The 165,872-nt window shown below is 70.5% G+C and carries 154 protein-coding genes and 4 pseudogenes (1 of these 158 cut by a window edge); 68 read left to right on the forward strand and 90 right to left on the reverse strand.

Annotated elements, in window-relative coordinates:
* The 6 genes from ACWD4A_RS00925 to ACWD4A_RS00950 all read right to left on the reverse strand — a co-directional run.
* Positions 1-486, reverse strand: partial view of an ABC transporter ATP-binding protein gene (locus ACWD4A_RS00925; protein WP_451187662.1) — the beginning only. The gene continues 576 nt to the left of window position 1, outside the view; the window shows 486 of its 1,062 coding nt (coding positions 1-486); it begins with the start codon at positions 484-486; the stop codon falls past the left edge of the window.
* A gap of 12 nt (positions 487-498) precedes the next feature.
* Positions 499-1,425, reverse strand: coding sequence for an ABC transporter permease (locus ACWD4A_RS00930; protein ID WP_451187664.1), 927 nt, complete (start codon positions 1,423-1,425; stop codon positions 499-501).
* A 34-nt stretch (positions 1,426-1,459) separates the two neighbouring features.
* Positions 1,460-2,383 carry an ABC transporter permease gene (locus ACWD4A_RS00935; protein WP_451187666.1) on the reverse strand — a complete coding sequence of 308 codons (924 nt, stop codon included), beginning with the start codon at positions 2,381-2,383 and terminating at the stop codon, positions 1,460-1,462.
* A 183-nt stretch (positions 2,384-2,566) separates the two neighbouring features.
* Complete coding sequence (locus ACWD4A_RS00940) at positions 2,567-4,204, reverse strand: peptide ABC transporter substrate-binding protein (RefSeq protein ID WP_451187668.1); 1,638 nt, start codon at positions 4,202-4,204, stop codon at positions 2,567-2,569.
* 470 nt (positions 4,205-4,674) lie between these two features.
* Complete coding sequence (typA, locus tag ACWD4A_RS00945; protein ID WP_451187670.1) at positions 4,675-6,579, reverse strand: translational GTPase TypA; 1,905 nt, start codon at positions 6,577-6,579, stop codon at positions 4,675-4,677.
* Positions 6,580-6,786: 207 nt separating this feature from the next.
* Positions 6,787-8,817, reverse strand: coding sequence for an ABC transporter substrate-binding protein (locus ACWD4A_RS00950; protein ID WP_451187672.1), 2,031 nt, complete (start codon positions 8,815-8,817; stop codon positions 6,787-6,789).
* A gap of 305 nt (positions 8,818-9,122) precedes the next feature.
* Here ACWD4A_RS00950 and ACWD4A_RS00955 point away from each other — a divergent pair, with 305 nt between their 5' ends.
* The 5 genes from ACWD4A_RS00955 to ACWD4A_RS00975 all read left to right on the forward strand — a co-directional run bounded on the left by ACWD4A_RS00955 (position 9,123) and on the right by ACWD4A_RS00975 (position 15,112).
* Entirely contained in the window at positions 9,123-9,407 is a 285-nt protein-coding gene (locus ACWD4A_RS00955; protein WP_451187673.1) for a hypothetical protein, read from the forward strand.
* A gap of 59 nt (positions 9,408-9,466) precedes the next feature.
* Positions 9,467-10,309 carry a hypothetical protein gene (locus tag ACWD4A_RS00960; RefSeq protein WP_451187675.1) on the forward strand — a complete coding sequence of 281 codons (843 nt, stop codon included), beginning with the start codon at positions 9,467-9,469 and terminating at the stop codon, positions 10,307-10,309.
* Positions 10,309-12,252, forward strand: a complete 1,944-nt coding sequence (locus tag ACWD4A_RS00965; RefSeq protein ID WP_451187676.1) for a fumarate reductase/succinate dehydrogenase flavoprotein subunit — start codon at positions 10,309-10,311, stop codon at positions 12,250-12,252. The genes ACWD4A_RS00960 and ACWD4A_RS00965 overlap by 1 nt, the downstream gene beginning before the upstream one ends.
* Complete coding sequence (locus ACWD4A_RS00970; RefSeq protein WP_451187678.1) at positions 12,249-13,016, forward strand: succinate dehydrogenase/fumarate reductase iron-sulfur subunit; 768 nt, start codon at positions 12,249-12,251, stop codon at positions 13,014-13,016. The genes ACWD4A_RS00965 and ACWD4A_RS00970 overlap by 4 nt, the downstream gene beginning before the upstream one ends.
* An 89-nt stretch (positions 13,017-13,105) precedes the next feature.
* The gene (locus ACWD4A_RS00975) at positions 13,106-15,112 is read left to right on the forward strand and encodes a TPM domain-containing protein (RefSeq protein ID WP_451187679.1); all 2,007 of its coding nucleotides are present in this window, start codon (positions 13,106-13,108) and stop codon (positions 15,110-15,112) included.
* 242 nt (positions 15,113-15,354) lie between these two features.
* Here the strand turns inward: ACWD4A_RS00975 and ACWD4A_RS00980 are convergent, their stop codons facing one another.
* The 6 genes from ACWD4A_RS00980 to ACWD4A_RS01005 all read right to left on the reverse strand — a co-directional run bounded on the left by ACWD4A_RS00980 (position 15,355) and on the right by ACWD4A_RS01005 (position 22,196).
* Positions 15,355-17,844, reverse strand: a complete 2,490-nt coding sequence (locus tag ACWD4A_RS00980; RefSeq protein ID WP_451187957.1) for a SpoIIE family protein phosphatase — start codon at positions 17,842-17,844, stop codon at positions 15,355-15,357.
* Positions 17,845-18,014: 170 nt separating this feature from the next.
* A complete protein-coding gene (locus ACWD4A_RS00985; protein ID WP_451187960.1) occupies positions 18,015-18,455 on the reverse strand; it encodes an ATP-binding protein in 441 nt (146 codons plus the stop codon).
* 87 nt (positions 18,456-18,542) lie between these two features.
* Entirely contained in the window at positions 18,543-18,941 is a 399-nt protein-coding gene (locus ACWD4A_RS00990) for a (deoxy)nucleoside triphosphate pyrophosphohydrolase (protein ID WP_451187681.1), read from the reverse strand.
* Between the two features lie 28 nt (positions 18,942-18,969).
* Complete coding sequence (locus ACWD4A_RS00995) at positions 18,970-19,149, reverse strand: SPOR domain-containing protein (RefSeq protein ID WP_451187683.1); 180 nt, start codon at positions 19,147-19,149, stop codon at positions 18,970-18,972.
* 308 nt (positions 19,150-19,457) lie between these two features.
* Positions 19,458-21,104 carry an APC family permease gene (locus ACWD4A_RS01000; RefSeq protein ID WP_451187685.1) on the reverse strand — a complete coding sequence of 549 codons (1,647 nt, stop codon included), beginning with the start codon at positions 21,102-21,104 and terminating at the stop codon, positions 19,458-19,460.
* A gap of 339 nt (positions 21,105-21,443) precedes the next feature.
* Positions 21,444-22,196: a GntR family transcriptional regulator gene (locus ACWD4A_RS01005; RefSeq protein ID WP_451187963.1), complete on the reverse strand. Its 753-nt coding sequence runs from the start codon at positions 22,194-22,196 to the stop codon at positions 21,444-21,446.
* 360 nt (positions 22,197-22,556) lie between these two features.
* Between ACWD4A_RS01005 and ACWD4A_RS01010 the strand changes: the two genes are divergently transcribed.
* The 4 genes from ACWD4A_RS01010 to ACWD4A_RS01025 all read left to right on the forward strand — a co-directional run bounded on the left by ACWD4A_RS01010 (position 22,557) and on the right by ACWD4A_RS01025 (position 25,401).
* Positions 22,557-23,492 carry an alpha/beta fold hydrolase gene (locus tag ACWD4A_RS01010; protein ID WP_451187687.1) on the forward strand — a complete coding sequence of 312 codons (936 nt, stop codon included), beginning with the start codon at positions 22,557-22,559 and terminating at the stop codon, positions 23,490-23,492.
* A 40-nt stretch (positions 23,493-23,532) separates the two neighbouring features.
* A complete protein-coding gene (locus ACWD4A_RS01015; RefSeq protein WP_451187689.1) occupies positions 23,533-24,111 on the forward strand; it encodes a Uma2 family endonuclease in 579 nt (192 codons plus the stop codon).
* Positions 24,112-24,211: 100 nt separating this feature from the next.
* Positions 24,212-24,718 (forward strand): SgcJ/EcaC family oxidoreductase, encoded by a 507-nt coding sequence (locus ACWD4A_RS01020; protein ID WP_451187691.1) that lies wholly within the window; start codon positions 24,212-24,214, stop codon positions 24,716-24,718.
* Between the two features lie 53 nt (positions 24,719-24,771).
* A complete protein-coding gene (locus ACWD4A_RS01025) occupies positions 24,772-25,401 on the forward strand; it encodes a DUF6000 family protein (protein WP_451187693.1) in 630 nt (209 codons plus the stop codon).
* Here the strand turns inward: ACWD4A_RS01025 and ACWD4A_RS01030 are convergent.
* Positions 25,366-25,758, reverse strand: coding sequence for a hypothetical protein (locus ACWD4A_RS01030; RefSeq protein ID WP_451187695.1), 393 nt, complete (start codon positions 25,756-25,758; stop codon positions 25,366-25,368). The genes ACWD4A_RS01025 and ACWD4A_RS01030 overlap by 36 nt on opposite strands.
* Positions 25,759-26,184: 426 nt before the next feature.
* Between ACWD4A_RS01030 and ACWD4A_RS01035 the strand changes: the two genes are divergently transcribed.
* Complete coding sequence (locus tag ACWD4A_RS01035; RefSeq protein WP_451187697.1) at positions 26,185-29,709, forward strand: NB-ARC domain-containing protein; 3,525 nt, start codon at positions 26,185-26,187, stop codon at positions 29,707-29,709.
* Positions 29,710-30,078: 369 nt separating this feature from the next.
* Positions 30,079-30,420: an endonuclease domain-containing protein gene (locus ACWD4A_RS01040; protein ID WP_451187965.1), complete on the forward strand. Its 342-nt coding sequence runs from the start codon at positions 30,079-30,081 to the stop codon at positions 30,418-30,420.
* 356 nt (positions 30,421-30,776) lie between these two features.
* On the opposite strand, the gene ACWD4A_RS01045 is transcribed toward ACWD4A_RS01040, so the two are convergent.
* The 8 genes from ACWD4A_RS01045 to ychF all read right to left on the reverse strand — a co-directional run bounded on the left by ACWD4A_RS01045 (position 30,777) and on the right by ychF (position 35,325).
* Positions 30,777-31,244, reverse strand: coding sequence for a hypothetical protein (locus tag ACWD4A_RS01045; protein WP_451187700.1), 468 nt, complete (start codon positions 31,242-31,244; stop codon positions 30,777-30,779).
* Between the two features lie 82 nt (positions 31,245-31,326).
* Positions 31,327-31,551 carry a DUF397 domain-containing protein gene (locus ACWD4A_RS01050; protein WP_451187703.1) on the reverse strand — a complete coding sequence of 75 codons (225 nt, stop codon included), beginning with the start codon at positions 31,549-31,551 and terminating at the stop codon, positions 31,327-31,329.
* A gap of 38 nt (positions 31,552-31,589) precedes the next feature.
* On the reverse strand, positions 31,590-31,889 hold the full coding sequence (locus ACWD4A_RS01055) for a hypothetical protein (RefSeq protein WP_451187706.1): 300 nt from the start codon (positions 31,887-31,889) through the stop codon (positions 31,590-31,592).
* Between the two features lie 61 nt (positions 31,890-31,950).
* Complete coding sequence (locus tag ACWD4A_RS01060; protein WP_451187707.1) at positions 31,951-32,793, reverse strand: DUF5753 domain-containing protein; 843 nt, start codon at positions 32,791-32,793, stop codon at positions 31,951-31,953.
* An 18-nt stretch (positions 32,794-32,811) separates the two neighbouring features.
* Positions 32,812-33,339: a DUF6879 family protein gene (locus ACWD4A_RS01065; protein WP_451187709.1), complete on the reverse strand. Its 528-nt coding sequence runs from the start codon at positions 33,337-33,339 to the stop codon at positions 32,812-32,814.
* Positions 33,320-33,550 carry a hypothetical protein gene (locus ACWD4A_RS01070; protein ID WP_451187711.1) on the reverse strand — a complete coding sequence of 77 codons (231 nt, stop codon included), beginning with the start codon at positions 33,548-33,550 and terminating at the stop codon, positions 33,320-33,322. The genes ACWD4A_RS01065 and ACWD4A_RS01070 overlap by 20 nt, the downstream gene beginning before the upstream one ends.
* 148 nt (positions 33,551-33,698) lie before the next feature.
* The gene (locus ACWD4A_RS01075; RefSeq protein ID WP_451187713.1) at positions 33,699-34,034 is read right to left on the reverse strand and encodes a hypothetical protein; all 336 of its coding nucleotides are present in this window, start codon (positions 34,032-34,034) and stop codon (positions 33,699-33,701) included.
* Between the two features lie 202 nt (positions 34,035-34,236).
* Entirely contained in the window at positions 34,237-35,325 is a 1,089-nt protein-coding gene (gene ychF, locus ACWD4A_RS01080) for a redox-regulated ATPase YchF (protein ID WP_451187716.1), read from the reverse strand.
* A 259-nt stretch (positions 35,326-35,584) separates the two neighbouring features.
* On the opposite strand from ychF, the gene ACWD4A_RS01085 reads away from it, so the two are divergent.
* The gene (locus ACWD4A_RS01085; protein WP_451187717.1) at positions 35,585-36,106 is read left to right on the forward strand and encodes a DUF6542 domain-containing protein; all 522 of its coding nucleotides are present in this window, start codon (positions 35,585-35,587) and stop codon (positions 36,104-36,106) included.
* On the opposite strand, the gene ppgK is transcribed toward ACWD4A_RS01085, so the two are convergent.
* Together ppgK and ACWD4A_RS01095 are read right to left on the reverse strand one after the other, a co-directional pair.
* Positions 36,003-36,767, reverse strand: coding sequence for a polyphosphate--glucose phosphotransferase (gene ppgK / locus ACWD4A_RS01090; protein WP_451187719.1), 765 nt, complete (start codon positions 36,765-36,767; stop codon positions 36,003-36,005). The two genes, ACWD4A_RS01085 and ppgK, sit on opposite strands and share 104 nt — an antisense overlap.
* A gap of 29 nt (positions 36,768-36,796) precedes the next feature.
* Positions 36,797-37,837: a 4-hydroxy-3-methylbut-2-enyl diphosphate reductase gene (locus ACWD4A_RS01095; protein WP_451187721.1), complete on the reverse strand. Its 1,041-nt coding sequence runs from the start codon at positions 37,835-37,837 to the stop codon at positions 36,797-36,799.
* 96 nt (positions 37,838-37,933) lie between these two features.
* On the opposite strand from ACWD4A_RS01095, the gene ACWD4A_RS01100 reads away from it, so the two are divergent.
* From ACWD4A_RS01100 to ACWD4A_RS01115, 4 genes are all read left to right on the forward strand, one after another.
* Entirely contained in the window at positions 37,934-39,295 is a 1,362-nt protein-coding gene (locus ACWD4A_RS01100; protein ID WP_451187723.1) for an APC family permease, read from the forward strand.
* Between the two features lie 29 nt (positions 39,296-39,324).
* On the forward strand, positions 39,325-40,545 hold the full coding sequence (gene xseA / locus ACWD4A_RS01105) for an exodeoxyribonuclease VII large subunit (RefSeq protein ID WP_451187725.1): 1,221 nt from the start codon (positions 39,325-39,327) through the stop codon (positions 40,543-40,545).
* 10 nt (positions 40,546-40,555) lie between these two features.
* Positions 40,556-40,810 (forward strand): exodeoxyribonuclease VII small subunit, encoded by a 255-nt coding sequence (locus ACWD4A_RS01110; RefSeq protein ID WP_451187726.1) that lies wholly within the window; start codon positions 40,556-40,558, stop codon positions 40,808-40,810.
* A gap of 214 nt (positions 40,811-41,024) precedes the next feature.
* Positions 41,025-41,615, forward strand: coding sequence for a malonic semialdehyde reductase (locus tag ACWD4A_RS01115; RefSeq protein WP_451187727.1), 591 nt, complete (start codon positions 41,025-41,027; stop codon positions 41,613-41,615).
* Between the two features lie 74 nt (positions 41,616-41,689).
* Here the strand turns inward: ACWD4A_RS01115 and ACWD4A_RS01120 are convergent, their stop codons facing one another.
* The gene (locus tag ACWD4A_RS01120; protein WP_451187730.1) at positions 41,690-42,253 is read right to left on the reverse strand and encodes a DUF4245 domain-containing protein; all 564 of its coding nucleotides are present in this window, start codon (positions 42,251-42,253) and stop codon (positions 41,690-41,692) included.
* Positions 42,254-42,459: 206 nt separating this feature from the next.
* On the opposite strand from ACWD4A_RS01120, the gene glpX reads away from it, so the two are divergent.
* Entirely contained in the window at positions 42,460-43,491 is a 1,032-nt protein-coding gene (gene glpX, locus ACWD4A_RS01125) for a class II fructose-bisphosphatase (protein WP_451187732.1), read from the forward strand.
* Positions 43,492-43,685: 194 nt separating this feature from the next.
* Here glpX and ACWD4A_RS01130 read toward each other — a convergent pair whose 3' ends face one another.
* Together ACWD4A_RS01130 and ACWD4A_RS01135 are read right to left on the reverse strand one after the other, a co-directional pair.
* Positions 43,686-44,042 (reverse strand): WhiB family transcriptional regulator, encoded by a 357-nt coding sequence (locus tag ACWD4A_RS01130; protein WP_451187734.1) that lies wholly within the window; start codon positions 44,040-44,042, stop codon positions 43,686-43,688.
* 170 nt (positions 44,043-44,212) lie between these two features.
* A complete protein-coding gene (locus ACWD4A_RS01135; RefSeq protein ID WP_451187736.1) occupies positions 44,213-44,911 on the reverse strand; it encodes a DUF1707 SHOCT-like domain-containing protein in 699 nt (232 codons plus the stop codon).
* Between the two features lie 138 nt (positions 44,912-45,049).
* On the opposite strand from ACWD4A_RS01135, the gene ACWD4A_RS01140 reads away from it, so the two are divergent.
* Positions 45,050-46,720 carry a fumarate hydratase gene (locus tag ACWD4A_RS01140; RefSeq protein ID WP_451187738.1) on the forward strand — a complete coding sequence of 557 codons (1,671 nt, stop codon included), beginning with the start codon at positions 45,050-45,052 and terminating at the stop codon, positions 46,718-46,720.
* Between the two features lie 241 nt (positions 46,721-46,961).
* On the opposite strand, the gene ACWD4A_RS01145 is transcribed toward ACWD4A_RS01140, so the two are convergent.
* On the reverse strand, positions 46,962-48,479 hold the full coding sequence (locus tag ACWD4A_RS01145; protein ID WP_451187740.1) for a ricin-type beta-trefoil lectin domain protein: 1,518 nt from the start codon (positions 48,477-48,479) through the stop codon (positions 46,962-46,964).
* Between the two features lie 107 nt (positions 48,480-48,586).
* Here ACWD4A_RS01145 and ACWD4A_RS01150 point away from each other — a divergent pair, with 107 nt between their 5' ends.
* The 5 genes from ACWD4A_RS01150 (at position 48,587) to ACWD4A_RS01170 (ending at position 55,540) form a co-directional block, all read left to right on the forward strand.
* Positions 48,587-49,981 (forward strand): class II fumarate hydratase, encoded by a 1,395-nt coding sequence (locus ACWD4A_RS01150; RefSeq protein WP_451187742.1) that lies wholly within the window; start codon positions 48,587-48,589, stop codon positions 49,979-49,981.
* 142 nt (positions 49,982-50,123) lie between these two features.
* Positions 50,124-50,804: a cytidylyl-2-hydroxypropylphosphonate hydrolase gene (gene fomD, locus ACWD4A_RS01155; RefSeq protein ID WP_451187744.1), complete on the forward strand. Its 681-nt coding sequence runs from the start codon at positions 50,124-50,126 to the stop codon at positions 50,802-50,804.
* A gap of 136 nt (positions 50,805-50,940) precedes the next feature.
* Positions 50,941-51,615, forward strand: coding sequence for a class I SAM-dependent DNA methyltransferase (locus ACWD4A_RS01160; RefSeq protein WP_451187747.1), 675 nt, complete (start codon positions 50,941-50,943; stop codon positions 51,613-51,615).
* A gap of 57 nt (positions 51,616-51,672) precedes the next feature.
* On the forward strand, positions 51,673-53,895 hold the full coding sequence (locus ACWD4A_RS01165; protein ID WP_451187748.1) for an ATP-binding SpoIIE family protein phosphatase: 2,223 nt from the start codon (positions 51,673-51,675) through the stop codon (positions 53,893-53,895).
* 181 nt (positions 53,896-54,076) lie between these two features.
* Positions 54,077-55,540: a catalase gene (locus ACWD4A_RS01170; protein WP_451187751.1), complete on the forward strand. Its 1,464-nt coding sequence runs from the start codon at positions 54,077-54,079 to the stop codon at positions 55,538-55,540.
* A 100-nt stretch (positions 55,541-55,640) separates the two neighbouring features.
* Here ACWD4A_RS01170 and ACWD4A_RS01175 read toward each other — a convergent pair whose 3' ends face one another.
* Positions 55,641-57,905: a transglycosylase domain-containing protein gene (locus ACWD4A_RS01175; RefSeq protein ID WP_451187754.1), complete on the reverse strand. Its 2,265-nt coding sequence runs from the start codon at positions 57,903-57,905 to the stop codon at positions 55,641-55,643.
* Between the two features lie 242 nt (positions 57,906-58,147).
* On the opposite strand from ACWD4A_RS01175, the gene ACWD4A_RS01180 reads away from it, so the two are divergent.
* The 5 genes from ACWD4A_RS01180 to ACWD4A_RS01200 all read left to right on the forward strand — a co-directional run bounded on the left by ACWD4A_RS01180 (position 58,148) and on the right by ACWD4A_RS01200 (position 63,075).
* The gene (locus ACWD4A_RS01180; RefSeq protein ID WP_451187757.1) at positions 58,148-59,107 is read left to right on the forward strand and encodes an SPFH domain-containing protein; all 960 of its coding nucleotides are present in this window, start codon (positions 58,148-58,150) and stop codon (positions 59,105-59,107) included.
* Positions 59,104-59,349, forward strand: a complete 246-nt coding sequence (locus ACWD4A_RS01185) for a hypothetical protein (RefSeq protein WP_451187758.1) — start codon at positions 59,104-59,106, stop codon at positions 59,347-59,349. The genes ACWD4A_RS01180 and ACWD4A_RS01185 overlap by 4 nt, the downstream gene beginning before the upstream one ends.
* Before the next feature lie 143 nt (positions 59,350-59,492).
* The gene (locus tag ACWD4A_RS01190) at positions 59,493-60,017 is read left to right on the forward strand and encodes a PadR family transcriptional regulator (protein WP_451187760.1); all 525 of its coding nucleotides are present in this window, start codon (positions 59,493-59,495) and stop codon (positions 60,015-60,017) included.
* Positions 60,014-60,700 (forward strand): ABC transporter ATP-binding protein, encoded by a 687-nt coding sequence (locus ACWD4A_RS01195; RefSeq protein ID WP_451187761.1) that lies wholly within the window; start codon positions 60,014-60,016, stop codon positions 60,698-60,700. Before ACWD4A_RS01190 ends, ACWD4A_RS01195 begins: the two co-directional genes overlap by 4 nt.
* Positions 60,697-63,075 carry an ABC transporter permease gene (locus ACWD4A_RS01200; protein WP_451187763.1) on the forward strand — a complete coding sequence of 793 codons (2,379 nt, stop codon included), beginning with the start codon at positions 60,697-60,699 and terminating at the stop codon, positions 63,073-63,075. Before ACWD4A_RS01195 ends, ACWD4A_RS01200 begins: the two co-directional genes overlap by 4 nt.
* Positions 63,076-63,247: 172 nt before the next feature.
* On the opposite strand, the gene ACWD4A_RS01205 is transcribed toward ACWD4A_RS01200, so the two are convergent.
* On the reverse strand, positions 63,248-64,252 hold the full coding sequence (locus tag ACWD4A_RS01205; protein WP_451187765.1) for a hydrogen peroxide-inducible genes activator: 1,005 nt from the start codon (positions 64,250-64,252) through the stop codon (positions 63,248-63,250).
* Between the two features lie 132 nt (positions 64,253-64,384).
* Here ACWD4A_RS01205 and ACWD4A_RS01210 point away from each other — a divergent pair, with 132 nt between their 5' ends.
* Positions 64,385-64,939, forward strand: a complete 555-nt coding sequence (locus tag ACWD4A_RS01210; RefSeq protein ID WP_121803250.1) for a peroxiredoxin — start codon at positions 64,385-64,387, stop codon at positions 64,937-64,939.
* Between the two features lie 11 nt (positions 64,940-64,950).
* Positions 64,951-65,484 (forward strand): alkyl hydroperoxide reductase, encoded by a 534-nt coding sequence (locus ACWD4A_RS01215; protein WP_451187767.1) that lies wholly within the window; start codon positions 64,951-64,953, stop codon positions 65,482-65,484.
* A gap of 65 nt (positions 65,485-65,549) precedes the next feature.
* Here the strand turns inward: ACWD4A_RS01215 and ACWD4A_RS01220 are convergent, their stop codons facing one another.
* From ACWD4A_RS01220 to ACWD4A_RS01235, 4 genes are all read right to left on the reverse strand, one after another.
* The gene (locus ACWD4A_RS01220) at positions 65,550-67,073 is read right to left on the reverse strand and encodes an AI-2E family transporter (protein WP_451187769.1); all 1,524 of its coding nucleotides are present in this window, start codon (positions 67,071-67,073) and stop codon (positions 65,550-65,552) included.
* Positions 67,074-67,243: 170 nt separating this feature from the next.
* Positions 67,244-67,969 (reverse strand): aggregation-promoting factor C-terminal-like domain-containing protein, encoded by a 726-nt coding sequence (locus tag ACWD4A_RS01225; RefSeq protein ID WP_451187771.1) that lies wholly within the window; start codon positions 67,967-67,969, stop codon positions 67,244-67,246.
* A 442-nt stretch (positions 67,970-68,411) separates the two neighbouring features.
* Positions 68,412-69,734, reverse strand: a complete 1,323-nt coding sequence (locus tag ACWD4A_RS01230; protein ID WP_451187774.1) for a PhoH family protein — start codon at positions 69,732-69,734, stop codon at positions 68,412-68,414.
* A gap of 356 nt (positions 69,735-70,090) precedes the next feature.
* Positions 70,091-70,852 (reverse strand): isoprenyl transferase, encoded by a 762-nt coding sequence (locus ACWD4A_RS01235; RefSeq protein ID WP_451187968.1) that lies wholly within the window; start codon positions 70,850-70,852, stop codon positions 70,091-70,093.
* A gap of 111 nt (positions 70,853-70,963) precedes the next feature.
* Between ACWD4A_RS01235 and mgrA the strand changes: the two genes are divergently transcribed.
* Positions 70,964-72,016 carry an L-glyceraldehyde 3-phosphate reductase gene (gene mgrA, locus ACWD4A_RS01240; RefSeq protein ID WP_451187776.1) on the forward strand — a complete coding sequence of 351 codons (1,053 nt, stop codon included), beginning with the start codon at positions 70,964-70,966 and terminating at the stop codon, positions 72,014-72,016.
* Positions 72,017-72,373: 357 nt separating this feature from the next.
* Here the strand turns inward: mgrA and ACWD4A_RS01245 are convergent, their stop codons facing one another.
* The 3 genes from ACWD4A_RS01245 to ACWD4A_RS01255 all read right to left on the reverse strand — a co-directional run bounded on the left by ACWD4A_RS01245 (position 72,374) and on the right by ACWD4A_RS01255 (position 75,057).
* Positions 72,374-73,597 (reverse strand): MFS transporter, encoded by a 1,224-nt coding sequence (locus ACWD4A_RS01245; RefSeq protein WP_451187778.1) that lies wholly within the window; start codon positions 73,595-73,597, stop codon positions 72,374-72,376.
* Positions 73,598-73,702: 105 nt separating this feature from the next.
* The gene (locus ACWD4A_RS01250) at positions 73,703-74,278 is read right to left on the reverse strand and encodes a TetR/AcrR family transcriptional regulator (RefSeq protein ID WP_451187780.1); all 576 of its coding nucleotides are present in this window, start codon (positions 74,276-74,278) and stop codon (positions 73,703-73,705) included.
* A 56-nt stretch (positions 74,279-74,334) separates the two neighbouring features.
* A complete protein-coding gene (locus tag ACWD4A_RS01255) occupies positions 74,335-75,057 on the reverse strand; it encodes a prepilin peptidase (RefSeq protein WP_451187781.1) in 723 nt (240 codons plus the stop codon).
* 118 nt (positions 75,058-75,175) lie between these two features.
* Here ACWD4A_RS01255 and ACWD4A_RS01260 point away from each other — a divergent pair, with 118 nt between their 5' ends.
* Complete coding sequence (locus tag ACWD4A_RS01260) at positions 75,176-75,514, forward strand: DUF192 domain-containing protein (protein WP_451187782.1); 339 nt, start codon at positions 75,176-75,178, stop codon at positions 75,512-75,514.
* Here ACWD4A_RS01260 and ACWD4A_RS01265 read toward each other — a convergent pair.
* The 12 genes from ACWD4A_RS01265 to ACWD4A_RS01320 form a co-directional block, all read right to left on the reverse strand.
* Positions 75,511-76,728, reverse strand: coding sequence for a hypothetical protein (locus ACWD4A_RS01265; protein WP_451187784.1), 1,218 nt, complete (start codon positions 76,726-76,728; stop codon positions 75,511-75,513). The two genes, ACWD4A_RS01260 and ACWD4A_RS01265, sit on opposite strands and share 4 nt — an antisense overlap.
* Before the next feature lie 129 nt (positions 76,729-76,857).
* Complete coding sequence (locus ACWD4A_RS01270; RefSeq protein ID WP_451187971.1) at positions 76,858-77,472, reverse strand: OmpA family protein; 615 nt, start codon at positions 77,470-77,472, stop codon at positions 76,858-76,860.
* Positions 77,473-77,501: 29 nt separating this feature from the next.
* Positions 77,502-78,128: a hypothetical protein gene (locus tag ACWD4A_RS01275; protein ID WP_451187786.1), complete on the reverse strand. Its 627-nt coding sequence runs from the start codon at positions 78,126-78,128 to the stop codon at positions 77,502-77,504.
* Between the two features lie 75 nt (positions 78,129-78,203).
* Positions 78,204-78,791, reverse strand: coding sequence for a pilus assembly protein TadG-related protein (locus ACWD4A_RS01280; protein ID WP_451187974.1), 588 nt, complete (start codon positions 78,789-78,791; stop codon positions 78,204-78,206).
* Positions 78,788-79,012 (reverse strand): Flp family type IVb pilin, encoded by a 225-nt coding sequence (locus ACWD4A_RS01285; RefSeq protein ID WP_451187991.1) that lies wholly within the window; start codon positions 79,010-79,012, stop codon positions 78,788-78,790. Before ACWD4A_RS01285 ends, ACWD4A_RS01280 begins: the two co-directional genes overlap by 4 nt.
* Before the next feature lie 214 nt (positions 79,013-79,226).
* Positions 79,227-80,114 carry a DUF5936 domain-containing protein gene (locus tag ACWD4A_RS01290; RefSeq protein ID WP_451187788.1) on the reverse strand — a complete coding sequence of 296 codons (888 nt, stop codon included), beginning with the start codon at positions 80,112-80,114 and terminating at the stop codon, positions 79,227-79,229.
* A gap of 12 nt (positions 80,115-80,126) precedes the next feature.
* The gene (locus ACWD4A_RS01295; protein WP_451187791.1) at positions 80,127-81,065 is read right to left on the reverse strand and encodes a type II secretion system F family protein; all 939 of its coding nucleotides are present in this window, start codon (positions 81,063-81,065) and stop codon (positions 80,127-80,129) included.
* A 6-nt stretch (positions 81,066-81,071) separates the two neighbouring features.
* Complete coding sequence (locus ACWD4A_RS01300) at positions 81,072-82,415, reverse strand: CpaF family protein (RefSeq protein ID WP_451187793.1); 1,344 nt, start codon at positions 82,413-82,415, stop codon at positions 81,072-81,074.
* Entirely contained in the window at positions 82,412-82,762 is a 351-nt protein-coding gene (locus ACWD4A_RS01305) for a TadE/TadG family type IV pilus assembly protein (protein ID WP_451187795.1), read from the reverse strand. The genes ACWD4A_RS01300 and ACWD4A_RS01305 overlap by 4 nt, the downstream gene beginning before the upstream one ends.
* A gap of 392 nt (positions 82,763-83,154) precedes the next feature.
* Positions 83,155-84,867 (reverse strand): AAA family ATPase, encoded by a 1,713-nt coding sequence (locus ACWD4A_RS01310; RefSeq protein ID WP_451187798.1) that lies wholly within the window; start codon positions 84,865-84,867, stop codon positions 83,155-83,157.
* A gap of 35 nt (positions 84,868-84,902) precedes the next feature.
* A complete protein-coding gene (gene cpaB, locus ACWD4A_RS01315) occupies positions 84,903-85,628 on the reverse strand; it encodes a Flp pilus assembly protein CpaB (protein WP_451187800.1) in 726 nt (241 codons plus the stop codon).
* A gap of 74 nt (positions 85,629-85,702) precedes the next feature.
* Positions 85,703-86,584: a hypothetical protein gene (locus ACWD4A_RS01320; RefSeq protein ID WP_451187801.1), complete on the reverse strand. Its 882-nt coding sequence runs from the start codon at positions 86,582-86,584 to the stop codon at positions 85,703-85,705.
* Positions 86,585-86,890: 306 nt separating this feature from the next.
* Between ACWD4A_RS01320 and ACWD4A_RS01325 the strand changes: the two genes are divergently transcribed.
* Positions 86,891-88,579 (forward strand): chitinase, encoded by a 1,689-nt coding sequence (locus ACWD4A_RS01325; RefSeq protein WP_451187803.1) that lies wholly within the window; start codon positions 86,891-86,893, stop codon positions 88,577-88,579.
* Positions 88,580-88,737: 158 nt separating this feature from the next.
* Here the strand turns inward: ACWD4A_RS01325 and ACWD4A_RS01330 are convergent, their stop codons facing one another.
* The 5 genes from ACWD4A_RS01330 to ACWD4A_RS01350 form a co-directional block, all read right to left on the reverse strand.
* Entirely contained in the window at positions 88,738-89,613 is an 876-nt protein-coding gene (locus ACWD4A_RS01330) for a trypsin-like serine peptidase (RefSeq protein ID WP_451187805.1), read from the reverse strand.
* 150 nt (positions 89,614-89,763) lie between these two features.
* Positions 89,764-91,209: a GntP family permease gene (locus ACWD4A_RS01335; RefSeq protein WP_451187807.1), complete on the reverse strand. Its 1,446-nt coding sequence runs from the start codon at positions 91,207-91,209 to the stop codon at positions 89,764-89,766.
* 102 nt (positions 91,210-91,311) lie between these two features.
* A complete protein-coding gene (locus ACWD4A_RS01340) occupies positions 91,312-91,725 on the reverse strand; it encodes a RidA family protein (RefSeq protein ID WP_451187809.1) in 414 nt (137 codons plus the stop codon).
* 9 nt (positions 91,726-91,734) lie between these two features.
* The gene (locus ACWD4A_RS01345) at positions 91,735-92,487 is read right to left on the reverse strand and encodes an IclR family transcriptional regulator (RefSeq protein WP_451187810.1); all 753 of its coding nucleotides are present in this window, start codon (positions 92,485-92,487) and stop codon (positions 91,735-91,737) included.
* Positions 92,484-93,653 carry a sugar kinase gene (locus tag ACWD4A_RS01350; protein ID WP_451187976.1) on the reverse strand — a complete coding sequence of 390 codons (1,170 nt, stop codon included), beginning with the start codon at positions 93,651-93,653 and terminating at the stop codon, positions 92,484-92,486. The genes ACWD4A_RS01345 and ACWD4A_RS01350 overlap by 4 nt, the downstream gene beginning before the upstream one ends.
* A 261-nt stretch (positions 93,654-93,914) precedes the next feature.
* Between ACWD4A_RS01350 and ACWD4A_RS01355 the strand changes: the two genes are divergently transcribed.
* The 4 genes from ACWD4A_RS01355 to ACWD4A_RS01370 all read left to right on the forward strand — a co-directional run bounded on the left by ACWD4A_RS01355 (position 93,915) and on the right by ACWD4A_RS01370 (position 98,958).
* Positions 93,915-95,216 (forward strand): alanine racemase, encoded by a 1,302-nt coding sequence (locus tag ACWD4A_RS01355; protein WP_451187811.1) that lies wholly within the window; start codon positions 93,915-93,917, stop codon positions 95,214-95,216.
* A 341-nt stretch (positions 95,217-95,557) separates the two neighbouring features.
* The gene (locus ACWD4A_RS01360) at positions 95,558-97,162 is read left to right on the forward strand and encodes an N-acyl-D-amino-acid deacylase family protein (RefSeq protein ID WP_451187813.1); all 1,605 of its coding nucleotides are present in this window, start codon (positions 95,558-95,560) and stop codon (positions 97,160-97,162) included.
* Positions 97,163-97,249: 87 nt separating this feature from the next.
* Positions 97,250-98,461 carry a pyridoxal phosphate-dependent aminotransferase gene (locus tag ACWD4A_RS01365; RefSeq protein WP_451187815.1) on the forward strand — a complete coding sequence of 404 codons (1,212 nt, stop codon included), beginning with the start codon at positions 97,250-97,252 and terminating at the stop codon, positions 98,459-98,461.
* A gap of 83 nt (positions 98,462-98,544) precedes the next feature.
* A complete protein-coding gene (locus ACWD4A_RS01370) occupies positions 98,545-98,958 on the forward strand; it encodes an SCO4983 family protein (RefSeq protein ID WP_451187817.1) in 414 nt (137 codons plus the stop codon).
* A 27-nt stretch (positions 98,959-98,985) separates the two neighbouring features.
* Here ACWD4A_RS01370 and ACWD4A_RS01375 read toward each other — a convergent pair whose 3' ends face one another.
* The 6 genes from ACWD4A_RS01375 to ACWD4A_RS01400 form a co-directional block, all read right to left on the reverse strand.
* Positions 98,986-100,719: an Ig-like domain repeat protein gene (locus ACWD4A_RS01375; RefSeq protein WP_451187819.1), complete on the reverse strand. Its 1,734-nt coding sequence runs from the start codon at positions 100,717-100,719 to the stop codon at positions 98,986-98,988.
* A 176-nt stretch (positions 100,720-100,895) separates the two neighbouring features.
* Positions 100,896-101,414 carry a DUF6879 family protein gene (locus ACWD4A_RS01380; RefSeq protein WP_451187820.1) on the reverse strand — a complete coding sequence of 173 codons (519 nt, stop codon included), beginning with the start codon at positions 101,412-101,414 and terminating at the stop codon, positions 100,896-100,898.
* A gap of 189 nt (positions 101,415-101,603) precedes the next feature.
* Positions 101,604-101,783: a hypothetical protein gene (locus ACWD4A_RS01385; protein WP_451187823.1), complete on the reverse strand. Its 180-nt coding sequence runs from the start codon at positions 101,781-101,783 to the stop codon at positions 101,604-101,606.
* Positions 101,784-101,899: 116 nt separating this feature from the next.
* Positions 101,900-102,745, reverse strand: a complete 846-nt coding sequence (locus tag ACWD4A_RS01390; protein ID WP_451187825.1) for a helix-turn-helix domain-containing protein — start codon at positions 102,743-102,745, stop codon at positions 101,900-101,902.
* A gap of 25 nt (positions 102,746-102,770) precedes the next feature.
* The gene (locus ACWD4A_RS01395; RefSeq protein WP_451187978.1) at positions 102,771-103,214 is read right to left on the reverse strand and encodes a DUF6879 family protein; all 444 of its coding nucleotides are present in this window, start codon (positions 103,212-103,214) and stop codon (positions 102,771-102,773) included.
* A 43-nt stretch (positions 103,215-103,257) separates the two neighbouring features.
* Positions 103,258-103,485, reverse strand: a complete 228-nt coding sequence (locus ACWD4A_RS01400) for a hypothetical protein (RefSeq protein ID WP_451187827.1) — start codon at positions 103,483-103,485, stop codon at positions 103,258-103,260.
* 307 nt (positions 103,486-103,792) lie between these two features.
* Here ACWD4A_RS01400 and ACWD4A_RS01405 point away from each other — a divergent pair, with 307 nt between their 5' ends.
* Together ACWD4A_RS01405 and ACWD4A_RS01410 are read left to right on the forward strand one after the other, a co-directional pair.
* A complete protein-coding gene (locus ACWD4A_RS01405) occupies positions 103,793-104,386 on the forward strand; it encodes a GNAT family N-acetyltransferase (protein ID WP_451187829.1) in 594 nt (197 codons plus the stop codon).
* A 272-nt stretch (positions 104,387-104,658) separates the two neighbouring features.
* Positions 104,659-105,141 (forward strand): hypothetical protein, encoded by a 483-nt coding sequence (locus ACWD4A_RS01410; RefSeq protein ID WP_451187831.1) that lies wholly within the window; start codon positions 104,659-104,661, stop codon positions 105,139-105,141.
* Here ACWD4A_RS01410 and ACWD4A_RS01415 read toward each other — a convergent pair.
* The gene (locus ACWD4A_RS01415; RefSeq protein ID WP_451187833.1) at positions 105,114-106,082 is read right to left on the reverse strand and encodes a hypothetical protein; all 969 of its coding nucleotides are present in this window, start codon (positions 106,080-106,082) and stop codon (positions 105,114-105,116) included. The genes ACWD4A_RS01410 and ACWD4A_RS01415 overlap by 28 nt on opposite strands.
* Before the next feature lie 207 nt (positions 106,083-106,289).
* On the opposite strand from ACWD4A_RS01415, the gene ACWD4A_RS01420 reads away from it, so the two are divergent.
* Genes ACWD4A_RS01420 through ACWD4A_RS01430 form a run of 3 tightly spaced genes read left to right on the forward strand, consistent with a single transcriptional unit; the run spans position 106,290 to position 107,438 of the window.
* Positions 106,290-107,216 (forward strand): helix-turn-helix domain-containing protein, encoded by a 927-nt coding sequence (locus tag ACWD4A_RS01420; protein ID WP_451187835.1) that lies wholly within the window; start codon positions 106,290-106,292, stop codon positions 107,214-107,216.
* Positions 107,167-107,319 (forward strand): DUF397 domain-containing protein, encoded by a 153-nt coding sequence (locus ACWD4A_RS01425; RefSeq protein ID WP_451187980.1) that lies wholly within the window; start codon positions 107,167-107,169, stop codon positions 107,317-107,319. The genes ACWD4A_RS01420 and ACWD4A_RS01425 overlap by 50 nt, the downstream gene beginning before the upstream one ends.
* Positions 107,274-107,438, forward strand: a complete 165-nt coding sequence (locus ACWD4A_RS01430) for a DUF397 domain-containing protein (RefSeq protein WP_451187982.1) — start codon at positions 107,274-107,276, stop codon at positions 107,436-107,438. Before ACWD4A_RS01425 ends, ACWD4A_RS01430 begins: the two co-directional genes overlap by 46 nt.
* A gap of 60 nt (positions 107,439-107,498) precedes the next feature.
* Here ACWD4A_RS01430 and ACWD4A_RS01435 read toward each other — a convergent pair whose 3' ends face one another.
* The gene (locus ACWD4A_RS01435) at positions 107,499-109,328 is read right to left on the reverse strand and encodes a phosphoenolpyruvate carboxykinase (GTP) (RefSeq protein ID WP_451187838.1); all 1,830 of its coding nucleotides are present in this window, start codon (positions 109,326-109,328) and stop codon (positions 107,499-107,501) included.
* Between the two features lie 277 nt (positions 109,329-109,605).
* On the opposite strand from ACWD4A_RS01435, the gene trhA reads away from it, so the two are divergent.
* The 3 genes from trhA (at position 109,606) to ACWD4A_RS01450 (ending at position 112,915) form a co-directional block, all read left to right on the forward strand.
* Positions 109,606-110,367, forward strand: a complete 762-nt coding sequence (gene trhA / locus ACWD4A_RS01440) for a PAQR family membrane homeostasis protein TrhA (RefSeq protein ID WP_451187839.1) — start codon at positions 109,606-109,608, stop codon at positions 110,365-110,367.
* Between the two features lie 366 nt (positions 110,368-110,733).
* Positions 110,734-112,278, forward strand: coding sequence for an MFS transporter (locus ACWD4A_RS01445; protein ID WP_451187841.1), 1,545 nt, complete (start codon positions 110,734-110,736; stop codon positions 112,276-112,278).
* Complete coding sequence (locus tag ACWD4A_RS01450) at positions 112,271-112,915, forward strand: TetR/AcrR family transcriptional regulator (protein ID WP_451187844.1); 645 nt, start codon at positions 112,271-112,273, stop codon at positions 112,913-112,915. The genes ACWD4A_RS01445 and ACWD4A_RS01450 overlap by 8 nt, the downstream gene beginning before the upstream one ends.
* Before the next feature lie 21 nt (positions 112,916-112,936).
* Here the strand turns inward: ACWD4A_RS01450 and ACWD4A_RS01455 are convergent, their stop codons facing one another.
* The 8 genes from ACWD4A_RS01455 to ACWD4A_RS01490 form a co-directional block, all read right to left on the reverse strand.
* Positions 112,937-115,000 carry a thioredoxin domain-containing protein gene (locus ACWD4A_RS01455; protein WP_451187846.1) on the reverse strand — a complete coding sequence of 688 codons (2,064 nt, stop codon included), beginning with the start codon at positions 114,998-115,000 and terminating at the stop codon, positions 112,937-112,939.
* A gap of 89 nt (positions 115,001-115,089) precedes the next feature.
* Positions 115,090-116,385: an MFS transporter gene (locus ACWD4A_RS01460; RefSeq protein ID WP_451187847.1), complete on the reverse strand. Its 1,296-nt coding sequence runs from the start codon at positions 116,383-116,385 to the stop codon at positions 115,090-115,092.
* Between the two features lie 104 nt (positions 116,386-116,489).
* Positions 116,490-117,335: a PhzF family phenazine biosynthesis protein gene (locus tag ACWD4A_RS01465; protein WP_451187850.1), complete on the reverse strand. Its 846-nt coding sequence runs from the start codon at positions 117,333-117,335 to the stop codon at positions 116,490-116,492.
* 7 nt (positions 117,336-117,342) lie between these two features.
* Entirely contained in the window at positions 117,343-118,224 is an 882-nt protein-coding gene (locus ACWD4A_RS01470; RefSeq protein ID WP_451187851.1) for a phytanoyl-CoA dioxygenase family protein, read from the reverse strand.
* 194 nt (positions 118,225-118,418) lie between these two features.
* The gene (locus ACWD4A_RS01475; RefSeq protein WP_451187853.1) at positions 118,419-119,168 is read right to left on the reverse strand and encodes an iron-containing redox enzyme family protein; all 750 of its coding nucleotides are present in this window, start codon (positions 119,166-119,168) and stop codon (positions 118,419-118,421) included.
* Positions 119,169-119,234: 66 nt separating this feature from the next.
* Positions 119,235-120,551: an ATP-grasp domain-containing protein gene (locus ACWD4A_RS01480; RefSeq protein ID WP_451187855.1), complete on the reverse strand. Its 1,317-nt coding sequence runs from the start codon at positions 120,549-120,551 to the stop codon at positions 119,235-119,237.
* 31 nt (positions 120,552-120,582) lie between these two features.
* Entirely contained in the window at positions 120,583-121,674 is a 1,092-nt protein-coding gene (locus tag ACWD4A_RS01485; RefSeq protein ID WP_451187857.1) for a DUF1611 domain-containing protein, read from the reverse strand.
* Positions 121,675-121,729: 55 nt separating this feature from the next.
* Positions 121,730-122,971, reverse strand: a complete 1,242-nt coding sequence (locus ACWD4A_RS01490; RefSeq protein WP_451187858.1) for an ATP-grasp domain-containing protein — start codon at positions 122,969-122,971, stop codon at positions 121,730-121,732.
* Positions 122,972-123,490: 519 nt separating this feature from the next.
* On the opposite strand from ACWD4A_RS01490, the gene aroA reads away from it, so the two are divergent.
* The 3 genes and pseudogenes from aroA to ACWD4A_RS01505 form a co-directional block, all read left to right on the forward strand.
* Entirely contained in the window at positions 123,491-124,846 is a 1,356-nt protein-coding gene (gene aroA / locus ACWD4A_RS01495) for a 3-phosphoshikimate 1-carboxyvinyltransferase (RefSeq protein WP_451187861.1), read from the forward strand.
* A gap of 260 nt (positions 124,847-125,106) precedes the next feature.
* Entirely contained in the window at positions 125,107-126,174 is a 1,068-nt protein-coding gene (gene hisC, locus ACWD4A_RS01500) for a histidinol-phosphate transaminase (protein ID WP_451187863.1), read from the forward strand.
* A gap of 158 nt (positions 126,175-126,332) precedes the next feature.
* Positions 126,333-127,124: pseudogene (locus ACWD4A_RS01505) on the forward strand (alpha/beta fold hydrolase); the annotation flags it as partial.
* 134 nt (positions 127,125-127,258) lie between these two features.
* On the opposite strand, the gene ACWD4A_RS01510 reads toward ACWD4A_RS01505, so the two are convergent.
* Positions 127,259-127,738, reverse strand: a complete 480-nt coding sequence (locus ACWD4A_RS01510; protein WP_451187865.1) for a LuxR C-terminal-related transcriptional regulator — start codon at positions 127,736-127,738, stop codon at positions 127,259-127,261.
* A gap of 1,068 nt (positions 127,739-128,806) precedes the next feature.
* Between ACWD4A_RS01510 and ACWD4A_RS01515 the strand changes: the two genes are divergently transcribed.
* Positions 128,807-129,373, forward strand: coding sequence for a Uma2 family endonuclease (locus tag ACWD4A_RS01515; protein WP_451187866.1), 567 nt, complete (start codon positions 128,807-128,809; stop codon positions 129,371-129,373).
* Here ACWD4A_RS01515 and ACWD4A_RS01520 read toward each other — a convergent pair.
* Complete coding sequence (locus ACWD4A_RS01520; protein WP_451187868.1) at positions 129,348-129,692, reverse strand: DUF4365 domain-containing protein; 345 nt, start codon at positions 129,690-129,692, stop codon at positions 129,348-129,350. The two genes, ACWD4A_RS01515 and ACWD4A_RS01520, sit on opposite strands and share 26 nt — an antisense overlap.
* Positions 129,693-129,920: 228 nt before the next feature.
* Between ACWD4A_RS01520 and ACWD4A_RS01525 the strand changes: the two genes are divergently transcribed.
* The gene (locus ACWD4A_RS01525) at positions 129,921-133,130 is read left to right on the forward strand and encodes a tetratricopeptide repeat protein (protein WP_451187870.1); all 3,210 of its coding nucleotides are present in this window, start codon (positions 129,921-129,923) and stop codon (positions 133,128-133,130) included.
* 3 nt (positions 133,131-133,133) lie between these two features.
* On the opposite strand, the gene ACWD4A_RS01530 is transcribed toward ACWD4A_RS01525, so the two are convergent.
* Together ACWD4A_RS01530 and mca are read right to left on the reverse strand one after the other, a co-directional pair.
* Entirely contained in the window at positions 133,134-133,445 is a 312-nt protein-coding gene (locus ACWD4A_RS01530; RefSeq protein WP_451187872.1) for a hypothetical protein, read from the reverse strand.
* Positions 133,446-133,449: 4 nt separating this feature from the next.
* Complete coding sequence (gene mca, locus ACWD4A_RS01535) at positions 133,450-134,319, reverse strand: mycothiol conjugate amidase Mca (protein WP_451187874.1); 870 nt, start codon at positions 134,317-134,319, stop codon at positions 133,450-133,452.
* A gap of 125 nt (positions 134,320-134,444) precedes the next feature.
* Here mca and ACWD4A_RS01540 point away from each other — a divergent pair, with 125 nt between their 5' ends.
* Together ACWD4A_RS01540 and greA are read left to right on the forward strand one after the other, a co-directional pair.
* Entirely contained in the window at positions 134,445-134,855 is a 411-nt protein-coding gene (locus ACWD4A_RS01540; RefSeq protein ID WP_451187877.1) for a DUF4307 domain-containing protein, read from the forward strand.
* 176 nt (positions 134,856-135,031) lie between these two features.
* Positions 135,032-135,529 carry a transcription elongation factor GreA gene (gene greA, locus ACWD4A_RS01545; protein WP_451187878.1) on the forward strand — a complete coding sequence of 166 codons (498 nt, stop codon included), beginning with the start codon at positions 135,032-135,034 and terminating at the stop codon, positions 135,527-135,529.
* Between the two features lie 75 nt (positions 135,530-135,604).
* Here the strand turns inward: greA and ACWD4A_RS01550 are convergent, their stop codons facing one another.
* The 3 genes from ACWD4A_RS01550 to ilvA form a co-directional block, all read right to left on the reverse strand.
* Positions 135,605-136,465: an ABC transporter permease gene (locus ACWD4A_RS01550; protein ID WP_451187880.1), complete on the reverse strand. Its 861-nt coding sequence runs from the start codon at positions 136,463-136,465 to the stop codon at positions 135,605-135,607.
* Positions 136,462-137,589, reverse strand: a complete 1,128-nt coding sequence (locus tag ACWD4A_RS01555; RefSeq protein WP_451187882.1) for an ATP-binding cassette domain-containing protein — start codon at positions 137,587-137,589, stop codon at positions 136,462-136,464. Before ACWD4A_RS01555 ends, ACWD4A_RS01550 begins: the two co-directional genes overlap by 4 nt.
* A 101-nt stretch (positions 137,590-137,690) precedes the next feature.
* Entirely contained in the window at positions 137,691-138,911 is a 1,221-nt protein-coding gene (gene ilvA, locus ACWD4A_RS01560) for a threonine ammonia-lyase (protein ID WP_451187884.1), read from the reverse strand.
* A 299-nt stretch (positions 138,912-139,210) separates the two neighbouring features.
* Between ilvA and ACWD4A_RS01565 the strand changes: the two genes are divergently transcribed.
* The 3 genes from ACWD4A_RS01565 (at position 139,211) to ACWD4A_RS01575 (ending at position 140,438) form a co-directional block, all read left to right on the forward strand.
* A complete protein-coding gene (locus tag ACWD4A_RS01565; protein WP_451187886.1) occupies positions 139,211-139,702 on the forward strand; it encodes a MarR family winged helix-turn-helix transcriptional regulator in 492 nt (163 codons plus the stop codon).
* A gap of 96 nt (positions 139,703-139,798) precedes the next feature.
* The gene (locus ACWD4A_RS01570; protein WP_451187887.1) at positions 139,799-140,248 is read left to right on the forward strand and encodes a sigma factor-like helix-turn-helix DNA-binding protein; all 450 of its coding nucleotides are present in this window, start codon (positions 139,799-139,801) and stop codon (positions 140,246-140,248) included.
* Complete coding sequence (locus ACWD4A_RS01575; protein WP_451187890.1) at positions 140,235-140,438, forward strand: hypothetical protein; 204 nt, start codon at positions 140,235-140,237, stop codon at positions 140,436-140,438. Before ACWD4A_RS01570 ends, ACWD4A_RS01575 begins: the two co-directional genes overlap by 14 nt.
* 101 nt (positions 140,439-140,539) lie before the next feature.
* Here the strand turns inward: ACWD4A_RS01575 and ACWD4A_RS01580 are convergent, their stop codons facing one another.
* On the reverse strand, positions 140,540-141,685 hold the full coding sequence (locus ACWD4A_RS01580; protein ID WP_451187892.1) for a cystathionine gamma-synthase: 1,146 nt from the start codon (positions 141,683-141,685) through the stop codon (positions 140,540-140,542).
* A gap of 187 nt (positions 141,686-141,872) precedes the next feature.
* On the opposite strand from ACWD4A_RS01580, the gene ACWD4A_RS01585 reads away from it, so the two are divergent.
* Together ACWD4A_RS01585 and msrA are read left to right on the forward strand one after the other, a co-directional pair.
* Entirely contained in the window at positions 141,873-142,961 is a 1,089-nt protein-coding gene (locus ACWD4A_RS01585; RefSeq protein WP_451187895.1) for a hypothetical protein, read from the forward strand.
* A 109-nt stretch (positions 142,962-143,070) separates the two neighbouring features.
* Positions 143,071-143,742 carry a peptide-methionine (S)-S-oxide reductase MsrA gene (gene msrA / locus ACWD4A_RS01590; RefSeq protein WP_451187897.1) on the forward strand — a complete coding sequence of 224 codons (672 nt, stop codon included), beginning with the start codon at positions 143,071-143,073 and terminating at the stop codon, positions 143,740-143,742.
* 698 nt (positions 143,743-144,440) lie between these two features.
* On the opposite strand, the gene ACWD4A_RS01595 is transcribed toward msrA, so the two are convergent.
* From ACWD4A_RS01595 to ACWD4A_RS01605, 3 genes are all read right to left on the reverse strand, one after another.
* Entirely contained in the window at positions 144,441-144,791 is a 351-nt protein-coding gene (locus tag ACWD4A_RS01595) for a hypothetical protein (protein WP_451187899.1), read from the reverse strand.
* 321 nt (positions 144,792-145,112) lie between these two features.
* Entirely contained in the window at positions 145,113-146,234 is a 1,122-nt protein-coding gene (locus tag ACWD4A_RS01600; protein ID WP_451187902.1) for a serine hydrolase domain-containing protein, read from the reverse strand.
* A gap of 309 nt (positions 146,235-146,543) precedes the next feature.
* Positions 146,544-146,927, reverse strand: a complete 384-nt coding sequence (locus ACWD4A_RS01605; RefSeq protein ID WP_451187905.1) for an NUDIX domain-containing protein — start codon at positions 146,925-146,927, stop codon at positions 146,544-146,546.
* On the opposite strand from ACWD4A_RS01605, the pseudogene ACWD4A_RS01610 reads away from it, so the two are divergent.
* The 3 pseudogenes from ACWD4A_RS01610 to ACWD4A_RS01620 all read left to right on the forward strand — a co-directional run.
* Positions 146,899-147,003: pseudogene (locus ACWD4A_RS01610) on the forward strand (peptide-methionine (S)-S-oxide reductase MsrA); the annotation flags it as partial. The gene ACWD4A_RS01605 and the pseudogene ACWD4A_RS01610 overlap by 29 nt on opposite strands.
* A 23-nt stretch (positions 147,004-147,026) precedes the next feature.
* A pseudogene (mgt, locus tag ACWD4A_RS01615) lies at positions 147,027-148,275 on the forward strand (macrolide-inactivating glycosyltransferase).
* 6 nt (positions 148,276-148,281) lie between these two features.
* Positions 148,282-148,401: pseudogene (locus ACWD4A_RS01620) on the forward strand (peptide-methionine (S)-S-oxide reductase MsrA); the annotation flags it as partial.
* 5 nt (positions 148,402-148,406) lie between these two features.
* Here the strand turns inward: ACWD4A_RS01620 and ACWD4A_RS01625 are convergent.
* Positions 148,407-149,120 carry a creatininase family protein gene (locus tag ACWD4A_RS01625; RefSeq protein WP_451187907.1) on the reverse strand — a complete coding sequence of 238 codons (714 nt, stop codon included), beginning with the start codon at positions 149,118-149,120 and terminating at the stop codon, positions 148,407-148,409.
* A gap of 32 nt (positions 149,121-149,152) precedes the next feature.
* The gene (locus ACWD4A_RS01630) at positions 149,153-150,448 is read right to left on the reverse strand and encodes a hypothetical protein (RefSeq protein ID WP_451187910.1); all 1,296 of its coding nucleotides are present in this window, start codon (positions 150,446-150,448) and stop codon (positions 149,153-149,155) included.
* A gap of 247 nt (positions 150,449-150,695) precedes the next feature.
* On the opposite strand from ACWD4A_RS01630, the gene ACWD4A_RS01635 reads away from it, so the two are divergent.
* From ACWD4A_RS01635 to ACWD4A_RS01660, 6 genes are all read left to right on the forward strand, one after another.
* Positions 150,696-151,016, forward strand: coding sequence for an ATP-binding protein (locus ACWD4A_RS01635; protein WP_451187912.1), 321 nt, complete (start codon positions 150,696-150,698; stop codon positions 151,014-151,016).
* 196 nt (positions 151,017-151,212) lie between these two features.
* The gene (locus ACWD4A_RS01640; protein WP_451187984.1) at positions 151,213-151,455 is read left to right on the forward strand and encodes a DUF7848 domain-containing protein; all 243 of its coding nucleotides are present in this window, start codon (positions 151,213-151,215) and stop codon (positions 151,453-151,455) included.
* Positions 151,456-151,709: 254 nt separating this feature from the next.
* Positions 151,710-152,075 (forward strand): hypothetical protein, encoded by a 366-nt coding sequence (locus tag ACWD4A_RS01645; RefSeq protein WP_451187915.1) that lies wholly within the window; start codon positions 151,710-151,712, stop codon positions 152,073-152,075.
* Positions 152,076-152,278: 203 nt separating this feature from the next.
* Positions 152,279-153,232, forward strand: coding sequence for a restriction endonuclease (locus tag ACWD4A_RS01650; RefSeq protein ID WP_451187918.1), 954 nt, complete (start codon positions 152,279-152,281; stop codon positions 153,230-153,232).
* 475 nt (positions 153,233-153,707) lie between these two features.
* Positions 153,708-153,980 carry a DUF1876 domain-containing protein gene (locus ACWD4A_RS01655; RefSeq protein ID WP_451187920.1) on the forward strand — a complete coding sequence of 91 codons (273 nt, stop codon included), beginning with the start codon at positions 153,708-153,710 and terminating at the stop codon, positions 153,978-153,980.
* A 16-nt stretch (positions 153,981-153,996) separates the two neighbouring features.
* On the forward strand, positions 153,997-154,269 hold the full coding sequence (locus tag ACWD4A_RS01660) for a DUF1876 domain-containing protein (protein WP_451187921.1): 273 nt from the start codon (positions 153,997-153,999) through the stop codon (positions 154,267-154,269).
* A gap of 111 nt (positions 154,270-154,380) precedes the next feature.
* Here ACWD4A_RS01660 and ACWD4A_RS01665 read toward each other — a convergent pair whose 3' ends face one another.
* Positions 154,381-154,953, reverse strand: coding sequence for a class I SAM-dependent methyltransferase (locus tag ACWD4A_RS01665; RefSeq protein WP_451187924.1), 573 nt, complete (start codon positions 154,951-154,953; stop codon positions 154,381-154,383).
* 55 nt (positions 154,954-155,008) lie between these two features.
* On the opposite strand from ACWD4A_RS01665, the gene ACWD4A_RS01670 reads away from it, so the two are divergent.
* Positions 155,009-155,878, forward strand: coding sequence for an AraC family transcriptional regulator (locus tag ACWD4A_RS01670; RefSeq protein WP_451187927.1), 870 nt, complete (start codon positions 155,009-155,011; stop codon positions 155,876-155,878).
* An 87-nt stretch (positions 155,879-155,965) separates the two neighbouring features.
* On the opposite strand, the gene ACWD4A_RS01675 is transcribed toward ACWD4A_RS01670, so the two are convergent.
* The 4 genes from ACWD4A_RS01675 to ACWD4A_RS01690 all read right to left on the reverse strand — a co-directional run bounded on the left by ACWD4A_RS01675 (position 155,966) and on the right by ACWD4A_RS01690 (position 161,062).
* Positions 155,966-156,445 carry an Ig-like domain-containing protein gene (locus ACWD4A_RS01675; protein WP_451187930.1) on the reverse strand — a complete coding sequence of 160 codons (480 nt, stop codon included), beginning with the start codon at positions 156,443-156,445 and terminating at the stop codon, positions 155,966-155,968.
* Between the two features lie 529 nt (positions 156,446-156,974).
* Entirely contained in the window at positions 156,975-158,153 is a 1,179-nt protein-coding gene (locus ACWD4A_RS01680; protein WP_451187986.1) for a DUF2786 domain-containing protein, read from the reverse strand.
* Positions 158,154-158,313: 160 nt separating this feature from the next.
* Entirely contained in the window at positions 158,314-159,294 is a 981-nt protein-coding gene (locus tag ACWD4A_RS01685) for a GNAT family N-acetyltransferase (protein ID WP_451187933.1), read from the reverse strand.
* 490 nt (positions 159,295-159,784) lie between these two features.
* The gene (locus ACWD4A_RS01690; RefSeq protein WP_451187935.1) at positions 159,785-161,062 is read right to left on the reverse strand and encodes a L,D-transpeptidase; all 1,278 of its coding nucleotides are present in this window, start codon (positions 161,060-161,062) and stop codon (positions 159,785-159,787) included.
* A gap of 374 nt (positions 161,063-161,436) precedes the next feature.
* Between ACWD4A_RS01690 and ACWD4A_RS01695 the strand changes: the two genes are divergently transcribed.
* On the forward strand, positions 161,437-161,688 hold the full coding sequence (locus ACWD4A_RS01695; protein ID WP_451187938.1) for a hypothetical protein: 252 nt from the start codon (positions 161,437-161,439) through the stop codon (positions 161,686-161,688).
* Between the two features lie 171 nt (positions 161,689-161,859).
* On the opposite strand, the gene hutH is transcribed toward ACWD4A_RS01695, so the two are convergent.
* The 3 genes from hutH to ACWD4A_RS01710 form a co-directional block, all read right to left on the reverse strand.
* Positions 161,860-163,407 carry a histidine ammonia-lyase gene (hutH, locus tag ACWD4A_RS01700; RefSeq protein ID WP_451187941.1) on the reverse strand — a complete coding sequence of 516 codons (1,548 nt, stop codon included), beginning with the start codon at positions 163,405-163,407 and terminating at the stop codon, positions 161,860-161,862.
* Positions 163,408-163,546: 139 nt separating this feature from the next.
* Complete coding sequence (locus ACWD4A_RS01705; RefSeq protein ID WP_451187988.1) at positions 163,547-164,692, reverse strand: diguanylate cyclase domain-containing protein; 1,146 nt, start codon at positions 164,690-164,692, stop codon at positions 163,547-163,549.
* Between the two features lie 175 nt (positions 164,693-164,867).
* Positions 164,868-165,665: an enoyl-CoA hydratase/isomerase family protein gene (locus ACWD4A_RS01710; protein WP_451187944.1), complete on the reverse strand. Its 798-nt coding sequence runs from the start codon at positions 165,663-165,665 to the stop codon at positions 164,868-164,870.
* Between the last annotated feature and the right edge of the window lie 207 nt (positions 165,666-165,872).

Raw genomic sequence — 165,872 nt, forward strand, 5'->3', positions numbered from 1 at the left:
GATGCGGACCCGGTCCATCAGCTCGATGGACTTGGCCTTGGCGTCCTTCTTCGACATGCCCTGGTGCACCCGGAACATCTCGCCGAGCTGATTGCCCACGGAGAAGACCGGGTTGAGCGCCGACAGGGCGTCCTGGAAGATCATCGCCATCTTCGGGCCGCGCAGCTTGCGCCGCTCGCTCTCCGGCAGCTTCAGGATGTCCTGGCCGTGGAAGAGGATCTCACCGCCGGCCACCCGGCCGGGGGGCGAGTCCAGGATGCCCATGATGGCCTGGGCGGTGACGGACTTGCCGGAGCCCGACTCGCCGAGCACGGCCAGGGTCTCGCCCGCGTCGACGCTGTAGCTCACGCCGTTGACGGCCTTGGCGACGCCGTCGCGGGTCTTGAACTCGACGTGCAGATCGCGCACTTCGAGCAGCGGCGTGGACTTCTTGTCCTCGGCTGCCGCCTCGCCGGTCTTCCCGGCGGTCTTTTCGTTGGTCGTCATCGGGACGTTCTCCTACCGCAGCTTCGGGTCGAGGGCGTCGCGCAGCCCGTCGCCGACGAACACAAAACCGAGCACCGTCAGGACGATCGCCACACTGGGGTAGACCCAGAGGAAGTCCTTGACGCCCATGAAGTCCCTCGCGGAGGAGATCATGTTGCCCCACTCCGGGACCTCGGGGCTCACGCCGACGCCCAGGTAGGACAGCGACGCCTCGGCGACGATGGCCGTGCCGACGCTGAAGGCGACGAACGACATCACGGCGGCGATCGAGTTCGGCATGATGTGCCGGACGATGATCCGGCTCGTGCTCGCGCCGAGCGCCTTGGCGGCCGTCACATAGTCCATCTCACGGACGGACAGGATGCTGCTGCGCAGCAGTCGCGAGACCGTCGCCCAGCTGAAGATGGCGAGCGAGAGGATGACGGGCATCACGCCGCGGCCCATCACCAGGATGATCACGATGGCGCCGATGAGCAGCGGGAAGGCGAAGAAGATATCGGCGATGCGCATGATGACCGTGTCGACCGTCTTGCCGAAGTAACCGGCCAGCGCGCCGAGCACCAGGCCGATGAGGCAGGCCAGGAAGATCGAGGCGAGGCCGACGACGACGGCGATACGGCTGCCGTAGATGACGCGGGAGAACTGGTCGCGGCCGAGCGCGTCGGTGCCGAACCAGTGGTCCCCGCTGGGGGACGCCAGGGTGTTGCCGAGGTCCTGCGCGTACGGGTCGTGCGGGGCGATCAGCGGCGCGAGCGCGGCGGTGAGGAAGAGCAGCAGCACCAGGACGAGGCCGACCACCGCGAGGCGGTTGGCGACGAAGCGGTGGCGGATCTCGCCCCACTGGGTGATGCGTGCGGGTGCGGGCTCGGCGGTGCCGGTCGCGGCGGCGGGCTCTGCGGTCGCGGCGCCCGGCCCCTGGCTCTTGGCGAGCTCAGTCATTGGGTGACTCCTAGAACGGGGTTGACCGGGGCGGTCAGCTGAGACGAATCCGCGGGTCGAGCATCGCGTAGAGCAGGTCGACCAGCAGGTTGAGAATGACGAACACGGCCACGCCGTACGTGACGACGCCGACGATGATCGGGTTGTTCTGCTGCTGGATCGCGGTGACCAGCGCGAAGCCGATGCCGTCCCAGTTGAAGATCGCCTCGGTGATGAGCGCGCCGCCGAGCAGACCGCCGAAGGAGATGCCGATGTAGGTCACGACCGGGATCACCGAGTTGCGCAGGACGTGCTTGAAGAGCACGGTGCGCCGCGGCAGGCCCTTGGCCACGGCCGTCTTGACGTAGTCGGCGCGCAGCACCTCCAGCATCGTGCCGCGCATCAGGCGGGCGACGAGGGCGGCGTCGATGATGGCCAGCGTCACCGCGGGCATGATCATCGAGTTGAAGGAGCCGTCGGAGATCAGCGGGAACCAGCCCAGCTTCACGGCGAACTGGCTCTGGAAGATGGAGCCGATGACGAAGCTGGGGAAGCCGATGGCCAAGGTGGTCAGCAGCGTGACCAGTACGTCCCAGAAGGAGTATCTGAACAGCGCCGCGACCAGACCCGCCAGCATGCCGATGACCACGTCGATGACGATGGCCGCGAGGGCGAGCTTGGCGGTGTTCTGGAGCTTGGGCCCGAGCACCTCGGACACCTGGCGCCGCTGGGTGTAGTCCTCCCCGAGGTCACCCTGGACGAGGTTCCCGACATAGGTGCCGTACTGCTCGATGAGTGGCTTGTCCAGGCCGTAGCGCTCGCGCAGTTCCTGGACGACGGCGGGATCGCGCGCCTTGTCGCCGCCGAGCGAGCCGACCGGGTCTCCCGGGAGAACGAACAGGCAGGCGAACAGAATGAGTGTCGCACCGAAGAGGACGATCACCATCTGCCCGATCCGCCGGATCACATACTTGCCCACGTTGCTGCCTCCTTGACTTGCTGCCGCCGTGGGGCGTGTTCCGCCGCCTCGTGAGAAGAGGGAGGCGACCCGGCCGCCGACGCCGCCTTGTGGGCGTGCGGGTATGCCGGGCGAAGGCCGCGGGCCGCGGACCTTTCGGTCCGCAGCTCCACGACCTTCACGGAAGTGGCTGGATGGTGAGGGTTACTTCGGGCTGATCTCGGCGAGGTTCGGCTCTTCCTGGAAGTTGATCTCCAGGCCGTCGAACTTCTTGGTGTTGGCCAGGCGGTACTGGCTGCGCTTCCAGAGCGGGATCAGCGCCTGGTCCTCGTCGACCGCGAGCTTCTCGGCGTCCTGGTAGATCTTGGCGCGCGCGGCGGCGTCCTTGGTCTCGCGGGCCTTGACCAGCATCTCGTCGAACTTCGGGTTGCTGTAGCGGCCGCGGTTGTCGCCCAGGGCCTTGCCGTTGGCGTCCAGGTTGATGCCGTCCGTGGCCAGCAGCGGGGCGAGGAAGTTGTCGGCGGTCGGGTAGTCGGCGGACCACGCCTGGCGCCAGATGCCCTTGGTGCCCTTCTCCTGCTGCTTGGCGAGCGCCTCCTTGAAGGGCAGGCCGTTCAGCTTGACCTTGAGACCGAGCACGTCCTCGATCTGCTTGGCGACGGCCTGGACCCACTCCTCGTGGCCCGCGCCGGTGTTGTAGCCGAAGTCGAGGGTGTCGCCCGGCTTCAGGCCCGCCTTCTCGGCGTACTGCTTGGCCTTGTCCTTGTCCTGCTTGAGGCAGGAGGAGCAGATGTCCGCCTTGTAGACGTCCTTGAAGGTCGGCGGCAGCAGGGAGGTCGCGGGCTCGTAGAGGCCCTGGAAGACACCCTTGGCGATCTGCTCGCGGTCGATCGCGTAGGAGATGGCCTTACGGGCGTCGGCCGAGTTCATCGGGGACTCGGTGTTGAACGCCTGGACGTAGTTGATGCCGCTGGAGTCGTACTTCAGCCACTCCTTCTGCGGGTCGTACTTCGCCTTGGCGACCGGCATCTGCGGGGTGGGCATACGGGCCCAGTCGAACTGGCCCGACTCGAAGCCCTTGTACTCCAGGTTGACGCTGCTGGCCGGGTTGAGGATGGAGATCTCAACCTTTTCGATCTTGGCCTTGTCCAGGCCGTAGTCGTCGTTGCGGACCAGCGTGATCTTCTGGTTGTGCTGCCAGCTGCCGTCCATCTTGAAGGGGCCGTTGCCGATGGGCGCGTCGTTGAACGACTTGTTGTCACCGGCGCCGGCGACCTTCGGGACCGGGCTGAAGACGGAGTGCGCGGTGCGCTTGACGAACTCGAAGTCCGGCGTCGACAGCTTGACCTTCAGGGTGTACTCACCCGTGGCGGTCAGGCCGGAGAACTTGTCGCTCTTACCGGAGTTCAGGTCCTTGAAGCCGTCGATCTCGTTCATGTGGTACGCGACGTCGGACGCGGAGGCCTTGGCGGCGGCGCGGGTCCAACCACGGATGAACGCCTCGGCGTTGACCGGCTCACCGTTGGAGAACTTGGTGTCCTTCTTGATCTCGAAGGTCCACTCGTCACCCTTGTCGTTCGGGGTGCCGGAAACAGCCAGCGCGGCCTTGAGGGTGCCGTCGGTGTTCACCTTGTACAGGCCGGTGAACAGGTTGTGCGTGACGAGGCCGCCCTCGGACTCCTGGGAGTTCACCGGGTCGATCGCGGTCGGCTCGGTGATGCCGAGGCGGAACGTCGCGCCGCCCTTGCTGTCGTTCTTGCTGTCGTTGCCACCGCACGCGGTCGCGGCCATGGCCACGACTATCGCTCCGACGACCCACTTGGCGCTCTTGCCACCGCGCATGGGTATGCCTCCTCAGGAGTCCACTGGTTCACTACCAAGAGAGGCGCCGGTCCCACGCTGACACCCCTGACAGCGGAGACGGAACCGGCACCTCGAGTGTGCTCGTGAGTCGGCGCTCCCCACAGCGCGTGACCCATTGACCCGAGCTCAATGAACCCAACTATTGAGTACGTCAGCCTTGTAAACCACACTTAAAGGGTCTCGCTTTGGTCACATCGATCACACTCGCCCGTCCGAAATCCGGACAAAGCGAGGACAGACAGACACCCGCGAAACGGACTGTTAACACAACAACTGCCGTCACCACGTCCGCAATTCGGACAGCGGCCGTTTAAACCTGGCGGAAAATCACTTGCCCGGCGCTCACCCGAAGTCGGTACGGAAACACCGGAGGCCCGGCTTCACCACCGGTGAGGGTGATGAAGCCGGGCCTCCGGAAAGCTGTCGACGCGTCAGCCGCGCCGACCGCGTCAGCGCTTGGCGCGGGAAGCCGTGCGGCCGCGCTCCTTCTGGTCCAGGACGACCTTGCGGATGCGGACGGCCTCCGGGGTCACCTCGACGCACTCGTCGTCGCGGCAGAACTCCAGGGACTGCTCCAGCGACAGCTTGCGCGGCGGGACGATCGCCTCGAAGGAGTCGGCGGAGGAGGAGCGCATGTTGGTGAGCTTCTTCTCCTTGGTGATGTTGACGTCCATGTCGTCGGCGCGGGAGTTCTCGCCGACGATCATGCCCTCGTACACCTCGGTGCCCGGGTCGGTGAAGAGCACGCCGCGCTCCTGGAGGTTCGTCATCGCAAAGGCGGTGACGGCACCGGCGCGGTCGGCGACCAGGGAGCCGTTGTTACGGGTCTTCAGCTCGCCGAACCACGGCTCGTGGCCCTCGTGGATCGAGTGGGCGATACCGGTGCCGCGGGTGTTCGTCAGGAACTCCGTACGGAAGCCGATCAGGCCACGGGACGGGACGACGAACTCCATGCGGACCCAGCCGGAGCCGTGGTTGGACATGTTGTCCATCCGGCCCTTGCGGGTGCCCATGAGCTGGGTGACGGCGCCCATGTGCTCCTCGGGCACGTCGACCGTGAGGCGCTCGACGGGCTCGTAGGTCTTGCCGTCGACCTGCTTGGTGACGACCTGCGGCTTGCCGATGGTCATCTCGAAGCCCTCGCGGCGCATCTGCTCGACCAGGATGGCCAGCGCCAGCTCACCGCGGCCCTGCACCTCCCAGGCGTCGGGGCGCTCGGTGTCCAGCACGCGCAGCGAGACGTTACCGACCAGCTCGCGGTCCAGACGGTCCTTGACCTGGCGGGCGGTGACCTTGCGGTCCTTGACCGCGGACTTGGCGTCCGCGCCCTTGCCCGTGCCGCCACGGCCGACCAGCGGCGAGGTGTTGGTGCCGATGGTCATGGAGATCGCCGGCTCGTCGACCGTGATCAGCGGCAGCGCGACCGGGTTCTCCGGGTCGGCCAGGGTCTCGCCGATCATGATGTCGGGGATACCGGCGACGGCGCAGATGTCACCCGGGCCGGCCACCTCGGCGGGCTTGCGGGTGAGGGCCTCGGTCATCATCAGCTCGGTGATGCGGACGTTGGAGACCGTGCCGTCACGCTTGATCCACGCGACGGTCTGGCCCTTGCGCAGCTCGCCCTGCTCGACGCGGAGCAGCGCGATGCGGCCGAGGAAGTTGTCGGCGTCGAGGTTGGTGACGTGGGCCTGGAGCGGCGCGTCCTCCTCGAACGTCGGGGCCGGGACGTGCTCCAGGATGGTGGAGAAGAACGGCTCCAGGTTGGTGCTGTCCGCGGGGACGGTGCCGTCCTCCGGCTTGGTCAGCGAGGCGACGCCGTCACGGCCGCAGGCGTAGACGATCGGGAACTCGATCTGGTCCTCGTCCGCGTCCAGGTCGAGGAAGAGGTCGTACGTCTCGTTGACGACCTCGTCGATGCGGGAGTCCGGACGGTCCGTCTTGTTGATGCACAGGATGACCGGCATCCGCTTGGCGAGCGCCTTGCGGAGCACGAAGCGGGTCTGCGGCAGCGGACCCTCGGAGGCGTCCACCAGCAGCACGACCGCGTCCACCATCGACAGACCGCGCTCGACCTCGCCACCGAAGTCGGCGTGGCCGGGGGTGTCGATGATGTTGATCGTGATCGGGTCCCCGCCGTCCTTGGGGTGATACTTCACCGCCGTGTTCTTGGCGAGGATCGTGATGCCCTTCTCACGCTCCAGGTCGTTCGAGTCCATGACGCGGTCGTCGACGGACTCGAGCTGGTGCGCGGCGAAGGCGCCGGCCTGCTTGAGCATGGCGTCGACGATGGTCGTCTTGCCGTGGTCGACGTGGGCGACGATGGCGACGTTTCGAATGTCGTGGCGGGTGGGCATACTTGCGGCGCTTCTCCCGGAATCGTGGATGGCGGCGCGTACGGTCCGGTACGCGTGCCTGCCGGGCAGAACACGCCTCGGCCTCTCTCCATGGTACGGGGCGCGGCCGCGTTCGGCCGCCCCAGGCCGTTCGAATGCCCTCTGACCTGCGATTACCCCGGGAACGGAGACCGCTCCCGGGGCATCTGCGAACCGTGGTCCGGCCTCTCAGGCCCGGAAACCCAGATCCTGGTAGCGCGGGCTGCCGAGCCCGAAGGCCCCGGCGTTGACCACGGCCGGGCGGGCGGCGACGAGCTCGGGACGCTGGTAGAGGGGGACGGAGCCCGCGGCGGCCCAGATACGGGCGTCGGCCCGGTCCACGAGGTCGCGGGAGACATCGGCGTCCAGCTCGGTGGAGGCCTCCTCGAAGAGCTGGTCGATCTGGTCCGTGCCGACCCGGGTGTAGTTCTGCTCCACCAGCAGCGAGCCGTCCGCGGCGGGCCGCGGCTTGGCGAAGACGGGCCGGGCGTCGGTCGCGGGGAAGGCGGTGGCGGGCCAGGAGTAGAGGGCGAGGTCGTAGGTGCCCGCGGCGATGTGGTCCTTGAAGTAGCCCGCGTCCCCGACCTTGACGATCTCCGTGCGGATGCCCACCGCGTCCAGGCGGCGGGCGATCCGCTCGCCCACGGCCCGCAGCGACTCCACACCCGGGCCCTCCGGCAGGACGAAGCGGAGGCTGAGCTTCTTGCCGTCCTTCATCCGCACCGGGGCCGCGGCCGCCCTGCCGCCGGTGTCCCGGGCGGCCTTGTCGTCGTCGGCCGGGGCCGGGTCGCCCGCCTGCCGTTCGGCCGTCGACTCGTCGATGGGGTCCGCCGCCGCGCTGCCGCCGGTCTCCGCTTCGTCGTCCTCGCCGGGGTCGCCGGGGTCGCGTCCCGGCAGGCCCGCCTTGTCGGCCGCCTCGGCCTGCTTCCTGGACAGCGCCGCGCTGCGGCCGCCGCCCTTCTCCCGCCAGCCCGCGTCCGCGAGCAGGGCTTCCGCGGCCTTGGGGTCGGGGCCGCCGACGGCGTCGCTGTTGTCCTCGTACCCCTGCTGGCCGGCCAGGAAGAGGTGGCTGCCGAGCGGGGCGACCGGCAGTCCCAGGGGCTTCAGCACGGACTCGGCGAGGTCCTTGCGGTCGAGGGCGCGGACCACCGCGCGGCGGACCCGCTCGTCGGCCAGCGGGCCGGAGGCGCCGTTGAGGGCGAGCTGGGTGTAGGCGGGCTCCAGGGACTTGCGGACGGTGAGCCCGCGCAGCGCCTCCGCCGTCGGGGGCTTGCCCACGGCCGCCTTGTTGCCGCTCTCCCCCTCCCCTTCCCCCTTCTTCTTCAGGGGCTTGTTCGCGGCGGCGATCCGGCCCGCGGCCTCCGGGCCGACCTCGGCGAGGTCGAGCTTGCCGTCGGCGAGTGCCTCGGCGCGCTCGCCGAGGGGCACGGCCCGCAGCACGAGGCGGTCCAGCTTGGCCCGGTCGCCCCACCACTTCGGTTCGCGGACGAGGGTGAGGGTGCCCTCGTCCTTGTCCCGGGCGGCGACCCGGAAGGGGCCTGCCGAGACCTTCAGCTCGTTGCGGGCGCTGTCGTTGAACGCGTTCGGGCTGCCCATCACGGACCTGGGGTAGAGCGGGGTGAAGAGGGAGGCCCAGTCGGCCAGCGGCTTGGCGAAGGTGACCTTGACCTCGTGGGCGTTCGCGCCGCGCTCGACCCGGTCGATCCGGTCGTAGCCGGTGTTGCGGGCCGTCCAGTACGCGCTGTCCTTGCCGCGCAGCGCCTTCCACTGCGCCTCGAAGTCGGCGGCGGACAGGGCGGTGCCGTCGCTCCAGACGGCCCTGGGGTTGAGCTTGTAGACGACGACCTGCCGCGGTTCGCGCTCGACGACGGTCGCGGCCGTCAGATAGTCGGCGTCGCGCTGCGGCCTGCCGCGCCGGTCGAGGGTGAAGAGGGTGGGCAGCACGGCACCGGCGACCCGCTGGGTGGTGGCGTCGGAGTCGGCCTGGAAGACGTTGAAGGTGGCGGGCAGCGCGTCCACCGCCCAGCGCAGGGTGCCGCGGTCGGCGACCTTGGCGCGGGGTGCGGCGGCGATGTCCGGCGGGGTGATCACGCCCTCGGCGCCCTCGTGCCCGCCCCCGCCGCAGCCGACCAGTGCGGGCAGCGGGAGCAGGACGGCCGCGGTGAGCAGCGCGGTGGAGCGGCGAGTACGGGTCCGGGCACGGGTCGAGAGGGGGGCCATGGGATACCTCCGCCTGACGGGGCTTGCCGCCGGATGCTGCACATTCGGCGTAATGCGCGGCTGATCGCATCTACTGCCCACCACATAAAGCGACGGTTCCGGCGAAGGGGCGCCGACACGGCGCCGACGGGCCGTACGCCACCCACGTGGAGGAATTCCCGTGGCCCCCGGGCGCGGAGTGGACACATCCCCCCTCCGGCGCGATCGCGAACGCTATCTTCCCCCGGAGGGGTGTGACGCGCGACACTCACAGTCGCATCAGCGTCGCCACCCGCAACCGCCGACCGCGGAAGTGAGGGCAGATCATGTCCCTGAACGATGAAGTGACGGCAGTTCAGCGCTGCCTGGACGACCTCGGGCGGGCACTCGCCCGGCTGGAACCGCTCCTGGGCAGCCGGGATCTGGAGCTGCGACGCGTGCGCACCGACGCCGCCCACCTCCGCGAGAGCGTCACGCTCCTGCGCGAGGCCCACCCCGTGGCACGGCCGCCCGCCGAGCCGGTGCAGGTCCCCGACACCCCCTACGACGCCGCCCTGTGGAAGGACGCCGACGAGGAGGGACTCGGGGCCCGCGACCGGCACGCGCCCTGACCCCCCGGGGCAGCGCGGCCACACACCGACCGACCGCTCACTCCTCTCCGGAGTCCCCTTTGGCCACTGGCACCGATCCCCGGACCACCGCCCCCGCCCCCGCGGAGGCCGCCGGCGGCGTGCACCACGCCTCGCGCGCCGCGATCGCCGCCCGCCACCTCCGCATCGACCGCTGGTGGCTGGCGCCCGCGGCCACGGCGGGCGGGCTGCTGGCGTTCGTCCTCTACTCCACCTGGCGGGCCTTCGCCAACGCCGACTACTACGCCGCCCCGTACGTCTCGCCCTTCTACTCCCCGTGCGTCGCGAAGAACTGCGTCCCCATGAAGGACGGCGCGGACTGGGGCGTGTTCGGCTCGTGGTGGAGCCTCTCGCCGGCCCTGCTGGTCCTCATCTTCCCGCTGGGCTTCCGACTGACCTGCTACTACTACCGCAAGGCGTACTACCGGGGCTTCTGGGCGTCGCCCCCGGCCTGCGCGGTCGCCGAGCCGCACAGGAAGTACACCGGCGAGACCCGCTTCCCGCTGATCCTGCAGAACGTCCACCGCTACTTCTTCTACTTCGCGGTGGTCGTGGCGGGCATCCTCACCTACGACGCCGTACTGGGCTTCCGCGACGCGGACGGCGCGTGGGGCCACATGGGCCTGGGCACCCTGGTGCTCCTCGCGAACATCGCCCTGATCTGGGCGTACACCCTCTCCTGCCACTCCTGCCGGCACATCGTCGGCGGGCGGCTGCGGAACTTCTCCAAGCACCCGGTGCGCTACCGGCTGTGGGGCTGGGTCAGCGTGCTGAACGCCCGTCACATGCTGCTGGCCTGGGCCTCCCTGGTCAGCGTGGCGGTCGCCGACTTCTACGTCTATCTCGTCGCCAGTGGCGCCTTCGACGATCCGAGGTTCTTCTGATGTCGCGTACGGCCCGGCAGTCCTGGGATGTCGTCGTGGTCGGTGCGGGCGGCGCGGGGCTGCGCGCCGCCATCGAGGCCCGGGAGCAGGGCCTGCGCTGCGCCGTGATCTGCAAGTCGCTGTTCGGCAAGGCCCACACCGTCATGGCGGAGGGCGGCATCGCCGCCAGCATGGGCAACGTCAACCAGGGCGACAACTGGCAGGTCCACTTCCGCGACACCATGCGCGGCGGCAAGTTCCTCAACCAGTGGCGGATGGCGGAGCTGCACGCCCAGGAGGCCCCGGACCGGGTCTGGGAGCTGGAGACCTGGGGCGCCGTCTTCGACCGCACCCCCGACGGACGGATCTCGCAGCGCAACTTCGGCGGCCACGAGTACCCGCGGCTGGCGCACGTCGGCGACCGTACCGGCCTGGAGCTGATCCGCACCCTCCAGCAGAAGATCGTCTCCCTCCAGCAGGAGGACCACCGGGAGACCGGCGACCACGAGTCCCGGCTGAAGGTCTTCCAGGAGTGCACGGTCACCCGGCTGCTCAAGAGCGGCGACCGCATCGCGGGCGTCTTCGGCTACGAGCGCGAGTCCGGCCGCTTCTTCACCATCGAGGCCCCGGCCGTGGTGCTGGCCACCGGGGGCATCGGCAAGTCCTTCAAGGTGACCTCCAACTCCTGGGAGTACACCGGGGACGGGCACGCGCTGGCGCTGCTCGCCGGGGCGTCGCTGATCAACATGGAGTTCGTCCAGTTCCACCCGACGGGCATGGTCTGGCCGCCGTCCGTCAAGGGCATCCTGGTCACCGAGTCCGTGCGCGGCGACGGCGGGGTGCTGCGCAACAGCGACGGCAAGCGGTTCATGTTCGACTACATCCCGGACGTCTTCCGGGAGAAGTACGCGCAGTCCGAGGAGGAGGGCGACCGCTGGTACGAGGACCAGGAGAACAACCGGCGCCCGCCCGAGTTGCTGCCCCGCGACGAGGTGGCCCGCGCCATCAACTCCGAGGTGAAGGCGGGCCGCGGCAGTCCGCACGGCGGGGTGTTCCTGGACATCTCGAGCAGGCTGCCCGCCGAGGAGATCCGCCGCAAACTCCCGTCCATGCACCACCAGTTCAAGGAACTGGCGGACGTGGACATCACCGCGGAGCCGATGGAGGTCGGGCCCACCTGCCACTACGTGATGGGCGGGGTGGACGTCGACCCGGACACCGCGGCGGCGGTCGGCGTGCCCGGCCTCTTCGCGGCGGGCGAGGTCGCGGGCGGGATGCACGGCTCCAACCGGCTGGGCGGCAACTCCCTCTCCGACCTGCTGGTCTTCGGCCGCCGGGCCGGGCTGCACGCCGCGGAGTACGCGGCCGGGCTCGCGGCGGCCGACCGGCCGACGGTGGCGGAGGCCGTGATCGAGGCGGCCGAGGCGGAGGCGCTGCGCCCGTTCGGGGCGGAGGGCGGCGACCCGGCGGTCTCCCAGGGCGCGGCGGAGAATCCGTACACCCTCCACCAGGAGCTCCAGCAGTCGATGAACGACCTGGTGGGCATCATCCGCAAGGGCCCCGAGATGACGGAGGCGCTGCGCAGGCTCGGCGCGCTGCGGGAGCGCTCCCGGCGCGCCGGGGTGGAGGGCCACCGGCAGTTCAACCCGGGCTGGCACCTGGCGCTGGACCTGCGGAACATGCTGCTGGTCAGCGAGTGCGTGGCGCGCGCGGCCCTGGAGCGCACGGAGAGCCGGGGCGGGCACACCCGGGACGACCACCCGGCGATGGACCGGCAGTGGCGGCGGCTGAACCTGGTGTGCCGGCTGGCGGAGGACAGCGCGGGCTCCTCGATCGCCGACCCGCTGCTGGGGCTGGTGCGGGTGGCGCGGCGCGAGATGCAGCCGATCCGCGGCGACCTGCTGGCGCTCTTCGAGAAGGACGAGCTGGTGAAGTACTTGACGGACGAGGAGCTCACGACATGAGCTATGACGCTCATTTCAGGGTGTGGCGGGGCGATGCGGACGGCGGGGACCTCGTCGACTACACCGTGGCCGTCAACGAGGGCGAGGTGGTTCTCGACGTCATCCACCGGCTCCAGGCCACCGAGGCGGCGGACCTCGCCGTGCGGTGGAACTGCAAGGCGGGCAAGTGCGGTTCGTGCAGTGCGGAGATCAACGGCAGACCGCGGCTGCTGTGCATGACGCGGATGTCGTCCCTCGACCGCGACGCGACGGTGACGGTCACCCCGATGCGGGCCTTCCCGGTGCTGCGGGACCTGGTGACGGACGTGTCGTTCAACTACGCGAAGGCGCGCGAGGTGCCCTCGTTCGTGCCGCCGCCGGGGCTGAAGCCCGGGGAGTACCGGATGCGGCAGGAGGACGTCGGCAGGTCGCAGGAGTTCCGCAAGTGCATCGAGTGCTTCCTGTGCCAGGACACCTGTCATGTGGTGCGCGACCACGAGGAGAACAAGGCCGCCTTCGCCGGTCCCCGCTTCCTGATGCGCGTCGCCGAGCTGGACATGCACCCGCTGGACGCGGCCGCCGAGGCGGGCATCGACCGCAAGCGCGCCGCGCAGGACGAGCACGGCCTGGGCTACTGCAACATCACCAAGTGCTGCACGGAGGTCTGCCCCGAACACATCAAGATCACCGACAATGCGCTGATTCCCCTGAAGGAGCGAGCGGCCGACCGTAAGTACGACCCTCTGGTGTGGCTCGGCAGCAAGATCCGCCGCCGGGGGGCGTGAGCCCGGCGCGGGCGGGGCGCGAATACGGACCGTACAGGGCAACGAGCTCCCGGTAGCGAGTCGGGCAGTACCGCCATACGCTCCCAAATGTGACACGGCTTTCCGGGCGGCACGGGCCGGGGGCGCCGGGCCGGGCCAGGGTCAGGGCCCCCCTCGCCCTCCTCGCGCTGTGCGCGCTGGCGCTCCCGGTCGCGCACGCCCGTGCCGACACGCCCCTCGACCTGGACACCGGCGGCCGGATCACCGACACCGTCGGCGCCCTGGGGCAGCGCCGCGCCCAGGTCACCGGCGCCCTGAACCGGCTGCACACCGCCCACCGCATCCAGCTGTACGTCACCTACGTCCGCGACTTCTCCGGCCGCTCCGGGCACGCCTGGGCGGACGCCACCGCCGACCGCAACGGGCTCGGGCCGCACGACGTGCTGCTCGCCATCGCCACCCACGAGCGGCAGTACGCCGTCTCCGCCGCCGCCGACTCCGGCTTCCGCCAGGACCAGCTGAAGGCGGTCGCCGCCGCGGCCATCGCGCCCGCCCTCGCCCAGCACGACTGGGCGGGCGCGGCCATCGGCGCCGCCGACGGCTACGGCGCCGTGCTCCAGGGCCACCCGGTCCGGCCCCCCGCGATCGTGCCGGGCAGCAGCGACCCCGGCGGCGACGGGCTGGTGCCGGGCCACCGCCGGGTGTGGCTGCCGGTGACCGTCGCCGTCCTGGCCCTGCTGACCGGCTTCTACCTCTGCTTCTGCTCCCGCCGGGCCGCCCACCGCCGCGCCGCCAGGCGGCGGCCCGTCGTCGCCACCTCGACCCCGCCGGGCCTCGCCCGCATGGCGCAGCCGCTCACCCCGCTGCCCGCGCTGGAGGCGGAGGCCGCCCGGAACCTCGTCGAGACCGACGACGCGGTCCGCACCAGCGCCGAGGAACTCCTCTTCGCGACGGCCCAGTTGGGCACGGCGGCCACCCGGCCCTTCGCCGAGGCCGTCACCTACGCGAGGAGCGAACTCGCCTACGCCTTCCGGCTGCAGCAGGGCCTGGACGACGCGCCGTACGAGGACGACGACATCCGCCGCGGCACCCTCGACGAGATCTGCTCGCACTGCACCAGCGCCAACCGGCGGCTGGACGCCGAGTCCGCCGCGTTCGACCGGCTGCGCGGTCTCAAGGCCAACGCCACCGGCATCCTCGCGCACGCCGAGGCCGCCGCCGAGGCGCTCGCGCCGCGCATCGACGCCGCCGAAGCGGCGCTGGCGGCCCTCGCCGGCCGCTGCGCCCGTACCGCGCTCGCGCCCGTGGCCCGGCACCCCGCCGAGGCCCGCGACCGCCTCGCCTTCGCCGCAACGGGCCTGGCGGAGGCCCGCCGGGCGCTGACGGCCGGGGAGGACGACGGCGCCGCGATCTCCCTGCGCGCCGCCGAGGCCGCCCTCTCCCAGGCCCGCACCCTCACCACCGCCGCCCTGCGCCGGGCCCACGAGCTCTCGGGCACGGCGGCCCGGCTGCCGATCGCCCTCGCCGACGCGGAGGCGGGCCTCGCGGCGGTCCGCGCCTCCGGGGCCGCGGACGCGGAGCGGGTGGCGGCCGCCGAGCGGGCGCTGGCGGAGGTCCGCCGGGAGCTGGCGAGCGGCCCGTACGACCCGCGGGCGGTGCTGCGCCGCGTCCAGGAGACGTCCGCCGCCCTGGATGCGGCGGCCGGGGAGCACGCGGACGAGGGCCGCGCCCGGCGCCGGATCGAGCGGGCGGTGGCCGCGGCGCGGGGCGAGGTGGCGGCCGCGCGGGACTTCATCAGCACCCACCGGGGCGCGATCGGCTGCCGCGCCCGCACCCGGCTCGCCGAGGCGGAACGGCACCTGACCCTGGCCCGCTCCCTGACGGCCGTGGGCGAGCGGGCGGTCCTGTACGCGACGGGCGACGCCGACTCCCTGGCCCGGCAGGCGCGCGCCCTCGCCGAGCACGACGTGGCCGGCTACGCCACCCCGTACGACCCCCGGACCCCGCACCCGGCCAGGGCCCTCTGCGGGGCCCTGCTGGGCGGCATCATCCTGACGGGCCTCCTCCCGGCCACCTTCGGCGGCGGCGCCACCAGGGGCCGCCTTGCGGCGGATTGACCATTGGGTGCGGGTCCGTTGCCGCCTGCGGCGGGAGCGTCCCCCAGACTCCGTCCGGGGGTGCCCCCAGCGGCCGCGTCCTCAAACGCCGGACGGGCTGAATCGTGCGGCCCGGCCCGCAGGTTCAAGGCCACGGCCCGCGAACCAGCCCGTCCGGCGTTTGAGGACGCTCCCGCAGGGAGCTCCCGCCGCTGGGGGTCCCCCCGGCCGAAGGCTGGGGGGAGGCAACGGACCCGCACCGGTCAGTACAGGCTCATCAGAGCCTCCACCGCATCCGGCGCGGGCGTATCGCCGTCGGGGAGGGCCAGTTCGAACCAGACCGTCTTGCCGTGGGGTGTGCGGCGGCTGCCCCACGCCGCGCTGAGCAGGCCCACGAGCTGGAGGCCGCGCCCGCCCTCGTCGGTGTCGCGCGCGCGGCGACGGCGCGGCTGCACCAGGCCCCCGTCCCAGACCTCGCACACCAGCGTGCGGTCCAGGAGCAGCCGGAGCCGGATCTCCCCCTCCCCGTACCGCAGGGCGTTGGTGGCGAGCTCGCTGACGAGCAGTTCGGTGGTGTCGACCAGGCTCTCCAGGCCCCATGTCAGCAGCTGGGCGCGGGCCAGTTCGCGGGCGCGGGCCACGGAGCGGGCGTCCGGCGGGAGCGTCCAGTCGCCGACGTGCTCCGTCGGGAGGCCCCGCAGGCGGGCCATCAGCAGGGCGATGTCGTCCTCGCCGTGGTGGGTGTCCAGCGCGCCCAGCACATGGTCGCAGACGTCCTCCAGCGGCCGTGCCGGGTCGGTGAGGGCGTCGCGGAACGCGTCCAGGCCCTCGTCCAGCGGGTGGTCGCGGGACTCCACGAGGCCGTCGGTGTAGAGCACGAGCAGCGCCCGGTCCGGCAGGTCGATCTCCACCTGTTCGAAGGGCTCGCCGCCGACGCCCAGCGGCATGCCGGGCGGCACGTCGAGCAGCAGCGCGGGCTCGCCCGCCTCGACGAGGACCGGCGGCAGGTGCCCGGCGTTGGCGACCGTGCAGCGCCGGGTGACGGGGTCGTAGACGGCGTAGACGCACGTCGCCAGGTAGACCTCGGAGAGGTCGGCCGCCCGCACCCCGCCGCGCACCCCCCGGGACGCGGACTGCTTGCCGCCCGGCCTGCCGAGGCCGTGGGCGATCTCGTCCAGCGCGGAGAGCACCTCGGCGGGCTCCAGGTCGAGCATGGCCAAGGTCCGTACGGCCGTGCGGAGTTCGCCCATGGCGACGGCGGCGCGCAGGCCGCGGCCCATGACGTCGCCGACGACGAGGGCCGTGCGGTGGCCGGGCAGTTCGATGACGTCGAACCAGTCGCCGCCCACCTCGGTCGCCGCGTTGGCGGGCAGGTAGCGGCAGGCGATCTCCAGCCCGGCGGCGTCGGGGTCGCCCGGGGGCAGCAGGCTGCGCTGGAGGATCAGCGCGCGCTCGTGCTCGCGCCGGTAGAGCCACGCGTTGTCGATGCAGACCGCGGCGCGGGCCGCCAGCTCGACGGCCAGCGCGGTGTCGCGCTCCCCGAACGGCTCGCTGCCCTTGGTGCGGGAGAACCGCGCGAGCCCCACCACCGTGTCCCGGGCGACCATCGGCACGGCGAGCGTGGACTGCACGACGGCGCCCAGCTCCGGGCCGTCCTCGCGCTCCCGGCTCGGGACCACCTGCACCTGCGCGGTGCGCAGGGCCCCGGCGTAGGGCGAGTGGAAGGCGTACCGGTGCACCTCGCCGACCTGTACGGGCCGGTCGACGCCGTCGACGGGCACCCCGGACACCGCGCTGGCGTAGGCGACGCGCCGCAACTCGCCGCTGCCGTCGGCGAGTCCGGGCGGCGCCTCGTCGCCGGCGAGCAGCCCCTGGTAGAGGTCGACGGAGGCGATGTCGCAGAACTGCGGCACGGCGACGTTCAGCAGCTCGCGCGCGGTGGTCTCCAGGTCCAGGGAGTTGCCGATGCGCGCGCCCGCCTCGTTGAGCAGGGCGAGGTTGCGGCGTACGCCCGCGGCCTCCCGCTCCGCGCGGCGGCGCCCGGTGACGTCGGTGGCGAGCGCGGCGACGCCGATCGGCCGCCCGCCGCCGCTGTGCAGCCGGTAGAGCGAGACCGACCAGCGGCGGCGCTCGCTGTGGCCGGGCACCGGCCCCACGAGCTGGATGTCGGAGACCGGTTTGCCGGTGTCGAGAACCTGGCGCAGCGCCGCGGACAGCCGCTCCGCCTCGCCGCGCGGCAGGAAGTCGTGCGGGGTGCGGCCGCGGTGCCAGGCGGCGGGGCGGCCGAAGGTCTGGGCGAAGCTCTCGTTGACGCGGAGCAGGGTGAGGTCCGTGCCGAAGAAGAAGAATCCCAGGGGAGATTGGCCGAAAACGGCTTCGGAGGCCGCGATGTCGGTCTCTATCCCCCGCAGGGCCCGCGCGTCGACGGCGACGCAGAGCGCGGCCCGTTCGCCGTCCTCGTTCTCGGTGGGCATCACATAGATCTCCGCCAGGCCGGGCGGGCGTTCGCCCCGGGGGTACGGGACGATGCCCGTCCACTCCCGGCCGTCCAGCCCGCCCTCGCGCAGGAAGGGGGCGTCGGCTCCGGTGGTGAAGATCTCCAAGGGGTCCTTGCCGACGGCGTTCCTGGCCGCTATTCCGAACAGCTCCGCCGCGCGCTCGCTCCACTGCTGGATGCGCCCGTCGGCACCCAGCGAGAAGGAGGCCACGCGAATGTAGTCGTAGAGGGATCCTGGCGGGCTGTTCTGCCACATCGCCGTGGCCTGTGTTCCCTCCGGCGAACCGCTCGCCGTACCCGCTGGCTTTTCGCTCACGTGCCCGTCCCCTCCGGCTCATGTGCTCGCACCGGCATCAGAAGCCCGAGTATCCAGCACACGGGACCTTCGGAACACGGACTTCACGATCACAGCACGGTCTCGACCCGCTATGTCTCCCCACCGGGTGACGGACCCGCCAGACTCAGTTCGAACCACACGGTTTTCCCGGTGCTCCCTCTGCGCGTTCCCCAGCGGCGCGATGCGCATGCCACCAATTGCAGGCCGCGCCCGCCTTCGTCGTCGGGGTGGGCGGCGCGTTCGCGCGGCGGGTCGGGCAGCGGGTCGGAGACCTCGACGATGAGGCTGGGGCCGGCCCGGGAGTACATCCGGACGCCGATGGGGCCGCTCGCGTACCGCAGGGAGTTGGTGACCAGCTCGCTGACCAGCAGCACCGTCACATCGGTGGCGGCTTCCAGGCCCCATGCGCGCAGGGTGTCGCGCACGGCCGTGCGCGCGGTCCGTACGGCGCCCGCCTCGGCGGGAAAGCTCCACTCGGCGAAGCCGGGCGTGGACGCCAGGGTCCCTGCGGTGTCGCTCACGCCGACCACTTCCTTGCCCGGGTACGGAGGAACATTCACCCCCATACCCGATATGTCTGGCCGACTATCGCGCAGAGCACGCAATTCAGCCCGACGTCAGGAACCGTCGAGCAACCGCAGCGCGGCGGCGACGGCGGGACGGTCCTCGTCCAGCCAGTCCACGTCGCCGACCCGCTCCGGCGGGAGCCATCGCAACTCGTCGTGGTCGAGGAGCGGGCGTGCCTCGCCCGCGACGAGCTTCACGGTCCACACCCGCAGCACGTACGGCGGGCGCAGCGGCCACTCCCCCGGCACCCGCTCCATCGGTTCGGCCTCCACGCCGAGCTCCTCGCGCAGCTCGCGGACGAGCGCCTGCTCGGGGCTCTCGCCGGGCTCCAGCTTGCCGCCGGGCAGCTCCCAGCGGCCGGCGAGCTCGGGCGGGGCGCTGCGCCGCGCGGCGAGCAGCCGCCCCCGGTCGAAGACCGCACCGGCCACCACCACACGCACGTCACTCATGCCCGGCAGCCTACGCGGCGGGCGTGCTTCAGGTGATCGCGCGGCCGGCCCGTACGACGATGTAGAGCTGGCGGCGGCCGCCCTCGTCCAGCCGGTCGGCCACCTCCTCCGCCTCCGTCTTGGTGGCGTAGCGGCCGACGCGGTAGCGGTTGCCGTTGTCCTCCTGGCGGATCACCAGCCACGGGAGGACCGGTCCGGTGTCAGTCATCGCCCCCGCCCTTCCGCCGCCGTGCCCACCGGCGCATACCGTCTGGCGTTTCCCGGAGAAACCGCAGTCCGCATATGCCCGAGCCTACGCCCGACCTTTACTCAGCGGATACGCTTTTTCACGAAGAGGTACGCATTCGGCCACCCCACGCCTCCCCGGCGTTCCAAGGGCCCTCCCCGCCCGTTACCCGAACTTGCCCGGGGCATGCGCGCCCGGTCCCGGGAATCTCCCTCCGGTACGCCGCAGGGGGCGGCCACGGGACCCTGACGGGCCCGCGACCGCCCCCTGCGGGGACGCTTTCCGGACGGTTACGCCTTGGCGTCGGAGAGCTCGTGCTCGTCCTCGGCGGCCGCGGCGGCCGCCATCTCCTTCTCGGTCTCGACCAGGGTCGGGTTGCGCCAGGCGCTCCGGACGCCCCAGGCGTAGAAACCGAGCGCGAGCAGCACGACGACGGCGATGTCCCAGCCCTGGGCGAGGTAGCCCTTGCCGCCGAACTCGGTGCCGCCGGCCCACGACACAAAGGCCATGACCAGCAGGTAGGCGACCATCCAGACGCCCGCCTTGAGGTGCGGCTTGAGCTCCGCCCACGGCTTGCGCAGCTCGTACCAGGCCCAGATCGGCAGACCCACGGCCATGATCAGGATGACCTTGCCGGTGAGCGGCCAGCGAGCCCAGTAGAGCACCAGCGAACCGAAGATCATCGCGATCGGGGCGATGACCGGCATGGCCTTCAGCATGACCGGGCGCTTGAGGTCCGGGGCGATGCGGCGCAGCGACATCACGGCGACGGGGCCGGTGATGTACGAGATGACGGTGGCCACCGAGACGATCTCGGCGAGCGAGCCCCAGCCGCGGAAGACGGCGAGGAACAGGAACGCGACGACGAGGTTGAGCAGCAGCGCCGGGCGCGGCACGCCGGTCTTCGGGTCGACCTTGCCGAAGACGCCGGGCAGGTGGCCGTTCTCCTGCACGCCGTGGATCATGCGCGAGGTGGTGGCGGCATAGATCATGCCCGTGCCGGACGGCGAGATGAAGGCATCCGCGTAGAGCAGCATCGCGAGCCAGTTCAGGCCCCAGGCGACGGCCAGGTCGGCGAGCGGCGAGTTGTAGATCTTGCTCAGCCCGTCCCAGCCGTTGGTGCTGAGCACGTCGGACGGGACGGCCATCAGGAAGGCGACCTGGAGCGCGATGTAGATGACCAGCGCGATGAGGATCGAGCTGATGACGGCCTTCGGCAGCGACTTGCCCGGGTTGCGGGCCTCACCGGCCATGTTCAGCGGGGACTGGAAGCCGTTGAAGGCCCAGACGATGCCGGAGAGGGCGACCGCCGTGAAGACGGAGCTCCAGCCGTTCGGCGTGAAGCCGCCCGCCGACTCGATGTTCTTGGTGTCGAAGTGCGCCCACATCAGCGCGCCCGCGGTGAGGATCGGGACGACGACCTTGAACACGGTGATCGCGTTGTTGGTCTTCGCGAAGAGCGTGATCGCGAACCAGTTGAGGAAGAAGTAGAATAGCAGCAGGACGCTGGCCAGCGCCACACCGCTGCCGGTCAGCTCCTTGCCGTCGTACAGCTCCTTGGCCCAGTCCCACTTCCAGGAGCTCATGTACTGCACGGAAGCGGTCGCCTCGCCGGGAATGACGGAGACGATCGCGATCCAGTTGGCCCACGCGGCGAGATAGCCCGCGAGCGAACCGTGCGAGTACTGCCCGTACCGGACCATGCCGCCGGCCTTCGGGAACATCGCGCCGAGCTCGCTGTAGGTGAGCGCGATGGTCAGTGCGACCACCGCGCCGATGACCCAGGCGAGGATCGCGGCGGGACCGGCGATGGCCGCGGCCCGCTGGGCGCCGAAGAGCCAGCCGGAGCCGATGATCGACCCGAGGCCGACGGCGGTCAACGCCACCGGACCGAGGGTCCGGCGGTAGTTGGAGTGGGAACCCTGCTCGGTACTCAACGCCCCGGATCTCCTTTGCTTTCTTCTCCCCCACGGGCAGGACACAAACCGCGCCATCGTACGAGCGATTTGGACGATTGCATTCCGCGAAAAGGCCCTGACCTGGGCGTATGTGAGGTTTGCAACACTAAAAACCGCCCTCCCCTATCAGGGCAAAGCGGGACACACTTCACAGTTCCCCCCTCGCGCTACCGACTCCCGAGTAAGTTCCGGGCGGCCGGAACGCGTTGCCGGATGAGCCGTTCACACGGCCTTCACCCCTGCTTCATGGGCAGGTGGTACGCGCCGCTCCGGCATGCCTATGCCATTGGTACGGGGTGGGCGCGGCACGCGCCGGCGCTATTTGACCGGCAGGTGGTAGGCGACCCGGTAGCGTTCCGCGAGCACCACGACGTCCGCCGTCTCGACCGGGCAGCCGCCCGCGTAATAGGTGCGCGAGACCACCACCACGTAGTGCCCCGGCACCCCGCCGAGGGCCAGCACCTCCTCGGCGAGGCCGGGCCTGGCGCCGACCTCCTCGGCGACGTTGTCGACGATGAGGTCGATGGCGGCCATCCGCTCGACCACCCCGCGCCCGGCCAGCGGACCCTCCTCGGGGAGCATCACGGGCGTCCGCCCGGTGAGCGCGAGGGGCTCCCAGGAGGTGGAGAGCATCACCGGCTCGCCCGCGGCGCGGAAGAGGTAGTCGGTGCGCATGGCGCGGTCGCCCGCGGCGATCCGCAGCCGCCGGGCCAGCGCGGAATCCACCGACACCTGCTCGCTGCGCGACTCCCAGGTGCCCTTGACCCGGCTGTCGGCCTGCTCCTGCCGGAAGGGCGTGGACTCCCCCGCCGTGCGGTAGCCCGTGCGCGCCAGGGCGCGGGGCACCGGCTGCTCGCGGACGTAGGTGCCGGAGCCCGATCTCCCCTCGACCAGGCCCTCGGCCATCAGCACCTTGCGGGCCTCCAGGGCGACGGTGTCGGAGACGCCGTACTGCTCGCGGATGCGGGCCTGCGACGGGAGGCGTGTGTGCGGGGGCAGCTCGCCTGCGGCGATCTTCTGGCGAAGATCACCGGCGACTCGAAGGTATGCGGGCTGGTCACCGAAGGCCACGGCCACTCCCAACAGGTTGACAGTCCGCAACAGCTTGGCAACCCTCGGTTGCCATCCGCAACTCAAGGCCAATGATTCACCAGAAGCAGTGAATTGCAGCTCAGGGACGTGTAGTTGAGGCGATGTCCGCACATGCGGGCAGCACTCCCCCCAGGCACTTCTGCAATTATGCGCCGCACACTCACCACGCGACACCGGACTTCGGCAACTCTCCGTAATGATGAAGTCAAGCCGTCAACTACGGGTGCGCCGCGTGGGGTTGCCTGTTATCTTCGTCCCGACCGACAGAGTTTGATGTTCAAACTCTGTCCGTCCCGGTCGATATTCCGATCGAACGAGGTCGATACGAGGGGGAGCGAGATGTCGACGCACACCGGCACGGCGCGGCGGGCGGCCACGGCGGCCACGGACGACGAGATCCACCACGCCCGGCTGGCGGCGAGCCTGGACGGCGCGTTCAGCAGCCGGTACGCCGAGGTCAACGGCGTCAGGCTGCACTATGTGACCGGCGGGCAGGGGGCGCCGCTGATCCTGCTGCCGGGCTGGCCCGAGACCTGGTGGGAGTACCGCAAGGTGATGCCCGCCCTGGCGGCCCGCCACCAGGTGATCGCCGTGGACATCCGGGGCATGGGCGGCTCGTCGAAGCCGCGGTCGGGCTTCGAGAAGAAGAACATGGCCCGGGACGTCCACGAGCTGGCCCGTCACCTCGGGCACGAGCGCGTCAACATCGCCGGGCACGGCATCGGCGCCATGGTCGCCTTCGCGTTCGCCGCCAACCACGGCGACGCCACCGAGAAGGTGGCCATCCTCAACACCACCCACATCGACGACAGTTACTACGACTTCCCCATGGTCCCCCGCCCCGGCGACAAGGGCCCGCACCGCTGGTGGCTCGCCTTCCAGCAGGTCCAGGACCTCCCGGAGCAGCTCCTCGCCGACGGCCGCTACCGCCACCTCGTCGACTACATGTTCAACCTCAGCCTGCTGAACCCGGACGCGATCACCCCCGCCGACCGGGACGTCTACGCCCGCTCCTACTCCACCCCCGAGGCGATCCGCGCCAGCCAGGGCTGGTTCCAGGCGTACCAGCAGGACATCGCCGACTTCCACACCTACGACAAGATCACCGCCCCCATGCTGGGCCTGGCCTACGGCACCTTCCACGACTACATGCGCCAGATCCTCCCCACCCAGGGCACCGACGTCCACGTCGCCGAGATCAAGGACACCCGCAACTACCTGATCGAGGAACAGCCGGAGGCGGTGGCGTCGGCGCTCCTGGACTTCTTCGGGTGACGGGCGGAGACGGGCCGCGCCGGATCGCTACGGTGACCCCATGGCCGCCACGTTGCCCGACTGGATGCTCCCGCCCCGCCCCGAGGGCTGGTTCGCAGAGGATCTGGACCGTCTCCACGAAGCTCCTCGCCACACCGAACTGATCGACGGGGCCCTCGTCTTCAGGCTGACACCACAACGGTGGTGGCACAGCCGTGCCGTCACCGCTCTCAGAGTCGCACTCGAGAAGCAGGCACCGGGAGGAACCGAAGTCTGCCGGGAGATGACCCTCTGCCTGGACAAGCACAACCGTCCCGAGCCCGACGTCCTGGTGACCACCGCTTCCTTCGCACCGGACCGCACCTGGTTCGCGCCGGAGGAGGTCCAGTTGGCAGTGGAAGTGGTCTCCCCCGAGTCCGCGCACCGCGACCGCACGGTCAAGCTGCGCAAGTACGCCGAAGCGGGCATCCCGCATTACTGGCGCGTCGAGGACGTGGACGGCGCACCGGTCGTCCACGTCTACGAGCTGGACGGGCCGACCGGGCGCTACGCCCCCGCCGGGATCTTCCGGGAGATCCTCAAGCGCCCCGTACCGTTCGACATCGAGCTCGACTTGAGCACGCTCGTTCCCGGCAGGTAGGCGCCCGATTGCCGTCCGCCGGCGTGCCCGGAGCCCGGCCGGGGGTGATGCTGACAGCGGACTTGACCGTTCCGTTGAAGATCCCCCCCCCGGAGGGCTCATGACCCGGAGAATCCCCGTCCGGACAGCCGTCGTCGCCGTCGCGGTGCTGCTCACAGGCACAGGCCCGGCCTACGCCGCCGAAAGCGCGCCCCCTCACGCGCGTACGGCGCACCACGCCGTCGCGAAGCCCTCCCCGAAGCGGATCGCCGCCTTGTTCGACCGATGGAACGCGGCACTGGCCACGAGGGACGCCCGCGCCGTCGCGGCCCTCTACGCACGCGACGCCGTCCTGCTGCCGACGCAGTCTCCGCAGATCCGCACCACTCACGCCGAGATCGTCGACTACTTCGAGCACTTCCTCGAACAGAAACCCGCGGGCACGATCCAGGAACGGCACATCACCGTCCCGGGCCCCACCTCGGCGATCGACACCGGCCTGTACCGGTTCACTCTGACGGACAGGAACGGCAGGGTGAGCAAAGTCGACGCGCGCTACACCTTCGCCTATGGACTGCGCGGCGGCCACTGGCTGATCGTCAACCACCATTCCTCGGTGGTGCCGTAGGGTCACGGCGACACCTGAACGCCGAATGGGCCGAACCGAGAAAAGGCAACCGTATGCCGTTCCAGCACCCGCAGGACATCGGCTACGGCCACGTGATCGAGCGCTATGTGATGAGGAAGGACTCGGACCGTCCGCGCTATCTGGAGTTCGGCCCGCGCTTCCTCCGGCCGGGGTGGCCGCACCGCGAGCGGTTCGCCCGCAGCCTGATCGAGGACGCGGCCTCGATCACGGACGAGGAGTTGGAAGCCCTCTTCGCCTACGAATGGCGCTCACGCATCACCGCCGCTTGGCTGGTCGGCGTGGGCCGGCGAAGCTCGTTCCGCGAGCGCGTCGGCGGCCTGCTCCTGGACAGCGAGGTCTGTTATTCCGGCAAGGGCTACTGCTTCGCGCTGGCCCGCCTCGGCACCCACGCGGACGCCGAGATTCTCAGCGCCTACCTCGACCGCTACCTGCCCCGGACCGACCTCCGCTACGACCAGCCCGAGGCCCTCGGCGCCCTCCTCCGCCTCGATGCCCGCCTCGGCACCCACCACGCCGACCGCTTCACAGAGCCCGGCGGCCTCTGGGACCGCTGGGTCCAGGCCCTGGTACACCTCCGCGACCACTCCGGTTACACCCCTGGCGAGCAGCGCCGCTGGACCGACCTCCTATGCGACTTCGCCGACGGCTGGTCCCGTCCGTAGCCGCAGGCGCCGGGCCTGCGGGTCGTAGCAGATGAGCCCCATCGATGCCGCGAGATCGGCGGCGTAGGCCGAGGCCTCCTCGGCCATGCTGTAGCGCATCGGAAAGTGGATGAGGGGGCCGGCCGCCTCGCCGATCAACGGCCCGGTCGACCAGGGAGAGGTGTCCTCTTCGTCCTCTGCGAGATCCACCCATCGCGCCAGGAGCCCGGCGACGTACTCGGCGATGCGCGGTGACGGCGGGAACTCTTCTTCCGTGTCGATGTAGCGGTCGTACAGCTGGGTGAAGGTCTCGCCCGCGATCGCATCGTCAGCGGGGCTGTCGCCTTCCCATTCCCACACCGCCAGGTCGTAGCTCATGACCGCACTGTGCCATGCCCAACTGACAGCGCCTCTTCGGTGACGGCACAGTCACTCCCATCAGCACCAACTCAGCGCGGGAACGGGCAGAGGCCGCACTCACGAGAGTGTGGCCTCTTCCGACATGCACGTTTGACGCCCGACGGGCATCCGTGACGCATCCTGCGGACTAGCAGGTTCTCCACCGATCTGGAAGTGCGTGGCACGTCGAAAAAGCGACGCGGGTGCGCCACCGCCCTCCCAACCCTTGATGTGGGTGAACTGGCCAAGGGGTTGCATCACCCCATCTTGCCGAGTCCGGGGGCGACTCCATGGCAGGTTATGGATGGTTGCGATGTGGGGCTGTCAGCAGCGTCCTGCATGCTGAGGGTCGAGCCAAGGCCAGGGGGGATACGCCACATGGGCGGAGTCGATACGGCACGGGGCATGGGATTCCAGACGGCGTGCGCCATTCTGCAGCTCATTCGCACCCCGGAGGAGTATCCGGAGGCCGAGATCTTCCGGGTGGAGGGCGCTGACGAGGCCATCGACTTCGAAGTACGCGACGTACAAGGACGACCGCTGCTGCTCGCACAGGCGAAGACCCGCGTCGAGCCAGGCTCATGGTCGGGTCCGGAACTGGTGCGGCTGGCCCGCCGCTGGGGTGCCGCGGATCCCGGAGGCATGGCGGTGCTGCGATTCCTCTCGGACGCCCCAGTGCACTCATCGGGACATGCCCTACGGAACGCGGTAGCGCGCGCCCGGGCCGTGCCGGACCCTGACCGATGGCTGGCGGAGTGCAAGGACGGGGTGCCGGCTTCTATCGGACTCACCGTCAACGACCACGCGTTGCTCCGACGGCTGGAGATCGAAACCCGGATCGGGCCGTGGGAACAGATCCTCGACCAGGCCCGGTTGGAGCTGCTGCGACTCTCCCCCGTAGCCATGGCTGCAGGGGACGTCGACAGCACGGTCGACGCGCTGTTTGTGAAAATGTTCCAGTGGTCCGGGGACCACCTGCTCGCCCGGCGCACAGTCCGGTTGGACGAGCTTCCCGGGCTTCTGCGCGGACGCCGTACCGCGCTTGGGGCTGAGGCGGTCAAGCTGCCTGGTCCCGGCCGCGCGCTCCTCCGCGAGGTCCCCTCGGCTGCCGGTGTGCGCGGCCGGGACCGGGAGCTGACGGCGCTCGGGGAGCGGTTCAGCGAGGAGCCCGATGCAGGCACAGTCCGCGTGGTGGTGTCCGGACTCGGTGGGATCGGCAAATCCAGCATCGCCCGGCTGTATGCCCACCGGCACCGAGACGAGTACGACTTCATCTGGTGGATCCCATCCGGCACCCGGCAGGACGTCATCGCCGCGTATCGGCGGATGGTCACCGAAGAGCGGCGGGAGACTGATCCAGCCACCGAAGTGGAGATCCTCGCCCAGGTCGGCCTCCGCCTCGCACACCTGGGCACCAGGTTGCTGCTCATCTACGACAACGTCGCGGAGTGGAATCAGCTGCAAGGTCTGCTGCCGGCCTGCGAGGGTGCGCATGTACTGGTCACCACCCGCGATTCGGCTTGGGCTGCGGCAGACGGCGGGCTGGTCGTTGAACGGATGACGGCCGAGGAGGCCACTGCCTGGGCCAGAGAACGGCTGCCAGATATCTCCGGGTCCGAGGTGTCCGCACTGGTCGACGCAGTGGAGGGCATTCCACTCGGCATCGCCCAGGCCACCGGCTACATCGCGGCGACCCAGTGCCCGGTCGGCGTGTATCTGACTGAACTCGCCGACTGCCGAGCCAAGTTGCTCGACGAACCCGGCTTCGTGCCGCTCGACTACCGGGAGGGCGCGACACTGACCGCAGCGATCAGCCTCAGCGTGGGAAAGGTGCTCGATCAGGCGCTGCGCTCACCCGAGGACTCGGGACGGCATCTCGCTGCTGGGCTGCTCGCCCGCTGCGCCCTGCTCGCCCCAGACTTCATTCCACTTCATCTCGCAACGCTCGACCTTCCGACCGGATCGGCCATCTACGGCGCCGTGGCGGAACTGCGTAGATTCTCCCTGGTCGACCCCCGGGGCGGCATGCTCGCAATCCACCGCATCGTCCAGGAAGTCATCCGCGCGATGCTGGACAGCGAGGCCGTCAATATGATGCAAGGACGCTTCCAGCACGAGCTGGTAAACCGGCTGGTGGACTGCCAGAAACAGCACACGTGGGCTGAGGCCGCCACACTGATTGAGCATTCGGTTCACGTGGCACAGCGCGTGACCAGTAGCGGCCACGCGGACGCCAGCACCGTGGCACTGCTGGCCAATGTCGCGGCAGCGATCTCGAACATCCACGGTGATCTGGTGCGCAGCGAGGGACTGCTGCGTGAGGCACTGGAGATCGTGGAGCACGCCGACGAAGGCGTAGTGGACGATCCCGTCTATCGGCGAGCCGCAACAATATCCACACTGGCCCAGTGCCTGCTGAATCAGTCGCGGTTCGATGAGGCCGCACAAGCGGCACGGATCGCCTGGAACCTGCTGGATGGCATGACCGCACTCGACGCTGAGGGGGTGGAGCACCTGCTGCTGGCTCATGTCTCCGACATGCGCGCAGCGGTGGCGACGGACCGCTTCGCTGACATCGCCCGAGCCAACGCCAGGCTCGATGCGGTTCTGCAGCGAGAGGATGTGGCTCCCTCGACAGCCTTGGGAATCCGGTTGGAACAGGTGCAGTCACTCGTGTGGATCCGGAACTGGGACGACGCAGCCATGGCCATCGACCAAGCCAAGGCGACAGCTCCGGCAGACGGGGAAACAAACGCGGAGCTGCACTTCCTGGACGCCATCGTGAAAGCATCCACGGGTCGATTGGAAGAGGCCCTTGCCGTCACCGCGAGGATCCCCGAGCCCGCCGAGCGGGCAGCGGTGAGCATCATGCGCCACCACACGGGCCATATGGTGGACGTGGCCCATGCCTTGATGGTCGGCAGCCTCCACAGGCAGGAGAAGGGGCTGAACACTGATGCCTGGATCCTGCAAGCCGCAGGATCGTTGATCGACCAAGCTGAGGCGCTCCTCAGAGCACACGTTGAAGCCGGGCCGAGCGATCTGGCCAATGTCATGCATCGACGTGCAGTGCTCGTCTGGACCCGACACCTGCTGGGGTATTCGGACGGGGATCCCGACCTGTGCCGCGCCTTGATGCAAGAGAGCCTTGAGCTGTTCGAAGCTGCGGGGCAGGGCCACGTACCGCTCGCGGTAGCTGCACGCCAGTTCCTGGAGCTGCATGAGCAGAATTCCCATGGCAAGCTTTCCGAGACCGTGAGCCTGGACGGGCCTCCTCACGTTCCGCTGCCACCGTCGGGCGGCAGCGGAACGCATCTGATATCCGAATACCCTTGGCGCAACGCAGTGGCTCTCACCCAGACCGTTCCGCCAGACGCGCGCTCGCTGTACAGCCTGCTCGGAGCCGTCACCTATCACCTGGGCGGGCAAGTGGCGCCCTCTCCCGCCTTCCTCGTGCTGGCGTTCGCCGCAGCGCTGCGCTCCCTGGGACTGACGTGCCGGCTGGTCCCTACCACGTTGCGGGTCACCCGGAGCAAGGGTGGATCACTCGACCTGCCGGACTGGCAGCTCCCACCGATGGTCACGCAGGACGGGGAGCTCTGGGGGCATGTAACCGTCTGGTGCGAGGAAGTCGCACGGTTGGTGGACCCAGCCCTGCTGCTCGGTCAGAGCCGGTTCGCCACCGGTGCCACGGAGCGCGAGATCTTCCGGTCCCCCGTAGTCTTCCCAGCGCCCTCGTTGGACGCTTTGCTCGGCATCAGTCCGGCCACCCACCGAGAGGGGTACCTGCTCGCTTACGAGTTCCACCTCGACTGGGAGGAGCACCTCAGTACGGCGATCGAGTACTTGGACATGACGGCGGTAGCCAGCTTCGCGCGGGCGCTCTCCGCCTCCGCCGCCCTGGCCACCACTGCCGATCCGCATGTCTGAAAATGCGTGACCGCCTGGAATGGCCTGTCCTCGGCGGAAAAGAAGCCGCCGGAACAGTGAGATCTCGGGCGCCCAAGGAAGGCTGCTCTTCACCTTGGGCACAGCGCGCACGACGTACGTGCGTGGGCGCGTCCGCATACACCTGCCCTCGCGTACGTACGCGAGGAGATTGGAATGCATCATGAATGACCACGACTGCCGGACTCTGATTAACCACCTCGATCGCCTCTCGGGCATCTTCGCCGAGATGGACGATGAGCTCGTGAAGGCTATCGCCAAGAAGAACCGGGTTACGCGGCGAACTTAGAAGATGAGTGCGGGCGAGTATGTCTGGGCTGCCATTGTGGGCCGATTCTCGGCGCTGAGGCCATTGCGGAAGAGTTCGGCACGAACAAGACATACTGCAAGTATTGCGTCAGAACCCGGCAACTAAAGCGAAACTACAACCTCACCCGGGACCAGCACAGATCGCTGATCAGGTCACAGGGCGGCGGCTGTGGGATCTGCGGTGTCGAGGAATGCCCGTCCGGCAAAGAGCTCGCGGTGGACCACAACCACGAGTGTTGCCGGACCTCGGGGCGGTCGTGCGGTGAGTGCGTCCGTGGCGCCCTCTGCCGGAAGTGCAACATGCTGCTCGGCATGGTCAAGGACGACGTGGAGATCCTGAAGCGTGCCGTCGCCTACCTGGAGTCGAACGCATACACGTCCTAGTACGAGCGTCGCCCGTAGTGGCTGGAGACTTGCCGAGACGCCATGTGCTCGGCTTTTGTGAGCGCATGTTCTCCAGCGCCACCGCGTCGGCGCGTGCCTCGCGTGCTTCACGCGTTGCTTCCACGCGCTTCACAGCCTTCTTCCGGCTTGTGCCGGGAGCGGGCTTGTTCGCCCAGACTTTGGTAAGGCAGGCGGCGTGATGGAACCTGCCAGAGTGCAACTCCCCGGAGCACCTCCGGAACATCGCCTAACTGCACCTTGCTAGACACGCGAACCCCCTCGGATGCATCTGCGATACCCAGAGATCATCATCGTCGCGGGCGCGACTTCGCAAGATGCAGGTCCGGGCAAACTCTCTAACTGAGAGGGCAGTTCGCCTTCGATTCGGCACGGTTCGGGGAGCACGTCACCAGCGCCACCGACAGGAACAAGGTCCCTCGCAGGTAGAACCCGAGCGAGACATCCCCACCGAGAGCCAGCCGCTCGGTGGCGGAGGCGGCGAGGACAACCATCCTCGTCGTGTCCCGGTCGTGCTCCGATGCGAAGCGGGGCGCGTGCTCGGCGAGTTGCTGCCCCAGCCAGTCGGCGGCCTCCTTCGGCTCCTCCCACGTGCCCCGGATCAGCCGGGCCGGCTTCAGCAGCCAGTACGCCGTTTCGATCGGCGGAACGTCGGTGGTCTTCCACTCCACGACGGCTTCCCGGTATCGCTGTTGTACGTCGTCCGGGCTGGTGGCCGTCGGCGGCGACGAGGACGGCGGCCGACGGATGCTCTCCTTGTCGAACGTGGTCTTCTCGCCGGTCCAGAGATACCCGTGAACGTGCAACTGGTGTCGTCCTGTCCAGAGCAAGGCAAGGCGGCCCCCGCCCCCGGAGAGTGAAGGCCGCCGGTCAACGAGTGGCCGTGGGTCAGGCCGTGAGGTTGAAGCGGGCCGGGTCGATACCGGCCGCGTCCAGCTCCGCCGTGGTGAACCTCAGCGGCTCCGCGCTGGGCCGCTTGCTGTCACCCATGGCCCAGGCGTCGTCACCGATGTGGGCCAGGGTCACGCACGCTTCGCCGTCGGGGTGGGTGTTGCCGCCGCATGCCTTGGAGAACTGGGCGCCGTCGAGGGGGAGGCTGTACAGGTCGGTCATGATGTGCCTTCCTGATTGAGGTGGGTACGGACACCGGGCTAGCCGTCGTGGCCGCGGCCAGCGTCACGATCCCGCTGACACCGCCTCGCCGACTCCGCGTAGATCAGGGCGTCGATCAGCTTCTTGGCCGTGGGGAGTGGAACCGTCCCGAGGAAGATGGACGGCTCACCACTGAGGGACGCGCGGCCCTTCACCAGCGGCCACGAGCCCGTATCCCCGACCCTGATGCCCATCTCCGCAAGCACACGTCCCAGCATGAAAGCCGTGTCGTCGGCTTTCTTCTTGCCTGCCAGGAAGGCGTCGGCTTGCTGTGCGGCTACTTCAATGTCCGTGGTCATGCGGAGACGGTAGGGACCAACGGGCCCTGGCGGCCGCTATGTTGCACGATGTTGTACGCTTTCACGCTTCGCAGGCGTCGAGAGCCGTCCTGATCAGGTCTTTGGCCTTCGAGCCGTACACGGCTGCGCGTGCCATCTGAGCGAAGGCACTGAGGTATGCGTTGATCTCGGATGGGTTCGTCACGCGGACCATGGCTGTCAGGGTCTCGACTTGAACTTCGCGATCATCGAACGCATAGAAGGTTTCGATGGGCCATACCGAGCGGCGCGACATTTTGGGGATGATCCCGAAGGCAAGGTTGGGGCGCCCGATGACTGACAGGAAGTGCTCCAACTGCCCCGCGTGCTGTGGAAGTTCAGTCATCGGCATGTACAGGGCCGACTCTTCCATGAGGATCGAGACCTGATGACTGCCCTGGATAACATCGTCTGAGCGCTCTAGGCGGGCCTGTACGGCGTCTTCGACGTCGTCCGGCAGGTTCCTGAAATGGCGGATCGTGCGGAGAATGCCACGGGCGTACGGCTCCGTCTGAAGCATCCCGGGAAGCACACCGCAGCTGTAGACCCGAAAGGCGCGTGTCTCCTGGTAGATGCTGCTGCGCTGTGCCTTACTGAGCCCGCCCTTCAGGTACTGCGCCCACTGGACGTACAGGGTCTTAGCTGTGCGAGTGGTCTCTATCAGCGCTTCGGCTTCTTCGGGTTTGCCACACGCAGCGCACCAAGCGCGGATGTCAACGGGCTTCGGGATCGTCTTCCGATTGATGATCCGGTGCGTCTTGGAACGGTCCCAGCCGCACAGAGCGGCCAGCCGGGCCCCCGAAAGATCGGCGTCTTCCATCATGCGCATGAGCCGGTCGGCAACTGCCTTATGGGCCTCTTCGGCCGTAGACAGAGGTGAGGTCATGGACTGGCCGCTGTTCTGTCAGACGCTGTACTTGTCGTGCGGGATGGCTCGCTCCCAGACCGCCTCGAACATGTCGGCACACCGCGCCGCCACGCCCGCATCTTCCGTGAAGTCCGTGTGCACCCAACGGCCGTCACCGTCAAAGATGTTGAACTGGACTAGCTTGTCATCGAAGAGCCAGATGTCGTTGCCAGGCAACGCCAGGTCGGATGCCTGACGGCGCGGGAGCCACCGGACTTGCTCCCCGCAGGCGACGTTGCCGTACGTGACGTAGTGCTCCCACCTGATGTAGTCCGAGACCGGCTCGCTGATCACCCGCGCACGGCGCACCGAGACACCCTGCGCTGTCATGCCCTGAATGAGGCCGTGCCAGTCGTCGCGCCACCACGACGAACGGTCTTCCCAGTTCTTTCGCTCTCCGGCCAGCCAGGCATCGAAGCCGGGATGTTCTCCGGGGACGGCGTACGCATCGCGGGTCTCAAGGTGCACTGCCGAGCACTCGCACTGCCGGAGCAGAGCGGCGAACTCAGCCAGACTCTGCGACACGAATAGCCTCCTTCAGAAGCGGGATCATCCTCGGTTCAAGAACGATCAGCGTCTCACTCTCGGATCGCGGCGAGTCCGCCAGCGTACGAGCTTGAGCGTCGCCCCCGGCCTGCCGCCCCTGGATGAGTAGCCGCCGGTCGTCATCCACCCAGACCGCCGGGCACCCGTTCACGTCAGACTCAGGGTCTTTGCCGATGAAGGTGTAACCCATGGTGCGCCCTCCTACTGCGAGTGTTGCGCTGCGTTGCAGAGCGTCACACTGCCAGTAGAGCCCGGTCAAGGGAGCGTGCAGGGTCCGCAAGGGGCGCCCTGAGTATGACGCCGCCCGCTGGTTCTGTTCGACGGGGGTCCCTCGCACGTCAGAGCCTTACAGCGTCTCCGAGGCCATCAAGGACGACCGAGGGCAGTTCCCCACTCGCCCGCTCCCCGTCTCCGCCGTCACTGGGACTTACGAAGTGGCTCACCGTGCCGTCAGCGGCGTGCGTCTCGCTGATGATGGGGCGGTTCCCCTTGATGGTCCACGGTTCGATGTGGACGACGTCAACGCCAGGCCAGGACAGTGCAAGAGCGGCGAAGGCGCGGGCTTGGGTCAGAGTGCCGCCTATGAACTGGCCTCCTGGACTGCCCCAAGGGTCCTGTTGCCCTCTCGGCACCGCATGGAAGTAGATAGCCGTGTCATCGATCTGTGTGCTCACCAGGCCCAGAGTACGGAATCGGTACCGCCCTGGCTCAGGACTTCTGAGACGGCATCAGGTCAGTCACCACCAAGTCACCACGAGGGTTTTCAACACGCAGAAGCGGCCCGGACCACTCCGGAGAGCAGCCGGGCCGCTAGTGCTCTGACCTGGGGTTTTGGTAGCTATCTACCTGGGGTGACAGAAACCCCTGCCAACGTCATCAGACGTTGAAGCGGAACTCCACCACGTCCCCGTCCGCCATCACGTACTCCTTGCCCTCCATGCGGGCCTTGCCCGCCGCGCGGGCCTCGGTTACGGAGCCGGTGGCGACGAGGTCGTCGAAGGAGATGACCTCGGCCTTGATGAAGCCCTTCTGGAAGTCGGTGTGGATGACACCGGCCGCCTCGGGGGCCGTGGCGCCCTTCTTGATGGTCCAGGCGCGGGTCTCCTTGGGGCCTGCCGTGAGGTAGGTCTGGAGGCCGAGGGTGGCGAAGCCGACGCGGCCGAGGGTGGCGAGGCCGGGCTCGTCCTGGCCCATGGACTGGAGGAGCTCCAGCGCCTCGTCGTCGTCGAGCTCGATCAGCTCCGACTCGATCTTGGCGTTGAGGAAGATCGCCTCGGCGGGGGCGACCAGGGCGCGCTGCTCGTTCTTGAAGTCCTCGTCGACCAGCTCGTCCTCGTCGACGTTGAAGACGTAGAGGAACGGCTTGGTGGTGAGCAGGTGCAGCTCGTGCAGGAGGTCGCCCTGCTCGGTGCCCTTGATGATGCCGGCGGAGAAGAGGGTCTGGCCGGACTCCAGGATCGCCTTGGCGGCCTCGACGGCGGCGAGGACGGCCACCTTCTCCTTCTGGAGGCGGGACTCCTTCGTCAGGCGCGGGACCGCCTTCTCGACGGACTGCAGGTCCGCCAGGATCAGCTCGGTGTTGATGGTCTCGATGTCGTCCTTGGGCGAGACCTTGCCGTCGACGTGGACGACGTTCTCGTCCTTGAAGGCGCGGATGACCTGGCAGATCGCGTCGGACTCACGGATGTTCGCGAGGAACTTGTTGCCCAGGCCCTCGCCCTCCGAGGCGCCGCGCACGATGCCCGCGATGTCGACGAAGTCGACCGTGGCGGGGAGGATCTTCTGCGAGCCGAAGATCTCGGCGAGCTTCTGCAGGCGGGGGTCCGGGACGCCGACGACACCCACGTTGGGCTCGATGGTGGCGAACGGGTAGTTGGCCGCCAGCACGTCGTTCTTGGTCAGGGCGTTGAACAGGGTCGACTTGCCGACATTCGGCAGACCGACGATTCCGATCGTGAGCGACACGTGGCGACTTCCCGTAGCGAGGGTGGTAAAGGGTCCGCGGCCCGCAGCGGGGCCGGTCGACCAGTCTACGGGTCCACGCCGCGCGACGGCCCCGGAAGGACTATCAGTCGAACGCGCGCCCAAGGTGGCCCAATCCGCGTGTCCAACGTCGGATTCCTCCCGCTTCTCGACCTAGTTTGGTCGGGTGGAGCAACCCAGCATCCGTGTCCCCCAGCGCAAGGTACGCCGCGCTGCCCCCGTGCCCAGACCGTCCTCCCCCGTGGAACAGAGCGAGACCTCGGCGGTCTACCGCGCGCGCCCCGGGCGCGCCTCTCCCCCGCTGCGGGTGCCCGCGGCCCGGCTGACCGGGCTCGGCAGCGGGCTGCTGACCACCCTGGTCCTGCTGGCGGTCGGCTCCCTGGACTCCCTGATCGGCGGTTCGGCCGTGGTCTACGGGGTGTTCTTCCTGCTGGCGAGCGCCGCCTGCGCCCTGTGGGTGCGGCCCGCAGACCTGGTGACCGCGCCGGTGACCGCGCCCATCGCCTTCGCGGTGGGCGCCGTGCCCCTCACCGGCGGCCCCGACACCCTCCTCGGCCACCTCATGGGGCTGGTCACCGTGCTGTCGCTGCACGCGGGCTGGCTGTACTCCGGCACCCTGCTCGCCGCGCTGATCGCGCTCGTCCGCCGGATGCTGCTGGTCAGGCGGCGGCGTCAGGACCGGGTGCGGCAGCGGCGGCGGCCATCGCGGCCCCCACGATCCCCGCGTTGTTCAACAGCTGAGCGGGCACGATCTCCGCGCTGACGCCCTCGATCAGCGGCAGGAACTTGTCGGCCTTGCGGCTGACGCCGCCGCCGATGACGAAGAGCTCGGGAGAGAAGAGCATCTCCACGTGGGCGAGGTAGCGGCCGACCCGGCGCGCCCAGTGGGACCAGCTCAGGTCCTCCTCGTCCTTGGCCCGGGTGGAGGCCCGCGTCTCGGCGTCGTGCCCCTGCAGCTCCAGGTGGCCGAGCTCGGTGTTGGGGACGAGCCTGCCGTCGGTGAAGACGGCGCTGCCGATGCCCGTGCCGAAGGTGAGCACGACGACCGTGCCGCGCCTGCCGCGGGCCGCGCCGTGGTGCAGCTCGGCGAGCCCGGCGGCGTCCGCGTCGTTCAGTACGGTCACGGGGGCGCCGAGCCGCTCGCCGAGCAGCCCGGCGGCGTCCACGCCCACCCAGTCCTTGGCCACGTTGGCGGCCGTGCGCGTGACGCCGTCGACGACCACGCCCGGGAACGTCACCCCGACCGGCCGCCCGGACCGGCCGAAGTTCTCCACGACCTGCCGGACGCTGTCGGCGACGGCGTCCGGGGTGGCCGGCTGCGGGGTGAGGACCTTGAAGCGGTCCTCGGTCAGCTCGCCCCGCGTCAGGTCGACCGGTGCGCCCTTGATGCCCGATCCGCCGATGTCCACGCCGAATACGTTCATGCGACCACGCTACGGGGTCGGCACGGCGCTCACCCCTCGGCGGAGGCGCCCTTCCCGGCCTCTCCGCCCGTTCCGGCCTCCCCGGACTCGGACAGCGCGGCGGCCTCCGCGCGGAGGTCCCGGCGCAGTTCCTTGGGCAGCGAGAAGGTGATGGACTCCTTGGCGGCGGTGATCGTCTCGACGTCGCCGTAGCCGCGCTCGGCGAGCCACTCCAGGACGCCCTCGACGAGGATCTCCGGCACCGAGGCGCCCGAGGTCACGCCGACCGTGTCCACGCCCTCCAGCCAGGCCTCGTCGATCTCGTCGGCGAAGTCGACCAGGTGCGCGGCGCGGGCGCCTGCGCCGAGGGCGACCTCGACGAGGCGGACGGAGTTGGAGGAGTTCTTCGAGCCGACGACGATCACCAGGTCGGCGTCGGCGCCCATCTGCTTGACGGCGGTCTGCCGGTTCTGCGTGGCGTAGCAGATGTCGTCGCTGGGCGGGCTGAGCAGGTTCGGGAAGCGGCCCTTGAGCGCGTCGACGGTCTCCATCGTCTCGTCCACGGAGAGGGTGGTCTGGGAGAGCCAGACGACCTTGGACTCGTCGCGGACGGTCACGCCGGCGACGTCGCCGGGGCCGTCGACCAGGGTGATGTGTTCGGGCGCCTCGCCGCTGGTGCCGATGACCTCCTCGTGGCCCTCGTGACCGATGAGGAGGATGTCGTAGTCCTCCTTGGCGAAGCGGACGGCTTCCTTGTGGACCTTGGTGACCAGCGGGCAGGTCGCGTCGATGGTGGCCAGCCTGCCGCGCTCGGCCTCCTCGTGGACGGCCGGGGCGACGCCGTGCGCCGAGAAGATGACGATGTTGCCCTCGGGCACCTCCGCCGTCTCCTCGACGAAGATCGCGCCCTTCTTCTCCAGCGTCTGGACCACGTACTTGTTGTGGACGATCTCGTGGCGCACGTAGACGGGCGCACCGTACTGTTCCAGGGCCTTCTCGACGGCGATCACGGCGCGGTCCACGCCCGCGCAGTAGCCACGGGGGGCGGCGAGCAGGACCTTGCGGGCGGCGGCAGCAGTCATGCCGTCCATCGTACGGGCCCGCCCGCACCGGGGGTCGCGCCGACCGGCGTGCTGACCGGAGCTGGTGCACGATGGCGGGAAGCAGTATCAGCGAGGGGCGATTCCATGGTCACACCCCCCGGCGGCGGCCGGCCGGACGCGCTGCGGCGCACGCTGTCCTTCCGGGACCTCGTCGTGTACGGCCTGCTGTTCATCGCCCCGATGGCACCGGTCGGCATCTTCGGCACACTCGACGCGAAGGCGCACGGCGCGGTCGCGCTCGTCTACGTCGTGGCGACGGTGGCGATGGCCTTCACGGCCTTCTCGTACGCGCAGATGGTGCGGGTCGCCCCGCAGGCGGGCTCGGTGTACACCTACGCGCGGGTGGGGCTCGGCGAGGGCGCGGGGTTCGTCGCCGGGTGGATGGCGATGCTCGACTATCTGCTGATCCCGGCGGTCGCGTACCTCTTCTCCGGGATCGCGATGCACGCGCTGGTGCCGTCCGTTCCGCAGTGGTGGTGGACGGCGATCGCGGTGGTCGTGACGACCGGGCTGAACCTGTGGGGCGTGCGGGCCGCCGCCGCGGTGGGCTTCCTGGTGCTGGCCATGGAGATCGCGGTGCTGCTGGTCTTCGTCGCCTCGGCGGTCTTCACGCTGTCCGAGCACGGCACCCGGCGGGGGTGGCTGTCGCCGCTGGCCGGGGACGGCGGGCTCACGGCGGGGGCGGTGTTCACGGCGGTGTCGGTGGCGGTGCTGTCGTACCTGGGCTTCGACGCCATCGCCGCGTTCGCGGAGGAGGCCGCCGAGGGCTCGGCGCGGGTCGCGCGTGCGGTGCTGACCTGTCTGGCCCTGGCGGGCGTGCTGTTCGTCGCGCAGACGTACCTGGCGGCGCTGCTCGCCCCCATGTCACCGGCGGAACTGGCCGCGGAGCCGGCGAGACAAGGGTCGGCCTTCTACGACACGGTCGACGCCGCGACCGGCGCCTGGCTGCACGACCTGGTGGCCGCGAGCAAGGCGATCGGCGCCGCCTTCGCCGCGCTGGCCGGGCAGGCGGCGGCCGGGCGGCTGCTGTTCGCCATGGCCCGCGACCGGCGGCTGCCGGGCCTGCTGGCGAAGGTGGACCGGGGGTCGGGGGTGCCGCGGCTCGCGCTGCTGGGCGCGGCGGCGGTGACCATGGCGGCGGCGGTGTGGGCGGCCCGGCGCGACGACGGCCTGGACCGGCTGGTGTCGGTGGTCGACGTGGGGGCGCTGGTCGCGTTCGCGCTGCTGCACCTGTCGGTGATCGGGTGGTTCGGGGTACGGCGGCGCGGTGGCCTGCGGCCCGTACGGCATGTCCTGGTCCCGCTGCTGGGGCTCGCGGTGGTGATCGCGGTGATCGTGAAGGCGGCGCCCACGGCGCAGATGGTGGGCGGGGCATGGTGTGCGGTGGGGTTGGTGGTGCTGGGGGTGCAGACGGTACGGCGGACGCGGACACCCGGCCCACGCTGACGCGCCGTGTTCGCGGCTACCCTCCCTCCATGGCTCTCAACACGTCGCCGGACACCCCGATCCCCGTCGGGCAGGTGTCCCGTCTCATCGGCGGGTGGATCGACCGGCTGGGTGCCGTGTGGGTCGAGGGGCAGATCACCCAGTTGTCCCGGCGCCCCGGCGCCGGCGTCGTGTTCCTGACGCTGCGCGACCCGTCGCACGACGTCTCGCTGTCCGTCACCTGCTACCGCGCCGTGTTCGACCAGGTCGCCGATGTGGTCTCGGAGGGCGCGCGGGTCGTGGTGCACGCCAAGCCCGAGTGGTACGCCCCGCGTGGTTCGCTGTCGCTGCGGGCCGCCGAGATCAGGCCGGTGGGCATCGGTGAGCTGCTGGCGCGGTTGGAGCAGTTGAAGCGGGCGCTGACCGCGGAGGGGCTGTTCGCCGCCGGGCGCAAGCGGCCGCTGCCGTTCCTGCCGCAGCGCATCGGGCTGGTCTGCGGGCGCGCGTCCGCCGCCGAGCGCGATGTGCTGGAGAACGCCCGGCACCGCTGGCCCGCGGTCCGCTTCGAGGTGCGCAACGTCCCGGTCCAGGGCGTGCACGCGGTGCCGCGCGTGATCGAGGCGGTGGCGGAGCTGGACGCCGACCCGGACGTGGACGTGATCATCGTGGCGCGGGGCGGCGGCAGCGTGGAGGACCTGCTGCCGTTCTCGGACGAGCAGCTCGTCCGGGCGGTGGCCGCGTGCCGTACGCCGGTGGTGTCCGCGATCGGGCACGAGCCGGACTCGCCCCTGCTGGACCTGGTCGCGGACCTGCGCGCGTCGACGCCCACGGACGCGGCGAAGCGGGTCGTGCCGGACGTGGGCGAGGAGCTGGTCCGTGTGCGGCAGCTGCGGGAGCGCGCGCTGCGCTGCGTCACCGGGCACCTGGAGCGCGAGGAGCGCGGGCTGGCGGGGCTGCGGGCGCGGCCGAGCGTGGAGCGGCCGCACCGGATGGTGGACGAACGGGAGGCACAGCTCGCGGCGTTCACGGAACGGGGACGGCGCACTTTCGGCCATCTCCTCGACCGCGCGGACTCGGAGCTGACGCACACGCACGCGCGCGTCGTCGCGCTGTCCCCCGCGGCGACGCTGCGGCGCGGGTACGCGGTGCTCCAGCGTGCGGACGGCTCGGTGGTGCGGGCCGCGGACGACGTGGCGGCGGACGAGGAGCTGCGGGCGCGCGTCGCGGAGGGCGAGCTCACGGTGCGGGCCGTTGTCGCACCTCCCGCCTAGGCTGGGCGGCATGGCTGAAACGGGCGAGAACGTCCTGGGATACGAGCAGGCGCGGGACGAGCTGATCGAGGTGGTCCGGCGCCTGGAGGCGGGCGGCACGACGCTCGAGGAATCACTGGCGCTGTGGGAGCGGGGCGAGGAGCTCTCCAAGGTGTGCAGGCACTGGCTGGAGGGCGCGCGGGCGCGCCTCGACGCCGCGCTGGCGTCGGACGACGAGCCGGGGACGCCGGAGTCGTCGGAGGAGTCCGCGGACGACGGATCCTGAGCGGCGCCGCGGCACGGACACGTACGGACACGTAAGGGCGTGGCCCGGTGGGAAGAGACCACCGGGCCACGCCCTTATTACGCAAGAACCACCAAATCGACCCGTCGAGTGTGAGCCCTGCCACAAAAACGCGGGTTTAGTTGAAACTTCACACACTGCGCGTAGAGTGGAGCCCGATCACAAACGTTCCGCATGACACGAGAAGGTGCGCCCGATGACCCTCGCCCTCGACCCCGCCGCCCAGGACCTGCTCTTCCGTGAGGCCCGTACCGTCGGCTCCTTCTCCGACGAGCCGGTGACCGACGAGCAGATCCAGGCGATCTACGACCTGGTGAAGTACGGCCCCACCGCGTTCAACGCGACGCCGCTGCGCGTCGTCCTGGTCCGCTCCGAGGAGGCCCGCGAGCGCCTGGTTCCGCACATGTCGGAGGGCAACCAGGACAAGACCCGCAACGCTCCGCTGGTCGCGATCCTCGCCGCGGACAACGAGTTCCACGAGGAGCTGCCGACGCTCTTCCCGCACTTCCCGCAGGCCAAGGACGTCTTCTACAGCGAGCGCCCCGCCCGTGAGGCGTCCGCCAAGGTGAACGGCGCGCTCCAGGCCGCGTACTTCATCGTCGGCGTCCGCGCCGCCGGTCTGGCCGCGGGCCCGATGACCGGCTTCGACTTCGCGGGCGTCCAGAAGGAGTTCCTGGACGACGACCACACCCCGCTGATGGTCGTCAACATCGGCAAGCAGGCCGGGGACGCCCCGTTCCCGCGCTCGCCGCGCCTGTCCTACGAGCAGGTCGTCACCACCGTCTGACGGTGACCCGACGAACAGACGGCTGCGGCCCGTTCCCTCCGGGGAGCGGGCCGCAGCCGTCAGGCCGTCACGTATCAGGCGTCGTTCCCGGTCTTCTTGGCCGGCTCGGCCTTGAGCGCGGCGGCCATTTTCGTCAGCCGGTCACCGTCGGCGGTGCCGGTGACGACCGTCGTCACACCGTGCTCCTCGCGCACCAGGGCGTTGTACTTCTCGCCCTCGTAGTGCCGCCAGGTGGCCTCGCCCACCTGCTCCGTCCGCGGGGTCTTCACCGCGCCCCGCGTCACGTTGTCGATGAACGCGGCCGCCGGGGCGTCGCTCTGCTCGACCGCGACGTACTGCGTCTCCGGGTCGAGGAAGCCGAGATGCCAGGCCGACCCGTCCTTGCCGCCCGCGCGGTACGAGACCGAGGTCGCGCGCCAGCCGGCGGACAGCCCCTCGGGCGCCGCGACCGGGTACGGCGCGGCGCGGCGGGCCGTGTCGAGCTCCACCCGGTAATCGACGGTCCTGATGGGGTCCTTGTGCTCGTCGTGCGGGATGAAGATGTAGCTGACCAGGGCGATGGGGACAATCACCATCATCGCCAGCAACATGTTCCGGACGGTCTGCGCCTTGGGGTTCCTACCTGCCACGCCCCCCATCGTCCCCCATGCCCCCGGCGATCATGACGCCGGTACTCCCCGGCCGCGTCGCGCAGCGGCGCCGGAAGACCTTGACGGCGCTCATGCGTGGGGTGACCTGCTCACTCTCGCAGTCAACAGATAAAGTCATCAGCACCCTCACGCTCTGCCCCCTTCGGGGGACGGAGGAGTCCTACGGCCGTCGCCGTACAGAAAGGTGCGCTCCGATGACCGATCATCACCTGCCGTCCCCGCTCGAGGTCAGCCCCGAAGCCCCCGACCGCAACCTCGCCCTGGAGCTCGTCCGGGTCACCGAGGCCGGCGCCATGGCCTCGGGCCGCTGGGTCGGGCGCGGCGACAAGAACGGTGCGGACGGTGCCGCGGTCAAGGCCATGCGCGCCCTCATCGGCACCGTCTCCATGAATGGCGTCGTCGTCATCGGCGAGGGCGAGAAGGACAACGCGCCCATGCTCTACAACGGCGAGCGCGTGGGCGACGGGACCGGCGCCGAGTGCGACGTCGCCGTGGACCCGGTGGACGGCACCACCCTCACCGCCAAGGGCATGGCCAACGCGGTCTCCGTCATGGCCGTCGCCGACCGCGGCTCCATGTTCGACCCGTCCGCCGTCTTCTACATGGACAAACTGGTCACCGGCCCGGAGGCCGCGGACTACGTCGACATCAACGCTCCGGTGGGCGTCAACATCCGTCGCGTTGCGAAGGCGAAGCACTCGTCCCCCGAGGACGTCACCGTCGTCGTCCTCGACCGCCCCCGTCACGACGGCATCGTCAAGGAGATCCGCGAGGCGGGCGCCCGCATCAAGTTCATCTCCGACGGCGACGTGGCCGGTGCGATCATGGCCGTGCGCGAGGGCACGGGCATCGACCTGCTGCTCGGTGTCGGCGGTACGCCGGAGGGCATCATCGCGGCCTGCGCGATCAAGTGCCTCGGGGGCACGATCCAGGCCAAGCTGTGGCCCAAGGACGAGGAGGAGCGCGAGCGCGCGGTGGCCGCGGGCCACGACCTCGACAAGGTGCTGCACACCGACGACCTGGTCAGCGGCGAGAACGTGTTCTTCGTCGCCACCGGCATCACGGACGGCGAGCTGCTGCGCGGGGTGCGCTACCGCGCGGAGACCGCGACCACCCAGTCGCTGGTGATGCGCTCCAAGTCGGGCACCATCCGGCAGATCGACTCCACGCACCGGCTGTCCAAGCTGCGCGCGTACAGCACGGTCGACTTCGAGCGCCCCAGCTGAGCGCTCCACCGGAAGTGCGGTGAGCGGTGATCAGGCCGCGGGCCGTCGGCGGCCGGCCGCGCCTTCTCGGGGCGCACTACCGCACACCCCGGTCCGCGGGCTCCTCCAGACACCGCTGGGGAAGCCCGGGGACCGGGGTGCGGGACGGAGCCCCGCGGGCGTGACCCGGGCGGCCCCGGGCACACCGACACCCTTCAGCCCGCGGCGGCGACCCTCGTGCTGCGCTGCAGCTCGGCCTCGCGCCGACGACGGCGGGCCAGCACGACCCGGCGCTCCGCGGCGGTCAGCCCGCCCCACACCCCGTAGGGCTCCGGCTGGAGCAGGGCGTGCTCCCGGCACTCGACCATGACGGGGCAACGCGCGCAGACGCGCTTGGCGGCCTCCTCGCGGGACAGCCGCGCGGCCGTGGGTTCCTTGGATGGTGCGAAGAAGAGCCCGGCTTCATCCCGGCGGCACACCGCCTCCGAATGCCAGGGGCCGGCCTGATCCCGAGCGGGAACCCGCTGGGACGGTACGGCGGCTTCAGGCAGGGGCTGATGCGGTAGCAGCACGGTCTACTCCTGACGACGGCTTAGCTTGGCCGATTGAGTCACCTTTGCCCGCCTCAACTGCGCACGGCCATTCGCACCGGCAGCCGTACGAGAGACGATGCACCAAGCTTTACCCGCTGTGCGCGTGCTTATTCACACCGTTGCCATGAGCGGAACGCGGCGGGCCGCGATCAGCCGCCCTGCCGGAGGTTCCGCAGCCGCTTTCCGCGCCGCGGTTTGGCCTCCACACCGCCGAAGACGGCGAAGCCCATCACCGTCACCACCGGGGCGTCCGCGTCCGGCGCCTCGTAGGTCTTCACCTCGAATCCGCCGAAGATGCCGCTGCCCGTGGAGCGCAGGGTGATGTTCTCCGGGACCTTGATCTCGACGCCGCCGAAGATGGCGGTGGCGTTGATGACGACGTGCCGATGCTCGAAGACCGCCTCCGTCAGGTCGATCTCGACGCCGCCGAACAGGGCGAACGCGTTGATCCTGCGGGCCACCCGCCAGCGGCCGTTGCGGCTGGCGCCGCCGAAGACCGCGATGAGGTTCTCCGCGGTGCCGTAGGGCGCGTCGCCGGGGCGCACCGGGGCGTCGTACGGGCGCGCGGGGGCGGCGGGTTCGGGCCGGGGCGCGGCCGGGAGATCGCGGACCAGGGGCTCCAGCTCGCCCACGGTCCTGGCCTCGTAGACCCGCCCGACCCGCTCCGCGTGCTCCTCCGCGGTGATCCGGCCCTCGCCCAGGGCCTCGCGCAGGATGTCGGCTATCCGGTCGCGCTCGGCGTCGGAGGCGCGCAGCCCCGCTTCCGCGGCCGCCGGGACGGCGTCCCGCGGCTCCGCCTGCTTCGTCAGCGGCACCGGGGGGCGTTTTTCGAGCGATGACTCATCCACCCCGCCAGCCTAGCGAAACGCGATAGATCGCGACAGTGGGGCGAGCGGGTGAGCCTTACCTCACAGACTCCCGGCGGGCGCCGCGTTCTACGCTTGTGGGTGCTGTCGCAGTAGCCAGCGATGTCTGCCGAGTGAGGAATGGCCGCAATGCCAGAGTTCGCCTACACCGATCTTCTGCCCCTGGGCGAGGACGACACCCCGTACCGTCTGGTGACTTCGGAGGGTGTGAGCACCTTCGAGGCCGACGGCCGGACGTTCCTCAAGGTCGAGCCCGAGGCGCTGCGGAAGCTGGCCGCGGAGGCCATGCACGACATCTCGCACTACCTGCGCCCCGCGCACCTCGCCCAGCTGCGCCGCATCCTCGACGACCCCGAGGCGTCCGCCAACGACCGCTTCGTCGCGCTCGACCTGCTGAAGAACGCCAACATCGCCGCGGCGGGCGTGCTGCCGATGTGCCAGGACACCGGCACGGCGATCGTCATGGGCAAGCGCGGGCAGCACGTCCTCACCGAGGGCGGGGACGAGGAAGCGCTCTCGCGCGGCATCTACGACGCGTACACCGAGCTCAACCTGCGCTACTCCCAGATGGCCCCGCTGACCATGTGGGACGAGAAGAACACCGGCTCCAACCTGCCCGCGCAGATCGAGCTGTACGCGACCGACGGCGGCGCGTACAAGTTCCTGTTCATGGCCAAGGGCGGCGGCAGCGCCAACAAGTCCTTCCTCTACCAGGAGACGAAGGCCGTGCTCAACGAGGCGAGCATGATGAAGTTCCTGGAGGAGAAGATCCGCTCCCTGGGCACCGCCGCGTGCCCGCCGTACCACCTGGCGATCGTCGTCGGCGGCACCAGCGCCGAGTACGCCCTGAAGACCGCGAAGTACGCCTCCGCGCACTACCTCGACGAGCTGCCCGAGGAGGGCTCGCCGCTCGGCCACGGCTTCCGCGACAAGGAGCTGGAGGAGAAGGTCTTCGAACTGACGCAGAAGATCGGCATCGGCGCCCAGTTCGGCGGCAAGTACTTCTGCCACGACGTGCGCGTGGTCCGGCTGCCGCGGCACGGCGCGTCCTGCCCGGTCGCCATCGCCGTCTCCTGCTCCGCCGACCGCCAGGCCGTCGCGAAGATCACCGCCGAGGGCGTCTTCCTGGAGCAGCTGGAGACCGACCCGGCCCGCTTCCTCCCCGACACCACCGACGAGCAGCTGGAGTCGGAGGGCGACGTCGTCCGCGTCGACCTCAGCCGGCCGATGGACGAGGTCCTCGCCGAGCTCACCAAGTACCCCGTCAAGACCCGCCTGTCGCTGACCGGCCCGCTGGTCGTCGCGCGCGACATCGCCCACGCGAAGATCAAGGAGCGGCTGGACGCGGGCGAGGAGATGCCGCAGTACCTCAAGGACCACCCGGTCTACTACGCGGGCCCGGCCAAGACCCCCGAGGGCTACGCCTCCGGCTCCTTCGGGCCGACGACCGCCGGCCGCATGGACTCCTACGTGGAGCAGTTCCAGGCCGCGGGCGGCTCCAAGGTGATGCTCGCCAAGGGCAACCGGTCGGCGCAGGTCACCGACGCGTGTGCCGCGCACGGCGGCTTCTACCTGGGATCCATCGGCGGGCCGGCCGCGCGGCTCGCGCAGGACTGCATCAAGAAGGTCGAGGTCCTGGAGTACGAGGAGCTCGGCATGGAGGCGGTCTGGAAGATCGAGGTCGAGGACTTCCCGGCGTTCATCGTCGTGGACGACAAGGGCAACGACTTCTTCGTCGACCCGGCACCGGCACCGACGTTCACGTCGATCCCGGTACGGCCGTCCAACTAGGGCCCCTGTGGGGCCCGCCGCCTGGCCCGGGGGCTGCCGCCCCCGGGTCCGCGGAGTGCGGCCTCGCGGGGCGGCCGCGCCCACCGGGCCCGCTCCGCCTACCGGGGTGCCTCGCGTTCCCGGTGCGCGCCTGCGGGCCGTGTACGGCCGGTCGCGCAGTTCCCCGCGCCTCTGACGGGGCGCGGCAGCCCCCGGAGGGAAACCACCCGCTTCCGGGGGCGGGGTGGACGGGCGGGTTCGGTCACACGAAACTCTGCGCCGCCGAGCCGTCGCACGGCTGCAAGCGCACCGCGTCCTTCGCCGACGCGAGCGTCAGGCACAGGCCGGGCGCGCCCGCCGGGCTGATCGCGGAACCACTCCGCGTGAACTTCTGGTTGTCACCCCCGTGGCAGTTCCACAGCTCCAGCGCCGCGCCGGCGGAATACGTACCGCCGGGAACGTCGACGCACCGGTCGTGCGTCAGCCCGGAGTGCAGCGACCCCCGCTGCCCGTCGTACCACCACAGCTGGTTGCGGGCGCCGTTGCAGTCCCAGCCGCCGACCTCCGTGCCGTTGGCGGACGCCGCGCCGTAGGCGTCGACGCAGGTGCCCGTGGCCGTGCTCTTCAGCGGGCGGTACGCGTCGTCCCAGGCGCCCTGGTACAGCACCGGCGTGCCCGTGCTCGCCGGGTCCGCGCACCCCGCCTCGCGGTAGCCGGCGGCGTAGAGCCGGCCTATGCAGGACGCGAAGGCGCCGTGGCCGCGGTAGTTGGGGTGGAAGGACTGGCGCACGGAATTGGCGTCCGGCGGGAAGGGGTTGGAGAGGTTGACGTAGAGGCCGCGCGCCCAGGTGTCCTCCATGCACACCTCGTGGCCGTGGAAGAGGCGCGAGTTGTCGAGGAAGACGGCGCCGGTGTCGCGGGCGACCTGCCGCATGCCGCGTTCGAAGGCGGGCACGGCGGTGTTGCGGCCCCACGCGGCGTCGGAGGTGTAGCCCACGCAGCCGCCCGGGATCTTGCCGGGGAAGTCGGGGTTGTCCTCGAAGTCGGGGCCGATGGGGCTGGGGTAGGCCATGACGACGAGCCGGTAGTCGTCGTCGGCGTAGCCCGCGTTCCGCATGACGGTCCGCAGGTCGCGCACGGTCTGCTCGACCTTGGGCACGAGGCTGTCGACGCGGGCCTGCCAGCCGGGCGCGTACTTGGGCTCGCAGGTGCCCTGGAGCAGCAGGTAGCGCTCCACGCAGTCGGTCATCACGGGCCCGAACTGGAGGTCGTCGTTGGCGCCCGCGCCCAGCAGGATCAGTTTGACGCGCGTGTTGCGGGCCTTGACGGCGAGGGCGTCGCTCTGCACGAGTTCGTCCGCGTACTGCTTGCTGCCGCCGATGCGGATGTTGCCGGTGGCGGCGCCGGAGCAGGCGACGTTGTAGGTGACGTCGGCGGGGATGGTGGTGCGGTGGATGGCGGAGTCGGGCGAGCGGTGGCACCAGTTGGCGGGGCCGTCGGTGCCGGCTTCGTAGGTGCCGACGCCCTCGCCGGATATCTCGCTGTCACCGAGCGAGATCAACGAGGTCTTCCGCTCGGCGAGGGGGCGTTCGGCGGCGTCGCCGTAGAGCCCGGCGGCCTCGGCGGCGCGGATGCTCTCCAGTTCCGGTGTCAGGGGGGTGACGGCGGACGTGCGGGTGTCGGCGTGGGCGGTGGGTCCGGTGGTGGCCGTCCCGCCGAGCGCCGCGGCACACGCGGCGACGGCGGCGAGGGCACAGCGCAGGGTGGGTCTGCGTGGCATGGAGCCTCCCCGATTTCAGTTGTTACCCGCGGTATTTACTATCGGTAGTGCGACTTGGGAACACGTCGCGCCGGACAAACGCTGCGTTTGTCAGGAGGTAAGTGACGATGACCGAGAGTGAGCAGTACCGGACCGAGCATGACTCCATGGGCGAGGTGCGGGTCCCCGCCCATGCCAAGTGGCGCGCCCAGACCCAGCGGGCGGTGGAGAACTTCCCCGTCAGCGGGCAGCGGCTGGAGCGGGCGCACATCGAGGCGCTGGCCCGGATCAAGGCCGCCGCGGCCAAGGTCAACGCCGAGCTGGGCGTGGTCGACAAGGAGATCGCGGAGGCCGTCCGGGCGGCGGCGGACGAGGTCGCGGAGGGCCGCTGGGACGACCACTTCCCGATCGACGTCTTCCAGACCGGTTCGGGCACCTCGTCCAACATGAACGCCAACGAGGTCATCGCCACCCTGGCCACCGAGCGCCTCGGCCGCGAGGTGCACCCCAACGACCACGTCAACGCCTCGCAGAGCTCCAACGACGTCTTCCCGTCGAGCATCCACATCGCCGCCACCGCGGCCGTCACCGGCGATCTGGTCCCGGCGCTGGAGCACCTCGCCGAGGCGCTGGAACGGAAAGCGAAGGAGTTCGCGGAGGTCGTCAAGTCCGGCCGTACGCACCTGATGGACGCCACCCCGGTGACGCTGGGTCAGGAGTTCGGGGGCTATGCCGCGCAGGTGCGCTACGGCGTCGAGCGGCTGCGCGCCGCGCTGCCGCGCCTCGCCGAACTGCCGCTCGGCGGCACGGCCGTGGGCACCGGCATCAACACCCCGGCCGGGTTCTCGGGCGCCGTCATCGCCGAGGTCGCCCGCGCCACCGGGCTGCCGCTGACCGAGGCCCGGAACCACTTCGAGGCGCAGGGCGCCCGGGACGGCCTGGTGGAGACCAGCGGCCAGCTGCGGACGATCGCCGTCGGCCTCACGAAGATCGCCAACGATCTGCGCTGGATGTCCTCCGGCCCGCGCACCGGCCTCGCCGAGATCAACCTGCCGGACCTCCAGCCGGGCTCGTCGATCATGCCGGGCAAGGTCAATCCGGTGATCCCCGAGGCGGTCCTGATGGTGGCCGCCCAGGTCGTCGGCAACGACGCGACCGTGGCCACGGCGGGCGCCGCCGGGAACTTCGAGCTCAACGTGATGCTCCCGGTCATGGCGAAGAACCTCCTGGAGTCGGTGCGGCTGCTCGCCAACGCGTCACGGCTGCTCGCCGACCGCACGGTCGACGGGATCACCGCCAACGTGGAACGGGCCCGCGAGTACGCGGAGTCCTCGCCGTCCGTGGTGACGCCCCTCAACCGCTACATCGGCTACGAGGAGGCGGCGAAGGTGGCCAAGAAGTCCCTTGCCGAGCGGAAGACGATCCGCGAGGTCGTGCTGGAGTCCGGCTACGTGGACCGCGGGCTGCTGACGCGCGAGCAGTTGGACGAGGCGCTGGACGTGCTGCGGATGACCCGGCCGTAACCGTCCGGGGGCGCCCGCCGGGGCAGGCCGTCCGCTCGGTTCGCGGCCGCGGGCCGTCGGCGGCCGCCCGCGCCCCTACTGGACCGTACCTTTGCGGCGCACATCACGGCGCTCCAGGCGCCCCGCCGCCTAGGATCTGCGCATGACAGCGGACTCCTTGGACACGACGGGCACGGCCGGCTCCTGGGCGCCGGGGGACCACATCCTCTGGCGCTACCGGGGCAATGCCACCGACCGCGTCCACATCTGCCGTCCCGTCACCGTGGTCCAGGACACCGACGAGCTCCTCGCCGTGTGGATGGCGCCCGGCACCGACTGCGTCAAGCCGCAGCTCGCGGACGGCACCTCCATCCACGAGGAGCCGCTCGCCACCCGCTACACCAAGCCGCGCACCACCGTCGTCTCCCGCTGGTTCGGCACCGGCGTCCTCAAGCTCGCCCGGCCCGGGGACGCCTGGTCGGTCTGGCTGTTCTGGGACCGTGACTGGCGCTTCAAGAACTGGTACGTGAACCTCGAGGAGCCGCTCGCCCGCTGGGCGGGCGGCGTCGACTCCGAGGACCATTTCCTGGACATCGCCGTTTATCCGGACCGCAGTTGGGAGTGGAAGGACGAGGACGAGTTCGCCCAGGCGCAGCGCGCGGGCCTGATGTCCGCCGCCCAGGCCGGCCGGGTGCGGACCGCGGGGCGCGCCGCGGTCGCCCGCATCGAGTCCTGGGGGGCACCGTTCGCGGGCGGTTGGGAGGACTGGCGGCCGGACCCCGCCTGGACCGTACCGGCGCTCCCGGAGGACTGGGACCGCTCCCCGGTCCGGCTCCGGGCGTGAACCTCCGGAACCACTTGGCGGGCCCCCGACGGACAACCGTAGGATCGGCCTCCGCGATACTGCACAGCAGCACGGCACGAACAGAGCACGGCATGTGACGCATGTTCACAGAAGACGGTCACAGGAGGGCGGAGCCGTGAGCGGTGACGACGAGCGGGACTACGACGGCTACGCGCGCTTAGGGCTGGACCGCAGTGGTCAGGCGGAGGCGTTCGACGCGATAGGCGACCGCTACGACGACGCCTTCCCGCACAAGGAGGGCCAGCTCGCCGCGGGCGCCTGGCTGGCGCGGACGCTGCCGCCCGGCTCCCGCCTCCTGGACCTGGGCTGCGGCACGGGCCTGCCGACCGCTCGGCAGCTCTCGGACGCGGGCCACCGGGTGGTCGGTGTCGACCTCTCCCCCGGCATGCTGGGGCTCGCCCGCGGCAATGTGCCCGGGGCGGAGTTCCTCCGTGCGGACCTGGCCGACCTGCGGGACGGCCGGCTGGGCGCGTTCGACGGTGTCGCCGCGTTCTTCTCCCTGCTGATGCTGCCGCGGGCGGAGATCCCGCACGCACTGCGGATGGTGCACGGCCTGCTGAGACCCGGGGGGCTGTTCGCCCTCGCGATGGTCGAGGCCGACGTGGACGACTTCGCGATTCCGTTCCTGGGCCACACGATCCGGGTATCCGGATATCTGCGGGAGGAATTGCGCCAGGCCGTATGCGAGGCGGGTTTCGACGTCGCCGGGGAAAGCACGCTGGCGTACGCCCCGGCGAGCACGGACGTCCCACCCGAGATCCAGCTCTTCTTCAATCTGCGACGCGCCTGACCCACGGTGCGCCCTGAACGACCCGGGCGTACGGCCCCGACGGATGGAACCCCACGCGTGACGGAGCATCCTCTCTCCCACGGAAGACAGCGGACCGCTGCGACGCGGCCCGCGGCCCGCGACGTGGCATGCGCGCCCGGTGACACGGACCTGCCCGCCCGGCAGGGACCGGCGACCGGCAGAGGTGACGCGGTCCCTCAACCGCGCACCGAGCGGCCTGCGGCCCGCGACGGGTCGTGCGCGCCCGGCGACGCGGACCTGCCCGCCCGGCAGGGACCGGCGACCGGCGCGCACTCACCGGCGGAGGACGGCGACCGGACGGCGACCCCGGCCGCCGCGACCACCGCGGAGTCCACTCACGGCGGCGGCGCGTCACGCTCGGACGCCGAGGGAGCCGGACGCCCCGGCGACGACCCGGCCGATGCCGGGACACGGCCCAGGGCGGAGGCCGGGGCCTCCGGCGACGACTCGACGGAGGCCGGAGCGCGGCCCCGGGCGGAGGCCAAGGGCTCCGGTGGCGGACCGGCGCAGGCCGGGGGTGAGGGAGGCGGTGGCGGTGCGGCGGAGGCCGGGACGCGGTTGCGGTTCGTGGGGGCCGCGACGCGGCGGATCGCCCGGGGCATAGACCTGGACGAGATCGTGCTGGGGCTGTGCCGGGCCACCGTGCCGACGTTCGCCGACGCGATCCTCGTCTACCTGCGCGACCCGCTGCCGGTGGGCGACGAGCGGCCCATGGGCCCCGTCGTGCTGCGGCTGCGCCGCACCGACCAGTTGCCCGAGCACATGCGCGGCCTCGGCGACCCCGCCGACCCGGACGCCCCGGCGGACCGCGACCCCGCGACCGACCTCGCGGCCGTCGCCGCCGAGCGCTGCGAGGTCCGCATAGGGGGGCCGCTCGCGGAGGTGCTGCGAGGGGTCAGGCCCGTCTACGGAGACTCCTCCGCCGCGCGGGCGGCGCTCCCGGAGCTGCTGGGCGAGGACCGGACCGTACCGGACCGGCAGCGCACGATCCTCGCGCCCCTGCGGGGGCGGCGCCGGGTGATCGGCGCGGCGGTGTTCATCCGCCGTGCGGACCGGCCCGCGTTCGAGGGCGACGACCTGCTGGTGGCGGCGCAGCTCGCCACCCATACCGCCCTGGGCGTGGACAAGGCGGTGCTCTACGGCCGCGAGGTGTACATCGCGGACGAGCTGCAGCGCACCATGCTCCCCGACTCCCTGCCGCAGCCGACCGGCGTCCGGCTGGCCAGCCGCTACCTCCCGGCCGCCGAGACGGCCCGGGTGGGCGGCGACTGGTACGACGCGATCCCGCTGCCGGGCAACCGGGTCGCGCTGGTCGTCGGCGACGTCATGGGCCACTCGATGACCTCCGCCGCGATCATGGGCCAGCTGCGCACCACCGCGCAGACCCTGGCGGGCCTGGACCTGCCCCCGGCGGAGGTGCTGCACCACCTGGACGAGCAGGCGCAGCGGCTGGGTTCGGACCGCATGGCGACCTGCCTGTACGCGGTGTACGACCCGGTCGCGCACCGCATCGTCATCGCCAACGCCGGGCATCCGCCGCCGATCATGCTGCACCGCGGCGGGCGCGCGGAGGTGCTGCGGGTGCCGCCGGGCGCGCCGATCGGCGTGGGCGGGGTGGACTTCGAGGCCGTGGAGCTGGACGCCCCGGCCGGGGCGACGCTGCTGCTGTACACGGACGGGCTGGTGGAGTCCCGGCTGCGGGACGTGTGGACGGGCATAGAGCAGTTGCGGGAGCGGCTGATCGAGACGGCCCGGCTGACCGGCCCGAACCCGCCGCCGCTGGAGCCGCTCTGCGACGAGGTGCTGGGGATGCTCGGTCCCGGGGACCGGGACGACGACATCGCGCTGCTCGCGGCCCGCTTCGAGGGGATCGCGCCGAGCGACGTCGCGTACTGGTTCCTCGACCCGCGCCCGCAGACGGCCCGGCAGGCGCGCAGGCTGGCGAAGCGGGCGCTCACCCGCTGGGGTCTGGAGGAGCTCAGCGACGCGGTGGAGCTGCTGGTCAGCGAGGTGATCACCAATGCGGTGCGGTACGCCGAACGGCCCATAACGCTCCGGTTGCTCCGGACGGACGTGCTGCGCTGCGAGGTCGGCGACGATGTGCCGCAGTTGCCGAGGCTGCGGCAGGCGAGGCCCTCGGACGAGGGCGGGCGGGGCCTGTATCTGGTGAACAGGCTGGCCAGGCGGTGGGGCGCGACCCGGTTGAGCACCGGGAAGGTGGTGTGGTTCGAGATGGCGCTGCCCGCGCACGCCCGCTGACGGCGCCGCGTGCGCGCCGGGGCGCCCGGCGCTTCCGCTTGCCGCCCATTCGCCCGTACGAGGTGAAATTCTGGACAGTGTCCAGACTCCTGTTGCCGACGCGCTGTCGGCGGAGTTCACTGGCTCGGGTGGAGGGCGGTACGGACGCGCCCTCATCCATCCCCGTTCCGGGAGGCGTCCCATGACCGACTCGGCGCAGCAGACCCCGTACACGACGAACAACGCCGGAATCCCCGTGGAGAGCGACGAGCACTCGCTCACCATCGGGGACTCCGGACCGATCCTGCTCCAGGACCACTATCTGATCGAGAAGATGGCCCAGTTCAACCGGGAGCGGGTCCCCGAGCGGGTGGTGCACGCCAAGGGCGGCGGCGCCTACGGCACGTTCGAAGTCACCAATGACGTCAGCCAGTTCACCAAGGCGGACCTGTTCCAGCCCGGCAAGCGGTGCGAGATGCTGGCCCGTTTCTCGACCGTGGCGGGCGAGCAGGGCAGTCCGGACACCTGGCGCGACCCGCGGGGCTTCGCCCTGAAGTTCTATACGGAGCACGGGAACTACGACCTGGTCGGCAACAACACCCCGGTCTTCTTCGTCCGGGACCCGCAGAAGTTCCAGGACTTCATCCGCTCGCAGAAGCGCCGTCCCGACAACGGGCTGCGCGACAACGACATGCAGTGGGACTTCTGGACGCTGTCGCCGGAGTCCGCGCACATGGTCACCTGGCTGATGGGCGACCGCGGCATCCCGAAGACCTGGCGCCACATGAACGGCTACAGCTCGCACACCTATATGTGGGTGAACGGGGGCGGTGCGAAGTTCTGGGTGAAGTACCACATCAAGACCGACCAGGGCATCGACTTCCTCACCCAGGCGGATGCGGACCGCATCGCCGGCGAGGACGGCGACCACCACCGCCGGGACCTCTACGACGCGATCGCGAGCGGCAACGCCCCGTCGTGGACGGTGAACGTCCAGGTGATGCCGTTCGCGGACGCGCCGGACTACCGCTTCAACCCGTTCGACCTCACCAAGGTGTGGCCGCACGGCGACTATCCGCTGATCGAGGTCGGCCGGATGACGCTGAACCGGAACCCGGAGGACTTCTTCGTCCACATCGAGCAGGCGGCCTTCGAGCCGTCCAACCTGGTGCCGGGCATCGGGCCGTCGCCGGACAAGATGCTGCTGGGTCGGCTGTTCTCGTATCCGGACACCCACCGCTACCGCATCGGCCCGAACTACGCCCAGCTGCCGCCCAACCGCCCGCACTCGGCCCTCAACTCGTACGCGAAGGACGGTCCGATGCGCTACGAGCCGGCGAACGTGGCCCGGCCGTACGCGCCGAACTCGTACGGCGGGCCGGCCGCCGACACCGGGCGCTTCGGTGAGATCGCGGGCTGGGCGGCGGCGGGCGAGATGGTGCGCGAGGCGTACAAGCTGCACCGTGAGGACGACGACTGGGGGCAGCCGGGCACGATGGTCCGCCAGGTCCTCGACGACGCCGCGCGCGACCGGCTGGTGTCCAACGTCTCCGGCCACCTGAAGCAGGGCGTGAGCAGGCCCGTGCTGGACCGCGCGCTGCAGTACTGGCGCAACATCGACAAGAAGCTCGGCGACCGGATCGCCACGGAGGTCAACGGCGACTGACGCCCTCCGGTACGCGGAAAGCCGTCCGGCCGCCGTCCCGCAGTGAGCGGGGCGGCGGCCGGACGGCTTTCTCGCGCGCGACTGTCTCGTACGCGACGGGTCAGTCGCGGAGGTTGTTCGGCGGGTCCCCGCCGTCACCGCCGCCCGTGGGCGGTGACGGCGGCGTGGGCGGCGTCGGCGGCTTGGTCGGCGGCGTGGGCGGCGTCGGCTTGGTCGTCGGCGGCGTGGGGGGGTGCGACGGCGAGTGCGAGGTGCTCGCCGACGGCGGCGTGGACGGGCCGGTCGACCCCGACGGGGACGGCTTGGCGGAGGCCGACGGGCCCGGCTTGGCGGAGCCCGTCGGGGCGGGCGGCGGGGGCACCACGCCGCCCTCGTCCGTCTTCAGGTCGAACTCGGTGTCGCCGTCCGCGACCTGGCCGGTGTAGGCGGACCAGATCTCGGCGGGGTAGCCACCACCGTTGACACGGCCGCCGTCGATGCCGCCGGTGCCGGTCAGCGGCACCTGCTTGCCGCCGGGGCCCTCGCCGAACATGCCGACCGAGGTGATGAGGTCCGGGGTGTAGCCGGAGAACCAGGCCGACTTGTTGTCGTCGGAGGTGCCGGTCTTGCCCGCGACCGCGTACTGCGAGCTCTGCACCACGCTGGCCGTACCGTCGTTGACCACGCCCTTGAGGATCTGGGTGACGTCGTCGGCGGTGGTGCGGCCGAGGACCTGCGAGCCGACCGCGTCCGGCATGGCGATCTTCTCGCCGCCGCGGGTCACGGAGGCGACGATGCTCGGGGTGATCTGCTTGCCGTGGTTGGCGAGCGTGGCGTAGACCCCGGCCATGTGCAGCGGGCTCGCGCTCATGGAGCCGAGCGACATGGCGGGCCGCTCGACGAAGCCGCCGGCCTCGCCGTTCATGCCCAGGGCGACCGCGGTCTTCTTCACCTTGCCGAGGCCGACGTCGACGGCCATCTGCGCGAACGCGGAGTTGATCGACTTGTTCATCGACTCCTGGACCGTCACCGGGCCGTAGCTGACGTGGTCCTCGTTCTGCGGCGCGAACGGGGTGTCACTGCCCCTGACGGGCCGTTCGTTGGTGCCGTCGTAGGTCGTACCCGCCGTGATCGGCGAGCCGTCCTGCGTCTTGGACTCGTTGTCCAGCGCCGAGGCGAAGATCACCGGCTTGAAGGTGGAGGCCGGCTGGTAGTCCTCGCGGGTGGCGTTGCTGATCTGGTGCTGGGCGAAGTCCTCGCCGCCGTACATGGCCACGATCTTGCCGGTCTTGCGGTCCACCGACACGGCGCCCACCTGGGCGTACGAGTCGACCTTGCGGGCCTGCTTGTCCAGCTTGGAGGTGACCTTGTCCTTGACGGCCTGCTCCAGCGCGTGCTGCTTCTTGGGGTCGATGCTGAGGGTGATGGTCCAGCCGCCCGCCGCGAGCGCGCCCTCGCCGCGGCCGTCCTTGCGGAAGGCCCGCTCGACCTCCTGCTTGGCGGCCTCGACGAGATAGCCGTTCTGCCCGTTCAGGCCCTTGGGGGGCTTGGGCGGCTTCGGCACCTCGAACTGCATGCTCTTGCGCTTCTCGGGGTCGAGCCACTTCTGCTCGACCTCCTTGTCGAGGACGTAGTTCCAGCGCGCCGTGGCGTTGCGCTTGCCCGCGTCGCTGGCCGCCGTCCAGTCGTACTGGCTCGGCGCCTGGAGCAGGGCGGCCAGGTAGGCGCCCTCCTCCGTGGTGATGTCCTTGACGTCCTTGTCGAAGTACGCACGGGACGCGGCCTGGATGCCGTAGGCGTTGCGGCCGAAGTAGCTGGTGTTCAGGTACCCGGCGAGGATCTCCTTCTTGTCGACCTTCTGGTCGACCTTGAGCGTGATGATCAGCTCCTTCACCTTGCGGGTGATGGTCTGCTCCTGGCTCAGGTAGGAGTTCTTCACATACTGCTGGGTGATGGTCGAACCACCCTGCTTGCCACGGCCCATGACGGTGTTGAAGATGCCGCGCGCGGTGCCCTTGAGGTCGACGCCGGAGTCGGTCCAGAAGTTCTTGTTCTCGGCGGCGACGACGGCGTTCTTGACGCTGTCGGGGACCTTGTCCAGCGTCACTTCCTCACGGTTGACCTGACCCGTACGGGCCAGCACCGTGCCGTTGGGGCCGTCGAGCTTGTAGATGTTGCTCTGCAGCCGGTTTTCCAACTTGCCGTCGGGGACGTCGACGTACATGTAGAGCGCCACGAAGGCGCCGACGCCGAGGGCGATGACGGTCACAAAGTAGGCAAGCAGCTTCTTCCATGTGAAGAAGCGGCGTATGCCGGTCTTCCTGGGCTTGCCGCCCTTTGCTGTGCGGGTGCTCTTCTGCGCCCGTCGCGCTTCCGCTCGGCCCATCTCTCCCGTAGCTCCACTCTGTCCGCCCCCAACCCAGCTCACGAAGCTAACACCGCAACTGTCACCAAACGCCCATCGATCAAGGCTTTGCGGCACGTGACATACAGCACCCCGGGTGGCGGGAACCGGGTTCGGCCAGGTGCGGAAAACCGTACAGGGCGATAAAGTGCTATCACTTTGCTAGACACCCATCGGCGTACGGCCGACCACCGCGCGCCGCCGAGAAAACGGGGGAAACCGCCATGCAGGACAGCGACACCATCACCGCCGAGTCCACGCCTCCGGAGGGCATACCGGCCGTACAGAAGCCGCGCGTGCGGGAGTTCCCGGCCCATGACATCAACGGCGTGACCGCCCTGCTGCTGGGACTGTGGGGGCTGCTCCTCGCCGCGGGCGCCATCACCCTGGCGGTGACCTTCGGGCACGGCGGCAGGAGCGGGCTGTGCGTGGCGTTCGTCGTCGTCGGCATCCTCATCGGCATCTGTTCGCTGACGGCCATGAGCGGGCTCAACACCATCGCCCCGGGCGAGACGCGCGTCGTCCAGCTCTTCGGCCGCTACCGGGGCACGATCCGCACCGAGGGCCTGCGCTGGGTCAACCCGCTCACCAGCCGCGACAGGGTCTCCACCCGGGTGCGCAACCACGAGACCGCCGTGCTGAAGGTGAACGACGCCTACGGCAACCCCATCGAGCTGGCCGCCGTCGTGGTCTGGCGCGTCGAGGACACCGCGCAGGCGATGTTCGAGGTGGAGGACTTCCAGGAGTTCGTCGCCACCCAGACCGAGGCGGCCGTGCGCCATATCGCCATCGAGTACCCCTACGACGCGCACGACGAGAACGCGCTGTCGCTGCGCGGGAACGCCGAGGAGATCACCGAGAAGCTCGCCGTCGAGCTGCGCGTGCGCGTCGAGGCCGCCGGCGTCCAGATCATCGAGTCGCGCTTCACGCACCTCGCGTACGCTCCGGAGATCGCCTCCGCGATGCTCCAGCGGCAGCAGGCGGGCGCGGTCGTGGCGGCCCGCAAGCTGATCGTCCAGGGCGCGGTCGGCATGGTCGAGGACGCCATCGCGCACATCAACGAGCAGGGCTTCGTCGAGCTGGACGACGACCGGAAGGCGGCCATGGTGAGCAATCTGATGGTGGTGCTGTGCGGCGACCGGGCCGCGCAGCCCGTGCTGAACACGGGCACGCTCTACCAGTGACCGAGGAACAGCCACCGGAGCAAGGGCCGCGGCAGCGCAAGCAGGTGCTGCTGCGGCTCGACCCGCTCGTGCACGACGCGCTGACGCGCTGGGCGAACGACGAACTGCGCAGCGCGAACGCGCAGATCGAGTTCCTGCTGCGGCGCGCTCTCGCCGAGGCGGGGCGCTTGCCGCGCGGCACGGGGGCGCTCCCGCGCAGGGGTCGGCCCAGGAAGGACGCGCCGTCGCCTGACGGGGGGTAGTCGCCGCCTGCGGCGGGAGCGGCCTGCGGCCGCGTCCTCAAACGCCGGACGGGCTGGATTGCGCGGGGCAGGGGGAAAAGATCCGGCCATCTGTCCCTGCCATCTATACATCGCGCGTATACACACCATGTACAGTCGCCCACATGTCAATCGGACACACCCTGCTCGCCCTCCTCGAAGCCGGTCCCAGTCACGGTTACGACCTCAAGCGCGCCTTCGACGAACGCTTCGGCCATGACCGTCCCCTGCACTACGGCCAGGTCTACTCGACAATGTCGCGCCTGCTGAAGAACGGGCTCGTCGAAGTGGACGGCATCGAGCAGGGCGGCGGCCCGGACCGCAAGCGGTACGCCATCACCGACGCCGGCGTCACCGACGTCGAGCAGTGGCTCGTCCAGCCGGAGAAGCCCGAGCCGTACCTCCAGTCGACGCTCTACACGAAGGTCGTCGTCGCCCTGCTGACAGGGCGGAACGCGGCCGACCTGCTCGACGCCCAGCGCGCCGAGCACCTGCGGCTGATGCGCGAGCTCACCCGCCGCAAGGCCGGGGGCGACCTGGCCGACCAGCTCATCTGCGACCACGCGCTCTTCCATCTGGAGGCCGATCTGCGGTGGCTGGAACTCACCGCCGCGCGCCTCGACCAGCTGGCCAAGGCGGTGCGCACGTGACGCCGTCCGGATCGCTGCTGGCCGCCTCCGGCCTGCACAAGTCGTACGGGCCGACGCCCGCGCTCGCGGGGGCGGACTTCTCCGTCCACCCCGGTGAGGTCGTCGCCGTCATGGGCCCCTCGGGCTCGGGCAAGTCGACGCTGCTGCACTGCCTCGCGGGCATCGTCCGGCCGGACTCCGGCACCGTCCGCTACGGCGCGCGGGAACTGTCGGAGCTGTCGGACACCGAGCGCAGCGCGCTGCGCCGCGCCGAGTTCGGCTTCGTCTTCCAGTTCGGCCGGCTGGTGCCGGAGCTGACCTGTCTGGAGAACGTGGCCCTGCCGCTCCGGCTCAACGGCGCGAAGCGCAAGGCGGCGGAGGCCCGCGCGCTGGAGTGGCTGGAGCGCCTGGAGGTCGCCGACGTACGGGCCAAGCGGCCCGGCCAGGTCTCCGGCGGCCAGGGGCAGCGGGTCGCCGTCGCCCGCGCGCTGGTCACCACCCCGCGCGTGGTCTTCGCCGACGAGCCGACCGGCGCCCTCGACTCCCTCAACGGCGAGCGCGTCATGCACCTGTTGACGGAGGCCGCCCGGGAGACCCGGGCCGCGGTCGTCCTGGTCACGCACGAGGCACGGGTCGCCGCGTACTCCGACCGCGAGGTGATCGTGCGGGACGGCGTCGCGCGCGACATGGCGGGTGTCGTATGACGGGCCGCGAGCGTGCCGGGCACGGCCCCGCCGACGTGCCCACCGGCCCGGCCGGCGCCGCCGCCTGGGTCCGCGACCTCACCACGGGTGCCCGCTTCGCCTTCGCGGGCGGCCGCGAGGGCTGGCTGCGCACCGTGCTCACCGCGCTGGGCGTCGGCATCGGCGTGGTGCTGCTGCTGATCGCGACGGCCGTGCCGGAGATGCTGTCCCGGCGCTCCGACCGCGAATCCGCGCGCGGGGTGCCCGCCTCGGCGGAGGTGAGCGGCGGCCCGCGGGCCGACACCCTCCTCTACCAGCGCGTCGACACCGCCTTCCGGGACAAGCCCGTCAACGCCGCGCTGCTGCGGCCCGAGGGCCCGAAGGCGCCCGCGCCGCCCGGCGTCGGGCGCGTACCCGGCCCCGGCGAGATGGTGCTCTCCCCCGCCTTGGAGAAGCTGCTGAAGTCCGCCGACGGCGAGCTGCTGCGCGACCGGTTCGCCTACCGGCCCGTGGGCACCATCGGCGACGCGGGCCTCGTCGGCCCCAACGAGCTCTTCGCCTATATAGGCAGCGACCGCATCGGCCAGGCGTCCGGTGCCGTACGGGTCGACCACTACGGCGGCGACGCGTCGGACGACCCGCGGAGCCCGGCGCTGCTGGTGCTGGTCGCCCTGGTGTGCGTCGTCCTGCTGATGCCGGTGGCCGTCTTCATCGCCACCGCCGTGCGCTTCGGCGGCGAGCACCGCGACCGGCGGCTCGCCGCGCTGCGGCTGGTGGGCGCGGACATCCGGGCGGTGCGGCGGATCGCGGCGGGCGAGGCGCTGTGCGGCTCGCTGATCGGGCTGGCCGTCGGAACCGCCGGCTTCCTGGCCGTACGGCAGTACGCCACCGGGATCACCATCCGGGACACCAGCGTCTTCCCCTCGGACCTGACCCCGGCGCCCCTGCTCGCGGCGCTCGTCGCCGTCGCCGTTCCCCTGGCCGCGGTCGTGGTCACGCTGTTCGCCCTGCGCGGCGTCGCCATCGAGCCGCTGGGCATCGTGCGGAACGCGGCCGCGCGGCGACGTCGCCTGTGGTGGCGACTGCTGATCCCGGCCGTGGGCCTGGCGCTGCTGGTGCCGCTCTTCGGCCAGGTCCCGATGGGCGCGTACGACACCCCCGTCGACACCGCCCAGATCGTCGCGGGCGCCGTGCTCGTACTGATCGGCATCACCGCTCTGCTGCCCTGGCTGGTCGAGGCGTGTGTCGCCCGGCTGCGCGGCGGACCGCTGTCCTGGCAACTGGCCGTCCGGCGGCTCCAGTCGAGCAGCGGCCCCGCGGCCCGCGCGGTCAGCGGCATCACGGTCGCCGTGGCCGGGGCGATCGCGGTGCAGATGCTCTTCGCCGGAACGCAGCACGACTTCGAGAAGAAGCCGGAACGCGTCCCCGCGACGCACTCGCAGATGGAGGGCATGAACCGCGCGGGCACGGCCGCGGAGGTGCGCGGCTGGGCGGACCGGCTGCGGGCCACCGAGGGAGTCGTGGGCGCCGTCGCCACCGTCGACAGCTACGCCACGGGCGGCGGCGGGGTCACCACCGTCAAGGTCGCCGACTGCGTCACCCTGCGCGAGCTGGCCACGCTGGGCTCCTGCGAGGACGGCGACGTGTTCGTCGCCCAGGAACCGGACGGCGACGTCCCCACCGCCCGGAAGTTCGCGCCCGGTACCGAGCTGTCGCTGGACGGCTACGGACCCGCCACCGGCAAGGCCCCCGCCTACCGGTGGACCGTCCCCGCCAAGGCACGCGTGGTGTCGACCAGGCCCGACCCGACCGGCGAGCACCAGTACGGCGTGCTGGCCACGCCGTCCGCGATCGACCTCCGGGCCGTTCCGGACGCGGAGACCTCACTGATGGTCAAGTTCCGGCAGGGCGACCTGGACGCCGTCGAGCGGGTCCGCAACACCGCGGCCGCCATCGACCCGACGATGCGGGTGTGGCGGATGGGCGGGGTGGTGAAGGACGACCATTACGCCGCGATCGAGCGGGGGCTGCTGGTCGGCGGGACGCTCACGCTGTTCCTCATCGGCGGCAGCATGCTCGTCACCACCCTGGAGCAACTGCGGGAACGGCGACGGCAGTTGTCCGCGCTGGTCGCGCTCGGCACCCGGCGCTCGACCCTGGGCTGGTCGGTGCTCTGGCAGACCGCGGTCCCGGTCGTCCTCGGCCTGGCCCTGGCCGTCGGGGGCGGCCTCGCCCTCGGCTGGACGATGCTCCGCCTGATCGACCGGCCGGTACGGGACTGGCTGGCCTTCCTCCCGATGGCCGGTGCCGGTGCGGGCGTCATCGCCCTGGTGACCCTGGTGACCTTGCCATCACTGTGGCGCCTGATGCGACCGGACGGCCTCCGCACGGAGTAACCGCGCTCCGCGCGGTGTCCTCAAACTCCCCCAGCTACCGCTGGGAGGTGCCCCCAGGACGGGCTGATTTTGCAGGCTGCGGACCACGCCGGCAAAACCAGCCCGTCCGGCGTTTGAGGACGCGCCCGCAGGGCGCTCCCGCCGCAGGCGGCAACGGCGGGACAGCCGAAACTCAACCCCGAGCGATACGAACCGGCAACCCCGCCAACGCACAGCGCAGCGCCTCGGCAAACTGCGAGAACTCACCCTGCCGCGCCGCCCCCACCCGCATCGCCAGCGCCACCTTCCGCGACGGCGCGGGATCCGCGAAATACCCCGTGGCCAGTTGTTCGTTCCGCTCCGTCTCCACCCGCAGCGCGGTCCGCGGCAGCAGCGTGACCCCCATCCCGCCGCCGACCAGCTGCACCAGCGTGGACAGGCCGGCCGCGCTGGTGGTGACGGGGACGCCCGACGTCCGCCCCGCCTCCCGGCAGATGTCGAGCGCCTGGTCCCGCAGGCAGTGCCCCTCGTCGAGCAGCAGCAGGTCGAGTTCGCGCAGCGCGGCCCGCGGGATGTCCCCGCGTCCGGCCAGCCAGTGGTCACTCGGAGTGACGAGGACGAAGTCCTCGTCGAAGAGCGGCAGCTCGACGACGCCGGGCGCGCCGAGCGGGACGGCGAGCAGCAGCAGGTCCAGCCGCCCCTGGGAGAGCCCGTCCAGCAGCGAGGAGGTCTGTTCCTCGTGCACCTGGAGGTCGAGGTCCGGATAGCGGTCGCGGACCAGGCGGAGGACGGTGGGCAGCAGATAGGGCGCGACCGTGGGGATCACCCCGAGCCGCAGCACGCCGGTGAAGGGCGCGCGGGCCGCGTCGGCCTCCTCCAGCAGCGCGCCGACCGCGTCGAGGACCGCGCGGGCCCGTACGGCCAGCCGCTCGCCCGCGGGGCTGAGCAGCACCTTTCTCGTCGTACGCTCGAGGAGCTGCACATCGAGCACCTCCTCCAGCGCCGAGACGGCACCGGAGAGCGCGGGCTGGCTCATGCCGATGGCGGACGCCGCGTCCCGGAAGTGCAGGTGCTCGGCGACCGCGGCGAAGGCGCGGAGCTGGGCGAGGCTGGGCTGGCGGGGCCGGGCCGGTACGACCTTGGCGGGCGCGGTGCGCGGGGGCTCGGCGGGTTCCGCCCCCGGGGGTATCGACGACATGACTGATAACCACCTCCGATCAACTTCACTCAGTCTAGCTATTTCCGTTATCAATGCCGACTGTGGCAGTGTTGCCATGTCCAATCCCCGCAGGAAGCTCCATCCCGGTCTTCCTCGATGCAAGGAGAGCGCGTGCTCACTGTCGGTGACCAGTTCCCCCAGTACGACCTGACCGCCTGTGTGGACCTCGACGCGGACAAGGCGTTCGCCCAGATCGACAACAAGTCGTACGAGGGCAAGTGGCGCGTCGTCTTCTTCTGGCCGAAGGACTTCACCTTCGTCTGCCCGACCGAGATCGCCGCGTTCGGCCAGCTGAACGACGAGTTCGCCGACCGTGACGCCCAGATCCTCGGTGTCTCCGGCGACTCCGAGTTCGTCCACCACGCCTGGCGCAAGGACCACAAGGACCTCCGCGACCTGCCCTTCCCGATGCTGGCCGACGCCAAGCACGAGCTGATGCAGGCCTGTGGCGTCGAGGGCGAGGACGGCTACGCCCAGCGCGCCGTCTTCATCGTGGACCCGAACAACGAGATCCAGTTCGTCATGGTGACCGCCGGTTCCGTCGGCCGTAACCCCAAGGAGGTCCTGCGGGTCCTCGACGCCCTGCAGACGGACGAGCTGTGCCCCTGCAACTGGTCCAAGGGCGAGGAGACCCTGGACGCGGTCAAGCTCCTCGCGGGCGAGTGAGCTGATCCGTCATGGCGCTCGATGAACTGAAGTCCGCCATACCGGACTTTGCCAAGGACCTGAAGCTGAACCTCGGCTCGGTCATCGGCAACTCCGACCTGCCGCAGCAGCAGCTGTGGGGCACCGTTCTCGCCTGCGCGATCGCGACCCGTTCGCCGATCGTGCTGCGGGAGCTGGAGCCGCAGGCCAAGGAAAACCTCTCCCCCGAGGCGTACACCGCGGCCAAGTCCGCCGCCGCCATCATGGCGATGAACAACGTCTACTACCGCACCCGGCACCTGCTGTCGGACCCGGAGTACGGCAACCTGCGCGCGGGCCTGCGGATGAACGTCATCGGCAACCCGGGCGTGGAGAAGGTCGACTTCGAGCTGTGGTCGCTGGCGGTCTCCGCCATCAACGGCTGCGGGCTGTGCCTCGACTCGCACGAGCAGGTGCTCCGCAAGGCCGGTGTGAGCCGCGAGACGATCCAGGAGGCGTTCAAGATCGCCGCCGTTCTCCAGGCGGTCGGCGCGACGCTCGACTCCGAGGCCGTCCTCAACGGCTGACGCTCCACCTCGTACGAACGGTCCGCCCCCGTCGCCTTCGAAGGCGACGGGGGCGGACCGTTTTTTCAGCTGTGCACGCGTTGTTGCTCCGGAGGCGGCGGAGCCTCCCCTTCCGGTACAGCCGGCACGGCCGGTACAGCTGATCCGGACGGCCCGGCCGGCCCGGCCGTCCGCAGCGCGTTCTCCTTGGCGTGGGCCCGCAGATAGCCCACGACCGTATTGCTCACGGCGGCCAGCGGCACCGCGACCACCGCACCGCCGATGCCCGCGATCAGCGAGCCCGCGGCCACCGACAGGACCACGGCGAGCGGGTGCACCCGCACGGCGCGGCCGAGGATGAACGGCTGGAGGACGTGGCCCTCGATCTGCTGCACCGAGAGCACCACCACCAGCACCATCGTCGCCGTGAACACATCCCTCGTCACCAGCGCCACGACCACCGCGAGCGCGCCGGAGACCACGGCGCCGACCAGGGGGATGAAGGCGAACAGGAAGATGAAGACGGCCAGCGGGACGGCCAGCGGCACGTCGAGGAAGAACAGCCCCGTACCGATGAAGATCGCGTCTATCAGGGCCACTATCACCGTGCCCCGCACATAGGCGGTCAGCGTCGCCCAGGCGCGCGGACCCGCGCCCGCGACCCCTTCGCGCGCCGCCTCCGGGAACAGCTTCAGCAGCCACCCCCAGATCCTGGGGCCGTCGTACAGCAGGAAGAGCGTGCTGAACATCGCCAGCAGGATGCCCGTCAGCGCCTCGATGATGACCTGCACGCCTTCGATGCCGGCGTTGGTGATGTCCTTGGTGTTGCTGCCGATCGCCTGGCTGAGGTTGTCGGCGATGTTGTTGATCTGGTCCTGGGTGACATGGAACGGACTGTTCAGCAGCCAGTGCTTGAAGTCCTTGATGCCCTGCTGCACCTGCTTGGACAGGTCGTCGATGTTCTCCGTGACCTGCCAGACCACGAACCAGCCGACCAAGCCCATGATCACGAAGCCGGAGATGAAGGTCAGGGCGGTGGCCAGCCCCCGGGGCACCCCGTGCCGCTTGAGCCAGGCCACCGTCGGCTGGAGCAGCGCCGTGATGAGCAGGGCCGCCGTGAAGGCGAGCACCACCAGCTGCACGGCACTGATCACCCGCATCAGCACCCAGAGCGTTCCGGCCAGTATCAGCAGCCGCCAGCCCACCTCGGCGGCGACCCGCACCCCCCAGGGGACGGCGGCGACGGGGTCGGGGCGCATCGGACCGTAGCCCTCCGGCACCACGACGCGGACCGGCGCGGGCTCGGGCTCGGCCCCGGGCTCCTGCCGGGCACCCGCGGACCCGGGGGCCCCGGCTCGTACGGACTCCGTGGCCCGTGCCGACTCGGGGGCCCCGCTCCGTACGGGCCCGGAAGTCTCCTCGGGCGCCGGGCCGGTGGGCTCGGGCCGGGGCGCCCCGGTGGGGGCCGGGGCGCGCCCGGCGGCACCGGGCGGCGTGACCGGCGGCGGCTCCGCCGCGCCCTGCGCCGTGGCCCTCCGGCGTTCGAGCAGCTCGGCGAGCCGGGTCAGGCCCGTCCCCACGCCGCCGATCATTCTTGGCAATCTCGACATTTCTCTTCCTCTACCCCCACTCCCCCGCGGCCATGACGACGACGTTACCCGGGCCCGCCGACAGCGAGGGCGACGGCCGCCACCGGGAAGGACACGACAAAGCCCCCGACCGGTTGAGGTCGGGGGCTCCGTGAGGCGAAGAACTCACCGGCGGACCGGGAGGGCGCCGCCTAGTACCACTGGTTGGCCTGCCAGAACGACCAGGCGCCACAGGGGCTCTGGTACCGCTCGTTCATATAGCTGAGGCCCCACTTGATCTGGGTGGCCGGATTGGTGCGCCAGTCGGCTCCGGCCGAGGCCATCTTGGAACCGGGCAGGGACTGCACCAGGCCGTAGGCACCGGAGGAGGGGTTGGAGGCGGTGTAGTCCCAGCCACTCTCGTTGTTCACGATGTTGCTGAAGCACTGGAACTGGTCGGCCGGGACGATCTGCCGGGCCATCGCCTGGATCTCGGCGGTCGAGTACGAGCCCTTGACCGCGAAGTCGGAGGCGTCGCGCGTGGCGGACCGGCTGCTCACCTCGTCCTTGGAGTCGCGCTCCTTGGCCTCCTTGGCCGCCTTCTCGTCCGCTTCCTTCTTGGCCGCGGCGTCCGCGGCCTCCTTCTTGGCGGTGGCGTCCTCGGCGGCCTGCTTGCGCGCGGCCTCCTCGGCGTCCTTCTTCGCGACCGTGTCGGCGGCGTCGGACTGGGTGTCCGCCTGCTGCGTCAGGAAAGCGGCCTGCTCCTGGACGTTCTGACCCGCGGGGATGTCCGCGAGGAGCGTCGTGTCGGCGGCGGTGGCCTCGACCTGACCGGTCGTGCCATGGTCGTTGCCCGAGGCGACACCCACGACGGCGCCGACGGTGGTGACCGCGGTGGCTGACGCCACGGCGAATCCCCGGACCGAGATCCGGCTCACACGGTTTCCTTCCAGCATCGCCCGCTTAGGTGACCTCGCGAGCGCGATCGTGCCCCTGGCGCTGGCCTCCGTCGTGCACGGCCCCGCGGAAGCGCGGAACCGGCCGGTCACAGGAGGCACTGACCCGGTGGGCCCTCCCGGAGGAGGTCCGCGTGATGCTCGGGCGGCATACAGCGACGCTGTTCAGTTCTGTGGTGCCGCACCCCGGAGGGTGCGCAAGTGCCGTATGCGGGGGCCTGACAGGACCCAGACTTTGCCCGACGGGGACGCCCCGAGGCAATTCCGCGTTGCGTGGGAAAGCTCACATGGTGTTTGGTCCAGGGGTTTTCCGGAAAGTGCGGCGCGGCACGACGGCGCGCGGCTAAGCTCGTCCGCTCGCCGCGCGCCGTCCTCACCTCAGGGCCGCAGAGCCTCAGGTCTTCAGCCTCAGGTCTTCAGAGCCTCAGATGCGGCCGTCCTCCAGCATTTCCGTCACCAGCGCCGCGATGGGCGAACGCTCCGAACGCGTCAACGTGACGTGGGAGAAGAGCGGATGGCCCTTCAGCTTCTCGACCACGGCGACCACTCCGTCGTAACGGCCGACACGGAGGTTGTCGCGCTGCGCCACGTCATGGGTGAGCACCACCCGTGAATTGGCGCCGATACGCGACAGAACGGTCAGCAGCACATTCCTTTCGAGCGACTGCGCCTCGTCCACGATCACGAAAGCGTCGTGCAGGGAACGCCCGCGGATATGGGTGAGCGGCAGCACCTCCAGCATGCCGCGCCCGACGACCTCTTCGATCACCTCGGCGCTCGTCACCGCCGAGAGGGTGTCGAAGACGGCCTGGGCCCAGGGGCTCATCTTCTCCGCCTCGCTGCCCGGCAGATACCCCAACTCCTGCCCGCCGACGGCGTACAGCGGACGGAACACCATCACCTTCCGGTGCTGCCTGCGCTCCAGGACGGCCTCCAGACCGGCGCACAGCGCCAGCGCGGACTTGCCCGTACCGGCCCGGCCGCCCATCGACACGATCCCGATGTCCGGGTCGAGGAGCATGTCGAGCGCCACCCGCTGCTCGGCGCTGCGCCCGTGGATGCCGAACGCCTCGCGGTCGCCGCGCACCAGCCGCACCGAGCCGTCGGCCGTGACCCGGCCGAGGGCCTTGCCGCGCTCCGACTGGAGCACCAGGCCGGTGTGGACGGGCAGTTCCGCCGCTTCCGGCACGTGCGTGACCTCGGCGGAGTAGAGCTCGTCCACCTGCTCGGCGGTGACGGCGAGCTCCGCCATCCCCGTCCAGCCGGAGTCGGTGATGGCGAGCTCGGCGCGGTACTCCTCGGCGAGCAGCCCGACCGCGGACGCCTTGATCCGCAGCGGCAGGTCCTTGGAGACGACGGTGACGTCGTAGCCCTCCGCCTGGAGGTTGCGGGCCACCGCGAGGATGCGCGAGTCGTTGTCACCGAGGCGGAACCCGGCGGGCAGTATGCCGGTGTCCGAGTGATTGAGCTCGACCCTGAGCGACCCGCCCAGCTCGCCGATGGGGATCGGTGAGTCGAGGCGGCCGAATTGCACCCGGTACCCGTCGAGCAGACGCAGGGCCTGCCGGGCGAAGTAACCGAGCTCGGGGTGCTGCCTCTTGGCCTCCAGCTCCGTGACCACGACGACGGGCAGCACGACCTCGTGCTCCTCGAAGCGGGTCATGGCGCCTGGGTCGGCCAGCAGGACGCTGGTGTCGAGGACATAGGTGCGCCGGTCGTTCTCACGGCGCTTCTTGCTGGTCACCACGGGTGGACGAACCCCCTCGGGGAGAGGTCGGGGCGCGACGACGTCGCCGGGGAATTGGGCCGGGTCCGTGCCCTTCGAGGGCCGGACGCCGGCCCTCCGCGTCGTCCGCGCGGGCCCTCGGGTCCGCTCGGTACGCACGGTCGTCGTCCGTGTGCAAAGGGCCTCCCGGGCGGGCGGCCCCATGCCACCCGCTGGCAGAGCGACGGTCTTTGGACAGACCGTCGACCTGGAGGGGATATTCCCGCTCGACCGCTTGACCATGCAACGGCATATGCGACGACGAGGTGAACGGCCGATCCACCAGCGGCCGTAGCCGCGCCCGAACTCGGCCCGGGGAAGCTCTCCCGGGCGGCGGGTCAGTAGCCGTAGCGGCGGTGCCGCGCCGCGTAATCACGCAGCGCGCGAAGGAAATCGACCTTTCGGAAGGCCGGCCAGAACACCTCGCAGAAGTAGTACTCCGAGTGCGCGCTCTGCCAGAGCATGAAACCGGACAGCCGCTGTTCGCCGCTGGTGCGGATCACCAGATCCGGATCGGGCTGGCCACGCGTATAGAGGTGCTTGGAAATGTGCTCCACATCGACCATCTCGGCGAGTTCCTCGAAAGAGGTGCCGTTGTCGGCCGCTTCGAGCACCAGCGACCGCACCGCGTCCGCGATCTCCTGCCGACCGCCGTAGCCGACCGCGACATTGACCAGTATTCCGTCGACGCCGGTCGTGTCCTGTTCCGCCTCCTTGAGCACCGACTGGGTGCGGGCGGGCAACAGGTCCATGGTGCCGACGTGGTGGACGCGCCAGCGGCCGTCCGCCGCGAGGCCGCGGACGGTGTTCTCGATGATGCCGAGCAGCGGGGTGAGCTGGTCGGCCGGCCGGTCGAGGTTGTCGGTGGAGAGCATCCAGAGCGTCACGACCTCGACGTCGGTCTCGGCGCACCAGCCGAGCAGCTCGTGGATCTTGTCGGCGCCCGCCTGGTGGCCCTGCTCCAGCGTCCGGCCGTCGGCGCGCGCCCAGCGGCGGTTGCCGTCGAGGATGACACCGATGTGCTTGGGCACCTGCGCATGGTCGAGGCGGCCTTCCACCCGGCGTGCGTAGAGCCTGTACACCAGGTCGCGCAACTTCACGTCTTCCAGCCCCTCCATGCCACGGCGGTCGCCCCGAGGGCGCCACACTACTGCCCGCGTGTCACGAGGACCCAACTCGGTCTGTCACAAGACCGTGATAGTCAGATACACATGACCGATTCCACTCATTCCACTCACTATCGTGCAGCCGAAAATCGCTATGCCGCGATGGAGTACCGGCGTACGGGGCACAGCGGCCTCAAGCTGCCCGCGATCTCGCTCGGGCTGTGGCACAACTTCGGCGACGACCGGAGCCTGGAGTCGCAGCGCGCCATTCTCCGGCGGGCCTTCGACCTGGGCATCACCCACTTCGACCTGGCCAACAACTACGGCCCGCCGCCCGGCTCCGCGGAGCTGAACTTCGGCAAGATCTTCGCCCAGGACTTCCGCCCGTACCGCGATGAAATCGTCGTCTCCACCAAGGCCGGCTATCTCATGCACCCCGGTCCGTACGGCGAGTGGGGCTCGCGGAAATACCTGCTCTCGTCTCTCGACGCGTCGTTGGGCCGAATGGGTGTCGACTACGTCGACATCTTCTACTCGCACCGCTTCGACCCGGAGACCCCGCTGGAGGAGACGATGGGCGCGCTCGCGTCCGCCGTCCAGCAGGGCAAGGCGCTCTACGCGGGCGTGTCCTCGTACAGCGCGGAGCAGACCCGGGAGGCCGCGCGGATCCTGCGCGGCATGGGCGTGCCCGCCCTGATCCACCAGCCGTCCTACTCGATGATCAACCGCTGGACGGAGGACGACGGGCTGCTGGACGCCCTGGAGGGCGAGGGCATGGGGTGCATCTCCTTCGCCCCGCTCGCGCAGGGCATGCTCACGGACAAGTACCTGAACGGCATTCCGGAGGGCTCGCGGGCCGCGCAGGGCAAGTCGCTGGACCCGGGGCTGCTGACGGAGGACGTCGTACGGCGGCTGCGGGGGCTCGACACGATCGCGCGGCGGCGCGGCCAGTCGCTGGCGCAGCTGGCCCTGACGTGGGTGCTGCGCGACCCGCGGATGACCTCGGCGCTGATCGGCGCGTCCAGCGTGCGGCAGCTGGAGGCGAACGTGGCCGCGGTCGGCGCCCCGAAGCTGACCGACGAGGAGCTGGCGGAGATCGATTCCTTCGCGGTAAGCACCGAGGGTGTCAATATCTGGGCGAACCGTGGCGGGAACTAGATCGGCTCTCAAACCTCATACGAATCATCACCCACGGTGATGTGAGGGAAAGAAAACGGGCCGGTCCGTGGGGGGGATACGGACCGGCCCGAGGGGGGGTTTCCACCTTAACCGGTCCGAGGCGGTGCTGTGCGCACCGACGAGGGTGACGGCGCGCCCCGCGCTGACGCTCAGTGACGTTATTGATCTTGAACTCGGCAGTGGGCAGGGGCCTCTCGCATGTGCATAAACCCTGCCAGCACCGGGCCTACGGTGTAGAACAAGCCATTCGACAGTCGGCCGGATGTCCCCCCTGAGGCCTTCCGAAAACTTCCTGAAAATTCCTCATCGGGTTGACGCGTTTGACGTCTTTTGGCGTCACACGGTCTGTGTCTCCTTTGTAGCGACCTGTTCGCTGATCGTGGCATTTGCCGCGATACGGCCCTGAGCCCGCGCCGCCGGGGCCGAGCGGCGGGTGAGGGCGGGGACGAGGGTGAGGAGGCCGGTCGCGGCCATCGCCGCGCCGAGCCACAGCGGGGCCCGCAGCCCGAACGCGTTGATGGCCGGTCCCCCGACCGAGGTGGCGATGATGATGCCGAGAGTGATGAACGAGGAGTGGATCGTGTTGACCAGGGGGCCCGCGTTGCCCGCGCGCTGTACGCGGGTGACCAGGGCCGGGTTCATGGTCACGCCGACGAGGCCGATGCCCAGCACGCACACCACGGCCGGGGCGGGCAGGTGGGCCAGCAGCGCGAACCCGACGAGGAACAGCAGGTTCAGGGCGAGCCCGCAGAGCAGGACGCCGAGGGCGTGCCGGTCGGCGAGCCTCCCTACGACGGTGTTGCCGGCCACGGTGGCCGCGCCGTACGCGATGAGCAGCAGCGGGACGGTGCCGGTGGCGAAGCCCGTGACCTCGGTGAGGACCGGGGTGAGGTAGCTGAACGCGGAGAACGTCGCACCGATGACGAAGGTGCTGGTGGAGAGCGTCAGCCACAGCCCGGGGCGCGCGAAGACGCGGAGCTCCTGCCGGATGCCGCCGCCCCCGGTGGCCGCGCGCTCCAGGCCGGGGACGCCGAGCAGCGTGCACAGCGCGGCGACGACGGTGAGAGCCGTGACGCCCCAGAAGGCGGCGCGCCAGCCGAAGTGCTCGCCGATCACGGTGGCCAGCGGCAGGCCCAGCAGGGTGCCCAGCATCAGGCCGTTCAGGGCCACGGCGACGGCGCGGCCGCGTACCTCCGGGCGGGCCAGCTGGGCACACAGCGAGATGGAGACGCCGAAGAACGCCTGCGAGGCGACACCGGTGACGATCCGCGCCACCAGCATGGCCCCGTAGCCGGTCGCGGTGGCAGCCAGCACATTGCCCGCGAGGAAGACCGCGAAGAGGACCATCAGCGCCTGCTTCTGGCGCAGCCGCAGCACCGCCACGGTCAGGAACGGGCCGCCGACGGCCATCGCCGCCGCGAAGGCGGTGATGAGATAGCCGATTTCCGGGACGGTGACAGCCAGCCCCTCCGCCATCTGCGGCATCAGCCCGGCGACGACGAACTCGCTGGTCACCATGGCGAAGATGCCCAAGGCCAGAACATATATGGCGCGCGGCACGGCCGTTCACCTCTCGTTGTTTTGTAACGCACAGTTCAAAATGCGGGCAGGAAAAACGCGGGCAGAAGCATGGGCGGAGGAAAGGGGGGTGTGAAGCGGGGATGGTCAGATCGCGTCGAGCGCGGCCCGGGTGATGCCGTCCAGCACCCGGCGGTCGCCCCCGGTGCGCGCCGAGACCCGCATGCCGCTGATGGTGGCGACCACGAAGTGCGCGAGCGCGTCCGCGTCCTTGGCGGCGTCGATCTCGCCTTCGCGCTGCGCCGCTTCGATGGCACCCGTCAGCAGGTCGAGCCGGCGGCGGTAGTCGCGCCGCAGGTCGTCCGCCACCTCGGCGTCGCGGCGCGCGAGCTCGACGGCGGTGTTGACGACCAGACAGCCGCGGCCGTCACCGTCGCACTCCTCGTCGGCGACGGTCTCCAGCAGCGTACGGATCTTCTCCCGCGCCGGCAGGTCGCCGTCGAACAGCTCCCGTTGGAGCGCCGCCTTGCCCTCCATGTAGCGCAGCAGGACCCTGCGGAAGAGGTCGTGCTTGCTCTTGAAGGTGTTGTAGATGCTGCTGCGGCCCAACCCCGTGGCATCGCACAGGTCCTGGGTCGAGGTCGCCTCGTACCCGGCGGTCCAGAACGCCTCCAGCGCCGCGTCGACCGCCCGCTCCTCGTCGAACTTCCTCGGTCGGGCCATGGGGGAACCGTACCCGTTTTGGATTGGGCGGTCCAATAGTGAGGGCGGGCGGATTCCTACACCGCCGAGCCGCCCAGCAGCAGGCCCAGCCAGGCGCCCGCGATCATGAACGGGCCGAACGCCAGGGCCGCGCCCCGGCCGGCCCGGCGCGTCAGCAGCAGCCCCGCCCCGTAGAGCGAACCCAGCAGCAGCCCCGCGAAGGCCCCCAGGAACAGCACCTGCCAGCCGTACCACCCCAGGGCGCAGCCCAGGCCGACCGCCAGCTTCACATCGCCGAACCCCATCCCGCCCGGGTGGATCAGGAACAGCGTGAAGTACCCCCCTCCCAGCACCAGTCCGCCCAGCAGGGCCCGCGGCCAGGAGCCCGCCGCCCCGGGTATGAGGGCCGCCGCCCCCAGCAGCGCCGCCGCCCCGGCCGCGAGGGGCAGCGTCAGCACGTCGGGCAGCCGCCGCACCGACCAGTCGACGCCGGCCAGCAGCGCCGCCACCGGTGCCGCGAGCAGCCACACCACGAGCTCGGGGCGCGCGCCGACCGCCGCCGCGAGGCCCGCGCACACCAGGCCCGTCACCCCGGCCCACCAGAGCGCGCCCGGCGCGTACCGCTCGCCGCACTGCCCGCAGCGGCCCCGGCCCAGCCAGCCCGCGAGGGCGTGGCCGCACGGGCCCGCCGACCGCCAGGGCAGCTCGGGCTCGACGCTCAGCCGGTAGCGCGCCCGGGGCAGCGCCGCCCCGGCCAGGGCCCCGTACAGGGCGGCGAGGAAGGTCAACAGCACGTCCATGCAACGAGGTTACGGAGATCCGCGGATCTCCGCCCGAGCCTGTGGATAAAGTCCTCGCATGCGTGAAGGAGTGCGTGGCGGGATGCATCGCGGAACGCGTGACGGAACGCGTCGCGGCATGCGTGACGGGTCCGCGCGGCTGCTCGTCGGCGCGGCCGTGGTGCCGCTGGAGATCGCCGCTTCGTACCGGGCCCGCACCCGGGGGCTCCTCGGGCGCGACACCGTCGAGGGGGCGCTGCTCCTGAGTCCGGCCTCGTCGGTCCATACCTTCGGGATGCGGTTCCCCATCGACGTCGCCTATCTGGACCGGGACTTGAGAGTGCTGGCCGTGCGGACGATGCCGACGGGGCGGCTGGGCCTGCCGCGGCCCCGGTCGCGGCATGTGCTGGAGGCCGCGGCCGGGGCCATGGCGGGCTGGGGGCTGCGGGCGGGGGTGCGGGTGGAGGTACGTACCTAGCGGGCGGTGCGGCGGGCGGCCCAGGTCCAGGCCGCCAGGGCCAGGAGGAGCAGGGAGCCCGTGGTGGTGCCCACGTAGCCGACGAGCCGCAGGCGGTCGTCGTGCGTGTGGGCCGCGGTGGCCGCCGAGAGGCCCGACGGGGCCGACCGCGGCGGGGGCTTGACGTCCTTGCCCACGTCGACCGTGAGCGTGACCGGGACCTTCACCGGGCCCTTCGCCGGGCGGCCCTGGCCCACTTTGGGGTTCAGGCTGACCTGGAGGTAGTACCACCCGGCGAGCCGCATGCCCCGGGCGGCGTCCCCGCCGGTGGTGTCGGTGCCGTCCGCCACGGGAGGCGTGGTGAGCGAGAGGGCGGCGGGTGTCCCCTGATAACCGCCCGTCCTGTTCATGACGTACCCGCGGGCCGCGTTGTTGAGGCCCATCCGCACGCCGGTGATCACATAGGGCGGGCCCGCGACGTCCGGGGCGTCACCGAACCGTGCGCTCGCGGCGAGCCGTTGGCCCGCCTCGACCGGCACGCGGTAGAAGTGGGTCTCGCCCGGCCTGAGTTCGTCGTCCACGGTGCCGGGGCGGATCTCCACGGCGTCGTTGAAGCCGGACCCGCCGGGCGTGGCCGTCCGGCTCCCGGCCACCGCCCGGGTGTCCGCGGGCGCGGCGTCCGCTGGGCCCGTCATGTACTTCAGCTCGACCGGGACCGCGGCCGGGTCGCCGCCCGCCGCGTCGCCGCGCTCCACGGAGAACCGGTAGGTTCCCGCCGCCGCGCAGGCGCCGCCCGCGCCCGCCGCCCGCTCCGCGTAGTCGGCGACCGGGTAGGCGCCGCCGGCCGAGAGGAAGGTGCGGTGCCGCCCCGGCCCGCACTGCTTGCCGTCCGGGGCCGCCAGGGCCACCTCGATGCCGTCCCGCGAGCCCATCGAACCGCCGGGGCGCGGTATGGCCACGGCGGAGACGTACGCGCTGGAACCGGCGTCCAGGTGGACGGTGTAGTACTTCCGGCGGCCGGGTTCGAGGGTGTCCCGGTAGGTGCGCCCGCCGGACTGCAACTGCGGCGCGTCGGCGGTGTTCTCGGAGCCGGTCACGCCCTGGGCGTCCGGGGCCATCCGGTACGGGACGGGGGCGTCGGCCGCGGTGACGGCGGACACCTTCGCGGGTGCCGCGAGGAGGACGAGGGCGGCTGCCCCTGCCAGCACGGCTCTCGCCTTGCCCCGGACCCTCATTGCCCGCCTCCCTCAACGGCCCCAGCAGTGACCCATCCTGCCGTGTGGCGGGGCGGGGGCGCGAGGGCCGGTGACCGGACGGGGCCTTTCTCGGCCCGCGGCCGAGTGACCGTACTTCCAGCGGAGCGCTCAGCCGCGGCGGGGGAAGCTGATTTCGACGCGGCGGTTCTTCTTGCGGCCGTCCTCCGAGGAGTTGTCCGCGATCGGGTACTGATCGCCGTAGCCGCGGATCTGGTAGGCGACGCCGGACGAGCCGATGTCCTGGGCGAGTTGGCGCTGCACCGCGTTCGCGCGCTCCTTGGACAGCTCCAGCCCGTGCTCGGCGGAGCCCAGGTTGTCGGTGAAGCCGAAGACGCGGAGCGTGGTGGCGTGCTGTTTGCCGGCCTCCGCGGCGATCGTCCGGATGCGGGCCGCGGCGTCCGCGCCCAGTTCGGCGCTGTCCTTGTCGAACAGGACCTCCGCCTGGAGGGCGAAGGTGACGTTCACATTGGTGTCCTCGCGCCGTTCCCCGCCGTCGCCCGTCTCCACCACGGACTTGATGTCCAGGACCCGGCCGGGCGCGAGTTTCGCGCCGGAGCGCAGTTTGAGGCCGGGGGCGGAGGCGTCGATCCGTACAGGCGGCCGGGTGTCGGCCGGGCTGCCGGGCCCACTCTCCGCGCGCGCGGGCGGGGCGGTGACCAACAGGGCGGTGGACAGGGCCGCGACGACGGCCGTGCCGCAGCTGATCCGAGGAAGGGAAAGCAGGGGAAGCAGGGGAATCGGCACGGCGCGGTTCACCCCGAGATCTTGACGCGGACGGACGGCATGGCCGGCAGCTGGAAGTCGACGGCCGTGACGCTCTCGGGGGGCGCGGGGAACTGTGCGAAGACGGGCCGGTCCTCCTGGGGTTTGACGTTGGTCAGGCCGGTGCTGCACAGGCACTCGCCGTCGGTGTCCCGCAGCACCAGGTAGCGCTTCTTGCCCGACGCGTCGACGAGTGAGGCACCGGAGAGGGAGGAGCGGGACTTCATCTCCGTCTCCTTCGACGACCAGTGGACCGCGTTGAAGGGCTTGCTCCCCCGGTTGGTCAGGGTGCCGCTGACCGTCACGAAGCCGCCGCCGTCGCGCTGGGCGGAGGTGAGGGCGATGGTGACGCCGTCCGGGCCCTTCATCTCGCCTATGACCTCGCCGGTGGGGGCGTTCTTGGCGCTGCGGGCCGCCGGAGTGCCGGACGGCTTGCCGGCGTCGCCGCCACCACTGCCGCCGCTGCCGCAGGCGGACAGGGCCAGGGCCGCGACGGCCGCGAGTGCCGCCGCTTGTCCGGCGCGCGTCCGGCCGTCCCTTCCCCGGTCCCGCGGGCGGCCGGGCGGTGCGGCGGGCGGCCCGGAGTCGGGGAGGCCGGGACGCGCGCTCCCGGTCATGGAAGAAGCAGGCTCGCTCATACCGGTACGGTCCTTTCGGTCGGCCAGTCGTACGGCGAAGGGTCGGGCGGAGGGTCAGTCGGCCAGTCGCACGGTGAAGAGCGCCCGGATCGCTCTCGCGAGGTCGTCGGGGTGTGCCGGGTCGATCGAGAGCACCCGGCCGTCGCACACGATGTCGACGGGTGGCTTGTGGTCCTCGGGGGACTTCCCGGTGCAGCGGGGCTCCACGACCGCGCGGGCCCGCGCGGTCGCGTGGGTGTCCTCGGTGCCGGGCACGACGGAGCGGCCCACGGGCTCCGAGGCGCGGACCGTGACCTCGAACGACGCGGGGAGCACGCCCACCGCCCCGCAGCCGCCCACGAGTTCGGCGCCGTTGCCGCGGGCGTAGGCGGCGGCCTCGCCGCAGGCCGCGGCCGGGTCGCCCGCGCGGCCGGAGAGCCAGTCCGCCCACGCGCCGCCGTTCAGGGCGCCCAGCAGGCCCGTGCGCAGCTGATCCCGGTAGCTCTGGGCGGCGGCGAGGGCGGCCGCGTCCGCGGCGGTCTGGGCGCCGTTCTTGTCGGCCCCCGCCTGGCCCACGGCGAAGAACGCCAGCGCGAGGAAGAGCAGGGCGGCGACCGCCGTGACGTAGATCGGGAAGGCCTGGCCCGCGTCGCCGTACGTCAGCCGCTGGTGACCTGGGAGATCTTGTCGGAGATGGCGCTGGCGATCGCGCTGCCGAAGTCGGTCCGGGTCAGCACGAGGACGATCGCCACGACCACCGCGATGATGCCCAGGTACTCGATCGCGGTCTGTCCCCGGTCCCCCTGTGCGAGGCGGTCGCCCCGGAGGAGTCCGCCGTTTCCCGGGCTGCGCTTGTCCGGCTTCTGCATCGTCTTCCCCTCCATGGACGGCCTCCGCCGTCCGGCACGGCATGCGGGTGTGGTGGATGGTGCCGTTCACGACACAGGAAAAGTACGCCGGAACAGCACTGGCGGAACAGGGCCCGCGGCCACAATCCCTTCCCGGCCACGGCAGTTGGGACACCACCGAACAGATGCGCCCCACACGCCCCACCTCCACTCTCCGCATCAGTGGCCCCGGCAGCATCAGCAGCCCATGTCAATGCCCCATGATCGAGCCGAAGTTCGTGCCCGACCCGAGGAAGAATCCGGCCACCAGAAGGATCATCGTGCCCGGCACCATGAAGGTGGTGATCACGACAGTTGCCTTCGGTACGGCGCGGGCCGCCCGGCGGCGGGCCCGCTGGGCGTCCGTGCGGCGCATGTCGTCGGCGATGGCGATCAGCGTGTCGACGATGGGCGCGCCCAGTTCCTCGCCCTGCTGGAGTGCCGTCACGAACTGGGCGACCTGTTCCGAGTCGTTGCGGGTGCGCAGTTCCTCGAACGCCTGGCGCCTGCCGACGCCCATGTCCATCTGCCGCAGGGTGATGCGGAGTTCGTCGGCCCACGGTCCCTCGTACTTCTCGGAGACCCGGTCCAGCGCCTGCCGGAAGCCGAGGCCCGCGCTCACCACGACGGCGAGGACGTCGAGGAAGTCCGGCAGGGTGCGGTCGATGGCGTCCTTGCGTTCGCGGACGGCCGCCCAGATGCCGACCTCGATCCAGAAGAGCCCGAAGGCGATCAGCAGCAGGGCGATGACGAACCGGCCGGCCGACAGCATCACCAGGGCGCCGCCGAAGCCGAGGAAGCCGTAGACGGCGCGGCGGGCCGCGTACCGGTCGACGGTGAGGCCGCCGGGGTTCCCGGCGCGGTCGATGCGGCCGCGGACCTTGGCGACCCGTTTCTCGCCCATCATCCGCAGCACCAGGGGCGCGTACCGCATGCCGAGCCGGTCGACGGCGGAGCCGACGGCCGTGGTCCTGGTCGAGCCGACCTCCAGGGCGAGAGCGAGGTCGGTGGGCAGCTTGACCTCGCTGCGGTACAGCGCGACGCCCGCGCAGGCGCCCGCGACGGACAGCGCGGCCAGCAGACCCAGCAGGAAGCCCATCTCCTGCCCCTCTCAGACGTCGATACGGGACAGCCGGCGGATGGCGAGGAAGCCGAGCCCGTAGAGGCAGAAGGCGGCCACCACGGCCGCCTGGCCGAGGAAGGTGGAGGTCATCCGGTCGATCGAACCGGGCGCGATGCGGTCCATCAGGAGCAGCGTGCCGACGCCCATCAGCGGGACGACGTAGGCGGTGACGGTCACCTGCGAGAGCTGGGTGCGGACCTCCCTGCGGGTCTCCTTCCGCTCCTCCAGGGTCTGGGTGAGGTTGCGCAGCGAGCTGACGACCGTGCCGCCCGCCCGGTTCGACAGGACCAGGGTCGTCACGAGGACGACGAGTTCGCGGGAGGGCAGCCGTTCGGCGAGCTCGCCGAGGGCGTCGTCGACCGAGTGCCCGACGGCCAGTTGGTCGGCCACTTTGGCGAGTTCCTCGCCCGCCGGGGCCTCCATCTCGTCCGCGGCCATGCCCAGTGCCGTGCGCAGGGCGAGTCCGGCCTGGGTGGCGTTGGCGAGGATGCGGGAGAGCTCGGGCAGCTGGCTGATGAACCGCTCGATGCGCTTGCGGCGTTGCAGGCTCAGGAAGGCGGCGGCGGACCAGAGCGCGGTGAGGGCGGCCAGCGGCCCGAAGAAGGGCGCGAGGGCGGATGCCGCGAGGAGCCACAGCGCGGCGGCGGAGGCGGCCGCGCAGACGGTGAACTCGCCCGGTGTGACGTCCATCCCCGTGGACGCGAGCCGCCGTTCCAGGCGGTGTCCGGCGCGGGTGGCGCGCAGCCTCCGGTCGAGGCGGCGGAAGTACCGGGTGCGGCCCGCGGGCGGCAGGGCGGGGGTGTCGGAGAGCCGGTCCACCAGCGACTGCTGCCGCGCCTTCCCGGCCGCGTACACCAGGACACCCGCGGTGCCGAGCGAGCAGCACAGCAGGGTGGCTCCGGCGGTCAGCAGGACAAGAGCGTTCATGTGCGGTTACCTCTGCCTCGCCTCTCGGACGGTGAGCTCGGTGGGGAACGCGGCGACGCCGAAGGCGGGCGGTACGGACTCGTCGGCCATCCGCAGCCGGCCGGCGACGCGTTCGGGGACGGGGAAGCACGAGAACCGGCCGCGCACGATGCGGTCGGCGTCCATCGGCAGGGCGTCGAAGCGGCAGACGGTGACGAGGCGGTAGTCCTCCCGGCCGTGCGAGTCGAGGAGGGCGATCTCGACGACCCGGCGGGAGCCGTCGGCGTGCCGGGTGAGCTGGACGACGCAGTCGACGGCGCTGTTGATCTGGTCCCGCAGCGCCTCGTAGGGGATCTTGACGTCGGACATCGAGGCCAGCGTCTGGAGGCGCATCAGGGCGTCCTCGGCGCTGTTGGCGTGGACGGTGGCGAGCGAGCCGTCGTGGCCGGTGGACATGGCCTGGAGCATGTCGAGGGTCTCACCGCCGCGGACCTCGCCGACGATGATGCGGTCGGGGCGCATCCGCAGGGAGTTGCGGACGAGGTCGCGGATGGTGATCCGGCCCTTGCCCTCGACGTTCGGGGGGCGGGACTCCAGGCGGATGACGTGGGCCTGCTGGAGCTGGAGCTCGGCGGCGTCCTCGACGGTGATGATGCGCTCGCCCTCCGGGATCAGCCCGGAGAGGGCATTGAGGAGGGTCGTCTTGCCGGAGCCGGTCGGCCCGGAGACGAGCACGTTGAACTTCGCGCGGACGAGCGCGGACAGCAGCATCAGCATCCGCTCGTCCAGGGTACCCATGCCGATGAGTTCGGGCAGGGTGTAGGCGCGGGGGAAGCGGCGGATGGTCAGTGTCGCGCCGTTCAGCGCCAGCGGCGGGATGATGACGTTGACGCGCTCGCCACTGGGGAGCCGGGCGTCGACCATCGGATTCGACTCGTCCACGCGCCGGTTGACGGTGGACACGATGCGCTCGATGGTCTGCATCAGCTGTTCGTGGGAGGCGAACCGCACGGGGACGAGCTCCACGCGGCCCGCGCGTTCCACGAAGACCTGGTCGGGGCCGTTCACCATGATCTCGGTGATCGAGGGGTCCTCCAGGAGCGGTTCGAGCACCCCGAGCCCGAGGGCCTCGTCGACGACGCGGCGGATGAGCCGGTCGCGCTCGGCGGTGGAGAGGACCGGGCCCTCCCGGCTGATGATGTGCCCGAGGACCCGTTCCAGCCGGGTGCGGCGCTCGCCCGCGGCGAGCGAGGACATCTCGGCGAGGTCGATCTCCTCCAGCAGCTTCGCGCGGTAGACGGGGACGAGATGGCCCGGCTCCCGGCCGTCGACGGGCGTTTCCGGTGCGACGATCCGCGCCCGCAGGCTCATGGCGCACTCCTCGGGGGCAGCGGGTCGGTGGGACAGCGCATGGTGGCCCGGCGGGTGACGGACCGGTCGCCGAGGAGCGGCACGACCACCGGGATGCGCACGGTGACGGTGGCGGTGGTCTGCCCGCCGCCCTCGCACAGGGGCGCGTCGGGCGCGCCGTCGGTGTGCAGCCAGCCGCTGAGCGCCGCGCGGCCCGCGGCGGCCGGTGTGGTCCTCGGGTCGTCCTGTGTGGCCGTACGGGCCGCCGCGCGCGCGGCGCTGCCGGCTTGCTGGGCGGCGTATGCGGCGAGCCCGAGTTGCAGGGCGGCGAGGCCGACGAGCAGCAGTACGGGCAGGAAGCCGAGCAACTCGATGGAGGCCGATCCGCTGTCGCGGCGACCGGGTCCTGGGGTGCGCGCCGTTGCTCCTGCGGGGGCCCTCGTCCGGGTGCGGCCCGGCGGGTTTGTTCCCCAGCCCCGCCCCTTCCCGAAACCGGGGCTGCGCCCCGGACCCCCGACCGCGCTCCGCGCGGTGTCCTCAATCGCCGGACGGGCTGAGTTGGTGTGACGTGAGGGGCCGGGACGCGCAGGGGTGACGCGGGACGTAAAGCGAAGCAGTCCCGTGTCACCCCGGAGCGGCACGGTCCCGCACCTGACAGCGAAGGCCGGCCAAATCCAGCCCGTCCGGCGTTTGAGGACGCTCCCGAAGGGAGCCTCCGCCGCAGGCGGCAACGGTGCCGCACCCGTCCGCTCACGTGGCCTCACCGCCGTTCCTCCTCCAACGCCGCCCCCGCCGAACCCCCCACCCGCCACGGCCAGCTGACCGCCCCGGGAAAAAGCACCGGGACCGACAGTGAGACCTTCGCCCGGTAGACGCCGTCGGCCGGGCCGCAGGCGATGCCGTCGTCCCCCCATGCCCCCGGCAGGTCGGCGCTCGCCGCGGCCGCGCAGTCGCCGCCCGTCGCCCCGGCCCGCGCGCCCTTGTCGGCCGCGTCGCCGGCGAGGGAGTACGTGTAGCCGATCAGGACGCACTGCCAGACGACGGCGAGCACCACCAGGACGAGCGGCAGGATGCCGAGGAACTCCACCGCCACCTGCCCCCGGTCGCCGCCGCCCCGTCGGCGGAAGCGGCTGGTCGGTGTCGGCACGGGGGCGAGCTGGTCCGGGCCCGTGCCGCCCGTACCGCCGGAGTCTCCCGGGCCGCCAGGCCCTATGGCGGGGGGTCGTCGTCGGCGCAGCCCGCCGGGGAGCGAGCGGTCCGCGTGGGCGGCGGCGCGCGGTCTGTTCCCCGGGGCGGCCCCCGTGGCGAGCCCGAGTTCGGCGGCGAGCGTCCACAGGGCCTGCCGTACGGCGGACCGCGCGTCGAGGTCCTGCATCCGGCCGGAGTCGACGGCGGCCTGGAGCTCCCGGTAGCCCGCCGGGATCGCGGTGCGGGCCGTCCTGGTGCCGGTGGCGCGTTCGACGAGGGGCGGCTGGATCTCCGCGCTGCGGGTGTGCCGGTTGACGACGGTGGTGGTCTCGGCGGCCTTGCGGATCTGCAGCCGCTCCCAGAGGCGCACCATGCGTTTGGCGGCCCGTACGGACACCACGTCCGGTGTGGTGACCAGCAGTGCCAGGTCGGCGGTCTCGACGACCGCGGCGCACGCGGCGGTGATCTGGGTGCCGCAGTCCACGACGACGAGTTCGTAGCGGCCGCGGAGGGCGCCGATGATCTGGCGGGACGCGAGGTCGCCGACCTCCTCGCCCCGCTCGCCCTCGGCGGGTGCGAGCAGCAGGCCCACCCCCACGGGGTGTGGGAAGACGGCCTCCTGGAGGACGCGCGGGGAGATGTCGCTGATGCCCGCCAGGTCGGCGATGGACCGCCGGAACTGGACGTCGAGGTAGGAGGCGACGTCGCCGGACTGGAGGTCCATGTCGACCAGGACGACGCTGCGTCCGGCGGCGCGGGCGGCGAGGGCGAGCTGGACGGCGGTGACGGTCGTGCCGACGCCGCCCTTGGCGCCGGTGACGGCGACCAGGGTGCCGCCGGGGCCGGTTCCCGCGGCCTCGTCGCCGCCGCTGCCGAGGTGGCGGCGGACGCCGGTGGCCCACTGGGCGGCGGCCTGCACCCGGGCGCCCAGTTCCTCGTACGAGAGCGGCAGTCCCGCGAGGCCGCGCGCGCCGGAGTCCATGGCGGCCGCGTACAGCGCAGGGCTGGGGGACGCACTGACCAGGACGACGCCGGTGGCGGGGAAGCGCAGGGCCACTTCGCGGACGAGTTCGAGGGCCGGTAACGGCCCGAGCCGCTCGTGGACGAGGACGACCTCGGGGAGTTCCTCGACGGAGGAGGCGGCCAGCACGGCGAGCGTGTCCAGGAGGCGGGTGGAGTCCCCGGCGACCGGCAGTGGTTCGGCGCCCGGCAGTTGTCCCAGGAGCCCGCCGATGGCGCGGGCGGCGTCCGGGTCGCCGATGGCCGGGAGGATTCTGATCGTCACCGTGTCCTCGCCTCTCCTGTGCCGTTCCCCGGCCGCTATTTGTCGCCGTCGAGCGTGTACGTGCGGTCCCCGCTGCTGATCTCGTCGTCGCTGCCGGGGGCGACCAGGGCGAGCCGTACGTGCGAGGCGAACGACTCGGCGTACGCGACGCGCTGGGCGTCCTTGGTGTCGAGCGCGAAGGTGATGGGCACGGCCTCGCCCGCGTGCCGGGTGGTGGCCCCGGTGCCGCTGTTGCCGTCGCGGTCGAGGGCCTTGAGCTTGCCGACCGCGAGGACCCGGGCGTTGCTCACGATGACCTTGGAGACGGGCTTGGTGCCCTGGTCCTTGCCGTCGAAGGTGGCGAAGATATTGACCCGAGAGCCGGTGTCGATCTTCCCGGCGACGCCCGTCGCGGCGTCGATCATGATGGCGATCTCCTGCTGGCCCGGCTTGAGTTCGGGCCGGGGGGTGATCATGTCCTCCTGGAGGAGCGAGCCCTTGCGCAGGGGGGTGACGGCGATCTTCCCGGTCAGGTCGCCGAGGTCGGTGACGGCGGTGGCGGGCAGCCAGCGCTTGGGCATCGAGATCTTCTCGAACCGGTCCGCCGCCTGTTCCAGCGGCTGGTAGGCGGGGATGTCGGCGCGCAGCCGGTAGGCGGTGGTCTCGGGGCCGAGCTTCGACTCCGCGTCGTGGATGACCGAGAACACCCCGGCGAACGCGCCGAGCGCGCAGAGGACCGACAGGAGCAGCAGGATGATCCCGCGGCGCTGGCGTGAGTTCATGGGGCGGCGGACCTCGTTCGGGGCTGGGGCCTGTGGTGGGCCGTAGGAGCGCGGGGCGGGCGCGGCATCGCGGTTCAGCGTCCGGCCGGGGCGGCGCGGTGGCGGGCGGGCGGGTCGAGGGCGTGCCCGCCGGCGGCGCGCGGCAGGGGTCCGGAGCAGAACGCGCAGCGGTCACCGATGAGTTCGAGGCCGCACCAGTGGCACTCCTCGCGCCGGACGGACGACACGAGCTGGTAGAGGACGGAGGGGTCGGGGATGGCGGCCGCGAACTCGACGGCCCGGTGCGTGCCCCACCAGCGGCCGGATTCGACGGGCAGGGCGGTCTCCTGGACGCCCTGGACGCGCCAGTGGGGGGCGAGGGTGCCGACCACCCAGTCGTCGCCCTTGACGGGCCTGCCGCGGCCGACGGTGAGGACGGTGCCGAAGGCGGGCCCGTCGGGCGCCTCGTCGGTGACGCGGACGAGGCGGGGCGCGGGGTTGACGAGAACCCCGAACCGGGTGCCCGGGAGGTACGAGCCGAGGTGGGTGCCGAGGCCGACCTCCACCCGGTCGAGCCGGGCGACGCTGGAGAGCTGGGCGCCCGCGTAGACGTAGTGCGCGAGCAGCCGGGCCGCCGAGGCGAGCACACCGGGGCTCAGGTCGGACACGGACAACTGGCGTAACTGGCGGGCCAGGACGCCCACGGCGAGGGGCGGCAGCGCGAGCGGCAGCAGGGCCAGCCGGTCGCTCTCCAGCACGGACCGGATCATGTGCAGGCGGCGGACGTACGGGCCGGGGAGCGAGTCGGGGTAGAGGGTGACGACGTAGCCGCACTGGTCCAGCAGGATCGCGGTCTGGGTGACGGCGGTGTCGAGCGGCTGGGCGTCGGGCGGCTGGAACACGGCCGCGTCGGGGGCCTGCCCGTCGGGTGGTGGCAGCACCAGGTCGGGGCTGGTGACCGCTATCGCGATGGGCACGTCGGCTTCCCCGTTCACTCCGGCCGCGGGGGCTGCGGCGGCCGCACATCGAAACTGCCCGGTGCTGGCGCCTCCGCACTTTATCCACGAATGGAGCGGCTGAGAACCGCTCCTCGGGGTTTGACCCGTGCGCCCCCGCGGTGGCCTGGGGACTTCCGGTGAAGCCTTGACGAATGTATTGACGGACGCATTGGACTAGACCATCTTTACGCGCATACGGTGACGGCCCTCCCCCACGTCCCCCACGCACCCCCCTGGGCCTTCCCCGGAATCACACCCTCAACTCCCTTCCCACCGGAGGCAGTAGTGGAACGCGTCATATCCATCGGCAGGAGACGGCGCCTCGGCGCGGTTCTGGCCACCGTCCTCGCGGCCGCCGGGCTGACGGCCCTCGGCGGCTCCCCCGCGCGGGCCGCCGACCCCAACCTCGTGCGGAACCCCGGCTTCGAGTCCGGGCTCTCCCCCTGGAGCTGTACGGGCGGCAGCGGCACCGTGGTCTCCTCGCCCGTGCACGGCGGCACTGGCGCCCTCAAGGCCACGCCCGCCGGTTCCGACAGCGCCCAGTGCGCGCAGACCGTCAGCGTGCTCCCCAACTCCTCGTACACGCTGAGCGCGTGGGTCCAGGGCTCGTACGTCTATCTCGGCGCGAGCGGTACGGGCACCACGGACGTGTCGACCTGGACGCCGTCCGCGAGCGACTGGCAGCAGCTCACGACCAGCTTCACCACCGGTCCGAACACCACCTCGGTCAGCGTCTGGACGCACGGCTGGTACGGGCAGCCCGCGTACTTCGCGGACGACTTCAGTCTGACCGGGCCGGGCGGCGGCGATCCGGGCGACCCGGTCCCGAACGCCCCGGGCGGGCTGACGGCGGGGGCGGTCACCTCCTCGTCCGTGGCGCTGTCCTGGGCGGCGGCCACCGGCGCGACCGGTTACAACGTCTATCAGGACGGCAGCAAGGTGCAGTCCGTCAGCGGCACATCGGCGACCGTGACGGGGCTCGCGCCGTCGACCTCGTACCGCTTCGAGGTGACGGCCGCCAACGCCTCGGGGGAGTCCCCCAGGTCGGCGGCGGTCACGGCCACCACCAGCGCGGGCAGCGGCGGCGGGCCGTCCGTGCCGAAGCACGCGGTCACCGGCTACTGGCAGAACTTCAACAACGGTGCCACCGTCCAGAAGATCGGTGACGTCCAGAGCCAGTACGACATCATCGCCGTCGCCTTCGCCGACGCGACGACCACGCCCGGGGCGGTCGACTTCACGCTCGACCCGTCGCTGAATTATTCGGAAGCCGCGTTTAAAGCCGACATCGCCGCTAAACAGTCAGCCGGGAAAAATGTCGTCATCTCCATCGGCGGCGAGCGGGGCACCGTCAGCGTCAACGACTCGGCCTCCGCGAACAACTTCGCCAACAGCGTCTACGCGCTGATGCAGAAGTACGGCTTCAACGGCGTCGACATCGACCTGGAGAACGGGCTCAACCCGACCTATATGACGCAGGCGCTGCGCGCCCTGTCGGCGAAGGCGGGCAGCAAGCTCGTCATCACCATGGCGCCGCAGACGATCGACATGCAGTCGACGTCGGCGGGCTACTTCCAGACGGCACTGAACATCAAGGACATCCTGACCGTCGTCAACACACAGTTCTACAACAGCGGTTCGATGAACGGCTGCGACGGCAAGGTCTACGCGCAGGGCACGGTGGACTTCCTCACCGCCCTGGCCTGCGTCCAGCTGGAGGGCGGCCTCGCCCCGTCCCAGGTCGGCCTGGGCCTGCCCGCCTCCACGCGGGGCGCGGGCAGCGGATACGTGGCCCCGTCCGTGGTGAACGACGCGCTCGACTGCCTGGCGACGGGGACGCACTGCGGCTCGTTCAAGCCGTCGAAGACGTACCCGGGCATCCGGGGCGCGATGACGTGGTCCACCAACTGGGACGCGACGGCGGCCGACGCCTGGTCGAGCGTCGTGGGACCGCACGTGCACGCGCTGCCGTAGCCGGACCCGCCTGCGGCGGGAGCGTCCCCCAGACTCCGTCCGGGGGTGCCCCCAGCGGCCCCGCCCTCAAGCGCCGGACGGGCTGATTCAGCCCGTCCGGCGTTTGAGGACAACGCGGCGAAGCCGTGTTGCGGGGTCCGGGGCGAAGCCCCGGGCCGCTACCGCCGCGCGTACTCCTCGCCCGCGGGCTGCGGCAGCGCACAGTTCGGCAGGCTCAGGTCGAGCTTGTTGCCCGTGCCGAAGCAGTCGCCGATGCCGTACGTCTCCTCCGCGTAGTTGATGCCCTGGCGCACGGTCACCTGGCCGTTCTCGTCCACCTCGCACGGGTTGTTCATCGTGCACTGCTCACCGTTCTCGTTACCGGTGTTGTTGATGGCGACGACCTTGCCCGAATTGGCGTCGATGACCGGCGAACCGGACGTGCCGCCTATCGTGTTGCACGACGGGGTGTAGCGGAGGGAATCCTTCCAGGTCCAGTCGGCCTCACGGAGCCGGTAGACGAAGCCGTCGACGTTGCAGGAGTAGATCTTCTTCCAGTACCCGGAGACCACCTTGATCGGCGTGCCCGCGGTCGGGTGGTCGGAGGACAGCTTCAGCGCGTCGATCCGGTAGCGCTGCTTGATCTGCGCGTACGTCTGGTCGAGCTCGTACAGCGTGACGTCGGTGTCGGTCATCGTGGAGTACGAGACCTTGGTGGCGCGGAGCGTGCCGGCGCTGCCCGCGTTCGAGTTGAGCAGGGTGAACGTGCGGGAGGACGGCTGGTCGGTGATGACCTCGCCGGGGCCCGGCATGCCGGTCTCCAGACAGTGACCGTTGGTCATGACCAGGCCGGGGTCGTTGTCCGCCGAGTTGGGCAGCTTGATCAGCGAGCCGGAGCAGTTGCTGAGCGCGACCGTCCCGGCGAAGTCGACGGCCTTGGTCCTGGCCGCCGGCGACTGCCCGGCCGCGGAGGCGGTACCGGCTCCCGCCACCGCCGTTCCCGTGAGCAGGAGCGTCGCGAGCGTGCCGACGAGAGGTCTGCTGAAACGCGTCATGGGGGGTGGATCCTCTCCGAAGCGGTCAGTGGCGGTCAGTTTTGACGTGTGCATTGTTGGGGCCGGTGAGGGCGCGCGCAATCAAAAGGCCGCAAGTGAGAGGGAAGTTGACCGGTTTCCGGCAGCGTTTTCAAGAGGACGAACCAGGACCTACACGACCGTGCTCAGCAGCCCCGCCACCGCGAACCCGGCCACCGACAGGACGGACTCCAGCACCGTCCACGACTTCAGGGCGTCCCGCTCCGAGATCCCGAAGTACTTGGCCACCATCCAGAAGCCACCGTCGTTGACGTGCGACGCGAAGATCGATCCCGCCGAGACGGCCACGATGACCAGCGCCAACTGGGCCTGGGAGTGGCGGCCTTCCGACAGCAGCGGCGCGACGATGCCCGCCGTGGTGACGATCGCGACCGTCGCCGAGCCCTGCGCGACCCGCAGGACCACCGAGAGCAGCCAGGCGAGGACGAGGACGGGCAGTCCCGCGCTGTCGAAGGTGTCGGCGAGCGCCTTCGCCACGCCGCTGCCCTTGAGCACCGCGCCGAACACCCCGCCCGCGCCGACGACGAGCAGGATGTTGCCCACCGGCTTCAGCGAGGCCGTCGAGACCTTCTCCAGTGCCGCGCGCGACCAGCCGCGCCGGATGCCCAGCAGGTAGTACGCGAGGAACAGCGCGAGCGTCAGGGCGACGAAGGGGTGACCGAAGAACTCCACGACCGACCGTCCCGTGCTCGGGCCGAAGGCCACGGAGGAGAACGTCGCGAGGAGGATCAGCACCAGCGGAGTGCCGATGACGGCGGCCAACGCACCCATGGACACCGGCCGTTCGCTCCCCTCGGCCCGCTCGGCGGCCACCGCCGCCCGCGCCTCCGCCGCGGCCTCGGCCATGTCGGCGGGCACGGGCACGAAGACGCGCGCGCCGATCCACGCGGCGTACGCCCAGGCGGCGAGCACGGCCGGGACGCCCGCGGCGGCGCCCATCAGGATCACCCAGCCGAGGTCCACCTTCAGCAGCCCGGCGGCCGCCACCGGGCCCGGGTGCGGCGGCAGGAACGCGTGCGTCATGGACAGCCCGGCCAGCAGCGGCAGCGCGTACAGCAGGATCGACCGGCCGCTCCGCTTCGCGGCCGCGTACACGAGCGGCGCGAGGACGAAGATGCCGACGTCGAAGAAGACCGGGATGCCGAAGACGACGCCGGTGACGCCCATGACGAGCGGGGCGCGCCGCTCGCCGAAGAGCGCCAGCAGCCGCGAGCCGATGGCCTCGGCGCCGCCGGAGACCTCCAGGATGGAACCGAGCATCGTGCCGAGTCCGATGATGACGGCGATGTGCCCGAGGGTGCCGCCCATGCCCGCTTCGACGAGCGAGACGGCCCCGGACTTCTGCACGGTGCCGAAGAGTTCGGTGACGGACAGGCCCGCGGCGAGGCCGACCGCGATGGAGACGGCGAGCAGGGCGACGAAGGGCTGGAGCCTGACCTTGATGATCAGCAGGAGGAGGAGCGCGATCCCGAGGGCGGCCACGGTGAGCAGGCCGCCGGTTCCCGGTATCAGGGCGAGGAGACCGCCCTTTCCGCCTGCGGCGAGCGTGATGCGCATGGCAACTCCGTAGGGGTCACAGGCAGTTCCAGGCAGGGGCGCGCAGGGGTTCACGTACGCCGGACGGGCCGGTTCGCGCCCGGCCGGCGTACGACAGGAGGTTCAGCCGAGGACGGCGAGAGCGTCCATCTCGACCAGGAGGTCGCCCGGCAGGCCGACGTACACCGTGGTGCGCGCCGACGGGACCGACTTGAGGTCGGCGAAGTACTCGTTGTAGATCGTGTTCATCTCGTCGAAGTGGCCGGGGTCGGTGAGGTAGACGCGCAGCATGATGACGTCCTCCCAGCTCGCGCCGCCCTCCTCCAGGATCGACTTGACGTTGGCGAGGGTCTGCAGGGTCTGCTCGCGCAGGGTGTCGCCGGCCGGGACCGGCTCCTCGCCCTCGACGGCGGGCAGGAACCCGACCTGGCCGGCGACCTGGAGGATGTTGCCCTTCCTGACGCCGTGCGAGAACTTGGCGGGCGGGGCGGTGTGGGTGGCCGGGGTGAGCGCTATTTTTTCGAGCTTCTCGGTCATGAACTCTCCTTAATGAATATGAGGTTTCCCGGAGTACTCCGCACTGATGGCGTCGGCGGTGCGGCGCAGCAGCGGGAGGAGTTCGAGGAGTTCCGCGGCCGTGACGACGACGTTCGGCGCGGAGATCGAGCAGGCGGCGACCACACGGCCGTCGACGCCGCGGACGGGCGCCCCGACGCAGTTGATCGACTCCTCGTGGCCGCCGAGGTCGGTGGCCCAGCCCTGTGCGCGGACGGTCGCGAGCTCCCTGAGGAACGCGGCCGCGTTGGGAGTGGAACGGGCGGTGTACGCGGGGTAGTCGAGCCGTTCGGCGACGGCGCGCCGCTCGGGCTCCGGCAGGTCGGCGAGGAGCAGCTTGGCGACGGCGGCGACGGTGATCGCGACGGGTTTCCCGATGCGGGAGTACATCCGCACGGGGTACCGGCTGTCGACCTTGTCGATGTGCAGCACCTCGTCGTCCTGGTGGACCGCGAGGTGCACGGTGTGGCCGCAGAGCTCGTTGAGGGCGACGAGGTGGGGGTGGGCGATCTCCCGTACGTCGAGGCCCTCCACGGCCTGCTGTGCGAGGGCGAACAGGCGGGCGCCGAGGCGGTAGCGCTGGTCCTGCTGCCGGTAGACGAAGCCGTGTTCGTGCAGGGTGCGCAGCAGGCGCAGCGCGGTCGACTTGTGGACGTCCAGCCGTCCGGCGACCTGTTCGAGGTTGGCGGGGCCCTCGGCGAGCAGCGGGAGGATACGGAGCGCGCGGTCGACGGTCTGGCTCATGCTGTGCGGTCCTCCATGGTCCAGCCGGGTCCGAGACGCAGTCTGCCCCATGCGGCGTCGTCGAGGGCGACGAGCCGGTCGGCGTACGGGCGGGGCGGCGGCGCGGCGAGGTCCTCGGCGGTGGTCAGGGCAGCGGCCGCCATGAGGTGCCCGTGCCGCAGCCGCTCCTCGACGGGCAGCCCGCGCAGGGTGCCGGAGAGGAACCCGGCGGCGAAGGCGTCCCCGGCACCGACGGGCGCGACGACGTCGACGCGGAGGGCGGGTACGGTCACGACGCGGTCGGCGCCGCCCTCACGCACATACGCTGTGGCCCCCGCGGCCCCCTGCTTGACGACCAGCACGCCCGGCTCCGGCAGCACCGCCCTGACCGCGTCGGCACCACCCCGCACCCCCCAGGCGGCTTCTGCCTCGTCCTCCCCGACGAACACGATGTCGCAAGCACGGGCGAGCCCGACGAGGACGGCTGCGCCGCCGCCCTGCCACAGGGGAGCCCGGTAGTTGACGTCGAACGAGACGACCGGCCGCCCGGCGCGCTGTCTCGTCAGCTCCCGGGTGAGAGCGAGACAGTCGGGAGAGAGGGCGGGGGTGATCCCGGTGAGATGAAGGATGCGGGCCGCTCCGACGCTGTCGGGAGGGAGGTTCGCGGGCGACATGGCGGAGGCGGCGGACCCGGAACGGTAGTAGAGGACGTCGGAGAGGGGCGGGCCTGGCACCGGGTGCGCGCCTTTCAGCCCGTCCGGGCAACAATTCACCCCGTCCGGGCAGCTGTTCAGCCCGTCCGGGCAACAATTCAGCCCGTCCGGCGTTTGAGGACGCGGCCGCAGGCCGCTCTCCGCCGCAGGCGGCAACGGCGGAACAGCCGGGGGCCCGGGGGCACCCCCCGGTTTCGGGAACGCCCGCTCCCCGGCAGTACGGAAGTACACCCCCGTAGGCCGCCTGAAATCCCGCTGCACCCCAGCAACGTCCACCCCGAACGCGGCGACAGCCGCAACCACGTACTCCCCGAACCCGTCCGCCCCGACGCGCCCGACCCACCGAACCCGATGCCCGGCGGCAGCCAACCCGCACGCGACATTCGACTCCGCACCCCCGACCCCCCGCTCGAAGGCCGGTACATCGACAAGCCGCCCCGAGGCCGCGGGCCGCGCGGGCCGAAAGGTGACCATCGCTTCACCGACGCAGACCACGTCGAAAGCGTCGGGGTCGAAGTCATCGGGGCCGAAGACATCCGACCCCCCGGAGACGTTCGCGATCATGACGCCTCGCCCCCTGATCCGCGCCTTATGCGCACTATGCAACGGTTCCCCGAGCGGTCCGACGGACCGTTGACCCACCGCTTGCCGGGATGTTAGACAGCGTTGAGCGCCCTGCGCAACGAATGTTGCACAGGATGCAACGCCGTCGACCCGACCGATCTTGGAGGCTCCATGGCCGTCGCCGCCCGCCCCTCCGCCGAGGCCGAGAACGCCCTCGCCCGCCTCGCGGAGGAACGCGTCGACCACCGCTTCAAAGGGCTGCCGCCGGACGCCGAGGGCCTGACGGTCGGCGAGCTGGCGGCGGAACGGCGTTCGCTGTTCACCGGCGGCTTCACCACGCCCGTGCTCGCCCTGTCCGCCGAGGCGCTGGACCACAACCTCGCGCTCATGGAGCGCTGGTCCGCCGAGCACGGCCTCGCGTTCGCCCCGCACGGCAAGACCTCCCTCGCCCCGCAGCTGCTGGCACGCCAACTGGAGCTCGGGGCCTGGGGGATCACGGCCGCCGTACCCACGCAGGTCCGCGTCTACCGCGCGTTCGGCATCCAGCGGATCTTCCTCGCCAACGAGGTCGTGGACGCGTCCGCGCTCCGCTGGCTGGCGGCGGAACTCGCCGCGGACCCGGACTTCCGCCTCGTCACCTATGCCGACTCGGTGCGCGGCGTCGAGCTGATGGACGCGGCCCTGCGCGCGGCGGGAGCGGTCCGTCCCCTCGACGTCGTCGTCGAACTGGGCGCCGAGGGCGGCCGTACGGGTATCCGCACGGAGGCCGACGGCAGGGCCGTCGCGGACGCCGTGGCGGCCACGGACACACTGCGCCTGGTGGGCGTCGCCGGGTACGAGGCGGAGATCCCGGGGGCCGACGCCGGGACCGTGCGCGCCTGGCTGCGGCGGCTGACCGGACTGGCGGTCGAGTTCGACAAGGCGGGCCGGTTCGCCGGGGTGGAGGAGATCGTCGTCAGCGCGGGCGGCAGCGCGTGGTTCGACACGGTCGCCGAGGTCTTCGGGGAGCTCCCGCCGCTGTCCGCACCGGTGTTGAAGCTGCTGCGCTCGGGTGCGTACGTCACGCACGACGACGGCTCGTACCACCACAAGACGCCGTTCAACCGCCACCCGGAGGAGGGCGCCCTGCGGCCCGCCTTCCGGCTGTGGACCCAGGTCGTCTCCCGCCCGGAACCGGGCCGGGCCTACCTCAACGCGGGCAAGCGGGACGCCTCGTACGACCTGGACCTGCCGCAGCCGCAGGTCGTACGGTCCGCGCGTGACGGCTCCGTACGGGGTGCCTCCGGCATGACGGTCATCGGGCTGGCCGATCAGCATGCATTCGTCTCGCTCGACGACGGGGTCGAGCTGGAGGTCGGGGACTGGGTGGGGCTGGGCTTGTCGCACCCGTGCACGGTCTTCGAGAAGTGGCAGCTCATTCCGCTGGCCGCGGAGGACGGCACGGTCACGGATTACATCCGCACCTTCTTCTGACCACCGGCCGTCGCCGCCTGCGGCGAGTCTTCCCCCGGCTGCGGGCCGGTTCGCCGCCTGCGGGTCCGTTGCCGCCTGCGGCGGGGGCGGCCTGCGGCCGCGTCCTCAATCGCCGGACGGGCTGATTTTGCCGGCGTGGTCCACAACCTGCGGGCCGCAAGCCTGCGGGCCGCAGACCAAAGAACCACGGTCCGCAAATCCAGCCCGTCCGGCGTTTGAGGACAACGCGGCGAAGCCGTGTTGCGGGGTCCGGGGGTCTCCCCCGGTTTCGGGAAGGGGCGGGGCTGGGGAACAAGCCCGCCGCAGGCGCCCCACGGGAGAACGGGAGAAAGACACCGCACATGGACCTCGTCATCCGCAACGCCCGCGTCATAGACGGCACCGGCAAAGCCTCCTACCGAGCCGACATCGCCCTGGCCGAAGGCCGAATCGCCGAGATCCACAGAGAAGGCGACGGCAAACGCCCCACCGCCAAACGCGTCGTAGACGCGAACGGCCTGGCGCTAGCCCCCGGCTTCATCGACATGCACGCCCACAGCGACCTGGCCCTCCTCCAGGACCCGGCCCACACGGCGAAAGCCGCCCAAGGCATCACCCTCGAAGTCATCGGCCAGGACGGTCTCTCCTACGCCCCGGTCGACGACCGCACCCTGCAAGGGGTCCGCACCCAGATCGCCGGCTGGAACGGCGGCGGAGAGGGAATCGACTTCGACTGGCGCACAGTCGGCGAATACCTCGACCGCCTCGACCGCCAGGGCACGGCCGTCAACGCGGCGTACCTCGTCCCCCAGGGCACCGTCCGCGCGCTGGCCGTCGGCTGGGAGGACCGTCCCGCCACGGCCGGCGAACTCGACCGGATGAGAAGGCTCGTCGCGGAGGGGCTGGAGCAGGGCGCGGTCGGCATGTCGTCCGGGCTGACGTATACGCCCGGCATGTATGCGACCGATGCCGAACTCACCGAACTGTGCCGGGTCGTGGCCGCGTACGGCGGCTACTACTGCCCGCATCACCGCAGTTACGGCGCGGGCGCGCTCGCCGCGTACGCCGAGGTGATCGCCCTCGCCCGGGAGGCGGGCTGCGCGCTGCACCTCGCCCACGCGACGATGAACTTCGGGGTGAACGAGGGCCGCGCCCCCGAGTTGCTGGCGCTCCTGGACGCGGCGCGCGCGGCGGGCGCCGACATCAGCCTGGACACCTATCCGTACACCCCGGGCTGCACCACGCTCGCCGCGCTGCTGCCGAGCTGGGCGAACGAGGGCGGGCCGGACGCGGTCCTGGCGCGGCTGCGGGACGACGGGACCGCGGACCGGATCCGTCACGCCATGGAAGTCGAAGGGTCGGACGGCTGTCACGGGGTGCCGGTCGACTGGGACGCCGTCGAGATCTCGGGCGTCACACACCCGGAGTCGGCCGAATACGTCGGCACCACGATCGCCGGGGCGGCACGGCGGCGCCGCGAGGAGCCGTGGACGACGGCCCGTGACCTGCTGCTCGCGGACCGCCTCGGGCCGACGGTCCTCCAGCACGTGGGCCACGAGGGAAACGTACGGGCGATCATGCGGCACCCCGCGCACACGGCGGGCAGCGACGGCATCCTGCACGGCAGCAAGCCGCATCCGCGCGCGTACGGAACGTTCCCGCACTACCTGGGCCGCTACGTCCGTGAGCTGGGAGTGCTGTCGCTGGAGGAGTGCGTGGCGCATCTCACGTCGCGCCCCGCGGCCCGGTTGCGGCTGCCCGACCGGGGTCTTGTGCGCGAGGGATTCCGTGCGGATCTCGTGCTCTTCGATCCGGAGACGGTCGCCGCGGGCGCCACTTTCGAAGCCCCGAGGACCCTTCCGACCGGCATTCCTTTTGTCCTGATCGATGGCAGCTTTGTGATGAAAGACGGCAGGCGTACGGATGCTCTTGTGGGGCGCACGGTCCGTCGCACGCCGGTCGCATGATCCGGGGCACATCGGGCCCGCGTGTGCCGCACCCACGCGGCCGTAAAGCGCGCGCGACCCCCTGTGCGCCCCCGTAAGGTGGCCGTCATGCAGGTGATCCAGTCAACGAAGCTCGCCAACGTCTGCTACGAAATCCGTGGCCCGGTGCTCGAGGAGGCGATGCGGCTGGAAGCGGCAGGTCATCGCATTCTCAAGCTCAACACCGGCAACCCGGCGATCTTCGGTTTCGAGTGCCCGCCCGAGATCCTCGAGGACATGCTGCGCAACGTCGGCGACGCGCACGGCTACGGGGACGCCAAGGGGCTGCCGTCCGCGCGGCGCGCGGTGGTGCAGCACTACGAGACCAAGGGCGTCGAGCTGTCCGTCGAGGACGTCTACCTCGGCAACGGCGTCTCCGAGCTGATCCAGATGTCGATGCAGGCGCTGCTCGACGACGGCGACGAGGTACTCGTCCCGGCCCCGGACTATCCGCTGTGGACGGCGTCGGTGTCGCTCGCGGGCGGCACAGCCGTGCACTACCGGTGCGACGAGCAGGCGGACTGGATGCCGGACCTCGCCGACATCGAGCGCAAGGTCACCGACCGCACCAAGGCCATCGTCATCATCAACCCCAACAACCCCACGGGTGCGGTGTACGACGACGAGATGCTGCGCGGCCTGACGGAGATCGCCCGCCGCCACAACCTGATCGTCTGCTCCGACGAGATCTACGACAAGATCCTCTACGACGGCGTGACGCACACCCCCACGGCCGCCATCGCCCCGGATCTGCTGACCCTCACCTTCAACGGCCTCTCCAAGGCCTACCGCGTCGCGGGCTACCGCAGCGGCTGGATGGCGGTCTGCGGCCCCAAGGCCCACGCCGACAGCTACATCGAGGGCCTGACGATCCTCGCCAACATGCGCCTGTGCGCGAACATGCCCGCGCAGTACGCGGTGGCCACGGCCCTCGGCGGGCGACAGTCGATCAACGACCTGGTGCTGCCGGGCGGCCGGCTGCTGGAGCAGCGCGACGTGGCGCACGAGCTGCTGACCCAGATCCCGGGCGTGACGTGCGTGAAGCCCAAGGGCGCGCTCTACGCGTTCCCGCGGCTCGACCCGAAGGTCTACAAGATCAAGGACGACCGGCAGATGGTCCTGGACCTGCTCCGTGCCGAGAAGATCATGGTGGTGCACGGCACGGGCTTCAACTGGCCGGAGCCGGACCACTTCCGCCTGGTCACACTGCCCAACACCAAGGATCTGGCGGAGGCCGTGACCAGGATCGGCAACTTCCTGGACGGTTACAGCCAGCCGTAGCCCGCATCCGATCTGTAAGCAGAACAACTTTAGACGCTGTCTAAGTTAGGATGGCCTTCTTACGTGTACCCAGGAGGCCATCGATGTACGAGCCGATCCGCACGAAGTCGGTCCACAGCATGGCCGGCCAGTGCCGCAAGATCCGCGGGCCGCGGCGCACCCGCGAGGAGGAACTCGACATCCGCCTCGCGGGCCACCTCACCGCCCTGCTGACCGTCACCGACGAACTGCGCGCGCTGACCCCCGCGCCCGCGCTGGACGACGCCGCGCGGCGGCTCGCCGAACGGGTCACGCGACTGCGCGGAGCCCCGCCCCTGCGGGCGGCACCGACGACGGCCACCGCGGACCCGGCCCGCGTCAGCGCCCTCCACCAGCGCGCCCACACCCTCGCGGGCCAGGCCCTCGTCGTGGCGACGTCCTGCGGCGACACGGCGGGCGCGACCCTGGCGGGCGGGCGCCTCCGCGCCCACGCGGCGGTGCTGGGCATCGCCGACTGACGCCTCGCCAGGGGGCCTTCGGCCGGCTCAGCCGCGCAGGCCGACCTTCACGGTCGCCGTCGCCGACGCGCCCTCGTGGGAGTCGCCGCCGTTCCAGCTCACCGTGTACGTCGTCCTGCCCGCCGCCCACGGCTTGTCGACGACGTGGAACGTGCCGTCGGCGGCCACCTTCGCCGTACCCAGCGTCTTCTCCGCACCCAGCGGCGCCTTGCGGACCACCGTCACCGTCTGACCTTCCGGGATCGCCGCGCCGTCGGACGTCAGCTTGCCGGTGAAGTCCAGCTCGTGCCCGATGCGCGAACGCTCCGGCGCGGAAAGCCCGATGGCCGACTTCGCCTTGGCGACCTGGACCGTCAGCGTGGCGTCCTTGCCCGGACGGTGCGACGCGTCACCGGCGAACGAAACGGTGTAGACGGCCCGGCCGACCCGCGCGGGCGTGTCCTCGACGGTGAACGTCCCGTCCTCCGCCACGGTCGCCTCGCCCACGGCGTGCTTGCCGTCGGCGTCCTCACGTACCGCTGTCACCTTGACGGGCTCGGCGGGCGCGGGCCCGTCCAGCTCCAGCCGACCGTTGATCTTCAACCGGGCGCCGACGACGGGCTGTTGCGCGTCGGTTCCGAGCTCCCCGGCGAACCGCGCGTCGTACACCGGCTGCGGGTCGTGCAGGACCCGCAGCCAGTAGCCGCTGTGCTCGGCGTTCGTCGTGACGGCGAACAGGTCGCGGCCCTTGCCGCCCCAGGCCAGGCCGCGCTGCGCCACCCGGTCGCCCTGGTCGGGCTTGTCGAAAACGTACGCGCGCTGCTGGGTGCCGGTCGCCGGGTCGGCGTTCTGCACGAGGATGTCGGCGCCGTCACCGGAGGCCGCCGCGCCACGGGCGACGTACTTGCCGTCGCCGCTGAAGGCCACCGCCGTGGCCCGGGCCCCGTCCGTCAGCGGCTGGTAGCCGGTCGCGGCGTCCGAGAGGTCCGAACTGTTGAGCAGACGGTGCCCGCCCTTGCCGTCGGCGACGGCCAGCCGCTTGCCGTCGGGGCTGAACGCCATGTCCTTCAGATCGAAGCCGGCGGCGTCCGCCCCCTTCGTGAAGAAGCGCTGCTGATCGATCTTTATCTTCTCGCCCGAGATGTCGAGCAGGTAGAGCGCCGGGTTCGGGCTGGACGGGGTGGCGTCCGTGCCGAGGATCATCTTGCCGGGCAGCTTGGGCGACACGGCCAGGCGCATGGGCCCGTTGATGGCGTACCGGAAGTCACGTTCGCGGACCTCGCCCCACAGGGGGCCCTTCAGGTTCCACAGTTCGAAGTACCCGTCGGCGCAGCCTTGCTTACCGCTGGAATCGGGGTGCGTGTACCAGACCTTGTCCCCGGACAGGGCGAACTGCCGGTCGCAGCTCCCCCACGTGGTGTTCTGGAAGAAGTTCTTGGTCTTCCTGGTCAGCGTCGCGGTGTCGTACTCGTAGAGCGCGCCGCCCGCGGCGTACAGGGTCCGCCCGTCCTCGCTGAGCGCCAGCGCGGTGACCGCCGCGTCGTCCCACGCCTTGACCAGCTCACCCCGGAAGTTGTAGACGAGCAGCTTCCAGGCCGTACCGGAGTTGCCGCTCTCGGCGATGAAGACATGCTGGTTCGCCTCGTCGACCACCATCTGACCGAACGAGCCGACCGGCAGCTTGGCCACCACGTCGGCCGCGCCCCCCGAGTCGGCCTGCGCGGGCCCGGCCAGCGCGAGCGCCCCGGCACCGACCGTCAGCACGAGCGGAACGGACGCCAAGCGTCTGAAAATCGACATGAAAAAGCCCCCCATAGGCAGAAGTGCGCGCCATTGGCCGCATTCCGGACAGGTCGTACCGGCAATGTAACAGTAAAGGTGGGGGCACTTTCTGGCGATGTGTCAGGTTTCACGCTCGCCGAAGAATCGGCCGGCGCCCGCGCGAGGGCATGTGACGGTCAGGCCGGGTGGTACTCCTCGTGGGCCACTGCTCGTTCCCACACCGCTTCGAAAGCCGATGCGCAGAGCTTGGCCAACGCCGGTTCCGTGGTGACTTCCTCGCTCGTGAACTGCCCGTCCCCGCCGAAGTGGTTGACCACCACCGTGGTGCCGTCCAGCAACCAGAAATCGTTGCCCGGCAGAGCGAGGTCAGTGGCGCGGTGGCGAGGCAACCAACGAACTTGCTCACCTGCCACGACGTTGGAGAACGTCACGTCGTACTCGAACCGCACATAGTCGGAGACCGGCTCGCTGGCGACGCGGGCTCGGCGCACTTCCACGCCACGAGCCGTGGTCTGCTCGATGAGGGTCAGCCACGGCCGCCACCACGAATCCCGGTCGGCCGGGTCATCCCGGTGCCCTCCCCGCCATGCCACGAACATCGGATCGTCGCGCATGTAGCCGTCGCGCATCTCCAGATGAACGGCGGACCGCTCGCACCGGCGCAGGAGATCCTCAAACGTCGGTACTGCCACCATGCACCTCCGGGAATAACTGCACCGTCCGTCACGGGAATTCGACCACAGTCTCATGGTTGGGGATGTCCATCTGATCCGACCTCGACCCGTCGAGGACGCGCTCGCCGCCCTCTTGATCGGCGAGCCCCGGCTGACGTCCACAGCGAACATCAGCCGGGGCAGTCACTCGGCGATGCCGGGCCGACCGATCTACTTGCCGCCGTTGCCACTGCCGGGCTGTGGGTCGCGCGGAGCCTCGGGGGGCATGGGTCCCCCGTCGTGCTTGCCGCCGTCCACCTCCATGTCGACCGGGTGACGGAAGGGAATGCCACGCCATCCTTCGGTATCGGGTGTACGCGTCTCGTACGTGTCGACGCTCCCAGCGCTCATCTGCCCACCTCCTCTTTCGCGAGGGGCCATGCCGCCGCCTCGTATGTCGTCCGTTGAGGACAAGCTAGGAACATCGTGGAGTTGGCCTCAACGAACTTGCGCGGACTTGCGCGCGGTCACCCGACGGCGTCGATCGCCGCTGCGATGAGCGCACGCGCAGGAGCGCCGTGGACGGCCAAGCCGACGAGGCCGGCAAAGGTGCGGGCGTACATGTCGATCTCGTGCGGCTGCGTGATCGTGAGGAACGCGGAGATCAACTCGACGTTGACCTGGATGTCATCGAAGATCCAGAAGTCTTCCACCGGCCACAGCGCTGTGCGGTCGGCGCTGAACGGGATCACTCCGAGGCTGACGTTGGGCAGCGTCGCGAGGGACAACAGGTGGCCAAGTTGCCCAGCCATGGTCTCAGCGCCACCGATACGGTGCCGTAGCACGCTCTCTTCCAGAATCACGGCGAAGCGACGTGGCCCCTCGTGCAGAACGCGTTGCTTGTCGACGCGGACTTGCACGGCCGCCTCCAGATCATCAGGTAGCGCGCGCCGATCACGAATGGACCTCAACAGTGCCTCGATGTAGGCACGGGTCTGGAGCGGGCCGGGGATGAGCCACGACGAGTAGGCGCGGAAATGCCGCGTGCGTTCCCACAGCGGAATGACCGACTCCTGCGCGCGACGCAGCCCGGAGCGCTCCATGCGCCGCCACTCGACATACGCGCCGTCGATGTTGCGCGCCGTTGCGATCAGGTCGGCCGTCTGCCCCTCAGCGCCGCAATGGAGCGCCCACATCCGCAGATCGTCGTCCGACGGGCCCGTACGGCCATTCTCGATACGGCTGCACTTGCTCTCGTGCCAGCCCGCCCGTGCGGCAAGCTCCCGCGCTGTCAGACCCGAATCCTTCCGGATCTCGCGCAGGCGCTTGCCCAGGGCCTCTCGGGCTCGTTGGATGCTGGACGAGGAAGTCACGTTCGACTGATCCGGGTACGCGCCGTCAGGCCGGCCGGTACTCCTCGTGCGGGACCGAGCGCTCCCACACCGTGGCGAACGCGGACGCGCACAGCTCCACCACGGCGGGGTCGGTGACCAGCTCTTCGCCTGTCATCGTCCCGTCCCCGGCGAAATGGTTGAACAGGACCGACGTACCGTCGAACAGCCAGAAGTCGTTACCGGGCAGAGCCAGCCCGGAAGCCTGCCGGCGGGGCAGCCATCGAACGACTTCACCGGCCTTGACGTTGTGCGCGCTGGTGAGCTCGTACTCATACCGCACGTACCCGGAGACCGGCTCGGAGACGACGCGCGCCCGATGCACAGCGACACCACGGGCCACCGAAGCGGAGACCAGTTCGATCCACCAGGGCCAGCGCTCCGCCGGATCGAACCGGTTGCCTGCCGTCCACTCCCGGTAGTCGTCATCGAGACCGTACGCGTCCCGCATCTCCAGGTGGTACGCGCTGAATCGGGCGGAGCGGAACAGCTCCTCAAACGTCGTGGCCGTCGCCACTGTTCACCTCCGGGAAGAACTGCATCATGCGCTTCGGGAACTCGATCACGGTCTCATGGGCCGGGATGTCCATCTGCGCCAACCGCTCGGGGTCGGTGACACGCCAGCCTTGCAGGATGTAGTTCCCGGTCTCGTCGTCCACGTACACAGTCGGTGACCCGTTGTTGGGGCTCTCGGGGTCCTTGCCCAGTCGATGCAGAGTCATGGCGCCCTCCGGTGTCTTGAGTGGCGAACAACATGACCGAGCTTGCGCTGGGTCAACTCTCCCATGCCAGGAACTTGCACGAACTTCTAACGGCACACGCCAAGCGCCCGACTTTCCGACCTACTCACCACCGGGATCGCGGCACGTTCGACGCCGACTTACCCACGCCCTGGGAGAGCGCGTCCTCTGTCCGGAAGCGCATACCGGCCTCTTGCCGCGTCCCGACGCGGTCGGCTGGAATGTCCGGCTGAGGCCTCCGCGCCGGGGGCATCCGGCGCCAGGCACCCATGGACGAGGAGGCCCTGCGGTGTATCCCCTCAGGCTGGTCGGCAACGCGGTCGTGGTGCGCGACTTCACCCTCGACGACGTCGGCGACATGCAGCGTGTGTTCGGCGACGACCGTGTCACCAAATGGCTGTCGTTCGACAGCCGCAACCACGACGAGACCCGGGCCAGGATCGAAGAAGCGGTCAAGAGCGCGCAGTTGTCCCCGCGGACCGAGTTCTATCTGGCGGTGACCAGGCGCGAAGAAGACCGCGCGATCGGCTTCGTCCGCATCGAGCACTCCGGCACCCAGGTCGAGGACATCGGCTGTGCCATCGCCTCGGACGAATGGGGACACGGCTACGGAACCGACGCGCATTGCGTGATCCTCGATTTCGCCTTCCGGGAGCTCGGGGTGCGACGCGTCAGCGGGTGGATCCCCTTGGACAACGAACCGAGGATGAAGGCGCTCGAAGAGCACGGGGCGCTCGGCAAGCTGGGATTCTCCCCGGACCGCATACAGCCCGACCACCGCTTCATCAACGGCGCATGGCGGGACTGCATGCTGAATTCCGTGAGCGCGGAGGAGTGGAACCGACGCCGTGAACTGATCGCCGTCCGGCGCGAGGAGCACTGAACGCGGAATCAGGCTCTGCCGCGTCAGAGGGGCCGGCACTCGACCTCGCGGCACGCTGAACCCGGCGGGAGAGGTGTCCGGGTGTCGTGCGCGCCCTGGGAGGCGCCTGTGCGCCCCTTCGCGGGCATGTCCACGGCGACCCGGACGGGTCGACCATGGCCGGTATTCGACGGGGCCGTCGTACCCCGTACCGGACGAAAGGGTCTGTCATGCGTGCGCTGAAGACCAGGAGAACCGTACCTGCCTCAGCAGCAGCTGCGCTGCTGCTTGCCATGACCTTCCCTCTGACGGGACCGGCGACCTCCGCCCACGCCGTCACCGTCGATGTCCTCTGCAAGGGCACAGAACAGGACACCTTCACCCCCGGTCTGACGCTGAAGCCTCAGCTTGTGCACGTCCACACGGACCAGCACATGAGCTGCGCCTCGACAGACCCCACCCTGACCAGCAGGACGGAGTCATTCGACGGCACCTTCACCCTGTCCTGTCTGACGCCGGTCTTCACCGGCCCGGCCACCCTGACGTTCCACTGGAACAACGGCAGGACCAGCACGGCCAGCGGCAAGTTCACCGCAAGCTCGACCGGTAGTGACGTGCTCAGCACCTTCAGAGGCACAGCGACGGCCGGCGAGTTCGAAGGAGACACCGTCGAGACCGTCCTCGACGTGGTCCAGCCGAGCATCCAGCAGTGCCTCCAGCCCGGCGGAGTGACCCAGGAGACCGGCGTCTACACGGCGTCGTTCCAGAAGCTGTAAGCCGGGCTCTCCAACGCCCCCGCGCCGCCGCGCAGTACTTCCCGAACCGCTGCCGCGCCCCGGGAAGTCGTGTCCGGCACGCTGCCCGCGTCGGCAACGGCTTCCGCCCTCCGCTGTCGACAGGACGGACACAGGGCCTCGTCCCCGACCGGGCGGAACAAGCAGGGCTGGGTGTGCTCACCCTGGCACTCCCGCATACCCGCGAGGCGCGGCTCGGGCGGGCCCGCCTCCGCGTCGCGCTGCTCCGCGAACGACCGCGCCTCGGGCATCTTCCGCTGCAACCGGTCCCGTACGAGCGCGGCGGCGCAGTGGATGCGTTCGGGGAGGCCGGTGGTCAGGGCCTCGCGGAGCTCCGTCAGGGACGCGCCCCGCAGGAACCACTCCGCCACCAGCGGCGCCAGCCCGGTCACCTCGCGCCCCGTCAGCCGCAGACGACGCTCGCGGTGCGAGACCGAGGCCAGTGCCTGGACCCCACGTTGCACGAGCTGAGGCGGCAGCGCCACGGAGGGCTGGGAGGGAGGGTCGTACGTCTTCTCATCAGTGTTGTCCGGGTAATGACCGGCGGACCGGAACTCCGGCTCACCGACGGCCGGTTGCACGGCACTCGGTGGACAGTCGCCGTCGCGTACGGCCACCGCCTTCTCCGGGCTCAGCGGTACGTTCGAGACGAGCTGGGTCGTCACCCAGCGCCCGCCGCGCCCCTGACGGCGCCACTCGTGGACGTACCCCTCGGCGATCAGTTCCCGCTTCGCGCGGATGAACGCAGTCTTCTTGATCCCGGCCCGCTTGGCGGTCTCCGACAGCGGGTGATCCGCACCGTCCGGCAGCGAAAGCTGCCAGGTCAGCAGGCGTACGGCTTCGGCCGACAGCCGGGGGTGGCGGATGATGTCGTTCGACACCTGCGTGAAGAAACGCGCGGGGGCGATAGCATGCTTGAGCATCTGTGGGGAGTGCCTTCCCTTACGGGTGTAGACCCCCCTCGCCGGCTGCAACCAGCGTCGGGGGTCGCTTCGTTACGCGGCACCGTACCGTAGGCCGCCCCCGCGGATGACCATTCCTTGCGACATGACCCCTTACGTTCGGAAAGGCAGTAACTTCCGTACTCCTACGTGGGTTTACCTGTCAGAACGGGACAGGGAGGGGAAGCGATGGAGCAACGCGACGCCACAACCGCCGTGATCTTCGGCGAGCTGTTGAAATGCCTCCGGGAGGCGGCGGGCCTCACACAGTCGGACCTGGGCAAGATGATCCCCTGCGATCGCTCCCTGATCGCACGCATCGAACTGGCCACGCGCGTACCGAAGGACTGGCTGGTCAAGCGCGCCGACGAAGTCCTGGACACGGGCGGGGCGTTGATGCGGCTATGGGTACGCATCGACTGGTACCAGGAAGTGGAACGACCGGACTGGTTCAAGCGGCGGGTGGAGATGGAACAGGAGGCGGTTTCCATCCAGGAGTACGAGACGCAGGTAGTGCTGGGCTTGCTTCAGACCGAGGATTACGCGCGGACGCTGTTCTCCAGGGTCAATCGCTCGGCAACGGAGGAACGCATCCACCTGCGCATGCGTAGACAGGAGCGCTTCCTCTGTCCGGACGGGCCAACGCTCATCGCAGTGTTGGACGAGAGCTGCATCCGCAATATGGTCGGCAGTCGACTGATCATGCAGAGACAGTGCGCCCGCTTGCTCGCTCTGGGGAGCCAGCCGAATATTCGCATTCAGGTCGCTCCTGCCCACGACCCCCATCTCATGCGGCCCAAGGCTCCCATGACCATCATCAGGCTTCCCGGTGGGCACGAATGGCTCTACACGGAATCGCTGTATCGAGGGCACTTCACCGACGATCCGGAGCTCGTCGCCCGCTTTACCCAGAGATACGATCTACTCAGGGCTGACGCCCTGTCGGCCGACGAGTCAGCCGCTCTGATCAGTGAGGCGATGAAGGGGTACGGCGATGGAGACGACCGAGCTCGGCGCGGCCACCTGGACGAAGAGCAGCCACAGCGACGACGACCACGGCAACTGCATAGAAGCAGCCCTCGATACCCTCGACTGCGTCCCAATACGCGACAGTAAAAGGCCCAGTGGCCCGGCATTGGCCCCGCCGCCCGCCGCCTGGACGTCATTCGTCACCTGGACCAAGACAGCCACAGCGACGACGACCACGGCGAGTGCGTAGAAGCCGCCCTCAACGTCCCCGGCCACGTCCCCGTCTGTGACAGCAAGCGGCCCACCGGCCCGGCCCTCGTCCTCTCCCCCACCGCCTGGACGGCATTCGTCACCGCCGTAAGGCGGTAAGGCCCGGGGCCCGCCCCGACAAGTCAGGGCGGGCGGGTGGGAACGGTGGGGAAGAGAACGTCAGCCCAGCCGCTGGACCAACGCGCGGTACTCGTCCCACAGCTCCTTCGGCGTGTGGTCACCGAAGGTGTTGAGGTGCTCGGGGATGAGGGCGGCCTCCTCGCGCCATACGTCCTTGTCGACGGTGAGCAGGAAGTCGAGGTCGGCGTCGTCCAGTTCGAGACCGGACGTGTCGAGCGCGGAGCGCGTCGGGAGGATGCCGATGGGCGTCTCGACGCCCTCCGCCTTGCCTTCCAGGCGCTCGACGATCCACTTCAGGACTCGGCTGTTCTCGCCGAAGCCCGGCCAGACGAAGCGGCCGTCCGTGTCCTTGCGGAACCAGTTGACGTAGTAGATCCGCGGGAGCTTGCCGGCGTCCTTGTCCTTGGCGACGTCGAGCCAGTGGCCCATGTAGTCGCCCATGTTGTACCCGCAGAAGGGCAGCATGGCGAAGGGGTCGCGGCGGAGCTCGCCGACCTTGCCCTCGGCGGCGGCGGTCTTCTCGGAGGCGACGTTGGCGCCGAGGAAGACGCCGTGCTGCCAGTCGAAGGACTCGGTGACCAGCGGGACGGCGGAGGCGCGGCGGCCGCCGAAGAGGATCGCGGAGATCGGGACGCCCTTGGGGTCCTCCCACTCGGGCGCGATGATCGGGCACTGCGAGGCGGGGACGGTGAAGCGGGCGTTGGGGTGGGCGGCCGGGGTCCCGGAGGCCGGGGTCCAGTCGTTGCCCTTCCAGTCGGTGAGGTGGGCGGGCTGCTCCTCGGTCATGCCCTCCCACCAGACGTCGTTGTCGTCGGTGAGGGCGACGTTGGTGAAGACGGAGTTGCCCCACATGGTCTTCATGGCGTTGGCGTTGGTGTGCTCGCCGGTGCCGGGGGCGACGCCGAAGAAGCCGGCCTCGGGGTTGATGGCGTAGAGGCGACCGTCGTCACCGAAGCGCATCCAGGCGATGTCGTCGCCGATGGTCTCCACCGTCCAGCCGGGCACGGTGGGCTCCAGCATGGCGAGGTTGGTCTTGCCGCAGGCGGACGGGAAGGCGGCGGCGACGTACTTGGACTCGCCCTGCGGCGGGGTGAGCTTGAGGATGAGCATGTGCTCTGCGAGCCAGCCCTCGTCGCGGGCCATGACGGAGGCGATGCGCAGGGCGTAGCACTTCTTGCCCAGCAGGGCGTTGCCGCCGTAGCCGGAGCCGTAGGACCAGATCTCGCGGTCCTCGGGGAAGTGCGAGATGTACTTGGTGGAGTTGCAGGGCCACGGGACGTCGGCCTCGCCCTGCTCCAGCGGGGCGCCCAGCGTGTGGACGGCCTTGACGAAGAAGCCGTCGGTGCCGAGCTCGTCGAGGACGGCCTGGCCCATGCGGGTCATGGTGCGCATCGAGACGGCGACGTAGGCGGAGTCGGTGATCTCGACGCCGATCGCGGACAGCGGCGAGCCGAGCGGGCCCATGCAGAAGGGCACGACGTACATGGTGCGGCCGCGCATCGAACCGCGGAAGATGCCGCCCTGCCCGCCCTTGCCGGAGAAGACCTCCCGCATCTCGGCGGGCGCCTTCCAGTGGTTGGTCGGTCCCGCGTCCTCCTCCTTCTCGGAGCAGATGAAGGTGCGGTCCTCCACGCGGGCCACGTCGCTGGGGTCGGAGGCGGCGTAGTAGGAGTTGGGGCGCTTGACCGGGTCCAGCTTCCGGAAGGTGCCCTTGGCCACGAGCTCCTCGCACAGGCGCTCGTACTCGGTCTCGGAACCGTCGCACCAGACCACGCGGTCCGGCTGGGTGAGGGCGGCGATCTCGTCGACCCAGGAGATCAGCTCCTGGTGGTTGGTGAGGGTGGTGGGAGCCGCATTGCTGCGCGCCACGATCGCTCCGTCCCGCCGGGGACCACACTGCCCCGGCGTCAGATGTTGAGGGTTGAACGGGCTGGGCCGCGGCAGCTGATCCGACGGCGAAGTCCGCTTCTGTGGATGGTTGCCCCTTGGGGGCTGCGACCCAGACGCTTCGTGACCGCTCATCCGGTGCCGCCCGCACTCATTTGATCATCCGACTCCGATTCCGTTCTGTCCAGGGGGCACTCCCGTGACCATCGCCACGTGGTACTGATCCGTAACTTACGGTGCCGTAGGTAGCATGGCGCCCATGACTTCCGCGCCCGACGCAGCGCGCTCCGCGCGCTCCGCTCCCGCCGGCGCCGCGGCCGCCGCACCTCCCGCCGCCCCGTCCCCCGCCACCGCATCCGACACGGCTCCCGATCCGGCCGCACTCCCCGCCAAGCCGCGGCTGCGCGGCTGGCTGCACGCCGGGATGTTTCCCGCCGTGCTGTTCTCCGGCATCTTCCTGACCGCGCTCGCCGACAGCACCCGCGGCCGGATCGCCTGCGCGGTCTTCGTCCTCTCCGCCTGCCTGCTGTTCGGCATCAGCGCCCTCTACCACCGCGGCAATTGGAGCCCGCGCGCCAACGCGGTGCTGCGCCGACTGGACCACGCCAACATCTTCCTGATCATCGCGGGCACCTATACGCCCCTGACCATGCTGCTCGTCCCCGGCAGCCGGGGACAGGTACTGCTGTGGGCGGTCTGGGCGGCGGCCGCCGCGGGCATCGCCTTCCGCGTCTTCTGGGTCGGCGCGCCGCGCTGGCTCTACACCCCCTGCTACCTGGCCATGGGCTGGGCCGCCGTCTTCTTCCTGCCCGACTTCCTGCGCACGGGCGGCATCGCCGTGCTCGTCTGCGTGATCGTCGGCGGCCTGCTCTACAGCGTGGGGGGCGTGATCTACGGGATCAAGCGCCCCAATCCGTCACCGCGCTGGTTCGGCTTCCACGAGGTCTTCCACTCACTGACCCTGGCGGCGTTCATCGTCCACTATGTGGGCATCTCGATGGTGGCCTATTCGCACGCCTGAGCGCCGCGCAGCACCCGTCCCCGCCGTCCCCAGTGGCCGTGGCCGTGAGGCCGCGGCCACTCGCCATGCCAGGCCACCGACACCGGCCAGCACCACGCCCACCACGGCGATCTCCCCCGCGACCACATAGCCGCCGACGCACAGCGCCCCGACCAGCACGGCCAGCACCTTCACCAGCACCAGCACGACCACCACCCCTTTCCGGACACGACTGACCCTCGGGTCATCACTGACCGGTCCCCTGCCCGGTACCCAGCGTCACACACCCCACTGACAATCAACGACTCATTAAGAGTTCAGGGCGATTGACGGCGCCTGTCTTTTGCGAGTTACTTCCACTTGACGTCAACTCGCTTGGAGGTGCGCGTGAGTGCCCGTCCCGATCCCCGGCGCCGGTGGGCCCTCGGCGCCCTGGTCGCCTGCATGCTCGTCCTCGGCTTCGACGCCACGATCCTCAACGTGGCACTGCCGACCATGGCCACCCAACTGGGTGCCGACACCGGCGAACAGCAGTGGATCGCCAACTCCTACCTGGTCGTCTTCGCCGCCCTGATGCTCCCCGCGGGCCTCCTGGGCGACCGCTACGGACGCCGCCGCATGCTCATCACCGGGCTGCTCCTCTTCCTCGGTGGCTCCCTGCTCGGCACCCTCGCCGACACCCCCGGCCTCGTCATCGCCGCCCGCGCGACCCTGGGCGTCGGCGGCGCGCTGATCATGCCGCTCGCCCTGTCCGTCCTGCCCGCGCTCTTCCCGCCCGAGGAGCGCACCAAGGCCGTGGGCATCGTCTCCGCGGCCTCCGCGCTCGGCATGCCGCTCGGCCCGATCCTCGGCGGCTGGCTGCTCGACCACTTCTGGTGGGGCTCGATCTTCCTGCTCAACGTCCCCCTGGTGATCGTCGGCATCCTCGCCTGCGTCCTCCTGCTCCCGGAGACCTCCGACCCCTCCGCCCCCTCCTCCCCCGCCGTCGACGCCCTGTCCACCGCCCTCACCGTCACCGGCCTGGGCGCGTTCGTCCTCGGCCTCGGCGAGGGCCCCACCAGCGGCTGGACGTCCCCGGCAGCCCTCGGCCCCCTCGCCGCCTCGGCGGGGCTGCTCACCGCCCTGGCCGCCCGCGAACGGCGGCGCGCCCGGCCGATGTTCGACCTCGCCCTGCTGCGCCACCAGGGCTTCCTGTGGAACGCCGTCGCCGCGTCCCTGGTGACCTTCACGCTGACGGGCCTGCTCTTCGTGCTGCCCACCTACCTCCAGGCCGTCAAGGGGCAGGACGCCTTCGGCACCGGGCTGCGGCTGATGCCGATGATGGCCGGCATCCTGGTCGCCTCCCGCGGGGCGGGCCCGCTCGTCAAGCGCTTCGGGCCGCGCCCCGTCGTCACCGGAGCCCTGCTCGTGATGGCACTCGCCGCGCTGCTCGGCAGCCGTACGGACCCCGGCGACGGCTACGGCTGGACGGCCCTGTGGCTGACGCTCACTGGCTTCGGGTTCGGCTTCGGCATCATCCCCGCCATGGACGGCGCGCTGGGCGCCCTCCCGCGCGACCGCGCGGGCAACGGCTCCGGCCTGCTGATGACGCTGCGTCAGGTCGCGGGGGCCGTGGGCATCGCGGTGCTCGGCAGCATGATCGCCGGGGCGTACACCCGCCGCCTCGACACGTCCGGGCTGCCGCCCGCCGCGGCCGACGCCGCCGGGCGCTCCGTCGGCCGCGCCCACCAAGTGGCCGCCGAACTGGGCAGCAAAGCGCTCGCCAGGTCGGCGGACACCGCGTACCTCCACGGCATGCACCTCGCCCTGCTCGTCGCCGGGATCTCGGCGACGACGGCCGCGATGCTCACCGCCGCCCTTCTGCCCGACACCCGCGCCGGGCGCGCGCCGGACGGGCGTCACGCTGTGGTCCGTGAGAAGACCGATGCCTGAGAATGCAGTCATGGCCTCCGCGAACACCCCGTCGTCCGCCATGCCGTCCGAGCCCCGGCTCGGCCTGCGCGAGCGGAAGAAGATCCAGACCCGTCAGGCGATCCGCCGCGCCGCCTACGAGCTCTTCGAGCGACAGGGCTACGACGCGACCCCCGTCGACCAGATCGCCGAGGCCGCCGACGTCTCCCCCAGCACCGTTTTCCGCTACTTCCCGACCAAGGAGGACATCGTCCTCACGGACGAGTACGACCCGCTGCTGGAGGCGGCCATCCGGGCGCGCCCCGCGGACGAGTCCCCGGTCGAGGCCATCCGGCAGGGCGCCCTCGCCGCGATGCGCCACGTCATGGACAGCGACGTGGCCGAGCTCAAGCAGCGCACCAAGCTCGTCCGGGAGGTGCCCTCCCTGCGCGGCAGGCAGGCGGAGGGCATGGGCCGGTCGGCCCGGATGCTCTGTTCCGTCCTGGCGGAACGATCCGGCCGCGACGCGAACGACATGGAGCTCCGGGTCGTCACCGGCGCGGTCATGGCGGCCCTGCACGAGGCCCTCATGTACTGGGCCGAACAGGGCCAGCAGGAGGACCTCATCGAGCTCATCGGCCGCACCCTGGACGTCCTGGACCGCGGCCTCACCCTCTGAGCCCTCTGACGTCTCTCCCTCTCACGCACCGCCCGCGAGGCGCTCCGCCAGCACCTCGGGATCGCTCGTCGGCGCCTCGCAGGTGAAGGCACGGCACACATAGGCGGCCGGGCGGCCGTCGAGCAGATCCCGGTGGGCCAGCAGCGGCACCTCCGCGTCGCCCTCCCCCGGCGGGCTCCCGACCGCGACCGCGAGTCCGGGGGCCGTGGACAGCAGGGCCGTACGGTGCAGTTCGCGGGTGGCCGGATGGTCGTCCGGGCCCACGACGGCGACCTCGCGGGGACCGTCCAGCAGCGCCTCCGCGGCCGCCAGCCCCCAGCTGATGAAGCGCGGCGCCTTCGGCCCGAGCGCCCGCACGACACCGAGCGCGCGCTCCGCCGCCTCGCGGTGCGGACTGCTGCCGGTGTACGCGGCGTACGTGAGCAGCGCGCCGCAGGCCGCGGTCCAGCCCGACGGGGTCGCGGTGTCGGTCGGGTCCTGCGGGCGGCGGATGAGCGCCTCGGCGTCGTCCGCGGTGTCGAACAGGCTGCCGTCCGGGCCGGTGAAGTGCACCAGCACGGTGTCCAGGAACAGCCCCGCGAAGTCGACCCAGACGCCCTCGCCGGTGACCGAACTGAGTGTCAGGAAGCCCTCCGCCACATCGGCGTAGTCCTCCAGGACGCCCGCGTGGGAACCCGCCGTTCCGTCCAGGGAGGTGCGGAACAGCCGCGCGTTCCAGTCCATGTGCGTACGGACGAGGAGGTCGGCGGCGTCCGTGGCGGCCTGGACGAGGTCCGGGCGGTCGAAGTACGCGCCGGTCTCGGCGAGCGCGGCGATCGCCAGGCCGTTCCACGCGGCCACGACCTTGTCGTCGCGGCCGGGCCGGGGCCGCTGCTCGCGTGCCGCCAGGAGCCGGGCGCGGACGGACGCGAGCTTCCCGGCGTCCAACAGTTCCTCGGTGTCGGGCAGTTGGAGGACGGAGGCGCCCTCCTCGAAGGTGCCGCCCTCGGTGACCCCGAAATGGGCGGCCGCCAGCAGCGCGTCCTCCTCGCCGAGGACGGCCCGCAGCTGCTCGGGGGTCCAGACGTAGAAGGCGCCCTCGGCGTGCGGGGCCCCCTCCTTCTCGACGGCGCTGTCGGCGTCCAGCGCGGACGCGAAGCCGCCCTGCTCCGTGCGCAGCTCCCGGATCAGGAAGTCCGCGGTCTCCAGGGCCACGCGCCGCGCGAGGCCGGAGCCGGTGGCCCGCCACAGGTGCGCGTAGACCCGGCACAGCAGCGCGTTGTCGTAGAGCATCTTCTCGAAGTGCGGCACCGTCCAGGTCGCGTCCACCGCGTACCGGGCGAAGCCGCCGCCGAGCTGGTCGTAGATCCCGCCGCGGGCCATGGCCTCGCAAGTGGCCTGCGCCATCTGGAGCGCGGCCTCGGAGCCCGTGCGGGCGTGGTGCCGCAGCAGGAACTCCAGCGTCATGGACGGCGGGAACTTCGGCGCCCCGCCGAAGCCGCCGCGCACGGCGTCGAATTCGCGGGTCAGCCCCAGCAGGGCTCCGTGGAGCTCCTCGGCGCGGGGCGGGCGCGGGGGTTCGTCCTCGCCGCCCGTGCCGAGGGCGAGGGTGCGCTCGGACAGGTCCCGCACGATGCGGGCCGCGACCTCGCCGACCTCGTCGCGCCGCCCGGCCCATGCGGCCCGCACCCCGTCCAGGACCTGGGAGAAGGACGGCGAACCGTGCCGGGGCTCGGGCGGGAAGTACGTGCCGAAGTAGAAGGGCTCGGCGTCGGGGGTCATGAAGACGGACATGGGCCAGCCGCCGTGGCCGGTCGCCGCCTGGACCGCCTCCATGTAGACGGCGTCGACGTCGGGCCGTTCCTCCCGGTCGACCTTGACGGAGACGAAGTGCTCGTTCATGAAGGCCGCCGTCGCCTCGTCCTCGAAGGATTCGTGCGCGAGGACATGACACCAGTGACAGCTCGAATAGCCCACGCTGAGGAAGACGGGCACATCGCGGCGCCGGGCCTCCGCGAAGGCCTCGGGCGACCACGGCCACCAGTCGACCGGGTTCTCGGCGTGCTGGAGGAGGTAGGGCGACTGCTCGTCAGCCAGTCGGTTCATACCGGCATCCTCGCACGACGGGCCCGGCCGGGCCGATCCGAACTGCGTGACGGGGCTCCGGGCGGTTCCCCGGCGATTCCTGAACGGTCCTAGTCCAGGCTGTGTGCGCGCGTGCGGTCGGACCACTTCACGACGAGCGGTACGACCTGGCCGGCGACGAGGAAGAGTGCTCCCACGGCGAGCCAGCCCGGCTCGCCCCAGCCGATGCAGACCAGGCCGAGCACCGGCGGGCCGATCGCGCTGGACAGGCCCTGTCCGATGGCGAACAGCCCCGAGTACTGGCCCTGCGCGTGCTCGGGGGCGAGGCCGAAGGAGAGCTCGAACGAGGCGGCTGTGTACCACAGCTCGCCCACGGTGAGGGCGACCACGCCGAGCACGACGACGACCACGGCGACCCATCCGGGCGCGCCGGCCGCCGACGCGATGAGGGCGGTGGAGACGAGGAGCGCGACACCCGCGCGGCGCGCCGCGCGGCCGGCCGACGCGTTGTCCTCGACGCCGCGGCTGACCCGCACCTGCAGGCAGACCACGAGGGCGGTGTTGACGGCCACGCTCGCGCCGACGAACCACCGTGGCGCATCGGTGTGCCCGATGATCCACAGCGGCAGGGCGAAGATCAGCACCTGGTTCTGGATGGACATGATGGCGTCCAGGACCGTGAGCACCACGTACGGCTTGTCCTTCAGGGCCGGCCAGCGGCTGCCTCCCGCCGGGACGGCCACCGGCGGCACGGACGGAACGCGGGAGCAGGCGGCCGCGGAGATGAGGAACATGGCGGCGGTGCCCAGGATGAGGCACACGTACGCGGGCCTGGTGTCCAGCTGGACGACGACACCGGCTATGAGGGCTCCGCAGCCGGCGGCGATGTTGTTGAGGGCACGCAGGTAGGCGCGGTAGCGGGTGGGGTTCGGGGCGCCCAGGGCGCGGTTCAGCGGGCCGCGGGCGGCCGTGCCGGCCGAGACGGCGAGCTCGGCCACGCACAGGCACGCGATCAGCGACGGGAAGGAGCGCACGAACACCAGCCCCGCCACGGCGAGGGCCTGCACGAAGAGCGTGACCCGGAAGACCTCGCGCGGGCCGTACCGGTCGGCCAGGTGGCCCACGGGGATGCCGGCGGCGAGTCCGACCAGGGCGGCGGCGCCCAGGGCGAATCCGACCTGGGAGACCGGGAGGCCCACGGAGCGGGTGAAGAACAGCGCGGCCCCGGCCATGAAGAGGCCCTTGCCGATCAGGTTGACGAAGGTCGCGGCGGCGAAGGCGCGTTTGGGGCTCGTCTCGGGTATCAGGCCGCGGGCCACCAGCCAGGCCAGCAGCCCTCGTTCGGCGCCCTTCCCGGCCGTCGGCTCGATCCGTTCGCCGGGCTGGCGCTGACTGGTGGTGTCCAACTGACTGTCCCTCCGACTCCGTGATGGCTGTGCTCGGGTGCCCTCAGGCCGACGGTCCGGTTTCAGCCGTCACGAGGTCGTTCTCAGGAGAGCCGACGGGCCGGTCACTCCGTCATGACCCGTGCGGTGCCGCCGACTTCGACTCCCCGGTCCGGTCCCGCCGTGGCGGTGACGGTGGCCGGGCTGCCGAGGGCGTCGCCCATGTCGACGGCGATCCGGTGGGTGCCCCGGTCGGCCAGGTGCGCGGCGAGACAGGCCGTGCTGTTGGCGTTGGCGAGGTCCTCCGGAACACCGATCGAAGGGGCGAACATCCGGGCCGCGAGCACGCCTTCGGACGAGGGTTCCGAGTGGACGTACGCGCCGAGCAGGCCGAACCGGTCACAGGCCGCCCTGAGGCGGTCGAAGTCCGGACGCAGCGCGGCGACCGCGGCCCGGGTGGGCACCGGCACCAGAATGCGTTCGCGGCCCACGCCGGCGATCCGGACGTCCGGCCCGGCCTCGTGCGGCGCGAGACCGAGGGCCGGAAGAACGAGGGCGCGTTCCTCCGCGGTGGGTTCGCGCAGATCGACGGGGCCGGGGTCGAACGAGGCGGCGATCAGCTCGCCGGCCCGCTCGGCATGCCCGGCGAAGACGCGCCCCCCGGCACGGAGGGTGGCCCGGTAGGGCCCGGCACCGCCGTCCCGTGCCGCGAGGAGGGCGAGAGCGGCGATCGTGCCGTGCCCGCAGGCGGGCAGTTCCCCCTCCGAGGTGAAGAAGCGCAGCTCGGTCGCGTCGCCGACGTGACGCACGTACACGGCGTGCGAGACGCCGTGTACGGCCGGGACCCGGCGCCGCTCGTCGTCGCCCGGGGGCACGCCGTCCGTGTCGTCCTCCAGGACGACGGCCGTGGGGCTGCCGCCCGCGCCGTCCCGCAGGCAGGCGTGGACGAGCGTCACGTTCGGCGTGCTCATGCGACTGTCACTTCGTCTCTTCCAGCGTGGCGTACCCGGTGGTCGCCGCGGTCCCGGTCTCGTGGGCGCCCTCCTGGAGCTGGAAGAGCGAGCCGAAGGGGCGCTCCGCGAGCGGGAGACGCCACTCCCCGGCCTCCACACGCGCCGTGTCCGACACCTGGCCGCGCAGCAGCTTGACTCCGGCCTCGTTGTGGCCGGCGTGCGAGCCGAAGTGGATCGGGTAGGCGTCGGCCGCCCGGTAGGCCGGCAGGAAGGCGCGGCGGTACCGGTCGGAGCGGTTCGGGGAGGAGTAGTGCAGGAGCAGGGGGTGGATGAAGACCACGCTGCCCGCGGGTGCCTCGATGGCCACGGCGGCCGCCGGGTCGGGGGCGTCGGCGCCCGCCACCTTGCCGCGGAAGTGGCCGTCGACGTAGTGGTCGGCGAGGCCGCGGAGGTGGGATCCGGGAACGGCCTGGAGGGCGGAGTTCTCGGTGGTGGTGTCGTCGAGGTAGACGAGGGCCGTCACCAGGTCGGTGTTGGTGTGCGGGTAGTAGGCGAAGTCCTGGTGCCAGTCCACGACACTGCCGACCTGCGGGGCCTTGAGGTGGAGCTTGCTGTAGTGGAACAGGATGTCGTGGCCGATGAGCGCCTCGACGTGGTCGAGCAGTTCGGGGTGGGCGGCGGCCCGCTCGAACGCGGAGTGCTGCTTGGTGGGCGACCAGATCCGGCGCGCCATGCCGTTGTCGCCCGGCTCCACCTCGGCGACGGAGCCGATGTCGGAGACATTGAGGATCTCCGTGATGGCGGTGTTGAGCTCGGCGACCTCGTTCGGGTCAAAGAGACGTTCGGCGACCGCGAAGCCGTTCTCGCGGTACTCCTTGACGAACGCGGCTGTGTCGAGTGTGGACATGGCGGGGTTCCTCTCTGCTGCGTGGCGGGGGCGCGGTGGGGTGGGGTTCGTACGGGTCCGCCCGGCGACGACCGCCCGGCGGACCCGCGATGGGCACGGAAGGTCCCCGTGAATCCCTCGACCGGTTCACCCCTCAGGCGCCCGGCGTCCCCGCGTGCCGGTTCTGTCGTCGGCGTGGATCCGGGACGTACGGGTCACACGGCGGTCTGCGCGTGCTTGGCGACGGTGTCCTGGTAGATCTCCCGGAAGAACAGCGCGAGGATCTCCTGGACGTCGTCGATGTACTTGAACACCAGCTGGAAGTCCTCCTCGCTGAAGATCAGCTGGTGGAGGATGTCCCACATCTCCTGGGAGTGGTCCTCGGTGGTGTCGACGTGGAGGTGGGCGGCCTGCCCCTTGACGTTCTCCTTGCCGAGCCGCTCCTGGAGGTTCTCCACGATGGCCGGCTGGAGCTTCATCTGGGTGTACTCGACCAGGTAGTTGGAGACCACCGGGGCGAGGGCCGACTCGTGCTCCAGGGCGTAGTAGAAGAAGCCCTCCAGGAGACGGGTGGAGAGGTACGGCTCGGTGGCGAGGATCTCTTCCTCGGTGATGCCGGCGGCCGCGGCGTCGCTGACGTACAGCCGGTCGTGCAGCATCTCGTCGGCCTGGTACTGCGCGTAGTCACGGGCGGCCCTGGGCGCGATCTGGGCGATCTTGTAGATGGCCTTGGACTGGCTGACCCGGGAGAGGCGGATCCGCCACACGTGCTCGATGAGGGTGCGGCGGTAGTACGCCTGGTGGAGCTCGGGCTCGGTCAGGTGGGACGAGAAGGGGACGGTTTCCTTCCACTCCGCCATCTTCTTGTCCATGTAACGGTCGAGCTCGGCCTTCTTCAGACGGCTCTGCTCCTCGTTGTAGAACGGCTTCGGGTGGTTGATCCCGGAGTTCTGCACGCGGTTCATCGCGTTCTCCTTCACAAGAGGGTTGGCAGGGGATGTTCACGGAAGGGACGGAGTGTGCTGCCGTGGTCAGCGGTAGCGCACGTGGAAATGCTCCGTCGCATGTCGGTCGAGAAAGTCGGTCTCGGCCTCGAGGTCGTCGGCCGCCACGTCCCACAGGGCGTCCATCAGGCAGATCCCCCGGTCGGACGCGTCGAGTTCGGTGCCCTCCGCCACGTGGACACGCAGGATCCGGGGCGGGCGGGTGGGCGGCTCGAAGCGGATCGCGTCGACGGTCCGCCCCTTCTCTCCGTACTTGCTGAGGAACACAGCCGCCTTGGTGGGTGCGCCGGTGCGCAGGGCCTCCAACTGGGAGGCGCTGGTGAGCCGGTCGTGGAAGGCGTCCCGCTCGCCGTCGGGCAGCAGCAGGGACTCGGTCCACAGGTCCAGGAGAGAGTGCCCGGTGACGGTCTGGACGCTGGCGTCGATGAGACTGCCGCCCATCCGGGGGTTGATCTCGATGATCTCCCAGCGCTTCCTCGACTCCCAGTACTTGACCTCGATATGGAAGACGCCGGCGACCGTCCCGCGCTCCGCCAGTGCGGCGAGGCAGCGGGTGACGTGCTCGGCGCCCTCCAGGACGAGCTCGGGGGCGAGGCTCACGGGCGGGCTGACCGACATCCCCTCCAGGACGGTCCGCTCCAGGCGTTCCACGCGGGCCTTCTCGTGGACGCACAGGTGGTGGACCCGGCCGTCGAGGACGACGGTCTCGAAGCTGAACTCCGGTCCCTCGACGTACTCCTCGACGAGGAAGTCGTACCGGTCCATGAAGATTGCCTTCATGCGCTGGTCGGCACGCATCTGCTCCTGAAGCGCGGGCAGGTCGGCCAGGTCGGCGACGTCGTTCAGGACGAAGGTCGCGAAGGACGAGGCGCCGCGTACCGGCTTGACGAACCACCGCGCGGAGGGATCGAGTTCGGGGGTCACACCGGGGGTGAGCCGGTGGAGCCGGACCTCGCTCAGCCCCTCGGCGAAGAGGTGGCGGCGCAGTTCGTACTTGTCGAGGCAGAGGCGCAGCACGGCCTCGGCGGAGTCGTCCACGCCGAGCCGCTCGTTGAGCTCCGCCATCAGCAGCCGGTAGCCCTCGAAGCTGGCGAGGGCGGCCTCGACCCGGTAGCCCCGGCCGGCGAGTTCGCCGACGGCCTTGTCGAGGTCGCCGGAGACCAGTTCGGGTTCCTCTGTGACCACGCAGTCCGCCAGGTGCCGGCGGCTCGCCTCCAGGACCCCCGGCGTCTCCGGCCGGGAGCTGAGGGCGACCAGGGCGAGACCGAGCCCGGCGGCGGCCGCGGCGATCTCTTCGGTGTACGACTTGCCCTGGTGCATGAGGAGCAGGATCGCTCTCTTCATCGGTGCATCTCCTCGGAGTTCCGGGGTCGCCTCAGCGCCGGAGGTCGGACAGCCGGTCCGCGGTCTCGCGCTGGTGGGCGCGCAGGATCTCCACGAGCCGGGCGCCGCCCTCACGGACCGGGTCGACGACAGGCAGTCCGGTGTCGACCTCCAGCTTCTCGGCCTCGCGGCGGTAGTCCTCCTCGGAGTAGCCGAAGCTGTTGACGCTGACGGCGGCGACCTTGGCGGGCCGCTCGAAGACGGAGAGCTCCTCGTTCATACGGATGAGCTCGGGTATGGGGATGATGGGCGTCTCCCAGACCTTGGTGCGCTCGGCGCCGAGGCGGTGGCAGAAGACCAGGGCATGCGGCAGGGAGCCGTGGAGGATGGCGAGGGCGACGCTGCTGAACCCGATGTGGTTGAGCGAACCCTGGCCCTCGACGACGACCCATTCGTTGCCGGCCGCGGCCTCCATGACGACCTGCTCGACGGCACCGGCCATGAAGTCGCCGGGCACGCCGTCGACCGCGATGCCATGGCCGGAGATCAGCATGCCGCTCTGGCCGGTGGCGGCGAAGCCGGTGCTGATGCCGCTGCGGTTGGCCTCTTTCCAGATCTGCAGAGCGGCGGTCTTCTTGCCGATGTTGGAGTCGCTGCCGCAGGTGTGGATGACCCAGGTGTCCAGGTCCAGGACGCGGGCCTTGTTGAGCTGCACCGGCGGGGTGTCCTTGGTCTCCCAGACGGTGACGCCCTTCTCCCGGACGGCACGGGCGATGTCCGGGTCGCCGAGGAGACGGTAGTGGATCGAGTTGATCAGGTGCAGGCCGTTCTGGACGGCGGCGAGGATGTGCGGCTTCCAGGACGGGGGCAGGTCGGCGGAGTGCAGGCCCTTGCCGATGATCAGGACCTCGGGGCTCAGGTGCAGAGCGTCCTCGACGCGGCTGACGATCGGGATCGGGCCGCCGTAGCCGAGGACGTCCTGGACGGTCCGGCCGGCCTGGAGGCTGTCGATCACGGCGACGCAGCGGTCCCCGTTGTAGCGGACCAGTGAGGCGGCGATCTTGCTCGTGAAGAGTCCGAAGCATTCCTCGGCGAACAGCACGAACTTCTTCTCAACCAGCTCCGCATGGCTCAACTGGTCCACGTCTTCCTCCGGACTCGATGGTTCTTGGCCTATGGCACGCGATGGTTCGGGCGGTCTACGGGACAGGCACGGTCGTCAGGCGGTACTGCTCACTCGCCTGGCGCACGGCTTCCTCGATCTGCTGCTGGGTGCCGCCCCGGAACAGGAAGCGGCCGCCCTGGAGCGTGGCGTACGAGCCGGGCCGGGAGACCAGGACCTCGCCCGGCCTCGGCACCAGCTCGCGGTACACATACGGGATGTGTCCCAGGAGCGGGGTGGCGGCGGTGACCTTCTGGGGCAGCGGCTTGGGACCTTGGATGATCAGCCAGCCGCCGCTCAGCGACGGGTCGGGGACCGGCAGGTCCACCGGGCGGCCGAGCAGCACGTCGGTCCACAGCCGCCAGAGGTTCACACCGTGGACGTCGTTGATGACATAGGACACGTCGGCGCCCGGCACCCGCGCTCCGACCTCCAGGAACACCAACTCTTCGCCGGTGTCGAAGAGTTCGAGATGGAAGGCGGAGCTGCGCAGACCGAGCGCGGCCAGGCAGCTCACGGCGAAGTCCTCGCAGCGGTCGCGCACCTCGGGATCCGTCTGGAAGACCGAGCCGAGCGGTGCGCCCAGGGCCTCGTAGTCCAGGCAGCTGGAGGTGTAGCGCGAGGTGCACAGGAACAGCGGTTTGCCCTCGGCGTCCAGGACGCCGTCGACGTGCAGGATATCGCCCTGCACGAACTCCTCGATCTCGAGGTCGTCCAGGCTCCGTTCGGCACACAGGGCCCGCAGCTCCTCGGCCGAGGCGATCTGGCGCACACCCTGGCTGGACGCCCCTCGCACCGGCTTGACGATCACGGGGTAGCCGAACTCCTCGGCGGCCGCGAGGGTCTGCTCCTCGGTGCGGCAGGACGCCCAGCGCGGCACCCGGAGGCCGGCCCGCGCCACCCTCTCCTTCATGACGCTCTTGTCACGGAACCGGGCGGTCTCCTCGACGCCGGCGCCCTGGATGCCGTACCGCTCGCGCAGGACCGCCGCGAGGTCGAGCAGCATCTCGGAGAAGCCGATGACGTGGTCGAACGGACCCTCGTCACGGACGATGGCGTCGACGAGCTCCAGCACACCCTCCACGTCGCCGAAGTCCGGTACGAGATGGACCCGTTCGGCGTCGTCGGGCACTCCGCTGCGGCCGCCCTCGTCGCAGAGGTACGTGACGCGGTCGGTCTCCGGGTCGAAGACCAGCCCGGGAGCGGCGAGGCGGTTCTCCCAGCGCCGCTCGTCCTCGTACAAGGGCCAGCGGTTCAAGAACAGGATTGCGCTGGACATGGATGTCGCCTCACGGTTCACAGGAAGCATGGATGTGCCCGGCCGTGGGCCGGTTGACGGCGGTGAAAGGCGGGCCTTTCGGAACCGAAGGATGAGCCCGAACCTGAATCCCGGGAACAGCCCTCAATGCGTTGGTTGATCGCGCTGCCACAGCCTCGCACGGGACCGGGCCGGTCAGAATAGGACCTAGGTCCCGCCCCCGGTCCCGGAGATGCCGCTGAGCGCCGACGACCGTGCCACCCAGGCAAAATGGGGGGCCAGGACCACCTTGTGCCGGAAACGCCATGGGCAGATGGACCTATTGCCGCCCCGTCCCACGGGACGCAGAATTTCCATCGCGCCCTCTACGCCGGCGGAGGGCTGCCATGCGCGCCAGGAGAGTTTTCCGAACTCCCGCACCGACATCGAAGCGCCAAGCGGCGGGACGACACGTTCCCGCTCCGCGAATATCGCCGGCCCGGACCTCAAAGCAACATCGCCTGCAAGACATCAGGCGGCGAACGATGCGAAACGGGAGACATGACGATGCTGCTGAAGGTTGATCCGATCGATTCCTTCTCCGGAACTTTTCGCGTCCCTTCCTCGAAGCCGGAGACGCAACGGGCCATTCTGGTCGGCACGCTGGCCGAGGGAACCTCGCGCGTCTACAACGACCTCCGTTGCGACGAGACGGAGACGATGAAGGCCGCCTGCCGCGCCCTGGGCGCCGAGATAACCGAGCACGAAGGTTTCCTGGAGATCAAGGGCATCGGAGGGACCCTCCCGGACATCCGGCGCGTCATCCAGTCCAAGGGCTCGGGCCTGGTGTTCCGCATCGTGACGGCGCTGGCCTCCGCCCTGCCGACGCCGACCGTGGTGACGGGCGACGCGACCCTGCGCAAGCGCGTGATGGCGCCCCTGCTGGACGCGCTGCGCGAACTCGGCGCGGACATCGAATCGATCGCCGACGAGGGCAAGGCCCCGGTCGTCAACTGGGGAGGCGGCCTGAAGGGCGGCACCTGCCGGCTGCCGGGCGACATCAGCTCGCAGTTCATCACCGCCATCCTGTTCGCCGCGCCGCTGGCCGAAGGCCCGGTGGAGATCGAGGTGACGGGCGAGGTCTACTCCCAGTCGTACATCCGGCAGACGCTGGCGAGCCTGACCGACGCGGGCATCAAGCTGTCCGCGTCGGAGGACATGCGTCACTACCAGGTGGAGCCCTCCCACTACCAGACCCAGGACGTCACCATCCACGAGGACTACACCTCTGCCTCGTACCTGCTGGCCGCCGCCGCGCTCTTCCCGGGCCGGACCGTCCTGACCAACGTGTACGGCGACAGCATGCAGGGCGAGTTCGCGATCGTCCCGATCCTGGAAAAGCTCGGGGTGAGCGTCACCTTCGACGAGGACACCCTGTCGATGATCGTCGACAACCCCGAGGGCAGCCTGTGCGGCGACTTCGAGGTCGATGTGATGGACTGCCCCAACATCGTGCCCACGCTCGCCGCCCTCGGGGCGTACGTGCAGGGCAGCCTGAAGGTGACCGGCGGCCGCCTCACCCGGTTCCACAAGGCGTCGCGCATCGAGGCCATGGCCGCCGAACTGACCCGCGCGGGCGTGGACATCGAGGTCCTGTACGCCGATGGGGTCTGCGACGGCTTCCTGGTCCGCGGCGCGCAGACGTACCCCGGCGGAGTGACGCTGTCCAGCTGGGGTGACCACCGCATCTTCATGTCGCTGTTCGTGGCCGGCCTGCGGATGCAGTCCGCCAACCGGTTCTCGGGCTTCGAGGACGTCAAGCTGTCCTTCCCCAGCTTCATGGAGGAGTTCACCAAGGCAGGGGCGCGGACCACTGCTGTCGAGGAAGAGGACGCGCCCGCCGGGGCCGTCGCCTGACCCTGTCCGCGGCAACCCCGGCGGTGCGCCCTGCCGCAGTAGCGCGCGCCGCCGGACCCGACAGGCGAGCGAGACGCGCTGCCGGCCATGGCAGCGGTGCCGGCGCGCGGGCCGGATCCCACGCCCGCGCGCCTCGCCGCGGCGCACGGCTCCCCGGGTCCGGGACTCCGGACCCGGGGACTCCCGGACTCCCGGACTCCCGGATGAACGACGTACCCGCACGACCGTCCGCTCCCCCCCCCGTTCAGGAAGTTCCCCCAATGCCCTCTGCATCTGTCCCCCGGCTGCGCGCCGACGTCTCCGGGCTGCCTCGCTACGTCCCGGGCCGGGCCGCGCCCAGCGACCTGGTGGACAAGCTGTCGTCGAACGAGAACCCCTACCCCCCGCTGCCGTCGGTCGTCGCCGCGATGAGCGAGGAGCTGGGACGCGTCAACCGCTATCCCGACTCGAAGAACGGCGAACTGATCGCGGAGCTGTCCGCGGCCCTCGCCGTGCCCCCGGAGCACCTCGTACCCGGCACCGGATCGCTCGGCGTCACCAAGGACCTGCTGTGCGCCGCGGCGGGCGAAGGGGACGAAGTGCTGTTCGCCTGGCGCTCGTTCGAGGCGTACCCGATGCTCGTCTGGGCCACCGGGGCCACCCCTGTGCAGATTCCGCTGCGCGACGAGCGGCATGATCTGGACGCCATGGCCGACGCGGTGACGGACCGCACTCGCATGATCATCGTGTGCAACCCCAACAACCCGACGGGCACGGCCGTGCACCGCGGTGAGCTCGAGCGCTTCCTCGACCGGGTGCCGGACGACGTGCTGGTGGTGCTCGACGAGGCGTACCGCGAGTTCGTCGACGACACCGACGTACCCGACGGCATCGAGCTCTACCGCGACCGTCCCAACGTCGCCGTTCTGCGCACCTTTTCCAAGGCGTACGGGCTGGCACGACTGCGCGTCGGCTACGCGGTCGCGCATCCGCCGGTCACGGCCGCGCTGCGGGCCTGCACCGTGCCGTTCGGCGTCAGCGGACTCGCCCAGACCGCCGCGCGGGCCTCGTTGAAGGCGGAACCCGAACTGCTGGAGCGGGTCCGGACCCTGGTGGCCGAGCGCACTCGGGTCACCCGCGCTCTGCGGGACGCGGGCCGGAGCATTCCCGACAGCCAGGCCAACTTCGTCTGGATGCGCCTCGGTTCGCACACGAAGGCGTTCGCCGACGCGTGCGAGGCGGCGGGGGTCATGGTGCGCCCCTTCGGCGACGAGGGTGTGCGGATCACCATCGGCACTCCCGAGCAGAACGACCGTCTGCTGAAGATCGCGGGCGACTGGCGGATGTGAGGCCCCCGCCGCGGATCCCGCGCGGCGGACTCGTTCGGCGGACTCGTTCGGCAGAACATCGATAGTGCCCATACCGCGCGCCTGTTCGGGCTAGCATAAAGAGGACTCATGACACCGCGCGCCGCCCACATGCCCATGTGCCCGTTCGAAGGACGTCGATGACCGAACACGACCGGCCGGTCCCGACCTTCGCGCGCGCCCAGGACGGCACGGCCCTGGCGTATCAGCACCGCGGGGAGGGGCCGCCGCTGGTGCTGCTCGCCGGGCAGGCGAACGACCACCACTGGTGGGACGGCGTGCGCGAGGACTTCCACACCGTGCGCTCCACCATCACCATGGACCCGCGCGGCACGGGCGACAGCGACAAGCCCGAAGGGCCGTACTCCGTCGTGCAGTTCGCGGACGACGTCGTCGCGGTCCTGGACGCGCTCGGTATCGCGCGCGCCGACGTGTACGGCACCTCGATGGGCGGCCGGGTCGCGCAGTGGCTCGCGATCCGCCACCCGGAGCGGGTCCGCCGACTGGTCCTGGGCTGCACCTCCCCGGGCGGGCCGCACGCCGTGGAACGCGACGCGTCGGTACGGCGGTCCCTCGCACAACCGGATCCGGAGGCCGTACGCCGGGTGCTGGCCGACCTGATGTACTCCCCCGCCTGGCAGGCCGCGCACCCTGGCCCCTACCGCACCCTCGGCGACCCCCGGATGCCCGCCCATGCGCGCCGCGGCCACCTCATCGCCAGCAACGAGCACGACGCGTGGAACGAACTGCCGGGCATCACGGCCCCCACCCTGATCCTCCACGGCGACCAGGACCGGCTCACCCCGCCGGACAACCTCCCGCTGCTCGCCTCCCGCATCCCCAGTTCCCGCACACACCTCTTCCCGGGCGCCCGGCACGCCTACTTCGAGGAGTGCCGGGACGAGGCGGGCAGGCTGGTGCGGAGTTTCCTCGTCGAGGAGGACCTCGTCGAGGAGGACTTCATCAAGGAGGGACGCTCGCGGGCAACGCGAAGCGACGGCGGGAGAGCGAGCGCACCGAGCGGCGGTGGAGATTCCCTCGGAGAAGAGGTCGAACTGCGAGCCGCTCAGGAAGCGAGGCCGACATATTGGGCGTAGAGCGCGGCTTGAGTACGGTGGGCGGCTCCGATCTTCAAGTAGATGCTGCTGAGATGGTTCTTCACGGTCTTCTCAGAGATGTCCAGCGTCCGAGCGATGACCCGGTTGCTCAACCCCCGGGCCAGCAGCCGGAGTACGCCCCGCTCGCGTGCGGTGAGGGCGGGGCCCGTCGGCGGCGACCCCTCCTCGGGGACGGGATCGGACGCCAGGGCCAGGGCGGGCGGAGCCGCCTTCCCGGGATCGGTCAGGCCGACGTGCTGGGCGTAGAGCGCGGCCTGAGTGCGGTCGGTGGCACCGATCTTCAAATAAATGCTGCTGAGATGGTTCTTCACGGTCTTCTCAGAGATGTCCAGCATTCGAGCGATGAGCCGGTTGCTCAACCCCTGGGCCAGTAGGCCGAGCACATCTAACTCCCGACAGGTGAGTTTTGTGGCCAGCACTTCTTCCACGTCCTGTCTCCTCTTTCCTTCTCCCAAAGAGCATGGGGAAAAACGTCCAAGGGTTTTACTCACACGGCACCCCCCGCGCTGAGCGGTGCGCGCCGACAGGTCACCCCGACAGGCGGTCACGGCAGGCGGCCCAACGTCTCGCCCGGCCCCGCCGCGTAAGCCGACAGGACATCAGAAGGGGCGGAGAGAGGCAGAGGCGGCCTCGAACCGGACAAGGGGGCGGAGGCCCTGAAGGGTGGCGTCCACGACGGTCTTCCGCCACTCGTCACAGGGGCATCGGCCAGGGCGGCGACCGCACTTCCGGCCTCACCCGGTCAAGCCATGTCCCGGCATCGACCAAGCCGTGACCCTGCCGGACGGATCGACCTTCACTGCCGGATCGATAACTCCCGACCGGGGAGTGTCGCCGTCAACGCAGGAGCCCAGCGGATCCACGAAACGTACACATAGGCAGAACTCAATGCAATCTCCCCCCGTGCAAGCGCACCACATCATTCGCAGGCCAAAACGGCAACACTGTGAAGAATCGATGCGCGGCCACGAAGCAGCGCTTCATGGACAAACGAAGGTACCCCCCTCGATGCTCGCTTGAGACGCAGAGTAAAAACTGCCCAAACAAAATTCAGGCTACACGCTGCCACAATCGATTGACCAGCGTTCTTTGTCGAAACTTGACGTCCGCTCAACGCTGCTGACACTCCGTCAGAGAGTGGGGAGCGGAGGGCTGGCGGAACGGAGGATTCCATATCGGGTCGGCCCGACGGTCCCATTCGCAGCTGATCGGGCTCCGGTGCCGGGAAGCCGCCGGATTATTCGGAAGCCGATACTCCGGTTGTGATCCCGGCCGGGCCTCGGCGCGGGTGACGAATGCGCGCCCGTGGACGCATGCGACCTCGAGGACGCTGCGGAACGCCCGGCCGACGGCACCGTCGAAGCGGAATCCGTCTCCGCCCGGCCCCTGACGTCACCGCCGTCGTGCTTTTCCGAATCGGGCGCCCCGGCATCACAGGACAGTAGGCTGAGCCCGGCAGCGCCGGAACTGCCGAGGCTCTTCGAAGGAGGTACACCATGGCCGCCGAGATGGTGGCGCCCGCGTGGATGCATACGCAGATCAGCGCGGAGCAGTACGACTCCTGGTCCGAGGAACAGTGCGCCGGCATCGAGATCGTGGACGGGATGGTCGTCGTGAGCCCGAGCGCGTCCAAGCGGCACAACCGGCTGGCCCGAATCCTGGCCAATGCCCTGGACGCCGCCGCAGGCCCGGACTGGAACGCCGACACGGACTTCGATGTCCGCCTGCAGGACGTTCCACTCACCAACCGCCGTCCGGACGTCGTCGTCTACCGGGCGGAGACCATCGACCTCACGCCCACCCGCCCCGAACATGTGCTCCTGGTCGTCGAGGTCGTGTCGCCCGGCTCGGAGACCACCGACCGGATCGTGAAGGTGGAGCAGTACGCCAAGGCCGGCATCCCCTTCTACTGGCGGATCGAACAGGCCGCCACCGGTGTCCCGATCGTCTACACCTACGTTCTCGACCCCGCCACCAAGGCCTACAGGGACGGCGAGATGTTCACCGGCGTGATCAAGGCTGCCGCGCCCTTCTCCGTCACCGTCGACCTGGGAGCCGTCTGACCGCTCCGCCCGACCGGTCGACGCCACCACTCCGTGGATTTGAAGCACCCCATGAGCAGTGTGCTTCCGCGCCGTCGAGGATGACACCGCCGATCATCGGGATGGGGTCGAAGCGGAGAGCTTGACGATGTCGTCCGGAGCGAACTCGACTACCGGTACGCATCGAGACCCCACCCTTGACCTGCACGGCTATGGAATCTGCTGTTCGCCGGCCGTCCTGCGCGAAGGTGACGTGCAGGTCCTCGCCGTGGTCGTCACCGCCGTCGGCCTCCTGCACGATGTGCCCGTGCCGCTCCGGCAGCGCACGCACCTCATTCACAGCCGTACGTCCGACGCACCGGCTCTCGGCGCATCACGCGGGCCCGATGTCGGGTTATCCACAGACGAGTTATCCACAGGGCTGCCGGAATCGCATTCGAGCCGGAACACTTGAGGCTCTGAGCACTTGAGGCACAGGGCAATCGCTGGTGAGGGGGAAGCCGTGGCGGAAGTGCCGAGCGTACTGAGAAACAGTCACCGTACGGAGATCGAAGGTCTTCTGGGTCGGATGGTGGAGGAGGAGGTCCGCCGTTCGGGTGGGCTGACGGATGGCGCGGCGCTACTGCGCCGGGGGCGCACGGAGTTGGAGGCGATAGCGTCCGGGGCCGCCGAGGAGTACGAGGCGTATGTCTGCGCGCTGGACGAGGAGGAGGCCGCCTGGCGGCCGCTGACGACCCGGCTCACCCGGTCGGCGCTGACGACCCCGGCGCTGGTCGCGGCGGTCGCGGCGGTGACGGCGGCCGGTACGGATCTCGGCTGCGGCACGTCGGTGGGCACGGCGCTGGGCGCGGGGGCCGGCGCGGCCGTGGCCGGTTCGGCGGCGGCGGTCGCCAGGCTCACGGCCGGGCACTGGCCCGCCGCGCACCGGCGGGCCGGGCTGCGCGGACAGCCGGGCGGCGCACAGCAGTTGCGGCTGGCGTGGCTGACGGCGGTCGAGGTGCGGGGCATCCGGCCGTTCCTGGACCAGCAGCGGATGCTGTCCGCGGCGACGCGCGTCAACGGCGGGAGCCGCCCGGCGGGTACGGACGGCCCGGCGCGGGCCTCGGCGTCGCTCGGGGTGGACCGCGGTGCGGAGGCCCGGCGGCGCACCGCGCTGGAGCAGTCCTTCGACCATCTCCCGGAAGTGGTGGGCACGTTCGCGGGCCGCCGTGAGCACCTCGCGCGGATCGCCCAGTGGGTGCAGCAGGGGCGGGCGAGCATCGAGACCAAGCCGACGGTGGTGGTGCTGCACGGGCCGGCGGGCTCGGGCCGCTCCGCGCTCGCGGTCCGGGCGGCGCACCATCTGCGCGACCAGTTCCGCGGCGCGTGCGTGGTGGATCTGCGCGGGGAGTCCGGAGAGCCGCCGTTGCCCACCCGGGACGCGCTGCTGCACCTGCTCAACCGGCTGGGCGCGCCGCGTGATCAACTGCTGTTCCGGGAGCGGTCCTCGCGGGAGCAGCACCTCACGCGGCTCTCGGATCTGTACCACCGGCATCTGACGGGGCTGCCGGTGACGGTGGTGCTGGACGACGCGTCGGACGCGGAGCAGGTCGCCGCGCTGGTCCCCCAGCGGTCCGAGAGCCTCGTCCTGGTCACGGCGCGCTGCCCGCTGGAGCTGCCGCCGGAGCTGGCGGCGTGGGTGCACGAGCTGCCGGTCGGGCCGCTGGACGAGGCAGGCGCCGAGGAGTTGCTGCGGGCGGCCGCCGGGGAGCCGCGGCCGGAGCCGTACGACGAGAAGGGGCTGGCCCAGGTGCGGGAGCTGTGCGGCGGGCTGCCGCTGGCCCTGCGGGTGGCGGGCTCCTCGCTGGGCGAGCGCGCCCCGCACCTGCTGGCCGCGGAGCTGGCGGCGTCCGGGCAGGACGACCCGGTGCAGCGGGCGCTGTGGCTGCGCTACATCGACCAGAGCGACGGCGCCCGCGAGCTGCTGCGCCGGATGGCGCTGGCGGGCCGGGCCTCGCTGGGCGCGGCCGCCGCGGCGGCGCTGCTGGCGCGGGACGAGCGGGAGGCCGGGCGCGAGCTCACGGCGCTGGCCCGCACGGGCCTGATCGAGCGGGTCCGCTCCGGGCGGTACCGGATGCACGACCTGGTGCGGGCGTTCGCGCACGAGCGGCTGCTGGAGGAGGAGTCGCCGGGCGAGCGGGGCGCGGCGCAGGAGCGGCTGATCCGCAGCTACGCGGAGCTGGCGGACTCCGTGATCAGGATGGTGGACGGGAAGACCTCGACGCGTGCCGGCGCGTTCGTCAGCGGGGCGGCGGGCGGTCACGGCTTCACCTCGCTGGACGCGGCGCTGAGTTGGCTGGACGACGAGTCGAGCTTCATCACGGCGGCGCTGCGGCACACCGAGGACGTCGACCAGTCGGTGGTGCTGCACCTGCTGGGCGCGCTGTGCGACTACTGCCTGCTGCGCGGCGATCTCTACCGGCTGGGGGAGCTGAGCGAGCTGACCCAGGCCGCCGACCGGGGGCTGCTGTCGCGCTCGGTGCAGTGGCGCACCGGGATCGCGGCCCGCCACCTGGGTGAGCTGGACACGTCCCGTACGACGCTGTCGTCGGTCGTGGATCTGTATTTCGACGCCCACCATCCCCCGGGTGCCGCCCGTGCGCTGCGCGATCTGGGGGTGACCCTCCAGCATCAGGGCAATCTCCGGGAGGCGGCGGACAGACTGCGGGAGGCGCTGGCCCTGCAGGGCGCCCGTGAGCTGGCCGGCGACCGGGCCTGGACGCTGCATTCGCTGGCCGCGGTGGAGCGGGACCGCGGAGGCATAGCGGAGGCGCTGGAGCTGCTGACCGAGTCGCTGGAGCTGCACCGGGAGAGCGAGAGTCTGCACGGGCAGGCGTGGGCGCACTTCCAGCTGGGCCAGGTGCGGCTGCAGATGGGCCGGGTCGAGCAGGCGGAGGAGGATCTGCGCGAGGCCCAGGAGCTGTACGGGCGCACACAGGACGGCCGGGGCGCGGCCTGGGCGCTGACCCAGCTGGCACGGGCCCGGCTGGTGGCCGGTGACGCGGGCCCGGCGGCGGAGCAGCTGCGCCACGCGGTCTCCCGGCACCGGGAGAACGAGGACGCCCGCGGCGAGGCCTGGTCGCTGTACTACCTGGGGCAGGCGCTGGAGGAGAGCGGTGACCGGGGGGCGGCGCTGCGGGCGCTGGAGCGGGCGCGCACCATGTTCAACCGGATGAGGGACGCGTACGGGCTGGCCTGTGCCCGGCATCACGCGGCCCGGGTCACCCGTGATCAGCGGGCGGCGCAGACGGGCAGCCTGCGCAACAGCCGTTTCGCCCGGCAGTTGCTCCAGGAGGCGCGGACGGACTTCCACCGGCTGGGCGTGGCGCACGGGGAGGCGTGGTCGTGTGTGGAGCTGGCCGTCGTCGACGGCGGCAACGGGCGGGCCGCGTCCGCGCTGGAGCTGGTGGACGAGGCGGAGCGGCTGTTCGCCGGTTACGGCGACCGGCGGGGCGCGGCGTGGGCGCGGTTCCTCCGCTGCACGCTGCTGCCGTTCGCCTCGGCGGGCGGCTCGGTGGTGGGTTCCGCGGTGGCGCGGGAGGAGCTGGCCGGGCTGCTGCGGGAGCTGCGGGCCGCCGACTGGGCGATGGATCCGGTCCTGGAGGACTGCGCGGAGACCTTCGCGCTGCTGCTGGAGCGGGGCGTCGAGCCGGAAGCGGGATGGCAGGCATGGCGGCTCGGCATGGTGCCGGGCCGCCGGGCCCGTGAGGTGATGGCGGTGCTGTCCCGTGACAGCTGACCGTCAGCCCTTCGTGGTGCCGCTGCCCTTGCCGCCGCCCTTGCCGCCGGGCGCGGCGGCGCCGGTGGCCCCGGCCGGGGTGGCGGCCGGAGCGGAGGCCGTGGCGGCGGACATCGCCGCACCCTCCGGGAGCTCCTCGAAGGAGACCTTCCTCATGTGCTTGTTCATGCTCTTCATCAGCATCCAGACGGCGGCGCCGAGCAGAGCGAAGACGATGAAGCCGAGGACGCCCGGCGTGACCTTGTTCTTGTCAAGGTCATCGGCGGCGAGCGGCACGAGGTGGGTGGCGGCGAGGGTCGCAGTCGCGCTCATCATGGGGTCAATTGTTGCGGATGCCCGCGAAGAGGTCGTCCTCGGGGAGGGTCGTGCCGACGAGAGACTTCGCCAGCTCGTACTCCTCGGTCGGCCAGACCTCGCGCTGAAGGTCCAGCGGCACCCGGAACCAGCCGCCGTCGGGGTCGATCTGGGTGGCGTGCGCGATCAGCGCCTTGTCGCGGATCTCGAAGAAGTCACCGCAGGGCACATAGGTGGTGAGGGTGCGCTCGCGGCCCATCGTCTGCCAGCGCTCCAGCCACTCCGCGTACGGGGACTCCATACCGCGGGCGAGCAGCGCCTCGTGGAGGGCGAGGGTGCGCGGGCGGTTGAAGCCCTGGTTGTAGTAGAGCTTGAGCGGCTGCCAGGGCTCGCCCGCCTCGGGGTAGCGCTCCGGGTCGCCGGCCGCCTCGAAGGCCACCATCGTGATCTTGTGGGTCATGATGTGGTCGGGGTGCGGGTATCCGCCGTTCTCGTCGTACGTGGTGACCACGTGCGGGCGGAACTCGCGGATGAGCTTCACCAGCCGGCCGGCCGCCTCGTCGACGTCCTGGAGCGCGAAGCAGCCCTCGGGCAGCGGCGGCAGCGGGTCGCCCTCGGGCAGCCCGGAGTCCACGAAGCCCAGCCACTCCTGCCGCACCCCGAGGATGTCGCGTGCCTCCGCCATCTCCTTGGCGCGCACCTCGTGGATGTGCTCCTCGATGTAGGGGTCGCCCTGGAGCTTGGGGTTGAGGATGGAGCCGCGCTCACCGCCCGTGCAGGTCGCGACCAGCACGTCCACCCCCTCGGACACATATTTGGCCATCGTGGCCGCGCCCTTGCTCGACTCGTCGTCGGGGTGGGCATGCACCGCCATCAGTCGCAGCTGCTCAGTCAAGGCTCGATCCTCAGTCACTGGTCATGGCCCGTCTTATCGGTGTTCCGGGGCGCCTCCTATAGTGACCGAAGCGGGAGACGTTTCATTCCGGTCGACGGGACCGGTCCCCGACCGGGAGGAAGATCATGGCTGCGGCACGCGAGGAGCTGCCCGACGGTCGTTACGGCCGGTCGGCGGACCAGCGCGCGGATCGCCAGCTCAAGATCGTCGCCACGGTGCTGGGCACCGCGCTGGCCGGCCTGCTCGTCTGGTTCGGTGTGCACTACCTCACCAAGACGGATGTCAGCGCCGAGCTGACCCGCTTCAAGCCGACGTCGGACACCACCGTGCAGGCGGTGCTGGAGGTCCGCAAGAACAAGGCCGACACGGGCGTCTGCACCCTGCGCTCGCTGGGCCGCGACGGTTCCGAGGTCGGCCGGGTGGACGTCACGCTGGACCGCCGCGAGGCGCACTTCACCGAGCTGGTGACGTTCCGCACCACCCAGTACGCCTTCGCCACCAAGCTTGAGGGCTGCACCACCACGTCCCGGGGCTGACCTGCACTGACGCGTTTCTTGCGCGGTTTCTCCCCGTTCCTTCTTCCCCGTTCACGGACCTAATTGTTAGGCTCGTGGTTTCGCCCACCTTTGAAGGCGCACCCTTCTGAGTAGGGCGTTCATTTGTATCCCCGATGTATCCCCAAGTTTTTCCCCAGTACCGACGAGGAGCACCTGTGACCCAGACCAGCGACAACGTCACCTGGCTGACTCAGGAGGCGTACGACCAGCTCAAGGCCGAGCTGGAGTACCTGTCTGGTCCCGCTCGCACCGAGATCGCGATGAAGATCGCGGCGGCCCGCGAGGAGGGTGACCTGCGAGAGAACGGTGGTTACCACGCGGCCAAGGAGGAGCAGGGCAAGCAGGAGCTCCGTGTGCGCCAGCTCACCCAGCTGCTGGAGAACGCCAAGGTCGGCGAGGCTCCCGCCGCGGACGGCATGGTGGCCCCGGGCATGATCGTCACCATCGCCTTCGACGGCGACCCGGACGACACCCTGGAGTTCCTGCTGGCCTCCCGGGAGTACGCGAGCTCGGACATCGAGACCTACTCCCCGCAGTCCCCGCTGGGCACCGGCGTCAACGGCAAGAAGATCGGCGCCGACGCGGAGTACGAGCTGCCGAACGGCCGCAAGGCCAAGGTCCGCATCCTGGACGCCCAGCCGTACCAGGGCTGAGCCGGCCGCGCACCGCGCTTCGAGGAGCCCCGGACCCGTGCAAGTCCGGGGCTCCTCGCATGCGACGGCGCGGGGTCAGGCCGTGGCCGACCGGTACTTCCGCACCGACAGCGTCCGGAAGACCACGATGATCACCACCGACCAGATCAGCGAGGCCCACACCGGGTGCTGCATCGGCCAGGCGGCGGGCACCGGATAGCCGTCCGGCAGATTGCCGAACAGCCGCCGGGCCGCCTGCACGGTCGCGCTGAAGGGGTTCCACTCGGCGATGTTGCGCAGCACCGTCGGCATGTTGTCGGACGGCACGAACGCGTTCGAGATGAAGGTCAGCGGGAAGAGCCAGATCAGCCCGCCCGAGGTGGCTGCCTCCGGGGTGCGCACGGACAGCCCGATCAGGGCGCCGATCCAGGAGAAGGCGTAGCCGAGCAGGAGCAGCAGGGCGAAGCCCGCCACCGCCTTGGGGATGCCCGCGTGCGTCCGCCAGCCCACGATCACCGCGACGACCGCCAGCACCACCAGGGTCAGCGCGGTCTGCACCAGGTCGGCGAGGGTACGGCCGGTGAGCACGGCCCCGCGTGCCATCGGCAGCGACCGGAAGCGGTCGATGAGGCCCTTGTGCATGTCGTCGGCGATGCCCGCGCCCGCGCCCGCCGTGGCGAAGGTGACGGTCTGCGCGAAGATGCCCGCCATCAGGAACTGCCGGTAGGCCGAGGGGTCGGTGTTGCCGCCCACGGCGATCGAGCCGCCGAAGACATAGCTGAACAGCACCACGAACATGATCGGCTGGATCAGCCCGAAGATCACCACTTCGGGAATCCGCGCCATCCGGATCAGGTTCCGCTTGGCGACGACCAGGGAGTCGCGCACGGACTGGCCGACGCCGCCGTAGACCCTGGGCGTCGCGGTCCTGGCAGCGGCGCCGCTGACGGTGCTCACGAGGCCGCCTCCTTCCTCTCCTGCGCCGGATCCTGTACCGGATCCTGTACCGGGTCCCGCAACGGATCCCGCGACGGGTCCTGTGCCGGGTCGGCCCCCGCTCCGTCCGGCCCCTGCCCGTCCGCCTCCGGTCCGCCGTCCCCCTCCGGCTCCCCGTCCGCCCCTGCCTCCTCGTCCGTCTCCGCCTCCGCGGCGTGGCCGGTGAGCGAGATGAAGACGTCGTCCAGGGTGGGCCGGCGCAGCCCGATGTCGTCGATCTCGATGCCGCGCGCGTCGAGTTCTCTGATGACCTCGGCGAGCAGCTTGGCGCCGCCGGAGACCGGGACGGTGACCTTGCGGGTGTGTTCCTCGATCTTGGAGTCGCCCTTGCCGAAACCGCGCAGGACCTCGTCGGCGACGGAGATGTGCTCGGGCGCGTGCACGACGACCTCGACACGCTCGCCGCCCGTGCGGGCCTTGAGCTGGTCGGAGGTGCCGCGCGCGATGACCCGGCCGTGGTCGACCACCGCGATGTCGTGCGCGAGGTGGTCGGCCTCCTCCAGGTACTGCGTGGTGAGCAGCAGGGTGGTGCCGCCCGCGACGAGTTCCTGGATGACCTCCCAGAGCTGCTGGCGGTTGCGGGGGTCGAGGCCGGTGGTGGGCTCGTCCATGAACATCACGGGCGGGCTGACGACCAGGGCCGCCGCGAGGTCGAGGCGGCGCCGCATGCCGCCGGAGTAGGTCTTGGCGATGCGGTCCGCGGCATCGCCGAGGTTGAAGCGCTCCAGCAGCTCGCCCGCCCGCGCCTTGGCGTCACGCGCGCTCATCTGGTAGAGCTGGCCGACCATCCGCAGATTCTCACGGCCCGTCAGATATTCGTCCACGGCGGCGAATTGGCCGGAGAGGCCGATGACGCGACGGACCTCGTGGGGTTTCTTCAGCACATCGATGCCCGCCACCACGGCCGTTCCCCGGTCGGGTTTGAGGAGTGTGGTGAGCACGCGCACGGCGGTGGTCTTGCCTGCGCCGTTGGGGCCGAGCAGGCCTAGAACGGTTCCTTCCGGTACGTCGAGATCGACGCCGTCCAGAGCCCTGACATCGCCGAAGGTCTTGACCAGACCCTCGGCAAAAATGGCGCCTGGCATGGAGGTTCTCCCCGTTTGGGTGACGTATTACAGGATTTTACGTTCGCCGCAGTCGTTCCGCCCTGTGAATGAACCTCCCCATCGGTTCAGGCCATACCGGCTCAGGCCATGACCAGATATCCCGCTTCCCGCAGGGCCGCTCCCACCTCGGCACAGTGTTCCGGCCCCTTGGTCTCCAGTTGCAACTCCACTTCCGCTTCCGCGAGTCCGAGCCGTGGATCGGTCCGTACGTGCCGCACGTCGAGGATGTTGGCGTCGACCGCCGACAGCACCTCCAGGAGCGCTGCCAGCGCGCCCGGCCGGTCCGTCAGCCGCAGCCGGAGCGACAGATAGCGGCCCGCCGCCGCCATGCCGTGCCGCAGGACGCGCTGCAGCAGCAGCGGGTCCACATTGCCGCCCGACAGCACCGCGACGACCGGCCCCTCGAACGAGCCGGGCGCGGCCAGCAGCGCCGCCACCGGGCTCGCCCCGGCCGGCTCCACCAGCAGCTTCGCCCGCTCCAGGCAGAGCAGCAGCGCGCCGGCCAGCGCGTCCTCGGAGACCGTACGGACCTCGTCGACCAGCTCCGCGACGATCCGGAACGGCACCTCGCCGGGGCGTCCCACCCTGATGCCGTCCGCCATCGTCACCGGCGCCTCGACCGACACCGGGTGCCCGGCGGCCAGGGAGGGCGGATAGGCGGCCGCGCCCTCCGCCTGGACCCCCACGATCCGCACATCGGGCCGCAGCGCCTTCACCGCCACCGCGATGCCCGCCGCGAGCCCGCCGCCGCCGATGCCCACCACGATCGTACGGACCTCAGGGCACTGCTCCAGGATCTCCAGCCCCACCGTGCCCTGGCCCGCGATGACGTCCGGGTGGTCGAAGGGATGGATGAGGACCGCGCCGGTCGCCCGTGCATGGTCCCGCGCGGCCCGCATCGCCTCGTCCACGATCTGCCCGTGGAGACGCACCTCCGCGCCGTACTCCCGGGTCGCGATGACCTTCGGCAGGGGCGCACTCTCCGGCATGAACACCGTGGAGCGCACGCCCAGGAGCGAGGCCGCCAGTGCCACGCCCTGCGCATGGTTGCCCGCGCTGGCGGCCACCACGCCCGCCGCGCGCTCCCGTTCGGAGAGCCCCGCGATGCGCACATAGGCGCCCCGCACCTTGAAGGAGCCGGTGCGCTGGAGGTTCTCGCACTTCAGGTGCACAGGGGTGCCGACCAGCCCGGACAGGAAGCGGCTGCCCTTCATCGCGGTGGTCCGGGACACCCCGGCGAGCGTCTTCCGCGCGTGCCGCACCTCGTCGAGGGAGACGGCGGGCGGGGAGCTTCCGGACATCGGCGGAACCGTCCCGGACAGGGCGGATTCATCGGACATGGGAGGAGTCCCCAAGCCGTCCCTGTCGCCGACCCGTGCCGCCATACCCCCCAGTCTCGCAGCTCGCGCCCGTGACGACCGGCACAGGACGGATACAGCCGGGCATACCGGCACGGCGTACGGCGAGGCGTACGGGAACACGCATGACACCGCATACCGAGCGGTTTGCGCAGCGCCCGTACGGGAGCCTTTCCGGCCGCGTACTCTGTCCCCCAATCCTCAGCGATTCCCTGCCCGCCGCACGAAGTGAGCCCCAGGCCATGCCCACCCCTTCGGACATGACGACCGACCTCGCCCCAGGCGTCCTCGACGCCCTCCAGCACCAGGTGGCCGTCTTCGCCCGCCGCGCCGAACAGACCCGGCTCGGCGGTGTCGGCCAGGTCCGCAACTCCATGGACCGCGCCGCCTATCTGCTGCTCAACCGCCTCGACCAGGAAGGCCCGATGGGCGTCAAGGCGCTCGCCGCGGGCATGGGCATCGACTCCTCGACCGTCACCCGCCAGGTGGCGCCGCTGGTCGACACCGGCCTCGTCAAGCGCACCTCGCACCCCGAGGACGGCCGTGCCGTCGTCCTCCAGCTCTCCCCCCGCGGCAAGGGCCGTCTCGAAGAAGTGCGCGCCTCGCGGCGCGAGCTGATGGCGCTGGTCACGGAGGGCTGGACAGAGGACGAGCGCAACGTCTTCTGCACCCTGCTCACCCGCTTCAACTCCGCCCTCTCCGACGCCCTCCTGCCGGTGGCCCCGAGTTCTTGACGACATCTTGACCGAACACCGCCGCCTGCCCTCTCCTGGTGCGTACGACAGCAGCGCGTACGACAACAACGCGTACGGCAGCAGCGCGGAGGCGCGGTGCGAGAGCGACGGGCGGCCCGGGAGCGGCGCCGCGCCCGGGAGTTCGAGTCCTTCGTCGGGGGCGCGGGCGGCAGGCTGCTGCACGCCGCCGTACTGCTCACCGGGGAGGCCGCCGGAAGAACGGGCCACGAGGCCGCGGAGCGGCTGCTGACGGCCGCCCTGGCCGACACCTACGCGTCCTGGGACCGGGTGCGCGGCGAGGATCCCTACGACCACACCCGCCGGGAGCTCGCGGCCCGTTTCGCGCGCTCCGCCCGGCGCTACCGCCGCGCCCGCGGCGGTGTCCTGGCACAGCTCGCCCCGCGGGAACGGCTGGTGCTCGTGCTGCGCCTGCACGAAGGCGTCGGCGAGCAACAGGTCGCCGCCTGGCTGGGGCTGGGCGCCGAGCGGGTGCGGGTCATGTGCGCCCACGCGGTCGCCGCGGTGGCGGGCCATGAGCCCGCGTGACCGGCCGGAGGACGAGGTCCGGCAGCTGCTGGAGCGCTCGCGCCGCGCGGTGCCGGCCGGTCTCGCCGGCCGGGCCCTGGAACGGGGACGGCGAGTGCGGCGCCGGCGGCGTGTTCTCCGTTGCCTGACGGGGCTGTTGATGCTGGTGGCGCTGGCCCTGTGGTGGTTACGGGCGGCTGCCGCCGGGTGACGGCCAAGGGTTCAACCGCGGCCTGTCCGCCACCTGAAAGCGCCTTGCCGGTGTCCCCCGGACGAAGTCCGAGAGGGACACCGGGCAACCCGGCGGAAACGTCAGCCCAGCGCGCGGGTCAGGTCGGCCAGCAGGTCGTCGACCGACTCGATGCCGACCGAGAGGCGGACGAGGTCCGCGGGGACCTCGAGGGCGGAGCCGGCCACGGACGCGTGCGTCATACGGCCCGGGTGCTCGATGAGCGACTCGACGCCGCCCAGGGACTCCCCGAGGGTGAACAGCTCGGCGCGGTTGCAGACCTCGACGGCCGCCGCCTCGCCGCCCTCGACCCGGAACGACACCATGCCGCCGAAGGAGCGCATCTGCTTGGCCGCGACCTCGTGCAGCCGGTGCTCGGGCAGGCCCGGGTAGTACACCTTGGTGACCTTGGGGTGCGAGAGCAGCAGCTCGGCGACCCGCTCCGCGTTGGCGCTGTGGCGGTCCATGCGGACGGCGAGCGTCTTGATGCCGCGCAGCGTCAGCCAGGAGTCGAACGGGCCCGCCACGGCGCCCATCGCGTTCTGGTGGTAGGCGAGTTCGTCGGCCAGCGTCGCGTCGGCGGTGATCAGCGCGCCGCCGACGACGTCCGAGTGGCCGCCCATGTACTTCGTGGTCGAGTGGACGACGACGTCCGCGCCCAGCGACAGCGGCTGCTGGAGGTAGGGGCTGGCGAAGGTGTTGTCGACGACCAGCTTCGCCCCGGCCTCGTGGGCCACGGTGGCGACGGCGGCGATGTCGGTGATGCCCAGCAGCGGGTTGGACGGGGTCTCGACCCAGACCGCCTTCGTGCGGGGCGTGATCGCGGCCCGCACGGACGCCGGGTCCGAGGTGTCGGCCACCGACCACTCGACGCCCCAGCGGCTCACGACCTTGGCGAAGAGGCGGAACGTGCCGCCGTAGGCGTCGTTCGGGATGACGACGTGGTCACCGGGAGACAGGAGCGTACGCAGCAGGCAGTCCTCCGCCGCCAGGCCCGACGCGAAGGCGAGGCCGCGGCGACCGCCTTCCAGCGCCGCCAGGTTCTCTTCCAGCGCGGTGCGCGTGGGGTTGCCACTGCGGCTGTACTCGTAGCCGTTTCGCAGGCCGCCGACGCCGTCCTGCTTGTAGGTGGAGACTTGGTAGATGGGCGGAACCACGGCCCCGGTCAGCGGGTCCGCCTCCTGACCTGCGTGGATGGCGAGAGTTTCGAAAGAGTGCTGGTCGCTCATTCACCTGAGAGTAGTACCCGGTACACGGGAACGCTCATGTCATTTGTAACCGGAGTATGAACGATTTCCAGGGTTGCGGCGTTGTCACTCCGAAGGCCACTTCCGGCGACATTTCCGGAAGACTCCGTTCCGCGTCCCGTTCTCGTCCCGCTTCTCGTCCCGCTTCTCGTCCCCGTCAGGAAAACCCATGGAGTATCTGCTCATCCTGTTCGCCATCGTCGTGGTCTGCGGCGTCCTGGTCGTCCCCGCGATACGCCGGAGGCGCGCCGGGCAGGACATGCTCCAGGGGCACCAGGCCGCGGTCGACCCGGCCGGGGCGTACGGCCTGGTGCCCGCCGAGCGGCTGGACGTACGGCTGCCCGGCCCCGACCCGGAGCTGCTGGCGGCCGTCGAGGAGGCGCGCCGCACCCAGGACTGGAAGCCCGCCGCCGAGCTGCTGGCCCGCACGGACGCCAAGGCCGACGCCGAGCTGCGCTGGCAGCGCGTGCAGACGCTGGCGGGCGCGGCGTCCCAGGAGCTGGCGCAGACGCCGGGCACCGGCGGGATGTGGCTGCGGCACTGGCGCGTCGTGGCGCCGAAGGACGCGGGCGGCGCGGCGGTGCAGGCGGAGTTCCTGGTCCAGCAGGCGCTGCGCGACCCGTCCTCGCAGGACTACCGGATGATCCTGGAGGAGGCCCGCACGGTGTGCGGGGAGGCGGCGCTGCTGGCGCCGGGCGACCCCGTGCCGTACATCGTCCAGCTGGGGGTCGCGCGGGCGCTGGGGGCGAGCGAGGCGGAGTTCCAGTCCGTCTGGGAGACGGTCACCGCCCGCGCCCCGCACCACATGGGGGCGCACCTGGCCGCGCTGCGCTACTGGAGCGCGAAGTGGCACGGTTCGAAGGAGCAGTCCGACGCCTTCGCGCGGCGCGCGGCCGCCTCGGCGCCGCGCGGCAGCCTGCTGCCCGCGCTGCCGCTCTTCGCCGTCCACGATCACCTGCCGGACGTGATCCTGAGCGATCTGTACCGCGGCGCCGTGGTGTCGCAGGCGATCGAGGCCGCGCAGTTCGCGGTGGCCGGGGCGCCCGCCGACCACCCCGTGCTGCCGCACGTGCGCCATCTGCTGCTGTGGTTCCTGGTCCAGGCGAAGCGCTATCCGGAGGCGATGGAGCAGCTGCGGGCGGTCGACGGGCACATCGGGGCGGTGCCGTGGACGTACGAGGCGGACCCGGTGGCGGCGTACGCGGCGTTCCGGGCGGTGGCCGTGGCCGGGTGGGAGCGGTCGGGCAGGGCGGGCTGACGCGGGGCACCGGCGGCGGAGGGACGGGCGGTCCGGGCCACTGACGCGGGAATCGGCCCGGCCGTCCGCGCGTTGCACTGAGGACGCCACGTCCCTTGGAGCCGCCACCATGCTGTTCTCGCGCCACGAAACCCGTCTGCCGACGCCGGAGGAGGCCCTCAAGGGCCGTCCGGAGCCGGAATTCTCCCTCCCGGAGCGCCACACGGTGCTGGGCACGCCGCTGGCGGCGCCCTACCCCGAAGGACTGGCCGTGGCGGACTTCGCGCTGGGCTGCTTCTGGGGCGCCGAGCGCATCTTCTGGCAGGCGCCGGGCGTGTGGACGACGCTGGTCGGCTACCAGGGCGGCCACACGCCGAACCCCACGTACGAAGAGGTGTGCAGCGGTCTCACGGGCCACACGGAGGTGGTCCGCGTGGTCTTCGACCCGGCCGTGGTCTCCTACGAATCCCTGCTGAAGCTCTTCTGGGAGTCCCACAACCCGACGCAGGGCTTCCGCCAGGGCAACGACCGCGGCACGCAGTACCGTTCCGCGATCCACACCCACTCCCCCGCCCAGCAGTCCGCCGCCGAATCCTCGCGCCACGCCTACCAGTCCGTCCTCCAGGGCGCGGGCCACGGCACGATCACCACGGAGATCCTCCCGGCGGGTCCGTTCTTCGCCGCGGAGCCGTACCACCAGCAGTACCTCTCGCGCAACATTAACGGCTACTGCGGGCTGGGCGGGACGGGCGTCTCCTGCCCCGTAGGCGTCGCCCAGGCGCCTGAGGTAACGGAGAAGTAGCTGCCAGCTTCCCGGCCGGCACGAGTCCGTCGCTGTTCCCTATGGTTCAAGCGACGCTACGGAACGCCGCGCTGGCGTCACCTGCACACCGCTACGATTGCTCGTGGCCGCGCGTGAGGGAATCCTCGACCGTGACGCGTACAACGGCGCCAAGAGCATCAACCTGGACGCGGCCAGCGCTGATGGCGTGGAGGAGAAGGGCTCCGTGCCGGCCGCTGCTTAACGGGTCTGACAGTTACTAGCAGCGCTAGTCGACGCCCTTGAACCCGTCCTAGCGAATGATGCCAATCTTCTGTTTCGGTGCGGACCGGAGCCTCCTGGACGGCGTCCATGATCTTGGGCGGGCTCGCCACGTCCACACTGGTCAATCTATTCGTCGTGTTGTCCCTGTACCCCTCCGCTTCGGCGAGGGTGGTCGGTCGAGGGACGCTAGGGCTCTCGGCGTCCGAGACGCACGGCTTCATGCCGAAGGCGCGCTAGCTCATCCGGTGAGGAGAGTGTGGCGACGAGTCGCTCGGTGGGCGGATGCGCCCTTTCCGCCGCCGCGACTGCTTTGGCAAGTAGCTTTTCCTCGGTTAGCCCCTCGGCACCTGCGAAATAGATGACTTCATGTGTGTGAATGAGGTTTCCAGCGCCATTTCGCACGAGTACGACGTGACGCGCCGTTTCTTGCATCATTCTCTTACTCCAAGTACCCACTAGATTTGGAAATTCCCCTGGATCGGAACGTCCCATGCGTTGGCGACCGCGGTACCGGTCACCCACCCGTCCCAGGATCGGGCGGAGATATCGACCTCGGTAACATTGTCGAGGAAGATGACGTGGTCCCAGGTCCCATAGCCCTCACCGCCAATCGGCTTGAATGTGCCCCCCTGCACGCAGCTGGAGAAGCCAACCTCTCCGATCAGGCCGGTTCCTCCGATACCACCGACCGCAGCTTGGGCTGAGATGTTCACGGGCTGACCGAAGAGCCACGAAATGGAATTCGACGTCCCTCCCGAACCGCCCGGAGTGCCAAGGGAAGCAAAGTAAGCACCGTAGATCGCCACGATCGACCTCCTCAGTGAGCCATGACAGCGTTACCAGAATGATGGCACTATCAACGAGCCGCGGCCGGGATTGGTGTCCGTCGGCATGTCTGACGATCGACCCTCGTGTCGCTTCATGCGCTGACCCACGTCCGGCGGGTTGCAGCCCACGTCGAAGCGCGAGTACCGGATTTGCGAACGACGTGCCGCTGGCCGAACCGCCGGCCCACCTCGGCGACCAGCGCAGAGCACGAACTGGCGCTGAGGTGAAGACGCTCCATCTCGTGGATGCCAGGATCGAAATCAGGCTCTTAGCTAAGGCGGCGGATCCTGAGGACGACTTCAAAAGAGATCGACTGGGGGCCAGTTGGAAATATGGTTGACAATTGTCCACATGAGGTTGTCGAGGTCGATGCGCATCGTGTCGAGTTCTGCATCGTTGCGTGAGTTGACCAGCACGGCCCATCCTTTTTCACCGCTGGTGCGGACCATGATCGATGCCGTGCCTGGAACATCACCGGCGTGCCACCGATTTCCAACCGCGTTGGTAGCCCATCCTTTGGCGTAACCACCGGCGCCGACTGCAGTCGACGGTGTGCACATGGTTGTGATGGAGCCCGGCGACAGCAGGTCCGGCTTGGTGGGGAAGCCGTCCACGCGCACCAGGAAGCGCATCAGTTCGGTGGGGGACGCGATCCAGCCGCCATGGGAGTCCATGCGGGAGATGCGGATGCTGTACGGGCTGAGCGCACCCTGCTGCAGGTAAACGACCTCGTTGTTGCGGCGGTCGGCCAGAGTGTCGCCTGCTAGGTACATCTCGGTGATACCGCAGGGGATAAGAACGTACTTGCGTACGGCGTCTTCGTAGGGGAGTCCGGTCAATACTTCGATGATCCGGCCCAGCAGGCAGTACCCGAAGTTGAGGTACTCGAACGTTGAGCCTGGGGTGTGCGTGAGGGGTTCATCGTCCAGCGTTCGGTCGATCAGCTGCCGTTGGCTCAGTTCGAGGTACTCGAACATCGGGTCTTGCGACCCGGCCCAGCCGCTGGTGTGTTCCAGGAGGTGCTGCACCGTGATCTGGTCGATACCTGGATGGTAGGGCTGTGCGCCGAACCTGGTGCCCAGGATGCCGGACGAACCGAAAACGAGGTCGCTGAGGCGGAGTTGCCCCAGCTCGATCAACCGGAAGACAGTGACGGCCGTAATGGGCTTGGAGACGCTGGCGATGCGGAAGAGATGGCCAGGAGTGACGGGTGTGTTCGTCGCCGGATCCGTCACGCCGAATCCTCTGACGTAGACCAGACGGCCCTGCTCGGTGAGCGCCACAGAGGCGCCCGGCACACCGTGGCGGGTCATGAACGCCGTCACGACTCTGCGAATAAAGGTCTCGTCACCGTCACTGAGGCAAGGCTCATCCGGAAGGCGGGCATGGTGCCGTCGGCGACGCTCAAAGGATTTCAGCATCGGAACGCGAGTCCTCCCCGCACTTCATGGGTCACACCTTCACAAACGTGAATAGTCATGGCCTGCTGCTCCTTGCCAGAGAAAGCATGGCGGCTGCACCGTAGACCGACACCTTGAACGCGATCGCATCCGCACGTGCAAAGGCGTACACCACCAGTCTCCGACGGCATGCGTTCCAGCGCATCCGCAAGCAGGTCGTCCAGGCACTCTGAGTCCCGCCGCTACTCAGCCTTAGCCTGAGTTGGTCTTAACGGGTGCGCCCCGACCCTCGTGGGGCCGGGGCGCACCCGCGTACTGCTTCCAGCAGCATCAGGTACTTGCTGGGGAACGCCCGTGCTCCAGGTACTGAGGGTGAGACTGGGACCGCGATGTGATCGCTGCCTTCACGCGGTGTGCGAGTCGAGGGATCAGCAGCTCATCGAGGTCGTCTGCGGGATGAAACTCGGCGGCTAGCAGCTCGTCGGGCGCGAGCTTGATCCCGTCCAGCTCGTTCGGGTGCAGCTGCCCAACATCGAACGCGTACAGGACCTTGTCGCCCTCGGCCTCGCTTGGGGCCCAGTCTACGAACAGCAGCGGGCCGATGCCGGGAGTGATGCCCAACCCCTCCTCGACTTCTCGTCGGCAGGCGGTCAGAGGCGATTCCCCTCGCTCGATATACCCGCCCGGGATCTCCCACCAGCAGTACCTGGACAAGAACCCGGCGGGGTACTGCGGGATCGGCGGGACGGGCGTGAGCTGCCCGATCGGCGTGGCGCCCGCCGAAGGCTGATCGCGTAGCGGCCCGAAAAGAAGTTGAACGAGACGTCTCGTCTCGCTTAGCTTGGGAGACGTGACGACCCAAAAGCAAGGCAAGCGCGCCCATATCGCCATGTTCTCCATCGCCGCCCATGGGCATGTGAACCCGAGTCTCGAAGTGATCCGGGAGCTCGTCGCCCGAGGACACCGCGTCACGTACGCGATTCCTCCCCGCCTGGAGAAGGAGATCGCCGAGACCGGTGCCGAGCCGGTCCCCTACCGCACGACGCTGCCGTCGCCCGACAGCGACCCGTCGGCGTGGGGGACCACGCTCCTCGACAACGTCGAGCCGTTCCTGGACGACGCGATCCAGGCGCTGCCGCAGCTCGTCGAGGCGTACCGAGGGGACGAGCCGGACCTCGTACTGCACGACATCACCTCGTACCCGGCACGCGTCCTCGCCCACCGCTGGGGTGTGCCCGCGGTCTCCCTCTCGCCGAACCTCGTCGCGTGGGAGGGGTACGAGAAGGAGGTCGCCGAGCCGGCGTGGGCAGAGCCCAAGGCGACCGAGCGCGGCAGGGCGTACTACGAGAAGTTCACCAACTGGCTCACGGAGAACGGGATCACGCAGCACCCTGACCCGTTCGTCGGCCGCCCCGGCCGGTCGATCGTGCTCATCCCCAAGGCCCTGCAGCCGCATGCCGACCGGATCGACGAGAACATCCACTCCTTCGTCGGCGCCTGCCAGGGCGACCGCACGGCGCACGGCGACTGGGAGCGGCCCGCGGACGCCGAGCGCGTGCTGCTCGTCTCGCTCGGCTCGTCCTTCACCAAGCAGCCCGGTTTCTACCGCGAGTGCGTCAAGGCGTTCGGCGACCTGCCGGGCTGGCACGTCGTGCTCCAGGTGGGTAAGCACGTCACCGCCGACGAGCTCGGGGTGCTCCCCGGGAACGTCGAAGTGCACCACTGGGTGCCGCAATTGGCGATCCTGAGAAAGGCCGACGCCTTCATCACGCACGCCGGCGCGGGAGGCAGCCAGGAGGGCCTGGCCACCGCCACTCCCATGGTGGCCGTCCCGCAGGCCGTCGACCAGTTCGGCAACGCGGACATGCTCCAGAGGCTCGGCGTGGCCCGCCACCTCCCGATGGAGCAGGCGGACGCCGCCACCCTCCGGGCGGCGGTGCTCGCGCTCGTCGCCGACCCGGAAGTGGGACGCCGCCTCACGGCCGTCCAGCGGGAGATGGCCACCGAGGGCGGCACCCGGCGGGCGGCCGACCTCATCGAGGCCGAATTGCCCGCCGAGTAAAGGCGCCGGCGGTACCTGGACAAGAAACCGGCGGGGTACTGCGGGATCGGGGGGACGGGGGTCAAGCTGAGTAACCCGTCGGGCGGCAGGTCCTGCCCGACGGGGATCGCGCCTGCTGGTGGGTGACCAGCTCAGTTCTGGCTGATTACATTCAGGTGGGCGCTCGCCAACCGGGAGAAGCTGTCCAAGAGCGCTTTCCCCTTGGCGGCTGTCGCCAGCGACGGCTGGCCGATGATGCCGTTGGTCGTGTAGCCCGCCATGCCCAGCGTGAGCAGGTGCGGGCGTTTGGGCGCCGAATGGTCGTCCGCGTCTATACCGTCGTGGACGAGGTGGGGCGCGCCGTGGAGGAGGAGCGAGACCTCGAACTCTCCACCGTGCATGTCCTCGGCCCCGCTGCTCTCCAGCTCGGCGTCTGCTCGGGCCTGGGCGCGGTCCTCGCTGACGGGGAACAGGGCCACGCGGGGGCCGTTGACGTTGAGCTCCTGGACGACGTTCGAGAGGACGTAGTTGCCGCCGTGGCCGTTGACGATGATCAGTCCGGAGTGGCCGGAGGCTTCGAGTGATCTCCAGATGTCGTTGACCATCGAGTACAGGGTCGCGGCGCTGATGCTGACGGTGCCCGCCATGGGGGCGTGCTCGTGGGAGCAGGAGATCGTGATCGGCGGCAGGAGAAACAGGTCGTGGTCATCGGCCAGGCGGCGGGCGATCAGGCAGGCGATGGCCGTGTCGGTGATCAACGGCAAGTGGTCGCCGTGCTGTTCGAAGCTGCCCACGGGGAGGACCGCGACGGTTCGGCCGCGACGGCGCTCGTCGCCGGTGGTGGCTTGCGTGATCAGTTCGTCCATGACTTCAGGATCTCTCACCAAATCTGAGCGCGTCATGCCACAAACCGATCACGAATGGTCTCGAACTGCTCGATAAACGTCGCCACCGTTGGCAGGCTGCGCTGGGATTCCATGGCGCTCGCGAGCGTGGAGAGTTCGGCGAACGTTCGGGCCGACCGTGTCTGCCTGACGATTCCGAGTGCCTTGAGCGCAGCCTCGGCCCCGCTATCCGGCTCGCGGGCCGTAACGTACGCGCGGGCGAGCCGTGCCAGGTAGACCCCGCGGTCGTTGCGGTAGACCTTGGGAAGCTCCTCCAGCTCCCGCTCGAAGAGCTCGATCGCGCGCCGCGGATCACCGAGATCGATCCAGCAGTTGGCGCGCTGTATCTCAATGTACGTCGGGGTGCAGTAGGACGTGTCGACGGTCGATCCGGCGTTGGCCTCGGGCGCCTCGGAGGCCAGTGCGTACGCCTCGTCGAACTTGGCGAGCGCCGCCTTCGGGTTGCGCATCAGGGCGTAGCCCTGGGCTTCCTGCTGGGCGGCCAGTGCCGTGATCTGAGGCGTGAGGTCCGGTAGTCGCTGGGCTGCTCTGGCCAGTCCCACAGTCTTCTCCGCGCTGGCCCTGGCGGCCGCCTGGTGGCTCTTGCGGAAGAGGATGTACGACTGCATGTGGTCGTCCGCGGCCTCTTGGGCCCATTCCATCGAGCGGTCGGACCACAGGGCGGCCCGCTGGAAATCTCCGAGATCCTGGTAGAGCCACCCGATGAACTCGGCTGCCCGGCCGCCGACGCGCAGGAGTGACTGCCGAGACGTTCCGGTGGCGGTCTCCAGCAGCCGCGTGATGCTCTGCACCTGCTGCACGACGGGTGGGATGCTGCAACGGGCCCCGAAGTAGTTCGCCCCCTTGTAGTGCTGGGGCAACTGGCTCTCGATGAGCGCTGCGACGAACTCCGGGTCGGTGACCTCATCGCCCGGACCGTCCATGCCGGGGAGGTCCGGAAAGCCGTCTGCCGCTGCCGTGCCGGCTTCGGTGGGCGCGGCCGAGAAGCCCTGGTCACCGCAGGTTTCCCACGCCCGGCGGGCGAGCCCGAGCATGTGGCCCGGGATGCGCAGCCCGTCGGCCACTCGCTCGATGACGCGGATGTCCTTCACCTCGCGCTGCCCTTTGATCACCTCGCCGACCGCGCTCGGTGTGAGCTCGACGCGGCGGGCGATGAGCGAGGGGTAGAGCCCGGCCCGCTTCGCCGTCTTGAAGATCGTGGAGAAGTCGCGGGCGCGGCAGGCTTCCACGAACTCGGGCTCTCTCAGCAGACGTGGCGGAAAACCCTGCGGCAGTTCGCACTGGGGCATGAGCGGCGCTCCGGGGACGGACGGATTCGCTTTGGGGCCATGCAAGTTGTGTTACCGGCGATTTTACCCATGGTGGGTAACCACGCCGGGCTCGTTACGCGAACGACCGCCCTCGAGACTCCTCTGCATGGCGAGAAGACAGGAAGTCGCTAACAGGCAAGAGGTGACGCGGCGTTGGGCTCGCCACCCTCGCTGCGTCGGCCTGGCTCGCACGGAGCTGCGCAAGGCACTGGCGGACTGGGGGTTGGTGGCCGTCGAGGACTCGGCGGCACTGGTGCTCTCGGAGATCCTCACGAACGCGGTCGTACACGCGCGCGTATCACGCGGACGAGAGATCCAGACCTGTTTCCGGCGCGAGGCCGACGGCGTTCGCATCGCCGTCGACGACGCGAGCGACAAGCAGCCGACGATGCGCGCCCCGGACGTGGAAGGCGGCAGGGGCTTGACTCTCGTGGCCTGCCTGTCCGACGACTGGGGCGTGAGCGACCGGGCTGGGCCCGGGAAGTCGGTGTGGGCTGTACTCAAGGCTTCGTATGGAGAAGGCGGTGACGACAGATGCTGGCAATGACGGCGCGGCGCGGGGACTTCGTTTGGATCCGTGGCAGGTTGCACGAGGTCAAAGCGGCACGGACGGAGCAGAACGCCCGGGGCAGGCGGGAAATGGTGCTGATCTTCAAGGACGCACCCGCAATGAGGGTGGGCATGACGGAGCACCTTGACGCCATGCGGGGCAGGCCGGGAGCGCGATGATGCTGGTCAAGGTGATGCTGCGGGTAACGAGCTGGGTGCTTGGGTTCGTGGACCGCAGGTTGCAAGGCGAGAGGTCCGCAGGTCCGGCGGCCGCGACGATGGTGTGCGCGTCGTGCGGCTCGTCGTCGGCGATCTCGGAGTTTCCGGGTGATCCACGGGGGTGGGCCTTGGGGCACGCCGGACGCACCGGGCACATGCAGTACACGTCAGTGCGCACACGCCCCTTCTGGGTGACCGCTCAGGGGGCGCAGCCATAGACCGGGCGGGGGCCGTTCATTCCTGGGAGGGTTCCGACGGCCCCCGCCCTTGAACCTCTCTACGCTCGCCCGCTGTTCACGCAGCTTGGCTGACGTCCGCACAACACCGATCATGCGACCGGACCACCCCTTTTCCCTTGGCAGGTGGGGGTGGTCCGGCAGGGGTTAGCGAGCGACCCCGGTGCCGATGGTACCGGGGCGTTCGTCGTGTGTTCGTGCGACGCCTCACAAGATCCAGGTTGAGCCAAGATTCCTTGAGGGGTGATGAGTTGACGTTCGGGCCGGGGGATGAGGCGTTCGAGATCGGCAACGTGGAGTTCGGGGTTGAGGAGTTCGACCCGGATGCGGCGTTGTGGGCGCGCGGGGTGGAGTACGTGGCGGGCTGGGCTGAGGCGCGGGATGTGGCGGCTGAGCTCGGCCAGGCGTTGGCGGGGGCGGGCGTGGATGTGTCCGCGGTGCGGTTGCGGGCGGGCTCGGCAGCGGACGGCTCGGGGGTGGTGCAGGTGGAGCTGCCAGCGTCGGCGGCGCGGGCGGTCGCTGAGGACTTCAGGGGCTATGGGCTGAGAGAACGTCTTACTGCGTCGGCTACGGCGCAATGCGGTACTCAACACTCAACATGACGACCGCGCGGCCTTCCGCCACAACCACACTCTACGATCTGTCTACGCGACGTGATCAAGAAGGGGTAGCAGTGGCAACGGATGCAAGAAACCACGCACGGAGGCCCCAACTCGCCCCTGACTACGGGGCTCCTCCGGGACGTACCTCGTATCAGCATCGCTTCCGAACGTCGGTTCTGCCACCCGCAGCCAAGAAGGCAAAATTGGATGAACTCCACGAAAAGATCGATGAAGTAATTGAGTTCGCCGATTCGGTGGATTTTGAACACCCCACTGCATCACTTGGGCTCCTCTTCGATTCCCCCCTCACAGCGCCCGAGATGAAGGATGCTGCTCGCAGCGCACTGGAGTTCACGCACCAGGCCACCGAAGTGGTTGACCAACTCCTCAAGTGTGAGGAGATAGCGCGATCCTGCATCCGTTCAGCTCGAGGCGTGGATAAATCGCACCGGCGCCGCAAGACAGCCGATTGGATGCTCCACGACGTCAACAAGGCCGTTGAAGGGTTCCGAAGCCTATCCTCCATCCCGATCATGTTGGGGGCGTGGGAGAAGACGTTCTGCTACGCCTCCTCGCCAGTTTTGGACATGCATGGGATGTTCGAGCCAAGCCGGAAGCTACTTGATCGATTTGCGAGTCATGTCAGGGAAGCTGGCGTTCTAATCGAGGCGATCAACAGATCCGCAGCCGAACTCACTGAGGCGCTGGAGCACTTGACCCCCGAGCTAGCCCGCCCGGTGGCCGCGATGCATATGGAAGACATCGACAGCCTGCACTACAGCGAGTTCGAGTACTTCGTAGCTGATCTGATGGATCGCGATGGATACCGGGTGATCCGCTCTGGGGGCGGCGCGGGCGACCAAGGTGGCGACGTGATTGCGATGGATGAGTTCGGTCGGCATCTATTGGTGCAGTGCAAACATGGCACTGGGAAGAGTGTGGGGCAGGACGTCGCCCAGCACCTCTACGGCGGTGCCATGGCAATCCACACAGGCACGCTTCCTATCATCGTGACCACCCAGCAAATCACCGGCGGAGCCCGGGAGTGGGGGCGAGAGGGAGACCGTGTTCGGTTTGTCGACCGAGTTGGCCTCAAGCGCTGGGCGGAGGATGGTGAGCGGTTGAACGCCGTGATCGCTCCGTCGGCGAGACCTTGAATTGCAGTAGTTGAGAGCCCCCGTCGACGGGGGAAGAGTTGCTGGTGCGCCCAAGTGTTCGCTGTGGCTGTTCAGGCTTGAGCCACGGGAGGTCAGCCACTACGGCGGGGCGGCCGACGCGTGTGTCTCCAGCAGCCACACACTCGGCCTCGCCACGCTGTCCCTGTTCGTGCGGGCGCCACCACGTTACGGCCGCCGGGCGTGGCGGGCCCCAGCCGACTTGGCCTTGATCGTTAGCGTACGGAACTTGGCCTTGTGTGCGGGTGTCGGGGCGATAGGTGTTTGGCCAGGACCAGCCGTCAGGCCACAGCCCGGGCCAAGAGCGCGCTGCCGCCCGGCGCGCCCGTGGGCGCGCCCTTGAAAAGAGCGGACCCCGCGGACCCCGCACACCGCCCGGCGTGCGGTCCGGGGCGGTCGGTGCCAGCGTGGAAGGGAGAGCGTGTGCGTGTTCTCCGCGAGGCGCGAGGAGGAGCTCATGAGCAGCGCCGAGATCTGGGACGCCCGGATCGTCATCAGGGAGGAAGGCCGCGAGGCCCACGCCGAGGCGCGGCTGAGCGGCAAGGGAACGCAGCGGATGACCGGTCACGGTTCCGCCGTCTGCAACCCCGCCGACGAGAACGTCCCCGCCATCGGGGACGAACTGGCGGCGGCGCGCGCCCTGTCCGACCTCAGCCGTCAGCTGATGCGGACCGCCGCGCAGGACATCGAGGAGCACACCCACGAGCCCGTCCGGGGGCTGCGCGGCTAGCGAAGGAGAGCCCGCGATGACCGGTGCCAAGGCGTGGACGGTGGAGATCGTCATCGAGGAGCACGACCATACGGTCACGGCCGAGGCCCGGATGACGGGCAAGGGGCCGGGGCCGATGGTCGGCGAGGGAACGGCCCGTTGCCATCCCGCGGACGAGAACGTCCCCGCCATCGGGGACGAACTCGCCGTGGCGCGGGCCCTGGCGGGGCTGACGCATCAGCTCATCCACAGTGCCGTGGAGGACATCGAGGAGCACACGCAGGAACGGGTCTCCGGCCTGGCCGACTGAGCGGGCTCGCCGAAGTCCGGCGCGGGGAAGCGCCGATCCGCGGCTCCGTCGCGTGGGCGCGGCCGACCACCGACGGCCCGCAGTCGAATGACCGCACTCCCGGCGAAGCGCTCAGCCGGCCCGCCGCGCCAGGAAGCGGAAACTTCTCTTCCCGACCGTGACAGCGCAGTCGTCGAAGCCCGCCGCGCGCAAGCGCTCCCCCAGGGTGTCCGGCGGTACGGGGACGCACGTGTCGCCGAGGTGGACCAGCCGGAAGCCCCAACTGCTCAGCGCGTCACTGCCGGCGAAGAGGCCGCCCGGCCGCAGAACGCGGCCGGCCTCGGCGAAGAGGCGGTTCTGGGCGCCGGGCGAGGGCACATGGTGGAGCATCGTGAAGCAGGCGACGGAGTCGAAGTGCCCGTCCGGCAGCGGCAGGTCGGCACCGTCGGCGTGGACGACCTCGACGCGGTTCCCGAACTCGCGGCGCAGCCGGGCCGCGTAGCCCGCGTCGGCCTCCACGGCGGTGAGGAGTTCCGTGGTCCCGCGGAGCAGTACGCGCGTGGTGGCACCGTAACCGGGGCCTATCTCCAAGGTCTTCGGCCCGAGACGGACGCCCTCCAGGGCCCATGGCAGCAGTTCGTCCTCGATGGTGCGGGCCCATTTGCCGGAGGAGCACAGACGGCGGTGAATGAGGTTCATCGGCATGTTCCGAGGCTAGGAACAGGGGAGGTGTGTCGTATACGGGCCAGGAGGCCAATTCATGTCGCGAGACGGACAGCAGCGCTGGGACGGCCGGATGCGCGGTGACCGGTGCGCGGGGCCGGACCCGGCCGCGGGGAAGGACGGCGCGAGCCATCTCGTCGCCCCGCCCGGCAGCGCCGTCGCCGTCGGCAGCTTCGCGCTCGACGGCGGCGAGTGGTTCGGGCGCCACGAACACGCGGCGCACCAGCTCGCCTGGGCGCCCCACGGCGTCCTCGCCGTACGCGCCACCGGCCGTACGTGGGTGCTGCCGTCCACCGTCGCCCTGTGGATCCCGGCGGGCACCGCGCACTCCACGGGCGCGACCGGCAAGGCGTTACTGCGCAGCCTGTACTTCTGGCCGGACCGCTGCCCGCTGACCTGGCGCGAGCCGCAGGTCGTGCCCGTGTCGGGGCTGCTGCGCGAGCTGATCGGCCATCTCGCGCAGGATCAGGACGCGCTCGCCCCCGACGCCCGGCACCGCGCCGAGCGGGTCGTCTTCGACCTGCTGCGCCCCGTGTCGGTGACGACCGTGCGCGCCCCGATGCCGACCGATCCGCGCGCCCGCCGTGTCGCCGAGGCACTGCGCCGCGACCCCTCGGACAACCGGACGCTGGCGGAGTGGGGCGCGGTCGTGGGGGCGGCCGGGCGGACGCTGGCGCGGGCGTTCGCGGCGGGGACGGGGATGACGTACGGGCAGTGGCGGACGCAGCTGCGGCTGCAGGCCTCGATGCCGTTGCTGGCGGCGGGCCTGCCGGTGTCCGCCGTGGCCCGGCGGGTCGGCTACGGCTCGCCGAGCGCCTTCGTGGCGGCCTTCCGCCGCGGGGTGGGCGTCCCGCCGGGCACGTACTTCACTCCGGCCGGCGGGCCGAGCGGCCGCGGTGCGGCCTGACTTCGCGCACGCGACCGGACGCCGGCCTCTCCGCTCCCGGGGAGCGGCCTCCACGAGACCGGCGCACGGACGTGCCACTCACCCGGTTCAGCCGATGCCGGGCTCGATCTTGCCGTGGGCGTTCGCGGGCATGAACTTCTTGCTGCCCTGGTAGTGGACCTCGTAGCCGGAGCCGAGCGCGTGGATCCACAGCAGGGGGTCGAGGAGGTTCGATCCGCTGTCGAGACGCGCGACGCCGGTCGCGTCGGTGACCGCGGTACCGATCTGGCGGCCGTCGGTGAGCGTGAAGGTGATCGGCTGGCCCTTGATGGGCTGGCCGTCGTTGTCGATGAGCGTCCCGCTGATCTGGGCCTGCGCCTGCCCGAGCACGGTGCCCTTCACGGTCGCCGCGGTGAGCTGCGGGTACTCCTTCTCCGGGTCCGGCTGGGGCTGCGGCGGGTAGTAGTACCCGTACGGGCCCGGCTGGGGCTGTGGCGGGTAGTAACCGTAGGGACCGGGCTGCGGCTGGGGCTGGGGGTACCCGTACGGTCCGCCGGGCTGGGGCTGCGGCGCGTATGGCTGTGTCACCGGAGAACTCCTCGTGGTCATGTGCGCTGAGTTTCTTCGTCGAGCCGGTGCGCGGCGAATGAAGGATCGGGCCGACGCGGATCCGAGAACACCGATACAGACATTCGAGAACGTCCTATAATCCGGATATCGCTCCGTCGGCGCTTTCTCCCTGCCGTGCTCAAAAGGTACGCCGACCGCCAACTCGGCCACATCGGCCCTATCGAGCCATCCGGCCGGAAAAAGAGAAATGAGACACGGCACCCCGCCGCCTAGGGGCGCCTTGCCGAACGGGCAGGTCAGGAGAGCCGAAGGGACGCCCCAGCCACACCCTCACCTGGAAACTCCTCGACCGCGGCCGGAATCCGCACGACAACCGTTTCTGCAAGCAAGGGCGCGGATCGGGATAGGCCGAAAACCCGGAGCGTGTCGCGGCCGACGGTGAACCGAATTCCATGGCCGATGTCTCACGCCCGCCTCACGCCGCGGCGAACAATCGAAAAACGCCGTGCGTCGCGGACCGGCAGCCGCATGCGAAATGGGCGACGGCTCAGCGCAGATTCGCCGCGTCCGCCGCTTCCTCGCCCCGCGCCCAGCCCTCCGCGTTGCGGCCCTTCAGGCGGTGCGAGGTCGTCGTCGGGAAGAGGCGGGACGTGGTGTCGCCGACGGCCACGTCCCGGGCCGCCAGCACAGGCAGGACCTCGGCGGCCTGCGGCGCCACCACCTCGTCCGCGGCGGTCGTCAGGCGGTCGCGGATGCGTGCCGCGTAGGCGATGAGGAAGGACTCGCGGAAGTCGCGGGTACGGCGGGAGCGGCCGCGGGCGTGATGAGCGTCGCCCGCGCGCCGCATCGCGGTGGTGGCCTGCACCAGCAGCGAGGTGTACATGAGCTCCACCAGCTCCAGGTCGGACTCGAAGCCGACGACCGTGGAGAAGTCGTGGTCGCCGGACCAGACCGAGCGGCAGTGGTTCGCCTCGGCGACCGCGTCGAGGAGGAGCGCCTTCGCGGACTCGTACGGGCCCTCGACGCCGATCCGGCAGGCCGCCGGGCCGTCCACGGGCCCGTCCGTGTGAGCGGCGAGCAGCGCCTCGTCCATGGAGTACCGGGCCATGAGCTGCTGCGCCTTCGCCGACAGCGCCTCCGCCTCCTCGGCGAACTGCGTCGACTCCGCCTTCGCGAGCAGCGCCCGGATACGGGCGAGCATCCGGGGCTCGACGGCGGGGGCGTCCGCGGGCCGCCGCCCGGCCCCCGGCAGCGGGCCCGCGGCGCCGATGCGGGGCAGCCCCGCGACCAGCCGCAGCGCGCCGAGCGCGCACGCCACCGTCTCGAAGCGGCTCAGCCGCTCACGGCCCGCGAAGCCGTCCAGGAACGCGTCGTCCGCCTCCCACCAGACCCGTGCGCCGAGGTCGCCCAGCTGGGCCGCCCAGCGCGCGCCGAGCGTGTCCGGCGCGTACCGGCGGGCCTCCGCCGCGACGGCGTCGACGGTGAAGCGAAGCTCGGCTGCGGTCAGGTCGCGCCGCGCGAGCCGGGCCACGTCGGCGGGCTGCCAGCCGTACTCCCAGGCCCGGCGCAGCGCCCGGTCCGCGGCGCGCAGCACGGCGCGGCTCAGGACGGCCGGTCCCGCGGGGGTCGCGGCCAGCGCGGACGCGGCGGTGTAGACCGCGTCGTCGAGGGCGTCCGCCGCCAGGGCGCGCAGCCCGGCCAGCGCGGTCTCGACGGCCGCGAGCAGCTCGTCGTCGCCGGGCGTCGCCTCGGGCCGCGCTCCGGGCCGCTCCTGCCGCTTGCTGCGCTTGGCCACGGGACTCTCTTCCGACGGGGTGTGGACGGGCGTCACGGAGTCACGCTGGAACGTCAACTTCCGTACGTCCCATTCTCCCGGAAGAGGCGATTCACCCGGACGGCAGTCGCAGCTGGAACACTCCCATCGACCGCTCGGGTCGGTAGCCGAGCAGCTTGTTGACGGCGCGCATCGGGCCGTTGTCGTCGGCGACGGTCGTGGCGATCTCGCGGACGGGCAGGTCCTGCTCCCTCAGCAGCCCCAGCAGGCGGCGTTTGACGGCAAGTCCGAGGCCACGGCCGCGGTGGGCGGGGGCGACGGCGGTCGCGAACTGGACGGCGCGGACGTCGTCCGGGGAGCGCAGCACGACCTCGGTGTACGCGGCGTGACTGCCGTCCGGGGCGACCACGACGGCGGACAGCACCACCCCGCCGCGCTCGACGATGGCGCGCTGTGCGGAGGTGACGCGTTCCGCGGTCCACCGGGTCACGCTCAGGTCCAGGTCGCCCTGCGGTACGTCGTGCATGGCCGCGTGGACGACGGCGAAGCGCGCGGCGTGTTCGGGAGGTACGACGCCGGTCCACGTGACGAAGCGGTAGCCGTCGGGGAGGTCGGGGTCGGTGGTCTCGTCGGCCACCCGCTGGACGTACCAGACCATCGACAGCGCGCTGTCGAAACCGTGCGCCTTGGCGAACGGTTCGCCCGCGCCGCCGATTTCGACCTCCGCGGACACCGAGGTCCGGCCCTCCGCGACGATCGCCTCGCGCAGCGCGTGCCAGATGCGGGTGCCGGTCCCGCGGCGCCGGTGCTCGGGGCGGACGGCGAGCTCGCCGATCCAGGCGTTGGACCGGTTCTCGTCGTCCTCGAACAGCCGCACCCAGCCGACGCCGGCATAGCCGTCGGGGCACGGGACGGCGACCTTGACGTAGTGGCTCAGCAGGGACGGGACCAGCAGCGCGCCGGCCACTTCGGCCCTGCCGGGCGGGGGGACGGTGGGGGGCATGTCGTGACGGTGTGCGGCCGTGACGACGGCGTGCCATGCGTCGATTTCGGCCTCGGTCGGGTGATCTCCCAGGCGCTGCGCTTCGCTCATCCTGGGGACCGTATGGCCTGCGGCCCGCACTGTCGCATGATTTTCAGCCCGTGGACCCCCGGCTGCGGGCCGGCCCGCGCCTGCGGCGGGCTTTTTCCCCAGCCCCGCCCCTTCCCGCTGCATCCGATGCGCGGCTCCGCCGCGGCCCCCGCCCGGCTGCGGGCCGGTGGGCGCTTTTCTTCCCCAGCCCCGCCCCTTCCCGAAACCGGGGGAGACCCCCGGACCCCCGACCACGCTTCGCGCGGTGTCCTCAATCGCCGGACGGGCTGGATTTCGCGGACCGTGGCTCTTTGACCTGCGGCCCGCAGGCTTGCGGCCCGCAGGCGGCGGACTACGCCGACAAAATCAGCCCGTCCGGCGTTTGAGGACGCGGCCGCAGGCCGCCCCCCGCCGCAGGCGGCGAACCGGCCCGCAGCCGGGAAACGGCAACGGCCCTCCCCGCGGAGCGTTCCGCGGGAAAGGCCGTTGCAGGAGCGATAAGGGTCAAGCGCTACGCGCCAGTCGCACTGCCCGCGACCCACGCGTTCCAGTCCATGTTCCAGCCGTTGAGGCCGTTGTCCGGAGCGATGGTCTTGTCGTTGGAGTTCTTGACCTCGACGACGTCGCCGATCTGGGAGTTGGCGAAGAACCAGGCACCGGACGTGGACGGGTCGTCCGCGCCCTGCTTGTCCTCCAGGCCGACGCAGCCGTGGCTGGTGTTGGCCGTGCCGAAGATGCCGCTGCCCCAGTAGTTGCCGTGGATGAACGTGCCCGACGTGGACAGACGCATGGCGTGCGGCACGTCCTTGATGTCGTACTCGCCCTTGCCGTCGCCCTTGGTGAAGCCGACGGTGGAGCCGTCCATCCGGGTCTCCTTGAACTTCTCGGAGATCACCATCTTGCCGTTGTACGTGGGGTTCTCGGGGCTGCCCGCCGAGATCGGGATGGTCTTGAAGGGCTTGCCGTCCCGGACGACCGTCATCTCGTGGGTCTTCACGTCGACCGTGGAGACCTGCGAGTGGCCGATCTTGAAGGAGACCGTCTTCTTCTGGACGCCCTTGATGCCCGGTGCGCCCTCGACGCCGTCGAGGTCGAGCTTCAGGGTGACGTCGGAATTGGCCTTCCAGTAATCCTGCGGGCGGAAGTCGATGCGCTGGTCACCGAACCAGTGGCCGACGACCTTCTGGCCGCTGCTGGAGTTGACGGTGATGCCCGACTGGACGGCCTTGCGGTCCTTGATCGGCTTGTCGAAGTTGATCGACACGGGCATGCCGACACCGACGGTCGTGCCGTCCTCCGGGGTGAAGGAGCCGATGAAGCTGTTGGTGGGCGAGACGGTGGCGAAGGAGGAGTTCTCCGTGGCCTTGCGGCCCTCGGAGTCCTTGGCCTCGACGACGACCTTGTACTTGGTGGAGCGTTCGAGCTGCTTGGCGGGCATCCACGATTTCTTGTCGGGCGATATCGTGCCCTCGACCGGGGTGCCCTTGTCGGTCGTCATCTTGACGCTGACCAGCTCGCCGTCAGTGACGGTGACCTTGGCGGCGTCGGTGGTGATCCCGGCGTTGGTCGAGCCGTCCTTCTGCGCGATCTTGATCTGCGCCTTGGATGCCTCCTTGGCAGCGGCGGCGTCGACCTTGTTCTGGGCCTTGCCGTTGTTGCTGCCGGAACCGCCCTTGCTGTCGTCGTCGCCACCGCCACAGGCGGCGAGGGTCAGCACACCACCGAGCACAGCGGCCGCGGCCACCAGGGCCTTGCGGCGCTTGCCGTCCGTCATCACACGCTTCTCCATTGCTCCTGGACCCCGAAATCCCCGAGCCGAATCGTGGGGCACCCACGCATCCCGGCTACTGCTTGGGAACGCATGGACCGTTTCGCCCGTTCCACCCCGCTGAGAAATGTGGGGAAGACCACGCCAGTAAAGCCCCTCGGAGGGCCGACATAATAGCCGGGGTCTTGGTATGACCGTGATGTCCATGATGCAGACGAGGCGGCGGCCGCGACCAGAGTCAACGGGCCCTTGACATCGCCGCGGACCGTCCGGGCCCCCGCCCGCGCTCCCCACGGCTTCCCCCCGGCCCGCTCGTATCACTAACATCGAGTCAGTTGAGGTCCCGCGGCGGTGCCGCGGCCCCCAATCTCCGCACTCCGAGGGGGATTCGATCCGTGACCGCCGCCGCGCGCCGACCGCTGTTGACCGCCGTCGCCGCCGCAGTGCTGTTGTGCGCCGGGTGGTTCGTCCCCAGTGCGCGAGCCGACGACGCTGCCGCGCGGGAGCCCGGTACGGAGTCGGCCAGGCTGGCCGACAGCGGCAGCGTGGACACGACCCCGTACGTCTGCGGGGGCATCGCGTTCGTCGCCGCGGGCGGGGCGCTGGTGACGGCGTCGATACGGCGGTCACGTACGGCGGCAAGGTAAACATCAATCGCCGGACGGGCTGGATTTCACGGACCGTGGCAGCGAAACCGCGGCCCGCAGATGCAAGGCCACGGCCGGCAAACCAGCCCGTCCGGCGATTGAGGACGCGGCCGCAGGCCGCCCCCGCCGCAGGCGGCGAACGACCCGCACCCGTAAGAGGCCCGGGGCTCCCTACGCCAGCGGCCCCGTCACCGGTTCGACCGCCGCGACCACACCGCCGCCACGGACGAACGACTCCGCCGCCGCCAAGTCCGGTGCCAGGAAGCGGTCTCCGCCCGGACCCTCGACGCCCGCCGCCCGTACGGCCTTGAGCACCGCCTGGGAGGCGGGTGCGGGCGTCAGGCCGGTGCGCAGCTCGATCGCCCGCGTGGCGGCGACCAGTTCGACGGCGATGACGCGCGCGAGCGCGTCGACGGCCGTGCGCAGCTTGCGCGCCGCCGACCAGCCCATCGAGACATGGTCCTCCTGCATCGCGGAGGACGGGATCGAGTCCACGGACGCGGGCACGGCGAGCCGCTTCATCTCGCTGACCAGGGCGGCCTGCGTGTACTGGGCGATCATCAGCCCGGAGTCGACGCCCGCGTCCCCGGCCAGGAAGGCCGGCAGGCCGTGCGAACGGTTCTTGTCCAGCAGCCGGTCCGTGCGGCGCTCGGCGATCGACGCCAGGTCGGCGGCGGCGATGGCGAGGAAGTCCAGGACGTACGCGACGGGCGCGCCATGGAAGTTGCCGTTGGACTCGACCCGGCCGTCGGGCAGGACGACGGGGTTGTCGACGGCGGCGGCCAGCTCGCGGTCGGCGACCAGTCTGGCGTGCGCGAGGGTGTCCCGGCCCGCGCCCGCGACCTGCGGGGCGCAGCGGATGGAGTACGCGTCCTGGACGCGCGGCGCGTCGTCCTGGTGGTGCCCGGTCAGCCCCGAACCGGCCAGCACGCGCAGCATGTTGTCGGCGCTGGAGCCCTGGCCCGGGTGCGGGCGGATGGCGTGCAGCTCGGGCGCGAGGACCTTCTCGGAGCCCAGCAGGGCCTCCAGGGAGAGCGCGGCGGTGACGTCGGCGGAGGTGATCAGCCGGGCGAGGTCCGCGCAGGTCATGACCAGCATGCCCAGCATGCCGTCGGTGCCGTTGAGGAGCGCCAGGCCCTCCTTCTCGCGCAGTTCGACCGGCTCGATGCCGTGCGCGGCGAGCAGTTCGCCGGCCGGGCGCAGCACCCCGTCGGGGCCCTCCGCCTCGCCCTCGCCCATGAGGGTGAGCGCGCAGTGGGAGAGCGGCGCGAGGTCGCCGGAGCAGCCGAGGGAGCCGTACTCGTGCACGACCGGGGTGATGCCCGCGTTGAGTATCGCGGCCATCGTCTCGACGACGAGGGGGCGGACGCCGGTGCGGCCCGAGGCGAGGGTCTTCAGCCGCAGGAACATCAGCGCACGGACGACCTCGCGCTCGACGCGCGGGCCCATGCCCGCCGCGTGGGAGCGCACGATGTTGCGCTGGAGCTGGGCGCGCAGGTCGGGGCTGATGTGGCGGACGGCGAGGGCACCGAAGCCGGTGGAGACGCCGTAGACGGGGTCGGGCTTGGCGGCGAGGTCGTCGATGACCTGCCGGGAGGCGGCGACGGCGGCCAGCGCCTGCTCGGACACCACGACGCGCGCGCCGTCCCGCGCCACGGCGATCACGTCGTCCGCGGTCGTCCCGGCCGTTCCCACCACCACAGTGTGCTGCATATCCATATTCAGGCACCCTAGAGACTGAATCGCGACCTGTCACTAGGTGGCGAAACACGCCTTTCTGCCAGGTCCAACGCGAACGGGCGCGCCGGGCATACCGCCGGGCGCACCGGAGGCGCGGCGCGGAGCCCCGGCCACAGCCTCATCGCCGCCGCCCCCGGAAGCGGCGCCGCTCCGCGGGGACGGGCGCGGGCGGGTGGTCCGCGAGCTCGACCACCCGGTCGCCGAGACCGTCGCGCCCGGCGACCACCGGCCTCGGGGCGAGCGCCGCCTTCGCCCGGTACTGCGCCGCGTCCGCCAGCCGGAACAGCCGCCGGGCCGACCGTACGGGCCCGATCGGGTCGCCCGTCGAGGCCACCCCGCACGCGACGCCCTCGCCCAGCTCCAACTCGGCCGCCCGGCGGCACAGTTCACCGGCGACGCGCACCACCTCGTCCGCCGCCGGACCGACCGTCAGCAGACAGAACTCGTCGCCGCCCAGCCGCGCCGCCAGGGTCCCCGGGAGCATCGCCCCGCACAGGGACAGCACCGAGCCGAACCGTTCCAGCAGCCGGTCCCCCACCGCGTGCCCCAGCGTGTCGTTGACCCGCTTCAGGCCGTTGAGATCGCACACGACGAGGCTGACGACGACGCCCTCCGCCAGGTGCCGTTCCACGGCCTCGTCGAGCCGGGCGTCGACCGCGCGGCGGTTGCCGAGACCGGTCAGGGGGTCGGTGAAGGCGAGCCGACGGACCTCCTCCAGCCGTTCGGTCTGGGCGATCCCGGCCGCCGCCACGGCCGCCAGCACGGTCGCGAAGTCCGCGTCCGTACGGTCGAAGGGAGGCGAACCGGGCGGCCGGGCCACGTACAGCTCGCCCCAGGCCCGCCCATGCAGCACGATCGGGGCGACCACACAGCAGCCCCGCCCGCGCCGCCGCAGCGCCGCGACCCGCTCCCAGCTGCCCCCGGGGGTCGCCCCCAGGTGCCGGTACGAGCCCTCCAGACCGTACGCGCCGGACTCCTCCCCCTCGCCGTTCGCGCACTCCACCCAGGCCCGCGGGCCGGAGCCGCCGCCGGCCCACTCCTCGTGCAGGAACTCCGCGATCTCGGGGAAGTCGTGCACCGGGTACGACTCGTCGTCCGGGAACCGCTCCTCCCCCTCGGCGAGCTCGCCCGCGTTCACCAGCACCCGCAGCCGCCCGTGCCCGCGCTCCCACGTCGAAATGGCGGCGAACGTGCCCCCCAGTGCGATCCTGGCCCGCTCGGCGGCCGCGCCCACGGACTCCAGCGGGGACAGCGTCGCCGCCATCGCCTGCGCCAGCTCCACCACGGCGCCCAGCCGAACGTCGCACTCCCCGCCTTGTGCCACCCGTGCCTCACATCCCGTCGCCGTGCGCAGATCCTGCACCCAGCGTAAGAATGTTGTGCACATTCCGCGTCACGACCGGATTACGGACTTCCGGTTATGCCGTGACGGGACGGCGTCACTCGCCCGGCCAGTCCGGCGTCCGCTTCTCGTTGAACGCCGCCACACCCTCCGCGCGGTCGGCGGAGAAGGCGACCGTACGCCACGCCGCGTCCTCCACCTCCAGGCCCGTCCGCAGGTCGAGGCCGTGCCCCAGCCGCAGCGCACGCTTCGCGGCGCGCAGCCCCACCGGGGAGTTCGCCGCCATGCGGGCGGCCAAGGCAAGCGCCTCCGTACGGTCCTCGCCCTCCGCGACGAGCTGGTCCACCAGGCCCAGCTCCCGGGCCTCCGCGGCCGCCACCCGCCGCGCAGTGAAGATCAGTTCCGCCGCCCGCGCGGCACCGACGCGGCGCGGCAGCAGCTGGGTGCCGCCACCACCGGGGATCACCCCGACCGACACCTCCGGCAGACCCACCACGGCCGTGGCGTCCGCCACGATCACATCGCAGGACAGCGCCAGCTCGAACCCGCCGCCCAGCGCGAAGCCGTGCACCGCCGCGACGGTCGGCATCGGCAGCTCCAGCACGCCGGTGTAGCAGGCACGGGCGTACGGGCGTTGCCGCCCGAGGTCGGCGTCGGAGAAGGAGTTGCGCTCCTTGAGATCGGCGCCGACGCAGAACGCGCGCTCGTGGGTGGAGGTCAGGACGACGACCCGCACGGACGTGTCGGCCGCGAGGGCGGCCGTGGCCTCCGCTATACGGCGGGCCATCTCCGAGGAGACGGCGTTCATGGCCTTGGGGCGGTCCAGTACCAGCTCGGCGACATGGTGGTCATGTCGCCGAACAGCCACCCACTCACCGAAGCGCTGCTCTTCCACCGGGGCCTCCCGAAGACGTTGGTTAACGACCGTGAACCTGCCGCCCCGATCCTCGCATGCCCACCCACTGCGCGACACTGTCGCCGCCTGCGGCGGGAGCGGCCTGCGGCCGCGTCCTCAAACGCCGGACGGGCTGAATATGCCGGCTACGGTCCGCACAATTCAGCCCGTCCGGCGTTTGAGGACACCACGCTTCGCGCGGTGTCC

This window comes from Streptomyces sp. NPDC002537, from assembly GCF_053594975.1.

What these genes read in the sequence shown, in the direction of transcription:
- ACWD4A_RS00930 (WP_451187664.1), bottom strand. Translation starts at nt 1,425, where the DNA reads ATGACTGAGCTCGCCAAGAGCCAGGGGCCGGGCGCCGCGACCGCAGAG.
- ACWD4A_RS00940 (WP_451187668.1), bottom strand. Translation starts at nt 4,204, where the DNA reads ATGCGCGGTGGCAAGAGCGCCAAGTGGGTCGTCGGAGCGATAGTCGTG.
- typA (WP_451187670.1), bottom strand. Translation starts at nt 6,579, where the DNA reads ATGCCCACCCGCCACGACATTCGAAACGTCGCCATCGTCGCCCACGTC.
- ACWD4A_RS00950 (WP_451187672.1), bottom strand. Translation starts at nt 8,817, where the DNA reads ATGGCCCCCCTCTCGACCCGTGCCCGGACCCGTACTCGCCGCTCCACC.
- ACWD4A_RS00955 (WP_451187673.1), top strand. Translation starts at nt 9,123, where the DNA reads ATGTCCCTGAACGATGAAGTGACGGCAGTTCAGCGCTGCCTGGACGAC.
- ACWD4A_RS00965 (WP_451187676.1), top strand. Translation starts at nt 10,309, where the DNA reads ATGTCGCGTACGGCCCGGCAGTCCTGGGATGTCGTCGTGGTCGGTGCG.
- ACWD4A_RS00970 (WP_451187678.1), top strand. Translation starts at nt 12,249, where the DNA reads ATGAGCTATGACGCTCATTTCAGGGTGTGGCGGGGCGATGCGGACGGC.
- ACWD4A_RS00980 (WP_451187957.1), bottom strand. Translation starts at nt 17,844, where the DNA reads ATGTGGCAGAACAGCCCGCCAGGATCCCTCTACGACTACATTCGCGTG.
- ACWD4A_RS00990 (WP_451187681.1), bottom strand. Translation starts at nt 18,941, where the DNA reads ATGAGTGACGTGCGTGTGGTGGTGGCCGGTGCGGTCTTCGACCGGGGG.
- ACWD4A_RS00995 (WP_451187683.1), bottom strand. Translation starts at nt 19,149, where the DNA reads ATGACTGACACCGGACCGGTCCTCCCGTGGCTGGTGATCCGCCAGGAG.
- ACWD4A_RS01010 (WP_451187687.1), top strand. Translation starts at nt 22,557, where the DNA reads ATGTCGACGCACACCGGCACGGCGCGGCGGGCGGCCACGGCGGCCACG.
- ACWD4A_RS01015 (WP_451187689.1), top strand. Translation starts at nt 23,533, where the DNA reads ATGGCCGCCACGTTGCCCGACTGGATGCTCCCGCCCCGCCCCGAGGGC.
- ACWD4A_RS01020 (WP_451187691.1), top strand. Translation starts at nt 24,212, where the DNA reads ATGACCCGGAGAATCCCCGTCCGGACAGCCGTCGTCGCCGTCGCGGTG.
- ACWD4A_RS01025 (WP_451187693.1), top strand. Translation starts at nt 24,772, where the DNA reads ATGCCGTTCCAGCACCCGCAGGACATCGGCTACGGCCACGTGATCGAG.
- ACWD4A_RS01030 (WP_451187695.1), bottom strand. Translation starts at nt 25,758, where the DNA reads ATGAGCTACGACCTGGCGGTGTGGGAATGGGAAGGCGACAGCCCCGCT.
- ACWD4A_RS01035 (WP_451187697.1), top strand. Translation starts at nt 26,185, where the DNA reads ATGGGATTCCAGACGGCGTGCGCCATTCTGCAGCTCATTCGCACCCCG.
- ACWD4A_RS01050 (WP_451187703.1), bottom strand. Translation starts at nt 31,551, where the DNA reads ATGACCGACCTGTACAGCCTCCCCCTCGACGGCGCCCAGTTCTCCAAG.
- ACWD4A_RS01055 (WP_451187706.1), bottom strand. Translation starts at nt 31,889, where the DNA reads ATGACCACGGACATTGAAGTAGCCGCACAGCAAGCCGACGCCTTCCTG.
- ACWD4A_RS01060 (WP_451187707.1), bottom strand. Translation starts at nt 32,793, where the DNA reads ATGACCTCACCTCTGTCTACGGCCGAAGAGGCCCATAAGGCAGTTGCC.
- ACWD4A_RS01070 (WP_451187711.1), bottom strand. Translation starts at nt 33,550, where the DNA reads ATGGGTTACACCTTCATCGGCAAAGACCCTGAGTCTGACGTGAACGGG.
- ppgK (WP_451187719.1), bottom strand. Translation starts at nt 36,767, where the DNA reads ATGAACGTATTCGGCGTGGACATCGGCGGATCGGGCATCAAGGGCGCA.
- ACWD4A_RS01095 (WP_451187721.1), bottom strand. Translation starts at nt 37,837, where the DNA reads ATGGACGGCATGACTGCTGCCGCCGCCCGCAAGGTCCTGCTCGCCGCC.
- ACWD4A_RS01100 (WP_451187723.1), top strand. Translation starts at nt 37,934, where the DNA reads ATGGTCACACCCCCCGGCGGCGGCCGGCCGGACGCGCTGCGGCGCACG.
- xseA (WP_451187725.1), top strand. Translation starts at nt 39,325, where the DNA reads ATGGCTCTCAACACGTCGCCGGACACCCCGATCCCCGTCGGGCAGGTG.
- ACWD4A_RS01110 (WP_451187726.1), top strand. Translation starts at nt 40,556, where the DNA reads ATGGCTGAAACGGGCGAGAACGTCCTGGGATACGAGCAGGCGCGGGAC.
- ACWD4A_RS01115 (WP_451187727.1), top strand. Translation starts at nt 41,025, where the DNA reads ATGACCCTCGCCCTCGACCCCGCCGCCCAGGACCTGCTCTTCCGTGAG.
- ACWD4A_RS01120 (WP_451187730.1), bottom strand. Translation starts at nt 42,253, where the DNA reads ATGGGGGGCGTGGCAGGTAGGAACCCCAAGGCGCAGACCGTCCGGAAC.
- glpX (WP_451187732.1), top strand. Translation starts at nt 42,460, where the DNA reads ATGACCGATCATCACCTGCCGTCCCCGCTCGAGGTCAGCCCCGAAGCC.
- ACWD4A_RS01140 (WP_451187738.1), top strand. Translation starts at nt 45,050, where the DNA reads ATGGCCGCAATGCCAGAGTTCGCCTACACCGATCTTCTGCCCCTGGGC.
- ACWD4A_RS01145 (WP_451187740.1), bottom strand. Translation starts at nt 48,479, where the DNA reads ATGCCACGCAGACCCACCCTGCGCTGTGCCCTCGCCGCCGTCGCCGCG.
- ACWD4A_RS01150 (WP_451187742.1), top strand. Translation starts at nt 48,587, where the DNA reads ATGACCGAGAGTGAGCAGTACCGGACCGAGCATGACTCCATGGGCGAG.
- fomD (WP_451187744.1), top strand. Translation starts at nt 50,124, where the DNA reads ATGACAGCGGACTCCTTGGACACGACGGGCACGGCCGGCTCCTGGGCG.
- ACWD4A_RS01170 (WP_451187751.1), top strand. Translation starts at nt 54,077, where the DNA reads ATGACCGACTCGGCGCAGCAGACCCCGTACACGACGAACAACGCCGGA.
- ACWD4A_RS01175 (WP_451187754.1), bottom strand. Translation starts at nt 57,905, where the DNA reads ATGGGCCGAGCGGAAGCGCGACGGGCGCAGAAGAGCACCCGCACAGCA.
- ACWD4A_RS01180 (WP_451187757.1), top strand. Translation starts at nt 58,148, where the DNA reads ATGCAGGACAGCGACACCATCACCGCCGAGTCCACGCCTCCGGAGGGC.
- ACWD4A_RS01190 (WP_451187760.1), top strand. Translation starts at nt 59,493, where the DNA reads ATGTCAATCGGACACACCCTGCTCGCCCTCCTCGAAGCCGGTCCCAGT.
- ACWD4A_RS01200 (WP_451187763.1), top strand. Translation starts at nt 60,697, where the DNA reads ATGACGGGCCGCGAGCGTGCCGGGCACGGCCCCGCCGACGTGCCCACC.
- ACWD4A_RS01205 (WP_451187765.1), bottom strand. Translation starts at nt 64,252, where the DNA reads ATGTCGTCGATACCCCCGGGGGCGGAACCCGCCGAGCCCCCGCGCACC.
- ACWD4A_RS01215 (WP_451187767.1), top strand. Translation starts at nt 64,951, where the DNA reads ATGGCGCTCGATGAACTGAAGTCCGCCATACCGGACTTTGCCAAGGAC.
- ACWD4A_RS01220 (WP_451187769.1), bottom strand. Translation starts at nt 67,073, where the DNA reads ATGTCGAGATTGCCAAGAATGATCGGCGGCGTGGGGACGGGCCTGACC.
- mgrA (WP_451187776.1), top strand. Translation starts at nt 70,964, where the DNA reads ATGACCGATTCCACTCATTCCACTCACTATCGTGCAGCCGAAAATCGC.
- ACWD4A_RS01250 (WP_451187780.1), bottom strand. Translation starts at nt 74,278, where the DNA reads ATGGCCCGACCGAGGAAGTTCGACGAGGAGCGGGCGGTCGACGCGGCG.
- ACWD4A_RS01255 (WP_451187781.1), bottom strand. Translation starts at nt 75,057, where the DNA reads ATGGACGTGCTGTTGACCTTCCTCGCCGCCCTGTACGGGGCCCTGGCC.
- ACWD4A_RS01260 (WP_451187782.1), top strand. Translation starts at nt 75,176, where the DNA reads ATGCGTGACGGGTCCGCGCGGCTGCTCGTCGGCGCGGCCGTGGTGCCG.
- ACWD4A_RS01265 (WP_451187784.1), bottom strand. Translation starts at nt 76,728, where the DNA reads ATGAGGGTCCGGGGCAAGGCGAGAGCCGTGCTGGCAGGGGCAGCCGCC.
- ACWD4A_RS01275 (WP_451187786.1), bottom strand. Translation starts at nt 78,128, where the DNA reads ATGACCGGGAGCGCGCGTCCCGGCCTCCCCGACTCCGGGCCGCCCGCC.
- ACWD4A_RS01285 (WP_451187991.1), bottom strand. Translation starts at nt 79,012, where the DNA reads ATGGAGGGGAAGACGATGCAGAAGCCGGACAAGCGCAGCCCGGGAAAC.
- ACWD4A_RS01290 (WP_451187788.1), bottom strand. Translation starts at nt 80,114, where the DNA reads ATGGGCTTCCTGCTGGGTCTGCTGGCCGCGCTGTCCGTCGCGGGCGCC.
- ACWD4A_RS01295 (WP_451187791.1), bottom strand. Translation starts at nt 81,065, where the DNA reads ATGAACGCTCTTGTCCTGCTGACCGCCGGAGCCACCCTGCTGTGCTGC.
- ACWD4A_RS01300 (WP_451187793.1), bottom strand. Translation starts at nt 82,415, where the DNA reads ATGAGCCTGCGGGCGCGGATCGTCGCACCGGAAACGCCCGTCGACGGC.
- cpaB (WP_451187800.1), bottom strand. Translation starts at nt 85,628, where the DNA reads ATGAACTCACGCCAGCGCCGCGGGATCATCCTGCTGCTCCTGTCGGTC.
- ACWD4A_RS01330 (WP_451187805.1), bottom strand. Translation starts at nt 89,613, where the DNA reads ATGACGCGTTTCAGCAGACCTCTCGTCGGCACGCTCGCGACGCTCCTG.
- ACWD4A_RS01335 (WP_451187807.1), bottom strand. Translation starts at nt 91,209, where the DNA reads ATGCGCATCACGCTCGCCGCAGGCGGAAAGGGCGGTCTCCTCGCCCTG.
- ACWD4A_RS01340 (WP_451187809.1), bottom strand. Translation starts at nt 91,725, where the DNA reads ATGACCGAGAAGCTCGAAAAAATAGCGCTCACCCCGGCCACCCACACC.
- ACWD4A_RS01345 (WP_451187810.1), bottom strand. Translation starts at nt 92,487, where the DNA reads ATGAGCCAGACCGTCGACCGCGCGCTCCGTATCCTCCCGCTGCTCGCC.
- ACWD4A_RS01350 (WP_451187976.1), bottom strand. Translation starts at nt 93,653, where the DNA reads ATGGTCACCTTTCGGCCCGCGCGGCCCGCGGCCTCGGGGCGGCTTGTC.
- ACWD4A_RS01355 (WP_451187811.1), top strand. Translation starts at nt 93,915, where the DNA reads ATGGCCGTCGCCGCCCGCCCCTCCGCCGAGGCCGAGAACGCCCTCGCC.
- ACWD4A_RS01360 (WP_451187813.1), top strand. Translation starts at nt 95,558, where the DNA reads ATGGACCTCGTCATCCGCAACGCCCGCGTCATAGACGGCACCGGCAAA.
- ACWD4A_RS01365 (WP_451187815.1), top strand. Translation starts at nt 97,250, where the DNA reads ATGCAGGTGATCCAGTCAACGAAGCTCGCCAACGTCTGCTACGAAATC.
- ACWD4A_RS01370 (WP_451187817.1), top strand. Translation starts at nt 98,545, where the DNA reads ATGTACGAGCCGATCCGCACGAAGTCGGTCCACAGCATGGCCGGCCAG.
- ACWD4A_RS01380 (WP_451187820.1), bottom strand. Translation starts at nt 101,414, where the DNA reads ATGGTGGCAGTACCGACGTTTGAGGATCTCCTGCGCCGGTGCGAGCGG.
- ACWD4A_RS01385 (WP_451187823.1), bottom strand. Translation starts at nt 101,783, where the DNA reads ATGAGCGCTGGGAGCGTCGACACGTACGAGACGCGTACACCCGATACC.
- ACWD4A_RS01395 (WP_451187978.1), bottom strand. Translation starts at nt 103,214, where the DNA reads ATGCGGGACGCGTACGGTCTCGATGACGACTACCGGGAGTGGACGGCA.
- ACWD4A_RS01400 (WP_451187827.1), bottom strand. Translation starts at nt 103,485, where the DNA reads ATGACTCTGCATCGACTGGGCAAGGACCCCGAGAGCCCCAACAACGGG.
- ACWD4A_RS01410 (WP_451187831.1), top strand. Translation starts at nt 104,659, where the DNA reads ATGACCTTCCCTCTGACGGGACCGGCGACCTCCGCCCACGCCGTCACC.
- ACWD4A_RS01415 (WP_451187833.1), bottom strand. Translation starts at nt 106,082, where the DNA reads ATGCTCAAGCATGCTATCGCCCCCGCGCGTTTCTTCACGCAGGTGTCG.
- ACWD4A_RS01420 (WP_451187835.1), top strand. Translation starts at nt 106,290, where the DNA reads ATGGAGCAACGCGACGCCACAACCGCCGTGATCTTCGGCGAGCTGTTG.
- trhA (WP_451187839.1), top strand. Translation starts at nt 109,606, where the DNA reads ATGACTTCCGCGCCCGACGCAGCGCGCTCCGCGCGCTCCGCTCCCGCC.
- ACWD4A_RS01450 (WP_451187844.1), top strand. Translation starts at nt 112,271, where the DNA reads ATGCCTGAGAATGCAGTCATGGCCTCCGCGAACACCCCGTCGTCCGCC.
- ACWD4A_RS01455 (WP_451187846.1), bottom strand. Translation starts at nt 115,000, where the DNA reads ATGAACCGACTGGCTGACGAGCAGTCGCCCTACCTCCTCCAGCACGCC.
- ACWD4A_RS01465 (WP_451187850.1), bottom strand. Translation starts at nt 117,335, where the DNA reads ATGAGCACGCCGAACGTGACGCTCGTCCACGCCTGCCTGCGGGACGGC.
- ACWD4A_RS01470 (WP_451187851.1), bottom strand. Translation starts at nt 118,224, where the DNA reads ATGTCCACACTCGACACAGCCGCGTTCGTCAAGGAGTACCGCGAGAAC.
- ACWD4A_RS01475 (WP_451187853.1), bottom strand. Translation starts at nt 119,168, where the DNA reads ATGAACCGCGTGCAGAACTCCGGGATCAACCACCCGAAGCCGTTCTAC.
- ACWD4A_RS01480 (WP_451187855.1), bottom strand. Translation starts at nt 120,551, where the DNA reads ATGAAGAGAGCGATCCTGCTCCTCATGCACCAGGGCAAGTCGTACACC.
- ACWD4A_RS01490 (WP_451187858.1), bottom strand. Translation starts at nt 122,971, where the DNA reads ATGTCCAGCGCAATCCTGTTCTTGAACCGCTGGCCCTTGTACGAGGAC.
- aroA (WP_451187861.1), top strand. Translation starts at nt 123,491, where the DNA reads ATGACGATGCTGCTGAAGGTTGATCCGATCGATTCCTTCTCCGGAACT.
- hisC (WP_451187863.1), top strand. Translation starts at nt 125,107, where the DNA reads ATGCCCTCTGCATCTGTCCCCCGGCTGCGCGCCGACGTCTCCGGGCTG.
- ACWD4A_RS01515 (WP_451187866.1), top strand. Translation starts at nt 128,807, where the DNA reads ATGGCCGCCGAGATGGTGGCGCCCGCGTGGATGCATACGCAGATCAGC.
- ACWD4A_RS01525 (WP_451187870.1), top strand. Translation starts at nt 129,921, where the DNA reads ATGGTGGAGGAGGAGGTCCGCCGTTCGGGTGGGCTGACGGATGGCGCG.
- ACWD4A_RS01530 (WP_451187872.1), bottom strand. Translation starts at nt 133,445, where the DNA reads ATGATGAGCGCGACTGCGACCCTCGCCGCCACCCACCTCGTGCCGCTC.
- ACWD4A_RS01540 (WP_451187877.1), top strand. Translation starts at nt 134,445, where the DNA reads ATGGCTGCGGCACGCGAGGAGCTGCCCGACGGTCGTTACGGCCGGTCG.
- ACWD4A_RS01555 (WP_451187882.1), bottom strand. Translation starts at nt 137,589, where the DNA reads ATGCCAGGCGCCATTTTTGCCGAGGGTCTGGTCAAGACCTTCGGCGAT.
- ilvA (WP_451187884.1), bottom strand. Translation starts at nt 138,911, where the DNA reads ATGTCCGGAAGCTCCCCGCCCGCCGTCTCCCTCGACGAGGTGCGGCAC.
- ACWD4A_RS01565 (WP_451187886.1), top strand. Translation starts at nt 139,211, where the DNA reads ATGCCCACCCCTTCGGACATGACGACCGACCTCGCCCCAGGCGTCCTC.
- ACWD4A_RS01575 (WP_451187890.1), top strand. Translation starts at nt 140,235, where the DNA reads ATGAGCCCGCGTGACCGGCCGGAGGACGAGGTCCGGCAGCTGCTGGAG.
- ACWD4A_RS01580 (WP_451187892.1), bottom strand. Translation starts at nt 141,685, where the DNA reads ATGAGCGACCAGCACTCTTTCGAAACTCTCGCCATCCACGCAGGTCAG.
- ACWD4A_RS01585 (WP_451187895.1), top strand. Translation starts at nt 141,873, where the DNA reads ATGGAGTATCTGCTCATCCTGTTCGCCATCGTCGTGGTCTGCGGCGTC.
- msrA (WP_451187897.1), top strand. Translation starts at nt 143,071, where the DNA reads ATGCTGTTCTCGCGCCACGAAACCCGTCTGCCGACGCCGGAGGAGGCC.
- ACWD4A_RS01600 (WP_451187902.1), bottom strand. Translation starts at nt 146,234, where the DNA reads ATGCTGAAATCCTTTGAGCGTCGCCGACGGCACCATGCCCGCCTTCCG.
- ACWD4A_RS01625 (WP_451187907.1), bottom strand. Translation starts at nt 149,120, where the DNA reads ATGGACGAACTGATCACGCAAGCCACCACCGGCGACGAGCGCCGTCGC.
- ACWD4A_RS01630 (WP_451187910.1), bottom strand. Translation starts at nt 150,448, where the DNA reads ATGCCCCAGTGCGAACTGCCGCAGGGTTTTCCGCCACGTCTGCTGAGA.
- ACWD4A_RS01640 (WP_451187984.1), top strand. Translation starts at nt 151,213, where the DNA reads ATGCTGCGGGTAACGAGCTGGGTGCTTGGGTTCGTGGACCGCAGGTTG.
- ACWD4A_RS01655 (WP_451187920.1), top strand. Translation starts at nt 153,708, where the DNA reads ATGAGCAGCGCCGAGATCTGGGACGCCCGGATCGTCATCAGGGAGGAA.
- ACWD4A_RS01660 (WP_451187921.1), top strand. Translation starts at nt 153,997, where the DNA reads ATGACCGGTGCCAAGGCGTGGACGGTGGAGATCGTCATCGAGGAGCAC.
- ACWD4A_RS01665 (WP_451187924.1), bottom strand. Translation starts at nt 154,953, where the DNA reads ATGCCGATGAACCTCATTCACCGCCGTCTGTGCTCCTCCGGCAAATGG.
- ACWD4A_RS01670 (WP_451187927.1), top strand. Translation starts at nt 155,009, where the DNA reads ATGTCGCGAGACGGACAGCAGCGCTGGGACGGCCGGATGCGCGGTGAC.
- ACWD4A_RS01685 (WP_451187933.1), bottom strand. Translation starts at nt 159,294, where the DNA reads ATGAGCGAAGCGCAGCGCCTGGGAGATCACCCGACCGAGGCCGAAATC.
- ACWD4A_RS01690 (WP_451187935.1), bottom strand. Translation starts at nt 161,062, where the DNA reads ATGGAGAAGCGTGTGATGACGGACGGCAAGCGCCGCAAGGCCCTGGTG.
- hutH (WP_451187941.1), bottom strand. Translation starts at nt 163,407, where the DNA reads ATGGATATGCAGCACACTGTGGTGGTGGGAACGGCCGGGACGACCGCG.
- ACWD4A_RS01705 (WP_451187988.1), bottom strand. Translation starts at nt 164,692, where the DNA reads ATGGCGGCGACGCTGTCCCCGCTGGAGTCCGTGGGCGCGGCCGCCGAG.